The sequence below is a fragment of the Pseudomonas sp. Irchel 3E13 genome, assembly GCF_900187455.1.
GTDB lineage: Bacteria > Pseudomonadota > Gammaproteobacteria > Pseudomonadales > Pseudomonadaceae > Aquipseudomonas.
The window spans coordinates 109,631-336,826 of record NZ_FYDX01000006.1; the positions used below are offsets into that span (position 1 = coordinate 109,631).

Genomic DNA, 227,196 nt, shown 5'->3' on the forward strand with positions numbered 1-227,196 from the left:
CTCCTCACTCGCCGCGCTGGTCTGATCCGACACGTAGCGCACGGTCGTGAAGTCGGCATGGTGTTCCAGCACTTCAACCTATTCCCAGGCGTGCCCGGCACGGCAGCGGGCAGGGTGTTGCTCAGCAGCATGGCGCGCATCTTGCGCTGGGTCGGCTTGCGGAACTGTTCATGGCGCGGTCCTCGACTCCAGATCCATATCGGCAGGCCACTCGACCTTCGGCGCCAGTAGCATGGCGACGTTGCACCACAGCACATCGTTATGGTCCCAAGGCGGCTCCGGCGGCGGTAGTGCATCGGGGCCTTGTTGCATGTAGGTGCAGACATAGGCCCAGGCATGCGCATCGGCGCCCATGGCGGTCAGTGGGAAGCGGTCGATGACTTCGTTCGTACCGGGTTTGACGATGGACAGTTCGACACCGAACTGGATGATGGCTCCGCCCTGGGCGGTGAAGTGGGTTCTTCTCCAGCGTTCGGCTCGGACCTGTGACCAATCGTAGGCCACTGGTACTACCCGCCACTCCTCGAATGGGTTCCACCAGCAGTATTTGAAGTTGTAGGCGTAGAGGCGTTGGCGGGCGCGATTGAAGCGGAGTGGCAGGTCACGAGGAGGGGCTATTTCGGACTTCCAGAAGATGGGGATCAACCAAGCGTTAATGAACACTGCGAAGATGAATGTGATCCATTCTTCAATCATCAGCGTCCGATCTGCTGATAAATGAAGCCAAATAATCAAGAGTATAAGCATCGTTGACACTGGAACGAACCAGATCACTATCCCTCTCACAAGTGCCGACGCACGAGGCAGCTCCAGAAAAAACTCATCCTGATGGTTGGGCGTATCAAACCCGAGGTCCGGGGTAACGATCGGTAATTCGTAGGGACCGGGCAGGTCTTCTTTCCAGCCGGGACAAGGTGGTATCAGCTTTGGTCCTTTCATTCTGCTCATGGCGCGGTCCTCGACTCCAGATCCATATCGGCAGGCCACTCGACCTTCGGCGCCAGTAGCATGGCGACGTTGCACCACAGCACATCGTTATGGTCCCAAGGCGGCTCCGGCGGCGGTAGTGCATCTGGGCCTTGTTGCATGTAGGTGCAGACATAGGCCCATGCGTGTGCATCGGCACCCATGGCGGTCAGTGGGAAGCGGTCGATGACTTCGTTCGTACCGGGTTTGACGATGGACAGTTCGACACCGAACTGGATGATGGCCCCGCCTTGGGCGGTGAAGTGAGTTCTTCTCCAGCGTTCGGCCCGGACCTGTGACCAGTCGTAGGCTACTGGTACTACCCGCCACTCTTCGAAGGGATTCCACCAGCGGTATTTGAAGTTGTAGGCGTAAAGGCGTTGGCGGGCGCGGTTGAAGCGGAGTGGCAAGTCTCTAGGTGGGGCCGTTTCGACCCTCACGCAAAACACGATTGACCAAACTCCAAGGGCCATGCATGAGATAAACATTCCCCACTCTTCGATGGCCACCACACGTGAGTCCGACAAGAAAAGCCAAGAATAAATGGCTACGTAAATACTCATGTAAGGTGCAAACCAAATCACCCAACCTCTGGCACGAGCCAATGCACGCGGTAACTCCAGAAGAATTTCATCTTGATAGTTGGGCGTATCAAAACCCAGCGCCGGTGCTACGACTGGGGGTTTGTCAGTATCAGGAAGATCTTCTTGCCAGCCGGGACATGGTGGAACGAGCTTGGGTCCTTTCATTCTGCTCATGGCGCGGTCTTCGACTCCAGATCCATATCGGCAGGCCACTCGACCTTCGGCGCCAGTAGCATGGCGACGTTGCACCACAGCACATCGTTATGGTCCCAAGGCGGCTCCGGCGGCGGTAGTGCATCGGGGCCTTGTTGCATGTAGGTGCAGACGTAGGCCCAAGCATGCGCATCGGCACCCATGGCGGTCAGTGGGAAGCGGTCGATGACTTCGTTCGTACCGGGTTTGACGATGGACAGTTCGACACCGAACTGGATGATGGCCCCGCCCTGGGCGGTGAAGTGGGTTCTTCTCCAGCGTTCGGCTCGGACCTGTGACCAGTCGTAGGCAACGGGTACTACCCGCCATTCTTCGAAGGGATTCCACCAGCGGTACTTGAAGTTGTAAGCGTAGAGGCGTTGGCGGGCGCGATTGAAGCGAAGTGGCAAGTCTCGGGGAGGAGTTACATCAACTTTAATGCAGAAAAAAAGCGACCAGACTGTAATCAGTAAACCGAGGCCAACCGTTATCAGAAGCTCAAGGTTTAGAGATGTTCCAATTGATATGACAATCCACAATAGCGCTATCAACAAGGCAGTCATAATCGGCGCAAACCAAATCACCACGCCTCTTATAAGTGCGGAAGCACGAGGTAGTTCCAGTAGAACTTCATCCTGATGATTGGGCGTGTCAAAGCCTAGGTCCGGGGTAACGACTGGTAATTCGTAGGGGCCAGGCAGGTCTTCCTTCCAGCCGGGACATGGTGGAACGAGCTTGGGTCCTTTCATTCTGCTCATGGCGCGGTCTTCGACTCCAGATCCATATCGGCAGGCCACTCGACCTTCGGCGCCAGAAGCATAGCGATGTTGCACCACAGCACATCGTTATGGTCCCAAGGCGGTTCCGGCGGCGGTAGTGCATCGGGGCCTTGTTGCATATAGGTGCAGACGTAGGCCCAGGCATGTTCGTCGGCACCCATGGCGGTCAGGGGGAAGCGGTCGATGACTTCGTTGGTGCCGGGTTTGACGATGGACAGTTCGACACCGAACTGGATGATGGCCCCGCCTTGGGCGGTGAAGTGGGTTCTTCTCCAGCGTTCGGCCCGGACCTGTGACCAGTCGTAGGCAACGGGTACTACCCGCCACTCTTCGAAGGGATTCCACCAGCGGTATTTGAAGTTGTAGGCGTAAAGGCGTTGGCGGGCGCGGTTGAAGCGCAGTGGTAAGTCGCGGGGAGGAGTTATATCAACTTTCACGCAAAACAGGAGTGACCAGATTGTAATGGCCACACCCGTGACCAACATGATCCATTCTTGAAATTCCAATACACGCCAGTCTGAAACGATGAACCACAATAATCCGATTAGTAGGGTGCTCATGACGGGCGCGAACCATATCACTACTCCCCTGACAAGTGCCGAGGCACGTGGTAGCTCCAGAAAAGTATCATCTTGATGATTCGGTGTATCGAACCCAAGTGCTGGATTTACAGCTGGCAATTCATTTGGTGTGGGCAGGTCCTCTTGCCAGCCAGGGCATGGCGGAACGAGTTTAGGTCTTTTCATACAAACCCCAGCCTTGCTTGACCCTTGATCTTGTCCTCCTTGACGATGAGTCGGGCAAAACCCGAATCATCACTCCTGTCAGGCCAGTAGGACAGTTGGAGCTCAAAGGCATAAACCTCGAGATAGCCGAAGAAACTGATGGAGCCACTAATTTCGAGTGTTTGGGCATTATGGGTAATCACAGGGGTTGTTGTTTCGGGGCGATATCCAGGATTTTTCCAAGTTGGGGGAGGCGGTAACGGGCCATTCGTTCCACCGCTACGGCCGCTCGCGACGGTTTCTCCCAACACTTGGTTTGGTCGGTATACCTGCAACGCCCATTCGTAACCCGATACATCAGCCTTATATCCAGGCAGGACGAGTTTGTAGTCCAAGAAGAGTCCGGCAGGGACAGCATCACCAATGGGAAGTCCACCTTCCTGCTCGGCTTTTACGATCATGCCTGCATTAGCAGTCAAACCCAGCAATGCTGCGTTTAAGACACCAACTGCGGTATCGAGGTCCTCAGGTGTCGTCCAGCGCCGATGTTTGGTTGGAACGCCCCAGAGGGAGTGACGCGCCCAGAGTTCCAAGGGCTGTGACTCCTGTCTTTTTGCCCACACTGCCAAGCCGAGTGCAGCAAGGCCTAGCAGTACGGACGCGGCGAGTGGAAATAGTGCAAATGCGGCTGGAGCCAAGGAGCCCCAAACCCCGAGCACTGCTGAACCTGCAGCCGATGCAGTCGCTAGCGAATATTTAACACTCGCCCCTCGGTCACCAGAGGCATTTGAGCGAATCGCCGCAAACGCATACTGCAACCCCTCAAATGCACTCGCCAACGCCACCAGTGCCCCCCCGTACTGCACGATCCGGGCTCCCACCCCAACTGTCTTTCCAGCGGTCCCTATCGGCATGGTCAGATCAGGCCGCACCATCTGAATCACCCCACCGACAACCTCGACGCTTGCCCCCATCACGCCAATCGACGCCGACATGACCGCCGCCGCCGCTTCGGGATGCTTGTCACCCACGGTATCGAGCAGGTTTTCATAACTGCGGCGCAGGCTGTCCTGCTGGAACCACAGGCTGATCAGGCCCAGCCCCATGGTGCTGGCCCCGGGTGCGCCAGCAACTGCGGCGTTGCGCATGTTGCGCATCGACTCCCGCGCCAGCTGGGCGGAGACGTCGGCATTGAGGGTCACATGGCGCGCAAGGTTGCCCATGGAACCCTGAAGGGCTTCGGCACCGATGGTGACAGTTCGCAAGGCGTCGCCAATGCCGTCGCCGACCCCGGCGCTCAGCTTGTTCAGCCGGGTCTTCAAGGCGTCGGCGCTTTCCATTGTCCAGAGCGTGACTTCGACCAGTTTTCCAGGCGTGCCCGGCACGGCAGCGGACAGGGTGTTGCTCAGCAGCATGGCGCGCACCTTGCGCTGGGCCGGTTTGCGGAACTGCTGGTCGAGCCGGGCCATGAAGCGATCGGTGCTTTCCTGGAGCACCTCGTTGAGCAGCGAAAGATATTCGCCCACCTTGAGGGACACCGTGATCCGCGTGACCTCCACACCGTAGTAGCGCAACAGGGCCCCGCGGTGCAGGTACCCGAGCAATGCCCGGGTGTTCTCCGATAGCTGGTTGCCGAGACGACTGCTGGCCGTCGCTCCAGCGGACAGCAGTTGGCCGATGGCGTCCTGTACGGGCCCCGTCATGAGGTCCTTGGCTTGCTGGGTGGTGATGAAGGTCTTGATGCCGTGATAGACCCGGGTGAACTCGTCACCCGCAAGGGCATCGTGCAGTTCCCCGAACAGTGACCTGTTCCTCGCGGTCAGGGCCTGGTACAGCAGGCTGTCGCGGTTCTCCATCAGGGTCTTCCAGAGGCGCAGGGTAGGGCCCGGTGGGCCGTCCACGCTGCGTTCGGTCGGGCCACCGGCCAGGCAGGTCTGCATCATGCGGATGAACAGCGCTGTCGAGCGCTGGTCGGTAACGCTGTAATCATGCAGGGCCGCCCGTTGATAGGCCGCGCCCTGGTACTGGCGCTCGTAGTGTTCGGCGACGTCGTCGATGACTCGTTGCCAGCCGGTGAGCGTGTGCTGGTAGTTCGCTTCGAAAGTCGCACGGGCCTGCTCGTTGTAGCGTTCTTCCAGCCGCTTCCTTGCCTTCGCTTGCCTGATCGAGGCAAGGCGCGCGGTTTCCGCCTCGACATCGAGCATGGGCAAATCCGGATTGAACATCGGATTGTTGTTGCGCTCGCGCCGTGACCTGTCTTCGTCCTTGACGCGCTGCTCCGCCTGGAATTTCGCCATTTCGAGCTGATGCCCACGAATCGCGAGCAAGGCCTGGGAGGTGAAATACTTGAAGCTGCGCTGCGGTTCGGCACACCACTGCTGCATGGCCTGGTGGCGAATCAGACGCTGGGCATTGAGCTCCTGGACCATGCCGATGGGGTCGGGCAGCACCAGGGCCAGTACGCCGTTGGCGAGTTCGTGCTTCTGGATCATATTGCGCAGATGCCCCTTCAGGGCGCGCAAGCGGTGCTGGCGGCCGTAGAAGCCATGCACGCTGCGGAAATCACCGGGGATGTTTTGTGCGTATTCGAGCACCTGCTGAAGCTGCGGGTCGTTTTCGCTCATGGCGATGCCGACGCTGGCGGGGTCGTTGCGCGCGGCCTTGAGGTCGAGTCGGTGGAAGCGCTCGTCGAGGTTCACACCGTCGACCGCGCCGCCACGCAGGTAGCTATCCAGAACCGCCTTGGGCCAGGGATCGTTGGCGATGGCCAGCCAGGCGGTGGAGTACTTGCGGGTGTCGATGTTGATGAAGGCGGCAGGCATGTCGTGATCCTCCCGGATGCAGGCCTCGCATAGCGGGCGAGGCTCTTCACGCGGCATCTGGTACGGACGGAACTGGCTCAGCGCCCCTTCGGGCGAAATCTCGTAGGCCTGCCACTCCCGGCGGTCGAGCAGTACATACAGATACCCCTGGCGCAGGATGCGCGGCTGATCGAGGTGCATGGGCACGGCCTCGACCTCGGAGCCGCGGGTCAAGGGCAGCAAGCGGGTTTTCCAGGGCTGCGGGGCATAGGCGGCGCGCAGGGGCAGGATGGGCAGGCCGCTACGCTGACAGGTGCTGCAGATGCCGGTGGGGACCGGGCACGCTTCGTTGGTGGCGATATCGGCAGCGACGCTGAAGCTGATACTCATGAGTAGTCCTTCGCCTGGGGTAGGTCGGCAGTGATGCGCTTCCATTTGGCTTCGCTGTAGTGGCTGGCGAAGTGGCTTTGCAGGTCGACGGCGCCTGCCCGCGCTTGGGCGATGAGTTGCTGGATGTCCGGGTGCCGGGGCAGATGGGGGTGGATGAATACCTGATGCAAGCAGAGAGCGATGATGTCGCGGCTATTATCGAGCCCCAATCTGTAGGCCTCGCGGACCAGGCGAAAGGCGTGGACGGCGGCCTGGGGCGGCAGGATGGACGCGCCTTTCCAGCGCCACGGGGCGAAGCCGAGAGGAAGTTGCAGCGTATGGCGCCAGGCATCCAGGAATTCGCTGACCACAGGCGCCATTCGCTGAGTGTCCCGGGCGGACAGAGGAAGAACAGAGTCGACCGGATGGTTTGTGCCGTGCACAAGGATGTAACCCTTCCAACTGGTGGGACACAGCCAGATCCTGATCGGGTTCAGCAGGTCACCTGCCGCAGTACCCATCGAGCCGGACAGCAACTCCAGCCTCAGCGGCTCGAACCAAGCCGAGCATTGCTCGTCGCCCGATGCCGTGGTGTGGCACCGGGTCGCGATATGCCCGGCGATGACATCGGGCGGCTGAGGGCTGAGGAGCCAGCCGCAGATGTAGCGTTTGTAATAGCTGAGATCCCAGGAGGAGTAGCCGGCGCTGAGTTCGAGATAGTGCAGCGCCGCCGATTCGCCCGGCTTGGCCAGTTGGATCAGGGCAGGACACGCTTCGGGAGCATGTGAAAGGTCCGGCCGCAGCACGCGCGTGACGGCAGCGTCGCCCAGCGAACGGCTCAGCGACGGCACGCTGAGAGGATGTTCCAGCGCACAGTCAGCCAGTCCGTCCACCAACAGGTAGAGGTAATCCTCTGGCGCTCGGAAGTGCTCGGCAAAATGCGTGACGGGTTCGGCGGTCATCTGTTTTTCCCCACGCAATCGGCTTGCTGCGCGTTCAGGACCTGGCTGTCGAGCGTCAGGCTGTTACCGCCCCCTCCGCCTGTCTTGGTCACGGGCCCCGTGAGCGTGAGCGCGATGCCATCCAGCGTGATGCCCGCACTGTCGATACGCAGCGTGCCGCCGGGGCCCTTGATGACAAATGCGTCGGCAGCGTGGATTTCATACACCTTGGTGTGGTGCGTAATGCTATGGCCGGCCTTCACCGTGACATCCCCTTGCACCTGCTGGTCCAGATGCCCGCCAATCTCCACCCGCTGATTGGCCGCGGTCTTGTCCAGGCGGTCATTGCCGACCTGTTCGGTACGGTCCTGGCCAGTACTGATGGTGTGATGGCGGCCAATGCTCAGTTCGTCGTCCTGGCCGATCTGATGCCGCCGGTTCACGCCGATGAGCACTTGCTCGTGATTGCCCACGGTGTCCTTGCGGTCGTGGCCGATGGTCAGGGTTTCGTCGTTCTCGACCTGCTCGCTGCGGTCATGGCCGACGAAGGTGGTTTCGTCGTTCTTGACGACGTTGTTCTGGTCCCTCTGCGCATGAATGAACACCTCTTCCTGCCCGGCCTCATCCTCGAAGCGCAGCTCGTTGAAGCCATTGCCCTTGTGGGTCTGGCTCTTGAGGGTCATGCGGGTCTTGTGCTTCGGCAGTTCGTAGGGCGGCCGCTGCAGGGCATTGAAGCCTCGGCCGGTGATAACCGGTTGGTCCGGGTCGCCGTCGAAGTTGCTGACGATCACTTCCTGACCAATACGCGGAATCGCCATATGACCCCAGAGCGCACCGGCGATGTTCTGCGAGACGCGGATCCAGCAGGAGCTGTGTTCGTCCTCGTTACCCTCGCGGTCCCACGGGAACTGCACCTTCACCCGGCCGAATTCGTCGCAGTAGATTTCCTCGCCCGGTGGACCGACTACCTTCGCCGGCTGCGGGCCGTCGATGCGCGGTTTGGGCAAGGCCTCGGCGCGCCATTCGGCATCGTCCGGCACCAGGATGGCGACGCAGTTGTAGTGGGTGCCCTGGGTGGCGTCGGCGCTGTCCTCGCCTTGGCTGACGTATTGTTTGCCGTGGTGCTCCAGGCGGATTGGGCGCCAGCCGCGATTCAGGTCTTCACGCGGGTGGCCAACGAGGTCGAAGTAGATGCCCGGCACCAGGCGCGCGTCGTCACCTTCGGTGATCACCTGGCAGGCATCGCCGCGAAGTCCACGCAGGCGGTCGCGGGTGAAGGCTTCGCCCACTTCGCCCTTGTAGCGGCCGGGATAGTCGTAGCGTTCGTAGCTTTTGGCCTGGTGCTCCAGATCGGTGGCTTCGCGCCGGGTTTGCTGGTTGTACAGCGGGTTCTTGAAGCTGTAGTCGCGCTGGGTCTGGCGTGCGCTGCGCACGTTTTCGGTGTAGGTGAAGGTGTGCAGCGCCGGACCCGGCCGGTCGCCGCCGGGCCGGGGGTTGTATTCCACCGGCTGGCCGGGCTGCTTGCCGAAGATCCACAGGCGATCGCAATGGACCAGGCGGTGGCCTTCGGCGCTGTGCAGGAAACCGTAGAAAAAGCCTTCCTCGCGCATGATGCGTTCGACGAAGTGGTAGTCGGTGTCGCCGGCCTGCACGCAGTATTCGCGAGTTTCATGGGTGTTGGTGATGCGTTGTTCGTAGTCCAGGGCGAGGGCGTGTTTCTTCAGCATCGCGGTGGCGATGTCGGGTACGGTGAGGGTCTGGAAAATGCGCCAGTCCGAGGCCAGTCGCAGGCGGGCCAGGCGCGGCTCAACGATGGCGCGATAGCGGGTGCGGCGAAAGCCTGTCGCGCCTTGCTGGAACGAGCTGACCGAGCCGTGCACATAGCGCACGGGCTGGCCGCTTTGCCAGAGGGTGAGCAGCGCCGGGCGGTCGAGGACCTGGCCAAAGTCGACGGCGGAATTGGCGCAACTCAGGTCGACTTCGAGGCGGAAGGTCTCGGAGAGGCCTTCAGTGAGGTGGAATTCGACGACCTCGAAGGAATCGGGGCCGGCGCTGAAGGTGAAGCGCAGGTCGGATTGGACGGGCATGCAGTGTTCTCTGCAACTACGCACCCATCGCGAGAATCAGCGCCGGGTCGCATGTGGATGAGGTATCCACACAGGGCGCCAGGCCAGAAGGTTGCCGGCCGCGGACCAAGGGGATTTCCATGGAAATGATTCCGTGGAAATCCTGAACCCGGTCCGGCATCGTTGATATAGGAATATTCCTAATTACGGCGGTGAAACTGCGGAGCTTTGGAAGCCTGTTCTGTCAGAGCGGCTTTAGCCGCGAAGGACCGCAACGCGGTCCCGGCGATTTCAGATCCGGAACCGCGCCACCAACGATTGCAAATGCGTCCCCAGCCGCGCCAGCTCAACGCTGGACGCCGCCGTCTCTTCGCTCGCCGCGCTGGTCTGATCCGACACGTCGCGCACGCTCATCACGCTGCGGTTGATCTCTTCCGCCACCGCGCTCTGCTGCTCCGCCGCCGCCGCAATCTGCTGGTTCATCGACTGGATCGACGACACCGTGCGGGTAATGGTTTCCAGCGAAACCCCGGCACTGCGGGTCAGTTCGACGCTGCTTTCGGTCAGGCCGCGGCTGTTGTCCATGACACTGGCGACCTGCTGGGTGCCGCTCTGCAAGCCGGCGATCAGCTCTTCGATTTCTTCGGTGGACTGCTGGGTCCGCTGCGCCAGGCTGCGCACTTCGTCGGCGACCACGGCGAATCCACGCCCGGCTTCGCCCGCACGGGCCGCTTCGATGGCGGCGTTGAGGGCCAGGAGGTTGGTCTGCTGGGCCACCGACTTGATCACATCAAGCACGCTGCCGATCTTCTCGCTCTCGGATTTGAGCTTGTTCATCGCCTCGCTGGAGTTACCGACTTCCTTGGCCAGACGCTCGATCTGAGCGATCACTTCGGACACTACCCGATCACCCTCGCGGGCCTGCTGGTCGGCCATCAGCGCCGCCTCGGAGGCTTCCTCGGCATTGCGCGCGACTTCATGCACGGTCGCGGCCATTTCGTTCATGGCGGTGGCAACCTGGTCGGTCTCGACTTTCTGGCTGTTGACCCCGGCACTGGTCTGCTCGGTGACGGCGGAGAGTTCTTCGGCGGCGCTGGCAATCTGGGTGACACCGTCGCTGATGCCACCGATCAGCTCACGCAGGCTGACGGTCATGCGCTGCATGCTGCGCTGCAACTGGCCCAATTCGTCGCGGCGCTGGTCGATGAGGTCGTGGCTGAGGTCGCCACCGGCAATGCGGTCCACGGCGGTCAGGGTGTGGCGCAGCGGAACGATGATCTGCCGGGTGATGGCCCAGGACGCGATCACGCCGAACAGCATTGCCAGCACAGTGGCGAGGGCCAGGGTCGACTTGGCGTTCTTCGATTCGGCATTGCGCAACTGGGTCTGCGACTTGGTCAGGTCCATGCTCAGGTTGAGCAGCTTCGTGCCCTGTTCGCCCATCTGCCGCAGGGCCAGGTCGCTGGCTTCCTGGGCGGTGCCGAACTGCACCACGGCGCCGCGATACACGCTTAGCGATTCGGCGGCGCTGCCCAGATCGGCGTGGTGCTCGCTCGGTACTTTGCCCGGCAGGGCCTTGAGCAGGGTAACCGCCTGGTCGATGGCGGCGAGGGCGGTTTGCTGGAACTCCGGTTTGGCGCTGTAAGTGTAGCCACGCACCTGGAAGCGCGCTTGCTGCAGCAGCTTCGACACTTCAACGGCGTTGTTGAACAGCACGGCGTCGCCGCTTTGCAGCAGCGCCTGCTCGACCTCGGCAAGCAGCCCCGCGGCCTTGTCGGCGCTGGCGCCAAGCGCGGCACGGGCGGCCTCGCGGGCGTCGGCGGCGGCCTTCAGGTCGGCGAAGTAACGCTGGTAGGCCTGCACGGCGTCGCGCTGCTGTTGCAGGCGCTTGCTGTCTTCGCCTTCGCGGATGCGCTTGCTGACGTTCTGCAGTACACCCTCCAGCGATGCCAGGGCGTTTTCCACCAGGGTGGTCGACGCGGCATCGCGGTTGTGTTCGTAGGCTTGGCGGGCAATGCGCAGAACCTGGGTGCCCTGGTACACCTCGGAGATTTCGCCGAGCTTGTCACCACGGTTGATCACGCCTTCGAGGCCCAGCCAACCGGTGAGAGTGATCACCAGGGTCAGCAGCAAAACGATGCTGAAGCCGATGCCCAGTTTGAGATTGACGCTCACATTACCCAGGTGCTGGGCCATCCAACGGTACATGGTGTGACTCCACTTCGATCGATCAGGCAGGTTCTTTATTCTGGTGTTCCTGCATCGGCGCGGGGCTACAAAACTGAAGGTGGCAAAAGCGTCTAAACCGGGGCTGAAGGGTTAGCCAATGGTCTTATATAAAGTGTGGGGATTACCTTAGAACAGCCGCGCGAGCAGAGCCGTGACAGCAGTTTCCACCCGGAGAATCCGATCGCCCAGTTGCACCGGTGCCAGCCCGGCTTTGCCGAGCAGGTCGATCTCGTAAGGAATCCAGCCACCCTCCGGGCCGATCGCCAGGGTCACCGCTTCGTCCACGCCGCGAGGGCAGGGCGGATGGTTGCCGGGATGGCCGACCAGGCCAAGCGTGCCCTGGGCGATGGCGGGCAAGCGGTCTTCGACGAAGGGCTTGAAGCGCTTCTCGATAATGACCTCGGGCAGCACCGTGTCCCGTGCTTGTTCAAGGCCAAGGATGAGGTTCTCGCGGATCGCCGCGGGTTCGAGGAAGGGGGTTTGCCAGAAGCTCTTTTCCACCCGGTAGCTATTGACCAGCACCAGCTTCGTCACGCCCATGGTGGCGACGGTCTGGAACACCCGGCGGAGCATTTTCGGCCGCGGCAGGGCGAGCACGAGGGTCAGCGGCAGCTTGGCCGGTGGCGGCTGGTCGAAGCTCAGCGAGAGTTCCGCCTCATGGCCTTCCAGCCGTTCGACCGTGGCCTGGCCCATCAGGCCGCCGAGGCGGCCGACGCGCAGGCTGTCACCCACCGCGACGCGGTGGATTTCCTGCATGTGGGTAAAGCGGCGGTCGCTCAGGACCGCCCGGTCGGCCGCGATGAAGTCGGCCTCTTCGAGCAGCAGCACGTTCACTGTTGGGTCGCTGGCGGCTGGTCGTCAGGGGTGTCGCTGCGGGTGTCGTGCTCCTGGCTGCGCTTGCGGATCAAGGCGCCGAACAGCACGCCAATTTCAAACAGCATCCACATCGGTACGGCCAGCAGGGTCTGCGAGAAAATGTCTGGCGGGGTCAGGATCATGCCGACCACGAAGCAGCCGATGATCACGTACGGACGGATCTTGCGCAGGTACTGCACATCGACCACGCCGATCCACACCAGCAGCACCACCGCGACAGGAATCTCGAAGGCGACGCCGAACGCGAAGAACAGTGTCATGACGAAGTCGAGATAGCTGGCGATGTCGGTCATCATCGACACGCCTTCGGGGGTCGCGCTGGCGAAGAAACCGAAGATCAGCGGGAACACCAGGAAATAGGCGAAGGCCATGCCGGCGTAGAACAGGAAGATGCTGGACACCAGCAGCGGAATGGCGATGCGCTTTTCGTGGCGGTACAGGCCTGGCGCAATGAAGCCCCAGATCTGGTGCAGGATGAACGGGATCGCCAGGAACAGCGAAACGATCATGGTCAGCTTGAACGGCGTCAGGAACGGCGAGGCCACGTCGGTGGCGATCATCGTCGCGTTGGCCGGCAGGTGCGCGCGCAGCGGCGCCGAAACCAGGGTGTAGATCTGCTGGGCGAACGAGAACAGGCCGATGAAGATCAGAAAGACCGCCGCGACGCAGCGCAGCAGGCGAGTACGCAGTTCGGTCAGGTGCGAGACCAGCGGCATGGGCTGGTCGTGTTCCGGAATTTCGCTCATGGGGCTCGCGGCGGTTGGGTCGGTTCGGTGGACGCCGGTTGGGGCGCGTCGGCGGGTGCCGTCGGCGCCGCGGGGGCTTCGGAAATTACGGCGGCGGTGGCGGGGGCCACGGGCTCGCTGCCCGGCGTGGTGGACGGATCGGGCGTTGCGCTGTTCGGGTTGAGGATGCGCCGGGCTTCCTGCTCCAGGGAGAGGATGTGCTCGTTGTGCAGTTGCCGACGGATATCGTCAGCGCCGATCTCGCGCTCTACTTCCTGCTTGATCGCGTTGAAGCTGCGCTTGAGGCGCCCGACCCACAGGCCGGCGGTGCGCGCCGCGCCAGGCAGGCGCTCGGGGCCGAGCACCACAAGGGCGACCAGACCGACGAGCAGCAACTCACTGAAGCTGATCCCGAACATGTGTTCACTCTTTCCTTGCAGGTTCAGCGTCCTGAACCTTCTGCGCCTGGCCGTCGATGGTGTGCGGCTGGTTCAGTGGGGTGCCCTGCGGTTGTACCGGTTGGGCAGGTTGTGCGGTTTGCACGGTCGGCTCGGCGGGCTTGTCTTCTTCGTTCATGGCCTTGCGAAAGCCCTTGATCGACTCGCCCAGGTCGCCGCCGAAGTTCTTCAGTTTCTTGGTACCGAATACCAGTACCACGACGACCAGCAGAACAATCCAGTGTTTCCAGTCAAAAATACCCATGGTGCAGTTCCTCGAATGAATTCAGTTAGGCCGATGGCTGGCGGGCCGCCTTTTCGTCGTGGCCGGACAGTCCGAAACGGCGCTCCAGCTCGTCCAGCACGGCTTGCGGGTGCTGGCCCAACGCGGAGAGCATGACCATGCTATGGAACCACAGGTCGGCGGTTTCATAGATGACATCGCTGTAATCACCGCTGACGGCGGCGTCCTTGGCGGCGATGATGGTTTCCACCGACTCTTCGCCGACCTTCTCCAGGATCTTGTTCAGGCCCTTGTGGTGCAGGCTGGCGACGTAGGAGCTGTCGGGGGCCGCGCCTTTGCGCGATTCCAGCACTTCGGCCAGGCGGGTCAGGGTGTCGCTCATGTCAGTGTCCTGCGCTGTAGATGGCATGCGGGTCTTTGAGGACCGGATCGACGGTTTTCCACTGGCCGTCCTCGAAGACGCGATAGAAGCAGCTTTCGCGGCCGGTATGGCAGGCGATGTGCCCCAGTTGCTCGACCATCAGGATGATCACGTCGGCGTCGCAGTCCAGGCGCATTTCATGCAGCTTCTGCACGTGGCCGGACTCCTCGCCCTTGCGCCACAGTTTGCCACGGGAGCGCGACCAGTAGATGGCGCGCTGCTCGGCGGCGGTCAGGGCCAGCGATTCGCGGTTCATCCAGGCCATCATCAGCACGCGTCCGGTCTTGTGGTCCTGGGCGATGGCCGGCACCAGGCCGTCGCTGTTCCAGTTGATCTCGTCCAGCCAGTCTTTCATCTTCGACTCCAAAAAAGGCCACGGCCCCACGCCGATGCCGCCCGCTAGTGTGCCAGCCGTTCAACCGGCTGGCTATCGACGCACCACCAGGTAAAGGCCCGCCGCCAGCATCAGCCAGGCCGGCCAGGCGCTGGTCGCGGCGAGGTTCTCGGCACCGGCGGCAAGGGTCGCGCCACCGGCCAGCAAGCCGGCGCCGAGCAGGCGCAGGGCCCAGTGGTCGTGCTGTTTCCAGGGCGCGGGAGGGTCGTTGAGGTGGGGCTGCGACATGCGTTCGAGCAGGTCGCGGGTCATGTTGGCGAGGTGCGGCACCTGTTCGACCTGGCTGTGCAGGTTCTGCAGCAGGGTTTTCGGGCTTACCCGATCGCGCATCCAGCGTTCGAGGAACGGCTGGGCGGTGCTCCACAGGTCCAGGTCGGGATAGAGCTGGCGGCCCAAGCCTTCAATGTTCAGCAGGGTTTTCTGCAACAGAACGAGCTGCGGCTGGACTTCCATGTTGAAGCGCCGCGCGGTCTGGAACAGGCGCATCAGCACCTGTCCAAAGGAGATGTCCTTGAGCGGCTTCTCGAAGATTGGCTCGCACACGGTGCGGATCGCCGCCTCGAATTCGTTGAGTTTGGTCTGCGCCGGCACCCAGCCGGAATCGATATGCAACTGCGCCACGCGGCGGTAGTCGCGCTTGAAGAAGGCGAACAGGTTGCGCGCCAGGTAGTCCTGGTCCTCGGGGGTGAGGCTGCCGACGATGCCGCAGTCGATGGCGATGTACTGCGGGCTCCACGGCTTCACGGTGCTGACGAAGATGTTGCCGGGGTGCATGTCGGCGTGGAAGAAGCTGTCGCGGAACACCTGGGTGAAGAAGATCTCCACGCCGCGCTCGGCGAGCATCTTCATGTCGGTGCGCTGGTCGGCGAGGGTGACAAGGTCGGTGACCTGGATGCCGTAGATGCGCTCCATCACCAGCACCTTGGGCCGGCACCAGTCCCAGTAGACCTGGGGCACGTACATCATCTCCGAGCCTTCGAAGTTGCGCTTGAGCTGGCTGGCGTTGGCCGCCTCGCGGAGCAGGTCGAGTTCGTCGTAGATGGTCTTTTCGTAGTCGCTGACCACTTCCACCGGGTGCAGCAGGCGGGCGTCGGCGGAGACCCGCTCGGCGCCACGGGCAATCAGGAACAGCCAGGCCAGGTCCTGGGCGATCACCGGCTTGAGGCCGGGCCGAACCACCTTGACCACCACTTCTTCGCCGCTCTTGAGGCGGGCGGCGTGAACCTGGGCCACCGACGCCGAGGCCAGCGGTTCGACGTCGAAGCGGGCGAACACTTCGCCGACCTTGGCGCCGAGCTGTTCTTCGATCAGCGCCACGGCTTTCTGCGAATCGAACGGCGGCACGCGGTCCTGCAACAGCATCAGTTCGTCGGCGATGTCCGCCGGCAACAGGTCGCGGCGGGTGGAGAGCAACTGGCCGAACTTGATGAAGATCGGCCCGAGGTCCTGCAGCGCCAGGCGCAGGCGCGCGCCACGGCTCAGGTCGAGCTGTTTGCGCGGCAGCCAGCGCCACGGCATGAACAGCCGCAAGGCGGCCAGCCACCAGGGCAGGGGCAGGTCGAACAGCAGGTCATCGAGACGGTAGCGGATCACGACGCGCTGGATGCGCAACAGACGGCGGACGGCAAGCAGCTTCATGCGTTATCGCTGGATTCAAGGGATCGGGCAAGGCGCTCGATGCGCGCCTCGAGGCGTTCAATGTCGAGCTTGAGGGTATCGAGTTCGCCGAAGCGGGCTTCGGCTTCACGCTGGCCAACCAGCGTGCGGGATTCTTCGGCCAGGTATTCGGAGGCGGTCTGGCTCAGGCTGGTCAGGCTCTGGCGGGTCCACTTCGCGCTGTTGCGCAGGTGGCCGCTGAGCAACTGGGTTGCCACCGGACCGAGCCAGCGGGAGACTTCGTATTCCCAGTCCAGCTCCAGGTCCTGCAGCACGCCAACCAGATCCAGCAACACCGCGCTGTCACCTTCCAGCTCGACCTGCGGGCTGTGCAGCACGGCGGTCTTGTCCTGGCTGAGGGCCAGTTGCACCAGGCTGGTGGCCGGGGCGCGGAGGGTGCAGTCGGCCGGGTTAAGCCACTGGCTGGCCAGCAGCAGACCTTCATCGCTGGGCAGGATGAACAACTGCAAGGCGGGCTGGCGGCAGTCGATGGCAATGACTTTGCCATCGAGTGGCGCCAACCGCGGCAATGCGGTGCTGTCCAGGCGCAGGACACGGTTGAGGCCGTGTTCGACGCTGGCGAGAAGGCCGGCCAGCAGCATCAGGGCTTGATACCGCGGTGCAGGGCGACGATGCCGTTGGTCATGTTGTGGTAGGTGACGCGGTCGAAGCCGGCGTCGACCATCATGGCCTTGAGGGTTTCCTGGTCGGGGTGCATGCGGATCGATTCGGCCAGGTAACGGTAGCTTTCCGAGTCGTTGGTGATCAGCTTGCCGGCCAGCGGCATGAAGGCGAAGGAGTACGCGTCGTAGACCTTGGACATGAAGGTGCTGGTCGGCTTGGAGAATTCCAGCACCAGCAGGCGGCCGCCCGGCTTGAGGACGCGCAGCATCGAGCGCAGGGCATCTTCTTTATGGGTGACGTTGCGCAGGCCGAAGGCGATGGTCACGCAGTCGAAATGGTTGTCCGGGAAAGGCAGTTTTTCCGCGTCGGCCTGGACGAACTCGACGTTGCCGGCCACGCCCAGATCGAGCAGGCGGTCACGGCCGACCTTGAGCATCGAGGCGTTGATGTCGGCCAGTACGACCTGGCCGGTGGGGCCGACCAGATGGGAGAACTTGCGGGTCAGGTCACCGGTACCGCCGGCGATATCCAGCACCCGATTGCCGCTGCGCACACCGGACAGCTCGATGGCAAAGCGCTTCCACAGGCGGTGCATGCCGACGGAAAGCACGTCGTTCATCAGGTCGTATTTGGCGGCTACGGAGTGGAAAACCTCGGCGACTTTGTCGGCCTTCTGGCTTTCGGGCACGCTCTTGTAGCCGAAATGGGTGGTGGGTTCGGCGTTGTCGCCGTTGCGCTGGTCGTTCATATCGCTTCACCGGGAAAAATTACTGGCCATTCTAGGGCGTGCGGCTGGATTTGTCTTTGGCGGGGTGTGTCGCGGCGCGGGGCGTAGGCATAATGCGCGAGTATGCCCTTGCAGCCAGGATCAAGTGAATGACCCAGATCAGCGTTGAACGTAAACACAGCCTCGGCCGCGATGCCGCCCGTCAGAAGGCAGAGGCCCTGGTGGAAAAACTGTCCAGCCAGTACGACCTCAAGGCTGAATGGAAAGGCGACCGGGTCGAGGTCAAGCGCAGCGGTGCCAACGGCAGTGTCGAGATCGGCGACGACAGCATTCGCGTCGAACTGAAACTGGGCATGATGCTGTCGATGATGGGCGGCACCATCAAGGCCGAAATCGAACGCGCCCTCGACAAGGCGCTCGCCTGACGGCTCGCGAGCGGCAAGCTACAAAAGGCTGCGGCCCCCACCCTCACCTCCATCACAGCCCCCTTGCAGCTTGAAACTTGCAGCTTGCCGCTGCCGTTAGGGTGTGAATTCTAATTTTTCTCCTTACTTTTACGCTCAGGCCCCCGATTCCGTGGGCAGTTCTTCCATTCCGTCACGAGTGCGAGGTGCAGAGCATGGCCAAAGTGATCCTGAAGAAAAAAGACGATATTCAAAACAGCCTGACAGACGTCCGCGGCTACGCGCGCAAAATCTGGCTGGCCGGTCTGGGTGCCTACACCCGGGTGGGCCAGGAGAGCGCCGGCTACGTCAAGGACCTGATCAAGGCGGGTGAAGTGGTCGAGAAGCGTGGCAAGAAACGCCTCGATCACGAGCTCGATGCCGCCAACGGCGAGATCGATTCGGCGAAGCAAGAACTTCGCAGTGTGAAGGGCAAAGTCGAAGTCCAACTGGACAAAATCGAAAAGGCTTTCGACACACGGGTGGCCAGCGCCTTGAATCGCATCGGCATTCCGTCTAAACATGACGTGGAGGCACTTTCTGCCAAGCTCGATGAGCTGACGGCGTTGCTCGAACGTGTCACGGCAAAAAAATAAGGAGAGCGGGATGGCTGGCAAGAAAAATACTGAAAAAGAAGGCAGCTCCTGGATTGGGGGAATCGAGAAGTACTCCCGCAAGATCTGGCTGGCTGGTCTGGGTATCTACTCGAAGATCGACCAGGAAGGCGCCAAGACGTTCGACGACCTGGTCAAGGAAGGCGAGAAGGCCGAGAAGCAGGCGAAGAAGGGCGTTGACGCGGTGAAAGACGGTGCCAAGGACAGCGCTAAATCCGCGACCTCGCGCGTTACCGATGCGAAGGACCGTGCGCTGGGAAAATGGAGCGAGCTGGAAGGCGCATTCGACAAGCGCCTGAACAGCGCCATCTCGCGTCTCGGCGTGCCGAGCCGCAATGAGATCAAGGCGTTGCACAGCAAGGTCGACACGCTGACCAAGCAGATCGAGAAGCTCACCGGTGCATCGGTCACGCCGATTTCCGCGAAGTCCTCGACCGCGAGCAAGGCTGCGGCCAAACCGCTGGCCAAGGCTGCACCGAAAGCGGCTGCCAAGCCTGCGGCGAAAACCGCTGCGGCCAAGCCGGCTGCCAAGACTGCAGCGGCCAAGCCTGCAGCAGCCAAGACCGCTGCCGCAAAACCTGCGGCGGCAAAACCGGCTGCCAAACCTGCGGCGAAACCCGCGGCCAAGCCGGCAGCAGCCAAGCCTGCTGCGGCGAAAAAGCCAGCGGTGAAAAAGGCAGCGGCGCCGAAACCGGCCGCCAAGCCGGCTGCTCCGGCGGCCAGCGCTGCCCCAGTGGCACACGCAGCTCCGGCTGCCAGCGCCGCACCAGCAGCGCCGGCGCCTTCGGCTCCGACCCAAACCAGCCAGACCTGATCACAGGCGGCTGCAAGCAAAACGCCCGGCTTAGTGCCGGGCGTTTTACTTTGTGCTGTGGGGCCTCATCACTGGCTTGCCAGCGATCAGCATAGGTATCTATGCAGCGATAAGGCCCCCAACTTCACCCCTCCAGATACCTCAACGCCAGCTGCTCCGCCGCATGCCGTGACGGCGGTTCCAGGTGCGGCGCCACCAGCATCATGACCTGATACACCACGATCCCCACTTCCGCATCCTTGGCCAGCACGCGCTGGTAATCCAGCGAGAACAGCAGCGTCAGGGTGATCTGTTCCACCAGTTGCCCTAGCGCGCGGGTGTCGCTGGTGATCTGGCCCTGCGCCTTGAGGCTGGCCAGCAGCGCGGCGAGGGTGCGCTTCAGGGCGTTGAGCAGGCTGCGCATGTCGCGGGCCAGTTTCGGCAGGCGGCCGGTCAGGTTCGACAGGTCCTGGAACAGGAAGCGGTACTGCGCCATGCGCTCGACGATCAGGTGCAGGAACAGCCAGTAGTCCTCGGCGTCCAGGCGCACTTCGAGCGGTGGGTCGAGCAGCGGCGTCAGTTCCTCCGCGAAGCGTTCGAACAACCCCAGCACCAGCGGCTCCTTGCCGTGGAAGTGGTAGTACAGGTTGCCGGGGCTGATGCCCAGCTCGTTGGCGATTTCCAGTGTCGAGACGTTCGGCTCGCCCTGCCGGTTGAACAGGTGCAGGGCGCATTCGAGGATACGGTCGCGGGTCTTCATCCAGTCCTCGTGTTCAACGCACCAGCACGTATTTGCCGGGTGCGGGGTCCATGGCCGGGTAGCTGGCGCTGCCCAGGGTTGCATCGGTTTCGCGTTGGGCGCCGGAGCGCTCCTGAATCCACGCCAGCCACAACGGCCACCAACTGCCGTCGGCTTTTTCGGCGTCGTAGTACCAGGCGCGCGGGTCGCTGCTCAGTTTCGGGTTGTGCACGTAGTGCGACTTGGGATTGCCCGGCGGGTTGAGGATGCTCTGCACATGTCCGCTGTTGGACAGCACGAAACGGCGGTCGCCCCCCAGCAGCAGGGTCGAGCGGTACACCGCGTCCCAAGGCGTGATGTGGTCGTTGTTGCCGGCCACGTGGAAGCTGTCGACGGTGATCTTCTGCAGGTCGATCGGCGTGCCGCAGACTTCCAGCCCGGCCGGGCGGGTCAGCGGGTTGTACTTGAAGAAGTCCAGCAGGTCGCCATGCAGGGCCGCCGGCAGGCGGGCGCTGTCGTTGTTCCAGTAGAGGATGTCGAACGGCGCTGGCGCCTTGCCGAGCAGGTAGTTGTTGACGAAGTAGTTCCAGATCAGGTCGTTGGGCCGCATCCACGCGAACACCCGGCTCATCTCGCCACCGTCGAGCACGCCCTGCTGATAGGAGCGGCGTTTGGCCGCTTCGAGGGTTTGCTCGTCGGCGAACAGGCTGGCCGGGCTGTCCAACTGGCTGTCGAGCAGGCTGACCAGGTAAGTCGCGCTGTGCACCCGGCGCAGTTGCCGCTTGGCTTGCAGATGGCCCTGCAGCGCGGCCATGGTCAGGCCGCCGGCACAGGCGCCCATCAGGTTGACGTCGCGGCTGCCGGTAATCGAACGGCAGACGTTCATGGCTTCCTCGACCGCGGCCACATAACTCGACAGGCCCCATTCGCGATGCCGCGGATCGGGGTTGCGCCAACTGACGGCGAAGGTCTGCAGGCCGTTCTTGAGCATGTACTGGATGAAGCTGTTGGCCGGGCTCAGGTCGAAGATGTAGAACTTGTTGATCTGCGGCGGCACCACCAGCATGGGCCGGGCGTACTGTTTTTCGCTCATCGGGCTGTACTGGATCAGTTCCAGCAGCTCGTTGCGAAACACCACCGCGCCGGGGGTGACGGCGAGGTTGCGGCCCACCTCGAAGGCATCCCGGGCGACCTGGCGCGGCATGCCGTTGTTGTGGCGCAGGTCGTCGAGCAGGTGGCTAACGCCGCGTACCAGGCTCAGCCCGCCGGAATTGAACAGCTCCTTGATCGCCAGTGGATTGAGCAGGGTGTTGCTCGGCGACACGGCGTCGTTGAGCAGCGAGAACAGGAAATGCGCGCGGGCGCGGTCGTCCTCGTTCAACTGGCTTTCGTCGATCCACAGGCGGGTCTGTTTCTGCCAGCTCAGGTAGGCCTGCAGGCCGCGTCGGTAGAACGGGTTATGGTCCCAGGCCGGATCGCTGAAGCGGGTGTCGCGGGGGTTGGGCTGGTGCGGGGTATCGCCCAGCAGCACCCGGCCCAACTGGCCGCCCAGCGCCAGCAAATGGCTGGCGGTGTGGATCGGGTGACGCAACCCATGGCGGCTGACGTTGCGCAGGGTCGAGAGCAGATCGCGGCCGCGCAAGCCGGTGATCGCACTCTGCACGTTGATATAGGCGGCGGGGGTTGGCGCCACCGCATTCACGGGTTTGTCTTTCATCCGGCAACACTCCGTCGTCGAGCCATCAAGAACTGAACCTAAGTAACGAGCGGCCCCCACCTCGACCAGCGCACTTGCATGCTTCGGCGCTCCTGCCAAAGGTGCAAGCGATGAGGGGCGGTTCAGGCGCTCGGGGCGGGCCGAGGGTGCATGACGGCGCGTTGGCGCTCCTGCTGCAGGAACTTCATGATGATCGGCGCCACAGCCTCGGCACGAGTAATCAGGAATAAATGACCATCGTCGATTATGTGTAGCTGGGCATTGGGGATTCGCCAAGCCAGCAGGCGCATATTGATCAACGGAATCAGCGGGTCGTCGTCGCCGGCCAGCACCAGGGTCGGCTGCTGGATCTTGTGCAGCCAGTGGACGCTGGTCCAGCCGAGGCCGGCGAACAGTTGCCAGTAATAGCCGAGCTTGCCCGAGGAACGCACCTTGGACGCGTGGGACAGCGCCAGGTCAGGGTCACGCCGGAAGGCGCCACCGTAGATTTCCGGGGCGATGCGGATCACGTGGGAAGGCTGCACGTAGCGTCGCGGGCTGGCCATCAACCACAACACCTTCGGCTTGCCCGGGACCATCACCGCACCGGCGGCGGTGGCCGCCAGCACCAGTTTCTTGCAGCGCTCGGGGTAATCGTGAGCGAACTGCTGGGCCAGGGCGCCGCCCCAGGACACGCCGATGACATTGACCTGGCCGTAGTCCAGGTAATCGAGCATGCGTGCGGTCAGTTTGGCCAGGCCGGGAAAACGGTAGGGATGGCGCGGCGTCGACGAACCGCCCACGCCGGGGACATCGAAGGCGATGACTTCAAGATCGGGATCCAGCGCCTGGATGAACGGAAACACCAGTTCCAGGTTGGCGCCGATGCCATTGAACACCAGCAAGGGCGTCAAGTGCGGCTTGCCGGGGCGAACCGCGGTGCGGATGGTCTGGCCATCCAGGTCGACGGTTCGGAAGATGTACGGTTGCGGCATGCGCGGGCCCTGTTAGCGGTAAAGCGCCGCCCGCACGAGGCGGGCGGCGCGACAGATTTCAACGTTCGTGAACATAGGTGCCCGGCGCTGCTTCGCCTGCCGGGTAGGCTTTGTTACCGAGAGTGGTCGGCGACTTCTTCAGTTCGCCGGAGCGCTCGGCCAGCCAGGTCTGCCAGTACAGCCACCAGGAGTCGGTGTGCTTGCTGGAGTTTTCCTGCCAGTGGTCGGCCTCGGCCGGCATCTCGCTGCTGGTCATGTAGCGCGCCTTGGGGTTGCCCGGCGGGTTGAGGATGCTCTGGATGTGCCCGCTGTTGGACAGCAGGAACTCGACGTTGCCGCCGAACAGTTGCGCCGACTTGTAGCAGGACTTCCACGGGGTGATGTGGTCGTTGGTGCCGGCCACGCAGAAGATGTCGGTGGTGACCTGTTTGAGGTCGATCGGCGTGCCGCAGACTTCCAGGGCGTCGGCGCGCACCAGCGGGTTGTTCTTGAACATCTCGATCAGGTCGCCGTGGAAGGCGGCCGGCAGGCGCGTGGTGTCGTTGTTCCAGAACAGGATGTCGAACACCGGCGGCTCGTTGCCCAGCAGGTAGTTGTTGACCCAGTAGTTCCAGATCAGGTCATTGGGCCTCATCCAGGCGAACACCTTGGCCATGTCGCGGCCTTCCAGCACGCCGGCCTGGTAGGAATGGCGCTTGGCCGCTTCGAGGGTCTGTTCGTCGACGAACAGCGCGACCTGGGTGTCGAGGGTGGTGTCGAGCACGCTCACCAGCAAGGTCATGGCGTTGACCTTCTTCTCGCCCAGCGCGGCGTAATGGCCGACCAGCGCGGTGCAGGTGATGCCGCCGGAGCAGGCGCCGAGCATGTTCAGATCTTTGCTGCCGGTGATCGCCAGCACCACATCCACGGCTTCTTTTAGCGCGTCGATGTAGGTGGACAGGCCCCACTCACGCTGGGCCTTGGTCGGGTTGCGCCAACTGACGATGAAGGTCTGCACGGTGGAGCGCAGGCAGAAGCGCGCCAGGCTCTTTTCCGGGCTGAGGTCGAAGACGTAGAACTTGTTGATTTGTGGCGGCACCACCAGCAGCGGCTTCTCGTGCACCTGTTCGGTGATCGGGCTGTACTGGATCAGTTCCAGCACGTCATTGCGGTAGACCACCGAGCCTTCACTGGTGCCGAGGTTCTTGCCGACCTCGAAGGCGTCCATGTTCACCTGGCTGGGCATGCCGCCGTTGTGCACCATGTCCTTGGCCAGGTTGGAGAGGCCGTCGAGCAGGCTCTTGCCGCCGGTTTCGAAGAAGCGTTTGACCGCTGCCGGGTTGGCCGCGCTGTTGGTCGGCGCCATGGCTTCGGTCATCAGGTTGATGACGAAGTGGGCGCGGCTGATGTCGGTGGGTGAAAGGTTGCTGTCGCCGATCCAGTCGTGCAGTTCCTTGCGCCAGGCCAGGTAGGTCTGCAGGTAGCGGCGGTACAGCGGGTTCTGGCTCCAGGCCGGATCGTTGAAGCGACGGTCGTCGCCTTCGGGCTGCAGGCTGGACTTGCCGAAGATCACGTCCTTCAGCTCCATGCCGAAGTGCGCGACGTGCTTGGCACTGTGCAGCGGTTGCCGGATGGCCTGGCGAAGCACCATCCGAGCAGAAGTCAGCAAATCCTTGCGGCGCAAGCCTATGACCGGGTTCAGACCCAGGGTGTTCTCCGAGGCTTGGCGCTGCAGGTCATCGTTATTCTTGTTACTCATCTACGACGCTCCGTTGTCCTGAGACGAGTACCGGCTCGGCTGTTGGCGTTACACAGACGAAGCCCCGGTACTGCTGCTCGGGTGACCAGTGATAACGAATTGCGGTCTTGCGGCCGGATGTGAGCGACGATGAGCCGTGCGGGTTTTTCTGCGTGAGAAGACTGCCTGCTTTCGCTCGCGACCTCTACATACCAGCCCGTTCCCTGCCCTGTTGCCGATGCAGAGAACCTGCCAGATCCATTGGTTACCCGACTTTCCAGTTATGCGCAAGCCGGCCAGTCGCTGGCCGGTGCCAGAGGCATTCAAGCAGATCGAATTAGAAAATGCGCTCTAAAACAGGAGAGTGCCGGACTAGAGCATCAGCTTGATGGCAGATTCGGAGGGGTCGCGGGATTTGCCGGCTTCGGCGAGTTCCTGCAGGTAGTCGGACCAGAGTTCTTCCTGGCGCAGGCAGAGCTGTTCTAGGTATTCCCAGGTGAACAGGCCGCTGTCATGGCCGTCGTCGAAGCTCAGTTTCAGTGCGTACTGACCGGCCGGTTCGACCTTGCTCAGGCCAACGTTGATCTTGCCAAATTGCAGGATGGGATTGCCGTGGCCCTGGACCTCGGCGGAGGGGGAATGCACCCGCAGGAATTCGGCGGGCAGGTTGTAGACCTCATCGGGACCGTAGGTCAGGGACAGGGTCTTCGAGGCTTTGCGAAGGTTGATGGCGGTAGGCAGGCGGGACATGAGAGCTCCTTGGCTATAAGCCCCAAGCTACAAGCTGCAAGCGGATCACGTCCAGCTTGCAGCTTGAGGCTTGAAACGCGCGACGGCCCTTAGAGGATGTAGCGCGACAGGTCTTCGTTCTGCGCCAGCTCGCCGAGGTGGCTGTTGACGTACTCGGCGTCGATGCGGATCGGCGCTTCGCTGTGGGCGCTGGCCAGGTCGCCGGCGCTGAACGACACCTCTTCGAGCAGACGCTCAAGCAGGGTGTGCAGGCGACGGGCACCGATGTTCTCGGTCTTCTCGTTGACCTGCCAGGCGATCTCGGCCAGGCGCTTGATGCCTTCGGCGGCGAACTCGATGTTCAGGCCTTCGGTCTTCAGCAACTCGCGGTACTGCTCGGTGAGCGAGGCGTGCGGTTCGCTGAGGATGCGCTCGAAGTCTTCCGGGGTCAGCGCCTTGAGTTCGACGCGGATCGGCAGACGGCCTTGCAACTCGGGCACCAGATCGCTCGGCTTGCTCAGGTGGAAAGCGCCGGAAGCGATGAACAGGATGTGGTCGGTCTTGACCATGCCCAGCTTGGTGTTGACGGTGCAGCCCTCGATCAGCGGCAGCAGGTCGCGCTGCACGCCTTCGCGGGACACATCGGCGCCGCCGACGTTGCCGCGCTTGGCCACCTTGTCGATTTCGTCGATGAACACGATGCCGTGCTGCTCGACCGCTTCGAGAGCCTTGGCCTTGAGTTCTTCCTCGTTGACCAGGCGCCCGGCTTCTTCGTCACGCACCAGCTTGAGCGCTTCCTTGACCTTGAGCTTGCGGTTCTTGCGCTTGCCCTTGCCCATGTTGGCGAACAGGCTCTGCAACTGGTTGGTCATCTCTTCCATGCCCGGTGGGGCGGAAATATCGACGCCAGCGGACTCGGCAACTTCGATCTCGATTTCCTTGTCGTCCAGCTGGCCTTCGCGCAGGCGCTTGCGGAACAACTGGCGGGTGTTCGAATCGGCTGGCGCCGGATCATCGTTGAAGCCGGCACGGGCCGGAGGCAGCAGGGCGTCGAGGATACGGTCTTCGGCGGCGTCTTCGGCGCGGTGGCGCACGCGAATGATTTCCTGCTCGCGGAGCATCTTGATCGCGGCATCGGCGAGGTCACGGATGATCGACTCGACGTCGCGGCCGACATAGCCGACTTCGGTGAACTTGGTCGCTTCGACCTTGATGAACGGCGCATTGGCCAGCTTGGCCAGGCGACGGGCGATTTCGGTCTTGCCGACGCCGGTCGGGCCGATCATCAGGATGTTTTTCGGGGTCACTTCGACGCGCAGTTCGGCGGGCAGTTGCATGCGCCGCCAGCGGTTGCGCAGGGCGATGGCGACGGCGCGCTTGGCGTCGCCCTGGCCGATGATGTGGCGGTTGAGTTCGTGAACGATCTCGCGGGGGGTCATGGACATGGTAGTGGTCGTCCCTTGGCGGTGAAATCAGCGTGGAAAAGCCCGGTGGTCGTCACCGGGCGCCAGAACAACTGATTACTCGGCCAGGTCCTGCTCCTCGATGGTCAGGTTGTGGTTGGTGAACACGCAGATGTCACCGGCGATATTCAGGGCGGTCTCGGTGATTTCCCGGGCCGACAGATCGGTCTTGTTCAGCAGGGCGCGGGCCGCGGCCTGGGCGAAGCCGCCACCGGAGCCCATGGCGATCAGGCCGTCCTCGGGTTCGACCACGTCACCGTTGCCGGTGATGATCAACGAGGCGTCCTTGTTGGCGACCGCGAGCATGGCTTCCAGGCGGCTCAGGGAACGGTCGGTACGCCATTCCTTGGCCAGCTCGACGGCGGCGCGAATCAGGTGACCCTGGTGTTTTTCCAGTTGGCCTTCGAAGCGTTCGAACAGGGTGAAGGCGTCGGCGGTGGCGCCGGCGAAACCGGCGATGACCTGGCCGTGGTACAGGCGGCGCACCTTCTTGGCGTTGCCTTTCATCACGGTGTTGCCGAGGGAAACCTGGCCGTCGCCGCCCATGACGACTTTGCCGTGGCGACGAACTGAAACGATGGTGGTCAAGGGAGAGTCTCCACGCAGCGGGGCGAAAATGCCTGTGCAGACTCATATGGGGGTGGGGGGAAATATTTCAACCGTGGGAGACGGGCGGTTGGACCTTGGTCGCACTTCGTGCTTCGCACAAACCCCGTAGGAGCGAGCTTGCTCGCGATAGCGTTCGCGCTGGCAAAGATGCCGGCACGCTGACGCCATCGCGAGCAAGCTCGCTCCTACAGGGGGGGGGGAGGGGGCAATCAGCCTTCGTGGCTGATATGCCCATCCACCACGGTGAAGCGCACCGCGCCCGGCAGGCAGTGGCCGATGAACGGGCAGTTGTCGCCTTTGGAGCGCCATTGCTCGCCCGCCACGGTGGAGGCTTGCGGGTCGAACAGCACCAGGTCCGCAGCCGCGCCGACGCGCAGTTCGCCCGCCGGCAGGCGCAGCGCTGCGGCAGGACCAGCGGACAGACGCTGGAGCAAGGTCGGCAGGTCGAGCAGGCCGTCTTCCACCAGGGTCATGGCCAGCGGCAGCAGCAGTTCGACGCTGCTGATGCCCGGTTCGGTGGCGCCGAACGGCGCCAGCTTGGCGTCGCGCTCATGGGGCTGGTGATGGCTGGAAATCGCCTGGATCACCCCGGACTTCACCGCTTCGCGCAGGCCGTCGCGGTCGGCGCGGGTGCGCAGCGGCGGTTGCACGTGGTACAGGCTGGAGAAGTCCACCAGCGCTTCGTCGGTGAGGATCAACTGGTACAGGGCGACATCGGCGGTCACCGGCAGACCGCGGGCCTGGGCCTGGGCGATCAGTTGGGCGCCGCGGGCGCTGGTCAGTTGGCTGAAGTGCGCGCGCACGCCGGTTTGTTCCACCAGCAGCAGGTCGCGGGCGAGGGCCACGGTCTCGGCGGTTTCCGGGATGCCCGGCAGGCCGAGGAAGCTGGCCATCGCGCCTTCGTGCGCCAGGCCGCCGTGGGCCAGGTCGCGGTCCTGGGAGTGGAAGATCACGGTCAGGTCGAAGGTGGCCGCATATTCCAGCGCCCGGCACAGGGTGCGGGTGTTGCGGAAACTTTCCAGGCCATTGCCGAAGGCGACGCAACCGGTGTCGCGCAGGGCCACCAGTTCGGCCAGTTGCTCGCCTTCCAGGCCTTTGCTCAGGGCGCCGATCGGGAACACCTTGGCGTGGCCGGCTTCGCGGGCGCGGTCGAGGATCAGCTCGGCGACCGCCGAGGTGTCCAGCACCGGTTTGGTGCGCGGCGGGCAGCACAGGCTGGTGACGCCACCGGCGGCGGCGGCGCGGGTTTCGCTGGCGATGGTGCCCTTGCGGCTGTAGCCGGGCTCGCGCAGCGAGACGCTGAGGTCGACCAGGCCAGGCGCGGCGACCAGGCCCTTGGCGTCGAGGCTGCGGGCAGCGCTGAAGCCGGCCGGGGCGGCACCGATGGCAACCACCTTGCCGCCATCGATGTGCAGGTCGGTGACCTGGTCCAGGCCGCTGTTGGGGTCGATGACCCGGGCGCCGAGGATACTGAGGGTCACTGGGCGTTCTCCTGCTCGAATTGACGTTGGGCGTTCTGCCCGCTCATGGCCATGGACAGCACCGCCATGCGGACGGCGATGCCGTAGGTAACCTGGTTGAGGATCACCGAATGGGCGCCGTCGGCCACCGCCGACTCGATTTCCACGCCGCGGTTGATCGGGCCGGGGTGCATGACGATGGCGTCCGGCTTGGCGCCGGCCAGGCGCGCGGTGGTCAGGCCGAACAGGCGGTAGAACTCGCCTTCGCTGGGCAGCAGGCCGCCGGCCATGCGCTCACGCTGCAGGCGCAGCATGATCACCACGTCGACGTCCTTCAGGCCTTCTTCAAGGTTGGTGTAGACCTTCACGCCGTACTGCTCGATACCGATCGGCAGCAGGGTTTTCGGGCCGATCACGCGGATGTCCGGGCAACCGAGGGTCTTCAGCGCGAGCATGTTCGAACGCGCCACCCGCGAGTGCAGGATATCGCCGACGATGGCCACCGACAGGTTTTCGAAGCCGCCCTTGTGCCGACGAATGGTCAGCATGTCGAGCATGCCCTGGGTCGGGTGGGCGTGGCGGCCGTCACCGCCGTTGATGATCGCCACTTCCGGGCAGACGTGCTCGGCGATGAAGTGCGCCGCGCCGGAGTCGCCGTGGCGGACCACGAACATGTCGGCGGCCATCGCTTCGAGGTTGCGCAGGGTGTCGAACAGGGTTTCGCCCTTGCTGGTCGAGGAGGTCGACACGTTCAGGGTGATCACGTCCGCCGACAACCGCTGGGCGGCCAGTTCGAAGGTGGTGCGGGTGCGGGTGGAGTTCTCGAAGAACACGTTGCAGACGGTCTTGCCGCGCAGCAACGGGACTTTTTTCACCGCCCGGGCGCCGACTTCGAGGAACGAGTCGGCGGTGTCGAGGATTTCGGTGAGCAGCTCGCGGGGCAGGCCGTCGAGCGAGAGGAAGTGGCGTAGCTGGCCCTGGTCATTGAGCTGCAGCGGGCGCTTGGCGTCGAGTGGCGTCATCGCGGGGGACTCTTAAAGGGCGGAAGCGGAAGCGAGGTCCTGGCGCTCGAGGACGAGCGGCGCGGGGCCGAGCAATTTTACCCGTTCATGGGCGGCCAGCGACAGGGTGGCGCCGACCACGTTCGGCCGGATCGGCAGTTCGCCGGCGTCCAGGTCGAGCAGGCAGACCAGGGTCACGCTGGCCGGGCGGCCATAGTCGAACAATTCGTTGAGGGCGGCGCGGATGGTCCGGCCGCTCATCAGCACGTCGTCCACCAGCACCAGGTGCTGGCCTTCGATCTCGAACGGCAGCTCGGACGGGCGCACCTGCGGGTGCAGGCCGTTCTGGCTGAAGTCGTCGCGGTAGAACGAAACATCGAGGGTGCCGAGGGCGGCGTCGCTGCCCAGCTCGTCCAGCAGCGCCTTGGCTACCCAGACGCCACCGGTACGGATACCGATGTAGCGGGGTTCGGCGATGTTGCGGCGGCTCAGATGGGCGCGAAGGTCAACGGCCATCTGCCGGATCAGTTCGGCGGGATTGGGTAGGCTCATGCGTGCTCCTCAAATGGCCGGGGCAGAGGGCTGGCCCGGCTTGATACGTTACGACTGCGCGGGATTGGCCTCCAGCCAGCCTTGCAGCAGCAGGGCGGCGGCGATGGCATCGACCGGGTTGTCGCGATAACTGCCGCGCTGGCCACCACGGGCCATGCGCTCGCCCTTGGCCTCGAAGGTGGTCAGGCGTTCGTCGTGGGTGTGTACCGGCAGGTTGAAGCGGCCGTTCAGGCGGCGGGCGAACTTTTCGGCGCGCGCGCTCATTTCGCTGGGCGTGCCGTCCATGTTCAGCGGCAGGCCGACCACCAGGGCGTCGGGCTGCCATTCCTTGATCAGTTTTTCGATCTGGCTCCAGTCCGGCACGCCGTTCTGCGCCTTCAGCGTGCACAGTTCGCGGGCCTGGCCGGTGATCATCTGGCCGACGGCGACGCCGATCTGCTTGCTGCCGTAGTCGAAACCCAGCAGCAGACGAAGTTCGGCCATCAGGCGTGCCCCGCCTGGCTGGTGAGCAGGTGCAGGTTGATGCCGAGCTGCGCGGCGGCGGCGTCGAGGCGCAGCTCGCAGGCGATGCCAAAGAGGATTTCGGGGTCGAACGGGCAATTCAGCCAGGCGTTGTCGGCCAGTTCCGCTTCCAGTTGCCCGGCTTCCCAGCCGGCGTAGCCGAGGGTGATCAGGCTCTGGCGCGGGCCGCTGCCGTCGGCGATGGCAAACAGCACATCTTGCGAGGTGGACAGCGACAGGCCGTCGAGTTCGATGGTGGCCTGATACGACTTCTCACTGGTGTGCAGCACAAAACCGCGGTCGGTCTGGACCGGGCCGCCGATGTAGATCGGCACGTTCGCGCTGGCGGGCGATGGCTCGACCTCCGGCTGCAACTGCTCGAGGATATCGGCCAGGGTCAGCTCCTGCGGACGGTTGATCACCAGGCCCATGGCACCGTTGGCGTTGTGCTCGACGATGTAGGTCAGGGTCTGCGCGAAATTCGGGTCCGCCATGTGCGGCATGGCGATCAGGAACTGGTGCTTGAGGTAAGTCGGGCTGAGGTTTTTCATAGCTATGTAGTGTGGCGGCGAGGCGTCGGACTGACAAGCCGCGCCACGGCCTTAATTGCTCGACAGGCGGTCGCCACGGGCGAAGCGCCAGGTGCGGATGATTTCCAGCCGGTCGATGTCGTTCAGGTCGCCGGTGAACGGCGCAAAAGGCGCCGCCAGGCGGACGATGCGCTGTGCCGCCTGGTCCAGCAGCGGCTGGCCGGACGACTCCAGCACCAGCACCTCGTAGAGCGAGCCGTCGCGGTTGATCGACACCATCAGCCGCAGGCTGCCGTAGATCTGCTGGCGGCGGGCTTCGTCGGGGTAATTCAGGTTGCCGATGCGCTCGACCTTCTTGCGCCACTCGTCCTTGTACCAGGCGCCCTTGTCGCGCATGGTCGAGGCGGCGCTGATGCGGTGGATACGCGGGCGCTTGGCATAGAGCTGTTGTTCATTGGCCAGTTCAGCTTCGAGGCTGGCGATCTGGTCGGATAGCTGCGAGCTGTCGAAGTCCGGGGTGGTGGCCTTGGGCGCCTGCTGGGGCTTGGCTTCCTTGGGGGTGTTCTGGACTTTCTGCGGCTTCGGCGCGACGGTGGTGACCACGGCCTTGGCCGGCGGCGGCGGGACATCTTCCTGGCGCGATACCGGCGGCGGGGTGACCTTGTTCACCTTGCTGTCCTGGAACGGCGCCACCTCGGTGGTCTTCGGCACCTCGGCCTTGTCCAGCGTGCCGGCGCCCTGCTGGTTTTCCTGGGCGAGGAAATCAGCTTTTTTCGGCGCCACTTCGCTCTTGAAGGTCGCCAGGGTGATTTCCATGGTCCGGCGGATTTCTTCGGGCTTGGCGAAGGTGAAACTCACCCCGAGGATCAGCGCCAGGTGCAGCAGGGCGGCCACGAACAGGGTAAAACCCAGGCGGTCCGCCGCGCGAACGCGGGGCGGGGCAAAGTCGGCGGGGAGCTCGGCGGGAAGCGTCATCGATAGTCCAGCAGCCGGGATGAACCGGCGGAGCAGGGTGCCCAGGTCGTGAAAGACCGGCATGATAACCCACTCCGTACGGTTTCCCCTTGTCGTCGGTCAGCGTGCCTTGAGCTTGCGATCGATGGCGTCCATCAGTTGCGCGCCGATCTTGGTGCCGTAGGCGTTGTCGATTTCGCGAATGCAGGTCGGGCTGGTGACGTTGATTTCAGTGAGGTGCTCGCCGATCACATCGAGGCCAACGAACAGCAGGCCTTTTTCGCGCAGGGTCGGGCCGACCTGGGCGGCGATCCAGCGGTCGCGCTCGGTCAGTTCGCGGGCTTCGCCGCGACCGCCGGCAGCCAGGTTGCCGCGGGTTTCGCCGCTGGCCGGGATGCGCGCCAGGCAGTACGGCACCGGTTCGCCGTCGATCATCAGGATGCGCTTGTCGCCGTCCTTGATTGCCGGCAGGTAGGCCTGGCCCATGATCTGCTGGGTGCCGTGCAGGGTCAGGGTTTCAAGAATGACCGAGAGGTTCGGGTCGCCGGCGCGGTGGCGGAAGATCGAAGCACCGCCCATGCCGTCCAGCGGCTTGAGGATGACGTCGCCATGCAGGGCCGCGAATTCGCGCAGGATGTCCGGACGGCGGCTGACCACGGTGGGCGGCGTGCAGTGCGGGAACAGCGTGGCGAACAGCTTTTCGTTGCAGTCGCGCAGGCTCTGCGGACGGTTGACCACCAGCACGCCGGCGGCTTCGGCCTGCTCCAGCAGGTAGGTGCTGTAGACGAACTCCATGTCGAACGGCGGATCCTTGCGCATCAGGATCACGTCGAGGTCGCTCAGCGGGGCGTCTTGCTCGGCGTCCAGTTCGAACCAGCGGGCAGGGTCGGCGAAGACCTTCAGCGGGCGCATCCGGCCGCGGGCCACGCCCTGGTTCTGGTAGAGATCCTGCTGTTCCATGTAGAACAGGCTCCAGCCGCGCTCCTGGGCAGCGAGCAGCATGGCCAGCGAGCTGTCCTTCTTGTAGGAGATGGACGCGATGGGGTCCATGACAATGCCGAGGCGAACGCTCATCGGGGAATTTCCTCTCGGCGGCGCGGGGCCGCGGTAGCTCGAATGAAAAGTGGCGTCAGGGTGGCGCTCGCAAGGCTGGCGGTCAAGGGAAAAACGCGGCCAGGCCGGGCCCTGCCCCGGCTCGATGGAATGCACCCCATGAGTGTGCTAAAAATGCGTGGCAGGTGGCCGGCATGGCGCTACTTATCAGGTAACGGTAGAGCGAATATGGTTCAGCCCGACACGGCATTGAAGGTGATGGTGATCGACGACTCCAAGACGATTCGTCGCACCGCGGAAATGCTGCTCAGTGAAGCAGGGTGTGAGGTCATCACGGCAATCGACGGTTTCGATGCCCTGGCCAAGATCGTCGACCACCGTCCCGGCATCATCTTCGTCGATGTGCTGATGCCGCGCCTGGACGGCTACCAGACCTGCGCGCTGGTCAAGCACAACAGCGCGTTCAAGGATATTCCGGTGATCATGCTGTCGTCCCGCGACGGCCTGTTCGACAAGGCCCGGGGCCGGATCGTCGGCTCGGATCAGTTCCTCACCAAACCGTTCAGCAAGGAAGAACTGCTGGAAGCGATCCGCGCCCACGTGCCCGGTTTCGCCGCAGAAGAACAACACGCACCCTGACGCCACGGCCAAGGCCGCTGGCGTCTTTTCCTTTCATGGGGAACAGCATGGCCCGAATTCTGATCGTCGATGACTCGCCGACTGAAATGTACAAACTCACCGAAATGCTCGAAAAAAACGGGCACACGGTGCTCAAGGCGGAAAATGGCGCCAATGGCGTTGCCCTGGCGGTCCAGGAAAAGCCCGACGCGGTGCTGATGGACATCGTCATGCCCGGCGTGAACGGTTTTCAGGCCACCCGGCAACTGAGCAAGAACCCGGAAACCTCACACATTCCCATCATCATCGTCACCACCAAGGACCAGGAAACCGACAAGGTCTGGGGCAAGCGCCAGGGCGCCAGTGATTATCTGGTCAAGCCGGTGGATGAAGATGCCCTGATCAAGGTGCTCGACGGCGTTCTCAAGGGTTGAGCCGCGGGGCCATGGGCGAATCGCTGACGGCGTTCGAGCTGCTGCTGGACATCGACCGGCGCTGCCGCCTGCTGGCTGCCGACCTGCCGTTGCAGGAAACCCGCCTGCAATCCTGGAGCGGGATTGGTTTTCGTCTTGGCGGGCATTGTTTCGTTGCGCCGATGGGCGAGGTCGCCGAAGTGCTGCAGGCGCCCCGCCTGAGCCGCATCCCCGGGGTCAAACCGTGGGTCGCCGGGGTGACCAACCTGCGCGGACGCTTGCTGCCGGTGACTGACCTCTGCGGTTTTCTTGGCCTGGAGCCCGCGGTGACGCGCAAGCAGCGCCGGGTGCTGGTGCTGGACCATGAAGAGCTGTTCACTGGCCTGCTGGTCGACGAAGTGCTCGGCCTGCAGCATTTCGCCCTCAACAGCCTGGAGCTGTCGCCACCCTCGCCGCTGTTGACCGGCGCCGCGCCGTTCGTCCAGGGGCATTTCCAGCGTGAGCACTGCTGGGGGATTTTCAGCCCGTTCGCCCTGGCCCAGGCGCCCGGTTTTCTCGATGTCGCGCTGTAAAGGAATGCCAGACCCGTGACCCAATTCAGACCCGCCAGCGCAGTCAAAGGCTCTCGCAGCAGCGCACAGATCGCCGCACTGTTCGTCGTGCTGATCCTGTCGATCATCCTGCTGTTCGCCAACTTCGCCTACCTCAACACCCAGGCCAACCACGACAAGCAGTACATCGGTCACGCCGGCGAACTGCGGGTGCTGTCCCAGCGCATCGCCAAGAACGCCACCGAGGCTGCGGCCGGCAAGACCGTGGCCTTCCGCCTGCTGAGCGAGGCGCGCAATGACTTCGAACAGCGCTGGGGCTACCTGAAGAAGGGCGATTCGAGCACCGGCCTGCCGTCGGCGCCGCCGGCGGTGCGTGCCGAGATGGACGCGGTGCAGCGCGACTGGGAAAACCTGCGCAAATACACCGACACCATCCTCGCCAGCGAGCAGACCGTGCTTTCCCTGCATCAGGTCGCCGCGACCCTGGCCGAAACCGTGCCGCAGTTGCAGGTCGAGTACGAGAAGGTCGTGGAAATCCTCTTGCAGAGTGGCGCGCCGGCCAATCAGGTGGCGGTGGCCCAGCGTCAGGCGCTGCTGGCCGAGCGCATCCTGGGTTCGGTCAACACCGTACTGGCCGGCGACGAAACCTCGGTGCAGGCCGCCGATGCCTTTGGCCGCGACGCCAACCGCTTCGGCCAGGTGCTGGAAGGCATGCTCGGCGGCAACTCGACCATCCAGATCACCCGTGTCGAAGACCCCGACGCCCGCGCCCGCCTCGGTGAAATCGCCGAGCTGTTCCAGTTTGTCGCGGGCTCGGTGGACGAAATCCTCGAAACCTCGCCGGAGCTGTTCCGCGTGCGGGAAGCCGCCGGCAATATCTTCAGTCTCTCGCAGACCCTGCTGGACGAAGCCTCGCGCCTGGCCAGCGGTTTCGAAAACCTCGCTGGCGGGCGCACCCTGGATACCGTTGGCGGCTACGTGCTGGGCTTGCTGGCGCTGGCCTCGATCATCCTGATCGGCTCGGTGATGGTCCGCGAGACCAACCGCCAGTTGACCGAAACCGCCGAGAAGAACGAACGCAACCAGCAGGCGATCATGCGCCTGCTGGACGAAATCGAAGACCTCGCCGATGGCGACCTGACCGTCACCGCCTCTGTCACCGAGGACTTCACCGGCGCCATTGCCGACTCGATCAACTATTCCATCGACCAGCTTCGCGACCTGGTGGCGACCATCAACCTCAGCGCCGAGGAAGTCGCCAGCGCCGTCGAAGACACCCAGACCACCGCGCACCAGCTCGCCAAGGCCTCCGAACACCAGGCGCAGCAGATCGCCGATGCGTCGATGGCGGTGGGCGACATGGCCGAATCCATCGACCGGGTGTCCGGGCATGCCTACGAGTCGGCCAAGGTGGCCGAGCGCTCGGTTGCCATTGCCAACAAGGGCAACGAGGTGGTGCACAACACCATCCACGGCATGGACAACATTCGCGAGCAGATCCAGGACACCGCCAAGCGGATCAAGCGTCTTGGCGAGTCTTCCCAGGAAATCGGCGACATCGTCAACCTGATCGACGACATTGCCGACCAGACCAACATCCTCGCCCTCAACGCGGCGATCCAGGCGTCCATGGCCGGTGAGGCCGGGCGCGGGTTTGCCGTGGTGGCCGACGAAGTGCAGCGGCTGGCCGAGCGCTCATCGTCGGCGACCCGACAGATTGAGGCGCTGGTGCGGGCGATCCAGGTCGATACCAACGAAGCGGTCATCTCCATGGAGCAGACTACCGCCGAGGTGGTGCGCGGCGCGCGCCTGGCACAGGATGCCGGCGTGGCCCTGGCCGAGATCGAAGGCGTGTCGCAGACCCTCGCCGAGCTGATCCACAGCATTTCCGACGCGGCGCAGTTGCAGACCTCCTCGGCCGGACAGATCTCCCACACCATGGCGATCATCCAGCAGATCACCTCGCAGACCTCGTCCGGCTCGACCGCCACCGCCGAAAGCATCGGCAACCTGGCGCGGATGGCCAGCGAAATGCGTCGCTCGGTTTCGGGCTTCACCCTGCCACCGGCACCGGAGTCGCGCTGATCCGGCGCGTGGGCATTATTGGCAACGGGAGTGGGTATGGCTGACCGGCAAGATTTCGTCGCCCTGGCGTGGACCAAGGGGGCGATTGACGAGAGCCTCGGGCAGGCGCGGCAGGCGCTGGACCACTTCGCCGGCAATTCGGGTGAGGCGCAGGAACTGAGCGGCTTCATCGACAGCCTGCACCAGGTGCACGGCTGCCTGGTGATGCTCGAGCTCAAGGGCGCGGCGCTGCTCGCCGAAGAAATGGAACTGCTCGCCAGAGCCTTGGGCGAGGGCCGCGTGCCCGCCCGTGGTGAAGCGCAGGGCATGCTGTTTCGTGCGCTGAGCCAGTTGCCGTTGTACCTGGACCGCCTGCGCGGCGCCCGCCGCGATTTGCCGTTGCTGGCGCTACCGCTGCTCAATCAGTTGCGCGCGGCCCGGGGTGCCGAGGCCGTTGGCGAGGGCGCCCTGGGCGTGATCCCCGCGCCGGCGGCCGGCGACAGCCTGGAACTGTCGCTCGATGCCCTGCAAGGCCAGTTGCCGACGATGCCCGACCGCGATGCGCTGCGTTCGGTGGTGGCGGCGGTGCGCGAAGACCTGATCCGCATCAAGGAGCGCCTTGACCAGTTCGTTCGCGGCGACCGCGAGCAGCTTTCGGAACTCGACGCCCTGCTCGCGCCGCTGCGGCAGATGGCCGACACCTTGGCGGTGCTGGGCTTCGGCCAGCCGCGCCGGGTGATTCTCGATCAGGTTGCCGTTTTGCAAGGTGTGGTTCAGGGCCAACGGGCGCTGGAAGACGCGCTGCTGATGGACGTGGCCGGCGCGCTGCAGTACGCCGAAGCGACGTTGGGCGGCATGGTCGGCTCCCTCGAATCCTTGAATCAGACGCCGCCGCCCGGCACCGACCTCACGGAAATCCGCCAACTGGTGCTGGATGAAGCACACGGCGTGCTGTTGCAGGCCCGCGATCTGATTGCCGATTGCCTTGAAGCCGGTTGGGAGCGCCAGCGCCTGCAGCCGCTTCCCGACCTGCTGGTGCAGATTCGTGGCGCCCTGGCGATGCTGATGCTGCCGCGACCCGCTGCGCTGGTGCAGCGCTGCACCGACTACCTCCAGGCCCACGTGCTGCAGGCCGAATCGTTGCCCGGCAGTGTGGAACTGGACCATCTGGCCGATGTGATCGCCAGCCTCGAATGCTACCTGCAAGCCATGAGCATCGACCTGCAAGCCGAGGTCGATCCGCTGCTGGAGCGCGCCGGCAACGCCCTGGCTGCGCTGGGCTTCGCGGCGCCGACGGCGCCGGTGGCGGAACCCCTCGTGGTGGTTGCCGCACCGTTGCCGGTGGATGACGAACTGCGCGAAGTCTTCCTCGAAGAAGCCGAGGAAGTGCTGCAACAACTGGACGAGCATTGGCAGCAATGGCGCGGCGAGGGCCATCCCCGCGAAGCGCTGGTGGAACTGCGCCGCGGCTTCCACACGCTCAAGGGCAGCGGGCGCATGGTGCGCGCGCAGGTCCTGGCGGAGCTGGCCTGGGGCACCGAGCACCTGCTCAACCGCATGCTCGAAGGCCGCGTCAGCAGCAGTGACGAGGTGCTCAAGGCGATCGAACAGGTGCTCACCTTGATGCCGCCGCTGGTGGCCGAGTTCGGCAGCGGCGAGGAACACGCTCACGCGCGGGTCGAGCACCTGGCCGGCCATCTTCATGCGTTGGCGATGAATGACCCGGTGACGGGCGGCGAGAAGTCGGACGCCCTCGACCCGCAACTGCTGGAGATTTTCCGCAACGAGGCCCAGGCCCACCTGGCCAGCCTCGACGCGTTTCTTGAAGGCGCCGAATTGCACCTGCCGGCGCCGGTCAGCGACGATCTGCAGCGCGCTTTGCACACACTGAAGGGCAGCGCAGCGATGGCCGGGGTGACCCCGATCGCCGAACTGGCCACCGCGCTGGACTTGCTGGCGCGGGAGTTCAAGGCCCATCAACTGGGCTTCGACCTCGATGAAATCTACCTGCTGCAAATGGCCGAGCCGCTGATGCGCCGCGGTCTGGAGCAACTGGGCAGCACGCCGCTGGCGCCGATCAAGGGCGCCGACATCCTGATCGAACAGGTCGATCAGGTGGTCAGCGCACGGCTGCAGGCGCTGCTTGATTCGCCGAGCGATCAGTTGCGGATCAAGCGCGATCCGCAACTGATCGCCAGCTTCCTTAATCAGGGCATGGATATCCTGCTGGATGCCGAGTCGTTGTTGCAGCGCTGGCAAGAGCACCCCGGCGAGCGCCACGAACTCAGCTCGCTGCTCGATGAACTGACCACCCTCGGCCAGAGCGCTCATCTGGCCAACTTGTGGCAGGTCGATGAGCTTTGCGAAGCGCTGCTGGATCTTTACGGTGCGGTGGAAGAGAGCAGCCTGGCGGCCGATGCGCGCTTCTTCGAGGAGGCGCAGCACGCTCATGAAGCGCTGATCGACATGCTCGACCAGATCGCCGCAGGCCAGGAGGTGGAGCCTTGCCCGGAGCGACTGCATGCGCTGCGCGCGCTGTTGGAAGAAGGGCTCGATCCCGGCGCCATGGGCCTGGTGCGCAGCCACGGCGATGGACCGGCGAGCATCGCCGAACTGGGCAGCGTCACCCGCGAACTGACCAGTCAGGCGGATGACAGCGAGCTGGTGGAGCTTTTCCTCGAAGAAGCCATCGACGTCCTCGACAGCGCCGACCAGGCGCTGGCGCGCTGGCTGCAAGACCCGGAAAACGCCTCGGCGCTCTCCTCGTTGCAACGCGACCTGCAAACCCTCAAGGGCGGCGCGCAGATGGCCGGCATCGGCGCGCTGGATGTGCTCGCCCATGAACTGGAATTGCTTTACGAAGGGCTGGTCGACCGACGCTACAGCCCTTCACCGTCGTTGAGCGGTTTATTGCGCGGCAGCCACGCGCTGTTGGCGCGGATGCTGGCGCAAATCAGCCAGGGCCAGCCGCTGGAGTCGGTGGTGGAAACCCTCGCCGGGCTGCGCGAGTTCCGCCACAACGCGGTGCCCCAGACCGGCGCTGCCAAACCCGGCGCGCAGGTGGCGCAGGAAGGCGACAAGGAACTGCTGGAAGTCTTCCTCGAAGAAGGCGTGGATATCGTTGAAAGCGCCGCCGCGGCGCTGACCCGCTGGCAGTCTGAGCCGCGCAACAGCGTCGAAGTGGAAAACCTCCTGCGCGACCTGCACACCCTCAAGGGCGGCGCGCGGATGGTGGAAATCGCGCCCATCGGCGACCTCGCCCACGAACTCGAATTCCTTTACGAACACCTCGCCGCCGGCCAGCTCCAGCCCAGTCCGGCGCTGTTCAGCCTGTTGCAGAACTGCCACGACCGGCTGGCGCACATGCTCGACGCGGTGCGCCTGCAACAGCCGCTGCACGCGGCCACCGCGCTGATCGACTACATCCGCAACTTCAGCAGCGCGGCCCTGAGCGACAGCGCCGCTGCCGCGCCGGGCAACGATGCGACGCCGGCCGAAGCACCGGCCCCGGCGCCAGAGCGCGCGGCGCTGGATGTGGTCAAGGTCAACGCCGAGCTGCTCGACGACCTCGGCAACCTCGCGGCCGAAACCTCCATCGCCCGTGGCCGCCTGGAACAGCAGGTCAACGATGCGCAGGTGGCCCTGAATGAAATGGAAACCACCCTGGAGCGCATGCGCGATCAGTTGCGCCGGCTCGACACCGAAACCCAGGGCGGCATCCTCAGCCGTCTGCAGGCCGAAGGCGATGCGCTGGGCTACGACGACTTCGACCCGCTGGAAATGGACCGCCATTCGCAGCTGCAGCAGTTGTCCCGGGCGCTGTCGGAGTCGGCCTCCGACCTGCTCGATCTGAAAGAAACCCTGACCGTGCGCAACCAGACGGCGCAGGGCCTGTTGCAGCAGCAGGCGCGGGTCAACAGCGAGTTGCAGGAAGGTCTGATGCGCACGCGTATGGTGCCGTTCGAGCGGCTGGTGCCGCGTTTGCAACGGGTGGTGCGCCAGGTTGCCAGCGAGCTGGGCAAGCAGGTCGAACTGGTGGTGGGCAACGCCGAGGGCGAAATGGACCGCAGCGTGCTGGAACGCATGGTCGCGCCGTTGGAACACATGCTGCGCAACGCCGTCGACCACGGCCTGGAAAGCCGCGAAGCGCGGCTGGCGGCGGGAAAGCCGGAGTTGGGGATGATCGCCCTGAACCTGCTGCACGAAGGCGCCGACATCGTTATCGAAATGTTTGACGACGGCGCCGGGGTGCCGCTGGAAGCGGTGCGCACCAAGGCCATCAAGCGTGGCCTGCTGGCGCCGGACAGCGAACTCAGCGATCACGAAGTGATGCAGTTCATCCTGCAGCCTGGTTTTTCCACCGCTGAGAAAATCACCCAGATTTCCGGGCGCGGGCTGGGCATGGACGTGGTCCATGAAGAGGTCAAGCAGCTCGGCGGCTCGATGGTTATCAGCTCGGTGCCCGGCAAGGGCGCGCGTTTCCTGATTCGCCTGCCGTTCACCGTCTCGGTCAACCGCGCGCTGATGGTGCATTGCGGCGAGGAACAGTACGCGCTGCCGCTCAATGCCATCGATGGCGTGGTGCGGGTGCCGCCGGCGGAACTGGAGGCGTGCTACCAGCTCGACCCGCCGCGCTACGAGTACGCCGGGCATCGCTACGAGCTGCGCTACCTCGGCGAGTTGTTGCAAGGCGAGCGACAGCCGCGCCTGCTGGGCCAGAGCCTGCCGTTGCCGGTGCTGCTGGTGCAGGCCCATGACCAGCAGTTCGCGGTGCAGGTGGATAGCCTGTCGGCCAGTCGCGAGATCGTGGTCAAGAGCCTCGGCCCGCAGTTCGCCGCGGTGCAGGGCCTGGCCGGAGCGACGCTGCTGGGCGACGGTCGGGTGGTGTTGATCCTCGATCTGCTGGAACAGTTGCGCGCCTTGCACCTGCGCTTGTCGCGGCAGGCCGACACCACCACGCGCCACGCCAATGTGGCGCTGCTCGGTGGTCCGGCGCGGCCGCTGTTAGTGCTGGTGGTGGACGATTCGGTGACGGTGCGCAAGGTCACCGGACGCCTGCTTGAGCGGCACGGCATGAACGTGCTGACCGCCAAGGACGGTGTCGACGCCATGGCCGTGCTGCAGGAGCACCGGCCCGACGTGCTGCTGCTGGATATCGAAATGCCGCGGATGGACGGCTTCGAAGTGGCGACCCAGGTCCGCCATGACCCGAAACTGAAGAACCTGCCGATCATCATGATCACCTCGCGGACCGGCCAGAAGCACCGCGACCGGGCCATGGCGATCGGCGTCAATGACTACCTGGGCAAGCCGTACCAGGAATCGGTGCTATTGCAGAGCATCGCCCGCTGGAGCCATTCCCATGCTTGAGCAAGGAGCCCGAAACGGCCGTCGCAGCAGCCTGACCGGGCTGTTGTTGCCGTTGAGCGACCGTTGCCTGGTGCTGCCCAACGTGGCGGTGGCCGAACTGATCGGCTACCAGGCCTGCACCCCGGCGCCCGATGAGCCGGCCTGGCTGCTGGGCTGGATCGATTGGCGCAGCCAGCGTCTGCCGCTGCTGAGTTTCGAGGCCGCCTGCGGTGGCCAGACCCAGGTCGGCGAGCGCGCGCGGATCGTCGTGCTCAATGCCCTCGGCGGCGCCCAGCGCAGCTTCTTCGCCTTGCTGGTGCAGGGCATTCCGCGCTCGTGCAAGCTCGACAGCCAGCTCAACTACGTCGACGTGCCGCTCAGCGAACTGGAGCTGGCGGCGGTGCAGGTGGGCGAGCAAGTCGCCCGGGTGCCGGATCTGGTCGGTCTGGAACGGCTGCTGCCGCCCGTTTAGAAATCACCCCAGAGTTGCTGCGCCACCGCCAGCGCCACCACCGGCGCGGTTTCGGTGCGCAGCACCCGTGGGCCGAGGCGTGCGGCGTGGAAGCCGGCGGCCTTGGCCTGATCGACTTCCGCCTCGGACAAACCGCCTTCCGGGCCGATCAGAAACGCCAGGCTGTCCGGCCGGGCATGGCTGACCAGCGGCTCGGCCACCGGGTGCAGGACCAGCTTGAGTTGCTCGTCGCTACTGGCCAGCCATTCGGTCAGGGTGAGCGGCGGGTTGATCCGCGGCACGCTGGAGCGCCCGCACTGTTCACAGGCGCTGATCGCCACCTGGCGCCAGTGGGCCAGGCGCTTGTCGGCGCGTTCGTCTTTCAGGCGCACTTCGCAGCGTTCGCTGACGATCGGCGTGATCACATTGACGCCCAGTTCGGTGGCTTTCTGGATCGCCCAGTCCATCCGCTCGCCACGGGACAGGCCCTGGCCGAGGTGGATGTGCAGCGAGGATTCGGCCTGGCCGGGGAGGGCTTCGGTGAGGCTGACGCGCACGGTTTTCTTGCCGACTTCGAGCAGTTGGCCGAGGTATTCCTGGCCGCTGCCGTCGAACAGTTGCACGGCATCGCCGACGGCCATGCGCAGCACGCGGCCGATGTAGTGGGCCTGGGTTTCAGGTAGATCGTGTTCGCCGAGGCTGAGCGGGGCGTCGATGAAAAAGCGGGAGAGTCTCATGGTCGGGCTCGGTTACAGAATTGAGGTGTCAGGGCCTTCGCGAGCAAGCTCGCTCCTACAAACGATCGGCAAACTGTAGGAGCGAGCTTGCTCGCGATGAGGCCCTCACGGGCGAAAAACGATCAGGATCAACCCGGATCGCGGAAATCAGGATGGAAATTGGCCGGCACCGCCACGCTCACACTGTCCCGCGTCGCCAGGTCGATCCCTTCACTGGCCACTTGCGCCAGGAAGTCGATCTGCTCCGGGGTGATCACATACGGCGGCAGGAAATACACCACGCTACCCAGCGGACGCAGCAGCGCGCCGCGGGTCAGGGCGTGTTCGAAGACTTTCAGGCCGCGGCGCTCCTGCCACGGATAGGCGGTCTTGCTGGCCTTGTCCTGGACCATCTCGATCGCCAGGGCCATGCCGGTCTGGCGTACTTCGGCCACATGCGGGTGGTCCACCAGATGGGCGGTGGCACTGGCCATGCGCTGGGAAAGGGCCTTGTTGGCTTCGATCACGTTGTCCTGTTCGAAGATGTCCAGGGTCGCCAACGCCGCGGCGCAGGCCAGCGGGTTGCCGGTGTAGCTGTGGGAATGCAGGAAGGCGCGCAGGGTCGAGTAGTCGTCGTAGAACGCACCGTAGACATCGTCGGTGGTCAGGCACGCGGCCAGCGGCAGGTAACCGCCGGTCAGGGCCTTGGACAGGCAGAGGAAGTCCGGGCGGATGCCGGCCTGCTCGCAGGCGAACATGGTGCCGGTGCGGCCGAAGCCGACGGCGATTTCGTCGTGGATCAGGTGCACTTCATAGCGATCGCAGGCCTCGCGCAGCAGCTTGAGGTACACCGGGTGGTACATGCGCATGCCGCCGGCGCCCTGGATCAGCGGTTCGACGATCACTGCGGCGATGCTGTCGTGGTGCTCGGCCAGGGTCTGCTCCATGGCGGCGAACATCGTGCGCGAGTGGTCTTCCCAGCTCACGCCCTCGGGACGAAGGTAGCAGTCCGGGCTGGGCACCTTGAGGGTATCCAGCAGCAGTGCCTTGTAGGTTTCGGTGAACAGCGGCACGTCGCCCACCGACATCGCGGCGATGGTTTCGCCGTGGTAGCTGTTGCTCAGGGTGACGAAGCGTTTCTTCTCCGGGCGACCCTTGTTCAGCCAGTAGTGGAAGCTCATTTTCAGCGCCACTTCGATGCAGGACGAACCGTTATCGGCGTAGAAGCACCGGGTCAGCCCTTCCGGGGTGAGCTTGATCAGGCGCTCGGACAGCTCGATCACCGGCTGGTGGCTGAAGCCTGCGAGGATCACGTGCTCCAGTTGGTCGACCTGATCCTTGATGCGCTGGTTGATGCGCGGGTTGGCGTGGCCGAACACGTTGACCCACCAGGAGCTGACCGCGTCCAGGTAGCGCTTGCCTTCGAAGTCTTCGAGCCACACCCCTTCGCCGCGCTTGATGGGGATCAGCGGCAGTTGCTCGTGGTCTTTCATCTGGGTGCAGGGGTGCCAGAGGACCTTGAGGTCACGCTGCATCCACTGTTGATTAAGGCCCATTGGCATTCTCCTGGCGGCACGGGTTGCGGACATCCGCGCAAGCCTATGCAAAGCGCCCGGCCACCACAACCCGTGGCGACCAATCGGCCGGACCCTTGCTGGCGGGCATGGTCGGGGTGACGTATCCTGCACGGCATCTGCCCGGGGCGTTCTTCCCCACCTTTTTCTGCCTTTAATCCGGAGTTCGACACATGTCTGCTGGTTGGCTGCGCGGCTGCGCGCTGGTGTTTATTGGGCTGTTCAGCGCGGGGGCGATGGCGGCGGCGAAGACCCCTACGGCCATCGTGGTCGGCGGCGGACTGGCGGGCCTGACCGCGGCGTACGAGCTGCAGAACAAGGGCTGGCAGGTCACCTTGCTGGAAGCCAAGTCCAGCATTGGTGGGCGTTCGGGCCTGGCCACCAGTGAATGGATCGCCAACAGCAAGGTCCAGCCGGTGCTCAATGAGTACCTGGACAGCTTCAAGCTCACCACCTTGCCCGCCCCGGAATTCGTCCGGACCCCCAGCTATCTGATCGACGGCGAGTATTTCAGTGCCGCCGACCTGACCACCAAGCAACCGGCCACCGCCGAGGCGCTCAAGCGCTACGAGAAGACCGTCGACGACCTCGCTGCGTCCATCAGCGACCCGGAAAACCCGGCGGCCAACAGCACCCTGTTCGCCCTCGACCAGATCAACGTCTCCACCTGGCTGGACAAGCTGCAACTGCCGGCCACCGCGCGGCAACTGGTCAACCAGCAGATTCGTACCCGTTATGACGAGCCGTCGCGCCTGTCGCTGCTCTACTTCGCTCAGCAGAACCGCGTCTATCGCGGCGTCAGCGACCGCGACCTGCGCGCCGCCCGCCTCCCAGGCGGCAGCCCGGTGCTGGCCCAGGCCTTCGTCAAACAGTTGAAAACCATCAAGACCAGCTCGCCGGTCACCGCCATCAGCCAGGACAAGGACGGCGTGACCGTCAAGGTCGGCGGTGTCGGCTACCAGGCCGATTACCTGGTGCTGGCCGTGCCGCTGCGTGCCCTGTCGAAGATCCAGATGACCCCGGGCCTGGACAGCCTGCACCTGGCCGCGCTCAAAGGAACCAACTACGGCTGGCGTGACCAGTTGCTGCTGAAGTTCAAGACCCCGGTCTGGGAAAGCCGCGCGCGTATGTCCGGCGAGATTTTCAGCAACACCGGCCTCGGCATGCTGTGGATCGAGCCCGCGCTGAAAGGTGGCGCCAATGTGGTGATCAACCTTTCCGGTGACAACGCCCGCCTGCTGCAGGCGTTCGGCGACAAGCAGATGGTCGATCAGGTGCTGATCCGCCTGCATGCGTTCTATCCACAGGCGCGTGGCGCCTTCACCGGTTATGAAGTGCGCCGCTACAGCACCGACGTCGGTACTGGCGGTTCGTACCTGGCCTATGGCCCGGGGCAGATCAGCAAATACTGGCGCCTGTGGGAGCGTCCGGTGCAACGCGTCGCCTTTGCCGGCGAACACACCGATTCGCTGTATCCGGGCACCCTGGAAGGCGCATTACGTAGCGGCCAGCGTGCCGCCACCCAGGTGCGTGATCTGGCGGCGGGCAAGTCGTTCGATCCGGTCAAATCGGTTGCCGCCACTGCCGCGGCGGGAACGGCTGCCGCAGCGGTCGCCGCGAAGAAAGAGAAAGATGGCGGCGGCGGCTTCTTCTCGCGCCTGTTCGGTGGCGGTGATGACAAGCCTGCTGCGGCCCCTGAAACCGCCAAGGCGGTCGAACCGGCAGCCGCACCGGCTCCGGCAGCAGCGCCTGCGCCTGCCGCGCCGGCAGCCGTTGCCAAGGAAGAGCCGGCCAAGGCCGCACCGGTGAAAGCCGCGCCAGCCAAGGCCGCTCCGGCCGCCCATGCGCCGGCGAAGAAGGCCGAGGCCAAGGCAGCGCCAGTGAAGAAACCCGCGCCAACTCCTGCGAAAAAGACCGAAGCCAAAAAGGAGCCGGCGAAGAAGCCGGCCTCCAATACCCAGGCCAAGGCGGGCTGACAAGCCTTTATCCGTGGGAGCGTCCGCTCCCACGGCTCACATCAGCTACAGTCCTTCCCCTGGCGTTAATGTTTCCTTAACGCCCCTGTTGCAGACTAAGTATCGATTTTTCCGATAGTTCAAAGCGAAATTTTCCGCTTTCATTCGATAGATATCCGGTTAGTCTTGGTAGCAATTCTTACGGGGAACCAGGCAAATGCAGCTTCGCAATTCATCTTCTCGTTACGGTCTGATCAGCATTGTCCTGCACTGGGGTGTTGCCCTGGCGGTGTTCGGTCTGTTCGGGCTGGGCCTTTGGATGGTCGGGCTGGATTACTACAGCTCCTGGCGCCATACCGCGCCTGAACTGCACAAAAGCATCGGCCTGACTGTGCTGGCGCTGATGCTGCTGCGGGTGCTGTGGCGCTTTGTCAGCCCGCCGCCTCCTGCCCCGGCCACCCACGACGCGTTCACCCGTTTCGCCGCCAAAGCTGGCCACATGCTGCTCTACGTTGGCCTGTTCGGCGTGTTGATCGCCGGTTACCTGATCTCCACCGCTGAAGGCGCGGGGATCCCGGTATTCGGCTTGTTCGAAGTTCCGGCGCTCGTTTCCGGCCTGCCTGATCAGGCCGATATCGCCGGTGCGATCCACTTCTATCTGGCCTGGGGTCTGGTGATTTTCGCCGGCCTGCACGGGCTGGCTGCTCTAAAACACCACTTTATCGACCGTGACGCGACCCTGGTGCGCATGCTGGGCCGCAAGGCTTGATGTTCAACCTCCACTCCAAAGGAATAGAAAGTATGTTGAAGAAGACTTTTGCCGCTCTGGCGCTCGGTACCGCTCTGCTCTCGGCTGGTCAGGCCATGGCCGCCGATTACAAGATCGACAAGGAAGGCCAGCACGCATTCGTCAACTGGAAGATCAGCCACCTGGGCTACAGCTTCATCCTCGGCACCTTCAAGGAGTTCGACGGTTCCTTCTCCTGGGATGCCGCCAAGCCTGAAGCGAGCAAGATCGCTGTCGACCTGAAGACCGCCAGCGTCTGGTCCAACCACGCTGAACGTGACAAGCACATCGCCAGCAAGGACTTCCTGGACGTCAGCAAATTCCCGGAAGCCAAGTTCGTCTCTACCGCAGTCAAATCGACCGGCGAGAAAACCGCTGACGTGACCGGCGACCTGACCCTGCACGGCGTGACCAAGCCAGTCGTGTTCAAGGCAGTGTTCAACGGCGAAGGCAAGGATCCATGGGGCGGCGAGCGTGCAGGTTTCAACGCTACCACCACCCTGAACCTGAACGACTTCGGCATCAAAGGCCCAGGCCCGTCTTCCCAGACCCTGGACCTGGACATCTCCGTTGAAGGCGTGAAGCAGAAGTAATTTCCGCTGCGCCAACAAAAACGCCGCCCCTTGGGGCGGCGTTTTCATTTACGGCGTTGACTCAGCGATTGCGGGTCAGCAGCGCCGGTTTCTCACCACGAGGACGGCTCGGCAGTTGCTCGAGCTGTTCGATCGACGGGAAACGGTCGACCTTCGATTCCTTGTGCATGATCTTCGGCTGCTGTTGCGGCTGCTCTTCACGCGGGCTGCGTACGGCCGGTTCCTGGCGATCTTCGCGGGCCGGGCGACGGTTGCGGTTGTTGCTGCCTTCGCGACGTGGCTGGCCATCACGGGCACCACCACCGGTGCGCGGACCACCACCACGTTTCTCGCCGCCAGCCGCTTTGTCGCCGCGTGGAGCGGCGCCATTGCTGCGGGGTGCATTGGCGCGTGGCTGGCCGCTACCTGCGGTGCCGGCGCTGGCGGGTGCGCCCGGACGACGGTTGCGGCCCTGGCCGCCTTTGCCTTGGTAAGGGCTGACGTAGTCGGCGCGGTTACCGAAGTTGTCGACGTCGTCATCCAGGAAGACTTCCGGATCACGGTTTCCCGAGTTGGCTGTCGACGGTGCAGCAGCCTTGGCAGTCTGGGGCTGGCGTGGCTTCTGATCGCGTGGCTTGCGCTCTTGACGACCGCCAGCGGCTTTCTCGGCAGGCTTGTCACCAGCCGGTTTGTCCTTTTCCTTGCCTTTATCCTTGCCCTTGTCCTTGCGGCCCCCGGCATTGCTGCCGTCGGCGCGCTGACCACGGCGCTGGTTGTTCTGCGGGCGTGGCTCGCGGGTTTCCGGCTTCTCGGCCTCGACGGCGGAGAAATCGAAGCCCAGCAGGTCGCCATCCGGGATGCGCTGACGCGTGACGCGTTCGATGCTCTTGAGCAGCTTCTCTTCATCAGGCGCGACCAGCGAGATCGCTTCGCCGGAGCGTCCGGCACGGCCGGTACGGCCGATACGGTGAACGTAGTCTTCCTCGACGTTGGGCAGCTCGAAGTTGACCACGTGAGGCAACTGGTCGATGTCCAGGCCGCGGGCAGCGATGTCGGTTGCGACCAGGATCCGCACGGTGCCGGCCTTGAAGTCGGCCAGGGCTTTGGTGCGGGCGTTCTGGCTCTTGTTGCCGTGGATCGCGGCGGCGGTCAGGCCGTGCTTTTCCAGGTACTCGGCCAGGCGGTTGGCGCCGTGCTTGGTACGGGTGAACACCAGGACCTGTTCCCAGGCGCCAGCGGTGATCAGGTGAGCGAGCAGGGCGCGCTTGTGGCTGGACGGCAGGCGGTAGACGCGTTGTTCGATACGCTCGACGGTGGTGTTCGGCGGTGTGACCTCGATGCGCTCGGGGTTGTGCAGCAGCTTGTCGGCGAGGTCGGTGATGTCTTTGGAGAAGGTCGCCGAGAACAACAGGTTCTGGCGCTTGGCCGGCAGGCGGGCAAGGACTTTCTTCACATCGTGGATGAAGCCCATGTCGAGCATGCGGTCGGCTTCGTCCAGCACCAGCGTTTCAACGTGGCTGAGGTCGACGCTGCCTTGGCCGGCGAGGTCGAGCAGGCGACCCGGGCAGGCCACCAGCACGTCAACACCGCGGGACATGGCCTGGACCTGCGGGTTCATGCCAACGCCGCCGAAGATGCAGGCGCTGACGAATTTCAGGTCACGGGCGTAGGTCTTGAAGCTGTCGTGGACCTGGGCGGCCAGTTCGCGGGTCGGGGTCAGGACCAGTACGCGCGGCTGGCGCGGGCCATGACGCTGGGACTTGTCCGGGTGACCACCGGGAAACAGACGCTCGAGGATCGGCAAGGCGAAACCGCCGGTTTTACCAGTACCTGTCTGCGCCGCAACCATCAGGTCGCGACCTTGCAACGCGGCGGGAATGGCCCGCTGTTGCACCGGAGTAGGCTGGGTGTAGCCCGCAGCCTCAATAGCGCGGACTAGAGCCTCGGAGAGACCGAGGGAAGCAAAGGACATGAGAAATCCTGTTCTATTGGGGGCTGGGCCCTATGGGATGATCTTGCCTGGCGCGAGGGGCATCGAGGGATGCTGTCGCGTCCGGTCCTGCAGGGTCTTCAATGCGCATCCGGGAGCGGTGAGCGGGCTTTGGGCCTCGCTGTTTTACCGGTCGGGATGCCTTTTGTAAGGCCGAGCGTCCGGGCGTAAGCCTGGCGGGAAGGCCGGAGTATAACAGAGCAATCAGGGAGTGCTGCGTTCCTGCTGCTCAACGGTTTTTGTAATGCCCGCCGTGACATGGCCGTAGCGCGCATGCAGCTCGGCGTAGGCCGGCTCCTGCTTGAAGCGCCGAAGCTCCGCGGCGAAGCGCTGGGCCAGCAGGTCCATGCCGGCGTTGCGGCGTACCGCGAGGTACTGGCGCTGGCGGTCGATGACCAGCGGCAACTCGCTGATGTGCTGTTCCAGGCCCAGTTGGGCAAGCACATGGCGCCCGACGCGGCGGTCGGTGATCACCAGATCGATGCGTCCGCGTTGCAGCTTGCCGAAGTTGGCTTCCTGGGTCGGTGCGGCTTCGCGGCGAAACAGCGGCGACTCCAGAAACGCCTTGCCGTAGTCATAGCCGGCGGAGGTGCCGACGGTGAGGTCGCGCAGGTCGTCGAGGCTGTTGACCGCATGCGGCCGGTCGTTGGCCTGGAACAGCACGAATTCGACTTCCGACAGCGGTTCGTTGGGGTAGAACAGCTGGCTACTGCGTTGCGCGTTCTGAAAAATATCCAGCACGCCGTCGGCCAGACCCTGGTCGACCATCAGCATGCAGCGCCGCCACGGCATGAATTGCCAGTCCACCTCGACACCCAGGCGCTTGAACACTTCGGCGGTGACTTCGTAGTCGATGCCCTTGGGCTGGCCGTTTTCCTCGTAGGCATAGGGCGCCCACGGATCCGTGACGATACGCAGCCGCTCGGCATGGGCCAGCAGGCTCATGCAGCTCAGTAGCAGGACGGTCAGCAGGCGGGCGAGATAGGGCATGGTGGCTGTATACGGGATGCATCGCGCGAAAGCGAGTGCAGAAAGCCTGGAGTGGCGATGGCGCCGGAATTTACGGACACCATCGCCGGATCGATCAACGCGGCAGCTTGAGATTGTTCCAGATCGCCAGGCTCGGTTCGGCCTGGTTCAGCGTGTAGAAGTGCAGCCCCGGTGCGCCGCCTTGCAGCAGTTGTTCGCACATGCGGCTGATGACTTCTTCACCGAACGACTGGATGCTCTTGGCGTCGTCGCCGTAGGCTTCCAGTTGCTTGCGGATCCAGCGTGGCAGCTCGGCGCCGCAGGCGTCGGAGAACCGGGCCAGCTTGCTGTAGTTGGTGATCGGCATGATCCCTGGTACGACCGGGATCTTCACGCCCAGTTTTTCCACGCGCTCGACGAAGTAGAAGTAGCTGTCGGCGTTGAAGAAATACTGGGTGATGGCGCTGTCGGCGCCGGCGTTGGCTTTGCGCACGAAGTTGATCAGATCGTCTTCGAAGCTGCGTGCCTGCGGATGCATCTCCGGGTAGGCGGCCACTTCGATGTGGAAATGATCACCGCTTTCCTGGCGGATGAACTCGACCAGGTCGTTGGCGTAGCGCAGTTCACCGCTGGCCATGCCCATGCCCGAAGGCAGGTCGCCGCGCAGGGCGACGATGCGCTTGATGCCGGCGTCCTTGTACTGGACGAGCAGGTTGCGCAGCTCTTCCTTGCTGTCACCGACACAGGACAGGTGCGGTGCGGCCGGGACCTTCACTTCGTTTTCCAGCTGCAGCACGGTATTCAGGGTGCGGTCGCGAGTCGAGCCGCCGGCCCCGTAGGTGCAGGAAAAGAAATCCGGGTTGTAGCTGGCCAGCGTGCGAGCGGTGGCGAGCAGTTTTTCATGTCCAGCGTCGGTCTTGGTCGGGAAGAACTCGAAGCTGTAACGGCGTTCTTGAGTCATTTGAATTTCCTTCAGCCGCAAGCCTCAAGCTGCGAGCTGCAGTGTCAGGCAAGAGCGGCGCAAGGCCGTCGTTGCCTGAAACGTGCAGCTCGTAGCTTGTAGCTGCTGTTAGTAGCGGTAGGCGTGTGGCTTGAATGGACCTTCAACGGACACGCCGATGTACTCGGCCTGTTTCGGGGTCAGTTGGGTGATCACGCCGCCGAAGCCGCGAACCATTTCCAGGGCCACTTCTTCGTCGAGTTTCTTCGGCAGGACTTCAACCGTCAGGCGCTCGGCTTTCTGAGCAGCGTTCAGGTCGGCGAACTTCTGGTCGAACAGGAAGATCTGTGCCAGGACCTGGTTGGCGAACGAGCCGTCCATGATCCGGCTTGGGTGACCAGTGGCGTTGCCCAGGTTCACCAGACGGCCTTCGGCCAGCAGGATCAGGTAGTCATCGTTCTGCGGATCGAAGTCGCCATTGCCGGTACGGTGGATCTTGTGGACCTGCGGCTTGACCTCTTCCCATGCCCAGTTCTTGCGCATGAAAGCGGTGTCGATTTCGTTGTCGAAGTGACCGATGTTGCAGACCACGGCGCGCTTCTTCAGGGCCTTGAGCATGTTGGCGTCGCAGACGTTGACGTTACCGGTGGTGGTGACGATCAGGTCGATCTTGCCCAGCAGGGCCGCGTCGATGCTGGCTTCGGTGCCGTCGTTGATGCCGTCGATGAACGGCGAAACCAGTTCGAAACCGTCCATGCAGGCTTGCATGGCGCAGATCGGGTCGACTTCGGTGACCTTGACGATCATGCCTTCCTGACGCAGCGACTGGGCCGAGCCCTTGCCCACGTCACCGTAGCCGATCACCAGGGCTTGCTTGCCCGACAGCAGGTGGTCGGTGCCGCGCTTGATGGCATCGTTCAGGCTGTGACGGCAGCCGTACTTGTTGTCGTTCTTGCTCTTGGTGACCGAGTCGTTGACGTTGATTGCCGGGATTTTCAGCTCGCCCTTGGCCAGCATGTCCAGCAGGCGGTGTACGCCGGTGGTGGTTTCTTCGGTGACGCCGTGGATCTTGTCCAGCATCGCCGGGTATTTCTTGTGCAGGATTTCGGTCAGGTCGCCGCCGTCGTCGAGGATCATGTTGGCGTCCCACGGCTGACCGTCCTTGAGGATGGTCTGCTCGATGCACCACTCGTATTCCTGCTCGGTTTCACCTTTCCAGGCGAACACCGGGATACCGGCGGCGGCGATGGCGGCAGCGGCCTGGTCCTGGGTCGAGAAGATGTTGCAGGACGACCAGCGCACTTCGGCACCCAGGGCAACCAGGGTTTCGATCAGCACGGCGGTCTGGATGGTCATGTGGATGCAGCCGAGGATTTTCGCGCCCTTGAGCGGCTGTTCTTCCTGGTACTTGCGGCGCAGGCCCATCAGCGCAGGCATTTCCGACTCGGCGATGATGGTTTCGCGACGGCCCCAGGCGGCCAGGGAGATGTCGGCGACTTTGAAATCGTTAAAACCTGCAGGCGTGTTTACAGCGCTCATGAAGAGCCTCCATTCGTAGTGTGCGAATGGGCGCCGTTGTGCGTTAAGGGTCCGCGATGCAGCGTGCGGACAACGCCCCGACCGAGCCTGACAGGGTCAACCTGCTGCAGCGCCCCTCGGTCGGGTGGCGGGAGCGACGGTCGCGGGGGACCATCGCCGAAAAACGCGGGGATTATAGCCGGGCTTTCGCGCGCGCCCAAGGGCCAAAGCGTCGCGTGCGACCGACGACTGGCGGATGGTCGTATGCCGGCGATGGTTTGCGTCCAAAGAATGGGGCTACCATGTAGTGGCAGGGCCTCGGTGGCCCTGCTTCACATGCCAGGCCGGTAGGAGCACGCATGAATTTTCACACCCGCAAATGGGTAAAACCCGAAGACCTCAACCCCAATGGCACCCTGTTCGGTGGCAGCTTGCTGCGCTGGATCGACGAAGAGGCGGCGATCTACGCGATCGTCCAGCTGGGCAACCAGCGCGTGGTGACCAAGTACATCTCCGAAATCAACTTCGTCAGCGCCTCGCGTCAGGGTGACATCATCGAACTGGGCATCACCGCCACCGAGTTCGGCCGTACCTCGATCACCCTCAAGTGCGAAGTCCGCAACAAGATCACCCGCAAGGCGGTGCTTACCGTCGAGCGCATGGTGTTCGTCAACCTGGGCGATGACGGCTTGCCGGCAGCGCATGGACGGACCGAGATCAAGTACATCGAGGACCAGTTCCCGGACAGCGCCGTTGAGTGATTGACTCTTGGGCATCGCGACGGTTCGGCGCCCCGACGAGCTCGCTTCTACAGAATGCGCAATCAACTGTAGGAGCGAGCTTGCTCGCGATGGCCTGGACGTCAGGTCGCCGGGTGTTCGCTGACGCCCCGCACCACCCGCCCGACCGTCAACCCCTGCACCAGGATCGACGACAGCACCACGATGTAGGTGATCGACAGCAGCAGGTCACGCTCATCGCCCATTGGCAGCGACAGTGCCAGGGCCACCGACACCCCGCCACGCAAACCACCCCAGGTCAGTACCCGCACGGTGCCTTTCGGCACGCTGCGCCAGCGCCGCAGCAGGACAATGGCCGGGGCCACGGTCAGCAGGCGCGACAGCAGCACCGCCACCGCCAGCACGCTGCCGGCCGCCAGGTGCATCCAGTTGAAGGGCAGCAGCAACAGTTCCAGGCCGATCAGGGCGAACAGCAGGGCGTTGAGCATGTCGTCGATCAGTTCCCAGAAACCGTCCATGTAGCGCCGGGTCATGTCGTTCATGGCCAGGTTGCGGCCCATGTTGCCGATGATCAGACCGGCCACCACCATGGCGATCGGTGCCGAAACGTGCAGCTCGTAGCACATCGCCGAGCCGCCGATGACCAGCGCCAGGGTCAGCATCACCTCGACCTGGTACTGCTCGATGCTCTTGATCATGCGGTAGGTGAAGTAGCCGATGATGCCGCCGAAGACCACGCCGCCAATGGCTTCGCGAACGAACAGCATCGCGGTTTCCGAGACGCTCGGGGTTTCGCCGAGCTGGACGATGCCCAGCAACACGGTGAACACCACCACCGCGGTGCCGTCGTTGAACAGCGATTCACCAACGATGGTGGTTTTCAGCGGTTTCGAGGCATTGGCGGTACGCAGCGCGCCGAGCACGGCAATCGGGTCGGTAGGCGAGATCAGGGCGCCGAACAGCAGGCAGTAGATCAGGCTGACGTTCCAGCCGAACAAGGCGAACACCCAGTGCGCGAGAAAGCCGATCACGGTTGTGGCGATCAGTACGCCGAGGGTTGCCAGCAGGCCGATCGGCCAGCGGTAGCTTCGCAGGTCGGCCAGGTTGACGTGCAAGGCGCCGGCGAACAGCAGGAACGACAGCATCCAGTGCATCAACAGGTCGTTGAAGTCGATCTGGTTCATCAGGCCTTCGACGCGTTCTTCCAGGCCCGGATAACCGACCAGGCTCAGGGCCTGGAGCATCAGGGAGAACAGCAGGGCGGTAACCATGACGCCAATGGCGGGCGGCAGGCCGATAAAGCGGTAATTCACGTAAGTGAGGAGGGTGGTAAGGCAGATAAACGCGGCAACTAACTCAAGCATCCTAGGTCCTGTATTGGCTTCCAAGTCGGTGCCCGAACGAGGCGGGCAAAGACTTTGATGGCCTTTTGACCGTTTCGGGACACAGTTTTTTTCAATGTCGCCATTGACAGCGCGCTGGCTGTTTTGTTGCCGCTGGTTGAAACTTCGCCGTCCGGTTACGGACCCTGTCCGCAGATGGCGAAGGAATCGAGACGTGGTAGCGACTTCATTGGTGCTGGTCGCGGCACTGCTGCATGCAACCTGGAATACCCTGATCAAATTCAGCGGCGAGCGCCTTCTGGTGATCGCCAGTATGGATACCGTGGCCCTGCTGTTCGCGCTGGTGATGGTCGGTTTCGTCCAGTTGCCACCGGCGGACATCTGGCCGTGGTTGCTGGCGTCGGCGGGGTTCGAGTTGGTTTACCGGGTCCTGCTGATCAAGGCGTATCGGGTGGGTGACCTTGGCCTGGTCTATCCGCTGATGCGCGGCTTGTCGCCGTTGGTGGTGCTGGCCCTGACGCTGGTGTTCGCCGGCGAAGACCTCAGCAGCCAGCAGATCATCGGCATCCTGCTGATCCCGTGTGGCATGGCCTGCCTGCTCTGGCGCGGGGGCGGCGGCGATCGCCTGCCGTGGTCGATGCTGCCGGTGGTGGCGTTGATTGGCCTGTGCATCGGCTGCTACACCTGGCTCGACGGCCAGGCGATCCGGCGCTGGTCGCAACCGCTGGATTATCTGGTGTGGCTGACGCTGGCCTGTTCCCTGCCATTTCCGCTGCTGGCGAGCGTGTCGCGGCGCGCGCCGTTTGTGCTGTTCTGGCGCACCCAGTGGAAGCTCGGCCTGGCGGTGGGTGTCTGCGTATTGCTCAGCTACGCTCTGGTGCTCTGGGCCATGTACCTGGGTTCGGTGGCCGAGGCGGCGGCGCTGCGCGAGGTCAGTGTGATCCTGGTGGTGCTGCTGGGCATGCGCTACCTCAAAGAACCTTTCGGCGGGCCCAGGCTCTTAGCGTGTGCGCTGGTGCTGATCGGCATGCTGGTGATGAAGCTCTGAGCCGGCGCGAACTTCGATTTTGACAAGGACTGAACCATGACTGTCGCCTTCTGGTGTGTATTGATCGCCCTGTGCCTGCCGTACCTGTGTACGAGCGTCGCCAAGTTCGGCAGCGGGCGCTTCAACCTGCGCCACAACCATGATCCCCGGGCCTTCCTCGACAACCTCGAAGGCTGGCCGCGCCGGGCGCACGCGGCGCAGATGAACAGCTTCGAGATTTTGCCGGCGTTCATCGCGGCGGTGCTGATCGCCGACGTTGTCGGCAATGCCGAGCAGGTCACCCAGGATGTGCTGGCGGTGCTGTTTATCACCAGTCGCCTGCTTTACATCATCTGCTACCTGGCGGACTGGGCGGCGCTGCGGTCGGTGGTGTGGTTTGCCGGGGTTGGGTTGATCATCAGTTTCTTTGTGGTTTCAGCCTGATTGGCGGTGCTCTTTTTGGCGCGAGCTTGTCGGGGCGCAGAACCGTCGCGAAGGAGTGCATAGCGCTCCCATTTCTGCGGCCGCTGCGCGCCCGTTCGCGAGCAAGCTCGATCCCACAGAACCTGTGAGCCTGCTTACTTGGCCTCGGTCTGCGGCACCGCCGGCAAGGCCATCCCCTTCGGCCACAGCAACCAGATCTGCCCCTGCTGCTTCATGTCCCCCGCCAGCTTGCCGGCCGCGTCGCCCGTTCCCCAGAACAGGTCCGCGCGCACTTCACCGGCGATTGCGCCGCCCGTGTCCTGCGCCGCCACCGGACGTATCACCGGGCTGCCGTCGGGACGGGTGGTGGACAGCCAGAGCAGGCTGCCCAGCGGGATCACCTTGCGGTCAATCGCCACGCTATAGCCTGCGGTCAGCGGTACGTTAAGCGAACCGCGCGGGCCTTCATTGCTGTCCGGACGGGTGCTGAAGAACACGTAGCTGGGGTTGCTCGCCAGCAATTCCGGCACCCGCGTCGGGTTGGCCTGGGCCCAGGCGTGGATGGCGCCCATGGTCACGTCTTCTTTGTTCAATTGACCCTGCTCAACCAGCCAGCGGCCCACCGGACGATAAGGATGGCCGTTCTGGTCGGCGTAGCCCAGGCGAAGTTGCCGGCCGTTATCGAGCTGGACGCGGCCCGAGCCCTGGATCTGCAGGAATTGCAGGTCCATCGGGTCAGTCAGCCAGGCCACGACCGGCGCTTTCACGCCCTGGCGCTGGATCACTTCGGCAGTGTCGTAGGGCTTGAGGGTGCGGCCTTCGAGGCGGCCCCGCAGACGCTTGCCCTTGAGTTCGGGATAGACGCTATCCAGCGCCACCACGATCAGGTCGTCGGGGATGCCGTATACCGGCACGTTGGCGCGCTCGGTGCGGGTTTCGCTGCCGGGATAGACCGGCTCGTAGTAGCCGGTGATCAGGCCGCTGGCGTTGTTTTCCGCCGAGCGCAGGCTGTAGACCTCCAACTGATTACCGAGGAAGTCGCGGATCTGCCGGGCATCCGCCGGGACGTTGGCCGCTGCGGCGCAGGTCGGGCCCCAGGCCGTGTCGTTCTTGAGGCGCTGGCAGGCGCTGCGCCAGGCTTCGAAGCCGGCCACCAGATCGGCTTCGGCGACGCTCGGCAGGTCTTGCCAGGTGGCGTGGGTGTAGGTGGCGACCGGGTGCGGTTTGGATTTTTCCGGGGCGCCGCCGTTGCAGCCGGCGAGCAGGGCGAACAGGGAGAGGGTCCAGCCGAGGCGGCGCAGGGGAATATTCATGCGGGTATTTCCTTTGCGGGTCGTGCGGGGCGCGAGGGCCTCTGCACAACCCGTAGTTTTCTTGGGGGTATTGGTCTTTGCCGGTGAGGCGAGGATACTGGCCGCCTTTTTTACCGTGAGCCGTTGATGACCATGATGCTCAAGCGTTGTTCCGTTGTACTCCTGGCCTGCCTGACCCTGACCGCCTGTGGCGGGGTCGATCCGAATTCGCCACTGGGCCAGCGCAAGGCCATCTTCAAGCAGATGCTCAAGACCAGCGAGGACATGGGCGGCATGTTGCGCGGGCGCGTGACCTTCGACGGGCAGAAATTCGCCGATGGCGCGGTCAAGCTCGACGGGCTGTCCCGTGAGCCGTGGAAGCATTTTCCGCAGGTCAAGGAAACGGATGATACCAGCGCCCGGGCGGATGTCTGGGAGAAGCAGGCGCGGTTCGAGGAACTGGCGCGGCAACTCGAGGCGACGACGGCCGAGCTTGTGACCGTCACCCGGGTTCAGCCGTTGCAGGCCGCGCAGTTGCAGGCGCCGATGGACAAGGTCGAGGCGGCGTGCAAGGCGTGTCATACCGAGTTCAGGAATCACTGAGAAACAGTGATCGCGACGGTTCGGCGGGTGCCGAACCGTCGCGATGTCTGAAAACCCGCCTTACTTCTCCAGTTCCTGCAGCGCGTTCTGCAGTTCCTTATTGGCTTCGGCCAGTTTGTCCTTGCGCTTGTTGATTTTCTCCGAGTCGCCTTTCTTCATGGCCTTGTCCAGGTCTTTCGTGCGCTGGGAGACTTCGTGGCGGGCGTCGAGAACTTTCTTTTCGCGCTCTTTGCGCAGGCCGGCGTCGGTGCAGTTGGCCTTCACTTCGCTCAGGGCCTTTTCCAGCCCGGCTTGCTGCTCGGCGTTGCCGTGGCTGCGGGCCTGTTCGATCTGGACGCTGATGGCCTGCTGCTTGGCGGCGCATCCGGTCAGGCCCGGCTGTTCTTCGGCGGCCAGCACAGGGGCCGCGAGTACAGCGCAGAGGGTGAACAGGGCAAGCGGGGAAATCGATTTCATAAAAGCTCCGTCGTCGGGCAAGCAGAACCCGTGATGCTGCCCTGATCCACGGGATTTAGAAACCCTCGATTGCATGTTCGGCCAGACGAACGGCGAGCTTCCTGACCTGCGGATCGTTGAAGAACGCCACCAGTTGCCCCGCGCGCAGCGGCCCGATACCCGGCTCCTGTTGCCATTGCGCGGCGCTGCGTGAGGCCAGTACCGCCCAGGAATCGCCCAGGTTAGTTTGTTTCGGCGCCGGCACCCCCAGCGCCCTGGCCCAGCGGTTGAATGGCTGGGCGCGTGCCTGGCCAAAGGCGGTATGCAACTGCTGGCTGCTGCGTTCGGCGATGCCGTTGATGCTCAGCAGGTCGTCCGGCTGCAGGTCGAGCCAGTCGGCAAGGCTGTTCAGCCGACCGGCGTCGAGCAGTTTGTTCCAGGTGCCGGGGCCGACGCCTGGCATGTTCAGCCCCCGTTTGCCCGCCAGCCAGGTCAGGCGTTCGAGAAACTGCTCGCGGCAGCCGACGTCTGGCTGCCAGCAACTGAGCGGGTGATAGGTGTCCAGTGCAGGCGGTGTCACGTTGTTGTGCCGGGGGCCGCGCTCGGTGACCGCTTCGATCCGCGGGATGGTCAGCCCGGCGAGGCTGAGGGTGATCTGGTCGCCGGGCTGGATATCCAGTTGCTGCCAGCGTTGCAGCGAGCCGGCGCTGACCTGGCGCACCAGGCGGTCGTCGAGGCGCACCGGTTCGAGCTGGATGACCGGGGTGATGCGGCCGGTTCGGCCAACCCGGAAGTGCACGTCCCGCACATCGGCCACGGCTTGAGCGAACGGGTATTTCCACGCCGCGCTCCAGTGCGACGCCCGCGGCTGCCAGCGTTCCGCCGGCGGTTGCCGAGCCTGATGCAGCACCACTCCGTCGCTGGCGAATGGCAGGGGCGAGCGATACCAGTGCTGGCGCCAGCGCACGGCGTCTTCGAGGCGGTTGACCGGCTGGCTGTAGGTTTCGCTGTTGCGCAGGCCAAGGGCGGTGAGCCGGGCGAGGCGTTCACGGGGATCTTGCGGGCCATCGGGCCAGGCCCAGATGAACAGGCCCAGGTTGCGCCCGTCTTCGGCGCTGACCTGATGCCGAGCCAGCAGGCCGGCGACCCGGCTGCGGGCGTTGAGGCTGCCGGCGCTGGCCTGGACATGGCCGTCCAGGCGCCAGAACAGCTCGCCTTGCAGGGTCAGGTCGCGGGCTTCGTCGAGGTTGCGTAGGGCGGGGTCGAGGGCGGGGATATGCCGGCTCCAGTCATGACCGGTGCTGCCATCGCCGCGGCTGATCAGTTGCACCAGTGTGCCGCCCTGATAGATCAGCGTCGCCGCCACGCCATCGACCTTGGGCTGGACCCACACGTCTTGCCGGCCTTTGAGCCAGGCCGCGACGGCGTTCTCGTCCGCCAGCTTGTCGAGGCCGGTGTGCGCCACCGGATGGCGGATCGGGCCGGCCGCGCTGGCCAGCGGGTTGGCGGTGTTGATATCGGTGCCGGGGAAACAGCCTTGCAGACGGTGCAGGCGTGCGCGGTGCTGGTCGTACAGTTCGTCGCTGACCAGCGAGACACCGAGACGGTGGTAGTGGTCGTCCCAGATGGCCAGGCGGTCCCGCAGTTCAGCGAGCTGGCGGGTGGCAACGCTGCCGGTCCAGTCGGGACAGGCCTGGGCGAAGGCCGGGACGGAAAGGAAAAACAACAGCAGGGCGGTGATCAACGGCATGACGAGCGTCCTTGCTCGGCGGAATGGAAATCACAGCCTAGGAATAGAGTGCCCAAGGTGTTTGGCCCGGTGTGTCAGGCCATGTTTCTACGCCGCGAAACCGCTTGAAAGCGGCGCGGCGATGCAACGCTCGGACACAAAAAAGCCCCGGCCAGTGACCCGGCCGGGGCTCTTTCAACGCTGGGGGATTACAGGCCGGCGGCGGCGCGCAGGGCGTCAACGCGGTCAGTCAGTTCCCAGGTGAAGGTGGTGAAGGTGTCGTCGCCGACAGTCTTCTGCTGCGGGGTACGGCCGAAGTGACCGTAGGCAGCGGTTTCCTGATACATCGGGTGCAGCAGGTCGAGCATGGTGGTGATTGCGTACGGACGCAGGTCGAAGCACTCGCGCACCAGGTTGATGATCTTGTCGTCGGAGATCTTGCCGGTGCCGAAGGTGTTCAGCGAGATCGAGGTCGGCTGGGCCACGCCGATGGCGTAGGAGACCTGGATTTCGCAACGCTCGGCCAGGCCGGCGGCAACGATGTTCTTGGCGACGTAACGACCGGCGTACGCGGCGGAACGGTCAACCTTGGATGGATCCTTGCCGGAGAACGCGCCGCCGCCGTGACGGGCCATGCCGCCGTAGCTGTCGACGATGATCTTGCGGCCGGTCAGGCCGCAGTCGCCTACCGGGCCACCGATGATGAACTGGCCGGTCGGGTTGATGTGGAACTGGGTGTCCTTGTGCAGCAGTTCGGCAGGCAGGGTTTGCTTGACGATCAGCTCCATCACGGCTTCTTTCAGGTCTTTCTGCGAAACCTCGGGGTTGTGCTGGGTGGACAGCACGACCGCGTCGATACCGACAACCTTGCCGCCTTCATAGCGGCAGGTGACCTGGGATTTGGCATCCGGACGCAGCCACGGCAGCAGGCCGGACTTGCGCGCTTCGGCCTGGCGCTCGACCAGACGGTGCGAGAAGCAGATCGGTGCTGGCATCAGCACGTCGGTTTCGTTGCTGGCGTAGCCGAACATCAGGCCCTGGTCGCCGGCGCCCTGGTCTTCCGGCCTGCTGCGGTCAACGCCCTGGGCGATGTCCACGGACTGCTTGCCGATGATGTTCATGACGGCGCAGGTCGCGCCATCGAAGCCGACGTCGGAGCTGTTGTAGCCGATGTCGACGATGACTTTACGCACGATGTCTTCGAGGTCGACCCAGGCCGAAGTGGTCACTTCGCCAGCGATGATCGCCACGCCGGTTTTCACCAGGGTTTCACACGCCACACGGGCGAATTTGTCTTGCGCGATGATGGCGTCCAGCACCGCGTCCGAAATCTGGTCGGCGATTTTGTCCGGATGCCCTTCAGATACGGACTCGGAGGTGAAAAGGGAGTATTCGCTCATCTCGACGGGTTCCTAAATTTACCGGTGGTGAGTGTTGCCAGTCGGCCGCTGAAAATGGCGGACCTGGATCTGGAAACCATTACGTAAGCCCACATAGAGGCTGTCTCCGGGAGCCAGTCCCGCAGCGCACGCCCAACGAAGCAGGTCGTCCTGTTCAAAGCCCAGCCAGAGATCGCCGCAGGCTTCGCGGGCCCAACTCTGGTCGTGGCTGCATAACTCTGTAACCAACAGGCTGCCGCCTGGTTTGACGCGTTCGGCCAGTTGTTCCAGGGCCGCGGCCGGATCGCTGAAGTGGTGCAGGACCATGTTCAGCACGACGCAATCGGCCTGGACCTCGGTGGTATTGAGGGCATCGGCCAGTTGCAGGTTTACGTTAGCCAGCCGTTCGCGCTGGCACACCTGGCGGGCCAGGTCGAGCATGGTCGGGCTGTTGTCCAGTGCGGTGACCTGGGCGAAGCGCCGGGCCAGCTCGGGAAGAAACTCGCCGTCGCCGGGGCCGACTTCCAGGGCACTCGCGCCGGGCTCGAAGCTGAGCTTGTCGAGCAGCGTCAGCAGGCTTTCGCGGTACTGCGCCAGGCCTGCGATCAGGTCTTGCTGGGCACGGAATTTCTCTTCCACGCGCAGGAAGAAGTCCTGGCTGGTGGCCGCGCGCCGTTGCTGGACCTGGCCGATACGCGCCTGCATGTCTTCCGCCAGCGGCAGCCCGTCGACTTCTTCGAGCAGCGCGGCGTGCAGCTTGCCGCCCAGGCTCAGGCCGTCGGGCAGGGCGCGGCGATAGAAGATCGCGTTGCCTTCGCGGCGGGTCGCCACCAGTTCGGCCTGGGCCAGCACCTTGAGGTGGTGGCTCATGCCGGACTGGCCAATGGCGAAGATCTGCGCCAGTTCCAGCACGCCGAACGAATCGCTGGCCAGCACGCGCAACACGTTCAGGCGCAGCGGGTCGCCGCCCGACTTGCACAGGGCAGCCAGGCGGTCGCTTTGCCGAGAATCCGGAACGGGTACGCGAATATTCATGGGGCGGCAGTCTAGTCAGGCCAAACCCGCGTCGCAAGATCAATATCAAAAAGTTTTGATATTGGTCGATGGGCGGAGCTAAAACTGTCGGCGGGGCAGGCTTTTTCGGCTGTTTCGTTGGTCCGGCCACGGAATCACCGCGCAAACGCAGGAAAATCGTTCCAGTTCGACCATCCGTCATTGCCCCCGGGCATGCGCCTGGGCGAAAATGGCCGCCTTTTTTCCGTTCGTTCTTTATTCAAGCCCCAGGAGACAAGCGATGCCCAGCCGTCGTGAGCGTGCCAACGCCATTCGTGCCCTCAGCATGGATGCCGTGCAAAAAGCCAACAGCGGCCATCCCGGTGCCCCCATGGGCATGGCGGATATCGCCGAGGTTCTTTGGCGTGACTTTTTGAAGCACAACCCGAGCAACCCGAATTTCGCTGACCGTGACCGCTTCGTGCTGTCCAACGGCCACGGCTCGATGCTGATCTATTCGCTGCTGCACCTGACCGGCTACGACCTGTCCATCGATGACCTGAAGAGCTTCCGCCAACTGCACAGCCGTACCCCGGGCCACCCGGAGTTCGGTTACACCCCTGGCGTCGAGACCACCACCGGTCCGTTGGGCCAGGGCCTGGCCAACGCCGTGGGCTTCGCCCTCGCCGAGAAAGTGCTGGGCGCCCAGTTCAACCGTGCTGGCCATAACGTCGTCGATCACAACACCTATGTGTTCCTCGGCGATGGCTGCATGATGGAAGGCATTTCCCACGAAGTCGCTTCCCTGGCCGGTACCCTGGGCCTGGGCAAGCTGGTTGCCTTCTACGATGACAACGGCATCTCCATCGACGGTGAAGTCGAAGGCTGGTTCACCGACGACACGCCGAAGCGTTTCGAGTCCTACAACTGGCAGGTAATCCGCAACGTCAACGGCCACGATGCCGACGAAATCAAGACCGCCATCGAGACCGCCCGCAAGAGCGAGCAGCCGACCCTGATCTGCTGCAAGACCATCATCGGTTTCGGTTCGCCGAACAAGCAGGGCAAGGAAGATTGCCACGGTGCCCCACTGGGCAACGACGAAATCGCCCTGGCCCGCAAGGAACTGAACTGGAACTACGGTCCGTTCGAAGTGCCTGCCGAGATTTATGCCGAGTGGAACGCCAAGGAAGCCGGTGCCGCCGCCGAAGCCGAGTGGAACAAGCGCTTCGACGCTTACGCCGCCGCCTTCCCTGAGCTGGCCAGCGAACTGAAGCGTCGTCTGAACGGCGACCTGCCGGCCGACTTCGCAGAGAAATCCGCCGCCTACATCGCCGAAGTTGCCGCCAAAGGCGAGACCATCGCCAGCCGCAAGGCCAGCCAGAACACCCTGAACGCTTTCGGCCCGCTGCTGCCGGAACTGCTCGGCGGCTCGGCCGACCTGGCCGGTTCCAACCTGACCCTGTGGAAAGGTTGCAAGGGCGTCAGCCATGAAGATGCCAACGGCAACTACATGTACTACGGCGTGCGCGAATTCGGCATGACCGCAATCATGAACGGCGTCGCCCTGCACGGCGGCCTGGTGCCTTACGGCGCGACCTTCCTGATGTTCATGGAATACGCCCGTAACGCGGTGCGCATGTCCGCCCTGATGAAACAGCGCGTGATCCACGTCTACACCCACGACTCCATCGGTCTGGGCGAAGACGGCCCGACTCACCAGCCGATCGAGCAACTGAGCAGCCTGCGCAGCACGCCGAACCTGGACACCTGGCGTCCGGCTGACGCCGTCGAATCGGCGGTGTCCTGGAAGCACGCCCTGGAGCGCAAGGACGGTCCTTCGGCGCTGATCTTCTCGCGCCAGAACCTGCAGCATCAGGACCGCGACGCCCAGCAGATCGCCGACATCGCCCGTGGCGGTTACGTGCTCAAGGACTGCGCCGGCGAGCCTGAGCTGATCCTGATCGCCACCGGTTCTGAAGTGGGCCTGGCTGTTCAGGCGTTCGACAAGCTGAGCGAACAGGGCCGTAAAGTCCGCGTCGTGTCGATGCCGAGCACCAGCGTGTTCGACGCCCAGGACGCTGGCTACAAGCAGTCGGTACTGCCGCTGGAAGTCGGTGCGCGCATCGCCATCGAAGCTGCCCACGCGGACTTCTGGTACAAGTACGTCGGCCTGGAAGGTCGCATCATCGGCATGACCACTTACGGTGAATCGGCTCCGGCCAGCGCACTGTTCGAAGAGTTCGGCTTCACCCTGGAAAACATCCTGGGTACTGCCGAAGAGCTGCTGGAAGACTGATGTAAGGATCTGCGGATCGATGACAAGCCCGCCCCCGCATTTGCAGGGGCGGGCTTGTCACCGAATGCGACAACGCAAAAAACCGCCGATTGCCGATAACGATCTGTTCCGTGAGCCCCCAATGTCTCAACCGCGTCCCTATAAAGTTGCACTCAACGGTTACGGCCGTATCGGTCGTTGCGTCCTGCGCGCACTCGTCGAACGGGGCGCGAAGGCGGGCTTCGAGATCGTTGCGCTGAATGACCTGGCCGACCAGGCCAGCCTGGAATACCTGACACGCTTCGACTCCACCCACGGGCGTTTCCCCGGCGAGGTGAAGGTCGACGGCGACTGTCTGCATATCAATGGCGACTGCGTGAAAGTACTGCGCAGTGCCACACCCGAGGGCATCGACTGGGCGGCGCTGGACGTCGACCTGGTACTGGAATGCTCCGGGGCCTACAACACCCGCGCCGATGGCCAGCGCTTCCTTGATGCGGGCGCACCGCGGGTGCTGTTTTCCCAGCCGATGGCCAGCGAGCAGGATGTTGATGCCACCGTGGTCTACGGCATCAACCAGGACTGCCTGACCGGCGACGAGTTGCTGGTGTCCAACGCCTCCTGCACCACCAACTGCGGCGTGCCGCTGCTGCGGGTGCTGGATCAGGCGTTCGGCATCGACTATGTGTCGATCACCACCATCCACTCGGCGATGAACGACCAGCCGGTCATCGACGCCTATCACCACGAAGACCTGCGCCGCACCCGTTCGGCGTTCCAGTCAGTGATTCCGGTGTCCACCGGCCTGGCCCGGGGTATCGAGCGACTGCTCCCGGAACTTGTCGGGAGAATCCAGGCCAAAGCCGTGCGTGTACCGACGGTGAACGTGTCGTGCCTGGACATCACCCTGCAGACCACCCGCGACACCACGGCCGCCGAGGTCAACCAGGTGCTGCGGGACGCGGCCCTGAGCGGACCGCTGCAGGGGCTGCTGGCGTATACCGAGCTGCCCCACGCCAGTTGTGATTTCAACCATGACCCGCATTCGGCCATCGTCGATGCCAGCCAGACCCGTGTTTCCGGCCCTCGCCTGGTGAACCTGCTGGCCTGGTTCGACAACGAATGGGGGTTCGCCAACCGCATGCTCGACGTCGCCGATCATTTTCTGCGCGTCGTGGACCACACCACCCGCACCACTCGCAAACAGCCCTGAAGGACTGCATTCATGACCGTTTTGAAGATGACCGACCTCGATCTGCAAGGTAAGCGCGTACTGATCCGCGAAGACCTCAACGTCCCTGTGAAGGACGGTGTGGTTGCCAGCGATGCGCGCATCCTTGCTTCGCTGCCGACCATCAAGCTGGCCCTGGAGAAGGGCGCGGCGGTGATGGTCTGCTCGCACCTGGGTCGTCCGACCGAAGGCGAGTTCTCGGCCGAGAACAGCCTCAAGCCGGTTGCCGACTACCTGAGCAAGGCCCTGGGCCGCGACGTGCCGCTGGTCGCCGACTACCTGGACGGTGTCGAGGTGAAGGCCGGTGACATCGTGCTGTTCGAGAACGTGCGCTTCAACAAGGGCGAGAAAAAGAACGCCGACGAGCTGGCGCAGAAGTACGCCGCGCTGTGCGACGTGTTCGTCATGGATGCCTTCGGCACCGCTCACCGCGCTGAAGGTTCGACCCATGGCGTGGCCAAGTTCGCCAAGGTCGCCGCTGCTGGCCCGCTGCTGGCCGCCGAGCTGGACGCTTTGGGCAAGGCCCTGAAAGCGCCGGCCAAGCCGATGGCCGCCATCGTTGCCGGCTCCAAGGTGTCCACCAAGCTGGACGTGCTGAACAGCCTGAGCCAGATCTGCGACCTGCTGATCGTCGGTGGCGGCATCGCCAACACCTTCCTTGCCGCGGCCGGTCACAAGGTCGGCAAATCGCTGTACGAGCCTGATCTGGTCGAGACCGCCAAGGCCATCGCCGCCAAGGTCAACGTGCCGCTGCCGGTGGACGTGGTGGTTGCCAAGGCCTTCGCCGAAGACGCCGAAGCCACCGTCAAATCGGTTGCCGACGTTGCTGACGACGACATGATCCTGGACATCGGTCCGAAAACCGCCGAGCAATTCGCCGAGCTGCTGAAATCGTCGAAAACCGTGCTGTGGAACGGCCCGGTCGGCGTGTTCGAGTTCGACCAGTTCGGCAACGGCACCAAGACCCTGGCCAAAGCGATCGCGCAAAGCAGCGCATTCTCCATCGCCGGTGGTGGCGACACCCTGGCGGCCATCGACAAATATGGCGTCGCGGCCGATATCTCCTACATTTCTACCGGTGGCGGTGCGTTCCTCGAATTCGTCGAGGGCAAGGTCCTGCCGGCGGTCGAGGTTCTGGAACAGCGGGCCAAGGCCTGAGTCGCCCGGTGCCTGGCAGAGGGAGCGAACGGATGATCAAGCGCTTGTCCTTGATGGTCATGAGCGTCGTGCTGAGCGCCTGCTCCAGCACGCCTGACTCCGCTCCCGATCGGCCCGCCGCGGAAAAGGGTGGCTGCTACCAGTCCGAATGGCAGGCGGAGACCGCGCCGGTCATCAATAAACGGCTCGGTCCCGATGGCCTGGAAAAATACGACGACGAACATCAGCGCCGGGCCAAGGGATGCCCTTGATCGGCTCGCGACAACCTGTCGCCGGGTTTGTGGTCTGCTGGAGGAAGTGGATGAAAGGTGTTCTGGCCTTGACGGCCCTGGCAACACTCGCAGGATGCGCCAGCTTCACGCCCGCACCGGCGGCGGCCCCGGCCGACAACTGGACCCGCTGGGTCTGCGACAGCAAGGCCGAAGTGCTCTGGCGTGCGGCAGGCGCCGGCAATCAGGAGATGGACGTACGCCTTGGCGGCGGCGATCAGGTCTACCGGCTCAAACCCGAGCCGTCCGGATCCGGAGCGCTGTACAGCGATGGCGTGCTGGCCTTGCACACCAAGGGCGATGAGGGCCTGGTGTACTGGGTTGCGACCAACGATTTGATAGGGCGGGGCTGCAAGGCACCGTGACTGGCCGGGCCGGCTGATACTGGCCCACACAACTTGAACAGCAACCGCCGCTGCGGCAGGTTTGCACGAAAAACGACGCTTGTCGGGAGAGAGATACACAATGGCACTCATTAGCATGCGCCAGATGCTGGACCACGCCGCCGAGTTCGGTTACGGCGTTCCAGCTTTCAACGTCAACAACCTGGAACAGATGCGCGCAATCATGGAAGCCGCTGACAAGACCGACTCTCCGGTGATTGTCCAGGCCTCGGCCGGTGCCCGCAAATACGCCGGCGCGCCGTTCCTGCGCCACCTGATCCTGGCGGCGATCGAAGAATTCCCGCACATCCCGGTGTGCATGCACCAGGACCACGGCACCAGCCCTGACGTCTGCCAGCGCTCGATCCAGCTGGGCTTCAGCTCGGTGATGATGGACGGCTCGCTGAAAGCCGACGGCAAGACCCCGTCCGACTACGAATACAATGTCCGCGTCACCCAGCAGACCGTGGCATTCGCCCACGCCTGCGGCGTTTCCGTGGAAGGTGAGCTGGGTTGCCTGGGCAGCCTGGAAACCGGTCAGGCCGGTGAAGAAGATGGCGTCGGCGCCGAAGGCATCCTGGATCACAGCCAGATGCTGACCGATCCGGAAGAAGCCGCTGACTTCGTCAAGAAAACCCAGGTCGATGCCCTGGCCATCGCCATCGGCACCAGCCACGGCGCCTACAAGTTCACCAAGCCGCCTACCGGCGACATCCTGGCGATCGACCGCATCAAGGAAATCCACAAGCGCATCCCTAACACTCACCTGGTGATGCACGGTTCGTCCTCGGTTCCACAGGACTGGCTGGCGATCATCAACGAGTTCGGCGGTGACATCAAAGAAACCTACGGCGTGCCGGTCGAAGAAATCGTCGAAGGCATCAAGTACGGCGTGCGCAAGGTAAACATCGACACCGACCTGCGTCTGGCCTCCACCGGCGCGATCCGTCGCTTCCTGGCACAGAACCCGGCCGAGTTCGACCCGCGCAAATACTTCGCCAAGACCGTCGAAGCCATGCGCGACATCTGCATCGATCGCTACGAAGCCTTCGGCACCGCGGGCAACGCCTCGAAGATCAAGCCGATCTCCCTGGACGACATGTTCCTGCGTTACGCCAAAGGCGAGCTGGCCGCGAAGGTCAACTGATACGCGCGTAAAGCAAAAAAACCCGCAGCGATGCGGGTTTTTTTATGCCTGTTGATCACCCAGGAAGACCGTTAGTCGGCGAACTATCGTTAAAACACCTGTTGGCCAGTTGCCAGCTTTAGATTTGGAAAACTCGGGTCTAGAGTCACATTCGCAGATTTCATCCGAAAGATGACGTAGTTGCCAGAGAGAAGCAGCATGGAATGCGCTCAAATTCCGACCCAAGAAGTCGGCTCGGTTCTACTGGTCGTTGATGACTATCCGGAAAACCTGACCAGCATGCGTGCCTTGCTTGCACGTCAGGATTGGCAAGTCTTGACTGCCAGCTCGGGGATCGAAGCCCTGAGTACCTTGCTTGAACATGAAGTCGACCTGGTTCTGCTGGATGTGCAGATGCCGGGCATGGACGGTTTTGAAGTGGCCCGCCTGATGCGCGGAAGCCAGCGCACCCGGCTGACACCAATCATTTTCCTGACCGCCAACGAACAGACCCAGGCGGCGGTGCTCAAAGGCTACGCCAGCGGCGCCGTGGATTACCTGTTCAAACCCTTCGACCCGCAAATTCTCAAGCCCAAGGTGCAGGCCCTGCTCGACCAGCAGCGCAACCGTCGTGCCTTGCAGCGGCTGACCCGCGACCTGGAAGCGGCTCGTGCCTTTAATGCCTCGGTGTTGGAGAACGCTGCCGAGGGCATCCTGGTGGTGGCCGAGGACGGCATTATCCGCTTCGCCAATCCGGCCATTTCCCGTTTGCTGCTCGCCTCGGTCGATCAGTTGCAGGGCGCCGACCTGCTGGACTTCGTGTTGTCGCCGACGGCGGCGCAATGGCGCGAGTCGGCGTTTTATCAGGCGTACCTGGAACGGGATATCTTCCGCCTGCATGACGCCGTGCTGCGCACCAGCAATGGCCAGGCGCTGCCGGTGGCGCTGTCCTGCGCCGCCTTGCCCGGCGAACAGCGCGCGATGGTGGTGACGGTGCTGGACATGTCGGTGGTGCGCAGCCTGCACCAGCAACTGGAGCATCAGGCGGTCACCGATCCGCTTACCGGCCTGCTCAATCGCCGTGGTTTCTATCAAGCTGCGGAAAGTGCGCTGGTACGCAGCGAACATTCGGACAAGCACCATGCCTTGATGTACCTGGACCTCGACGGCTTCAAGCGGGTCAACGATTCCCTCGGGCACGAAATCGGCGACCAGGTGTTGCACTGGGTCGCTGAGCAACTGAAGGATTGCCTGGGTGGCCACGGCATCCTGGCGCGGATGGGCGGCGATGAGTTCACGGCCTTGCTCGACGACCTCGACTACCCCGAACAGGCGGCGCGTTTAGCCGAGAAGTGCATCGAGCGCATGTCGATCCGCCAGCAGATCGACGGCCTGGAAGTGGTGCTCGGGGTCAGTATCGGTATTGCTATCTACCCCGACTGCGGTGCCAACCTCGACGGGTTGTTGCGCGCTGCCGATACGGCGATGTACGCGGCCAAGCAGGCCGGGCGCCAGCAGTATCGTTATTACGACGAGGACCTCAACGGCCGCGCCCGTTCGCGGCTGATGCTCGAAGACAGCGTTCGCGCGGCGGTGGATAACCAGGATTTCACCCTGGTGTTCCAGCCGCAGGTGGCGTTCTCCGACGGTCGCCTGCGCGGCTTCGAGGCGCTGTTGCGGTGGCGGCATCCGAGCGTCGGCGATGTGCCGCCGGGGCTGTTCCTGCCGTTGCTGGAAGAAGCGCGGTTGATCAACCGCCTGGCCAGTTGGATCTACTGCCAGGGCGCCGAGCAGCGGCGGGCCTGGTGCGGGCATTTCCCTGACGACCTGACCCTCGGCATCAGCCTCAGCCGGGTGCAGTTCGGCATGCCCAACCTGATCGAAGAGCTGTCGCAGGTGATCGCCGATGCCGGCCTGGCACCGAGCCAACTGGAAGTGGAAATCGCCGAAACATCGCTGACCGACAACCTGGACACGGCGTTGCGCCAGTTGCGCAAGTTGCGCGAGTTGGGCGTGCGCGTGGCTCTGGACGACTTTGGCGCCGGCGACTGCTCGCTGCGCCTGTTGCGCGATCTGCCGATCGATACCCTCAAGCTTGACCGCCACCTGGTGGCGCGCCTGCCCGATTCCGCCGCCGACGCGGCGCTGGTGCGTTGCGTCATCGAACTCTGCGAGCAGTACTGCATCAGCGTGATCGCCGAAGGCGTGGAGACCCCGGCGCAGGCGCAATGGTTGCGCGAGCACGGCTGCGAGTACGTTCAGGGCTTCCTTGTGGCGCGGCCGATCACCTCGGCGGAAGCCGGTCGCTTCCCGGCCTTTTTTGACTGGCAAGGGCAGTAGTTGGGTACACTGCGGCCTTTCCCCTTTCACCCGCAGCAGCCATGAACACCCTCAAGTACCTGCAAGCCTACCCGCCCGCCCTGCAAGATCAGGTGCGTCAGTTGATTGCCCGTGGCCAGTTGGGCGACTACCTGCAAAAGCGCTATCCGGCCCGGCATGACGTGCAGAGTGACAAGGCGCTGTACAGCTACGCGCAGAACCTCAAGCAGGAACACCTGCGCAACGCGCCAAACCTCGACAAAGTGCTGTTCGACAACCGCCTCGACCTGACCCACCGTGCGCTCGGCCTGCACACGGCGGTTTCGCGGGTGCAGGGTGGCAAGCTCAAGGCGAAGAAAGAGATCCGCATCGCTTCGCTGTTCAAGGAGGCAGCGCCGGAGTTCCTGCGCATGATCGTGGTGCACGAACTGGCGCACTTCAAGGAGGCCGAGCACAACAAGGCTTTCTACAAACTCTGTGAATACATGCAGCCGGGCTACCATCAACTGGAGTTCGACCTGCGCGTTTACCTGACCTGGCGCGAGTTGCCGGGCGATCAGTGAGTCAAAGGACCCTTTGCATGGACGTAAGCAAGACCAAGAGCAGTTTCTACCGTCGCCTGTACGTTGCCTGGCTGATCGACAGCCAGACCGCCAGCAGCGTCCCGGCGCTGATGGCCGCCACCGGCATGCCCCGCCGCACCGCGCAGGACACCATCGCTGCGCTGGCTGATCTGGATATCGTTTGTGAGTTCGAGCAGGAAGCGGGGGCGCGCAACCATGCCGGGCATTACCGGATTCATGATTGGGGTGCGATCGACAAGGGGTGGATCATTCAGAATCTGAGGTCGATTCGCGAGGTTCTGGGGTATCCCTGATTGACCTGCTTTCTGGCTCGCCGCAGATCCCTGTAGCGGGCTTTTCAGCAACAGCGCGCTCAAGAATTCGAGTGCTGACTATTTCCCTCGATGAACCCGCGGTCAGTTGGTTTTCTGAAATCCAGGTGATTTCACTGCCTTTTCTAGGATTTTTCCTATATCCCGGTCACTGATCGCGCATGCAGGATTCTGCGGAATTTCTTCCATGGAATCCTCCAGGGTCAGGGGCCAGCAAGCGCATGGTCCGGCACCCCGGTGGTTACCTTTCTCATGCGGCCTTGCGCTGAATCTGGTGCGGGGTGCGCAGTTGCAGGGAGCACTGCATGCCCGTCCAATCCTGTTTGTGCTTCATCTCCACTGATGCATCCGGACGTCGAGTCCAGCTCCGCGGTTGACCTGCCTCACGCGGAGGATTACTCATGACTTTCAGCTTCAGCGTCGCCGCCGATATCGCTACCAACGAAGCGTGCCCGGTCCCCACCGGCATCTGCAGCACCTGTCAGCGTAGTGGTCTGCCCATCCTGCCCCTGCGTGCTGCCTATGCCTCGGAGCCCTGGTACACCCAGGCGCTGCCGCTGAACCGCGGCTCCGAGGTCAAGGCCGTACGCCTGCGGGCCGACCAGCCGCGCACCCTGCGTAGTGGCTATCTCTATGTGCTGCTCGACAATAGGGAGTGGCAGGCCTACGAGATCTCCCGCGAGGGCGCGCTGCGTCAGTTTCGGCCCTACCAGGTGCCTCGCGAAGAGCCCCGGTCCCTGTGCGAAATCTGTATTCAACAGGATCACGATATTCCCGCGTCGTTCATCAACATCAAAACCGACAGATACTCCACCGCCTGGCTGGCGCTCGCCAACGACCCCTGGCCCGAGAGTGTGCTCAATGGCTACCTGCGCGGCGGCGTGGTCGATGGGATGGCGCTGGATGACCGCTTCTACAAACTCGACCTCGATTTCCACAGCGTGCACGGCTTCTACCCGCGCAATCACCGACTGCGCGCCCTGGCAGGCCATGTCCGCGCGGTGACTGAAGAGCACAAGCTGGCCAACGGTGTACTGGCCCTGGTGCTGCGGTGGTTCGGGCGACGGGAGAAGTGCAGAAGATCGGGTTGGGGGTTCGGATCGTGCAGTTCGGTGGGGCGATTGTGGCGTTGGCGAGTGCGGTGGAGGGGGTGCAGTATGCGTTGGCGGCGACTCGGGCATACGAAGCTGGCGATAGAACGGCAAGAACTGCTTATAGGGTAGCGTCCGCTATGGCAGCAGGCTCAGCGATAGCCGGGGTTTTGGGCTCCTTGGCTCCGGCAGCATTAGCACTCGCTCCACTCTTGATTTCCGTGCTGCTAGGCCTAGTCACTTATGGCTTGTACGTCTGGGCGAAAAGGCTAGAGTCAGAACCCCTGGAAATGTGGGCTCGCCATTCCCTCTGGGGGATCCCGGAAAAACACCGCCGCTGGACGACCTCAAAGGACATGGACACGGCGATTGGTGCCTTGAATGCAGTATTGCTGGGCTTGACCGCAGACGCTGCGATGACAGTGAAGGTCGCGCGCAGTGGCGGACTTCCCATCGGTGATGCAGTTCCTGCTGAACTCTTTCTGGACTACAAGATCGCTCTGCCACGATACGGACTCGACGCATCGCGCTACGAGTGGGCGTTGCAGGTCTATCGGCCAGGCCAAAGCTCGGGTGAGACCATCGCGAGCGGCCGTACCGGTGGTACTAATGAACCGTTGTCGCCCCCGTCTTCATGGAAGCGACCGGGCTACCACCCTGAAACGACGGCTCCCGTCATTCGGCACGATCCCGTGTCAGGAACGCTTCTAATCAGGGGGGACATCAGCTTTTTTGGGACTTTCGAAGTTCACGCCATTGAGCTAAAGGTGTCCTACTGGCCCGACAAGAATGATGAAGCGGGTGTAGCCCTGCTGATTGTGAAGGAAGACAAGATTGGCGAATGGCAGGGGTGGGGCTCCGAATGAAAAGACCTCAACTCGTTCCGCCTTGTCCCGGCTGGAAAGAGGACTTGCCAGGTCCCAACGAGTCGCCAGTAGTAATCCCGGCGCTTGGGTTCGATACGCCCAACCATCAGGATGATGTCTTTCTGGAACTGCCGCGTGCATCAGCACTTATCAGAGGCTTGATTATCTGGTTTGCACCGGTAATGAGCACGTTACTGATCGCATCGTCATGGCTTGTTTTATCTGTTGAGCAAACACTGAAGTTCGAGATTTGGCTGGTATTTATCTCAACCATGCTTGTTGGAATTTGGTCTCTCTGGTTCTGTGTGAAAATCGACATAGCACCTCCCCGAGACTTACCCCTTCGCTTCAACCGCGCCCGCCAGCGCCTCTATGCCTACAACTTCAAGCACCGCTGGTGGAACCCTTTTGAACGCTGGCAGGTAGTACCCGTAGCCTACGACTGGTCCCAAGTCCGCGCCGAACGCTGGAGCAGACGTCACGCCACTGCCCAAGGCGGGATCATCTTCCAGTGCGGTGTCGAACTCTCCATTGTCAAGCCAGGCACCAACCAAGTCATCGACCGCTTCCGCCTGACCGCCATGGGCGCCGACGCGCACGCCTGGGCCTACGTTTGCACCTACATGCAGCAAGGCCCCGACGCACTGCCGCCACCCGGCCCGCCGTGGGACCACAACGATGTGCTGTGGTGCAACGTCGCGATGCTTCTCGCGCCCAAGGTCAAATGGCCCGCCGATATGGACCTGGAATCGAGGACGGCGCCATGAGCACTGCCCTGAGCGATATATCGGTGGATTTAGGGGTTCTCGGTATTCAAACCATCAAGTTTGCAGATGAAGCGGGTGTCGCCCGGCTGATTGTGAAGGAAGACAAGATTGGCGAATGGAAGGGGTGGGGCTCCGAATGAAAAGGCCTCAACTTGTTCCGCCTTGTCCCGGCTGGAAAGAGGACTTGCCCGGTCCCGGCGAGTCGCCAGTAGTAGTTCCGGCGCTTGGGTTCGATACGCCCAACCATCAAGATGAGGTCTTTCTGGAGCTGCCGCGTGCTTCAGCACTTATAAGGGGAGTGGTGATCTGGTTTGCACCGGTATCGGGTATTTTCCTTGCCATGTTGTTGTGGGATTTCCTATCAAATGTGCAGGCAATGAGTTTTGAATTGTGGATCATGTTTGTGTCCATTTTGCTCGTTGGCGGGTGGTTAACTCCATTCTTCTGGAAATTCGATGTCACACCTCCTCGCGATCTTCCCCTTCGCTTCAACCGCCTCCGCCAACGCCTCTACACCTACAACTTCAAGTACCGCTGGTGGAACCCTTTTGAACGCTGGCAGGTAGTGCCGGTTGCCTACGACTGGTCCCAAGTCCGCGCCGAACGCTGGAGCAGACGTCACGCCACTGCCCAAGGCGGGATCATCTTCCAGTGCGGTGTCGAACTCTCCATCGTCAAACCCGGCACCAACCAAGTCATCGACCGCTTCCCCCTGACCGCCATGGGCGCTGACGCGCACGCCTGGGCCTACGTTTGCACCTACATGCAAAAAGGCCCCGACGCACTGCCGCCACCCGGCCCGCCGTGGGACCACAACGATGTGCTGTGGTGCAACGTCGCGATGCTTCTAGCTCCCAAGGTTGAATGGCCCGCCGATATGGACCTGGAATCGAGGACGGCGCCATGAGGGCCGCCATAACTTCCACTTCCCTACGTTTGCGGTTATTCGCAAGAGCGTAATCGCGGGTGAATACCCACCGATTGAGTGCCTCAGGCCCGCCGCATCCCGATATGCGGAATGCCGTCCTCCAGGTATTCCTCGCCCGCCACCTCGAAGCCATGCTTGCGGTAATAGCCCTGCAGATGCGCCTGGGCCGAGAGGTATACCGGCACGTCCGGCCAGTTCTCTTCGGCATGCTTGAGGCCCTGCACCATCAGTTCGTGGCCCAGCCCCTGGCCGCGGCCCACCTCGGCGATGAGCACCCGGCCGATCACCACATCGCCACCCTGGGATGTCGGATCGAGCAAGCGCAGATAAGCCACCAGCTGATTGTCCTGCCAGGCCATCAAGTGGCAGGTGTCGCCGCTCAGGTCCTGGCCATCGAGGTCCTGGTAGGCGCATTTCTGCTCGACCACGAACACTTCGTTGCGCAACTGCATCACGGCGTAGAGCTGTTCTTTGCCAAGGTCGGCGTGATGTTTGCAAATCCACTCGATGGGCATGACGGTTCTCTCTGGTTGGATGCGCCGATGATAACCAGCCTCGACGGCGCTGACATTTTTTGTCGTAAGCCAAAGTGTCCGCAAAACCGGCAGGAATAGAGGCACATAGCTATCATTTGCTGCTGCCACCCGGACGGTCGTTTGTGTAATCTGGCCGTCGCAACCTGGATTTGTTGGCACTGAAACGCTCAAGCGGTCAAACCACAACGCGGAAGCTCCGCTATAGGATTTGAGCATGCGACCCTTGCTCCGAGTCTTGTGTTTGCTTGGAATGTTGTCAGTTACCCCGGCGCATGCCGAAAAACTCCGTCTGGTTGCCGATGCCTGGCCACCTTTCACCGATGCCAGCATGGCGCAGGGCGGTCTAGCCACCGCTTTGGTCAAGACGGCGCTCGAACGCGCGGGTTTTGCCAGTGACTTCGAGCAGGTGCCCTGGGCGCGGGCGTTGATGGGCATTGGCGATGGTCGCTACGACGTGCTGGTCAATGCCTGGTACAACGAATCCCGCACCCGCATCGGGCAATTCTCCGACGGCTACCTGAACAACCGGATCCGCCTGCTCAAGCGCAAGGCCGACGCCATCCAGTTCGAACGCCTGTCCGACATTTATCCCCATTCGATCGCGGTGGTCCGCGATTACGCCTATTCCGCCGAGTTCGATGCCGACCGGCGCTTGCAGAAAGTCCCGGTGCGCAGCTTTCCGGTGGCGATCGGCATGCTCGCCGCAGGCAGGGTCAGCCTGGCCGTGGAGGACGAGTACGTCGCCAACTGGTTTCTAATGCGCGCGCGCGACACGGTGCGCGATCAGTTGGAGTTTTTCGGCGAGCCGGTCAGCGAGAACAGCCTGCACATCCTGGTCAGCCTGAAAAACCCCCAGCACCAGCAGATCGTCAGCGGCTTCGACCGGGCGATCAGCGCGATGAAAGCCGACGGCAGTTACGCACGGATCCTCAAGGAGCACGCCTTCACTCAGGCGTCCCCTTGATCAGGTGCGCGGCGAGGGTGCGCAGCGGGCCGAGGTGACGGGCGATCAGCGCCAGTTGGGTCTGCACGGTCCGCAGGTTCTCGTCCATTTCCTCGGGCATCTGCTCCAGCTCGGTGGCCAGGGCTTCCTCGCTGTCGCTGTGGATTGCCACCGGGGTCTTGCTGGTCAGGCCGCTGGCGATTTCGTCGAGGCTCTCGGCCAGTTTCGCTCCGGCGCTATCGAGCAACTGTTCGCGGGCTTCGGCGGGCAGCGTGCTGTCGCGGTGCGCGCCGAGGGCCGAGAGGTAGCTCAGCAAGGTGTGGGACAGCACCAGGAAGCGGAAGCCGACGTCCGCTTCCTTACGGAAATGCCCGGGCTCCATGAGCATGTTGGCCAGGGTGGTAGACAGTGCCGCGTCGGCGTTGTGGGCGTTGCGTCGGGCCAGGCGGTAGGCGAGGTCGTCGCGCTTGCCTTCGGCGTACTGGCGCATGATCTGGCGCAGGTAAGTGCTGTTACAGGTCAGGGTGTTGGCCAGCACTTTGTTCAACCGTCGTCCCTGCCAGTCCGGCAGGAACAGGAACACCGCGAGAATGGCAATCAGGCTGCCCACCAGGGTATCGAACAGGCGTGGCAGGAACAGGCCATAACCGTCGCCGATCTGGTTGAAGCAGAACAGCACCATCAGGGTGATCGCCGCCGTGGCGAGGGTGTAGCGGGTGGTGCGGTTGACGAAGAACACCACCCCGGCGGCCACCGCGAACAGCGACTGGATGACGGCGTTGGGGAACAGGTCGAACAGCGCCCAGCCGACCGTCAGACCGATGGCGGTGCCGATGATCCGCTGAACCAGTTTGCGCCGCGTGGCGCCATAGTTGGGCTGGCAGACGAACAGCGTGGTGAGGATGATCCAGTAACCCTGGGTCGGGTGGATCAGGTGCACCATGCCGTAGCCGATCGACAGCGCCAGCGGCAGGCGCAGGGCGTGGCGGAAGATCAGCGAGGTCGGCGTCAGTTGCTGGCGCAGGCGGTTCCACACGTCCGCCAGGTTGCGCGGCGAGCGGTCGAGCAGGCTCGGGTCACTGTTGTCGGCCAGGCTGTCCGGGTTGCTGGCGTCGCTGAGCAGGCGGTCGAGGGTTGCCAGGTTCGCCGCCAGCGCCCGCAACGAACGCAGCAGGCCGCGCCAGGCCGGGTTGCTCTGGATGCGCAGGTGTTCCAGCGAGGCGTGCAGGTCTTCAAGGGCCTCGGCGAAACCGATGTCGTAGACGAACGGCTGGCGCAACTGGATCGACGCCGACAGCCGCTCGCAGGCCTTGCCTTGCTGGCGCAGCAGGCGCTGGCAGCGGAACAGCACGTCGCTGTGGAAAAACGCCTCGGTCAGCGCGTTGTACGGATAGTGCGAAGAACTGGCGCGTTCGTGGATGTCCTGGGCAAGGAAGTACAGTTTCAGGTAGCGGCTGACCTTCGAGCTGGGCCGGCCGCCGCCCACGCGGTGCAGGATGATTTCCTTGGCGCTGTTCAGCGCCGCCACCACCTTGCCGTTCTGCTGTGCCAGCTCCAGGCGCCGGGCTTCGACGTCGAGGCCGCGGATCGGCTCGAACAGGGTGGCCTTGAGCTTGAGGTAGATGCCCAATTCGCGGAACAGCCGCGCCAGGCTCTGTTGCACCGGTTGGTTGGAGAACAGCGCCTGCCAGAGCACCGAGAGCAGCCCGTACCAGCCCGCGCCGGCCACCAGCAGCAGCGGCTCATGCCAGAAATCGGCGACCTCGCCGCCACGCTGGTCCACGCCGATCATCGTGTAGACCGAGAGAATCAGCGTGGCCTGGGCGATCGCCCCATAGCGTTCGCCGAGGGCGCCGAGCATGGTCAGGCCGAACGCCGCCAAGGCCATGGCGCAGACGAATAGCCACGGATAGGGGAACAGCAATTCCACCGCCAGCGCGGCGATGGTGAAGCACACCAGGGTGACGGCCAGGGCGTTGAGACGGCCCTGCCAACTGTCGTCGGTCTCGGCCAGGGCGCTGGCGATAATGCCGAGGAACAGCGGGATCAGCAGGTTCATCTGATCCTGATACCAGCACAGCGCCATGCTGCCGGTGAGGGCGATCAATACCCGGATGCTGTAGCTGAATTTGTCCAGGGCCCACAGACGACGCAACGAATGGCTGAACGAAGACGATGACATGATGAACGGCGGGCCTGCTGGGCGAGATCGGAAGTGAGCGGGTCACCGCGACGCAAAGCCGTCGCGGTAGTCACGTACCAGCAAAATGTGTTCCGTGATGGGGCTGATTCTAGCCGGAACTTCAGACGAACTGCGCGGCGGCGTAAGCGGAAGCCCAGGCCCACTGGAAATTGAAGCCGCCGAGGTGGCCGCTGACGTCGAGCACTTCGCCGATGAAGTACAGCCCCGGGCTTTTCAGCGACTCCAGGGTCTTGGACGACACCTCGCGGGTGTCGACACCGCCGAGGGTCACTTCGGCGGTGCGGTAGCCCTCGGTCCCGGCCGGCACCAACTGCCAGTTCCCGAGTTTTTCCGCGACCTGCGCCAGTTCGGCCGGGGTGTACTGCTTCATCGGTTTGGAGGCGAACCAGTGGTCGGCCAGCAAGTTGGCCATCTTCTTGGTGAAGATTTCACCGAGCAGGGTTTTCAATTCGCTGTTGGGCCGCTCGGCCTGTTGCTGTTGCAGCCAGGTCAAGGCGTCGTGGTCCGGCAGCAGGTTGATTTCGACGGTGTCGCCGGCTTCCCAGAACGAGGAAATCTGCAGGATCGCCGGGCCGCTGAGGCCGCGGTGAGTGAACAGCAGGTTTTCCCTGAAGCTGGTGCCGTTGCAACTGGCGATGCAGTCCACCGAGGTGCCGGACAGCTCGGTGCACAGCGCCTTGAGCTGGTCGGTGATGGTGAACGGCACCAGCCCGGCGCGGGTCGGCAGCACGTTGTGGCCGAACTGGCGGGCCACCTGATAGCCGAAGCCGGTGGCGCCCAGGGTCGGAATCGACAGGCCGCCGGTGGCGATCACCAGCGACTGGCACTGGAACGGGCCGGCGCTGGTTTGCAGCAGGTAGCCAGCTTCCAGTTTCTCGATGTGTTCGATGCGGGTGTCCATGCGCAGGGTGGCGCCGGCGTTGTCGCACTCGTCGAGGAGCATCTGCAGGATGTCGCTGGACTTGTTGTCGCAGAAAAGCTGGCCGAGTTTTTTCTCGTGATAGGGCACGCCGTGCTTGGCGACCATCTCGATGAAGTCCCACTGGGTGTAGCGGGCCAGGGCCGACTTGCAGAAGTGCGGGTTCTGCGAGAGGAAGTTGGCCGGCTCGGTGTACATATTGGTGAAGTTGCAGCGGCCGCCGCCGGACATGAGGATCTTCTTGCCCGGTTTGTTGGCGTGGTCCAGCAGCACGACCCGGCGGCCGCGCAAGGCGGCGGTGCGGGCGCACATCAGGCCGGCGGCGCCGGCGCCGATGATGATGACATCGGTGGAGTGCATGGGGGTTCTCTGAAAATCGCGAGCAAGCTCGCTCCTACAGGGATCGTGCAAGCTTCGCCGTTGCAGGAGCGAGCTTGCTCGCGATCAGGTCCTGGGTGGTTTAGATGATCCGGACCTTGAGCGACCGACCCTTGATCTTGCCGCTGTTCAGCCGCTGCAGCGCCTGCTTGGCCACGCCGCGCTCCACTGCCACATAGGCCTGGAAATCGAAGATGGCGATCTTGCCGACCTGCTTGCCCGGAACTCCGGCATCGCCGGTCAGTGCACCGAGGATGTCGCCCGGACGCAGTTTGTCCTTGCGCCCGGCGGAGATGCACAGGGTGCTCATCACCGGCACCAGCGGTTCGCCGGCCTTGGCCTTGAGGCTGTCGAGCTGTTCCCAGCGCAGCGGGGCTTTTTGCAGCACTTCGATGGCCTTGGCGCGATGGCCTTCGGCAGGCGCGACGAGGCTGACCGCCAGGCCCTTCTCGCCAGCACGGCCGGTACGGCCGACGCGGTGCACGTGGATCTCGGCATCACGGGCTAGTTCGACGTTGATCACCATGTCCAGCGCATCGATGTCCAGGCCGCGGGCCGCCACATCAGTGGCTACCAGCACCGAGAGGCTGCGGTTGGCGAACACGGTCAGGACCTGATCGCGGTCGCGCTGTTCCAGGTCGCCGTGCAGGGCTTCGGCGGAGATGCCTTTGGATTGCAGGTGATCGACCACTTCTTGGCACTGCTGCTTGGTGAAGCAGAACGCCACGCACGATTCCGGCCGGAAGTGCCCCAGCACACGGGTGACCGCGTTCATGCGGTCTTCGGGATCGACTTCATAGAAATGCTGCTCGATCTGGCTGTCGGCGTGCAGCGTGTCGACCTTGACCTGCTGCGGGTTGCGCATGAAGGCGGCGGACAGTTGCTTGATGCCACTCGGGTAGGTGGCGGAGAACAGCAGGGTCTGCCGGCGCTCGGGGGTCTGCCCGATGATCTGGGCGATGGCGTCGTAGAAGCCCATGTCGAGCATGCGGTCGGCTTCATCTAGCACCAGGGTGTTGAGCCCGTCCAGCACCAGGGTGCCTTTGCTCAGGTGCTGCTGCACCCGGCCCGGCGTGCCGACGATGATGTGCGCGCCATGTTCCAGCGAAGCAATCTGCGGGCCGAGGGAGACGCCACCGCACAGGGTGAGGATCTTGATGTTGTCTTCGGAGCGGGCCAGGCGGCGCAGTTCCTTGGCAACCTGGTCGGCCAGCTCGCGGGTCGGGCACAGCACCAGCGCCTGACAGCCGAAATAGCGCGGGTTGATCGGGTTCAGCAGGCCGATGCCGAAGGCGGCGGTCTTGCCACTGCCAGTCTTGGCCTGGGCAATCAGGTCCATGCCCTTGAGGATGACCGGCAGGCTCTGGGCCTGGATCGGAGTCATCTCGGCATAGCCGAGGGCGTCCAGGTTGGCCAGCATGGCGTTGGACAGCGGCAAGGTGGCGAAGGCGGTGGCAATGGTGGTCACGAGGCGGGCCTGCAAAACAAAATGTCGCGCAGTGTACCAGCCTCGTGGCCATTCGCCCTAAGGCTCGATCCCGGCTTCCTGACGAGGCGCACGCCGTCCATCCGTCTTCGCCAGTTGCAGGAAGATCGCCGCGGCGAGCATCGCCATCAGGCCGATGGTGACGAAGGTGAGCTGGAATGCGCCCAGCGTGGTTTCCACGCCTTCGGCGCTGCCGGCGGCGGTAAAGCCGCCGAGCAGGGCACCGGCACAGGCCACGCCCAGGCTCAACGACAGTTGCGCGACCACCGACAGCAGGCTGTTGCCGCTGCTGGCGCTGGCGTCGTCGAGGTCGATCAGGGTCACGGTGTTCATCGCGGTGAACTGCATGGAGTTGATCGCCCCGAGCACGCCGAGCTGCACCAGCAGCAGGGCATGGGGCGTCTGTTCGTTCACCAGGCCCAGGCTCGCCAGCATCAGCCCGAGCAACAGGGTGTTGGCGGTGAGAATGGTGCGGTAGCCGAAGCGCTCGATCAGTGGCCGGGCGATGGATTTGGCCAGCATCGCTGCCGCCGCCAGCGGGATCATGCTCATCCCCGCTTCGGCCGGCGAGTAGCCCAGCGCCACTTGCAGCAGCAGCGGCACGAGGAACGGCAGCGCGCCGCTGCCCAGGCGGGCGAACAGGTTGCCGAGAATGCCCACCGAGAACGTCCGGGTGCGGAACAGGCTGGGCGAGAACAGCGGATTGTCAACGCTGCCGGCGCGCAGCCAGTAGGCGGCGAGGCAGGCCATGCCGGCGAACAGCAGCAACATCACCCGCAGGTGCGGCAGGTGCAGCTCGCCCAGGCCTTCCATGGCGATGGTGATCAGCACCATTGCCGCGCCGAACAGGATGAAACCGACGCCGTCGAAGCGGGTGCGTTCCGAGCCGCGCAGGTCCGGGATGTACTTCCACACCGCGTAGCAGCCGATCACACCCACCGGCAGGTTGAGCAGGAAGATCCAGTGCCAGCTGAAAATCTCCACCAGCCAGCCGCCCACGGTCGGGCCGAGCAACGGGCCGAGCATGCCGGGGATGGTGATGAAACTCATGATCCGCACCAGTTCCGAACGCGGGTAGGCGCGCAACACCACCAGCCGCCCGACCGGCAGCATCAAGGCGCCGCCGAGGCCCTGGATGACCCGGGCGCCCACCAGCATGCCGAGGCTGCTGGAAAGGGCGCAGAGCAGCGAGCCGATGCTGAACAGCAGGATCGCGCCGAAGAAAATGTGCTTGGTGCCGAAGCGGTCGGCGAGCCAGCCGGAGGCGGGAATCAGCAGGGCCACGGTGAGCATGTAGGCGATGATCACCGACTGCATGCGCAGCGGGTTTTCCGCCAGGTCCCGGGCCATCGCCGGCAGGGCGGTGTTGAGGATGGTGCCGTCGAGTGACTGCATGAAAAAGGCGATCGCCACCACCCAGGGAATCCAGCGGGCGGTGACGGGGTCCAGCGGGGTGCGTTCGGGCATGGGTAATCCTTAGCCGGCCTTGGGGGCCGCTAAAGCGGCCCCAACAATCACAACGTCAACGTCAGCCGTTTGACCAGCGCCCCCGGCAGATGATTCGACCCGGTCTGCCGCTGGCCATAGGTGCTGGTGGACAGCATCAGCTCACGCTCCTGGGTCAGGGCTTCCAGTTGCGTACCCAGCAAACTGTAGACGCTGTCGTCAAAGCGCATGGTGCTGACCGGCGCGTGGATCTGCCCGTCTTCGACCCAGAAACAGGCGAAGCGGGTCAGGCCGGTCATTCGCGCCGCCGGCAGGTCGGAGTAGTTCAAGTACCACAGGTTGCTGATGTACAGCCCGGTGCCCAGTTGCGCGAGCACATCGGCCTCGGCCAGCTCGCCGCCGGCCATGCTCAGGGCGCTCGGGGATTCCCACGGCTCGGCACCATTGGCCTGGCGCTGGAACTCGGCGGCGCTGCGCGCGTTGGTCAGTTGTTCAAGGGCCCGGCCCTGGTCGATCAGGCGCAGGTCGCTGCGCGGGTAGCCTTCCTCGGAAAACGCCGGGCTGAGCGAGCCGCTGACCTGTTCCGCCAGGTTCACCAGTGGGCTGAGGCTGGCCTCGCCGCTGTACAGCCGTTGCAGCGGGCTGTGCTTGTTGGCGATCGACTGTGCGGAAAAACCGCCCCAGCCGAGCATGCCGACGATTTCTTCGAGGGCGGCGGGGGCGAGGTAGGCGCGGTACTGGCCGGGCGCCAGGGTTTTCAACGGGCGGCCGAGGTAGTCGAGTTGCTCGCGGGCCTGGGCCAGGCGCCGGGCGAACAGCTCGTCGTCCCAGACCTGTCCGGCGTAATTGGCCTTCACCGCCTGGCCGTTGGCGTGGAACAGGCTCCAGTCGAAGTTGAAACTGTTGGCCTGGTGCCAGCCGAACGCGCCGGACGAACTGGCGAAACCGCGACAGATCGGCCCGGCGGCATAGATGCCGACGAGGTCGAGGTCACCGGCACCGGCTTCAATCTGCTTCAGCACGCTGGCGCTGTCGGGCAGCGGCTGTTCCTGTTGGTCGTGACTTTCCCAGGCGCTGTCGTTGAGCAGCAGGTACGGGTCGGGCGGGATCAGCGGCAGTGTCTGGCGCAACTGGGCCAGGGCCTCGCCGAGGCGTTGGCGGTCGATGTCGGCGTCGCCGCTGAGGGTCAGGTTCAGTTCGGCCTGGCGGCCGTCGGCGATCAATTTCAGGCTGGCGCTGGACTGGTGCACGTCACCGGCCTGACGCACCCGCGCGTGGTTGAAGCGGATGAACTGCGAATGCTCGCCGGCATAGCTCAGGGTGAACTGCTCCGGCGCGTTGACGTTGTCGCGTAGCCAAGCGACCAGCGCCTGGAAATTCTGCAGGAAGCTGGCGGCCATCAGGCGTCTCCTCCGAATACATCGATCTGGCTGAACACGCAGGCCGGCGAGGCGTGACCGACGCGCACCACCTGGTTCGGCTCGCCTTTGCCGCAGTTCGGCGTGCCTAGAACCTGGAAGGTGCTGGCGTCGCCGACGGCACTGAGGTTGCGCCAGAAGCCCGAGGAAATACCGCGGTAATTGGGGTTCTTCACCACGCCCTTGAGCTCGCCGTTTTCGATCAGTTGGCCCCACTCGCAGCCGAACTGGAACTTGTTGCGTGCGTCGTCGATGGACCAGGAGCGGTTGGTGCGCATCAGGATGCCGCGCTCGATGCCGCCGATCAGTTGCGCCAGGGATTGGTCCCCCGGCTCGATATTGAGGTTGGCCATGCGGTCGATGGGCGCGCGGTTCCAGCCGCAGGCGCGGCTGTTGGCGACGCCTTCGAGGCCCGAGCGGAACTGCGACAGCGCACCGCCGAGCGGACGCAGCAGCAGGCCATCGCGGATCAGGAATTGCTTGAGCGCCGGGGTGCCGTCGTCGTCATGGCCGTAGCTGGCCAGCTCTTCGCGGATGTCCGGGTCGAAGGTCACGTTGAGCAGTTTCGAGCCGTATTGCAGGTGACCGAAGTCGCTGGCTTTGACGAAGCTGGTGCCGGCGTAGTTGCGCTCGTCGCCAAGGATGCGATCCATCTCCAGCGGGTGGCCGATGGATTCGTGGATCTGCAGCATCATTTGGTCGGGCATCAGCAGCAGGTCGCGCACGCCGCTGGGCGTGTTGGGCGCCAGCAGCAGTTGCAGCGCCTCGTCGGCAACCCGTGCGCCGGCGCCCACCAGGCCGCAACGCTGGATCACGTCGAGGCCGCCTTGCTGGCCGAAGTTCTCGCGGCCGAGGGTGCGGGTCTGGCTGTCGCCGTCGCCGAACGCGGTGACGCTGAGGCCCGGGAAAATGAAGCGCTGGGCCTGGCGCAGCTCGGCGCCGGCACTGTTGAGGTAAATCTGCTCGACGGTGGTCAGGCCGAGGCTGACCTGCCAGTTGGCAAGTCGCTCATCCGCCGGCACCGCCGCCGATTCCTGGTTGAGCAGGTCATAGCAATCGCCGAGCGACGGGAAGGCCTGGTCAAGGTTGGGCGAGCAATAGTCGGCGCGGGCGGTGGCGATGGATTGATCGCGCAAGTCCAGCAGCGCGTGAGCGGCGGTCTGCCGGGCCAAGGCTTCGGCCCGGTCGAGGGCCTGTTGCAGGCCGGCCTGGGACAGGTCGGCGGTGGCGGCGTAGGCTTCGACGCCGCTGACCCGCACGGTGAGCATGGCGCCTTCATCGCGGCCCAGGCTTGGCGGCTCGGCGATGTTTTTGCGCACTGACAGGTGTTGTTGGGACTGCTGCACGTAGCGCAGGGAGAAAAACTCGCCGCCGCAGCGCAGGCTTGCGAAGCGCTGGCGCAGCGGCGCGGTGAAATCGAACATGCGCGGAACTCCGGGTGCCGGTGGTTCCCCCTCAGAACCACTCGTCTTGCATGCTCAGGCAGGTGTCATCGCGGGCCTCGAGCAATGCGAGGTCATTATGGCAGGGCGGTACTTCCCAGGTGAGGAAAAACCTCGCCGCCTGCAATTTGCCCTGATAGAAGTCGCGGTCCGCCGGGTTGCCCGCAGCCAGCCCCTGTTCGGCGCGAATGGCCTGTTCCAGCCAGCGCCAGCCGACCACGCAGTGACCGAACGCCTTGAGGTACAGCGCCGAGTTGGCCAGGGCGCTGTTGACCTTGCCGCTCGCCAGGTCGCCGAGCAGGCCGAGGGTGACGCCCTGCAGGCGGGTCAGCAGTTGCTCCAGCGGCTGGCGCAGGGTGTCCAGGCCTGGGTGTTGATGAGCGCGTTCACAGGTTCCGGCAATCAGCCGCACCAGTTGCTTGAGCCCGGCGCCGCCGTTCTGCGCCAGCTTGCGTCCGAGCAGGTCGAGGGACTGGATGCCATGGGTGCCTTCGTGAATCGGGTTCAGGCGGTTGTCGCGGTAGTACTGCTCCACCGGGTATTCGCGGGTGTAGCCGTGGCCGCCGAGAATCTGGATCGCCAGCTCGTTGGCCTTGAGGCAGAACTCCGATGGCCAGGATTTGACGATGGGCGTGAGCAGGTCCAGCAGTTCCTGGGCCTGCTGGCGCGCCTCGGGGCTGTCGGCGGTGTGGCTGTCGTCGAACAACCGTGCTGCGTACAGGCCCAGATCGAAGGCACCTTCCACGTAGGCTTTCTGCGTCAGCAGCATGCGCTTCACATCGCTGTGGGCAATGATCGGCACGGCGGCGGTGGACGGGTCCTTGTTGTCCGGCAGCCGGCCTTGCGGACGCTGGCGGGCATAGTCGAGGGAGTACAGGTAGCCGGCGTAGCCGAGCATCACCGCGCCCATGCCGACGCCGATCCGCGCCTCGTTCATCATCTGGAACATGCAGGCCAGGCCCTGATGCGGCTTGCCCACCAGATAGCCGACACAGTTGCCGTTATCGCCGAAGTTCAACGCGGTGGACGTAGTGCCGCGCCAGCCCATCTTGTGGAACAGGCCGGCGAGGGTCACATCGTTGCGCCCCCCGAGGCTGCCGTCCGGATTGACCAGGAACTTGGGCACGATAAACAGCGAAATGCCCTTCACCCCGGCGGGCGCGTCCGGCAGCTTGGCCAGGACCATATGCACGATGTTTTCCGACAGCGGGTGATCGCCGCCGGAGATAAAGATCTTGTTGCCGCGCAGCCGGTAGCTGCCATCGCCGGCGGGCTCCGCGCGGGTGCGGATATCGGCCAGGGACGAGCCAGCGTGCGGCTCGGTCAGCGCCATGGTGCCGAAGAAGCGACCGTCGATCATCGGCTGCAGGAACAGGCGCTTCTGCTCCTCGGTGCCAAAACTCTCGATCAGGTTCGCCGCGCCCATGGTCAGGAACGGATACGCCGTGGTCCCGGCGTTGGCCGCCTGGAAGTGGGCGAAACAGGCCTGCGAGAGCAGGGTCGGCAGTTGCATGCCGCCCGCTTCGAAATCGCGATTGGCGTTAAGGAAGCCGGCCTCGAGGAAGGCATCCACCGCCGGTTTCACCTCGGGAATCAGCACCGCCTCGCCGTTCTCGTAGCGCGGCTCGTTCTCGTCGCCCTTGCGGTTGTGCGGCGCGAAATACTTCTCGGCGATGCTGCGCGCGGTGGACAGCGCCGCATCGAACGTCTCGCGACTGTGCTCGGCGAAGCGCTCGCGGCGGGTCAGGGATTCGGCATCGAGCACTTCATAGAGTTCGAAGGCGAGGTTGCGGGCGCTGAGCAGGGTTTCGGTCATGGCGGCCATTCCTTGTTCGGGGATGGGGCGAGTCTAGGCAGGCGGGGGGAGGGTGCACAGGGAAATAGGTGTGGGTGATGGTGGAGTAGAAGAGAGGCTACAGACGCTTGGGCTGAAAGCTTCTTCGGGTAGGAAATGTCTGCATCCGAAGAGGGGCCCGGACTGCATACTTTTTGGGGGCCTCAGTATCTGAGGCGCTGAACATTTTTCTTGGGCGTCTGTGGCTTTCCTCGTCGCACACCTGTAGGGCCCGTTCAGCTTTGTAGTCCCGCTCCTATCCGTTGTCGGAATCATCGCTCTTCTAGTCGAGAGCGAGCCGGCATCCTGGAATCGTGCATACGCGGTTTCATAGGCCGTCTCCAGTACGGCGGTCCTGCGCATGTCCACAAGCAACTTTTCCCCTTCTCAACCGGCACAGCCCGCGTTTTTCGTGGTTGCGGTGCCAAAGTTGATCGTCATGACGCTTTTCACGCTCGGGCTTTATTGGTTGTTCTGGTCGTTGCGCAACTGGGACCTTTACCGAAATTCCAGTGATCGCAGGGTCATGTTTCTGCCCCGTGTTTTGCTTCCGGAGTTGTTCCTTTATTCACTGTTGCACCGGGTAGATCGACGGATTCGTGCGTCGGGGCGTAGCTATCGGTGGTCACCATGGTGGCTGACTTTTGGAGTGCTGCTAATGGGCATATCCAGTCTTTGCCTGTGGATGGCGGTACTGCCACTCCCTGAACTTGCGTCTGCTGTGTTGGTGACAGTAGTGCTGTTTCATGTGTTTCAGTGCAGGGTTCAGCGGGCAATCAACTTTTGCGAGGGCGATCCGGAAGGGGCGGGAAATGCGCAACTAACGGTGATCAACTGGCTTTGGATATTGATCGTTAGTTCAGGGTGGCTGGTACTGGGCGGGTTGCCTGGTGAGGACGGCGGACTTTTCGAGGAAGAAGCCGCGTAGTCACGTTCTCGAGTGCGATCCTCGAGGGGAGTCAAACTCGCGCTCCACTAGGGCCGGCAACGGTTGGATGATGCTCGGTGTTACTCTTTGGATGTTTATTTTCATGGCGTTTGCAATGAGTTTATCGATCGCTTACGGGTAGCGGCACTGGCTCCAGTTGATCGTCCAAAACAAAACAGGGCGGGTTTCGCGTCACTCTCGATAGAGTCCGCAAAACCCGCCCCGCTTCGTTTCCTTCGGGCTATCAGCCGATAGTCATCAAGCTGGCGTTACCACCCGCCGCAGCGGTGTTCACGCTCAGCGCGCGCTCAATCACCAGGCGCTCCAGGGCGACGGCGGTTTCACCCGACGACAGGCCGTGAACCCCGACGATCGCACCAGCACGCTTGGCCACCTGCTCGCAGACGCCGCGCAGTTGGTCCGAGTCGCCGTGATGCAGGACGGCGTCGAACGCCACTTCATCCTTGTTCCAGTCCGCTACCAGCTTGATGCGGGCCTGGACTTCCTTCGGCAGGCGGGCGCGCAGGGACTTGCCCGGCTCGCCATCGACCACTACCGCCGAGCTGCCCACGGCCAATACCGCGGCCAACTGGATCAGCAGGTCGGCTTCGCTGTCGGCCAGGCATAGCACATGCTCGCGCGGCAGGATGGTGTAGCTGTTGCGTTCGCCGGTCGGGCCGGCCAGCAGGCGCGTGATACCGCTCTGGGACTGACGGGCGAACTGTTCGCAGAGTTGCACCAGATCGTTCTGCTGGCTGCTCGCGGCCCAGGACTTGAAGGCTTCGAGCGGCTTGAGCAGGCTTTCACGCATGCGGCTGTCTGGCATGGTGCCGGCATCGCTGCGCTGGAACGACTGTTCGATGGCATCGGCCGGGCGGGTCGACAGCAGGCGGTACAGGTACAGCGGGCCGCCGGCTTTCGGGCCGGTGCCGGACAGGCCTTCGCCGCCGAACGGTTGCACGCCGACCACGGCACCGACGATGTTGCGGTTGACGTAGACGTTACCGGCGTTGACGTTGTCGATCACCTTGGCGATGGTCTCGTCGATGCGGGTGTGCACGCCGAGGGTCAGGCCGTAGCCGGAGGCGTTGATCTGCTCGATCAACTGGTCCAGGTTCTTGCGGTTGTAGCGCACCACGTGGAGGACCGGACCGAAGATCTCGCGTTGCAGCTCGTCGAGGCTTTCCAGTTCGATCAGGGTCGGCATGACGAAGGTGCCACGCTTGGCTTCAGTACCGTCGGCGATGGCCACCTGATACACCGAACGACCTTTGTCGCGCAGGGCCTGGATGTGCTTCTCGATGCCGGCCTTGGCTTCGGCGTCGATCACCGGGCCGATGTCCACGGACAGGCGCTCCGGATTGCCCAGGCGGCTTTCAGCCATGGCACCTTTGAGCATTTCGATGACGCGGTCGGCGGAATCTTCCTGCAGGCACAGTACGCGCAGGGCCGAGCAACGCTGGCCGGCGCTGTCGAAGGCCGAGGACACCACGTCGATCACGACCTGCTCGGTCAGTGCCGAGGAGTCGACGATCATGGCGTTCTGGCCGCCGGTTTCGGCGATCAGCGGGATCGGACGGCCCTGGTTATCCAGGCGGCCGGCGACGTTGCGTTGCAACAGGCGGGCAACTTCGGTGGAGCCGGTGAACATCACGCCTTTGACGCGCTCGTCACCGACCAGGCGGGCACCGACGGTTTCACCGCGGCCCGGCAGCAGTTGCACCACGCCTTCCGGAATGCCGGCTTCGAGCAGCAGGCGCACGGCCTGGGCCGCGATCAACGGGGTTTGCTCGGCCGGCTTGGCCAGTACCGGGTTGCCGGCGGCGAGGGCGGCAGCCACCTGGCCACTGAAGATTGCCAGCGGGAAGTTCCACGGGCTGATGCAAACCACCGGGCCCAGTGGGCGGTGGGCGTCGTTGCTGAAATCGTTACGCGCCTGCACTGCGTAGTAGCGCAGGAAATCGACGGCTTCGCGCACTTCGGCGATGGCGTTGGCGTAGGTCTTGCCCGCTTCACGGACCAGCAGGCCCATCAGCGGCTGGATCTCGGCTTCCATCAGGTCGGCGGCGCGCTCGAGGATCGCGGCCCGCTCGGCCGGCGGGGTCGCCTGCCAGATCGGCCCGGCATTGAGGGCGCACTGGATGGCATTGTCGACGTCGCCGACAGTGGCTTCCTGAACATGCCCGACCACGTCACGGTGGTCGGACGGGTTGAGAACCGGCGCGGCAGCTTCTTCACTGGCGGCGCAGCCCAGCATCGGCGCGGCTTTCCAGGCGTTGTGGGCACTGGCCAGCAGGGCGCAGGACAGCGAGGCCAGGCGGTGTTCGTTGGCCATGTCGATGCCGCTGGAGTTGGCCCGCTCGCTGCCGTACAGGTCGCGCGGCAATGGAATGCGCGGGTGCGGCAGGCCGACGCTGCCTTCCTGGGTGGCGCTGCGCTCGATGGTGGCGACCGGGTCGGCGACCAGCTCCTGGATCGAGATCGACTGGTCGGCGATGCGGTTGACGAACGAGGTGTTGGCGCCGTTTTCCAGCAGGCGGCGAACCAGGTAGGCCAGCAGGGTTTCGTGGGTGCCGACTGGTGCGTACACGCGGCACGGACGGTTCAGCTTGCCATCGGCGACTTTGCCTACGACTTGTTCATACAGCGGTTCGCCCATGCCGTGCAGGCACTGGAATTCGTACTGGCCCGGGTAATAGTTCTGGCCGGCGATATGGTAGATGGCCGACAGGGTATGGGCGTTGTGGGTGGCGAACTGCGGGTAGATGACTTCCGGCACCGACAGCAGCTTGCGTGCACAGGCAATGTAGGAAACGTCGGTGTACACCTTGCGGGTGTAGACCGGATAGCCTTCCAGGCCGTCGACCTGGGCGCGCTTGATCTCGCTGTCCCAGTAGGCGCCCTTCACCAGGCGGATCATCAGGCGATGGCGGCTGCGGCGGGCGAGGTCGATGACGTAGTCGATCACGTATGGGCAGCGCTTCTGGTACGCCTGGATGACGAAACCGATGCCGTTCCAGCCGCTCAGTTGCGGCTCGAAGCACAGGCGTTCGAGCAGGTCCAGCGACAGTTCCAGGCGGTCGGCTTCCTCGGCGTCGATGTTCAGGCCGATATCGTATTGCTTGGCCAGCAGGGTCAGCGACAGCAGGCGCGGGTACAACTCGTCCATCACGCGCTCGTATTGGGCGCGGCTGTAGCGTGGGTGCAGGGCGGAAAGCTTGATGGAGATGCCCGGGCCTTCATAGATGCCGCGGCCGTGGGAGGCTTTGCCGATGGAGTGGATGGCCTGCTCGTAGGACGCCAGGTACTTCTGCGCGTCGTGTTCGGTCAGTGCGGCTTCGCCGAGCATGTCGTAGGAATAGCGGAAGCCCTTGGCTTCGAACTTGCTGGCGTTGGCCAGGGCTTCGGCGATGGTTTCGCCGGTGACGAACTGCTCGCCCATCAGGCGCATGGCCATGTCGACGCCCTTGCGGATCATCGGTTCGCCGCTCTTGCCGATGATGCGGCTGAGGGACGAGGTGAGGCCGGATTCGTTGTGGGTCGAGACCAGCTTGCCGGTCAGCAACAGGCCCCAGGTGGCGGCGTTGACGAACAGCGACGGGCTGTTGCCCAGGTGCGGCTGCCAGTTGCCGGTGCTGATCTTGTCGCGGATCAGCGCGTCGCGGGTACCTTTGTCGGGGATGCGCAACAGGGCTTCGGCCAGGCACATCAGTGCCACGCCTTCCTGCGACGACAGGGAAAATTCCTGCAGCAGGCCCTGAACGATACCGGCACGGCCGCCGGCGCTCTTCTGGTTACGCAGTTTTTCCGCGATGCCAGCGGCCAGCTTGTTGGTGGCTTCGGCCATCGGCACCGGCAGGCGGGCCTGCTCCAGCAGCATCGGTACCACTTCCTGCTCGGGGCGGCGGTAGGCGGAGGTGATCGAGGCGCGCAGAACGGACTGCGGCAGGATGCTTTCGGCGAATTCGAGGAAGCACTGATGGACATGATCGGGCTGCACGTCGCCCGCGTCGTCGGCAAGCGTGCCCGGCTGACCGTTGAGCTCGGTCAGAGTGGCGCCACCCTCCAGCTTCTCCAGGTAATTGAAGATCGCTTGCTTGATCAACCAATGCGGCGTGCGGTCGATGGACTGCGCAGCTGCTTTGAGTCGCTCACGGGTCGGGTCGTCGAGTTTGACCCCAAGGGTGGTCGTCGCCATTTCTTATCCTCGTTATTGCCACTGGGCCGTGGCTAAGCTGGCGCCAAGATTATCCGTGCCGCTTTCCGGGTGCAACCTAGTGCAACCCAAAAACTTCATGAAAGAAGTGCAACTCGTCTGGCGGGTAAAACCACACGACAAAAAAGGCTTTATAGGGTGCGTTTTCGTCTGAGATCGGCTGTTCTTGCGCCAAAAAGGAGCAAAAACACGTTGTAGTGTGATTTTTCCGACGAGGTGCAACTGGTTGCGTGAAAACGGTTGCACCTCGTTTGCGTTGTTGCATAGCATTCGCGGCCTGGGTGCAACCTCGTCAGGGGCTGTCACTACATAAAAACAAACGCCAGGGCGCAATACATGACTAGCAATCCCATCACGATTACGTTCGTGATCTACATCGCGGCAATGGTGCTGATCGGCTTCATGGCCTATCGCTCCACCAAAAACCTTTCCGACTACATTCTCGGCGGCCGCAGCCTCGGCAGCGTGGTGACCGCGCTTTCCGCCGGCGCCTCGGACATGAGCGGCTGGCTGCTGATGGGCCTGCCGGGCGCCATCTATATGTCGGGCCTGTCGGAAGCCTGGATCGCCATCGGCCTGACCGTCGGTGCCTACCTCAACTGGCTGTTCGTCGCCGGTCGCCTGCGGGTCCAGACCGAGCACAACGGCGATGCGCTGACCCTGCCGGACTACTTCGCCAGCCGTTTCGAAGACCATAGCGGCCTGCTGCGGATCATCTCCGCCGTGGTCATCCTGGTGTTCTTCACCATCTATTGCGCATCCGGCATCGTCGCCGGTGCCCGCCTGTTCGAAAGCACCTTCGGCATGTCCTATGAGACCGCGCTGTGGGCCGGTGCTGCCGCGACCATCGCCTACACCTTCGTCGGTGGTTTCCTGGCGGTGAGCTGGACCGACACCGTGCAGGCTTCGCTGATGATCTTCGCGTTGATCCTGACGCCGATCTTCGTGCTGCTCGCCACCGGCGGCGTCGATACCACCTTCCTTGCCATCGAAGCGCAGAACCCTGCCAACTTCGACATGTTCCGCGACGCCAGCTTCATCGGCATCATCTCGCTGATGGGTTGGGGCCTGGGCTACTTCGGCCAGCCGCACATCCTGGCGCGTTTCATGGCGGCTGACTCGGTGAAGTCGATCGCCAAAGCCCGTCGTATCTCCATGACCTGGATGATCCTGTGCCTGGCCGGCACCTGCGCCGTGGGCTTCTTCGGTATCGCCTACTTCGCGGCGCATCCGGAAGTGGCAGCCCCCGTTACCGAGAACCGCGAGCGTGTGTTCATCGAGCTGGCCAAGCTCCTGTTCAACCCGTGGATCGCCGGTGTTCTGCTGTCCGCCATCCTGGCGGCGGTCATGAGCACCCTGAGCTGCCAGTTGCTGGTGTGCTCGAGCGCCCTGACCGAAGACTTCTACAAGACCTTCCTGCGCAAGAATGCCTCGCAGGTTGAGCTGGTATGGGTCGGTCGTCTGATGGTGCTGGCGGTTGCGCTGATCGCCATCGCCCTGGCCGCTGATCCGGACAACCGCGTCCTGGGCCTGGTTGCCTACGCCTGGGCCGGCTTCGGTGCCGCCTTCGGTCCGGTGGTGCTGCTCTCGGTGCTGTGGAAAGGCATGACCCGCAATGGTGCGCTGGCCGGTATCGTGGTCGGTGCGTTGACCGTGATCCTGTGGAAGAACTACAGCGGTACCAGCCTGTACGAAATCATCCCAGGCTTCCTGTTTGCCACCCTCGCCATCGTGCTGGTGAGCAAGGTGGGCCGTGCTTCGAAGAGCATGGTTTCGCGGTTCGAGAAAGCCGACGCTGACTACCACGCCAACAAGTAACCTGCGCTGACATCGTTGCTTGAGACGGCCCGCATCTCTCCCGAGGTGCGGGCCGTTGTCGTTTCGGCGGGCGCAACCTGACGGCGCCGGCCCGACAAGGTAAACTTCCCGGCCCTCCCAGGAGTTGCCATGAACTATCGTCACGCCTTCCACGCCGGCAACCACGCCGACGTCTTCAAGCACATCGTGCTGACCCGTCTGATTGCCCTGATGTCGCGCAAGGAGCAGCCTTTCGCCTATCTCGACACCCACGCCGGCCTTGGCCTGTATGACCTGCAGGGTGACCAGGCAACCCGCACCGGCGAGTGGGTCGAAGGCATCGGCCGACTCTGGGGGCGCGACGACCTGCCGGCCATCACCGAGGATTACCTGCGCATCGTGCGCAAGCTCAATCCCGACGGCGAACTGCGCTACTACCCGGGCTCGCCCGAGCTGGCGCGGCGCATGGCGCGGCAGCAGGACCGGGTGTTGCTCAACGAGAAACATCCCGAAGACGGCGCCCTGCTCAAGGACAACATGAAGAAGGACCCGCGTGTTGCCGTGCACCTGGGCGAAGGCTGGCATGTGCCGCGGGCATTGCTGCCGGTGCAGGAAAAGCGTGCGGTGATGCTGATCGACCCGCCGTTCGAGAAGCCTGACGAGCTGAAACGCTGCACCAACGCGATGAAAGAGACGATCGGCCGCATGCGGCAGACCGTCGCGGCGATCTGGTACCCGATCAAGGATCAGCGCCAGTTGGTGCGTTACTACCAGGACCTGACCAGCACCGGTGCGCCAAAGCTGCTGCGTGTCGAGCTGTACGTGCACCCGCAGGACACCCCGCAAAGCCTGAACGGCTCGGGCCTGGCTATCGCCAACCCGCCGTGGGGGCTGGAAGAGGAGTTGCGTGAGTTGCTGCCATGGCTGGCGCAGTGCCTGGGGCAGACAGGCGGAAGTTGGCGGATGGATTGGTTGATCGCCGAGTGATTCCGGCCTCTCGCGGGGTCCAGAGCGGGCCCTGCAGCAACCCTCCTATTGCCCCCTCGCTTTGCGTTATAATCCCGCCCTTTCGCCGCCGCCAGCCCGATGAGGCCGCAGCGCATTTTTACCGAATAAAGAGGCTAGACCCTTGGCATTGACGATTCTTGGCCTGTCCGGCGCCCTTAGCCATGATCCTTCCGCGGCCCTGTACATCGACGGCAAGCTGATTGCCGCCGCTGAAGAAGAGCGCTTCGTGCGCGACAAACATGCAAAGAACCGCATGCCCTACGAATCGGCGAAGTTCTGTCTGGAGCAGGCTGGCATCAAGCCGTCCGACGTCGATGTGGTCGCGATCCCGTTCGCGCCCATCAGCCTGTTCGGCAAGGCTCGCTGGCACTATGCCAAACGCTACTGGTATGCCCCGGACCGCGCCCTCGACGCGATCCTGATGGGCAACCGTCGCTACAAGCGCTACCGCAAGAAGATCGTCTGGTGCCTGGAGCAACTGGGCTTCGATCCGAAGAAGATCAAGATCGAGCCGGTCGAGCACCACCTGGCGCACGCCTCCAGTGCCTACCATTGCTCGGGCTTCAAGGAAAAGACCGCGATCCTCGGTATCGACGGCAAGGGCGAGTACGCCACCACCTTCTTCGGCTATGGCGAGAACGGCAAGATCCACAAGATCAAGGAGTTCTTCGATCCGGATTCGCTGGGTGGCCTGTACGGCGCGATCACCGAGTTCCTCGGTTTCGAAATGCTCGACGGCGAGTTCAAGGTCATGGGCATGGCGCCGTACGGCGATGCCAGCAAATATGACTTCTCGCGCCTGGCCAGCTTCGAAAATGGCGAATTGGTGATCAACACCGAGTACGCCAACGTCATCGGCCTGCGTCGCTATAAAGAGAAGGGCAAGGGCTTCTACTTCACGCCGAAGCTGATCGAGTGGCTGGGTCCGAAGCGCGAAGGCGACATCGCCGACGAGCCGTACATCCACTACGCCGCCAGCATGCAGGCGCTGTTCGAGAAGCTGGCGCTGCAGATGATCGACCACTACCTGGGCGACGTCCTCAAGGAAACCGGCAAGCTTGCCTTCGCCGGCGGCTGTGCGCTGAACGTCAAGCTGAACCAGAAAATCATTGCCCGCCCGGACCTCAAAGAGCTGTTCGTCCAGCCGGCGTCCGGCGATGCCGGCACCGCAGTTGGCGCCGCAGCCTATGTTTCCCACGCCCGTGGCGTGCCGGTGGAGAAGATGGAACACGTCTATCTCGGCCCCGCTTATTCCAACGAAGACGTCATTGCCGCCTGCGCCCGTCATCCAAGCGCACCTAAATGGCGCAAGATCGACGACATGCCGGAGCGCATCGCCCAGATCATGGTCGATGGCAACCCGGTGGCCTGGTTCCAGGGCCGCATGGAGTTCGGCCCGCGTGCCCTTGGTGGTCGTTCGATCATCGGCTGCCCGAGCGTGCCGGGTGTGGCCAACCGGATCAACGAACAGATCAAGTTCCGCGAGCGCTGGAGGCCTTTCTGCCCGTCCATGCTCGACACCGTCGGCCCGCAGATGATCAAGGTCGATCACCCGGCGCCGTTCATGACCTTCACCTTCGAAGTTTCGGAGGAGTGGAAAACCCGCGTGCCGGAAGTCGTCCATGAAGACGGTACTTCCCGTGCCCAGGTGCTCAAGCGCGAGTACAACCCGCGTTACTACGACATGATGAAAGCGCTGGAAACACTGACGGGTAACGGCGTATCGCTGAACACCTCGCTCAACCGCCGTGGCGAGCCGATGATCTGCTCGCCGACCGACGCGTTGAACATGTTCTTCGGCTCCGACCTGCAGTACCTGATCATGGAAGACATCCTGGTCGTGAAGGACGGCGCGAAAGCCTATGACACGCTCGACTGACAAGCGTGTCCTGCAGTTCTGCCATGGCTACGACGGGCCCTTTCTCGATTGCGCCCGTCAGTACGCCAGCCTGTTCGCCGGCAGTGGCTACAAGGTCACTACGGTATTTCTCACTGGCAAGGCCGACGCCCAGGTGGCATCGGGCTGCGCCAGTGACGAAGTGTTGTTTCTCGAATTCAGCTCCAGTGCCATTCGTGGCCTGAAGCTGGGTGCGATTCGTGCGTTGCGGCGCATTGCCGCCGCGCGCGACTTCAGTTTCTGTATCGCCCATCGCTTCAAACCCATCTACATCACCCTGCTGGCCACGCGCCTGCCGGTCATTGGCGTGCATCACGCCTTCGATGACTACAAGCGCGGCAGCCGGCAACTGTTCGCCAATCTGTTCAGCAAGCGCCTGAGCCTGTTGGGTGTGTCCGACGCGGTGCGTGACGATATGCGTCGCTGCCTGCCGAAATGGCCTGCCGAGCGGATCCAGACCTTATACAACCGTATTGATATCGAGGCCCTGCAGGGGGCGCTGGTGCCGGCCGCCGAAGCCCGCGTCGCGCTGAAGCTGGACCCGCAAGCCTGGATTGTCGGCAACGTCGGCCGACTTCATCCGGACAAGGACCAGGCGACCTTGCTGCGCGGTTTCGCCCAGGCGTTGCCAAGCCTTCCGGCCGGAGCGCGGTTGGCGATCCTAGGCAAGGGGCGTCTGGAAGGTTCGCTGAAAGCATTGGCCGCCGAGTTGGGCATTGCTGATCAGGTGGATTTCCTCGGCCAGGTGCCCGATGCCAGGCGCTACTTCGCTGCTTTCGATACCTTCGCCCTGAGCTCGGACCACGAGCCGTTCGGCATGGTCCTGCTGGAAGCCATGGTGGCAGGTGCGCCGGTGGCAGCGACGGCGTGTGGCGGTGCTGTCGAAGTGGTGGAAGGTGTCGGTGTGCTGTTCCCGCTAGGGGATGCCGCGGCGCTGGCCCAGGCGCTGCAAGTGCTCGCGCAGATGACTGACGAGCAACGCCAGGAGTGCCAGGCGCGCATGCTTCAACGGTTGCGCGAGCGATTCTCCGACGAGGCGGTACGCGAGGTGTTCTGGCGCCTGCCCCATGTCGTCGCGCTGACTGCGGAGGCTTGATGCTCAATCGACTTCAAGGCTGGCGTGAGCGCGGCTGGAGCGTTGTCGACGCTCAGACTTACGAACAGGCCTGGGCGCGCTTCGGCGGCAGCGTCGCGACACACCCGCTGGTGGTCGCACAGCTCGCCGAAATGTCCGAAATCCCGGTGCGTTACCTGGCCTGGCAAAAATCCGGCGAGACCAAAGCTGCGATCCCGGTCTGGGGGCGACACCTGGCCTTGTCCAAGGACGTGCTTAAACGCCACGGCAAAAAAGGTCTCTTTGACCTCGGCAACGCCGAGATCATCCTTCCCGCCGCAGCCGACGCCCAGGCGCCGCTACGGCATGCCGGGCGCTACCTGTCGGAACTGAATCAGGGGCGTTTCAGCACGCTCAAGCCGCAGGCCGAATCGCTGGCCATGGCGCGGCAGCCGGAAGACCTGTCAAAAAAATTCCGTTACAACCAACGCCGCGAACTGCGCCTGCTGGAAGAGGCGGGTGGTGTGGTGCGGCCGATCCAGGATTTCGACAGCGCTGAAATCGCCGCGATGTACTGCGACCTGTTCCTGCGTCGCTGGACCTTCCCGGCCACCGGTGCCGAGCGCATGGCGGAAGTCATCGAGCGGCTGCGGTCGCTGTTGATCGGTTCGGTGGTGTTTCTCAATGATGCGCCGATTGCCATTCAGCTGGTGTACAGGGTTGAAGCGCCAGAATGGATCAGTGTGGAATACGTCAACGGCGGTGTTGACCCACAGACCCGCGAATTCAGTCCGGGCAGCGTACTCAGCTTCCTCAATACCCAGAGTGCCTGGGAGGATGCCCGCGCATGCAACAAGCCGTTGCGTTTCTCCTTTGGCCGTTCTGACCGCGAGTACAAGGACCGATGGTGCAACCCCGTGCCGGTGTTCCAGGTGTGAACCGCAAACAGCAGTTGCTCAAACGGCACCGCCGCAACAAGCGAATGGGCCTGTTGCTCGGTCTGCTATTGCTGGTCGTGGTTGGCGTGCTGGTGGCCTGGTGGTTGCCGCTGCTGCTGGCGGTGGTCGCCTGGGTGGCGCATGAGGCGTGGTTTGCCGATCACCTGTTTTACTCTCCGGCCAGCGATTACGACTACCGTATCGACGCCGACGAGCGCCATGCATTGACTCTGAATCAAGGGCGTCTGAGCTTGCCATCGGGCTGTCAGTTGCAGGCGGGTGACACGCTGGTGCTCAAGGTGAGTTTGCGGGCTGGCTTTGTGGGGCGCTTTCTTGATCCTGCGGTGAAGATTCGCGGCGACGAAGAGGACTGCCAGGCGTTCGAGCGCGGTGTGGCCGGTGTCCGCTACCTGAACCTGACGGGTCAGCATCTTGCCCTGAACGAGGGCCGGCTCTGGTTGGGCGGGCAGCACTGCCGGCTGGATGATCAGACCGAGCTGTTTGTCTGTCGCCACCCCGACTATCTGGCCGGGCCGCTGCTGGTCATTGCGCCGCATGCCGACGATGCCGAACTGGCAGCCTTCGCCACTTATAGTGGGGCGCAGGAAAGCTGGATCGTCACCCTGACCGCCGGTGAGATCGAGACCGAACATTACCGCGACATGGGCCTTGAGCCGGTTGCTGCCGCCCGTCTCAAGGGCCAGCTTCGCGCCTGGGACAGCATCAGCGTGCCGCTGTGGGCGGGGGTGCCGCAGGAGCGATGCGTGCAACTCGGCTACTTCTGCCTGCAACTGCCCGCGATGAAGGCCGAGCCGGAAAAAGCCGTTGGCTCCCGTGAAGCGGATCTGCTGGATACCCGCCTGTTTCGGCGTTTCAACAACCTGTCACTGACCAGCGACGCAGATGGCACGCCCTCCTGGCGCAACCTGATCCAGGATCTGTGCGAACTGATCGAGCGGATTCGCCCGTTGACCATCGTGCTGCCCGAGCCACTCCTCGATCCTCATCCCGACCACATCTGCGCCCGTGACGCGCTGATCGAAGCGTTGACGCGGACCGACTGGCAGCCACGCTGGCTGTTGCATTACGCCAATCATCTTCACGACAACGATCGCTGGCCGATGGGCAATGCCGGTAGCGGCGTGGCGCTGCCACCGCATTTTGACGGTGAGGCGCCGATGAGGCCCTGGACCCATGCCGTGACTTCGCAACAGCAGTGGCAAAAGGCTATGTCGTTGGGCATGATGCACGACCTTCAACCCAGCCCGCCGTTCAAGCGGCGTTTGCGGCGAGTGTTCCAGCATTATCTGGCCGCCCGAAGATGGCCTGCCTTTGGCGAAAACGAGTTCTTCCGCAAGGCCGTACGCCGGCATGAACTCTTCTGGGTCAAAGCCACGGCCGACAAGAGAGAGCAACGGTGAAAGTCCTTTTCCTGGTTCAGAAAGATCAGCGCGCGATTCTCGATCGTCTCTACGACGGCATCGCGGCTGAGTGCGAATGCGATACCCGCTGGCTTACCGATGCCGAGCAGGACAACTTGCGCAAGTACTTCCGGGAGCATGTGAAGGTCGAGGACTACGATCGGATTCTGTTCTTCCTGCGTTTCAAGAAGGAAATTCGGCAGGTCAACTTCATCCGTACCTTGCCTAACCTGGTGATTCTGGAGCACGACGCCTACCAGAATTACATCCCATGCAAGTACACCGGCAAGTTCAGCGAGTATTACCGAAATCTGCCGTGGGCGAGGGTTATCACCTCCGGGGCAGTGGTGACTCGCCGCCTGTGTGATGAAGGCTTCGACGCGGTGTTCATTCCCAAGGGCTACGATCAGGCCCTGTTGAGCAATGAACAGCGTGAGCGTGATATCGAACTGGCTTTTGTCGGTAGCCTGCGCAGCGTGGCCTATTCCGGGCGCAAGGCGATGCTCGAGTCGATCGCGGCAGTCGAAAACCTGCTCATCACCCGTACCAAGTCGGGTGAGGAATACAGGGAAACCCTGAGCCGAATCCGTTTCTTCGTCAGTGCCGATGTCGGTATGGGCGAGTACATGATCAAGAACTTCGAGGCCATGGCGTGCGGTTGCGTGCTGTTCGCCTTCGACCAGGGCGAGGAAGAAAACCGCGCGCTTGGTTTCGTCGATCTGCACAACATTGTGCTGTACCGGGATCTCGACGAGTTTCGCGAGAAGTTGCGGTACATGCGCGAGCAGCCCGAACTGGCCCTGACAATATCGCGCAACGGCCAGTTGCTGGCCGAGCAGCGCTTCACATTCCATGCGTTGGGCAAGGCCATCGTCGATGCCATGCGTCCCCCGTTGCGCCCGCATGTGGCGCCGGGCTGGTGGAACAAATTGCGCAACGTCGTCGGCCTGTAAGGCCGTTCAATCGTTTTTACCGAGGAAGAATGACAATGGTCTTCAGCGAGAGCAGTGAGATCACCTTGATGGTGACCAGCTGTGGTCGGTTCGACCTGTTGAAGCGTACGCTCGAAACTTTCGACCGCTTCAACACGGCTCCCATTCGCGAGGTGTTCATCACCGAAGACTCGGGTGACGAAGCCGTGCGCGATTGCATCCCGGCCGGTTGGCGGGAGCACACCACGTTCATCGTCAACAAACCCAAGCTGGGCCAGATGCGCTCGATCGACGCCGCTTACGCGCAGATCAAGACGTTCTGGGTGTTCCATTGCGAGGACGACTGGGACTTCTACCGTCCGTGCTTCATCGAGGACTCGCAAGTTCTGCTGGAAGCTGACCCGCAAGCCCTGCAGGTGTGGCTGCGCAGTTTCAACCACGACCTTCAGGTGCACAGCCCGTACGTCTTTCTCAATGAGCGGCAAGTGGTACAGGGCATCCCGTTCTATCAGTTGGGCTCGGAAAAGGCCGACTGGCAGGGGTTTTCGTTCAACCCGGGGCTGCGTCGCCTGGCGGATTACCAGCAGCATGCCCCCTATGCTGCGCACTCTGGCGAAAAGAGCCTTTCCCGCTTGTACGCAGCGGAAAACCGCTATGCATTGATTCTGGAAAATGATGCGGTGTTGCACACCGGATTTGGAGAGCATGTCGAATTGCCGCAAGAGCGCGTCAACAAACTTCGACGTAAACGCAGGGATCGCATCAAGCTCATAGGCAGCGTTGCCGTTGGGGTGGTGATAGGTTTTCTGATTAACGCTGTTTTGTGAGGTCAAGTGTGGGAAGCAGGACAAGTCGAAGCTACTTCGCCGTAGCCACGATCATATTTCTTTTGAGCTACATCCTGATGGCGTCGTCGAAATGGACGAATAACATCTTTTACGCCCTCATTGCATTGCCGGGTCTGGTGTTCCTGATCAAGGAGCGCGGAGCCGGTCTGGTACAGCAGCCGTTGGCCTGGGCCTGGCTGGTTTTCCTGTTGTGGTTCCTGGTTCCTGCAGCTATTGCGGGGGATGGCCAGTTCTACAAACACATCCTGTATGTGGGGCTGTTCGTCTTCATCATCGGGGCATTGGTCGAACCTGGTTTCTTCCGGCATCTGGCGTTTGTGCGGTGCATGTTCTGGATTCTCTGTGCTTACATTTACGGCTTTGCAGCTTATGCCTATCTGAGCGGGCTCCATGCGTTCGGCGAGCGAGTTGACCTGCTGCCCGCCCGTTTGCAGAACGTCATTTACGCAAGTGTCTGGTTGCTGTGTTCGCTGGCCCTGGCGTTTCCCCTGTGGTTGAAGGAGCGTCGCTGGATCGAAGCGATCAGTGCGGTAGTACTAAGCCTCTTTGCCGTCGTCTTCATCTTGCAGACGCGTACGGCGCTTGTTGGCGCAGTCTTGCTGCTGGGGCTCTGGGCGGCTTATGGCATCTGGCGATTCCCGAAGTATGGGCTGACAGGGCTGGTCATTGGCGCCGCAGTGGCAGGGGGCCTGTTCTGGGTCATCAGTAACCAGGCCTGGTTCCACGCAATGATGGCGCGTGGTGATTCCTTCCGGATCGAGTTATTCCAGGTGATGGTTGGTGAGTGGCGCAATTGCGGTTGGTTGCTGGGCTGCGGGATTGAGTTCAAGACCGATAAATTGCTCGGTGGGTTCATGCCCATTCAACATCCACATAACATCTTCGTGGCACTTGGGCTGTATACCGGTGGGGTATCGCTGGCTTTGTTCGCCGTGGTGATGTCAGCCACGCTTTGGCAAGCCTGGCGCCTGCGTGATGCCTGGGGTTTATTCCTGGTTGCTGCGCTGGTGATGTTGAACTTCGATGGCAGCAAGCTCATCGGCAATCCTGACGAGCTCTGGCCTCTGGTGCTGTTGCCGGCAGCGGTGGTGCTGGGGCGAGTGGTACAGGCGCCAAAGCGCTGGTTGATCTGATGCATCCTGCGACCACCTTCGGGTGGTCGCTTTGTTTCAGGCCTTCGCCAGGGCGCTGGCGAGATCGGCGACCTTGCAGGTGGTCTGCGCCGACAGGTAAGCGCTGGCGAACACATCGCTGCCGTTGCCCAGCAACCAGGCGCGATCCTCCTTGTAACGCAGCATGTGCTTGAAGTTGCGCAGCCGTTGGGTCTTGCGCAGCGGGCGTCGATAGGTCTGCATGTCGGCGATGTCGATCAGGCCGAGTTCGCCCTCGGGCGTCAGCACCACGTTACCCAGGTGTGCGGAGCGGAAGTAGATACCTTTTTCGTGCAGCCGGGCGATGAAGATGCCCAGTTGACGACGCAGGTTGTCGCCGCTGTCGGGGTCATCCAGCAACTGGCGCAGGGTCTTGCCCGGCAGCGGGTCGTAGTGCACCGCATCGCGAGCAATCTCGGCGATGCGATAGACCTCGCGCACGCGAGGGCAAGGGATGGCGCGTTCGGCCAGGGTCTTGCAGTTGTCGGCAAAACGGCGCGCGTAGGGGTACCAGGCAGCCGAACTGATCAGGCGCTTGCGGCGGAACAGCTTCAACATCGAGCCGTCACGCAGGCGTAATACCTTGTCTCCGGTGCCGTCGGCCTCCAGAACGTGCGCACCTTCGCGCAGGGCAAGGTAGCGGGCATGGTCGAGCGCTTGCATCGAAACTCCGGTGTAAAGGCCAGCCGGCTATATTACCTCAGCAGGAAGTGGCAAAAAGTGCTTGTGATACAATCCCGCCTCTTTTTCACATGACGGATTCTCATGACCGCCCCCGAATCGTCTGCCCCTTCGAGTATGAAGATCTACTTGCGTCTGCTGAGCTATGTGAAGCCTTATGTCGGCGTTTTCCTGCTCAGTATCGTCGGGTTCGTTATCTTCGCCTCGACCCAGCCCATGCTGGCCGGCATCCTCAAGTATTTCGTCGATGGATTGAGCAACCCCGAAGCGGTGCTGTTCCCCACCGTGCCGTATCTGAAGGACCTGCAGCTGCTCCAGGCCGTGCCCCTGCTGATCGTACTGATCGCGGCGTGGCAGGGTCTTGGTTCATTCCTGGGTAACTACTTTCTGGCCAAGGTCTCCCTGGGCCTGGTGCACGACCTGCGCGTCGAGTTGTTCAACAAGCTGCTGGTCCTGCCCAACCGCTACTTCGACAACAACAACTCCGGTCACCTGATTTCGCGCATCACCTTCAACGTGACCATGGTCACCGGCGCTGCGACCGACGCCATCAAGGTGGTGATTCGTGAAGGCCTGACCGTAGTGTTCCTGTTCATCTACCTGCTGTGGATGAACTGGCAACTGACCCTGGTGATGCTGGCGATCCTGCCGCTGATTGCCGTCATGGTGAGCAGCGCGAGCAAGAAATTCCGCAAGCAGAGCAAGAAGATCCAGGTGGCCATGGGCGACGTGACCCACGTCGCGTCGGAAACCATCCAGGGCTATCGCGTAGTGCGCAGCTTCGGCGGCGAGCAGTACGAGCAGGAGCGCTTTGCCAAGGCCAGCCAGAGCAACACCGACAAGCAACTGCGCATGACCAAGACCGGCGCTGTCTACACGCCGATGCTGCAACTGGTGATCTACACCGCCATGGCGGTGCTGATGTTCCTGGTGCTGTTCCTGCGCGGTGATGCCACCGCGGGCGACCTCGTAGCCTATATCACCGCTGCGGGCCTGCTGCCCAAGCCGATCCGCCAGCTCTCGGAAGTCAGCTCGACCATCCAGAAAGGCGTGGCCGGTGCCGAGAGCATTTTCGAACAACTGGACGTCGAGCCTGAAGTCGATAGCGGCACTGTCGAGCGTGATCGCGTCAGCGGCCGGCTGGAAGTGCGCAATCTGACCTTCTCCTATCCGGGCACCGAGCGCCTGGTGCTCAGCGACATCAACTTCAGCGCCGAGCCGGGGCAGATGATTGCTTTGGTCGGACGTTCGGGTAGCGGCAAATCGACGCTGGCCGGGTTGATCCCGCGGTTCTACCAGCACGAGCATGGCGAGATCCTGCTCGATGGCGTCGAGGTCGAGGACTACCGGCTGCGTAACCTGCGCAAGCACATCGCCCAGGTGACCCAGCATGTGACCCTGTTCAACGACACCGTCGCCAACAACATCGCCTATGGCGATCTGGCCGGCGCGCCCCGCGAGCAGATCGAGGCCGCCGCCGCCGATGCCTACGCCAAGGAGTTCATCGAGCAACTGCCGCAGGGCTTCGACACCCAGGTCGGCGAGAACGGCGTGCTGCTGTCCGGTGGCCAACGCCAGCGACTCGCAATCGCCCGCGCCTTGTTGAAGAACGCTCCGCTGCTGATCCTCGACGAAGCCACCTCGGCGCTGGATACCGAATCCGAGCGGCATATCCAGGCAGCCCTGGATCAGGTGATGAAGGGCCGCACCACCCTGGTGATCGCCCACCGCCTGTCGACCATCGAAAAGGCCGACCTGATCCTGGTCATGGATCAGGGCCGGATCGTCGAGCGCGGCACGCATCAGCAGTTGCTCGCCGAGAACGGCTACTACGCCCGCCTGCATGCCATGGGGCTGGATGAGCCGAGCAAGGCTGACATCACCTGAAACACCTTCGCCAGGGCGTCTTGCGCCCTGGCCCGCACGGCGCGGCGCTGGCTGTAATCTGGCTGGCGCGAAGCCTGTGCTAATATCCCGCCCCTGTTCATTTTGTCTGATGGGTTCTCCATGAAGTTGTCCATGCCGCGTTTCGATCAAGCCCCGGTACTGGTGGTCGGCGATGTCATGCTCGACCGCTACTGGCATGGCGGTACCTCCAGAATCTCGCCTGAAGCGCCGGTGCCGGTGGTCAAGGTCGAGCAGATCGAGGACCGTCCGGGCGGTGCGGCCAACGTTGCGTTGAACATTGCCGCGCTCGGCGCGCCGGCTGCGCTGGTCGGGGTCACCGGCCAGGACGAGGCAGCCGACAGCCTGGCCAACAGCCTGCAAGCAGCGGGCGTGCGCTCGGTGTTCCAGCGCATCGCCCACCAGCCGACCATCGTCAAGCTGCGGGTCATGAGCCGTCACCAGCAACTGCTGCGTATCGATTTCGAAGAGCCCTTTGCAACCGACCCGCTCTCCCTCGGCGCGGAAGTCGACGCTTTGCTGGAAGGGGTGAAAGTGCTGGTCCTGTCCGACTACGGCAAGGGCGCACTGAAGAATCACCAGAGCCTCATCCAGGCCGCTCGCGAGCGCGGCATTCCGGTGCTGGCCGACCCTAAGGGCAAGGATTTTTCCATCTACCGCGGCGCCAGCCTGATCACCCCGAACCTCAGTGAATTCGAAACCATCGTCGGCCGTTGCGCCGACGAGGCCGAACTGGTGGCCAAGGGCGGTGAGCTGATGCGTGACCTGGAACTGGGCGCCTTGCTGGTGACCCGTGGCGAGCACGGCATGACCCTGCTGCGCCCGGAGCACCCGGCCCTGCACCTGCCAGCCCGCGCCCGTGAAGTGTTCGATGTGACCGGTGCCGGCGACACGGTGATTTCCACCCTGGCCGCCGCCATCGCCGCCGGTGAGGACCTGCCCCACGCGGTCGGTCTGGCCAATCTTGCTGCCGGTATCGTGGTCGGCAAGTTGGGTACGGCCGCGATCAGTGCCCCGGAACTGCGCCGGGCGATCCAGCGCGAAGAAGGCTCCGAGCGCGGTGTGTTGAGCCTCGATCAGTTGCTGCTGGCCATCGATGATGCGCGGGCGCACAACGAGAAGATTGTCTTCACCAACGGCTGCTTCGACATTCTGCATGCCGGTCACGTGACCTACCTGGAACAAGCACGCGCCCAAGGCGATCGTCTGATCGTCGCGGTCAACGACGACGCTTCGGTGAGTCGCCTGAAAGGGCCGGGCCGTCCGATCAACAGCGTCGACCGGCGCATGGCCGTGCTGGCCGGTCTGGGTGCGGTGGACTGGGTCATCAGTTTTGCTGAAGGCACCCCGGAAAACCTGCTGAGCCAGGTCAAGCCGGATGTGCTGGTCAAGGGCGGTGACTACGGCATCGATCAGGTGGTCGGCGCCGATATCGTCAAGGCTTATGGCGGGACGGTGAAGGTGTTGGGGCTGGTGGAAAACAGCTCGACCACGGCGATTGTCGAGAAGATCCGCAAGAACTGATTCAAGAAAAAGACGGGTCCCGTTTGCGATGAAACGTCGCGAACGGGGCCCGAATCATTTGCCCAGGCTACCCCGGGCAATCTGCAGCAACTTGCCAGTCAACCGCTGCAACCCGCTGGCCGGCTTCGTCGGGGCCAGGCCCTGCTGCCTGAGCCAGTCCTTCCAGCGAATTCTCTCGTCCCGCACTACCCAACCGTCCTGTCGGGCGAAGCTCTCGGCCAGGTACAGGCCGCGGGTGCTGGCCGGCAGCAAACGGTCTTTCTTCAGGTGGTACAGCTCGGGCAGCGGCTGGCCGTCTTCGAGTGGCATCAGGTAGAGATCGGGGCGGCTGCGGTTGAGCCGGGCTACCAGTTGATCGCCCTCCAGGCGCTCATCGACGTGGAACAGGCTCAGCGACTTGGCTTCCTTCGGCACCTGCAGGCGCAGGTCGTAGATCAGTTGCAGCGACGCGGTCGGCAGGTGCACGTAGGCCCGCGGGCGCTCGATCAATTGCAGGTTGCCGCAACGCACCGGCCGCGCCGCGCCGGAGTGCGGGGTGAGGACGAAGGGCAGTGCCTCGCGGTAGTGCAGCGCTTCGGCATACGGGGCCGGTAGCCAGGTCTCATTGAAGCGACCGCCGAGCCAGCCTTCCGGGGTTTCCAGCAGGCATTCTTCGGCGACTTCCTGCACTGCCGTGTGCAACGGCAGATTGAGTTCCTGGGCGGGGACGTAACCGGAGATCAGCTTGAGCACCACGTCGCCGCGGTCCTGACGACGCTGGCGGACCAGCACCCAGTAATCGCGGTTCTGCCAGTGCAGGGTCAGGCGGACAGAAACCCCGAGGTTGGCCAGTTCGACGGCGAAGCGCTCGCTGTCGGGGACCTGGATGGCTTTGCGCCGTTGCAGGGTCTGGGCGAAGTTCAATGGCCGGCCGATGCTCTGGTAGCTCAGGCCGTCGGGGCCGGCTTCAACGTGCAAGGGAAGGGTCTTGAAGTTGCTCGGATTCTTGCGGATCAGCGTTCGCGGCATGTCGGCTCCTTCTTGCGTTGGGGTCGGCCGCGGCGGCGGCTCAGCGGGTTCAGCGCTTGCGTAGCACCTGGGAAACGGTGGCCACGTTGTGGGCCAGGTGCACCGGATTGATGGTGCCGACAATAGCACTGGTCACGCCGGGATGGCCAAACAGCAACTCGAAGCTGGCACGCACCGGATCGACGCCCGGGCTCAGGCAGACGTGACCGCTGGCCAGGGCCTTCTTCACCAGAATGGCCTTGTTGTGGCTGGCGGCGTAATCGAGCACCGGACGCTCGGCCTGTTCGTTGAGATTGTAGGTGACCATGGCACAGTCGCCCTGTTCCAGGGCTTTCAGGCCGCCCGCTGCGGTCTTGCCGGAAAAGCCGAAGCCGCGAATCTTGCCTTCCTGCTTGAGCAGGGCGAGGGTCTGGTAGACCTCCTCGGTGTCGAGGATATGCAGGTCGTCACCATTGGAGTGCACCAGGACCAAATCAATACATTCTGTTTCCAGGCGTTTAAGGCTGCGCTCCACCGAGGCGCGGGTGTGGGCGGCGCTGAAGTCGAAGCGCGACTGGCCGTCGTCGAACTCTTCGCCGACCTTGCTGACGATCACCCACTCATCGCGCTGGCCGCGCAGCAGCGGGCCGAGGCGTTCTTCGCTGCGGCCATAGGCCGGCGCGGTGTCGATCAGGTTGATGCCCAGTTCGCGGGCCTGGGCCAGCAACTGACGGGCTTCGTGATCGTCCGGGATGGTGAAGCCGTTGGGGTATTTGACGCCTTGGTCGCGGCCGAGTTTGACGGTGCCCAGGCCCAGCGGCGAAACCGACAGGCCGGTGCTGCCCAAGGGGCGATGAAGGTCGTGCAGGGTGGGCAAGGTCATGGCAGCAGTTGCTCCCATATCGGTTGCGCCAGCGGTGGTTTGGGCAGGTCGGGCAGGGCAGGGAGATTGCCGGGCTTGATGCCGTCGCGCTCCAGCGCGTGGAGGACGCGATCGGCGAAATCCGGTGCCAGCGCGAGCTTGGTCGGCCAGCCCACCAGCAGCCGCTGTTGGTCGGCGATAAAGGCGTTGTCTGGCCGGACCAGCCCGGATTGTGCAGGCTCGGCGCGGTCGACCCGCAAGGTGGCCCAACGCACCTGGCTCAGGTCGACCCATGGCAGCAGGTTGGCGACTTCCTTCTTCGCCGCGGCAATCTGCGCGTCGGGTTCGCGGGCCACGCCATCGGCTTCGGCCAGGTCGCCGCCGAGGTACCAGACCCATTGGCCGTCGGCGGCCGGGTGAGTGGTCACGGTGATGCGCGGTTTCGGTCCGCCGCCCAGGCAGTGGGCATAAAGCGGCTTGAGACTCGGGCCCTTGGCCAGGACCATATGCAGCGGCCGGCGTTGCATCGCTGGCTGGCTCAGGCCGAGATCGGCCAGCAGGTCAGCGGTGCCGGCGCCGGCACTGAGGATCACGCGTTGAGCGCGAATCTCGCGATCATCGACCCGCAGGCCGACCAGCTCGTCACCGTCGCGCAGGGCTTCGATTCGCTCACCGGCCAGCAGGCTGTCGCCGGCAAGCTCGGCCAGACGCTCAAGCAGGCTTGGCACATCGACCACCAGTTCGGCCAGCCGATAGACCTTGCCCTTGAAGGCGCGGTCTTGCAGGGCTGGCGGCAATTGCTCGCCCTTGACCTGATCGACCCGGCCGCGCACGGCCTTGCTGGCGAAGAAGCTGGTGAGGTTGCCGGCGAGGGTGCCGGGAGACCAGAGATAGTGGGCCTCGGACAGCAATCGAACGCCGGACAGGTCCAGCTCGCCGTTGCCGGCCAGCGCCTCGCGCCAGCGCCGCGGCATGTCGGCGATGGCTTCGGAGGCGCCGGTGAGGGCGCCGTGCAGCGCGTACTTGGCGCCGCCGTGGATGATGCCCTGAGACTTGAGGGTTTGCCCGCCGCCAACGCTGGCCCGTTCCACCAATACCGTCGAATAGCCCAGTTGCCGCAGCCGGGCATTGAGCCAGAGACCCGCGACCCCTGCGCCGACGATCAGGACGTCGGTGGAAATTACCGATGGCATGCACTTACCTCACAAGCTTGGACAGGTGGGCAAGTATACAGCCTGTTACGCGGGTGACCCCTTCTGGTGTCAATGTCCGGTGGTTTTCGAGAACAGCTGGATCACCACCACGCCGCCGACAATCATCGCCATGCCGAAGATGGCCGGCATGTCGAGCTTCTGGCCGTAGATCACCAGCGCGGCGATGCTGATCAGCACGATGCCCAGGCCCGACCAGATCGCGTAGGCGATGCCCACCGGAATGCTGCGCACCACCAGGGTCAGCATCCAGAACGCCACCGCGTAGCCACCGACCATCAACGCCAGTGGCAGTGGGGTGCTGAGGCCCTTGACCGCTTTCATCGAGGCGGTGGCGATGACTTCGGCGCAGATGGCGATAGCGAGGTAGGCGTAGGCATTCATGGTGGTTGCTCCTGGGTTCTGGTCGAGCATTCTAGGGATTGGCCAGATGCGGTAAAGTCATTTCCTATCGGGTTTGGAGATAGGTCGCATGATTCATCCGCAGTGGAATCTGGAGCAGGTGCGTCTGTTCGTCGAAGTGGCGGAGCAGCGTTCGTTTTCGGCGGTGGCCCGGGCTGAGCGGCGGGCGCAATCGGCGGTCAGCAACGCCATCGCGCTGCTGGAGGATGACCTGGGGCTGACCCTGTTCGAGCGTAGCAGCGGTCGCCAGCCGCAACTGACCGAAGCCGGCGCGGCGTTGCTTGAGGATGCTCGCGAGCTGTTGCGCCAGTGCGAGCGTCTTGAAGGCAGGGCCTCGGCGCTATTGCGCGGGCAGGAGCCGTGTTTGCGTCTGGCGCATGACGAGGCGATGCCGTATTCGCCGGTGGTCGAGAGCCTGGATGAGTTGTCGCAGCGCTTCCCGTTGCTGGAAGTTCAGTTGGCCAGTAGCGCTCAAGGCGATGTCGCTCGCCAACTGGTCGAGCGGCGCGCCGACCTCGGCCTGATGTTCCATCACCAGCGTGTGCCGGATGCGCTGGAGCGTCGGGCACTGGGCAGTATCGAGATGGTCACGGTGTGCACGGTCGGGCATCCGCTGGCGAAGCTGGAGCGGGTCACGTGTGAGCATCTGTCGCGCCACCGGCAGTTGCTGGTCAACCCGCGAGACAGCGGTTACGCCGGCGGCGAACCGGCCAGCCCGCAGGTGTGGCGGGCGGACAGTTTCTATGTCATGGCCGAACTGCTGATGCGCGGGCTGGGCTGGGCCTGGCTGCCGCGACATGTGGCGCAGTACCCGATGTATCAGCAGCACATGATCGAGCTGGACTGTGAATGGCATCCGCCGGCGTTGGTGGTGGAACTGGCGTGGCGTCGGGATGAGCCGCTGGGGCCGGCGGCGCAGTGGCTGGCGGAGCGGTTTGCGGAGCATTTGCGGGCGATGGGGTGAGGGGCCTTCGCGAGCAAGCTCGCTCCTACAATACAAACAGTGGGCTGCGGCGGCGCTTGCTCGCGATGGGCTGCACGGCGCCTCCAAAACCATCAGCACTCCTTGTAAACTTCCGCGCCATGAACAGAACCCTCTATAGCTTGCTATTCCACCTGGGCCTGCCGCTCGTCGCGCTGCGCCTGTTCCTGCGCGGGCGCAAGGCGCCCGCGTATCGCCAGCGCATCGCTGAGCGCTTCGCCTTCGGCCTGCCGCCCTTGCAGCCGGGCGGCATCTGGGTGCATGCGGTCTCGGTGGGTGAAAGCATCGCGGCGGCGCCGATGATCCGCGCGCTGCTGGAGCGTCATCCACAGTTGCCGATCACCGTGACCTGCATGACCCCGACCGGTTCGGAGCGGATCAAGGCCATGTTCGCCGGCGAGCCGCGCATCCAGCATTGCTACCTGCCGTACGACCTGCCGTGGGCGGCGGGGCGTTTCCTAGACCGGGCCAAGCCACGGCTGGCGGTGATCATGGAAACCGAGCTGTGGCCCAACCATATCCACCAGTGCGCCAAGCGCGGGATTCCGGTGGCGCTGGCCAACGCCCGCTTGTCCGAGCGCTCGGCCCGAGGCTACGCGCGGTTCGCCGGGCTGACCCGGCCGATGCTGGCGGAAATGAGCCTGTTCGCGGTGCAGACCGAAACCGAGGCCGAGCGCTTCCGCCAGTTGGGCGCGCGGCCTGAATGCGTGCAGGTGACCGGCTCGATCAAGTTCGACCTGAAGATCGATGAGCAACTGCTGCCTCGCGCACAAGCGCTGCGCGAACAGTGGGGCGCTGGTCAGCGGCCGGTGTGGATCGCCGCCAGCACCCACGATGGTGAGGACGCGCTGATGCTCGACGCCCACCGGCAGCTGCTGGAAGTGCATGCCGATGCGCTGCTGATCCTGGTGCCGCGGCATCCGGAGCGTTTCGACGCGGTCTATGGGGTGTGCAGCGAGCAATTCGCCACGGTGCGGCGCTCTTCCGGTGCGTCGGTGGATGGTCAGACCCGTGTGTTGCTGGGTGACACCATGGGCGAGTTGCTGTTTCTCTATGCCCTGGCGGATATCGCTTTCGTCGGCGGCAGCCTGGTTCCGACTGGCGGGCATAACCCGCTGGAGCCGGCGGCGCTGGCGTTGCCGGTGATCATGGGGCCGCACGTGTTCAACTTCCTTGAGATCAGCGCAATGCTGCGCGAGGCGGGAGCCTTGCAGGACGTGGACGATGCCGAGGGTCTGGCGGCGGCGGTGCGGCGGCTGGTGGAGTTGCCGCAGGATGCGCGGAAGATGGGCGAGGCGGGGGTGGCGGTGATGCGGGCCAATCAGGGAGCGTTGCAGCGCTTGCTGGATGGGCTGGGGGCGCTGATCAGATAAATCGAGTCAACCTGATCGCTGCGGTTCGGTGCCCCGAACCGCAGCGATGAGTCTCTTACGGCCGAGCCTCGAAATTGGCCTTGGCCGCTGCCGCCAGATCCGGTGGCAGGAAGTCCTTGTCCGGGTTGTAGTCCGGCTTCAGCCAGCGTCCCAGGTCTTGCAGGTCCTGCGGGCTCAACGTCCCCGCCGCCTGCCGCAGCCGCAGGTTGTCGAGGATGTAGTCGTAGCGGGTGTTGTTGTAGTCGCGCACCGAAGTGTAAAGCTGGCGCTGTGCGTCGAGCACGTCGACGATATTGCGCGTACCGACCTGATAACCGATTTCCGTAGCTTCCAGCGCACTCTGGTTGGAGATGATCGACTGTTTGCGCGCTTGCACCTGCTCAACGTCGGTGTTGACCGCACGGTGCAGGTTGCGGGTGTTTTCCACCACCTGGCGGCGCAGGCTTTCGCGCTGCTGCTCGGTCTGGCTCAGGCGCTGGTACGCCTCGCGCACTTGCGAGCTGGTCAGGCCGCCGCTGTACAGCGGGATATTCAGTTGCAGGCCGATGGTGGTCTGCTCGACATCGCCACGGTACGACTGGCCGCCCAGGCTCGCGTTCGGGTTGGTGAAGCCGAGGCTGTCGTTGTCACCCTTCTGGTAGCGGGCCACCGCGTCGACGGTCGGCGCATGGCCGGCCTTGCGCTGGCGCAGGGTTTCCTCGGCGGCGCTGACGGCGTGGTTGGTGGCTTGCAGATTGAGGTTCTGCTGGGTGGCGGTATCGACCCAGGCCTTGGCGTCGTTTGGCACCGGCACTTGCACCGGCAGGGTGTGAACGACGCCCTGCAGCGCGTTGTATTCGCGGTTGGTCAGGGTCACCAGGGCCTCGAAGGCGTCCTGCACGCGGCGCTCGGCGATCAGCCGGTTGGCCCGGGCGGTGTCGTAGCTGGCCTGGGATTGCAGCACGTCGGTCTTGTCCGAGAGGCCGACGTCGAAGCGCTCGTTGGACTGGTCGAGCTGGCGCTTGAATGCGGCTTCCTCGGCTTTGGTCGAGGCCAGGTTGTCCTGGGCGCGCAGCACCGCGAAGTAGTTCTCGGCGCTTTGCAGGATCAGGTTCTGCTCGGTGGCGGACAGCTCCAGCGCGGCCTGCTCGTTCACCGCTTCGGCGGCTTGCAACTGGAACCAGCGGTCGGCGCGGAAGATCGGCTGGGACAAGGTCGCCTGCCAGGAATTGCCGCTGCGGTTGGCGGTCACCGACGGTTGGTCGATGTGCGTGCGGCTGTTCATCATCTCGGCGCCGGCGGAGAGGTTCGGCAGCAGCCCGGCGCGCGCCTGGGGTACGACTTCTCGGCGGGCGCCGTAGTCGGCGCGGGCGGCGGCGAGGTCGGCGTTATTGTTCACGGCTTCCTGGTAGACACTGACCAGGTCGGTCCTGGCCGACAGGGGTGCGTCTGCTGCCCAGGCCAATCCGTTGGAAGCAAAAGACACGGCAAGCGCCAGTGAAAGTTTGCGCAGCATAGGGCGGTCCTTGAACGAAGAGGGTAATTCAGCCCTGCGAGTGTAGTTGCGTGGACACTTTGCAACAATCTGACATTTGCGCCATTTATCGTGCCTGTGCTTGGAGGGTTGGCGTTTGCCGCGACTCCAGTCTAGACTGGCCGGGTTCTTGTCGGGGTGCCTTGCGTTGAGGCTGAGATCGGATAATTCCGGATCCCGTTGAACCTGATCAGGTTAGCGCCTGCGTAGGGAACAAGATTGCTCGCTTTCCCGCGAGCCCTCTTGTGCCGGGTCCGGGAAATGTCGAGTCAGCCTCAGAGGCAACCGACACCCCCGCATTCAGCACAGCACCGCCTCCGGTGCGTCCATGCCTTCATCAGGTTCACTCCGACATCCAACCCGTCTGGAGAGCCTGTGATGACCAAACAAGAAAAATATCCCGCCAACCTGAGCGAGTCCGCGCAGGTCGATCAGCAGTCCGTACAACCCTTCACCCGTTCGCGCAAAATCTATGTCGAGGGCTCGCGCCCGGACATCCGCGTGCCGATGCGCGAAATCAGCCTGGATGACACCCCCACCGACTTTGGCGGCGAAGCCAACGCCCCGGTGCTGGTCTATGACACCTCCGGCCCGTACACCGACCCGAACGTCGTCATCGACGTGCGCAAAGGCCTGGGCGACGTGCGTTCGGCCTGGATCGACGACCGCGGCGACACCGAGCGCCTCGAAGGCCTGTCCTCCAACTTCGGTCAGCAGCGCCTGAACGACGTCGAACTGACCAAACTGCGCTTCGCCCACGTGCGCAACCCGCGCCGCGCCAAGGCCGGGGCCAACGTCAGCCAGATGCACTACGCGCGCAAAGGCATCATCACCGCCGAGATGGAATACGTCGCCCTGCGCGAAAACATGAAGCTCCAGGAAGCCCGCGCCGCCGGCCTGCTCAAGCAGCAGCACGCCGGCCACAGCTTCGGCGCCAGCATCCCGAAAGAAATCACCGCCGAATTCGTCCGCGAAGAGATTGCCCGTGGCCGCGCGATAATCCCGGCCAACATCAACCACGTGGAGCTGGAGCCGATGATCATCGGCCGCAACTTCCTGGTGAAGATCAACGGCAACATCGGCAACAGCGCCCTCGGTTCGTCCATCGAAGAAGAAGTGGCCAAGCTGACCTGGGGCATCCGCTGGGGTTCGGACACCGTGATGGACCTGTCCACCGGCAAGCACATCCACGAAACCCGCGAGTGGATCATTCGCAACTCGCCGGTGCCAATCGGCACCGTGCCGATCTACCAGGCGCTGGAAAAGGTCAACGGCGTGGCCGAGGACCTGACCTGGGAGTTGTTCCGCGACACCCTGATCGAACAGGCCGAGCAGGGCGTGGACTACTTCACCATCCACGCCGGCGTGCTGCTGCGCTATGTGCCGCTGACCGCCAAGCGGGTCACCGGCATCGTCAGCCGTGGCGGCTCGATCATGGCCAAGTGGTGCCTGGCGCACCACAAAGAGAACTTCCTCTACACCCATTTCGACGAAATCTGCGAAATCATGAAGGCCTACGACGTCAGCTTCTCGCTGGGCGACGGCCTGCGTCCGGGCTCCATTGCCGATGCTAACGACGAAGCGCAGTTCGGCGAGCTGGAAACGCTCGGCGAGCTGACCAAGATCGCCTGGAAACACGACGTCCAGTGCATGATCGAAGGCCCTGGCCACGTGCCGATGCAGTTGATCAAGGAGAACATGGACAAGCAGCTCGAGTGCTGCGACGAGGCGCCGTTCTACACCCTCGGCCCGCTGACCACCGACATTGCGCCGGGCTATGACCACATCACCTCGGGCATCGGTGCGGCGATGATCGGCTGGTTCGGTTGCGCCATGCTTTGCTACGTCACGCCCAAGGAGCACCTGGGCCTGCCGAACAAGGATGACGTGAAGACCGGGATCATCACCTACAAGATCGCCGCCCACGCCGCCGACCTGGCGAAAGGTCACCCGGGCGCGCAGATCCGCGACAACGCCCTGAGCAAGGCGCGCTTCGAGTTCCGCTGGGAAGACCAGTTCAACCTCGGCCTGGACCCGGACACCGCGCGCTCGTTCCACGACGAGACCCTGCCGAAGGACTCGGCCAAAGTGGCGCACTTCTGCTCGATGTGCGGGCCGAAGTTCTGCTCGATGAAGATCACCCAGGAAGTGCGTGAATACGCCGCCAACCAGCGCATCGAAGCGGTGGACGTGGCGGTCGAGGACGGCATGCGCGAGCAGGCCGAGCGGTTCCGCCAGGAAGGCAGTCAGTTGTACAAGAAAGTCTGAGGAAAACCGGGGCCGCGCGAGCGGCCCCAATCGCTGGCAAGCCAGCGATGAATCCCTCGAATCAAACAATAAAACCTGCCGAGACCACTGTCGTGTCCACACCCAGCCACTACTCCCCCGACGCCCCCGTCCCCACCCACCAGCGCACCTTCGGCGCGCGTGACCTGTTCTCCCTGTGGTTCTCCCTGGGCATTGGCCTGATGGTGCTACAGACCGGCGCCTTGCTCGCGCCGGGCTTGGGCCTGGCCGGGTCGATCCTGGCGATCGGTCTGGGGACGCTGGTCGGGGTGCTGTTGCTGGCCGCCGTCGGGGTGATCGGCAGCGACACCGGCCTGTCGGCCATGGCTGCTTTGCGCCTGAGCCTGGGACGGCATGGCGCGGCATTGCCGGCGGTGCTGAACCTGCTGCAACTGATCGGCTGGGGCTCGTTCGAAATCATCGTCATGCGCGACGCCGCCAGTCTGCTCGGCGCCCAGTCGTTCGGCGAGAACAGCCTGTGGAACAGTCCACTGCTCTGGACCTTGTTCTTCGGCGGCCTGGCCACCTTGCTGGCGGTGAGCGGCCCGCTGACCTTCGTGCGACGGGTGCTGCGCAAGTGGGGCATCTGGCTGCTGCTGGGGGCCTGCATCTGGCTGACCTGGAACCTGTTCGCCAAGGCCGATCTGGCGGACCTCTGGGCGCGTGCCGGCGACGGTTCGATGTCGTTGGCGGTGGGCTTCGATATCGCCATTGCCATGCCACTGTCGTGGCTGCCGCTGATCGCCGACTATTCGCGCTTCGGCATGCGCGCCACCCGCGTCTTTGGCGGCACCGCGTTGGGCTTTTTCATCGGCAACTTCTGGCTGATGAGCCTGGGCGTGGCCTACACCCTGGCCTTCGCCCCGAGCGGCGAGGTCAACGCGCTGCTGCTGGCCCTGGCGGGCGCCGGGCTGGGTATTCCGCTGCTGCTGATTCTGCTGGATGAATCGGAAAACGCCTTCGCCGACATTCACTCGGCGGCGGTATCAAGCGGCCTGCTGTTGCGCCTGAAAGTGGAACACCTGGCCCTGGCGATCGGCGTGCTGTGCACCCTGATCGCCTGCTTCGCGCCGTTGGCGCAGTACCAGAACTTCCTGCTGCTGATCGGCTCGGTGTTCGCGCCGCTGTTCGGCGTGGTGCTGATGGATCACTTCGTCCTGCGCCGCCGGCGCCTGCCGATGCACGTCAAGTCGCTGCACGGCGGCGCGCTGGTGGCGTGGGCTGGCGGGGTTGTGACCTACCATGCGCTGGCCAACTACGCGCCGGATGTCGGTGCAACCCTGCCGGCGCTACTGCTGGCGGGGCTGCTTTACGGCGTGCTGGGTTTCAACCGCGGCCGGGAAACAGCTCTGGCTTGATCACCCCGTTCAGGCGCGGGTAGGGGATCTTCAGTTCGACGTGGCCCATCACGTAAGGCGCGATGGCGTACACGTCGTACTTGAGCACCACGGCACCGTAGGTGAGGGCGATGTGTGGCGTCTGGCGGAACGGCCAGGTCTTCACGAACTCGGCATCCTGGTCGAGTTTGCTGCTGATCAGCCAGCCACGGTGCGCTTCCTCGGCGGTCTTCCAGAATGTCGCTTCCTGACCCGGCACCAGCATGTCCTGCAGGGTCAGGACCTTTTCCTGCTGGCGCGACCAGTTGATGAACGCGCGGCCCGGCGCGCCGTGGGCGCCGCCAGTGTCCAGATAACTGGACAGTTCGATGATCACCAGTCCGTCATGCTGCTCACGTACCTTGGCTTGCAGGTAAGTGCTGTGGCGGCTTTCGGCCGAGCGCAGGAAGGCATCTTCGTAGGCTTTGAGTGAACTCGGCACGGCAGCGCCGTCGCCGTCGCGGGTCAGTTGCAGCAGGCCGCGTTCGATGATCGGATCGAGCTGCGGCTCACCCGGGAAATGCAGGGTGTCGATGTTCACCAGTGGGCAATCGCTGGCGCTGCAACCGGGCTTGATGTGCTCCCAGGCGTCGCGCTTGACCTCCAGCGGCTTGCGCATGTTGGGCTGGAAAAAGCTCTGGCACGCCCCCAGGGTAAGGGCCAGGACAGCCACGGTGGTCAGTTTGACAAGTGTCATGATGATCCTTGTAGAACAACGGTGATCGGGCTTGGACCGTAGGCACTGCCTTCGGTTCGCCACTAAGCTTGAATAGACCGGCGGTGCCTATCCTCGCAGCCTCCGGGTTGACTTTAAAGAGGGTGAAAGCCGAGGGTACGCGGGGTAGGATGGCGCGAAGTAGCACGTGGGGTATTGGGGATTTTCATGACAGACAAAACGAACACCGTTCCGACCGCCGTTGAGATCGTCCGGCGCGAGAACTGTTTCCAGGGCTTCTACCGGCTGGACCGGCTGCACCTGCGGCATGAACTGTTCGCCGGCGGTATGGGACGCGAGATCAGCCGCGAGCTGTTCGTCCGTCACGACGCTGTGTGCGTTCTGCCCTACGACCCGCAACGCGACGAAGTGGTGCTGATCGAGCAGTTCCGTGTCGGCGCGCTGGACAAGGTTGAAAACCCTTGGCTGGTGGAGCTGGTCGCCGGTCTGATCGACAAGGACGAGCAGCCGGAAGAAGTTGCGCACCGCGAAGCGCAGGAGGAAGCTGGGCTCGTGTTCAGCGCGCTGTGGCCGATGACCCGCTACTTCCCGTCACCTGGCGGCAGCGACGAACTGGTGCATCTGTATCTGGGGCGTTGCAGCAGCGAGGGGGCTGGCGGGCTGCATGGCCTGGAAGAAGAGGGCGAAGACATTCGCGTGCGGGTCTGGGCATTCGAGGATGCCTTGCAGGCCGTGCGTGATGGGCAGATTGCCAATGCGGCGACGATTATCGCCTTGCAATGGCTGGCCTTGAACCGTGATGAAGTCAGGGGGCTGTGGTCGTGAACCTTGCACGCGAGCGTTATCGGGTCGATCTGGTTGGCTTGCAGGCTGCCTGCGAGGCCAATTACGCCCGCCTGATGCGCCTGCTGCCAGACATGCGCAACGCCACCAGTTCCCGTCGCATCGGCATGACCCAGGGCGACCAGATGCTGGGCGTGCTGACCCTGGAAGTGGTGCTGGCCTGCCCTTACACCACCACCTTGCGGGTTCGCCAGGAACACAGCCTGCCGTGGCTGCCGGTGCCGCAACTGGAAGTGCAGGTCTACCACGACGCGCGCATGGCCGAAGTCATCAGCGCCGAGCACGCCCGGCGTTTTCGCAGCGTCTATCCCTATCCCAACGAATCGATGCACCAGCCGGACGAGAAAGCCCAGCTCAACCTGTTTCTGGGCGAATGGCTGACGCACTGCCTTGCTTGTGGGCATGAGCTGGCGATCGTTCGCTGAATTGCGTACGAAATCTCTATACAGCCGTTTAGCGCCAAACTCTTAATCCTGACGTATGCCTCGCCTGCGTTTCATCACGCCTTTGTGATCGAACGCAGGAGAGAGGCATGCAAATCGCAGTGATTGGAGCGGGTTGGAGTGGTTGTCACGTTGCGCTGGAGTTGGCCGGGCGGGGGCATCGGGTCCTGCTGATCGAGCGTGAGCCGGACATTTTCAACGGGGTGTCCGGAAGCTTCGGCATCCGCCTGCATAAAGGGCCGTATTACCCGCGCTCGCGCTCGACGCGCGAAGTCTGCGCGGCGACGCTGGAGCGCTTCTGCGCCCACTACCCGGAACTGGTAGTGGGGCATGAGTACGCGGTGTATGCCCATGGCACGCTGGACGCAATCGGGCACCCCTCGAAAGTGTCGAACGAGGTATTCGCCGAGGTCTGTCACGAATCGCCGGAATGCCGTCAGATCGATCCTTCGGCGTGGGGCTACACCAACCTCGAAGCAGCCTACGACCTGGACGAGCCAAGCGCCGTGCTCGGCGGGCGTCTGCGCGACTACTTTCGTGCGCGGCTGGCTGCGGCGGGCATCGAGGTCCGCTGCAACAGCCAGGTCCTGGAAGCAGCCGAGTCGGCCGGACAGTTCAGGTTGCTGCTGGACGGTGGTGAGGTGGTGCAGGTCGATCGGGTGATCAACGCCACCGGGTATCAGTCACTGATCCCGCAAATCGAGGCGGCGGCGCCCGAGACGGGGCTCGAAGTGGTTTATCAGGTCTGCCTTGGCTTGCAGTACGAAGACAGCCGGCCCGGGCTGAAGCCGATCTCGTTCATTGTCATGGACGGCTGGTTTCCGTGCCTGATGCCGCAAATAGACAGCCATGCCCAACAGTCCTGCAACTACGTGCTGACGCATGGCTGCTACACGATCCTGGGCTCTTATGCGACGCCCGCGCAGGCCGAGGCGCTGCTGGCGTCGCTGGATGACGCTTTCGTCGAGTCGCGGGTGCGCCCGCTCAGCGAGCAACAGATGTGCCGCTTCTGGTCGGGGTTCCTGCCGCGTTTCCGCTATACCGGCTGGAAGGGCGTAGTGCTGGCAAAGCTCAAGACGCGTTCGGAATTTCGCAGTTCGGTGGTGTTCGAGCAGGCGGGCATCATTCATGTGTTCCCGGGAAAAATCACCAATGTGCTGCAGGCGGGGGATGAAGTGCTGGCATTGCTTGAGGGCGAGGTTTGCGTGGAACGGGATGGCCTGCGCTATGTGAAGGACGGGGTGCTGGACACCGCCCGGCACGAGATTCACAGCAGACCGCTGGTCGGTGAGGCGAACACTGCCGGGTTGCAGACCCATGAAATGTTGAGATCAACCGAACATGTGTGATCGGCCCCGCATTCCGGGGCTTGGCCCGGCCAATTGGCTGGCCGCATAATCTGGCCTTTCTTCCGAGGACTACGTCTTGCCGAGCACGAACCCCGAGGCGGCGCCGATTCTGTTGGTGCAGCTTTCCGACAGTCATCTGTTTGCCGATGCCGACGGCTCGCTATTGGGCATGAATACCCACGAGAGCCTGCAACGGGTGATCGAGCGGGTTCTGGTCGAGCAGGAGCGGGTGGACCTGGTGCTGGCGACGGGCGACCTTTCCCAGGATGGAACCGAAGCGTCCTACGAGCAATTCCGCCGTATGACCGCCGTCATCGATGCGCCGGCCCGCTGGCTGGCGGGCAATCACGACGAGCCGCTACCGATGGAGCGCGTCGCGGCCGGGACCGACGTGCTCGATCCGGTGACCGATATCGGCAATTGGCGGGTGTTGATGCTCAACTCGGCGATTCCCGGCTCCGTGCCGGGTTTTCTCGACGACAGCCAGTTGAGCCTGCTGAAACAGGCCCTGGAAAGTGCCGATGGACGGCATTGCCTGATCTGCTTCCATCATCAGCCGGTGTCCATCGGTTGCGCGTGGATGGCGCCGATCGGCCTGCGCAACCCCGAGGCGCTGTTTCAGGTGCTGAAACCTTATCCACAGGCCCGCGCGCTGCTCTGGGGGCATATCCATCAGGAGTGGGACCAACAAGTGGACGGTCTGCGGCTGCTGGCGTCGCCATCGACCTGCGTCCAGTTCGAGCCCGGCAGCGACGACTTCAAGGTTGACGAGCGCGCCCCCGGTTACCGCTGGCTGGCGTTGCACGACGACGGGCGGATCGAGACGGGCGTCTCGCGGCTGAAGGATTTCGCCTACACCGTGGACTACGGCAACGGTTACTGACGCATCAGGCAAACTCTAAAGCTGAATCATTTCCCGGTTAACAGGCTAAACTGCGCGTTTTTCTGCCCGGTCAATCCGGGCGATTCACCTGAGACTGGGGGCGGAATGTCGGGCTCGATCCTTTACATCCACGGTTTGAACAGCGCGCCGAGTTCCATGAAGGCCAGCCAGTTGCAGGCCGTCATGACACAACTGGGCCTTGCCGGGCAGTTGCGCGTTCCGGCCCTGCATCACCATCCGCGCCAGGCCATTGCGCAACTCGAAGCTCACATTGCCGAACTGGGCCAGCCCTTGCTGGTCGGCAGTTCCCTCGGCGGCTACTATGCCACCCATCTGGCCGAGCGCCACGGGCTGAAAGCACTGCTGATCAACCCGGCGGTCAACCCGCATCGGTTGTTCGACGGCTACCTGGGCACCCAGACCAACCACTACACCGGTGAAACCTGGGAGCTGACCCACGACCACGTGCAGGCCCTGGCCGAGCTGGAAGTGGCGCCGCCTGTCGACCCGGCGCGTTACCAGGTCTGGTTGCAGACCGGTGACGAAACCCTCGATTACCGCCACGCCGAACGCTTCTACCGGGCCTGTGCCCTGCGTATCGAAGCCGGCGGCGATCACAGTTTCCAGGGCTTCGCCTTGCACCTGCCGGCACTGCTGAGTTTTGCCGGCATTGATCCGCAGGCGTATCAAAGCCTCGATTTTTCTGTATTTTGATTGCTTATTTTCATCTACGAATGACGACGAGAACCCATGGCCAATCCCAGCGCTAGCGCCTATAACGCAGACGCCATCGAAGTCCTCTCGGGCCTTGACCCGGTACGCAAGCGTCCGGGCATGTACACCGACACCAGCCGCCCCAACCACCTGGCCCAGGAAGTCATCGACAACAGCGTCGACGAAGCCCTGGCCGGGCATGCCCGTTCGGTGCAGGTGATCCTTCATGCCGACCATTCCCTGGAAGTCTGCGACGACGGCCGCGGCATGCCGGTGGACATCCATCCCGAGGAAGGTGTGTCCGGGGTCGAGCTGATCCTTACCAAGCTGCACGCCGGCGGCAAGTTCTCCAACAAGAACTACCAGTTCTCCGGTGGTCTGCACGGCGTGGGTATCTCGGTGGTCAACGCCCTGTCCAACCAGGTCCGCGTGCGGGTCAAGCGTGACGGCAACGAATACCAGATGACTTTCGCCGACGGCTTCAAGGCCAGCGACCTGGAAGTCATCGGCACGGTCGGCAAGCGCAACACCGGCACCAGCGTGTATTTCTCGCCGGACCCGAAATACTTCGACTCCCCCAAATTCTCCATTAGCCGCCTGAAACATGTGCTCAAGGCCAAGGCCGTGCTGTGCCCCGGGCTGCTGGTCAGCTTCGAGGACAAAGGCACCGGCGAGAAGGTCGAGTGGCATTACGAAGACGGCCTGCGTTCCTACCTGGTCGACTCCGTCAGCGACTTCCTGCGTCTGCCCGACGAACCGTTCTGCGGCAGCCTGGCCGGTAACAAGGAAGCGGTGGACTGGGCGCTGTTGTGGCTGCCCGAAGGCGGCGACAGCGTCCAGGAAAGCTACGTCAACCTGATCCCCACCGCCCAGGGCGGCACCCATGTCAACGGCCTGCGCCAGGGCTTGCTCGATGCCATGCGCGAGTTCTGCGAGTTCCGCAACCTGCTGCCGCGCGGCGTCAAGCTGGCGCCGGAAGACGTCTGGGAGCGCATCAGTTTCGTGCTCTCGATGAAAATGCAGGAACCGCAGTTCTCCGGTCAGACCAAGGAACGCCTGTCCTCCCGCGAGGCAGCGGCGTTCGTCTCCGGCGTGGTCAAGGATGCCTTCAGCCTGTGGCTCAACGAGCATCCTGAACTGGGCATGCAACTGGCCGAACTGGCCATCAACAATGCCGGTCGTCGCCTCAAGGCGAGCAAGAAGGTCGAGCGCAAGCGTGTCACCCAGGGTCCGGCGCTGCCGGGCAAGCTGGCCGACTGCGCGGGCCAGGACCCGATGCGCGCCGAGCTGTTCCTGGTCGAGGGTGATTCCGCCGGTGGTTCGGCCAAGCAGGCCCGGGACAAGGAGTTCCAGGCGATTCTGCCGCTGCGCGGCAAGATCCTCAACACCTGGGAAGTGGATGGCGGTGAAGTCCTCGCCAGCCAGGAAGTGCACAACATCGCGGTGGCCATCGGTGTCGACCCGGGTGCCGCCGACCTGAGCCAACTGCGCTACGGCAAGATCTGCATCCTCGCCGACGCCGACTCCGACGGCCTGCACATTGCCACCTTGCTCTGCGCCCTGTTCGTCCAGCATTTCCGCCCGCTGGTGGAAGCCGGCCACGTCTATGTGGCGATGCCGCCGCTGTACCGCATCGACCTGGGCAAGGAAATCTACTACGCCCTCGACGAAGCCGAACGTGACGGCATTCTCGACCGCCTGGTGGCCGAGAAGAAGCGCGGCAAGCCGCAGGTCACCCGATTCAAGGGTCTGGGCGAAATGAACCCGCCGCAACTGCGCGAAACCACCATGGACCCGAACACCCGCCGCCTGGTCCAGTTGACCCTGGACGACCTCGAGCACACCCGCGAAATCATGGACATGCTGCTGGCCAAGAAGCGCGCGGGCGACCGCAAGACCTGGCTGGAGAGCAACGGCAACCTGGCCGAGGTCATGGCTTGATCCGTCTGCTGCTGGCGACCTTGCTGTCGCTGGTCGCGCTGCCTTCGCTGGCCGAGCCCTGGCCGGAGTTGAAGATGCTCTCCGAGCATCCGGTCGAAGGCATGCGCGGCGGCAATCTGTCGGGGCTGGCGATGTGCAGCGGCGCGCTGTGGACCATCTCCGACCGCGACGACGATCTGCTCTACAAGCTCGATACCAGCGCCCAGGTCTGGCAGGCCACCGGCCTGCAACTGGCCGTGCCGCCGGTGCCGGACTCCGGTTTTCCGCTGGGCCTGCGCTCGCGGCAATGGGCCGCCTCGCTGGTGCGCGGCGGTGACCTCGATTTCGAGGGCCTGAGTTGCGACGCGGCGGGTAACCACTACATCATCAGCGAAGCCCACGCCGCAGTGCTGCAAGTACCGCAGGACGGCCCGCCGACCTGGCTGCGAATCGATCCGAGCATGATTCGCCAGGCCCGCGCCAGTGGCATGCTGCTGCACTTCAACGCCCTGTTCGAAGGGCTGGCGGTGAGCCCGGCGGGTGACCGTCTGTGGCTGGCGGCCGAACGCGAGCGCCGCGGCCTGCTGCTCATCAATCGCAAGCAGACCACCTGGACCTGCGGCGACTCCTGCGTGTTGCTCAGCGAAGCCGGCACCGAGATGCAGCCGGAGCAGTTTCCCAAGGCGCGTGAAGTCTCGCGGGACTTTTCTGACCTGGCGTTGTTTGAGGGCAAGCTGTTCACCCTCGAGCGCAATGCCTATCGCATCTGTCGTCGTGACGCACAGAGCGGTGTGGTAGAGCGTTGCTGGTCGTTCGCCGCTGATGCGCTGGTCGATTCGCGGCGCTACACCCAGCCTTACGGGCTGGCCGAGGCGCTGGTGATCGACGCCGAAGGCGCCTGGATCGGCCTGGACAACAACGGCGGCACGCGTGCGGACGGCGAAGACCGTCCGGTGGTCTGGCGGTTCGCCGCGCCGAAAGGCGGCTGGAGCGCGAAGAAATGAGCCAGTCGCCGGGGCAGCGCATCGGGCGGGTGTTCATGGTGTTGGCCTGGGCCGCCGGGTTGTTCCTTGCCACGCGCTTTTTCGGCGCCTGGGAAGAGAAGCAGGTGAACCCCAACAGCCAGATCACCTCGCAGCATGGTGAGGGTTACGTCGAGGTGCGCCTGGCCGGCAATGGCCAGGGCCACTTCGTCGCTGACGGCCTGATCAACGGTCAGGCTGTTCATTTTTTGCTCGATACCGGGGCCACCGATGTGGCGATCCCGGAGCCCCTGGCCCGCGGTTTCGGCCTGGAGCGCGGCGCCCCGGTGACCGTCAGTACCGCCAATGGCCGGACCGAGGGCTACCGGACCCGTCTGGACAGCCTGCAATTGGGCGATATCCTCCTGCGCGACGTTCGCGCCCTGGTGGTTCCGGGGCTCGATGGCGAACAGGTACTGCTGGGCATGAGTGCCCTGAAACAACTTGAATTCACCCAGCGCGGCGGCACCTTGCTGCTGCGCCAGACCTTGAAATGATGAGGCCCGCATGAGCGACTCCCTTGATCTCAGCCTCGACGGCGTAGAGCGCCGGTCACTGGCTGACTTCACCGAACAGGCCTACCTCAACTACTCCATGTACGTGATCATGGACCGGGCGCTGCCGCACATCGGCGACGGCCTGAAGCCGGTCCAGCGGCGTATCGTCTACGCCATGAGCGAACTGGGCCTGGATGCTGATTCAAAGCACAAGAAATCGGCGCGTACCGTCGGTGACGTACTCGGTAAATTCCACCCCCACGGCGATTCGGCCTGCTACGAAGCCATGGTGCTGATGGCCCAGCCGTTCAGCTACCGCTACACCCTGGTCGACGGCCAGGGCAACTGGGGTGCGCCGGACGATCCGAAATCCTTCGCGGCCATGCGCTACACCGAAGCGCGACTGTCGCGTTATTCCGAAGTGCTGCTCAGCGAGCTGGGGCAGGGCACTGCGGACTGGGTGCCGAACTTCGACGGCACCCTCGACGAACCTGCCGTTTTGCCGGCACGTTTGCCGAATATCCTCCTCAACGGCACCACCGGCATCGCCGTCGGTATGGCCACCGACGTACCGCCGCACAACCTGCGGGAAGTCGCCTCGGCGTGCGTGCGTCTGCTCGATGAGCCAAAGGCCACCGTCGAGCAGCTCTGCGAACATATCCAGGGGCCGGACTATCCGACCGAAGCGGAAATCATCACCCCGCGCGCCGACCTGCTGAAAATCTACGAAACCGGTCGCGGCTCGGTCCGCATGCGCGCGGTGTACCGCATCGAAGACGGCGACATCATCGTCACCGCGCTGCCGCATCAGGTTTCCGGTGCCAAGGTGCTGGAGCAGATTGCCGCGCAGATGCAGGCGAAAAAGCTGCCGATGGTCGCCGACCTGCGCGATGAGTCCGACCACGAGAACCCGTGCCGGATCGTCATCATTCCGCGCTCCAACCGGGTCGAGCTGGACGAACTGATGCAACACCTGTTCGCCACCACCGAGCTGGAGTCCAGCTACCGCGTCAACGTCAACATCATCGGCCTGGATGGTCGCCCGCAGTTGAAGAACCTGCGCGCGCTGCTGGTGGAATGGCTGGAATTCCGTATCAACACGGTACGCCGCCGGCTGCAATTCCGCCTGGACAAGGTCGAGCGTCGCCTGCACCTGCTGGATGGCTTGCTGGTTGCGTTCCTGAACCTGGACGAAGTGATCCACATCATTCGTACCGAAGACCATCCCAAGCAGGCGTTGATTGCCCGCTTCGAGCTGACCGAGATCCAGGCCGAATACATCCTCGAAACCCGCCTGCGCCAACTGGCGCGGCTGGAAGAGATGAAGATCCGCGGCGAGCAGGACGAACTGCTCAAGGAACAGGCCAAGCTGCAAGCCCTGCTCGGCAGCGACGCCAAGCTGCGCAAGCTGGTGCGCACCGAACTGATCAAGGACGCCGAAACCTACGGCGACGACCGCCGCTCGCCGATCATCGCCCGGGCGGAAGCCAAGGCGCTGTCGGAAAACGAGCTGATGCCGACCGAACCGGTAACCGTGGTCCTGTCCGAAAAGGGCTGGGTACGTTGCGCCAAGGGCCACGACATCGACGCTACCGGCCTTTCCTACAAGGCTGGCGATGGCTTCAAGGTGGCGGCGGCGGGGCGCTCGAACCAGTTCGCGGTATTTGTCGACTCCACCGGCCGCAGTTACTCGGTGGCAGCCCACACCCTGCCGTCGGCGCGGGGCCAGGGCGAACCGCTGACCGGTCGTCTGACACCGCCGCCAGGCGCTTCCTTCGAATGCGTGCTGCTGCCGGATGACGACGCGCTGTACGTGATCGCCTCCGACGCCGGTTACGGCTTCGTGGTCAAGGGCGAGGACCTGCAGGCCAAGAACAAGGCCGGCAAGGCGCTGCTCAGTCTGCCTAACGGTGCCAAGGTGCTTGCACCTCGTCCGGTGGCGGACCGCGAGCAGAACTGGTTGGCAGCGGTGACGACCGAGGGTCGCCTGCTGGTGTTCAAGATCAGTGACCTGCCGCAGTTGGCCAAAGGCAAGGGCAACAAGATCATCGGGATTCCCGGTGACCGGGTGGCCAGCCGTGAGGAATACGTCACGGATATGGCCGTTCTGGCTGACGGCGCGACCCTTGTATTGCAAGCCGGCAAGCGTACGCTATCGCTCAAGGGTGAAGACCTGGAGCATTACAAAGGCGAGCGTGGGCGTCGCGGTAACAAACTGCCGCGCGGCTTCCAGCGGGTCGATGCGTTGTTGGTCGACAATCCGGAGTAAGCGTTCCAGACGCCTGGAACGGGGTTTTTCCCACACGTTCCGGGCGTAAACACTGGAGTTAGAGCTTGATTTCGCGGATGATAGGCGCCCTGTGGTGCCAGCGTGGCTGGGTGCCCGAATGAATTCATGAGTATCACTGCGGTGCCGTGTGGTGGCCGCCTGGATGGGATGATGACTTTTCTGCGCCTTCCATTTGTTCTCTTGCTCACGGGCGTACTGGGCCTGGCGGGGTGCAGCATGCACCAGCCGGTCGCCTTGTATCAGCTTGACAGTGGCGAGCCAGGACAACCGAAGCAAAGTGCCGGTATGGCGGTAGTGCTGGGTCCGGTATCGGTCGCCGACTACCTGCAGCGTGAGACGCTGCTGCAGCGGCAAAACGATGGCAGCCTCACTGCGGCGACGGACGGTCGTTGGGCGGGCAGTCTTTCCGCTGATATCGATCAATTGCTGGTTCGCCAACTGGCATGGCGTCTGGACAGCCAGCGCGTGATCCTGGCTCCGGCCAGCACCGGCTTCAGTCCTGATGTGCAGGTGCTGCTGTCGATCACCCGCCTGGACTCGGGCGCGAATCAACCGGCGATCCTCGATGCGCAATGGCGTCTGCTGGACCGTCGTGGTCAGGTTCGCGACAACCGCATCATTCACCTTGAACAGCCGCATGCCGGCAGTTCCTCGGCGCAGGTGCAGGCTCAGGGCCAGTTGCTGCAGCGTCTGGCCGAGCAGTTGAGCACGGCGCTGAAACCGTTGGCCAACCAGCCGGCAATCGTTGAAGAGGCGCCGCCGAAGAAGCAAGCCGCTCCGGTACAGGTTCGCAAGGAGCCGGAAAAGCCAAAGATTCCGATGGCTTCGCCGATCCGCACGGACATGGAAGTGTTCCGCTTCTGAGTTCACCAGACATGAAAAAGCCCGCAGCGATGCGGGCTTTTTTATTGGGCTGAAGCCTGCGGGAGTTGGCCGGACGGCGCTCCCACAAGTCTGGACTTCAGTTCTTCACCTGCCGCTCATGCATCCGCGCCAACTGGCGTTCCAGCATCGACGGATACGGCTCCATCAAGCGCTCCACGCAGCAGGCACCCTCGGGGCTGGCGATCGGGCGGATGCGGGCGCGTTGGCGGATCAGGGTGTCGTCGCCGATCTTGCGCTCCACGAGCAGCAGGTTGCGGCTGTGTTGCGACAGGGCCAGGGCGTCCTGGGCCTTTTCGGTCAGCAGCAGGTCGATCTGGCTCAGGCCTTCGAGGTCGTCACCCACCACCAGGCCCAGTTGCAACTGCAGGGTGATGCCGCTGTCGGCCACTTCAACCTGCAGCGCATGGCCCAAGGCGCGTAGCAGCTCGCCGCAGCAAATCGCGTTGGTCAGGTAATCCTCACCGCTGTCCTGGCTATGGAACAGCAACAGGGTGCTGCCATCGTTGAGGTGCTGGACTTCGCTTTCATACAGCGAGGCGGCTTGCTCAAGGCAGTCGCGATAACGCTCCAGCAGTTCCGTCAGGCGAGTCCGTGGCAGGCGGCGCAGTTGTTCCTGTGAGCCCAATTGCACGGCAAGCACGGCGCTGGCCTGTGGCTGGCGCGGTGCCGCGGGCACAACAGGAGCGGCAACAGGTGCTGAATCGTCGCGCAGGTCGGCGAAGGCTTCGTCATCCTCGTCGTCGTCCGTGGCGCTTGCTGCTGGACGCTTCACCGCCGGGGTTTCGTCGAAGCTCGGGTCGCGCAGGTTGCGGACCTGGAAGGCAGGCTCGGCGTCTTCCTCGAAATCGTCTTCGATTTCGGGTTCCGGCTCGGGCTCTGGCGCCTTCGGCGGCGGCGCGAAGCGGGCGTGGAGCTGGCGGGCGAGATCGCCGATTTCGTCCTGGCGTTCGGTGGCCGGGGTGTATTCGTCCAGATCGCGCAGCCAGACCCGCAGTTGCAGCAGCGGCGTCGATACATAGCGCCCAAGACGCAGGCTCATGGTCAGCGCCAGCGCCAGCAGGATGCCGGCGAGGATGCCCATGCTCTGCATGCTGATGGTCATCGGCTGCTGGAACTGGCTCATGTCCAGGCTGATGCGCAACTGGCCCGCGGTCACGTCCTGGAAAGTGATCTTGGTCTGGTACAGACCTTCTGCTTCACCCAGCAGGCTGTTTTTCGGGCGCTGTCCGGCTTCGGCGAGGATCCGGTTATCGACGCTGTAGATCGCCGCATGGGCGACCAGCGGGTTTTTCACCAGATTCCCGAGCAGCACGTTGAGGCTGAGGATGTCGTTGGACACCAGCAGTTCGGTCGCCGAGGTTGCGGTCTGAGTGGTCAGGCTCTGCCCGAGGGCATCGGCCTGTTCATGCATGGCTTCCTTGAACTGCAAACCCATCACGCAGGCGTAGATCACCAGCGCCAGGGCAACCAGGAAAATGTTGTGACAGGCAATGCGCAATGCCAGGGGCACGCGACGCTGACGCAGGGCACGAAAGATTAGCAGGAAGAAGTTGTCGGTTTTGACGGGCGTGGGCCGGTTCACTGAGCGCGGCTCTTTATGACGGAGAAATTGCTGCGCAGTATAGCGACCGCCCTTGACCCGGCAAAGTATCGCTGCGCCCGATGGTCTGCAAAACGCGGTAGAATGCGCACTTTTTCCACGACTCGGAGCCCGTCTTGCGCGAAATCGTCTTGATCAACATCACCGGTGAGGACCGTCCGGGTCTGACCGCGGCCATTACCGGCGTCCTGGCGCGCGGCGGTGTGAACATTCTCGATATTGGCCAGGCGGTGATCCATGACACGCTGTCCTTCGGCATTCTGGTTGAAATTCCCGACACCGAGCAGGGCTCTTCGGTGCTCAAGGACCTGCTGTTCACCGGCTACGAGCTGAACCAGCAAGTGCGTTTCACCCCGGTTTCGGAAGCCGACTACCGCAATTGGGTCGACGGTCAGGGCAAACCGCGCCATATCGTCACCCTGCTGACCCGCAAGGTCACCGCCGAGCAACTGCAGCGCGTCAGCTCCATCACTGCCAAATACGGCCTGAACATCGATCACATCGATCGTTTGTCCGGGCGTGTGGCGCTGGACACTCCGGTGGACCAGGGCAAGGGCTGCATCGAGTTCTCCGTGCGCGGCGAGCCGGCTGATCCGCAGGCCCTGCGTGCCGAGTTCCTCAGCGTCGCCCAGGAACTGAACGTCGACATCGCCTTCCAGCAGGATTCGCTGTTCCGCCGCAATCGCCGCCTGGCGGTGTTCGACATGGATTCGACGCTGATCGAAGCCGAGGTGATCGATGAGTTGGCCAAGGCTGCCGGCGTTGGTGAACAGGTTTCGGAAATTACCGAGCGCGCCATGCGCGGCGAGCTGGATTTCCGCGCCAGCTTCAAGGAGCGTCTGGCGCTGCTCAAGGGCCTGGACGTCAATGTGCTGGACGAAATCGGCGCCTCGCTGCGCCTGACCGAAGGTGCTGAAACCCTGTTCGCCGAACTCAAGCGCCTGGGTTACAAGACCGCCATCCTCTCCGGCGGCTTCACCTACTTCGCCAAGCAACTGCAAGCCAAGCTGGGCATCGACTACGTGTTCGCCAACGAACTGGAAGTGGTCGACGGCAAGGTTACCGGCGTGGCTGTCGAGCCGATTGTCGACGCGCAGCGCAAAGCCGACCTGCTCGGCGAGCTGGCGCGCAAGGAAGGTTTGCAGATGGAGCAGACCATCGCCGTTGGCGACGGTGCCAACGACCTGCCGATGCTGGGCATTGCCGGCCTCGGCGTGGCGTTCCGCGCCAAGCCGCTGGTGCGTCAATCGGCCAAGCAGGCCATCTCCACCTTGGGCCTCGACGGCGTGCTGTATCTGCTGGGGATGCGTGATCGCGAAGGAAATGCATGATAGATCGAACGGTTCTAACCATTCGTCCTTTGCTCCCTGACGATCTTTGAAGCGTGTCTAGGCTTGCTTGCACACGGCCCCAATCCCGAGGGTCGTATGGCCGGCAAGATGACTTGTCGGCCCCCACCAGCAACTTCAAGGAGATGAAGTTCATGGCGAACAAGTATGCAGTTCAGAACCAATGGGGTGGTAGCAGTGCACCGTGGCATCCGGGTGGAACCTGGCAGCTCGGTGCGCGGGACAACCAGAAGGTTGTCAATGTCGACATCCGTTCTGGTGATGGTGGCGTGACCTTCAAGGGCAGCATCACTTACACCGGCGAGGGCCCGATTGGGTTCCAGGCCAAGCGCGTCGCGCAGAACCGTTATGAAGTCCAGAACCAGTGGGGCGGCAACGACGCACCTTGGCATCCGGGCGGCGAATGGGTGATCGGCGGCCGTGACAACCAGAGCGTCATCGCTCTGAACGTCAAATCGAACGATGGCGGCAAGAGCCTCGACGGCACCAATACTTATGACAACGAAGGGCCGATCGGCTTCCGTAGTCATCTGGAGTAAGGCTTCAGGTTGAAGAGCCGCCCCCGGAACCGGGGGCGGTTTGCTTTTTCAAGCGTGTTGCGGCTTTCCCGATCAGGCGTCGGTGGCGGCCTGCGAAGCCGGCAGGGCCAGGCCCTGACCCATGGTGACCGGCGAACCGGCACCGAGGCTTTCTGCCCATTTCACCTGATCCGGCCCGAACAGCACGACAGCGGTCGAACCCAGCTTGAAACGTCCCAGCTCGGCACCTTTTTCCAGGTGGATCGGCGCGCGGGAGGCTTCGTCATAGCGGAAGGTCTTCAGTTCACGCTTCGGCGGCGTAACCAGACCGGCCCATACCGTCTCGATCGAGGCGACGATCATTGCACCCACCAACACCACGGCCATTGGTCCGCGTTCGGTATCGAACAGGCAGACCACGCGCTCGTTGCGCGCGAACAGCTCGGGGACGTTTTCGGCGGTGGTCTGGTTCACCGAGAACAGACGGCCAGGAACGTAGATCATTTCGCGCAGGGTGCCGGCCAGCGGCATGTGCACGCGGTGGTAGTCCTTCGGCGACAGGTAGATGGTGGCGAACTCGCCGCCCATGAACGGCGCGGCATTGGCCGGGTCGCCACCGAGCAGTTCCAGCGCGCTGAAGCTGTGGCCCTTGGCCTGGAAGATGCGACCGTGCTCGATCGGGCCGAGCTGGCTGACTGCACCGTCGGCGGGGCAGAGGATCGCACCCGGGGTTTCGTCCAGCGGGCGGGCGCCCGGCTTGAGGGCGCGGGTGAAGAAGTCGTTGAAGTGCTGGTAGGCGGTCAGGTCTTCGACCAGGGCCTGGGACATGTCGACCTGATAGCGCTTGGCGAACCACGCGGTGAAGGCATTCTTGAACCAGCGCACACGGCATTCGGCGACGCAGCCGGCCAGACGCGAGAGCAGGTGATGCGGCAGCAGGTACTGGCTGATGATGAACAAACGGGATTTCATTGAGTTTCCTTAAACTTCGACGGGCGTGTCCGGATGGTTGCCCCATTCGCCCCAGGATCCGGCGTACGCCTTGACCCGTGGGTAGCCCAGGTGCTTGGCCACCAGGTAGGTGAAGCCCGAGCGGTGGTGAGTCTGGCAGTGGGTGACCACTTCCTTGTCCTTGCTGATACCGAGCTGTTCGAGGATCTGCGGCATGTCCTTGCGGATGCGCAGGGCATCGTTCAGGTCCATCCCGGCAGTCCACTCGAAGTTCACTGCGCCGGGAATGTGCCCGCCCTTGGCGGCCAGGACTTTCTCGCCGCGGTACTCGGCAGGGCTGCGCGCGTCCCAGATCGCCAGGTCGGCGGCGCCGAGCCGGCTTTGCAGGTATTCGCGGGTCGCAGTGGGCTCTTCGTGCAGCACCAGGCTGACCGGGCCACCGGCGCTGGCCGGAACCTCGGTGCTCAGGTTATTGGCCGGCCAGGCCTGCACGCCACCGTTGAGGTAGTGGTAGTGCTTGTGGCCAATCACATCGAGCAGCCAGATGAAGCGACCGGCCCAGCCGCCGCCTTCGTCGTCGTAGACGACGTAGGTGGCATCGGCGCGATGGCCCAGTTCACCGAAGAGTTTTTCCAGCTCGGCTTTCGCCGGCGCCAGGCCCGGTGCCGGTGGCTGGCCCAGTTGCGTGCGCTTGGGATCGACGAAACGAGCCCCTGGAACATGGCCGCTGCCGTAGCGATTGACGCTGGTCAGATCGACCAGGATCAGCTCTGGCGAGTCGAGGCGGGCCTGCAGGTCAGCCGGTTCGATCACCAGTGGCAAGCCGGAAAAGTCAGTCATCCAGAGTCTCCAGTTCGGAACAGAGGGAGGCGATTGTAGCGCATGGGTCAGGCGCTGCGGTTGCTGAAGGTGGTGAGGGCGCGCTCGATGCATTGGGCGGTCTTGCCGAACGCCTGCACGCTGATTTCCGAGAATGGACCACCGCCCTGGTCGGCCATCAGCACCATCACCACCCGGCCATTGTTCGACAGCGAACGCAGCAGCAGATGCTCGCCGCGGAACAGGGCGCGCAGGGGCGCGGGCAGCAGGGCAGCGAACTGCGCGTGGTTTTCGGGCGTCAGGCGCAGTTGCGCAGACTGGCTGAGCAGGCGTTGCAGCAGCTTGCTGTGGGCCACCTGCACGGTCAGGCTGGCGGCCTGCTCGGGCAGCCCGGCCAGTTGGTGCACGCGCAGGTAGCTTTGGGTCTTGTCGCTCATCAGCAACAGGACCCGCGTCATGCCGCAGGCCTGCAAGGCTTCGCGGGCATAGCGGGTCAGGTGGATGGCGTTGGAGAACGGGCTGGGTTCGGCCAGCAGGTCGGCGCAGAACTTGCGCCAGTTGCCCAGGGCCTCGGTATCGGGAGCCTCCGCCGGCAGCATGCCGCGGGGAATGTAGTGCGCGTCCCACGGCCAGATCAGCATCTGCGCCGGGTGGAACGCGCCTTCAATGGCGTGATTGCGCGCGCTCTTCGCGGCCTGTTGGTGTGCCTGTTGTTGCACGTCGTCCAGCGGCACCTGCAAGTACAGGCTGATCAGTTGCTGCCAGCGCAGGCAGTGCGGGCTGTTCCACGCATGTTGGGACGACAGCGCCAGGCCGTTGGCCAGCAACACCGTGTTGGCCGGCTGGTTCAGCCAGCGGCGCAACGAAGGGTCGGCGTCCAGGCGTTGTTGCTGGCGCAGCGGGCTCTTGTGATCGCGGGCGATGTGCATGACCTTGACCAGCAGCCGGCGTTCTTCCTGCAACAGGTGATAGCCCTGGGTGACCCAGGTCGGCAGGCGCCAGAATTCGGCGAGGGCCTGACACAGGCTGAGCAGGCGCACGCCGAACAGCTCGCGTTCGACTCGGGGCGCGGGCTCGCCACGGTGCACGACGCGCAGTTCCCATTCTTCCAGCAACTTCGGATGGGTCAGGGCCAGCGGCCACAGCGGCGAGAGAAACAGCAGGCTGCCCCAGTGGATGTCCTGCCACAGCCGCGCCAGGCGACTGGCGAACAGGCCGCTGGCCTGCTGGCTGGCGTGTTGGCTGACCATCTGCAACTGGCGCAGGGCCAGGGGAATCTGCTCGACGGGCGCGGTTTCCAGGCGATCCAGCAACGCTTCGGCGCGGGCCAGGCCGAGCCGGTTGAGCGCAACCTCAAGGTTTTCCGCAGGCTCGGCGATGCTGGCGTGGGTATGCCGGTTGGCTTCACGCATCACGCTCAGCACCAGCGCCGGACTGTCCTGCATCAGTTCGGCAATGTCGCGCAACGAGCGGCGACTGTCGGCGATCGCGGCTTTTACGCGATCGTGGCTGTGGCAGGGTACCGGCAACTTGGCGCCGTCCAGTAGTTTGATCCAGGCATCGATAGTCTTCGGATTCTGAGTTGGCACGATGGTTTCACTAGGCTTGCTGGAAGGTGGCCGAACTGGCTTTTCGCCTTGACTGGCTATAGTCTGGCGCAGAACTGCCGATAAGTAGAAGAAGAGTTTTACTAACTTCCGCCCCGACCCTGACCCCGACAGTAAGTGCTTTCTATCTATGGCTAAAATTATCGGCATCATCGTCGTATTCGCGAGCGTGCTAGGCGGATATGTGCTCTCCCACGGGAAGATCGCGGCCCTGATCCAGCCTTTCGAGGTGCTGATCATCGGCGGCGCGGCCTTTGGCGCATTCCTGCAGGCCAACCCCGGCTACATGACCATGCACGTCATCAAGAAGTCGCTGAGCATGTTCGGCAGCCGCTTTTCGCACACCTTCTATATAGAAGTGCTGGGTCTGGTCTACGAAATCCTCAACAAGAGCCGCCGCGAAGGCATGATGGCGATCGAGGGCGACATCGAAGATGCCGCCTCCAGTCCGATCTTCGCCAAATACCCCGCGGTGCTGAAAGACGAACGCATGACCGCGTTTGTCTGTGACTACCTGCGCATCATGTCCACCGGCAACATGGCTCCCCACGAACTGGAGGGCCTGTTCGACATGGAACTGCTGAGCATGAAGGAAGAGCTGGAGCACCCGTCCCATGCGGTGACCGGCATCGCCGACGGCATGCCCGGTTTCGGTATTGTCGCGGCGGTACTGGGTATCGTGGTGACCATGGCATCGCTGGGTGAGGGTGACCAGGCGGCCATCGGTATGCACGTAGGTGCGGCACTGGTGGGTACCTTCTTCGGTATTCTCGCGGCGTACGGCTTCTTCGGCCCGCTGGCCACCTCGCTGGCCCACGATGCCAAGGAAGAGTTGAACGTCTACGAGGCGATCAAGGCCTCCCTGGTCGCTTCGGCTTCCGGCATGCCGCCTTCGCTGGCGGTCGAGTTCGGTCGCAAGGTGCTCTATCCGAAGCACCGTCCGAGCTTCGCCGAGCTGGAACAAGCAGTCCGCGGTCGCTGATCCATGGAAAATAATCAGCCGATTATCATCAAGCGCGTAAAGCGCTTTGGCGGGGGCCACCACGGTGGCGCGTGGAAGATCGCCTTCGCCGACTTCGCGACGGCGATGATGGCGTTCTTCCTCGTGCTCTGGCTGTTGTCCACTGCCACGCCGGAACAGAAGATCGCCATCGCCGGTTACTTCAAGGACCCGATCGGCTTCTCCGAAAGCGGCACGCCTTACATCATCGACCTGGGTGGTTCGCCGCAACTGGCGCCGGAAAAGACCATCAACCCTGAAGAGAAGGCCGAGCCGACGCCTGACAGCAGCATCATCAATCAGGATCAGGTCGAGAACCTGGCTGAGCAGGTCGAGCGCGAACGCCTCGAACTGGTACTGCAGGAGTTGCAGAACAAGGTCGAGCAGAGCCCTGAACTGCAGAAGTTCAAGGACCAGATCCTCTTCGAAATTACCCAGGATGGCCTGCGTATCCAGATCGTGGATGCCGAGAACCGGCCAATGTTCGACCTGGGCAGTGCGCGGTTGAAGCCTTATTTCGAAGACATCCTGCTGGCCATGGCCGACACCATCAAGACGGTGCCGAACAAGGTCAGCATCAGTGGTCACACCGACGCCAAGCCGTATGCAGGCAGCGGTGAGTACGGCAACTGGGAGCTTTCGGCCAACCGTGCCAACGCTGCCCGTCGTGCGCTGGTTGCGGGTGGCTATCCCGATACCCAGGTTGCACGGGTGGTGGGGTACGCCTCGTCGTCGCTGTTCGACCGTGAGAAGCCGCTGAACCCGGTCAACCGCCGTATCGACATCGTGGTCCTGACCAAGCGTGCCCAGCGTGCGATCGAAGGCGAGCAGCAAGCGCCGGAGACGCCGGAAAATGGTGCGCCGCAAGGAACTCAGCAGAACCCGGCTGCACCGGGTGAGCCGCAGGCCGAGCCGATGCAGCCGCTGGAGCTGCGCGACAAGCTGAACATCTTTGAAGACGGCGTGTTGAAGATGGACGAGCCCGGCAAGAAGCAGTAAGCCGCAGGCGAAAAAACGCCCGCCTGGAGTGATCCAGGCGGGCGTTTTTGTTTTCAGAAGCCGCGGCGCAGGCGGGCTTTCAGGTCGGTGTGGAAGAACTCGGCGTTGTTCCGGTTGGCCTGCGCGGCATCCTTGCTGATGGCGCGGCGAAAAGTCTGTTCGTCATGGTAGGCGCTGACGAACAGATCGATATGTTCGCGCCGGCTCAGGGTGGGCCAGCGTTCGAGGTACGCGGGCAGGGTGCCTTCGCACTGGTAGAAGGCCAGCCTGCGGTTCAACTGGGTCGCGCTGCCGAGGCCGAACGGTATCCACCAATCTTCGGCGCCGCCCTGGCCAAGTACGGTGATCATGTGGGTGCAGGCGTTGATGTTGTTGTTGAGCAGGCTGCAGATATCGTCGGTGGTCTGTCGGGCCTCCGGGTCCAGCAGTTCGAGGCAGGTATTGATGCCTTCGAGCTTGAGCCGTTCGTTGATCACGAACGCATCGAGGCGATCAGGGTGGCGGTAACTGATGAAAACAGGCATCACTGGCGTCCTTTCAGGTGAAAGCGCGACGATCAGTGAATTCCGTTGGCCCGGCAATAGACGGCCAGAAACAAAGAAGCATCCTACATCTGTGTATGAACATCCCTACAGATGAGGACTACATCGGGTGTTCCCGTTCCCGGCAACACCCAAAGGGTCAGTAGGTGTCTTGCGGCAAGCTGGCGATGATCGAGCGGTAGCTGTTCATCCGTTGTTGCTGGACGCTTCCGTCCTCCAGGGCCTTGAGCAGTGCACAACCAGGCTCGCGGTCATGCTTGCAGTCGCGGAAGCGGCAATTGCCGAGCAGCGTGCTGAACTCGATGAAACCGGCTTCGACATCCGCGCGACTGACGTGGACCAGGCCGAACTCGCGAATACCCGGGGAGTCGATCAGCTCGCCGCCGCCAGGGAAGTGATACAGGCGGGCGGTGGTGGTGGTGTGCTGGCCCTGGCCGGACCATTCCGAAAGCTCGCCAACGCGGGACTGCACATTCGGCAGCAGGCTGTTGACCAACGAAGACTTGCCGACCCCGGACTGGCCGACGAACACGCTGATGTGGCCGTCGAGTATGGTCTGCAACTGTTCCATGCCATTGCCGTGATGTGCGGACACCTCCAGCAGCGGGTAGCCGAGCTGCCGGTACACCGCCAGCAGGGCGTTGAGCGCCGGGGCGTTCTGCTCGTCGATCAGGTCGGCCTTGTTCAGCAGCAGCAGCGGCCGGATACCGGCATGCTCGGCGGCCACGAGGTAGCGATCGATGAGGTTGGCGTGAGGCTCGGGGGCCGGGGCGAAGACGATGACGATCAGGTCGACGTTGGCCGCCACCGGCTTGAGCTGCCCACGGCTGTCGGGGCGGCACAGTTCGGTGCTGCGCGGCAGTTGCGCGACGATCACACCGATACCCTGGTTGCCCGCGCGCCACACCACGCGGTCGCCGGTCACCAGCGCGGGCAGGTTGGCCCGCAGGTGGCAACGGAATACCTGGCCGGCTTCGTCGCCTTGCTCGGCCTCGACCTCCACTTGCACACCGAAATGCGCGATCACCAGGCCGGTCTGTTCGGGGCCGAGGTCGCCGCCTTCGAGCACCTCCAGGGCGCGCCCCTCACGTTTGGCGGCGCGGGCGGCACGCTCTTCCTGGATCTTTTCGATGCGCCAGTTTTGGCGGCGGTTGAGCTGGCGTTTGGCCATGAAGGTCTCGTCGTTTAAAGCGGGGATGTTGAAACGGCGTCGAGTTTAGCACGCTCCACTAGGCTAAACTGCGCACCTACCGAGGAGCAGAGCTATGCAGAACCCACAGAATCTGATCTGGATCGATCTGGAAATGACCGGTCTGGACCCCGACAGCGACGTCATCATCGAGATGGCGACCATTGTCACCGACAGCGATCTCAATACCCTGGCCGAAGGTCCGGTGATCGCTATCCACCACAGCGACGAAGTCCTGGCGCGGATGGACGATTGGAACACCCGTACTCACGGTGCCTCCGGCCTGACCCAGCGCGTGCGCGAAAGCCGCATCGACATGGCCGAGGCCGAGGCGCAGACCATCGCCTTCCTGGAGCAGTGGGTGCCCAAGGGCAAGTCGCCGATCTGCGGCAACAGCATTTGCCAGGATCGTCGTTTCCTCTACCGCCACATGCGCGGGCTGGAAAACTACTTCCACTACCGCAACCTCGACGTTTCGACCCTCAAGGAACTGGCCGGTCGCTGGGCGCCGGACGTTCGCGACGGTTTCAAGAAGGGCAGCACCCACCTGGCGCTGGACGACATCCGCGAGTCGATCGCCGAGCTGCGCCACTACCGCGAGCACTTCATCAAGTTCTAAGCCCTGTCGGGGTGCCACGAATCGCTCTGGCGCCCCCTTTTGGTGCTTGAGGCAACTGGTTAGACTGCGCGTCCCTCTGCCTGGACCTGCACCATGTTGTTGATGCTCTATCTGATTGCGATCACCGCTGAAGCCATGACCGGTGCCTTGTCCGCCGGCCGTCGCGGCATGGACTGGTTCGGCGTGGTGCTGATCGCCTGTGTCACGGCGCTAGGCGGCGGTTCAGTGCGTGATGTGCTGCTGGGCCACTACCCGCTGACCTGGGTCAAACACCCGGAATATCTGGTGCTGACCAGTGTGGCGGCGTTGATCACCATCTTCATTGCCCCGCTGATGCGGCATTTGCGCTCGCTGTTCCTGGTGCTCGACGCCATCGGCCTGGTGGCGTTCACCCTGATCGGCTGCATGACCGCGCTGGAGCTGGGCCACAGCATGCTGGTCGCCTCCATCAGCGGGATGATCACCGGCGTGTTCGGCGGCATCCTGCGCGACATTCTCTGCAACGACATTCCGCTGATCTTCCGCCGCGAACTGTATGCCAGCGTGTCCTTCGCCGCAGCCTGGTGCTACCTGGGTTGCGTGCACCTGCAACTGCCGGCCGAACAATCGATCCTGATCACCCTGTTTGGCGGTTTCCTGCTCCGCCTGCTGGCGATTCGTTTCCACTGGGAAATGCCCAAGTTTCACTACAACGACGACCATTGATTGGCCGACGCTGCGTCAGGCGGGGCACGCCTGGCGTTCGGCGTGCTGCTTCAGTGCCCACTCGACGTGCTCGCGGACCAGCTCGGACGGGTAGTCGCGGCGGGCATTGAGGGCTTCCAGCACGGGAATGGTCGACGGTGCATTGCCCAGCCCCACTGCCAGGTTGCGCAGCCAGCGCTCGTAGCCGGCACGGCGTAGTGGCGATCCCTCGGTGCTGGCGAGAAAGCGCTCTTCATCCCAGAGAAACAGCTCGGCCAGCTCGGCGTTGTCCAGGCCATGGCGCGGCTGGAAATCACCTTCCGCCGTCGGGCGGGCAAAGCGGTTCCAGGGGCAGACGATCTGGCAATCATCGCAACCGAACACCCGGTTGCCGATCATCGAGCGCAGTTCTTCGGGGATCGCGTTCTTCAGCTCGATGGTCAGGTACGAAATGCAGCGCCGCGCATCCAGCACGTAAGGGCCGACGAAGGCCTTGGTCGGGCAGATATCCAGGCAGGCGCTGCAGCGGCCGCAATGTTCGGTGGCTTGGGCCTCGTCCACGGGGAGCGCGAGGTCGACGAACAGTTCGCTGAGGAAGAAATAGCTGCCGGCCTTGCGATTGAGCAGCAGGGTGTTCTTGCCGATCCAGCCCAGGCCGGCTTGCTGGGCGATGGCTTTTTCCAGCACGGGGGCGCTGTCGACGAAGGCGCGGAAGCCGAACGGGCCGATTTCCTTCTGGATGCGCTCGGCCAGGTGCTGCACGCGCTTGCGCACCAGCTTGTGGTAGTCGCGGCCCAGGGCGTAGCGCGAGATATAGGCTTTTTCCGGCTGGGCCAGGCGCTGCGCCATTTGCGTATCGCCGGGCAGGTAGTCCATGCGCAGAGAAACGACCCGAAGGGTGCCCGGCACCAGTTCGTCCGGGTGCGAGCGCTTGCTGCCGTGGGCGCCCATGTATTCCATCTCGCCGTGATAGCCGGCGGCCAGCCAACGTTCCAGGTGCTGTTCGTGCTCAGCCAGTTCCACACCGGCGATGCCGACGTGGGCAAAGCCGAGTTCACGGCCCCAGTCCTTGATGGACTGGGTGAGGGCGGGGAGATCTATGGAGGAGGCAGACATGCGAAATAGGGCAACGAGGACACAGGTGCGTATAATTCTGCCAGACATCGGAGCCGAACGACGCATGCCTCAGACCAAACACCCTGCAAACGAGCCAGTTGTGCTCTCCCGCGACACCGTGGCGGGCCTGCCCGCGCGCGCTGCGACCGCCCATAAAGGACAGTTCGGCCATGTGCTGGTGATCGGCGGTGATCGTGGCACTGGGGGCGCGGTTTTGCTCAGTGCAGAGGCGGCATTGCGCTGCGGCGCCGGGCTGGTGTCGCTGGCCAGCCGCGTCGAGCATCTGCCGGCGGCCCTGGCGCGGTTGCCTGAGGTCATGAGCATGGGCGTGAGTTCGGCCAATCAGTTGATGGCGCCGATCGAACGGGCGTCGGTTCTGGTGGTCGGACCTGGGCTGGGGCAAGCGGCGTGGGGCCGGAGCCTGCTGTCGGCGGTGGCCAGTTCGGGTCTGCGGCAAGTTTGGGATGCCGATGCATTGAACCTGCTGGCCGTGGCGCCGATGGCGTTGCCAGCGGGCAGCATCATTACGCCGCACCCTGGCGAGGCCGCGCGGCTGTTGGGGATTTCCACCGAGGCGGTGCAGGCCGACCGCCCGGGTGCGGCGCGCAAGCTGGCGCGAAAATACGCCGCCGTTTGCGTGCTTAAGGGCTCAGGCAGCCTGGTCGCTGACCCGCACGGGCGGCTTGCCCTGTGCAAGCGCGGCCATCCGGCCATGGCCGGTGCAGGTCTGGGCGATGTGCTCAGCGGTGTGCTGGGCGCCTTGCTCGCCCAGGACATGCCGGCCTGGGACGCGGCCTGTCTTGCCGTCTGGCTGCATGCCTGCGCGGGAGAACGCCTGGGTAGCCAGGGGCGGGGGCTGGCGGCACATGATCTGGTGCCGTCTATTCGAGAGTTGTTGGAGGAGCATTCAGCGTGTCAGGCGTAACCCTGTTTTTGGCCGACGAGCAGGCCATGGTCGACTTCGGCGCTCGTATCGCCCAAGTGACCCACGGCAACGGCGTGATTTTTCTCGAAGGTGACCTCGGCGCGGGCAAGACGACCCTGTCGCGGGGCATCATTCGCGGGCTCGGGCACACCGGAGCTGTGAAAAGTCCTACATTTACGGTGGTAGAACCGTACGAGATTGGTGAGATCCGCGCCTTCCACTTCGACCTTTACCGTCTGGTCGACCCGGAGGAGCTGGAATTCATGGGGATCCGCGATTATTTCGAAGGCGATGCGCTGTGCCTGTTCGAGTGGCCGGACAAAGGTGCCGGCATTTTGCCAAAGCCGGACCTGACCATTACCATAAGCCCCCAGGCGGGCGGTCGTTCGTTGAACCTGGCGCCGCAAGGTGCTCGCGGTGAAGCCTGGTGTGCCGCTTTGGCCTTGGAATTCAAATAGAAATGGGGAAAGGTATGCGCTTTCGCGCACTGGTTGCCGTCGTAGGACTGCTGCTTACGGCAGTGACCGTTGACGCTTTCGCGGTCACACAGGTCAAGAGCGTGCGTCTGTGGCGGGCGCCGGACAACACGCGACTGGTCTTCGATCTGTCTGGCCCGGTGCAGCACAGCGTCTTCACCCTGACCGCGCCTGATCGGCTGGTCATCGACATCAACGGCGCCACCCTGGCCGCGCCACTCTCGGTTTCCACCTCCAACACGCCAATCACCAGCGTGCGCTCGGCGCAGCGTACGCCTACCGACCTGCGCGTCGTGATTGACCTGAGCAAGACCGTCACCCCGAAAAGCTTCACCCTGGCGCCCAACGCCCAGTACGGCAACCGCCTGGTGGTCGACCTGTACGACCAGGAAGCCGACGCTGCGGCCCAACCGCCGACGCCGGCCGCTACCACCGCGACCACTCCGGTGGTGCCGGTGACGCCTACGCAACCCGCGATCACGCTGCCGCCGGTGCCTAACGGCAAGCGCGACATCGTCATTGCCATCGACGCCGGTCACGGCGGTGAAGACCCCGGTGCCTCGGGTTCGCGCGGTCAGCACGAGAAAGACATCGTCCTGCAGATCGCCAAGGAATTGCAGCGCCAGATCAATACCGAGAAGGGTTTCCGCGCTGAGCTGACCCGCACCGGTGACTATTTCATCCCGCTGCGCAAGCGCACCGAGATCGCCCGCAAGAAAGGCGCCGACCTGTTCATTTCCATCCACGCCGACGCCGCGCCGTCCACGGCGGCCTTCGGTGCCTCGGTGTTCGCCCTGTCTGATCGCGGCGCCACGTCCGAGACCGCGCGCTGGCTGGCGGACAGTGAAAACCGTTCCGACCTGATCGGTGGTGCCGGCAACGTCAGCCTCGACGACAAGGACCGCATGCTCGCGGGTGTGCTGCTGGACCTGTCGATGACCGCCTCGCTGAGTTCCAGCCTGAACGTCGGGCAGAAAGTCCTGGGCAACATCGGCCGGGTGACCTCGCTGCACAAGCGCCGGGTCGAGCAGGCGGGCTTCATGGTGCTGAAGTCGCCGGACATCCCGTCGATCCTCGTGGAAACCGGGTTCATCTCCAACGCCAACGAAGCCGCCAAGCTGGCGACGCCGAGCCATCAGCAGTCACTGGCGCGTTCGATCCACGGTGGTGTGAAGCAGTTCTTCCAGCAGAATCCGCCGCCGGGCACTTACATCGCCTGGCTGCGTGATAGCGGCAAGATCGCCCAGGGCCCGCGTGAGCACGTGGTGCGTCCGGGCGAGACGTTGGCCATGATCGCGGTGCGCTATCAGGTCAGCGTGGCCAGCCTGCGCAGCACCAACAGCCTCAAGACTGACGAGCTGAAAGTCGGTCAGAATCTGGATGTTCCGGCGACCACCCTGGCAGCCCAGCCATGACCAGCAGTGCGCGTATCGAACTGCTCAGCCCTCGTCTTGCCAACCAGATCGCCGCCGGCGAGGTTGTCGAGCGTCCGGCCTCGGTCATCAAGGAATTGCTGGAAAACAGCCTGGACTCCGGCGCGCGGCGCATCGACGTCGAAGTCGAGCAGGGCGGCGTGAAGTTGCTGCGGGTGCGCGACGATGGCAGCGGTATTGCCTCCGATGACCTGCCGCTGGCTCTGGCCCGGCACGCCACCAGCAAGATTCGCGACCTCGAAGACCTGGAGCGGGTGATGAGCCTGGGCTTTCGGGGTGAGGCACTGGCGTCGATCAGCTCGGTGGCCCGCCTGACCCTGACCTCGCGCACCCGTGACGCCGAGCAGGCCTGGCAGGTTGAAACCGAAGGCCGTGACATGGCGCCGCGCGTGCAGCCGGCGGCACATCCGGTGGGGACCTCGGTCGAAGTCCGCGACCTGTTCTTCAATACCCCGGCGCGGCGCAAATTCCTCAAAACCGAAAAGACCGAATTCGATCACCTGCAGGAAGTGATCCGGCGCCTCGCGCTGGCACGCTTCGATGTCGGTTTCCACTTGCGCCACAACGGCAAGAGCATCCTCAGCCTGCACGAAGCGCCGGACGATATCGCCAAGGCGCGGCGGGTCGGCGCGATCTGCGGACCGGGTTTCCTCGAACAGGCGCTGCCGATCGAGATCGACCGCAACGGCCTGCGGCTCTGGGGCTGGGTCGGATTGCCGACCTTCTCCCGCAGTCAGGCTGATCTGCAGTACTTCTTCGTCAACGGTCGTGCGGTGCGCGACAAGCTGGTCGCCCACGCTGTGCGTCAGGCCTACCGTGACGTGTTGTTCAATGGCCGGCACCCGACGTTCGTGCTGTTCCTGGAGCTCGACCCGACGGGTGTCGATGTCAACGTCCACCCGACCAAGCACGAAGTACGCTTCCGTGACGGGCGCATGGTCCACGACTTCCTGTATGGAACCCTGCACCGGGCGCTTGCGGATGTACGTCCGGACGATCAGGTAGCGGCGCCAGCGGCGACCACGGAAATCATCCGGCCAACGGGTCAGCAAGCCGGGGAATTCGGACCTCAGGGCGAGATGCGCCTGTCCGCCAGCGTGCTTGAACAGCCGGTTGCCTCGCCTTCGGCGAGCCCGGCGGGCTCGGGCGCTGGTGCGGGTTACCAGTACAACTACACCCCGCGCCCGAGCGCCGCGCTGCCGGTTGGCGAGACGCGTGAGGTCTACCGGGAGTTTTTCTCGCCACTGCCGAATGCCGAGCCCGCGCCGCTGCCGGAAGGCGAGCGTGATATTCCGCCGCTGGGCTATGCGCTGGCGCAGTTGAAAGGCATCTATATCCTCGCGGAAAACGCCCACGGCCTGGTGCTGGTGGACATGCACGCCGCCCACGAGCGGATCATGTACGAGCGGCTGAAAGTGGCCATGGCCAGCGAAGGCCTGAGCGGCCAACCGCTGCTGGTTCCGGAATCCCTGGCCATGAGTCAGCGTGAGGCCGACTGCGCCGAGGAACACGCGCAGTGGTTCCAGCGCCTGGGCTTCGAGTTGCAACGTCTGGGCCCGGAGAGCATTGCGATCCGGCAGATTCCGGCGCTGCTCAAGCAGGCCGAGGCCAATCGACTGGTGCAGGATGTGCTGGCCGACCTCATGGAATACGGCACCAGCGACCGGATCCAGGCGCACCTCAACGAGCTGCTCGGCACCATGGCCTGCCACGGCGCCGTGCGCGCCAACCGGCGCCTGGCCTTGCCAGAAATGAACGGCCTGCTGCGCGACATGGAAAACACCGAGCGCAGCGGCCAATGCAACCATGGCCGACCGACCTGGACCCAAATGGGGCTGGACGATCTGGACAAACTGTTCTTGCGCGGTCGTTGATATGGCGGGTTCTCTCCCTCCGGCGATTTTTCTGATGGGCCCGACCGCTGCGGGCAAGACCGACCTGGCCATCGAACTCACCAAAGTACTGCCGTGCGAGTTGATCAGTGTCGATTCGGCGCTGATCTATCGCGGCATGGATATCGGCACGGCCAAGCCGTCGAAGGACGTGCTTGCGGCCCATCCACACCGCCTGATCGACATCCTCGACCCCGCCGAAAGCTATTCCGCCGCTGATTTTCGCCGCGATGCCCTGCAAGCCATGGCCGAAATCACTGCCCGCGGCAACATTCCGTTGCTAGTTGGCGGCACGATGCTCTATTACAAGGCATTGCTCGAAGGGCTGGCGGATATGCCGCCCGCCGATCCTCAGGTTCGCGCCGAACTCGAAGCGCAGGCCCAGCAGCACGGTTGGCAGGCGTTGCACGATGAGCTGGCGGCGGTCGATCCGGTGTCGGCGGCGCGCATTCACCCGAACGATCCGCAGCGTCTGATCCGGGCGTTGGAGGTCTATCGGGTGAGTGGTTTCACGATGACTTCACATCGTTTGCGTCAAGCTGAGCAAAGTAATGGCCCAGGCGCTTCTGGGCAGGGGCAATTGCCCTATACTGTCGCCAGCTTGGCTATCGCCCCGCAGAATCGACAGGTTCTGCATGAGCGAATTGCGCTACGATTCACGCAAATGCTGGAACAGGGCTTCATTGACGAGGTCCGATTGCTGCGCGCTAGAAGTGACTTGCACGCGGGACTGCCGTCTATACGGGCAGTTGGGTATCGTCAGGTCTGGGATCATCTTGATGGCAAGCTGACTTCAGTTGAAATGCAGGAGCGCGGCATCATTGCCACCCGCCAATTGGCGAAGCGGCAATTTACCTGGTTGCGCAGTTGGGCTGATCTTCACTGGCTGGATAGTCTGGCCTGCGACAATCTGTCTCGCACCTTGAAATACCTCGGGTCGGTCTCCATATTGGGCTGAATCCCAGCGATTGCCGTCTATCCTTGGGGGTGGGGCGGCTTTAGCCATCAGTTTTCTTGTTTTTTTACTATTGATCCTTACAGGAGTGCGGCATATGTCAAAAGGGCATTCGCTACAAGACCCTTACTTGAATACTTTGAGAAAAGAAAAAGTCGGGGTTTCGATCTATCTGGTCAACGGCATCAAGCTGCAAGGGACCATCGAGTCCTTCGACCAGTTCGTGATCCTGCTGAAAAACACCGTCAGCCAGATGGTTTACAAGCACGCGATCTCGACCGTTGTTCCGGTTCGTCCGATTCGCCTGCCTAGCGCAGCTGACGCCGAACATGGCGATGCTGAGCCAGGTAACGCCTGATAGGAGTTCGCTTTGTTCTTTGAGCGCCACGGTGGTGGTGAACGAGCCGTTCTCGTTCATCTGGAAGGTCAGAGCCCTGAGGCGCGCGAAGACCCGCAGGAGTTCCAGGAGCTGGCCTTGTCGGCTGGCGCCGATATTGTTGCGCTCGCCAATGTGGGGCGGCACCAGCCTACTGCCAAGTTTCTGATTGGCAGCGGCAAGGTCGAGGAGTTGCGCGACCTGGTCAAGGCTGAAGAGGCCGACCTGGTGATCTTCAATCACACCCTCACCCCAAGTCAGGAACGCAACCTCGAGCGCGTTTTCGAGTGCCGCGTGCTTGACCGCACCGGCCTGATCCTCGACATCTTCGCCCAGCGCGCCCGTACTCACGAGGGCAAGCTGCAGGTGGAGCTGGCGCAGCTTGAACACATGAGCACGCGACTGGTTCGCGGCTGGACTCACCTTGAGCGGCAGAAAGGCGGTATTGGTCTGCGCGGCCCGGGTGAAACCCAGCTGGAAACCGACCGCCGCTTGCTGCGTGTGCGTCTGCGGCAGATCAAGGCCCGTCTGGAAAAGGTCCGCAGCCAGCGAGAGCAGGCGCGCCGCGGTCGCAAACGCGCCGAGGTGCCTTCGGTTTCACTGGTGGGTTATACCAACGCCGGCAAATCGACCCTGTTCAACGCCCTGACCGAGTCCGAGGTCTACGCGGCCGACCAGCTCTTCGCCACACTCGACCCGACCCTGCGCCGACTGGAGCTGGGTGATATCGGGCCGATCGTGCTGGCGGACACCGTGGGCTTCATTCGTCACCTGCCGCACAAGCTGGTCGAGGCTTTTCGAGCTACGCTCGAAGAGTCGAGCAACTCCGACCTGTTGCTGCACGTGATCGATGCCCATGAGCCTGAGCGCATGGCCCAGATCGAACAGGTCATGGCGGTGCTGGGCGAGATCGGTGCTGAAGGCTTGCCGATACTCGAGGTGTATAACAAACTCGATCTGCTCGAAGGCGTTGAGCCGAACATTCAACGCAATGCTGATGGCAAGCCCGAGCGGGTCTGGGTCTCGGCCCGAGAAGGCCGTGGTCTTGAGCTGGTGGGGCAGGCGATTGCCGAGTTGCTGGGGGATGACCTGTTTGTGGGTACCTTGCGTCTTGAACAGCGTTTCGCGCGTTTGCGTGCGCAGTTCTTCGCAGCGGGTGCGGTGCAGAACGAAGAACACGACGATGAAGGCAGCAGCCTTCTGGCAGTGCGCTTGCCACGGGCCGACCTCAATCGTCTGGTGTCACGCGCGGGGCTTGAGCCCGTCGACTTCATCGAACAACACACTTTGCAATAAAAGCCTGATGACGCTGTCAGGCAGCCGTGACAGGCATTCTGTAGCATTGGACGGCGCGCCGTTGGCGCGTCTTTGCTTTATCAGATGGAGAGCGCTATGGCTTGGAATGAGCCGGGTGGCAACTCGAACAATCAAGATCCTTGGGGTGGACGCCGCGGCGGTGGTGGCGGCGACAAGAAAGGGCCACCGGATCTCGACGAGGCCTTCCGCAAGCTGCAGGATAGCCTGAACGGCATGTTCGGCAGTGGCAAGAAACGTGGTGGTGGCGATGGCCTCCCCAAAGGCGGCGGCTTTGGTCTGCTTGGTGTCGGACTCGCTGTGCTGGCTGCTATCTGGCTGTACAGCGCGGTCTATGTGGTCGACGAGCAGGAGCAGGCAGTCGTTCTGCGTTTCGGCAAGTACTACGAGACCGTAGGTCCGGGCCTGAACATCTATTTCCCGCCAATCGATCGCAAGTACATGGAAAACGTCACGCGTGAGCGTGCCTATACCAAGCAGGGCCAGATGCTGACCGAAGACGAAAACATCGTCGAAGTGCCGCTGAGCGTGCAGTACAAGATCAGCAACCTGCAGGACTTCGTCCTGAACGTCGATCAGCCTGAAGTCAGCCTGCAACACGCGACCGACAGTGCCCTGCGTCACGTGGTCGGCTCCACGGCCATGGACAAGGTGCTGACCGAAGGTCGCGAGCAGATGGCCGTCGAGATCAAGGAGCGTCTGCAACGCTTCCTCGACACCTACCGTACCGGTATCACCGTTACCCAGGTCAACGTACAGAGCGCGGCAGCCCCGCGTGAAGTGCAGGAAGCCTTCGATGACGTGATCCGTGCCCGTGAAGACGAGCAGCGTGCCCGCAACCAGGCCGAGTCCTACGCCAATGGCGTGGTGCCGGAAGCCCGTGGTCAGGCGCAGCGCATCATCGAAGACGCCAATGGTTACCGCGACGAAGTCGTCTCGCGCGCCAAGGGTGAGGCCGATCGCTTCACCAAACTGGTGACCGAGTACCGCAAGGCGCCGGAAGTCACTCGTCAGCGTCTGTACCTCGATACGATGCAAGAGGTCTACAGCAACACCAGCAAAGTGCTGGTTTCGGGCAAGGACGGGCAGAGCAACCTGCTTTACCTGCCGCTGGACAAGATGGTCGAAGGCAGCCGCAATGCCGCACCGGCCAGCAGCGTACCGACCTCGTCGGCCAACGATGCAGCCAGCCGTGCCGCTTCCGATCTGCAACAGCAACAGCAGCAACTGCGTTCTAGGGAGAGCCGCTGATGAGCAATAAATCGCTGATCGCCCTGATCGTTGGCGTCGTGCTGGCCATCGTGGCCTGGAACAGCTTCTATATCGTGTCCCAGACCGAACGCGCGGTACTGCTGCAATTCGGTCGTGTGGTCCAGGCCGATGTTCAGCCTGGCCTGCATGTCAAAGTTCCTTACGTCAACCAGGTGCGCAAGTTCGACGCCCGCCTGATGACCCTTGACGCTCCGACCCAGCGGTTCCTGACCCTGGAGAAGAAGGCGGTCATGGTCGATGCTTACGCCAAGTGGCGGGTGAAGGACGCAGAGCGTTTCTACACCGCGACCTCCGGCATGAAGCAGATTGCTGACGAGCGTTTGTCCCGTCGTCTGGAAAGCGGTTTGCGCGACCAGTTCGGCAAGCGCACCCTGCACGAAGTGGTGTCGGGTGAGCGTGACGCGCTGATGGCGGATATCACTGGCTCGCTGAACCGCATGGCGGAAAAGGAGCTGGGCATCGAAGTGGTCGACGTTCGCGTCAAGGCCATCGACCTGCCGAAGGAAGTGAACCGCAGCGTGTTCGAGCGTATGAGCACCGAGCGTGAGCGTGAGGCTCGTGAGCACCGCGCCAAAGGTAACGAGCTGGCTGAAGGCATTCGTGCCGACGCCGATCGTCAGCGTCGGGTACTGCTGGCTGAAGCCTATCGCGAGTCGGAAGAGGCCCGCGGTGATGGTGATGCCCAAGCGGCGGCGATCTACTCCAAGGCCTATGGCCAGGATCAGGACTTCTACGCGTTCTACCGTAGCCTGAAAGCCTACCGTGAGAGCTTCGCCAACAAGAGCGATGTGCTGGTTCTTGATCCGAGCAGCGAGTTCTTCCGCTTCATGGAAAAGGCCAAGCCTTGAAACAGATCACCCCGTCGGGCGGCTAATACGTCTGGCGGGGTGATACTGCAAGAAAACGGGTGTATGATGCGGCAGCCGGGAAATTCCCGGCTTTTTTGCGTCTGCAAGATCGAATGACCGCCTGGCGGTCTTGATTCGCGGCGCAGCCCAGGATTTACGAGGGTATCGGCACTGCGGTAACGCTGGAATCAGCGCTGCCCGACATTATTTGCCGGCACCTGCTTCACTCAAGGCTCGCCCGCAGGCAGGCCGCCCGGACCACAGGGGAAATGGCGTAATGGCAACGGTAGACCGCTGGCTGCTGCCAGATGGCATCGAAGAAGTACTGCCACCTGAAGCGACGCGCATCGAAATCGCGCGTCGCCAGGTGTTGGATCTGTTCCAGAGCTGGGGTTACGAATTTGTCGTGACTCCGCATATCGAGTACCTGGAATCGCTGCTCACCGGTGCCGGTCAGGACCTGGACCTGCGTACCTTCAAGGTTATCGACCCACAGTCGGGCCGGCAGATGGGCTTCAGGGCCGACATCACGCCGCAGGTGGCGCGCATCGATGCGCACACCCTGCGCCGCGAAGGCCCGAGCCGCCTGTGCTACGCCGGCAGCGTGCTGCACGCCAAGCCCCGTGCACTGTCGTCCTCGCGCAGCCCGATCCAGTTGGGTGCCGAACTGTACGGCGATGCCAGCCCGGTCAGTGACGTCGAAGTCATCAGCCTGATGCTGGCCATGCTGCAACTGGCCGACGTACCGGATGTCCATATGGACCTGGGCCACGTCGGTATCTACCGCAGCCTGGCCCGTGCGGCCGGCCTGTCGGGTGATGTCGAGCAGCAGTTGTTCGATGCCCTGCAACGCAAGGCCGTCGACGAAGTGATCACGCTGACTGCCAACCTGCCGGCGGACCTGGCCGGCATGCTGCGTTCGCTGACCGAGCTGTGCGGCGGTCGTGAAGTGCTGGAAGCGGCCCGCGTTCGTCTCGGCCGTGCACCGGCTGCGGTACTGGCGGCACTGGATGACCTGCTGGCGATCGCCGACCGTCTGACGGCGCGGTACCCGGATTTGCCACTGTATTTCGACCTGGGCGAGCTGCGCGGCTACCACTACCACACCGGTGTAGTGTTCGCGGCGTTCGTGCCGGGTGTCGGTCAGTCGATCGCCCAGGGCGGTCGCTACGACGATATCGGAGCTGACTTTGGCCGGGCACGTCCGGCCACCGGTTTCTCCACGGATTTGAAGACCCTGGTCACACTGGGGCGGGCAGAGGTCGTGTTGCCCACTGGCGGGATCTGGATGCCCGACAGCAGCGACGCGGCTCTGTGGCAGTTGGTCTGCCAGTTGCGCAGTGACGGTCAGCGGGTTGTGCAGGCTCTGCCTGGCCAGCCACTGGCTGCCGCCATCGAGGCGGACTGCGATCGGCAATTGATTCTGCAAAACGGGGCCTGGCAAGTACTGCCACTGGCCATCTGAGATTAGCCGCCGACCCCGTGGTCGGCGCCAAGTTTGCGCGAATGAGGACAAGTGTTATGGGTAAGAATGTCGTAGTCCTGGGCACCCAATGGGGTGATGAGGGCAAAGGCAAGATCGTTGATCTGCTGACCGAACATGCCGCCGCCGTAGTGCGTTACCAAGGTGGCCACAACGCCGGTCACACGCTGGTGATCGACGGTGAGAAAACCGTGTTGCACCTGATCCCGTCGGGCGTCCTGCGCGAAGGCGTGCAGTGCCTGATCGGCAACGGCGTGGTGGTTGCTCCCGACGCACTGATGCGGGAAATCATCAAACTGGAAGAGAAAGGCGTCCCGGTACGTGACCGCCTGCGCATCAGCCCGGCTTGCCCGCTGATCCTCTCCTACCACGTTGCCCTGGACCAGGCGCGCGAGAAAGCCCGTGGCGAAGCCAAGATCGGCACCACCGGTCGCGGCATTGGCCCGGCCTACGAAGACAAGGTCGCTCGTCGCGGCCTGCGCGTCGGTGACCTGTTCCACCGCGAGCGTTTCGCCGCCAAGCTGGGTGAGCTGCTGGACTATCACAACTTCCAGCTGGTCAATTACTACAAAGAGCCGGCCATCGACTTCCAGAAAACTCTGGACGAGTGCATGGCCTACGCCGAGCAACTGAAGCCGATGATGCTCGACGTCACCGCCGAGCTGCACGCTCTGCGCCGTGCCGGCAAGGACATCATGTTCGAAGGCGCCCAGGGTTCGCTGCTGGACATCGACCACGGTACCTACCCGTACGTCACCAGCTCCAACACCACCGCGGGCGGCATCGCCACCGGTTCTGGCGTTGGCCCGATGTACCTGGACTACATCCTCGGTATCACCAAGGCCTACACCACTCGCGTCGGTTCGGGCCCGTTCCCGACTGAACTGTTCGACGAAGTCGGTGCCTTCCTGGCCAAGCGTGGCCACGAGTTCGGCGCCACCACGGGTCGCGCTCGTCGTTGCGGCTGGTTCGACGCCGTCATCCTGCGTCGCGCCATCGACGTCAACAGCATCTCGGGCCTGTGCCTGACCAAGCTGGACGTGCTCGACGGTCTGGACACCATCCGCATCTGCGTGGGTTACAAGAACGAAAACGGCGCAGTCCTCGACGCACCGACCGACGCCGACAGCTACATCGGCCTGGAGCCGGTGTACGAAGAAATGCCGGGCTGGAGCGAGTCGACCCTGGGTGCCAAGACCCTGGAAGAGCTGCCGGCCAACGCCCGTGCCTACATCAAGCGTGTGGAAGAGCTGGTCGGCGCGCCGATCGACATCATCTCCACCGGCCCTGACCGCAACGAAACCATCGTTCTGCGTCATCCGTTCGCCTGATCTCGGTCATGCTGTAACCACCAAAGGCCCCTCTAGAGGGGCCTTTGGCGTTTTTGCCTTCTGCTGCGGCACAACCTTTGCTGTGAAAATGCCTTCAGGGATGCCATCACTGTAATGGCTCCGAAAAGCAGAGGGATTTACTGTGTCTGCCGTCATCTCATTGTTACGAAGCCGCCTTTTGCGGCCTGTCTTTGTTGCGCTTGGTATCGCTCTTTTGGTGCAAGTGGTGGTCGCTGTGGTGTTGACCCGCAGTACCGTCACCGCATTGGAAGCCGATCTGGGCAATCGTTTGGGCACCGATAGCCAGAAGCTCACCACCGAGCTGGATCAAGCGGCGAAGGAGGTCAGTTCCGGGCTGAGCAATCTGTCCGAAAGCACCCGTCAGCGCCTGACCGCCGGTTTGTCGTCGCGTCTGGAGGAAGAACAGGCGCAATTGCGCGCCACCCTGGAGAAGAACCTCAAGGACTCGGCCAATGACATGGCCGAACTGCTCGCCTCGGTGGCGCCCCGCGCGGTGTGGGACGCCGATGTGCCGACCCTGTCGGAGTTTGCCCGGCGCGCCCAGCGCAACCCCAACGTGCTGTTCGTGGTGTACAACGATGCCCAGGGCGAACACCTCACCCGCTACCTGAACCGTCAGAACCCCATCAACCAGGCCCTGCTCGACAAGGGCAAGGGCGAGCGCGCGCTGGACAAAGTGCTGGAAGCCGCCCGCAACGACCCGTCGGTGTACTTCGTCGAAGCCTCGATCAGCCCCAATGGCGTCGAGATCGGCAAGGTCTTGATGGGCGTGTCGACCGCGTCGGTGGATGCCGAACTGCAAGCCCTCGACAAACGTTTCTCGGCGCTGATCGCCAGCGGTGACCAGTTGGTGGGCGACAGCCTGACCAGCGCCGCCGCCGACAGTACCAAAGCGCTGCGCAGCCGGCTGGAGACGGCGCAGGGCAGCGCCGCGCAGATGGCCGCCAACACCTCGCAAAGCGTTCAAGGCGCCGCAGAAACCCTGCGCTGGCGCATCGGCCTGGGCCTGGCCCTGGTCGGCTGCGGCGTGTTGCTGGTGGTGGCGGTGGTGTTGGGCCGTCGGGTGGTGAACAAGCTGCGCCTGCTGATTGCCGCGCTGGACGATCTGGCGGCCGGCGAAGGCGACCTGACCAAGCGCGTAGCCATCGACAGCCGCGACGAGATCGGCGACATGGCGGCGGCGGTGAACCGCTTCGTCGACAAGTTGCAGCCCATCGTTCGCGAGGCCGGCGAAGTGGCCCAGCGCACCGGGGTCGAGATCGGCGCCATGGCCCAGCAGAACGCCGGTGCCGATTCGGCCGCGGCGGCGCAGCGTGATGAAGTGGCCGAAAGCCTGCGCGCGCTGTCGAGCATGGCCGATGAAGCCCAGGCCGAAAGCAAGGCCATGCAGGCTGCGTTGCAGCAGGTGGTGGATATTCGCCAGGCCACCGACGAGAACAGCCGCACTTCGGCGCAGGTCGCCAAGCTGATCGAGGCGCTGGCCGGGCAGGTGGACACCGGTTCCAAGGTGATCGTGCGTCTGGCCGAGCAGAGCGAGCAGATCGAGGTGGTGCTGACGGTGATCCACGGGATTGCCGAGCAGACCAACCTGCTGGCGCTCAACGCCGCAATCGAGGCGGCACGGGCGGGCGAGACCGGTCGCGGCTTTGCCGTGGTGGCGGACGAGGTGCGGGCGCTGGCGAGCAAGACCCAGAGTTCCACCGGCGACATCCAGGCCCATATCGGCGCGCTGCAACAGGGCGCGAAGGAAGCGGTGGCGGCGATCAGCCAGGCGGGGCGTCAGGCCAGCGAAGGCTTGCTGGTATTGCGTGACAACGCTCGTTTGCAGCAGTCGGTGCAGGCGTCGGTGGAGCAGGTGCATGCGGCCATCGGCCTCGCGACCCGCGCTGCCGAGCAGCAGGCCCAAGGCGCGCAAGCGGTTCGCGGACGGGTGGAGAACATCCATGCGCAGGCCGAACGGGCAGCCCAGGTGGTCATGCAGACCACCGCCAGCAGCAAGGTGCTCGACGACCTGGCGGCCCAGCTCAAAGCCAGCCTGGGCCAGTTCCGCGCCTGATCAGGCGCGGTTCAGGTACATCCGGGTGGTCAGCAGGTACACCGGCAACCCGGACACCAGGATCAGCAGCGCCGCATACGGCGCTGCTGCGGCGAACTCGACGTTGGCGGTGTGCGCCCAGACTTCGGTGGCCAGGGTAGTCATGCCGGTCGGGCTGAGCAGCAAGGTAGCCGTCAGCTCCTTCATGGCGTCGAGGAACACCAGGGCGAAGGCCGCGGCCAATGCCGGGAAGATGATCGGCAAGGTCACCCGGCAGAACGCCGTGAACGGGGTCGCCCCCAGCGTCCGCGCCGCTTCTTCCAATTGCGGCGCGGCCTTGGTTAGCGCGGTGCGCACCGGCGCTTGCGCGAGGGGCAGGAACAGCAGCGCGTAGGCCAGCAGCAACAGGCCGGTGGTCTGGTACATCGCCGGCACATAGTGCAGGGCGAAGTACACCAGCGTCAGCGCAATCACCAACCCCGGCAGGGCATGCAACAGGTACGGCAGGCGCTCGGCCCAGATCGCCAGGCGACCTTTGTAGCGCACCACCAGAAAACTCACCGGCAACGCCAGCAGCAGGCTCACGCCCGCGCCGCCCAGCGACAGCGACAGCGATGACAGCAGCGCGCGGCTGATGTCCGCCACCGGGAAGGCCGCCGACGAGCCGACACTCAGCCAGTACGCCAGCATCCCCAGCGGAATGCCGCTGCCGAGAATCGCCAGGCCCAGGCAATACACCTGGCCCAGCGGCATCCAGCCGCGCAGGCGAACCGGCGCACCGCGTCGCGCCACGCCCTGGCCGATCCGCACATGGCGGGCCTTGCCGCGCACGCGCAGTTCCAGCCAGAGCATCAACAGGCACATGAACAGCAGCACCGCGGAGAGCATCGCCGCGTTGGCGTTGCTGAATTCCAGTTCGAACTGCTGGTAGATCGCCGTGGTGAAGGTCTGCAGGCCGAGAATCGACAGCGCGCCGAACTCCACCAACATGTGCAGGGCGATCAGCAGGCTACCGCCGAGGATCGACGGCCACAGCAGCGGCAGGGTGACGCGCCAGAACACCGCCCAGCGGTTGCAGCCCATGGTCCGCGCCGACTCTTCCAGCGAGGTGTCGAGGTTGCGCAGGGTCGCGGCCACCGGCAGGAAGATCAGCGGGTATTTGGACAGGCTCATCACCAGAATCGCCCCGCCCAGCCCTTCATAGATCGGGCTCAACGACACCCAGGTGAAACCGCTGACGAACGACGGCACGGCGAACGGCAGGCACAGGATCACGCCCCACAGACGCCGGCCCGGCAAATCGCTGCGCTCCAGCAACCAGGCCAGGGACAGGCCGACCACCGCGCAGGTGACCGTGACCCCGACCATCAGCAGCAGGGTGTTGCGCATCAGGCCCCAGACGAAGGGCCGCCAGATCAGGCGCAGCGCTTCGTGCCAGCCGGCCTGCCAGGTTTTCAGGGCGACGTAGAGCAGTGGCAGCAGGCTCAGCCCCACCAGCAGCAGGACCGGCAGCACCACCCAGATCGAGGGCCGCTTGCGGCGGGGAACGAAACCGGTGTCGAGCTGAACGGGCAGGGCAGCGCTCATCAGAGCAGGCCGACTTCGCGTTCGAGTTCCAGCGCTTCCTCGGCGTTACCCAGGTCGGCCGGGGTGATCTTCGGCGGACGCAGGTCTTCGAACGGCTTCAGGCCCTGGTCGGAGACCATGCCCTTGTGCAGCGGGTACTCGGCGGTGGTCTGGGTGATGACGCGCTGGCCTTCTTCGCTGGCCATCCAGGCGAGCAGGGCCTGGGCTTCTTTCGGATGCTTGCTGGCCTTCACCGCGGCGGCGCCGGAGATGGTCATCAGGCCGCCGACGTCGCCGTCCGCCAGGTAGTACAGCTTGGAGTCGAGCTGGCCGCGTTCTTTCTTCAGCGCGTACCAGTAATAGTTGTTCACCAGCACGGCGGCGACTTCACCGTTTTCCACGGCTTTGAGCGCGACCATGTTGTTGGTGTAGGTCTTGCCGAAGGCTTTCAGGCCGGTCAGCCATTCTTCAGCGGCTTCGCGGCCGTGGATTTTCAGGATGGCCACGGCCTGTTCCTGGAACGCGCCGCTGGTGGGCACGAAGCCGATCTTGCCGTCCCACTCGGGATCGGCGAAGTCCATTACTGATTGCGGCAGGTCTTTCTCATCGATCTTCTTCGGGTTGAACGCGACCACGCGGGTGCGCGCGGTGACGCCCATCCAGCTGCCGTTGCTGGCGACGAAGTCCTTGGGCAGCATCTCCAGGGTCGAATCATCGATTTTGGCCAGCAGGCCCAGCTCGCCGAGGTTGTTCAGCGGCGGCGACTCTTCGGTGTAGATCACGTCGGCCGGCGAGCGGTCGCCTTCCTCGATGACCTGACTGGCCAACTGGTTGCTGCTGCCTTTGCGGATCTTGATGTGAATGCCGGTCTTGGCCTCGTAGGCCTTGGCGATGGCGTCACCGATTTCCTTGTGCTGGCCGTTGTACAGCGTCAGGGTCACAGGATCGGCGGCCATGGCGGCCGGCGCTGCGAGCACCAGGCCGAGAAGGGAAACGGCCAGGCCGCGCAGCATCGGGTTACGGCGAATCGTCATGCGGGTGGTTCCTCGCTTACGGCTACATATTTGGAAACAATGGTAAACGAAATTGTTTCTCAAGTGGCCGGATGACGGGAAATTCATAAGCTGACTATCGGATGGCTTGACGCCGGCTGCGGCCAGTTGGGTGCGGGACCGGCTACCAGCCGGCGATCCCGCCCTGAACAGCCAGGACCTGATCCTGGGTCATCAGTGCCTCGACCAGAAAGAAGGTTGCGCAGGCCGATTCCACCAATTGCTCCTGCTCGGTGCCGGTGCGGTAGTAGTGCCCGACGAAGCATCCCTGCTGGACCTCGCTCGACAGCAACGCGGCGATCTGCTGACAGGCCAGGTCGCGCCAGTCGTTCATGCCCGGCAGGCACTGCCACAGGCGCAGCAGCGCCACCGACGCGATGGCCACCGCGCACGGGTCGGCATTGCGCGCGACCAGGGTGCCCCGGCTGGCCGCTTCGCCCCAGCGGCTCAGCCAGTAGGCGCAAGCCTCGCGGGCGGGCGCGGCGTACTCGCCGCCATACAAGCCGACCGCCTCGGCCAGGCCGAGCATGGCCCATGCCTGGCCGCGAGCCCAATCACCCGCAGGGCCCGGCTGGAACTGGCCGTGTTCATCGAGCCGGGCGTGGCTGGCCCAGGCACCGTCGGCGCCGCGCAGGGTGCGCAGGCACAGGTCCAGATGGCTGCGCGCCATGTCGCGCTTGTGCGCATCGGGCTGCAAGTGCATCAGCGCCAGCGTCGGAGCCAGGGCGTCGATATTGAGGGTTGCGTGGCCGTTGTCGCCGCCGCCCATGCCGGGGCCCAGCGGCCAGCCGCCGATATCCGGGCGAAAATCCCGGGCCAGGGCGTCAGCGGCACGCAAGGCCAGCTCCCGTGCCGGTTCGTCCTGGGCAAGGCGACCACCGAGGGCGGCGCCGTACCAGAACACGAAACTGCGATTCAGACTGGGTTCGTCCAGTTGCGCACCCAGTTGGCGCGACCAGAACACCGCCTGGTCGAGGTCTTCGCTGAGTTCAGTGAACGCTGCGCGGCGCCACCACAGCGCCGCCCAGAAACCGCCGAGCCACGAGCCTCGCCGCGACAGCTTCCATTGCCGGTCCCGCGGCAGGCGGTACAGGGGGAATTGCTCGCCGCACTGGCGGGAAATACTGTCGAGCTGCTTGAACAGGGCGTGGACCACCGCCTGGCGTTTACGCTGTGTCGGCATGGGGATGAGCCTCTTCTGAGCGACGGGCGCGGTATAGGTTTCGGCACAGCGCGGCGCCGAGACACAGGGCAAAGATGAGTAAGGTCCAGGCGGCAGAGAAACCACCCGGCTGGCGCAACAGCACGCCGAACAGCGGTGGCCCGACGGCGATGCCGCCGAAGAAGCCCAGCGACAGCATGCCGGCGCTGCTGGCTGCGCCACCGAAGCGCGGTTCGCGCAGCAGCATGCTCATGGCCACGGCGTTGCTCGCCACCAGGCTCAGGCCCATGCCGACCACGGCGAACCACAATGGCCAGTGGCGATCGGCGGCGGCGTATTGCATGACCAGCACGGTGCCGAAGCCGACAAGGAACAGCCCGCCAAGCAGCACGGTTTCGTCCTTGAGGCTCGCGCCCAGCGGGGTCAGCAACAGGCGGGAGAGAATGCCCATCAGGCCGAATCCGCTGACCATTAGGCCGATGGTGGCGGCGCCGACGCCCAGGCTGCTGGCGTACACGCCGAAGAAGGTGATGAACGCGGACAGGCACAATCCCGCGCAGCCCTGGATACCCATCAGCCGCAGCAGCCAGCCATTCGGCGCCGTCAGGCGCAGCGGAGGTCGCGGCCCCGCCGCCGGCGCCGCGATGCGGCCCGGCACCAGCACCGCCAGCAACAACGCCAGTGGCACCCAGCAGGCCAGCGCCAGGCGCCAGCCGATCGCGGCGCTCAACACCGGCAAGACCAGCCCGGCGATCAGCGCGGACAATTGCACCCCCGCCTGCTTCAGCCCGACCAGTGCCGCGCGCGGCGCATCCCTGGCTGCGCGATGGCCTGGTTGGTCGCCGGGTTGGCCAGTGCCTGCGCCACGCCGCAGAACAGCAGGGCGATGACCACACCGATGAAGCCGGGCAGCACCGCCATCAGGCTGAACGACAGCGCCACCAGCAGGAACAGCGCCAGCAGCCCGCTGCGCGAGCCGATGCGCTGCACCAGCGCCCCGGCCCAGGGCGACAGCAAGGCCGCCAGGCCGAAGGCGCTGGTGGTCAGCCAGCCGAGGTGTTCGCGGTCGATATGCAGGTCGGCGATGAGTTGCGGACCGAGCACGCCGAGGGCATAGAACACCATCATCGGCAGGCCCATGGCGCAGGTCAGCAGAGCGGCAAGGGCGGCATGGCGTTTCATGGCGTTCCCTTGTCCAGGTGCAGTGACGGGCAGCGGCTGTCGAACGGCTTGCCGGGGGCCGTGGCCGCCAGCAGGTCGCGGCCGAGGGTGCTGATGAGCGCGTCGTCGGTGCCGTCGAGGATGTGCGTGGTGCGGGCGTGCCGGTAGATGCCCGACAGCGGCGACAGCTCGCTCAGGCCTTCGGCGCCCATGACCTGCATCGCCGAGTCCACCGCGCCGGACAGCGCTTCCGACGCCGCCAGCTTGGCCAGGTTGACCTCGATGCTGTTGGCCTGGCCCTGGTCGAACTTGGCCGCCGCATCCTGCAGCAAGGCGCGGGCGCTGGCGATGTCGCGGTACACCTGATAGACCCGCCCCCGCAGCAGTTGCTTGTCGGCCAGCCGCGCCAGATGTCCGCGCGGCGAATGCACCCTGGCGCAGAGGTCGTCGAAGCAGCGCTGCGCCAGGCCCAGCCAGTGGGCGGCGCGCAACAGGCGGCCGAGCCCGAGGCGGCGCTGCATCAGGGCGATGCCCTGGCCGGGCGTGCCGAGCACCTGATTCGCGGTAACGCGCACCTCGTCAAAGCGCAGCTCGCCCTGGCCCTGTTGACGACCCAGCAGGGCTAGCGGGCGGACGAACTGGAAGCCGGGGCTGTCGCTCGGGACCACCAGCATCGATAACGCTTCGCCTGTCGGGCCGTCGCCGGTGCGGGCGATCACGGTGGCGAAGTCGGCCCGTTCGGCGCGGCAGATGAACCACTTGCGGCCGTTCAGGCGCCAGTGATCGCCGTGCCAGTCGGCGCGGCTGGTGATGGTCGCGGGAATCGAGCCGATGCTGTCGGGTTCGGACATGGCGTAGCACGGCACCTGCTCGCCGCGTACCAGCGGCATCAGGAAGCGTTCGCGCAGCTCGGGATTGGCGTGGCGGTCCAGCATCCAGGCGTCGAGGGTGGCGTCGCAGCCGAGGATCGCCGGGGCGAACTCGCTGCGGCCTTCCTCGGTGGCGACCGTCAGGTACTCCACCAGGCTCACCACCCGGCCGCCGAGGGCGAACGGGTAGAAGTTGCCGAACACGCCGGCGGCTTGCGCCTTGGCCTGCAGCTCGGCGGCCAGCGCGCCGGCCGCCTGGTCGCAGGCGCCCAGTTCCAGCTCGCGCGGCAGGATGTGCTGCTCGACGAAGTGCCGTACCCGTTGCGCCAGCGGTGTTGTTTCAGGGGATGCAGTGGTCATGGCTCAGCCCACCTGCCGAACAGGTTCGCCGAGGCCGGCGGCATCCGCGGCGAGGGCGCGCTTGTCGATCTTGCCCGCCGGGGTGAGCGGCAGATGCCGATAGAAGCGCAGGTATTCCGGCAACTTGTTGACCTCCAGGCCCTGCTCGCGCAGGAAGCCGGTGATGTCCTCCAGGGCGAATTTCGCCGCCCCTTCGCGCAGCGTCACGCACAGGCACACGCGCTGGCCGAGGTCCGGGTCGGGCACCGGGACGCAGGCCACGGTGACCACATCCGGGTGGGCCATCACCAGGCCCTCGATCTGCACCGGGCTGATGTTGGCGCCGCCACGGATGATGATGTCCTTCTTGCGCCCGGCCAGCACCAGGTAGCCCTGCTGGTCGATAAAGCCCAGGTCGCCGGTCTTCACCCAGCCTTCGGCGTCGCGGTAGCGTTCGTCCAGTTCCGGCGCGTTGACGTACTGCATCGGGCTCAGCGGCCCGCGCGCGGTGATTTCACCGACATCGCCGTGGGGCAGTTCCCGGCCCAGGTCATCGATGATGCGGATTTCGCACACCGCCGGGTTGGGTTTGCCGACGCTGCCCAGCACCACGTCGATCGGGTCGTCCAGGGTGTTGTGGCAGTTCACGCCGTCCGCCGAGCCGTACAGGCTGATGAAGCCGCAACCGAAGTGTTCGGTGCAGCGCAGCACGGTGGCTTCGTCGATCACCGAACCGCCGCAGATCAGGCCGCGCAGGCTCGATTTGTCGATACCGGCCAGGGCCGGCTCGGCGGCGATGCGCTGGAGCATGGTCGGCACGCCGAGGATGAACGTCGGGCGCAATTGCTCGATGGCCTTGATCGCCTCGCCGACATCGAAACGCGGCAACACCACCAGCGAACCACCCAGCCAGCAAAGCACGCCGAAGGTGGCGGTGGAGCCGAACGACGAGCCCAGCGGCACGAGGTAAAGGCCACGGAATTCGGCGCCGTCGTCACTGATGCGTTGCAGGAAGCGGCCCCGGCCACCGACCAGCGCATTGTGTGAATAAGCGACGAGCTTGGGCTCGGACTCGGTGCCGGACGACACCAGCAGGCGCACCGGTGAGTTGGGGCAGACTTTGGGCAGGCTGGCGCTGTCGATCGGCGCGGCGTCGAGCAGCGCGTCGAGGGTCGACCAGCCCGCGCGGGGCTCGCCATCGACAATCAGGATGCGTAGCGAGAGCAGGGTCGGGCGCAGCGATTCGATCACTTCACAGAGGTCGATGCCGGCATATTCCTGCGGCACGATCACCGCGCGGGCGTCGCAACGGCGTACCAGCGACTGGATATCGAGCTTGCCGCGTCCCGGCGGGAACGGCGCGACGACAGCGCCCAGCGCGGCCACGGCGAGGTCGACGGCGCAGCAGCGCCAGTGGTTGCTCAACTGATAGGCGACCACGTCGCCGGCGACGATTCCCGCCTGGCGCAGGCTGGCGGCCATGCGCAGGGCGGCGTCGAGCAGTTGCGCATAGCTGACGTTGCCGTCCGGCGATAGCACCGCGGCTTTGTCCGGCGATTGCGCGGCGCGTTGGCGAAACAGGCTGAACACATCCTGGTTGGGGTAGCTGCCGTCTTCGCTCCAGCGGCGGCGGGTGTGCAGGGGGACCAGGTCAACGATTCCGGCAGTATTCATAGGAAACTCCACGGTGATTGAACAGAGCGGTAGGCGCGTTGGGTAAGGCTCGGGGCCACGCGCGGGTCGGCGGCGAGCAGGGTGAGGTCTTCATGGGCGACGCTGGCGGGAACGCCGGCCCGCAGGCAGGCGTCCACCCAGTGTTCGCTGCCGTGCTCGGCCAGTTGTGTCTGCAGGCGGCGCGGGTCGGCGTCACCGCCGAGTAAGCGGGCCAGGGCCTGGTGCTGCTGACGGGTCTGGCAGTCGAGGGCGAGCAAGCCGTCGGCGGTGCTGAACAGCCCTTGCAGCAGGGTCGGCGAGGGCAGCCCGCAATGGCTGTCGAGCAGCAGGTCGGCGGCGCCGAGCAGCGAGCTGTGCAACTGCGCGCCGTGGCCATGCAGCTCGCGGTCGAGCAGGGCGGCGCAGATGCCTTGGGCGCTGATCACGCCGCCGAGCACATCGAGCGCGGTAAACAGGGTGCCGCCACGGGTGCCCGATGCGGAGGCGATGCGGGCCGCCACGCCAGACCAGGCTTGCACGGTGAAATCGGTGCCCGGCGCGTCGATCGCAGCCTCGCCCCAGCCACCGGCGTAGGCGTGGATCAGCGACGGCTGGGTGGCGTGCAGGTCGGCGGCGTCCAGGCGCAGTTCGGCGGCTTTGCCGGGCGCCCAGTTGTGCAGGAACACGTCGGCGTCCTGGCATAGCTCGTGGATCTGCGCGCGGCCCGCGGCGGACTTGATGTCCACCTCGCGTACGTCTTTCAGGTGGTTGAGCGCATCGAAGCGTACCGAGCAGCCCTCGGCGCACGGCGGCATGTTGCGCAGCGGGTCGCCACCCGGTGGTTCAAGGCGGATCACCTCGGCGCCGAGCAACGACAGCAGGTGCCCGGCCAGCGGACCCTGGATGCGGCGGCAGGATTCGAGCACGCGAATGCCTTGCAGCGGCAGGCGCCCGGGGACCGCGCGCCGGGCGGGCATGCCGGCCTTGCCGCGCTGCAGTTGCCAGGGGCTGGCGGCGCTTGCCGCGTAGTCGCTGTCGGCGCGACGTTGAATCAGACCGCGCACCGGCACCAGCGCCACACCCGTTTCCAGGGCGATGGCCTGGATTCGCGCCAGCGGCAAGCCGGCCAGGGCATCCAGGCATTCGGACGGCATCGGCGCGACGGCACGGGCGTAGCGCAGCAGAAAGCGCTGCCAGGCCTTGCCGGCGATGGCGTCGCTTACTTCCAGGGCATTCCAGAAGCGCCGCCAGGGCTGACTGTCGAGCGTTTCCAGTTCGAACAGCACGCCGTCAGCGGAGACGAATGGCGGCCGGGCCAAGGCGTCATCAGCGCCAGGCAGCAGCCGTTCGGCGTCTTCCGGTGCGGTGGCGCCGGCCAGGTATTGGCCGATGCTCAACAGGGCACCGGCGGCCGGTTGCAGCGAGACGTTGGCGAAGTCGCCACCGCGCAACTGGCCGACCGCCGCGGCCAGGCTGCCTTGCCAGGCGAGCGCGGCATTGAGGGTGGCGAGGTAGTTCACGCCCAGGGCCTGGGGCCTGCCACTGGCGCGGCCGTGCACCGACATGAGGCCGCAGGCGGCCTGGATCGTGAATTCGGTAGACAACTCCAGCGGCAGTGCCGGCAAGCCGGCGAAGCGGGTCTGGAGCGGATGCAAGTCGGGGTGCAGCAAGTGCAGGGACGGGCCTTCGGGGTCGCTTTCGGCATGCTGCACACCGAGGCATTCACCCTGGCGCTGCAAGGCTGCGCTCAAGGTCTGCCAGGCGGGCAGGCAGGGGCCGCTGCGCCAGGTGAGTCTGGCGTCATCCAGGATACGGGGCATGGTGGGGCACCTTGGCGTGGGGCGATCGGTCGGAATGCCGGGGTTTCGGTGCGGGCCTTTTCGCGGGTCAGTCCGCGAAAAGGCCGTCGCGGTTCAGCCGCCAGCGACGGCGGGCAGTACGGTCAGCTTGTCGCCCGGCGCAATGGCGGTGGCCAGGCCTTCGGCAAAACGGATGTCATCGTCGTTGACGTAGATATTGACGAAGCGGTGCACCTCGTCCGCGTGCACCAGGCGCGCCTTGATTCCGGGGTAGCGGCTGTCGAGGTTGTCGATGATGTGGCGAACCGTTTCGCCCTGGGCCTCGACTTTTTTCTGCCCGTCTGTGAGGGGACGCAGCAGGGTTGGAACCATGACTGAAACCGACATGTGATTCTCCTTTGAGGGGGTGTCCTGGCCGCCGGTCAATGGCGGCCCTGTTCATTCCTGAATGGACAGTTGCTCTTCGAATACCCGGCCTTCGACGATCCGGAAGCTGCGGACCCGGTGCCTGGCGCCGGGCCAGGTGGACAGGATCAAGTAGTGCAACGCGGGGTCCTGGGCGTGGGCGATGTCCTCGCGGCTGGGCCAGGCTTCGCTGGCGGTGTGCGAGTGATAGAGCACCCGACATTCCTCGTCGCGCTCGTCCAGCTCGCTCCACACCCGCAATTGCTCGCGGGGGTCGAAGCTGAACCAGATTTCGGACGCGGCGTGGTTACGCATCGGGATCACCCGCGCCGCGACCGTTGCCTCGCAGGGCGCGGCGATCAGCCCGCAGGCCTCGATCGGATGCTCCCTGGCCGCCTGGCGCTGGATCTGCTCGAGCGCCGCACGGGTGATGCGCAATGGCATGCCTGGCACCTCAGTAGGTCGGCAGCGCCGGATCGACGTCACGAACCCAGGCCAGCACGCCGCCTTCGAGGTTGCGCACCTTGTCCAGGCCCAGCTTGCGCAGGTCGCTGGAGACGGCCTGGGAACGCACGCCCGACTTGCAGGCGATAACCAGCTCGGTGTCGTGGCCGAAACGCGCGACGATCTGACTGGCGACCTCGGCGGACTTGGGCATCAGCAGGGCGCCGTCGATGCGCACGATGTCCCACTCGGTCTGCTCGCGCACATCGATGATCACCGGGGCCGTGCCGCCATCCTTGAGCGACTTGAGCTGGAGCGCGCTGATCAGCGGCACGCCGCTGTCGTTCGCGGCCGCTGGCCGGTTGAGGCCGCAGAACGCCTGGTAGTCGGACAGCGCGGTGACCGGCTGGCGGTTGCGCAGGCGGCGGATCGGCAGTTCGCGGTAACTCATTTCCAGGGCGTCGTAGACCATCAGGCGGCCGAGCAGCGGGTCGCCGATGCCGGTCAGCAGCTTGATCGCTTCGGTGGACATGATCGAGGCGATGGCCGCGCACAACACACCGAGCACACCGCCTTCGGAGCAGGACGGCGCCAGTTCCGGTGGTGGCGGCTCCGGGTAGAGATCGCGGTAGTTGAGGCCGCGACCGTCCGGGGCGTTTTCCCAGAACACCGAGGCCTGGCCTTCGAAGCGGAAGATCGAGCCCCACACGTAGGGCTTGTCCGCGAGGATGCAGGCGTCGTTGACCAGGTAACGGGTGGCGAAGTTGTCGGTGCCGTCGAGGATCAGGTCATAGCGCGAGAACAGCTCGACGGCCATGTCAGGTTCGAGACGGTCGCTGTGGGTGATCACCTTGACCAGCGGGTTGAGGCGGGCGATGGCCTGGCGGGCGCTTTCCACCTTGAGCTCGCCCACGCTGTCGACGGTGTGGATCACCTGGCGTTGCAGGTTGGACTCATCGACCCGATCGAAATCGATCACGCCGAGCGTGCCGATGCCGGCGGCGGCGAGGTACAGCAGGGTCGGCGAGCCGAGGCCACCGGCGCCGATGACCAGCACCTTGGCGTTCTTCAGGCGGCGTTGTCCGATGACGCCCAGGTTGGGGATAAGCAGGTGACGGCTGTAGCGGTTCACTTCCTCGCGCGTAAGCTCGGCACCGGGTTCGACCAGCGGCGGTAAGGTCATATCGCTTTCTTCCATTCAGTAGATACGAACTGGAATTATTTTCAAATGTGACAGGAAAAGTTGCAATCGGGGTAGGCGGGGGATTCGTATGGCAAAGCGCGGAAAAGCTATGAGATCTGCTGGGGCCCTGTCGCTGTGGTTCGGCGCCCCGAACCACAGCGATGAACCTGCTCAGGATTCGAACGTGGCCAGGTCCTCACAAACCGCAGCAAACGCGCCAAGGAACCGGTCCGCCTCGTCGACACTCAGCACCAGCGGCGGCTGGATGCGCATCACCCGGTTGTTGTTGGCGGTGACGAAGGTGAGGATGCCGTGCTCCTCGGAAAGCTTGGTCATCAGGCGCAGCACGAACATGTCTTCGAGGCTCTGCTCCAGCTCTTCCATCGCCGCTTCCAGGTGCCGCCGCGCGGTGCCCGAGAGCATGCGGTAGGTAGCCGCCGCCTGGCCCGGAATGCGCCCGGCCATTTCTCGCACCAGCGCCTCGATGCCGCCGGCCATGCTGTTCTGGAACTCGATGGCGAGCATCAGGCCACGACCCCGTACGGCCTTGATGAACGGGTAGCGCTCGGCGATGTGCAGCAAGCCCTGTTGCAGGTGCGCGCCGACCTCGGCGGCATTGGCCATCAGGCCGTCCTGTTCCAGCACGTCCAGTGCCGCCAGTGCCGCCGCCGCGGCGAAGTTGCCGCCGCCGAAGGTCGAGGTGTGCAGGGCGAAGGTGTCGATGTCGCCATAGGCGCGTTGCCAGACCGCCTCGCGGGACAGGGTCGCGCCAATCGGCACGAGGCCGCCGGACAGTGATTTGGACAGCACCATGATGTCGGGCGCGACGCCGTCCCATTCACAGGCGAAGCGTTTGCCGGTGCGGCCCAGCCCGGTCTGGATCTCGTCGAGGATCCACAGGCAGCCGTACTCGTCGCACAGTGCCCGCACGCCGGCGAGATAACCGTCAGGCGGCAGGATCACACCGCCTTCGCCCTGGATCGGCTCGATGATCAGGGCCGCTACATCGCCTTTGGCCAGGCGCGTGCGCAGGGCATCTAGGTCGCCGAAGGGCAGGCTGTCACAGCGCGGCAGCAGCGGCTCGAACGGCTTGCGGTGTTTGGCCCGGCCCGTCACCGAGAGCGCGCCGAGGGTCTTGCCGTGGTAGCCGTTGTCGCAGTACAGCACGGTGTGTTTGTCGCTGGCGGCGAGGGCCAGTTTGAGCGCCGCTTCCACCGCTTCAGTGCCGGAGTTGCTGAAGAACACCCGCGACAGGCCGCCCGGCGCCAGGTCGGCCAGACGCTTGGCCAGCAGGCTGGCGTGCAGGGGCGCGGAAAGGTACTGGATGAACGTCGGGAACTGTTGCTGCAAATAGCGTTGCAGTGCGGCGCTGATGGCCGGGTGGTTGTGGCCGGTGTTGAGGCAGCCGTAGCCCGCGACGAAGTCCAGGTAGCGACGGCCGTCCAGGTCGGTCAGCCAGCAGCCTTCGCCGTGGCTGAACACCCGCTCGATATGGTTGAACTGGTAGAACTCGCGCAGCACCGGGTTGATGTGCTCGCCGAAGCTGTTGAGCACCTCGCGCCGCAGGTTAATCGGGTCGTCCTTGGCGTCGCTGGCGCGCACCGGACGCTGGCCGTGGTGATGGCGGCGCAGGCGGCCGAAATCGTCGCTGGCGAGGGCTTCACCGTTGCTGGCCATGGGCGATGGGGTGAAGCCGTGGTGGGCAGCGATGGCGCCGATTTCCAGCACCTTGTCCGCCGGCAATTCGCGGCCGATGGAGAACGCTTCGGCGCGGCCCTCCAGCGCCAGGATCATGGTTTCGGCCAGGCAACCGTTCATGCTGCGCTTGGGTTCCAGGCCCATGGTGCGCATGCCCAGGTGCACCGCCGGGCTGGCCGAAACCAGGCCGCCATCCACCAGCAGGATGTCGCGGCGGGTGTGCGCGACGTCCATCACGTCCTTGGGCAGCGCGGCGTCGATCACCACCGAGCCGGGCAGCAACCGACGCGGGTCGATCAGGCCGCCGCTGGAGGTGGCGGCGACGAAGAAGCGCACGCTGGCGTAGCAGTCCTCGACGCTGTCATGCAGGCTGACTTGCGCGTGGTACTGCGCCGGCAGGTATTCGAGTTGCGCCTCGGCCTGGCGCGGGTTGCCGCGGTGTATCAGGCGCAGCCGGCAACCATGGCCGACGAGCAGGCGCGCCACCGCCAGGGCAATCGAGCCGGGGTAGCCGAGCACGGCCACCTCGGCGTTTTCCGGCGCGACGCCAAGCAGCGTGAGGCTGTCCAGCAGGTTGATGTAGGCGGCGTAGGCGGTTAGCGAATTGCCGGTGGTCACGGCCACGTCGGCCTGTTCCATGGTCGCCAGGCCGCGGTTGCCGACGATCGCGGTGAAGCCGCCCAGGCCGACCAATTCGGCGCCTTCGGCCTTGAGTGAATTGACCCCTTGCAGCACGCGTTCGGCGATGGCACGGGGCTGGCGCAGCATCTGCTCGGCGGTCAGCGGCATAAACTGCAGGATGCCGGAACACTCGGCGCCGCACGCGCTGACGATGCGGCCGAAATCGACGAAGGGCACCAGGTTGCGCTGGCGCCAGCGGGCGCTGTTGTAACCCCAGGCCTGTTCTTCCAGCGTGCGGTCGAGCAGGTCGACCAGCTTGACCTGATGCAGCAGGCCGGTGGAGGTGGGGTGGGCAATGAATCCGAATTTCATCAGTGGCTCTCTGCGTTGAGGCGGCTCCAGGCCGTTTCGGAGACGAGGCTCAAGCCGTCGCCCTCCGAGTTGTGGCCCAGCCAGACGTCGAAGAAGTTGAGGCGGCCAGGCGCGGTGATGGCCTGGCGCAGGGTGTCGGGGCAGAACGCGAGCAGGCGCGCGCGGCAGATGCTGATCGGGCCGAAGGGCTGTTCGTCCCAGACCGGCCCGCCGTTCAGCGGCACGTTGACCTGCGCCGCGCCGTGGCAGGCGTAGCGCTTGTCGAGGTAGGTCTGGATCATCGACAGCACGCCGTTGGAGAGGTACAGCACGGTGACGTTGCGCTGCGCGGCGTCGGCGGTGCTGGCCAGGCACATGGCCAGGCGTTGTTCGATGTCCGGCACCAATGCGCGGGCGCCGTCGCCGATGAACGCCAGCACATGCCGGCTGTTGTTCAGGGCGATGTAGGGCAGCGACATCAGCGCATCGCCCATCAGCGCGCGGCCATACCAGCCGGAGAACCCGGCGTCGGTGCGCGGCAGGTTGCGCATGGCCGAGATGCTGCAACGGCCGACGTCGTAGACGCCGGTGTAGCGGTAGCCGTCGCGCTCGATCATTTCGCCCAGCAGCAGGCCGAGCCGATGGAAGAAGAAGTTCGGCGTCATCGGCAGGGTTTCGACCTGATCGCTCGGCAGCGCCTCGCGGGTGCGCTGCAACCGCTGCAAGCGCTCGCGGCGCGCCTGCAACAAGGGCGGCGGCACATTCAGGCGCGGCTCAAGGTAGTCCAGTACCGTCGCCAGCGGCAGTTCCAGCGCGACTTCGGTGAAAGGCGAAATGTGCTCGCGGCGGCGGTTGATCTGGACGATATGGAACAGGCGCTTGAGGCGGCCTTCGGAGTAGGGCGTGGCCGACTGGTCGATCTTGCTCTTGAGAAAGAACAACCAGGGTTTGCCTTCGTCGGCGTCCGGCTGTTCGAGGAAGGCGTGGATGCGCCGGCTGAAGCCGTACATCGACAGCGGGCCAAGGTAGTTGAGCACCGGTTCCTGGTCTTGATAGGCGCTCACGCTGCCCGGCGCGATGATGCTGTCGGCCAGTGCCACGCCGCTGCGCTTGGCCAGGGCCATGACGCGGTCGCGTTCCTGTTCGCTGAGCCGGCCGCATTGCCAGAGGATGCGCGACGGCTCGTGGTTGAGCACGTCCAGCACGCTGTCGAGGGCGGCGCGCTGGGTGTCGTCGAGTTCGCTGGCGGGGGCGGGTTGCGGCGGTGCCGGCTCTTCCGGGCCGGTTTCGACCCGCGACTCCAGCACCGCCTGGGTGGCGAACAGGAAGGTGGGCGCCGGCGCGGCGTCGAGCGCGGCGAAGGCGGACTCGACGCTGGCGCGGGATTCATCGGGGCGCCGGATAAACCGCTGCCACAGGCCGCGGGCGGCAATCACCTGGTGGCCGTCGTTGTCGCGATCGAGGCTGCCCTGAAAGGCGAACCACACCGACTCGGGCGAGTCGGCGCAGATCACCAGTCCCGGTGCACCGGCGCGCTTGAGGTTGGCCAGGGTGCCGCGCAGTTCGTCGAGCATGCCCGAGGTCATGACGATCACGTAGGCGCGGCGGTACAGCTGCCAGCCGGCCAGCGCACTGACCGCCAGGGCGTGTTCGTTGCTGGCGGTGTGGAAACCGCGGCCGCTGCCGCGCAACAGCGCGCCCATGGAATCGAGGAAACCCGCGACCATGGAGCCGGTGAAGAAGTGGCAGTCCCAGTGGTCGCCCCAGCGCGCGTCCATGCGCTGCTGTATGTCCCGCGCCAGCGCCACCGGCTCGCCGGACTGCAGCGTGGTGCGGGCCAGCAGGCGGTTGAAGTAGGCGTGTTCCAGATGATCGACGAACAGCCGCAGCAGGTCGGCGCGGCGCAAGGTTTGCGTCGGATGCGGCACCCGCACCAGGCGGTTGCCGCCGAGGCGCGGCAGCCAGTGTTGCAGGTGTTCTTCGTCACACAGCAGCAGCGCCGAGCTGGGAGAACGCTTGGCTTCGGGCTGGGCGTCGAGCAGTTCCACCAGCGGGTCGCTGTCGGGTTGAGCGTGCAGGTGGCGGGTGTCGAACAGCACGTAGTCGCTTTCGCTGCTGGCAGTGGCCAGTGCCAGGCTGGCGTCGGCGGCGGTGTCGAACACCCTCAGGTCGAGGTACAGATCGTGGCCCTGGGCGTGTTCGCGCACATAGGCTTCGGCTTGCCCGGCCACCTGCCGGTACAGGCACTGCGAATCGCTGTCCGGCCAGTGCTGGCTGTTAAGCGAAGTTTCATGGCCCAACCAGTGGTTGAGCCGGTCAAGCACTGCTTGCACATCCTCCTGCAGCGCGCGATTGCGGCTGATCAGGCAGATGCCGACGGTACGCGGCTTCATGCTTTGCCCTCGGTAACGATGGGGATCACGCCGGCAGTGGCGTGGCGTTCATTGACCAGCAATGCTTCGGCACTGCCGGCGATGCTGTGGCGTACCCGCCAGGCCAGCAGCAGCGCCAGCAGCAGGCCGGTGCTGAGACAGGCGAGCATGCCGGCGTGGCCGAGGCGGTCCAGCAGCAGCCCGGCAGCCACGGGGGCGGCCAGGCGAGTGATGACGAACAGGCTCGATTGCAGGCCGTAGTCGCTGGCGGTGCGTTGACGCCGGCTGAAGAACAGCGTCAGGCCGAACATCAAGGCCGACACCGCGCCCATGCTCGCCGCCAGGCACAACGCGCTGGCGATCAGCCAGGCCGGGCCCAGCCGCAGCCACACGGTGACGGTCAGCAGCACCAGGGCGAGCAAGGCGGCGAGCAGGTACAGCAAGATCGCCCGCGCCGTGCCGAGCACGCTGAGCAGGCGGCCGCCGAGCAGGCTGAAGACAGCGCCGGTGGCACCGCCGGCGATGCCCACGACCCAGGCCACTTCCTGCATTGGCATGCCTTGGTCGAGCAGCAACGGTTTCAGGTACAGCCAGGCGGCGCCGATGAACGGGAAGGCGGTCAGCAGCAGCCAGGTCCACTGGCGTGCCGCCGGCTGGCTGAAGAAGCTCATCCAGTCGGCGACAAAGCCGGACGGCGCGGCCTGCTCGGGTTCGATGGGTTGTGGCCGTCGACGCAGAACCAGCAGCGGCACCACGCCAATCACCAGTGCCACGCCCATGATCAGGAACGGCGCCTGCCAGCCCAGCCGGGCCTGAATCAACAGCATGGCGCCGCCACCGACGATCGCCCCGAGGAACAGCGCCGCCGAGCGAATGCTGCCGGCGCGCAACTGCTCGCTGCGCGGCAGCCACTGCACCGCGAGGGCGTTGAGCGGGATGTCCATCCAGGTGGCGATGATGCTGATGGCGAAGGTCATGACGAACAGCGGCATGCGCTGCTCGATCAGGTTCTGTCGACCGATCAGCCAGTACAGCACCAGCAGCGCCGCGCCGAGCAGCACCATCCAGTGGACCAGATGGCCCTTGCCCAGACGCACCCGTTGCACCGGCACGGCCAGCAGGAACTTGAACACCGCCGGCAACCCGGCGAGCTGGAACAGGCCGATTTCGGTGCCGCTCCAGCCGTACTGGCGCATGACCAGCGGCATGCCGAACATCAGGTAGATGCTGGGTACGGCCAGCACCAGGTTGAGCCAGCCGAACAGCAATTGCAGGCCGGCGATTCGCGTGCGGTCCATCGAGTTACCCCTGGGGTTTGCGAGCGATGACGGCGTTGACCGGGGTGACCGGGAAACGCAGTTCGTTGAGTTGTTGCACGGCCCGAAAGCCGATGCCTTCGAGCGCACGCGCCAGTTCACCTTCGGCGAGTACGTGGCGGCCTTGCAGGCGCATGTGCAGGTAATAGGGCAGGACCTGCGCCGCGGCCTGGCGCTCGTCCGGCACTTCGGCCTGGCAGCACAGCAGCACGCCGCCGGGACGCAAGGCGGCGAAGAGGCGGTGCAGGGTGTCGGGCAGGTCGTGGACGAAATGCAGCACCGACGAACACCAGATGAGGTCGTAGCCGCTGCCGAAGTCGTCTTCGTTGAGGTCGCCGCCGATGGCTTTCAGGCGCTGGGCAAGGCCGGCGGCGGCGATGTTTTCGCGGGCCACTTCGGCGGCCAGCGGGTATTCGAAAACCACGCCTTCGACGGCGGGCAGGCGCTCGGCGAGGGCGATCGCCACCAGGCCAGGGCCGCCGCCGAGGTCCAGCAGCCGTTCCAGCCGATGGACTTCAGGCAGGCTTTCGACCAGCGCGCAGGCCACGTCGCGGGTGACGGCGCGTTGTTCCTGGGCGATCTGCAGGCGGGCGGCGTCGGCCCAGCCCTTGGCGATCGCCGCGGAAGCCATTGGCGCGCGCGGCACGCCGTTGCGCAGGTAGTCGCCGAGCTGGGCGCCGGTCTGGCGCATGACCCGGTGGCGAAACAGCAGGGCATCGCCGCAATAGGCGCTGGCCTCGGCGCGCAGGTACAGGTCGGCCAGCGGCAGGTTGTGGTAACGCGGTGGTTGCTGGCGGTCGCGTTCGAGCAGGCCCAGGCTCCACAGCAGTTCGAGAAAGTAGCCGGTACTGGCGGCGTCCAGCTCGAGGGTGTCGGCCAGCGCGGACGCGCTGACAGGCTCGCCCAGATGGTCGAACAGCGCGCATTCCAGCGCGACCTGCAAGGCATCGGCGCCGAGCCCGGCGAGTTGCAGATCCCAGCACGACTGCAGGGGATGGGCGCTGTTCAGATCCTGGTGAGGCTGATCGAGGTTGGCACGTTGAGGCACGGTAACTCCCTGTACTTGGCCACCTTGTTCATAACGAAACAAGCCGTGGCCGAATCACTGAAAAAGGTGATATATATTAAATGAGAATCATTAATGTTAAGTATGCGAGCCGGAGCCGTTCCTATGCGAAGCGCCGCTCGCATGGCCGCAGGGATGTCGTCATGAGCACAATGAAAGGGAGTTGCCGTCTCGGCCTGGATCACCCCAGGCACCGTTCGGTGCAAGCGGACGGACGCTTGCGCATGCAACTGTCCGAGGACCTCGGCCAGTGCTATTCGGAGCTATTGCAGCTCGAACAGGGCTTGTCGCTGGGGCGTTTGCACTATCACCCCGTGCGGACCCTGATCGAAGAAACCTGCGGCCCGCATGACGGCCATGTGATGGTGGTGACCATCGGCCTGCAGGGGAAATCCGGTTTTCTCGGCCAGGACGGCAGCAACCTGGCCTTCGACGCCGGCCACACGACCATCACCGCGTTCCGCGCCACGCCTGGCGAGCGCCGCTATCAAGCCCACGAGACCGCCTCGCAACTGCGTGTGGTGATCGATCAGCCGACCCTCTGCAAGTACGTCGGCGAGGAACGCGCCGCGCAGGTGCTGGGCAGCGGCCGCTTGAACCGGCTCGATTACCGCGCCAGTTCCAAGGCTGCACAGGCCCATGCCGCGGCGTTGGTGCGCTACCTGCAACCCGGTGTGCTCAACCCGTCCAACCGGCTGGACTTGCACATCCATACCCTCAGCCTGCTGTCGGAGCAGTTCAACCTGCTGGCGCCGCAGGACAGCACTGCGTCGCCGCTGGGCACCAGTGACATTGAGCGCATTGAGCGGGCCCGCAATCTCCTCTGCGAGCAACTACACACGCCGCTGACGGTGGAGTACCTCGCCACTGCTGTCGGCATGAACGAACACAAGCTCAAGGAAGGCTTCCGCTACCTCTTCGACACCACGCCCGCGCGCATGCTGCTCGACTTGCGCATGCGCAAGGCCATGACCTTGCTCGAGTCCGGTCAGCAGGTCGCCCAGGCGGCGTGGCAGGTCGGGTACAAATATCCGAACAATTTCACCGTGGCATTCACCCGCTATTTCGGGCGCGCGCCCAAGTCGATTTTCGGCAAGAAACGCTGAGCTTCCCTCCGGGAGCGGACCTCTCTGCTCCCTGCCTGCCCGCATAGAAATTTCTGTTTTCCGCATATGAATCTAAACGAGATTCATTTGCTTTTGTCGGTAGTATCACCTCGCCGCCGCAGAGTGGCCATGTATCTGCCATCTACCGACAACGACAGGTTTTGCCATGCTCTCGCCCCTTTCCACGCCTTCGTCCCTGCCACTCAAGCCGCTGGTCTGGTCGATCACCCTGGCGCTCTCCGGCGCCGCTGCATTTGCTGAAGAACAGGCGTCGACGCCGAATATGGGGCCGCTGGAAATTGAGCTGCCTGCCGGTTATGAGGAAGCGATGAGCACGCCGGGGACTTCGCAGCGCGGATTGCAGGTGCTTGAAGCGCAGGAAGTGAAGGGCGAGTGGGAAGACCGCGATGAGAAGGGGCAGAGCGACGTTTACCGCAAGGATGTTTCCAATGTCTATGTCGGCAAGGAGGAACTGGAGCGCTACAAGGGCACTTCAGTGTCTGACGTGTTCAGCGGCCTGAACGGCGTCTACAGCGGCGATGCGCGCAACAGCGGGGCGCTGGACCCGAACATCCGCGGCATCCAGGGCGAAGGACGGATTCCGGTGACGGTGGACGGCACCGAGCAGGCGATGTCGGTGTGGCAGGGCTCGGGCGGCATTTCCAACCGCAACTACGTCGACCCCAACATGATCGGCAGCATCTCGGTGGAGAAGGGCCCGTCCGTTACCGACGGGGTCAAGACCGGCATCGGCGGCTCGGTCCAGATCAAGACGCTGGATGTCGACGATATCGTCAAGGCCGGGCAGCCCTGGGGTATCGAGATCAAGACCGAGACGGCGACCAACTCGGTGTCGCCGGACGAGTCGGGGATCAATCAGTTCGGCAAGGATTATCGTGACGTACCGGGTGCCACCGCAGGCTACGACGGAACCGTAGGCTTCGCGCTGCCCAATGGTGGCCGCATGACGCCGCGCAAGGGCTCGGGCGGCACCGATTTCGACTTCGAAGACAATGCTTTTCGTATCGCCGCCGGTACCCGTCAGGAAGATTTCGACCTGTTGGCGGCGTACAGCTACCGCCGCAAGGGCAACTACTACAGCGGCAAAGGCGGCAGCCAGCGCTACGAGACGGAAGACTGGCTGGACAAGGCCAAGGCGGAGAGCCAGCAGAGTGTGCCGGGAGCCGGGACGTCCTATGTGGCTCAACTGTTCCAGCCGGGCTATGAAGTCACCAACACATCGAGTGACGTGCGTACCACGTTGCTCAAGGGCACCTGGTACCTGCCTGACCAGCAGAGCCTGAAGTTGTCCTACATGCACACCGATATGGAGTTTGGTGAGAGTTCGCCCTACGTGATCAGCCTCACCACGTATACCGGGCTCGATGGCAACCAGAATGTCGGAATCCAGTATCCCTACGCGAAGGTCAAGCAGGACACCTGGTCGCTGAACTACGAATGGAATCCCGAAGACAGCGCCCTGATCAATCTCAAGGCCGGTCTCTGGATGACCAGCAACGACAGCGATCGTTACCAGACAGGCGAGTCCATCTATGGCGTCGGCGCGACGGGCCAGGATATCGACCGAAACTGGAACAACTATGTGTTGTGCCAATACCGTAATGACCCCACGGCCTGTGCTCAGGCGCCCACCCAGCCGGTCCGGCTGGACAACAGCGATGGCCGCTTCACCCTCATTCCCAAGTCGCTTCAGGTTTCCAACCATGAGCGTTGGGGCGTGAACCTGAGCAACCGGATGGAACTGAGCGACACCCTCAACCTCACGCTTTCCAGCGACTTCAGCCATGAAAAGCTGGACGAGCGCTACGGCGCCGCCAACGCGACAGTCAATGAGATCGTCTGGGCCACCCAGCATTTCGGGCCGCGCAGTGGCAACCGGCAGCAGTACAACTTCAGCTTCAACAACGAATGGACGGTCATGCCCTGGCTGGTTATCAACGCGGGAGCCAGGTACAGCGACTACAACTCGTTTGATGAAGGCTTGGCCAAGCACCGTGAGAACCGCGACAGCGACTGGGCTGCGGGTTCAACCACAACGGGCACCCGCTTCGGTTATCGACGCCTGATGAGCGATGAGGAAGCCACGGCACTCGAGCAGAGTGTGCGAGCAGAGTACGAGTCCTGGGGCTTCACACCAGAAGAAATCGAGCAGGAAATGCTGACGGCCATGGATAACTACCAGGTCAATGGCGTGTATTACACCGCCAGGAACAGTGAGAGTTTTGTCGCCGCGTACGACGGTTTCAAGATTGATCGTTCCACCAACCAGTTCCTCAACGGCACCATCGACCTGAACGAGACGGTGGCCAACGCCCAAGGCACCACGGGCACCGTCAATCGCTATATCCAGCCGGAACAGATCTCGACCGTTACCGTACCGCCCACGGAGGGAGAGTTGTGGGCCAAACCTGACAAGCGCCGTGATCACGCCTGGACGCCGATGCTGGGGGCAACCTTCCTGCTGACTGAAAATGCCCGGGTATATGTGCGCTACAGCGAACTGGTGCGGTTCCCCACGTTGTACGAAGACACTCAGGCCGGTACGACGTTTGGTCGTAGTTCCACCGGCAGCATGAATCCCGAGCATGCGTATAACTGGGAAGTTGGTTATGTCCACGACCTGCGCAGTTTCGTCCCGGACTGGCGTCATGCCGATTTCCGGATCAATTACTACGAGAATGAAATTCACGACTATATCGACCGCGACCAGATGTACAACATCGTGCAGTTCGATAAAAAAACTTACTCGGGTATTGAGTTGCAAACCCGTACTGATACGGGGCGTTATTTCACTAACTTCTCCGTCAGCTACCGGTTGGAGCAGAAACTATGTGACAAGGACTATGCCGCCACGCTCGATCCTATCTACAACAACGCAATCGACAGTTGCGTCACTGGCGGGTTTCCTTCCACCTTTGCCCGCACCAGCCTGCAACCCAAATACTCCATCAACCTCGACAGCGGTATGCGCCTGCTCGATGAGAAGCTCGAAGTGGGCGGGCGGATGGTCTACCACAGCAGCGCCGAAAACGAAGAAGAAGCCAAGTGGATCGCCAGCGGCGTGACGGGCGCTGAAGCATTCGGGCGACCTTATCGCTGGCACCCAATCTGGGTATTCGATGCCTATGCAAGTTATCAGGTAACCGAGAACCTGGATGTCGATGTCGGCGTCAACAACATCACCAACCGTTATTACATCGATCCCTTGGCCAGGGCCATGTTGCCGGCACCCGGCCGCACGATGAAGTTGGCACTAACCGCGCGATTCTGAATAAGAGCATCCCTGAATTTTTTGCTGTTTTTTATTAAAAACAGTGGCCTTTCAATTATCCAAGGAGGTTTCATGAAAAAGCTGTTTGTACTTTCCGCATTGTCTCTGATGGCATCCACCAGCTTCGCGGCAACCGTCGCGGGTGGCTCGTCGAGTAGCTATGTAGTGCCCACGGCATCCAACATGATGGCTGTCGGCACCGCCGGGATTGCAATGCCTACCACGGTAGGTGGCACTGCGGATCTCACCAAGGTCGTCAGCTTTGCGGCGGGTCCGATTGCCCAGACCAACGCGCTGATTGCAACACCAGGTACTGCTTCGGCAATCATTACCCAGATTCATCCGGTTACCGGTCTGCCTTACAACGTCTCGGAGACCTGGAAAAACACCGTTGCGTACAACACCAACGTCTACGCCTATCGCCAGATCGACAACCCGCTGCCGAACTTCCCGCAGTTCGGCGGCGAAGTCATCGCCAAGGTTTCCGGCGCCGAGGTGTACTTCGGTGAATGGGCGCCACGCAAGTCTGGCACCCAGCCACTGAACAGCACCGACCTGAACCTCACCGATGCCAACCGCACCGTCTGGTATGTCGGCGAAAACCCGACCACCAGCATGCCAACCCTGGTCAACGCCAAGTACAACGTGGTCGGCGTCAACCAGTACAACCCGGGGACCGGCGCTGGCGTGACCTCGGGTGTGCTGACCGCCAACTATGGTTCCGGCAGCGGCACCCTGACCGGCACCGTTGGCTCGATCAACTTCGGCGGCACCACCATCGCGTCGAATGGCTCGTTCTCGCGTACTTCCCAGATCCAGGGTCAGTTCTACGGCGCCAATGCCGAGGCCCTGGCGGGGATCTACACCAGCGGCTCCACCAAAGTCGCCTTCGGCGGCGCCAAGCAGTAACACCCGCGTGTCATTGGAGGAGGGAGCTTCGGCTCCCCCTTCCGACCTCTTTCTTTCTGTCCCGGAACGATCACCATGCTGCCGTCCATGCGGGGGCGCGTTGCCCTGCTGTGTTTCTCTGCCCTGTGTTCCACCGCGCTGCTGGCCGATGACGACGACACCCGTCTGCTGTTGAACAAGATCGACCGCACCGCCGAGGCGCGCGAGCGGGCCAATCTTGGCGCGCCGGATCCGGCCGAGAACGATGCTTCGCTGATCACCATCGAGGGGCAGACCTACAACGTACAGAACACCCTCGAGGACCTGGGGCCGGCCATCTACGTCTCCATCAACCTGCAGCAGTGGGGCAAGGTGCGCCAGTTTGTCGAGCGCTACCGCCAACTGCCCGGTCATGAGCCGGCACTGATTGAAATGGCCGAGGGGCTGATCGCCCGCAGCGACCGCCAGTACAAGCAGGCCATCGCACATCTGCGCAGGGCCGATGAGCTGCAGCCAGGTTTCGTCCGTGCTCGCCTGGAATTGGCGCGCACGCTGTTCGAAGACAATCAGACCCGTGAAGCTGAAGCGCTGTTTCGCGAGGTCGCCGCTTCCGATGTGCCCGAGCAGGTCCTGAGCGTGCTGGGCGAGTACCACAAGGGCATCGACCTGCGCCGCGAATGGCATGGATCGGCGTCGCTGGGCTTCGGCTACAACAGCAACATCAACCAGGGTAACGGCATGACCACCAGCACCCAGGTCTGCACGATCTTCTTCGAATGCTTCGACTACAGCCGGCAGATGCCCAAGCCAATCACGTCATCCAGCCTGGTCTATGACATGGCCGCCGAGCGGCGTTTCCAGATTGCCGGCAATCACCATCTGCTGGTGCGCGGCCTCAGCTATGGCAATACCTACGACAAACATGGCGATGACGGCGAAACAAAGACCTGGTACGACGACAACACCTCGGTGCTGTACGCCGGCTACAGCTTCCAGAGTGCGCTGAACGATGTGTCGCTCACGCCACTGTTCGAGAATTACTACAACGACCATCACACCAAGTACCAGGCCAGCGGCGTGCGCGGGGAGTGGAAGCACAACCTGACCAACCGGCTGCAGGTCGGCCTGCAGGCCCAGCACAAGCACTTCCGCTTCCAGGGCGAACAGCGCGAGTACTTCGATGATTACGACGAACGTCAGGTCGGCACCTCGCTGTCGTACATGCTCGATCCGCGCACCCTGGTATTCGGCGGCGTCACCTACACCCGGCGCAGCCAGGACGCCGATACCGCCAGCAATCGCGAGTACATGGGCAGCCTGGGCGCGTATCACAGCTTCGACCTGGGGGTTAACTTGAGCGTGGTCGGCTTGTACCGCACCACCCGCTACGATGCGCCGGACGTTTTCCTCGGCGGCCTGCGCAAGGACCGCCAGCAGATCTACATCGCCAACCTGAGCATGCCGCGTTTCGCGTTCGCCGGGGTGGTGCCGAATCTCTACATGAAACGCACGGTCACCGACAGCAGCATCGACTGGGCCTATGCCTACCGGCAGACGGAGGTGGCATTGAAATTCGAGAAGACGTTCTAGGAGGGAAGGGGCCTCGGCGAGATCCGAGGTCAAATCGCAGGCATAAAAAAACCCGCTTTCGCGGGTTTCTTTGAATATGGTGCCCAGAAGAAGACTCGAACTTCCACGACCGTAAGGTCACCAGCACCTGAAGCTGGCGTGTCTACCAATTTCACCATCTGGGCAAATTTGAAGCAGTTGTAACAAAAACAGTCTAGCGTATTGCTTAATCTCAGACACGTTATGAAGCTATCTGAAACTTGAAATATGGTGCCCAGAAGAAGACTCGAACTTCCACGACCGTAAGGTCACCAGCACCTGAAGCTGGCGTGTCTACCAATTTCACCATCTGGGCATTTCGTTGATTTCGCTTCGATGCTTCACATCGTGCGGCTTCTCAACTATAACGACGGTCTCCGTCGCTGTGGTGCGCACTATACGGATGGCTCCAAGGGCTGTAAAGCCCCGGTTTGAAAAAAATCTTAAAAGATTCAAGCCGTTGGTCTTCCACAGCGAACAGCGCATTCTGGGGCCGGTCCCAACGGGGCTGTCCAAGGTTGAAATTTCCGGTTTCAATACGGCTATGCCAAACTAACCCTTATATAGACAAGGTGAACCCCTCCTAATGGCCGATTGGCAGTCCCTCGATCCCGAGGCCGCTCGTGAAGCGGAAAAATACGAAAACCCCATCCCTAGCCGTGAGCTGATCCTCCAGCACCTCGCCGAACGAGGCTCGCCCGCTGCGCGCGAGCAGCTGGTCGAGGAACTCGGCTTGCATACCGAGGAACAGATCGAGGCCCTGCGCCGTCGTCTTCGGGCGATGGAGCGTGACGGCCAGCTTATCTACACCCGGCGCGGCACCTATGCCCCGGTGGACAAGCTCGACCTGATCCTCGGCCGTATTTCCGGTCACCGCGACGGTTTCGGTTTCCTGATTCCCGATGACGGCTCCGAAGACCTGTTCCTCAGCCCCGCGCAGATGCGCCTGGTGTTCGACGGTGACCGCGCCCTGGCCCGTGTCTCTGGTGTCGACCGCCGTGGCCGCCGCGAAGGCGTGGTTGTCGAGGTCATTTCCCGCGCCCACGAGAGCATCGTTGGCCGCTACTTCGAAGAAGGCGGCATCGGCTTCGTTACCCCTGACAACCCGAAGGTCCAGCAGGAAGTGCTGGTCACCCCGGGTCGTAGCGGTGGCGCGCGTGTCGGTCAGTTCGTCGAGGTGAAGATCACCCACTGGCCAACCCCGCGCTTCCAGCCTCAGGGCGACGTTGTCGAAGTCATCGGCAACTATATGGCTCCCGGCATGGAAATCGACGTTGCCCTGCGCAGCTACGATATCCCGCACGTCTGGCCTGAAGCGGTCGTTAAAGAAGCGCGCAAGCTCAAGCCTGAAGTCGAAGAGAAGGACAAGGAAAAGCGCATCGATCTGCGCCACCTGCCGTTCGTCACCATCGATGGTGAAGACGCCCGCGACTTCGATGACGCCGTTTATTGCGAAAGCCTCGGCAAACTGCGGCTGTTCTCCGGTGGCTGGCGCCTGTACGTCGCTATCGCCGACGTGTCCAGCTACGTCCGCCTCGGTTCGGCGCTGGATGCCGAAGCCCAGGTGCGTGGTAACTCGGTGTACTTCCCCGAGCGCGTCGTGCCGATGCTCCCCGAAGAGCTTTCCAACGGCCTCTGCTCGCTGAACCCGCACGTCGATCGCCTGGCCATGGTCTGTGAAATGACCATCAACAAATCCGGGCAGATGGTCGATTACCAGTTCTACGAAGCGGTGATCCACTCCCATGCCCGCCTGACCTACAACAAGGTCAGCAGCATGCTGGAACACGCCCGCACCCGCGAAGGCCGTGCCCTGCGCGAGGAATACAGTGGCGTGGTGCCGCACCTGAAACAGCTTTATGCGCTGTACAAGGTGCTGCTGGACGCCCGTCATGCGCGCGGCGCGATCGACTTCGAAACCCAGGAAACCCGGATCATCTTCGGCTCCGAGCGCAAGATCGCGGAAATCCGTCCGACCGTGCGCAACGACGCCCACAAGCTGATCGAGGAATGCATGCTGGCGGCCAACGTCGCCACCGCCGAGTTCCTCAAGAAGCACGAGATTCCGGCCCTGTACCGCGTCCACGACGGTCCGCCGCCGGAGCGCCTGGAAAAACTGCGCGCCTTCCTTGGTGAGCTGGGCCTTTCCCTGCACAAGGGCAAGGACGGTCCGTCGCCGAAGGACTACCAGGCACTGCTGGCCAGCATCGCCGGTCGCCCGGACTTCCACCTGATCCAGACCGTCATGCTGCGTTCGCTGAGCCAGGCGGTGTACAGCGCCGACAACAACGGCCACTTCGGTCTGAATTACGAGGCGTACACCCACTTTACCTCGCCGATTCGCCGCTACCCCGACCTGCTGACCCACCGGGCCATCCGCAGCGTGATCCGTTCCCGCCAGGACACCCCGCACGTCAAGCGCGCCGGTGCGATGAGCATTCCCAAGGCGCGGATCTACCCGTACGACGAAAACACCCTCGAGCAACTGGGCGAACAGTGCTCGATGAGCGAGCGGCGTGCCGACGAGGCGACCCGTGATGTGGTCAACTGGCTCAAGTGCGAGTACATGAAAGACCGCGTGGGTGAGTCGTTCCCGGGCGTGATCACCGCGGTGACCGGTTTCGGCCTGTTCGTCGAGCTGACCGACATCTATGTCGAAGGCATGGTGCATGTCAGCGCGCTGCCAGGCGACTACTACCACTTCGATCCGGTCCACCACCGTCTCACCGGCGAGCGCACCGGGCGTACCTTCCGTCTCGGCGACACCGTCGAAGTGCGGGTGATGCGCGTCGATCTGGAGCAACGCAAGATCGACTTCGAAATGGCCGAGAACACCCTGAATGCGCCGATCGGCCGCAAACAGCGTCAGACCGCGCCCGAACCTGCTGGCAAGGCTCCAGCCGCTGCCAAAGAGCAGCCGGCACCTCGCGCCAAGAAAGCCAAGAACGAAACCGCCGAAGCCTATTTCCCTTCCCATGCCGCGGCGAAAAACGCCGAAGTGCGCAAGAGCCGGGAAATGAAGAAGGCCCTGCTGGCCGATGCCAAGCAGGCGCACGCCAGCGGCAAGCCGGCGGGCAAATCCGGCAAGACCGAGAAACCGACCAAACACCGCAAGGGACCGCCCAAAGCTGGTTCCACGTCGCGTAAACCCAAAGGCAAGTCATGAGTCAGTTGGAAAAGATCTACGGCGTCCATGCCGTGGAAGCGCTGTTGCGGCACCACCCCAAGCGGGTCAAGCAGATCTGGCTGTCCGAGGGTCGTAGCGAGCCTCGGGTCCAGGCGCTGCTGGCGCTGGCCGCCGACAACCGCGTTGCGGTCGGCCAGGCCGAACGCCGCGAGCTGGATGCCTGGGTCGAAGGTGTTCACCAGGGCGTGGTCGCTGAAGTCAGCCCGAGTCAGGTCTGGGGTGAGGCGATGCTCGAAGAACTGCTGGAGCGTACCGAGACGGTTCCGCTGCTGCTGGTTCTCGACGGCGTCACCGATCCGCACAACCTCGGCGCCTGCCTGCGTACCGCCGATGCTGCCGGCGCGCTGGCGGTCATCGTGCCGAAGGACAAATCGGCGACGCTTACCGCGGCCGTGCGTAAAGTTGCCTGCGGCGCTGCTGAAGTGATGCCTCTGGTGGCCGTGACCAACCTGGCGCGAACCCTGGAGAAACTCCAGCAACGTGGCCTCTGGGTGGTCGGCACTGCGGGCGAAGCCGAGCAGGAGCTGTATCAGCAGGACATGACCGGGCCGACCGTGCTGGTCATGGGCGCGGAAGGCAAGGGCATGCGCCGCCTGACCCGCGAGCACTGCGATTTCCTGGTCAAGCTGCCGATGGCAGGCAGCGTCAGCAGCCTGAACGTATCGGTCGCCACTGGCGTCTGCCTGTTCGAGGCTGTTCGTCAGCGTAAAGCCGGCAAATAATTCGCGATCCCTCTTGTAGGAGCGAGCTTGCTCGCGATGGCCTCCTAAGTCGGCCTATCGCGAGCAAGCTCGCTCCTACAGTTGTATTTGAGGTTGCCGGCTATCGGCACTGCTCAATATTTCACCAATCACCTTGCTTGTCCCTCGGCGCTTCTCTACAATTGCGCCCCTTGCCGTGTTGGCAGGCGCGCATGTGCCTCTTTCCAAGGCAAGACATACAAGTGTCATTCACTCCTTGTCTGACCGCCATTTGTCGGCAGACTACAACCCGTAAGGAGCATTCATGCGTCATTACGAAATCATCTTTCTGGTCCACCCGGACCAGAGCGAGCAAGTCGGCGGCATGGTTGAGCGTTACACCAAGCTGATCGAAGAAGACGGCGGCAAGATCCACCGTCTGGAAGACTGGGGCCGTCGTCAACTGGCCTACGCAATCAACAATGTTCACAAGGCTCACTACGTGATGCTGAACGTTGAGTGCACCGGCAAGGCCCTGGCCGAGCTGGAAGACAACTTCCGCTACAACGATGCCGTGATCCGTAACCTGGTCATCCGTCGCGACGAAGCCGTTACCGGCCAGTCCGAGATGCTCAAGGCTGAAGAAAACCGCAGTGAGCGCCGTGAGCGTCGCGATCGTCCTGAGCATTCTGACAGCGCCGAAGGCGATGACAGCAATGACAGCGACAACAGCGATAACGCTGACGAGTAATCCACGGACCTTTTGAGGAGCCTATTACATGGCACGTTTCTTCCGTCGTCGTAAATTCTGCCGCTTCACTGCTGAAGAAGTGAAAGAGATCGATTACAAAGATCTCAACACCCTGAAAGCTTATGTATCTGAAACCGGCAAGATCGTTCCAAGCCGTATCACTGGTACCAAAGCTCGTTATCAGCGTCAGCTGGCTACCGCTATCAAGCGTGCCCGCTTCCTGGCCCTGCTGGCCTACACCGACAGCCACGGCCGCTGAGACCGGGTCGTCGACAAGTAGCAAAGGATAAATTGCATGCGTGCCCTGGCTGATTTCATCATGCGCGGTCGCGTGCAGGCCACTCTCGTAGTGGTCGGTTGTGCGGCATTGCCGCTGTTGTTCTGGTTGAGTGCCGCCGCCGGGAGCCTGATCTTCCTGCGGCGCGGTTTCAAGGACGCCTCCGGTGTCCTTGCCTGGGCATTGCTGCCGGCGTTGGCCTGGTGGTTTTTCGGTGAGCCGCGCACCTTGATGGTGTTGCTTGGCACGCTGGGTCTGGCTGCGCTGTTGCGCGCCGGGCAGTCCTGGAATCGGGTGCTGTTGTTCAGCATCGCCCTGGGCCTGGTGTATGGCGTCGCTCTGGGTTCGGTGTTCCGTGAACCGATCGAGTCGCTCGCGCAGGGGATCGCCAAGATCCTCCCGCAGATGCTCGAGGGGATCTACCAGCAGTTGAAGGTAGAAGAACGGGCCCGACTGGAGGGGCTGATCGCACCAGTGCTTACCGGCCTGATTGCGGCATTGTTGCAAGCTGTCAGTGTGCTGGCCCTGATGTTGGGTCGCTACTGGCAAGCAGCGTTGTATAACCCGGGAGGCTTCGGTCGCGAGTTTCGCGCCGTGAGACTACCGCTGGCGGTGGCGTTGGGGCTGCTGGTGATCATTCTGGTGGGGCCGAATTTCGGTACCGAACTGGCGATGTTGACACCGCTTTGCACCATCCCGCTGCTCTTCGCCGGACTGGCCGTGATTCATGGCCTAGTGGCGCAGAAACGACTGGCGAAGTTCTGGCTGGTCGGGTTGTACGTGACACTGCTGCTGTTCATGCAGCTGATTTATCCGTTGCTCGTGGTCCTGGCCATTGTCGACAGCCTGATTGATTTTCGCGGACGCGGGGCGTCCCCAAGTGACGCCGACAACGGCTCCGCGAACGGTGAAGGTTAAAAGTTAAGAGGTTATTACCAAATGGAACTGATCCTGCTGGAAAAAGTCGCCAACCTGGGCAACCTGGGCGACAAAGTTAAAGTTAAGTCGGGTTACGGCCGTAACTTCCTGCTGCCATTCGGCAAGGCTGTCGCCGCTACCGCTACCAACCTGGCCGCGTTCGAAGAACGTCGCGCCGAGCTGGAAAAAGCTGCTGCTGACAAGAAAGCTTCGGCTGAAACCCGCGCTGCCCAACTGGCCGAGCTGGAAGTGACCATCACTGCCACCGCTGGCGACGAAGGCAAGCTGTTCGGTTCGATCGGCACCCACGACATCGCTGACGCCCTGACCGCCTCCGGCGTTGAAGTGGCCAAAGCTGAAGTTCGTCTGCCAAACGGCACCATCCGTAACGTCGGCGAATACGACGTTGCCGTGCACCTGCACAGCGACGTTGAAGCCACCGTTCGCGTGGTCGTCGTCGCAGCCTAAGCTGTATCGACCTGCTGGCTCCCTCGGGGTCAGCCGGTTAACATCGGGCACGATCCTGCATTGCAGGTCGTGCCCTTTGTCTTTTTCAACACCCAGATTTCCAGGTGGCCATGAACGAGATAACCGCCCCAGAGCAATATGATCTGCAAACCTCCGCCCTGAAGGTTCCGCCGCATTCCATCGAGGCCGAACAGGCCGTGCTCGGTGGCCTGATGCTGGACAACAACTCCTGGGAGCGAGTGCTCGATCAAGTCTCCGATGGCGACTTCTACCGCCATGACCACCGCCTGATCTTCCGGGCGATCCACAAGCTGGTCGACCAGAACGTCCCCTTCGACGTCGTGACGCTGCACGAGCAGCTCGACAAAGAGGGCCTCAGCTCGCAAATCGGCGGCCTGGGCTATCTCGGCGAGCTAGCGAAGAACACCCCGTCGGTGGCCAACATCAAGGCCTACGCGCAGATCATTCGCGAGCGCTCGACGCTGCGCCAACTGATCAGCATCAGCAACGACATCGCCGACAGCGCCTTCAACCCGCAAGGGCGCAACGCCGCAGAAATCCTCGATGAAGCCGAGCGGCAGATCTTCCAGATCGCCGAGGCGCGGCCCAAGACCGGTGGCCCGGTGGGGGTCAACGACCTGTTGACCAAGGCCATCGACCGCATCGACACGCTGTTCAACTCCGACAGTGATATCACCGGCCTGTCCACCGGCTACACCGACCTGGACGAGAAGACCAGCGGCCTGCAGCCGGCCGACTTAATCATCGTCGCCGGTCGTCCATCGATGGGTAAGACCACCTTCGCCATGAACCTGGTGGAAAACGCCGTGTTGCGTAGCGACAAGGCGGTGCTGGTGTACTCGCTGGAGATGCCAGGCGAATCGCTGATCATGCGGATGCTTTCGTCCCTCGGCCGCATCGACCAGACCAAGGTGCGCTCCGGCCAACTGGACGACGACGACTGGCCGCGGTTGACCTCGGCGGTCAACCTGCTCAACGACCGCAAGCTGTTCATCGACGACACCGCCGGCATCAGTCCGTCGGAGATGCGCGCGCGAACTCGTCGCCTGGTCCGTGAGCACGGCGAGGTCGGCATGATCATGATCGACTACCTGCAGTTGATGCAGATCCCGGGCTCCAGTGGCGACAACCGGACCAACGAGATTTCCGAAATCTCCCGCTCGCTCAAGGCCCTGGCCAAGGAATTCAACTGCCCGGTCATTGCCCTGTCGCAGCTCAACCGCTCCCTGGAGCAACGCCCGAACAAACGCCCGGTGAACTCCGACTTGCGGGAATCCGGAGCGATCGAGCAGGACGCCGACGTGATCATGTTCGTCTACCGGGACGAGGTCTATCACCCGGAAACCGAGCACAAGGGCATTGCCGAGATCATCATCGGCAAGCAGCGGAACGGCCCGATCGGCTTTATCCGCCTCGCGTTCATTGGTAAGTACACCCGCTTCGAGAACCTTGCGCCAGGCAGCTACAACTTCGACGACGACGAATAAAATCGTCCCCTGATCAATTCCGACCTGCAGCGTCGGAATTGGTCACTTTTTGTGCTATATTCCGCGCCCGCGATTTTTCCTGCATCCAAAAAAACCGGTCACTGACATGCAAGCAGCCAAACCACTCTTCGACTATCCCAAGTACTGGGCCGAATGCTTCGGACCAGCGCCATTCCTGCCAATGAGCAGGGAGGAGATGGATCAGCTCGGCTGGGACTCCTGCGACATCATCATCGTGACCGGCGATGCCTACGTCGACCATCCGTCGTTCGGCATGGCGATCATCGGCCGGCTGCTGGAGGCCCAGGGCTTCCGCGTCGGGATCATCGCCCAGCCGAACTGGCAGTCGAAAGACGACTTCATGAAGCTCGGCGAGCCGAACCTGTTCTTCGGCGTCGCCGCCGGCAACATGGACTCGATGATCAACCGCTACACCGCCGACAAGAAAATTCGTTCGGACGACGCTTACACCCCGGGCGGCATGGCCGGCAAGCGTCCTGACCGCGCCAGCCTGGTTTACAGCCAGCGCTGCAAGGAAGCCTACAAGAACGTGCCGATCGTTCTGGGTGGCATCGAGGCGTCGCTGCGCCGCATCGCTCACTACGACTACTGGCAGGACAAGGTTCGTCATTCGATCCTGATCGACGCCAGCGCCGACATCCTGCTGTACGGCAACGCCGAGCGGGCGATCGTCGAAGTGGCCCAGCGCCTGTCGTTTGGCGAGTCGATCGAGACCATCACTGACGTGCGCGGCACTGCGTTCATTCGTCGTGACACGCCGAAAGGCTGGTACGAGTTCGACTCGACCCGCATTGACCGTCCGGGCAAGGTCGACAAGATCATCAACCCGTACGTCAACACCCAGGACACCCAGGCCTGCGCCATCGAGCAGGAGAAGGGCGAGGTCGAAGATCCGAACGAAGCGAAGGTGGTCCAGTTGCTGGACAGCCCGCGGATGACCCGGGACAAGACCGTGATCCGTCTGCCGTCTTTCGAAAAAGTGCGCAACGACGCCGTCCTTTATGCCCACGCCAACCGCGTGTTGCACCTGGAAACCAACCCCGGCAACGCCCGGGCGATGGTGCAGAAGCATGGTGAAGTGGACGTCTGGTTCAACCCGCCGCCCATTCCGATGACCACCGAAGAAATGGACTACGTCTTCGGCATGCCTTACGCGCGGGTCCCGCACCCGGCCTACGGCAAAGAGCGCATTCCCGCGTACGAAATGATCCGTTTCTCGGTGAACATCATGCGTGGCTGCTTCGGCGGCTGCACCTTCTGCTCGATCACCGAGCACGAAGGCCGGATCATCCAGAACCGCTCCCATGAATCGATCATCCGCGAGATCGAAGAGATTCGTGACAAGGTGCCGGGCTTTACCGGCGTCATCTCCGACCTCGGCGGGCCGACCGCGAACATGTATCGCATCGCCTGCAAGAGCACCGAAATCGAGACTCACTGCCGCAAGCCGTCCTGCGTGTTCCCGGGCATCTGCCCGAACCTGAACACCGACCACTCGGCGCTGATCAAGCTCTACCGCAGCGCCCGTGCCTTGCCGGGCGTGAAGAAGATCCTGATCGCCTCGGGCCTGCGCTACGACCTGGCGGTGGAATCTCCGGAGTACGTGCGCGAGCTGGTGACGCACCACGTCGGCGGTTACCTGAAGATCGCCCCGGAGCACACCGAGGAAGGTCCGCTGAACCAGATGATGAAGCCTGGTATCGGCAGCTACGACCGCTTCAAGCGCATGTTCGAGAAGTTCTCGAAAGAGGCGGGCAAGGAGCAGTACCTGATCCCGTACTTCATCGCCGCGCACCCGGGCACCACCGACGAAGACATGATGAACCTGGCCCTGTGGCTCAAGGGCAACGGCTTCCGCGCTGACCAGGTGCAGGCGTTCTACCCGTCGCCGATGGCCTCGGCCACCGCCATGTACCACTCGGGCAAGAACCCGCTGCGCAAGGTCACGTACAAGAGCGAAGGCGTGACCATCGTCAAGAGCGATGAGCAGCGCCGCCTGCACAAGGCGTTCCTGCGCTATCACGATCCGAAGGGCTGGCCGATGCTGCGCGAGGCGCTGGAGCGCATGGGCCGCGCCGATCTGATCGGCTCGGGCAAGAACCAGTTGATCCCGGCCCACCAGCCGGCGACCGACAGCTACCAGAGCGCCCGACGCAAGAACTCCACCCCGGCGGGCAGCCACAAGGTGGGCAAGGAACAGAAGATCCTGACCCAGCACACCGGCCTGCCACCGCGTGCCAGCGACGGCGGCAAACCGTGGGACAAGCGCGAGGAGGCCAAAGCTGCCGCCTTCGCCCGCAACCAGGAAGCCGCCAAGGCGCGCAAAGACGCCGCCAAAGGCAAAGGCCCGCGCAAGCCTCGCCAGCCGGCTGTGCCGCGCTGATGTCCATGGTGGGGCCTGTCGATGACATGCCCCGCCATGAGGCGTTGCAAGGCACTGGTTCAGTGCATTGTCTTTCATAAGGCCGGCGCCTGGTGCGCCGGCCTTTGTTCATGTTCAATGAATGCTCGGCGCAAGCCCCGGTGGCATAACTCTTGCCGCGTTTCTGTGCAAAAACACTTGGCGCACGACGCCGAGACACCCTGCCCGTAAATGAGCACTGCCATGGCTGACCTGCCGGATCGTTCTTCGCCGAGCGCCGCGACCTATCACGAGATGCTTGCCGCCGATGGCGCGGTGCGTCCGCACTGGCAGGCGCTGTACGCCCATGTGCAGCGCAGCAGCCCGGCGCAACTGGCCCAGCGCCAGGCGCTGCTGAACCGGCAACTGCGGGAAAACGGTGTCACCTACAACATCTACGCTGACCCCGACGGCGCCGACCGGCCGTGGGAGCTGGACCTGTTGCCGCAGGTCATTCCCGCCGCCGAGTGGCAGGCGATTGGCCAGGGCGTGGCGCAGCGTGCTCGCCTGCTCAACGCGGTGCTGGCGGATATCTATGGCCCGCAACAGCTGATTGGCGAAGGCCTGCTGCCCGCCGAGCTGGTGCATGGGCACAATAATTTTCTCTGGCCGTGCCAGGGCATTTCGGTGCCGGAGCAGACCTTCCTGCATGTCTATGCTGCGGATCTGGCGCGTGGCCCCGATGGCCGTTGGTGGGTCACGGCGGATCGCACTCAAGCGCCGTCCGGTGCCGGCTATGCGCTGGAAAATCGCACTGTGGTGTCGCGCGCCTTTCCCGAGCTGTACCGCGACCTTCATGTGCAGCACCTGGCCGGCTTTTTCCGCACGCTGCAGCAGAGCCTGGCGCGACTGGCGCCCAGCGAGCGGGAAACGCCGCTGGTGGTGCTGCTGACGCCGGGGCGCTTCAACGAAAGCTATTTCGAACACCTTTACCTGGCCCGCCAGCTTGGCTATCCGCTGGTGGAAGGCAGCGACCTGACCGTGCGCGACGGTACGGTCTTCCTCAAGACGCTGAGCGGCCTGCGGCGGGTCCACGCGATCATGCGCCGGCTCGATGACGACTTCTGCGACCCACTGGAACTGCGCACCGACTCGGCCCTGGGTGTGCCGGGCCTGCTGGACGCGGTACGCCAGGGGCGGGTGCTGGTGGCGAATGCCTTGGGCAGCGGGGTGCTGGAGTCGCCCGGTTTGCTTGGCTTCCTGCCGGCCATCAGTCAGCGCCTGTTCGGCGAAGAACTGAGCCTGCCGTCCATCGCCACCTGGTGGTGCGGCGAGCCGGCGGCGCTGGAGCAGGCGGTGGAAAAACTGCCAGAACTGCTGTTCAAGCCGGCGTTTCCTTCGCAGAGCTTCCAGCCGCTGCTGGGGCGAGATCTGGATGACGCCCAGCGTCAGGCCCTGGTCGGGCGCCTGCGGGCGCGTCCTTACGCTTACGTCGCCCAGGAACTGGCGCAACTTTCCCAGGCGCCGGTGTGGCAGGCCGATCACTTGCAGGCGCGCCCGGTGGGCATGCGCGTCTATGCCGTGGCCAGTGCCGATGGCTACCGGGTGCTGCCGGGCGGATTGACCCGGGTGGCGGCGCAGGCGGATGCCGAGGTGGTCTCGATGCAGCGCGGCGGGGCGAGCAAGGACACCTGGGTGCTCGGCGAGGTCGCCGCTCAAGGCGAGCAATGGCAGGCCAGTCGCAGCCTCGGCGTGGCCGACCTGATCCGCCAGGACCCGTATCTGCCCTCGCGGGTGGTGGAGAACCTGTTCTGGTTCGGCCGCTACTGCGAACGTTGTGATGCCAGCGCGCGGCTGCTGCGAATTCTCCTGAGCGGTTATCTTGACGGCGACTCGCCGCAAGCGCTGGATGCCGCCGTGACCCTGGCCGAGGAGCTTTCGCTGTTGCCCGCCGAGGGCACGCTGGACGCGCGTTTGCGCACGGCATTGCTCGACCCGGCGTGGGGTTTCAGCCTGCGGGCCAACCTTCAGCGTCTGCAATGGGCGGCAGGGCAGGTGCGCGGCAAGCTTTCGCGGGAGAACTGGCAGGCGCTGGTGGAGCTGCAACGGGAAGCCCAAAGCCTCGATGATCTGTCAGCGGATTTCGCCGAGCTGCTGGACTTCCTCAACCGCCTGATTCTCGCGCTGGCGGCGCTGTCCGGTTTCGCCCTGGATGACATGACCCGCGACGAAGGCTGGCGCTTCCTGATGACGGGGCGGCGCATCGAGCGCGTCTACGCCTTGAGCAGCAGCCTGGCGAGCTTCCTGCGCGGGCCGGGAGACGCCGATCAGGTGGGGCTGGAGTGGCTGCTGGAACTGGCCAACAGCAGCATCACTTATCGCTCGCGTTACCTGGCGGTGGCGCAGCGGGTGCCGGTGCTGGACTTGCTCCTGCTGGACGAGCAGAACCCCCATGCGGTGCTGTTCCAGCTCAAGGCGCTGCTGCGCTCGCTGGGGCGTCTGCAAGAGTCCTTTGGCACCCCGCCGGAAGCGGATCTGGCGCAGCTTGCTGTCCGCCTGCAGCGTTTCGACCTGCACAGCCTGGAAAACCCGTTGTTCGGCGAAACCAGCGTGCGCGCGGTGCTCGACGGTCTGGCGGCGCTGCTCACGGAAATCGCCGAGGCCAGCGAGGCGGTATCGGACCGCCTGGCCCTGCGTCACTTCGCCCATGTCGATATCAGCCAGCAGACGGTGTCCGCCTGATGAGCGTTCGTTACCAGATTCTTCACGACACCCATTACCGCTACGCCAGCCCGGTGTCGCTGGCCCAGCAACTGGTGCACCTGTGGCCGCGGGATTGCCCGTGGCAGCGCTGCGAAGCGCGGCAACTGGACGTGACGCCCACGCCGACGCGACGGCGTGATGCGCTGGATGTGTTCGGCAACCCGTTGACCCGGTTGGCCCTGGAATACCAGCACGATGAGCTGCGGGTCAGCACCCGGGTGCGTGTCGAGGTGCTGCCCCGGCCTGCGCCCTGCCTGACGGATTCACCGCCTTGGGAACTTGCGCGCAACGCCCTTGGCTATTCGCGACAGGCGCTGTCGGCGGAGGTCCTGGATGCCTGCCGTTACCGTTTCGAGTCGCCGTATGTCCGCCTGAAAAAGCGTTTCGTGGAGTTCTCCGAGCCGTGCTTCGGTGCCGGCGTGCCGCTGCTGGTGGCGGTGCGGGCGCTGATGGAAAAGATCTTTCGCGAATTCACCTTCGATGCCGGTGCGACCCAGGTCGCCACACCCTTGGTGGAGGTGCTGGCGCGCCGTCGCGGCGTCTGCCAGGACTTCGCCCACCTGATGCTCGCCTGCCTGCGCTCTCGCGGCCTGCCGGCGCGCTATGTCAGCGGCTACCTGCTGACACGGCCGCCGCCCGGGCAGGCCCGGCTGATCGGCGCCGATGCCTCGCATGCCTGGGTCTCGGTGTTCTGCCCGCGGCAGGGTTGGGTGGATTTCGATCCCACCAACAACCTGCTGCCGGCGCTGGAACACATCACCCTCGGTTGGGGCCGGGACTTTTCCGATGTGTCGCCGCTGCGCGGGGTGATCCTCGGTGGTGGCAACCACGACCCGGACGTACGGGTGACGGTGCTGCCACTGGAGGACGAGCCGGCTCAGGCGGGCGGCTGATCGACCCACTTCGGCGCGACCACCGGCTTCCAGGCGTCCAGTGCGTCGAGCAGGGCGTCGGGCTCGGGATTGAGCTGCAGCATCGAGCGGTGTTGCGGGCGGACGAAACCTTCCTCGACCACATGATCGAGGAAGCCGCTGAGTTTCTCGTAGAAGCCGTTGACCTCCAGCAGCCCCAGTGGCTTGCCGTGGTAGCCGAGCTGGCCCCAGGTCCAGACTTCGAACAGTTCTTCCAGGGTGCCGAGGCCACCGGGCAGGGCGATGAAGGCATCGCTCAGTTCGGCCATGCGCGCCTTGCGGGCGTGCATGCCGTCCACGACTTCAAGGCGGGTGAGGCCGGTGTGGGCGATTTCGGCGCGTTGCAGGCTGACCGGGATGATGCCGATCACCTCACCGCCGGCCGCCATGGCCGCGTCGGCGACGATGCCCATCAGGCCCACGGCGCCACCGCCGTAGACCAGGGTCAGACCGCGACGGGCGATGGCCTCGCCGAGCGCCACCGCGGCTTCGCGGTAGGCCGGATTGGCGCCGGTGCTGGCGCCGCAGAATACACAGACGGAACGTAGAGACATGGTTTTCTCCGGGTCGAAAATCGCCACAGAGTAAGGGCCATGGGCAGGTCTTCCAAGCGTTGTGTTATTCCGGGCGGGAGAACTCGTACACGTTGCCGGCGTTGGCGCAGGCGTAGGCGGCGAGCATGCTTTGCATGAAAGTGCTGATGGACATGTAGGACTACTCCTAATTGAGAGGTTGTCGCATCGTCCGTCATACGGGCATGATGGGCACGTTGATTGTCTTGATGGACACCATAGAAGAATTTCACCGCCCGGATATGGTCCCACGTTTGACCCATATCAGCAGCGCAGAGCGCTGGATAGGGCAGTCTGATTTCGATAAAAAACCTGCCATGGAGATTCACAATGTTTGCCAAGTTCGTTGCCGTGTCCCTGCTGACCGTTGCCAGTGCCCAGGTAATGGCCGCTGATTGCAAGGTCACCGTCGACTCCACCGACCAGATGTCTTTCAACACCAAGGAAATCGCCATCGACAAGAGCTGCAAGCAGTTCACCGTCGAACTGACCCACTCCGGCAACCTGCCGAAGAACGTCATGGGCCACAACCTGGTGATCAGCAAAGCCGCTGACATGCAGCCAATCGCTACCGACGGCCTGAGCGCCGGTATCGACAAGGATTACCTGAAAGAGGGTGATACCCGCGTGATCGCGCACACCAAAGTGATCGGCGCTGGCGAGAAAGACGCCGTTACCTTCGACGTTTCGAAGCTGGCCGCTGGCGAAAGCTACGGCTTCTTCTGCTCCTTCCCGGGCCACATCTCGATGATGAAAGGCACCATCGTTCTGAAGTAAAAGTCCCTTTCGCGAGCAAGCTCGCTCCTACGGGTTCGGCACATGCCGGGCTGTGTAGGAGCGAGCTTGCTCGCGATGCCTCAAGGCGCGAACGGCATTTCTCGCTTGTGATGCGTCTTTTCATACGTCCGCTTGATGATCCCGAACGCTTCCTCGCTCACCGGCTCGCCGTGCAGGAAGGCGTCGATCTGCGCGTAGGTCACGCCGTGTGACGCTTCGTCCGGCTTGCCCGGCGCGAGGTCTTCCAGGTCGGCGGTCGGCACTTTCTCTACCAGTGACTCCGGCGCGCCAAAGCTGCGTGCGATCGAACGCACCTGGTTTTTCACCAGCCCGCTCAGCGGTGCCAGGTCGCAGGCGCCATCACCGAACTTGGTGAAGAACCCCATCACTGCTTCCGCCGCATGGTCAGTGCCGATCACCAGGCCCGCGCGGGCACCGGCGATGGTGTACTGGGCCACCATGCGCATGCGCGCCTTGGTGTTGCCGACCACGAAATCCACCAGGCTCGGCTGGCCGCCTTCCAGCGCCTTGACCTCGGTGGCGAGGGCGCGCACCGCCGGGGCGATGTTCACCGTGTGCAGTTCGTCCGGCTGGATGAAGTCGATGCAGGCCTGGGCATCGTGTTCGTCGTGCTGCACGTGGTACGGCAGGCGCACGGCGATGAAACGGTAGTGCTCGTCACCGCTCTGCTGGCGCAGGTCGTTGATCGCGCGCTGGGCCAGCAGCGCCGCGGTCAGCGAATCGACGCCGCCGCTGATGCCCAGCACCAGGGTCTTGAGCCCGGCGTTTTTCAGGCATTGCTGGATGAAGTCGACGCGCCGGGCCACTTCGGCCTCGAGCGCGGCCTCGTCGGCGAACGGCGGCTGGACCTTGAGCTGCTGCGCGATCTCTCGCTGGACGGCTTGCATGGGTTACTCCTCGCTGGGAACTTTGAAAACGTGACGCAGGTAGGAAACGAAGTTGGGGTCGCGACACTGGGTCTTGGCGGCCTCATCGGAAATCTTGGCCACGGGCTGGCCATTACAGTCCGTCATTTTAAGCACGATGCTCATCGGCGCCACTCCGGGGATGTCGCAGGTGAGGTTGGTGCCGATGCCGAAGCTGACATTGATCCGCCCGCGCAGGGCCCGGAAGATTTCCAGCGAACGGGTCAGGTTCAAGCCGTCGGAAAACACCAGGGTCTTGGTCATCGGGTCGATGCCGAGCTTGCGGTAGTGCTCGATGGCTTTTTCCGCCCAGGCCACCGGTTCGCCCGAGTCATGCCGCAGGCCATCGAAAAGCTTGGCGAAGTACAGGTCGAAGTCCTGCAGGAAGGCATCCATGGTGATGCAGTCGGTCAGGGCGATGCCCAGCAGGCCGCGGTACTCGCGCACCCAGCAGTCGAGGGCGGCAATCTGGCTGTCGATCAGCCGCGGGCCGAGTTGCTGGTGGGCCATAATCCATTCGTGGGCCATGGTGCCCAGTGGCTTGATATCCAGTTTCCATGCCAGGTGCACGTTACTGGTGCCGACGAAGCGCGCGGGGAAGTCGGCCTTGAGCACCTTCACCACTTCTTCCTGAACGCCGTAGGAGAAGCGCCGGCGGGTGCCGAAATCGGCGACTTGCAACTCGGACAGTTCCTCGGCGCTGGCGTTGGCGCGCAGCCAGTCGAACTTGCGGTGCAGTTGTTCGCGGGCCTGTTCCAGGCGCACCTGTGGATAACGGTTGCGGTTGCGCACCTCGCTGATGATCGCCAGCAGCGGGACTTCGAAGAGGATCACGTGCAGCCACGGGCCGCGCAGGCGGAGGAAAAGCTGGTCGTTCTCGATGCCCAGTTTGAGGTAGCGCAGGTTGAAGCGGAACAGGCCGAGGAAGCGCAGGAAGTCCGGCTTCATGAAGCTGATCTGCTCAAGGAAGGCCAGTTGCTCGGTGCTGATGCACATCTCGCTCAGGCGCTCGATCTGTTCACCGATCTGCCCCAGCCAGGGGCGCAGGTCCTCACCATTGCGGCAGCGGAACTCCCACTCGACGTCGACGTTGGGGTAGTTGTGCAGCACCGCCTGCATCATCGTCAGCTTGTAGAAATCGGTGTCCAGCAGGCTCTGCACGATGCGATCGGCGAAGGCGCTTTCGCTCATATAAGGCTCCAGTCCAGGCGTGTGCCATCAGAGCTGCTCATTGTGCCAGTCTTTGCCGTTGGGCGAAGCCGGCGTCTGCCGGGTCATTCGGTAGCAGCCTACCTTTAGCGGCGATTTCTCCAACCCAGACTAGCCTCTTATGGTGCTTGCTGTAGCAGTCGCGCACCACGGATGTGCACTTCCGTTACGCATGCTGTTACAGGACGGTTGCACGTAAACACGCGCGAGGGTTGCAATGATGGCATTGAGTGGTTGCGCCTATTTATGGCCTAGGGTGTAACTTTCTGTGTTGCAGAGGGTTGCACGACCCATAAAGAAAGCCCGCGACCGCTTGCCGGTGAACCTGAGCACGAGTTTCTTTCGAATAAAAAACCGATGGCACGGCGCTTGCTCTGAGCAAGACGCAGATACAAGTTGCTGAAAGTTGTAGTGCCAACCCAAAAAAACATCAGGAGCACCAACACATGTCGCAGACGTTTTACAAGAAAGGCTTTCTTGCCTTGGCCGTGGCAACGGCGCTGGGCATTTCTTCGTATGTACAGGCCGATGTGAAGATCGGCGTCGCGGGCCCCATGACGGGTGCCAACGCAGCGTTTGGCGAGCAATACATGAAAGGTGCCCAGGCGGCGGCCGACAAGATCAACGCCGAGGGCGGGATCAACGGCGAGAAGATCGTCCTGGTCAAAGGCGATGACGCCTGCGAGCCCAAGCAGGCCGTAGCCGTGGCCAACCGTCTGGTCGACCAGGACAAGGTCGCCGGCGTAGTGGGTCACTTCTGCTCCTCCAACACCATCCCTGCTTCCGAGGTCTACGACGAAGCCGGCGTGATCGCCATCACCCCGGGCTCCACCAACCCGCAGGTCACCGAACGCGGCCTGAGCGCCATGTTCCGCATGTGCGGCCGTGACGACCAGCAAGGCATCGTCGCCGGCGACTACATCATCGACGTGCTCAAGGGCAAGAAAGTCGTGGTGCTGCACGACAAGGACACCTACGGTCAGGGCCTGGCAGACGCGACCAAGGCACAACTGGAAAAACGCGGCGTGAAGCCGGTGCTGTACGAAGGCCTTACCCGTGGCGAGAAAGACTTCAGCGCCGTGGTCACCAAGATTCGCGGCGCGGGCGCTGATGTCGTCTACTTCGGCGGCCTGCACCCGGAAGCCGGTCCACTGGTTCGCCAACTGCGTGAAGCCGGCCTGAAAGATGTGAAGTTCATGTCCGACGACGGCATCGTTACCGACGAACTGGTGTCCACCGCAGGCGGTGCGCAGTTCGTCGACGGCGTGTACATGACCTTCGGCGCTGACCCGCGCCTGCTGCCAGACAGCAAGGCCGTGGTGGAAGAGTTCCGCAAGGGCGGCACCGAGCCTGAAGGCTACACCCTGTACGCCTACGCTTCGGTCCAGGCGCTGGCTGCCGCGTTCAACGGCTCCAAGTCGAACAAAGGCGAGGACGCCGCCAAGTGGCTCAAGGCCAACCCGGTGAAAACCGTCATGGGCGAGAAGAAGTGGGACAGCAAGGGCGACCTGACCGTCTCCGACTATGTGGTCTACCAGTGGGACGCCAGCGGCAAATACCACCAGCTCGAAAAACAAAAATAACAACGGCACTCGGCCCGGGACGTTCGTGTCCCGGGCCGTTGCCCGGTTGCCGTACCTGTCTTTTCTCGTAGATCTGCACAACCCTGCGCTGCGAGGGTCCCTTCATCCGGGGCCCGCCGTAGTCGGCGCTTGTGCAATCTCAAATACGTGAGATTGCGTTATGGATGGAATTTTCCTGCAGCAACTGATCAATGGACTGACCCTCGGGTCTGTCTATGGTCTGATCGCCATCGGCTACACAATGGTCTATGGCATCATCGGCATGATCAACTTCGCGCACGGCGAGGTGTATATGATTTCCGCTTACCTGGCGGCAATCAGCCTGGCATTGCTGGCCTATTTCGGCGTCGAATCCTTTCCGCTGCTGATGTTGGGAACCTTGTTGTTCACGGTTGTCGTCACTGGCGTCTATGGCTTCACCATCGAACGCATCGCCTACAAACCCCTGCGTAACTCCACCCGCCTGGCACCGCTGATCAGTGCCATCGGTATCTCCCTGATCCTGCAGAACTATGCCCAGATCAGCCAGGGCGCCCGCCAGCAAGGCGTGCCGACCCTGCTCGAAGGCGCCTGGCGCGTCGACATCGGTACCGGCTTCGTCCAACTGACCTACACCAAGATCTTCATCCTGATCGCTGCGTTCGCCGGCATGGGCCTGCTCACCTATGTGATCAAGTACACCAAGCTCGGCCGCATGTGCCGCGCAACCCAGCAAGACCGCAAGATGGCCTCGATCCTGGGGATCAACACCGACCGGGTGATTTCCTATGTGTTCATCATCGGTGCGGTGATGGCCGCCCTGGCCGGCGTGCTGATCACCATGAACTACGGCACTTTCGACTTCTATGCCGGCTTCATCATCGGCATCAAGGCGTTCACCGCTGCGGTGCTCGGCGGGATTGGCTCGCTGCCTGGCGCGATGCTCGGCGGGATCATCCTCGGTATTTCCGAGTCGCTGTTCGCCGGCCTGATCAACTCCGACTACAAGGACGTGTTCAGCTTCTCGCTGCTGGTACTGATCCTCATCTTCCGTCCGCAAGGCCTGTTGGGTCGCCCGCTCGTGGCTAAGGTGTGAACATGTCCACTGCCAAAACTGCTTCTTCCGGTTTCGATATCAAACGCAGCCTGCTGGAAACCATTGTTGCCGGCCTGCTGGCCCTGATCGTGTTCGGCCCGGTGGTCGGCGTGGTCCTCGATGGCTATAGCTTCAACGCCCAACCGGCCCGGGTGGCCTGGCTGGTCGGCGGGGTGATGGTGGGGCGCTTCGTGCTCAGCGTGTTCTTCCAGAGTGCCACGGGCAAGCGCATGCTCGAGGGCTTCGACAGCGGTGGCTCGGGCGTGCATGTACTGGCGCCGGACTACAAGTCGCGGCTGCGCTACATCATCCCGGCGCTGATCGTCATCGCCATCGTCTTCCCGATCTTCGCCAACAAGTACCTGCTGACCGTGGTCATCCTCGGCCTGATCTACGTGTTGCTGGGCCTGGGCCTGAACATCGTGGTCGGCCTGGCCGGTCTGCTCGACCTGGGTTACGTGGCGTTCTATGCCATCGGCGCCTATGGCCTGGCGCTGGGCTACCAGTACCTGGGCCTCGGGTTCTGGAGCGTGCTGCCGCTGGCGGCCATCGCCGCGGCGCTGGCGGGGTGCATACTCGGCTTCCCGGTGTTGCGCATGCACGGTGACTACCTGGCGATCGTGACCCTGGGCTTCGGTGAAATCATCCGCCTGGTGCTGAACAACTGGCTGTCGTTCACCGGTGGCCCGAACGGCATGCCGGCACCGTCGCCGACCTTCTTCGGTCTGGAGTTCGGTCGTCGCGCCAAAGACGGCGGCGTACCGTTCCACGAGTTCTTCGGCATCGACTACAACCCCAACCTGAAATTCCTGTTCATCTACATCGTGCTGTTCCTCGTCGTGCTGGCGGTGCTCTACATCAAGCACCGACTGACCCGCATGCCCGTGGGCCGCGCCTGGGAAGCGCTGCGCGAAGATGAAATCGCCTGCCGCTCCATGGGCCTGAACCACGTGCTGGTCAAGCTCTCGGCGTTCACCCTCGGTGCCTCCACCGCGGGCCTGGCCGGGGTGTTCTTCGCCACCTACCAGGGCTTCGTCAACCCGTCCTCGTTCACCTTCTTCGAGTCGGCGCTGATCCTCGCCATCGTCGTGCTCGGCGGCATGGGCTCGACCGTCGGCGTGGTGATCGCCGCGTTCGTCCTGACCGTGGCCCCGGAGCTGCTGCGCAGCTTCTCCGAATACCGGGTGCTGCTGTTCGGCGTGTTGATGGTGTTGATGATGATCTGGCGACCGCGCGGCCTGATTCGCATCAGCCGTACCGGTGTAGTCCCGCGTAAAGGAGTGGCGCCATGAGCGACGACGTAATCCTCTCGGTCGACAACCTGATGATGCAGTTCGGCGGGATCAAGGCGCTGAGCGATGTCAGCCTGAAGGTCAAGCGAAACGAGATCTTCGCCCTGATCGGCCCCAACGGCGCGGGCAAGACCACCGTGTTCAACTGCCTCACCGGGTTCTACAAGGCCAGCGGCGGCAAGATCGAACTGAACGTGCGCGGCTCGAAGACCAACGTGATCCAGTTGCTCGGCGAGCGCTTCGAGCCGGGCGATTTCGTTTCGCCCAAGCGCTTCATCAATCGCGTGCACTACAAGATGTTCGGCGGTACCCACCTGGTGAATCGCGCCGGGTTGGCGCGGACCTTCCAGAACATTCGCCTGTTCAAGGAAATGTCCGTGGTGGAGAACCTGCTGGTGGCCCAGCACATGTGGGTCAACCGCAACTTGCTGGCCGGCGTGCTCAACACCAAGGGCTACCGCAAGGCCGAAAGCGACGCGCTGGACCACGCCTTCTACTGGCTGGAAGTGGTGGACCTGGTGGACTGCGCCAACCGCCTCGCTGGCGAACTTTCCTACGGCCAGCAGCGCCGTCTGGAAATCGCCCGGGCCATGTGCACGCGGCCGAAGATCATCTGCCTCGACGAACCGGCTGCGGGCCTCAACCCGCAGGAAACCGAAGCCCTGAGCCGGATGATCCGCGTGCTGCGCGACGAGCACGACATCACCGTGGTGCTGATCGAGCACGACATGGGCATGGTCATGAGCATCTCCGACCATATCGTGGTCCTCGACCACGGCAACGTGATCGCCGAAGGCAAGCCGCAGGACATCCGCAACAACCCGACCGTGATCGCCGCCTACCTGGGTGCTGACGAAGAGGAACTGGTATGAGCGCACCCATTCTCGAACTGAAGGACCTGGACGTGTTCTACGGCCCGATCCAGGCCTTGAAGAAAGTCTCGATGCACATCAACGAGGGCGAGACGGTCAGCCTGATCGGCTCCAACGGCGCCGGCAAGTCGACCCTGCTGATGTCGATCTTCGGCCAGCCGCGGGCTGCGTCCGGGCAGATCATCTATCGCGGCACCGACATTACCCACAAGTCCTCGCACTACATCGCCTCCAACGGCATTGCCCAGTCGCCGGAAGGGCGGCGGGTATTCCCCGACATGAGCGTCGAGGAAAACCTGATGATGGGCACCATCCCCATCGGCGACAAACATGCCGACGAAGACATGCAGCGCATGTACGAACTGTTCCCGCGGCTCAAGGAACGGCGCAACCAGCGCGCCATGACCATGTCCGGTGGCGAGCAGCAAATGCTCGCCATTGCCCGCGCGCTGATGAGCCGGCCCAAGCTGTTGCTGCTGGATGAACCTTCGCTGGGGCTGGCACCGATCGTGGTCAAACAGATCTTCGCCACCCTGCGGGAGCTGGCAAAGAGCGGCATGACCATCTTCCTGGTGGAGCAGAACGCCAACCATGCGCTGAAACTGTCGGACCGGGCTTACGTGATGGTCAACGGCCAGATCCGCATGACCGGGACGGGGCAGGAGTTGTTGGTGAACGAGGAGGTGCGGAACGCTTACCTCGGCGGGCACTGATACACCGCAAGCAAGCCCGCTCCAGTGTCTGTAGGAGCGAGCTTGCTCGCGAAGCGGTCCCCCCTTTCACGGGAACTCACTGGAAACCCGCAGAGTCGTACCGGTTATACCGTCCGACCCCGCACAAGGAGCCCCGTGATGCCAACCCGCTTCCTGTTCACCCCCGCAATCCTCGCCTGCAGCCTGTTATTCGGCAGCCTGACGGTGCAGGCCGAGGAGGCGGCCAAGGTTCAGATCGACTCCTCCGCCGCGTCCTCGGACAACCTCGCGGCCATCCACCGCGAGTCCGGCATGAGCCACACCCTGCACGACTCCGGGGTCAGCGTGGCCGAGCTGAAGAAAATGCGCGACACCCTCAACCAGAACGCCAGCGACCTGCTGGAACTGCGCCGCTTGGTCGATGAGCAGACCCGGCAGATCGGCGAGCTGCAACGCCGCCTTGAGGACACCAACCGCAAGGTGCAATGACCACACTGCTGGTTTGCGAACGCCGCTTCGCCCTGACGGGCAAGCGGCGTTTTTTCATCCACGGGGTTGTCCACAGGATTGTGGAAAAGATAGCGCCGGCCTTGCGTGTGACACCGCAGAAAGTCCTTGTAAGCAGTTGTTTTCAATGCGCTTGAAGTTGTCCACGGTTCATGTGGAGGTGACTGTGGGTAACATGGTGGTATGTGCTTGCAAGCCACGTATCTAAAGGCTTTCAGGAAGGCGATCAAATTTTGATCAATAACTTTTGGATGAGTGGTAGAGCCGTTTGTCAAGTTATAGCTCATAGCCATAACGCTGTTTCAAACAGTATGTTTTGCCTGTGGATAAGTCTGTGGGAAAGCCTTGGAAAGAGTGATGGGACCGGCGTCGTTACAGGCTTTGCGCCATTACCCGGTTTTTCACTGAAAGGGCTGGCAGCCTCATTTCCAGCGTGTTTGCAGAGAAAACGCGCTCAGGGCTGTGGATTACTTGGCTAACGTTATTCCACGAATTTATACAGTTGCCCCCAATCTATGTGGAAGGGCCTGTGGATAAGGTGCGCATAGCCGGCTGCGAGCCTTATGCAGCAAGGCTTTGACGGTATTGATCGTTTTTCATACAGGCGGCAAACGGCTTGAAGTGACGCCTGCCGCCGGGCATGCTGCAAACCCTGCCGATCTCTTGTGCAAGCCCTCTCGAGGAGAATCCCATGACTTCCACTGTATTCATTACCGGCGCGACCTCCGGGTTTGGCGAAGCCTGCGCGCGGCGTTTCGCCGAGGCGGGTTGGTCGCTGGTGCTGACCGGTCGCCGCCAGGACCGCCTGGACGCCCTGTGCGCCGAGCTGTCGAAACAGACCGAAGTCCACGGCCTGGTGCTGGATGTGCGCGATCGCAAGGCCATGGAGCAGGCGCTCGGCAACCTGCCGCCAGCCTTCGCCAAGCTGCGCGGGCTGATCAACAACGCCGGCCTGGCCCTGGGCACTGATCCTGCGCAGAAATGCGACCTGGACGACTGGGACACCATGGTCGACACCAACATCAAGGGATTGATGTACACCACCCGCTTGCTGTTGCCGCGCCTGATCGCCCATGGCCGTGGCGCGACCATCCTCAACGTCGGTTCGGTGGCGGGCAACTACCCATATCCGGGCAGCCATGTGTATGGCGGCACCAAGGCCTTCGTCGGCCAGTTCTCCCTCAGCCTGCGTTGCGACCTGCGCGGCACGGGGGTGCGGGTCAGCAATATCGAGCCAGGCCTGTGTGAAAGCGAGTTCTCGCTGGTGCGTTTCGGCGGCGACCAGTCGCGCTACGACGCCACCTATGCCGGCGCCGAGCCGATCCAGCCGCAGGACATTGCCGAGACCATCTTCTGGATCCTCAACCAGCCGGCGCACATCAACATCAACAGCCTGGAGCTGATGCCGGTGAGCCAGGACTGGGCCGGGTTCTCGATCGAGCGGTCGGGCGGCAAGGGCTGAGGCTCAGCGATGAGCGTGCGGGGCTGCACATTCTTCGGTCATGTGGTGGCAGGAAGGCGCTTGGCAAAAGGCCGAGTAATGGCTAGCAGGCGCATGTCAGTAGTTTTCCAGGGTCCTTGAGATCGAGCGCCGCCCGCGCGGCGCATCGCGAGCAAGCTCGCTCCTACAGTGGTTGCGACGTACCTATGTCTGTCCCATCGCCAAACGCCAAGGGCGGGCAACACCTCTCTGACAGGCCATGGCACGTTTCAACGAATGTAGGAGCGAGCTCGCTCGCGATGCGGGGGCGGCGCTCGATCTTGAGAGCGCTGAAAAACTTCCGACATGCGCCTGGTGGCCGCTACTCGGTCTTCTGACAAGCGCTACACAATCATCTCAGACGCTGAAGCCCTTCCAGACAGGTCGCCAGATGATACGGCGTAGTCGACGGCATATCATGCCGGCTCACCACGCCTGCAGCATCCCGACACTCATACCAACCCCCGTCATGCAGAAACCGCTGACGCAGCACTTCAAGCTGCTTCGCCACCTTCTCCGCGCCATCCGGGCGCAGGGTCAGCGCCCGCAGGTATTCGGCCTGGGCCCAGATCCGCTGGGTGGCGTCGCGCACTTCGCCTTGCGGGCTGAGCATCGCCAGCACAGCACCGTCCTTTACCCCCGTGGCCTCGGCAAAGCCGAAGGCGCGGTCCAGCGATGCATGCAGGGCGCCATCGCGCAGCAGCGGTGAGGTGTCCAGCAGGAAGAACCATTCGAACTGATGCCCCGGCTCGAACCAGTTATCCACAGCCCCACGCGGTTTCTCCAGCATCACGCCGTGCTCGGGGTCGATGAAGTGCGTCTGCATGGCCTCGGTCAGTGCCAGCAGGGCGGCTTCCACCTCGGCGTCTTCGCGCACGGCGAGGGTCGCGAGGAAGGCTTCGGCCAGGTGCATCAACGGGTTTTGCAGAGGGCCGCTGCCAAGGTCCGACCAGTCTTCACCGAGACTCGCCTCGTACAGGCCATCGTCATTGCCGAAGCGCTCGATCACCACGCTGAGGGCGGCGTTGAGGGTCGATTCCACCAGGCTGTCGCGCACCTTCGCCCAGTAATGGGCGCAGGCGAAGATGATGAAGGCGTGGGTGTAGAGGTCTTTGCGCCGGTCCAGCGGTTTGCCCTGGGCGTCGATGCTGTAGAACCAGCCGCCGTGTTCAGCATCGTGGAAGTGCCGTTGCAGCGAGCGGAACAGCGCGGCGGCGCGTTCGCTGGCGCCGGGCTGGTCGATGCGGCTGCTGAACAGGTAGAGCTGGCGGGCGCAGGCCATGGCGCGGTAGCGCTGCACTGGCAGCGGCTGGTGTTCGGCGTCGAGGGCTTCGAAGGGCAGGGCCATGTCCGCGTTCCAGCCGGGCGCTTCCCATAGCGGCACGATGCGCTGGTCGAAGTGTTGCTGGACTTCAGCGAGCAGGGAGGGCGGGGCAGCGTGAGTTTCGGACATGGAAAGAGTTCGTCGACGTCGGGGCGTTTGCGCGCATGGTAGCAGGAAATATCGCCGTGGCGCCGCGATCAGAGCGGGCTGCCGAGGCCCTGCCAGTGTCGCGCGCCAACGAAAATGAAGCGCAATTGCTGGATGATCTTGGCCTGCCCGCTCAACTGGCCGGGCTCTACCTCGGCGGGCGCGTCGATCAGTTCCGGCAGGGTGGCGAACACGGTCTTGACCACCAGGTCGGCGATCACCCCCAGTGCCGTGGCGTCCAGATGTTGCCAGCGCGGCATGCTCGCCAGGTCGGCGGCGAGGTCCGAGCTGATGCCTTCGCGCAAACGGGCGATGGCCTGGCGCACCGGTTGCGAGCCGCCATATTGCTCGCGGGCGAGGAACAGGAACTGCGCCCGGTTGGCTGCCACCACATCGAGGAAGATCCGCACCGAGGCATCGGTGATGCCGCCCATTTCGATTTCGTTGTGGCGGACCATGCGGATGGTCTGGCGGAAGGTTTCGTTGACTTCCTTGACCAGCGCCAGGCCCAGTTGGTCCATGTCGTCGAAGTGTCGGTAGAAACCGGTGGGAACGATCCCTGCGCAGCGGGCCACTTCACGCAGGCTGATGCTGCCGAAGCCGCGGCCGCTTTCCATCAGTTGGCGGGCTGCATCCAGCAGGGCGTGGCGGGTCTGTTGCTTCTGTTCGGCGCGCGGCAGCATGGCGAATACGGTTCAGTGTGAAACAGGCCTGCACTCTAATAGCCGGGGCCGGAAAAACAAAGCCCGGTCAATTTGACCGGGCCTGGAGGCGAGGAGTCTGTGCGCGGGTATCTATTGTTCCGGCGCATAGGCATCAGCTCACCCGGTTGTTGCGCTCGATCAGACGATCCGAGCCACCTTCGGCGACGCGGTTGGCACGTTGTTCGATCAGACGATCGGAACCGCCTTCGGCTACACGGTTTTCACGGCGTTCAATCAGACGATCAGAACCGCCTTCGGCTACACGATTTTCGCGGCGTTCGATCAGACGATCAGAACCGCCTTCGGCTACACGATTTTCGCGGCGTTCGATCAGACGATCAGAACCGCCTTCGGCTACACGGTTTTCGCGGCGTTCGATCAGACGATCAGAACCGCCTTCGGCTACACGGTTTTCGCGGCGTTCGATCAAACGGTCAGAACCGCCTTCTGCCAGCGGGTCCAGCGGTTGCGACAGGATGACCGAGCCGGAGCGCGCTTCAGCGGACAGGTGCTGGTCTGCGGCAGGCACGGCGAAGGCGTTGGCGGCCAGAATGGACAGGGAAAGGCTGAGCAGTAATTGGCGTTTCATGATTTCGGTTCTCCTGGGGGAGGGCGACTAAGTGGGTACGAAGCCAATGCTACTCTTGGAAATCCGATAGAAAAGTTCATAAAGGTAATGGTAACAATCAACAGGATTGATACTTTCCGGCGAGGGCTCTAGCGCGGGCCTTTCCTGAGTGCTTTAGTAGGGATTGGGTACCTCGCCCGATGAATTTCGCCTGATTGATGTGGGCGAAATCTGGCAGCAAGGTCAGGAAAAATCCGGTCGATCCGCCATTTCGAGTAAAACCCCTAGGCGTTTCGTCAGTCCCAAGTACACGTGCGTGTCACACGCACGCTGTCTGCCTTTGCTGTCACTGGAGAACCGTGCAATGACGCGCCCCGCCAAAATCATCACCTGGACCCTCGCCAGCCTGCTGCTGGTACTGGTGCTTCTGGTGATCTTCATCGCCACCTTCGATTGGAACCGGGCCAAGCCTTTTCTCAATGAAAAGGTTTCCGAAGCCCTGCATCGGCCCTTCGCCATCAACGGCAACCTTGCCGTGCACTGGCGTCGCGAAGCCGAGGAGGGTGGTTGGCGGGCGTGGGTGCCGTGGCCGCATTTCACTGCCGAAGACCTGACCCTGGGCAACCCGGACTGGCTGAAAGAGCCGCAGATGGTCGGCCTGCAGCAGGTGGATTTCCGCCTTTCGCCGCTGCCGTTGCTGGCGCAGCGCATCGTCATTCCGCGCATCGACCTCAAGTTGCCGACCGCCAGCCTCAAACGCCTGGCCGACGGCCGGGCCAACTGGACTTTCGATTTCGGGCCCAAGGATGAGCAGGCCGGGCCGTCCAAATGGGTGATGGATATCGGTGCCATCGGTTTCGACAAGGGGCAGGTGGCCTTCGATGACCAGACCCTGAAAACCCGCCTCGACGTCCAGATCGACCCGCTTGGAAAACCGGTGCCGTTCAGCGATATCGTCGGCAAGGCGACGGCGGAAAAAGCCGAGAAACAGGGCGCGAAACCGCAGGACTATGCCTTCGGGCTGAAGGTCAAAGGCACCTACAAGGACCAGGCGCTCTCCGGCGACGGCAAGATCGGCGGGCTGTTGGCGCTGCAGGACGCCAGCCAGCCGTTCCCGGTGCAGGCGGATGTCCGTATCGCCAAGACCCGCGCGATCATCGCCGGCACCCTGACCGACCCGCGCAACCTCGGCGCCCTCGACCTGCGCCTGCGGCTGTCCGGCGCCAGCCTGGCCAACCTCTATCCGCTCACCGGCGTCACCCTCCCCGACACCCCGCCTTACCAGACCGACGGTCACCTCATCGCCAAGTTGCATGAGCCCGGCGGCGCGCTGTTCCGCTATGAGGGCTTCAACGGTCGCATCGGCGACAGCGACATTCATGGCGACCTCGCCTTCGTTTCCAGTCAGCCGCGGCCCAAGTTGAGCGGCAAGCTGGTCTCCAACCAGTTGCTGTTCAAGGACCTCGCGCCGCTGATCGGCGCTGACTCCAACGCCCAGCAGAAAGCCCGCGGCGGCGCGGCGAAGCAGCCGGGCGACAAGGTGCTGCCGGTGGAGGAGTTCCGTACCGAGCGCTGGCGCGCGATGGACGCCGACGTCAGTTTCAGCGGCAAGCGCATCGTGCAGACCGAGGAACTGCCCTTCACCGACCTCAACAGTCATCTGCTGCTGGACGATGGTGTGTTGAGCCTGGAGCCGCTGTCGTTCGGCGTGGCCGGCGGCAAGCTGGACATGCAGGTGCGCCTCGACGGTCGCAGCGCGCCGATGCAGGGCCGAGCACGGCTGACCGCGCGGGACCTGAAGCTGAAACAGCTTTTCCCCACCTTCGAGCCAATGAAAACCAGTTTTGGCGCGCTCAATGGCGACGCCGATATCAGCGGCCGTGGCAACTCGGTGGCGGCCTTGCTGGGCACCTCCAACGGCGATTTGAAGTTGCTGATCAACGATGGCGCGGTCAGCCGCAGCCTGATGGAGATTGCCGGGCTCAACGTCGGCAACTACGTGGTCGGCAAGCTGTTCGGCGACAAAGAAGTGAAGATCAACTGCGCGGCCACCGATGTCGGCATCAAGAATGGCCTGGCGACCACCCGGCTGTTCGTGTTCGATACGGAAAATGCGGTGATCTATGTGGAAGGCACGGCCAACTTCGCGACCGAGCAACTGGACCTGAAGATCAACCCTGAGTCCAAGGGGCTGCGGCTGTTCTCCCTGCGTTCGCCGTTGTATGTGCGGGGTTCGTTCGCCAAGCCATCGGCGGGCGTCCAGGCTGTACCGCTGGCGCTGCGTGGGGCGGGGATGGTGGCGCTGGGCATTGCCGCGGGGCCGGCGGCGGGATTGCTGGCGTTGATCGCGCCGAGCAGCGGGGAGGAGCCGAATCGTTGTACGCCGTTGCTGGAACAGATGAAGGCGGGGAAAGCGCCGAAGACGGTGAAGTAATCCTGATTGTTGCAGCCCCTTTTTTAACCTGTAGGAGCGAGCTTGCTCGCGATTGCGGTCCTGTGGTCGGACCCCATCGCGAGCAAGCTCGCTCCTACAAGGGACAATGGACGAATGGGGCGGGCTACAGGCCCTTCAACAGATCCGCCATATCATCCGCGTGCTCTTCTTCCTGAGCCAGGATGTCTTCGAAGATGCGCCGGGTGGTCGGGTCGCTTTCGCCGATGAACTGGATGATCTCGCGGTAGCTGTCGATGGCGATCCGCTCGGCGACCAGGTCTTCCAGCACCATTTCCTTCAGGTCGCGTCCGGCGACGTACTGCGCGTGGGAGTTCTTGCTCAGGTTGTCCGGGTTCAGGTCCGGCTCGCCGCCCAGTTGCACGATGCGCTCGGCCAGGCGGTCGGCGTGCTCCAGTTCCTGGGTCGCATGTTCGAGAAACTCTTCCGCGGCGACGCTGGCCTTGATACCGCTGGCCATGTAGTAGTGGCGCTTGTAGCGCAGGGCGCAGACCCATTCGGTGGCCAGCGATTCATTGAGCAGACGCAGGATGGTCTGGCGGTCGGCGCTGTAGCCTTCGGTCACCGCGCCTTGCTCGACGTGCTGGCGGGCGCGCTGGCGGAGGGTGTTTACATCAGTCAGTTCTACGGTGCTCATGGTGTTCTCCAGGCTGGAAAAGCGGATGCGCCGCGCTCTGCTGGCGCGGTCGCTACATCAGGTACGAGTGCTGAGGCGGGCGGAAAGTTTTATCAGCTCTTCACAGCCTGCTCGTCTTTCTCGCGCTGTTCGCAGGTCTTGAAGCCTTTGGCGTCGACATGCCCGGTGGCATCGAAGCGCACGTAATAGGCTTGCTGATGACCGTCGCGGTTGAGGATGTAGTTGTTGCAGGTGCCGCCGTGGGGCAGGTCGATCACGGTGGACGGGCTGCCGCCGATGGCGATGACCCGCTGCATGGTCATGCCGTTCTCGACTTGCTTGACCAGCGGTTCTTCGCGGTAGGTGACGTAATCCACAGGGTTTTCCGGGCGGCTGCCGCAGCCGACCAGGGTGGCGCTGACCAGAAGTGCTGCCAGGGCGTGTTTGTACATGGTCGTACTCCCTCGAAATGGGCCGTCATGGCCCGGTATCAGTTTGGAACCGCGGGCGACGACGGGAGTTCGATTGCGGTTGCCATGATTTCGCCTGTAGGGTGGGCGAAATGTCCATGGATCGGGGATCGCCATGTCGCAAGCACTTGCCACCCGTTACCCGCTGGTTCTGGTGCCGGGCATGCTCGGTTTCGTTCGCCTGCTGCTCTATCCGTACTGGTTCGGCATCGTCGCGGCCCTGCGCCGGGGCGGGGCGCAGGTCTATCCGGTGCAGGTGTCGCCGCTGAACAGCACCGAAGTGCGCGGCGAGCAGTTGCTGCGCATCATCGAGGACATCCTCCAGCGCACCGGCGCCGACAAGGTCAACCTGCTCGGCCACAGCCAGGGCGCACTGACCGCCCGCTACGCCGCGGCGAAACGCCCGGAATGGGTCGCCTCGGTGACGTCCATCGCCGGGCCGAACCATGGCTCGGAACTGGCAGACTATCTTGAGCGCCAATACCCCGGCGATTCGCCCCGCGGACGTGTGCTCAAGGCCATCCTCCACGGCCTCGGGCGCCTGATGGGCTGGCTGGAAACCGGCTGGAAGGGCCCGGCGCTACCGATTGACGTGCATGCTTCGCACCAGTCACTGACGTGTGCCGGCGTGGCGCTGTTCAACCAACGTTATCCACAGGGCCTGCCGGAAATCTGGGGCGGCGAAGGGGCGGCTGAGGTCAACGGTGTGCGTTATTACTCCTGGTCCGGGGTGCTCAAGCCGGGCATCACCGACCGCGGCCTCAACCGCCTCGATGGCAGCAACCGCTTCTGTCGCCTGTTCGCCCGCAGTTTCGTGCGCGAGGCGGGGCACTGTGACGGCATGGTCGGGCGCTACAGCTCGCACCTGGGCCAGGTGATTGGCGATGACTACCCGCTGGACCACCTGGACATCGTCAACCAGTCGCTGGGCGCGGTGGGCAAGGGCGCGCAGCCGGTGAAGCTGTTCACCGAACACGCCGCGCGGCTCAAGGCCGCTGGCTGTTGATCTGAACCGGGGATGTAAGAAATCTTGTCTAAACTCCTGTGACCGCTGCACGTCCGACGCGGCGACCAGGAGATTTGCCATGAAGATGATGCGTTTGCCATTGCTGTTGCTGGGAGTGCTGATGGCTTCACAAGGCTTCGCCGCCACCGCGCAGCAGGAAAAGATGAAAACCTGCAACGCCGACGCCACCGCCAAGACACTCAAGGGCGACGAGCGCAAGGCGTTCATGAGCACCTGCCTGAAAGCCAAGCCCGCCACCCAGCAGGACAAGATGAAGACCTGCAACGCCGACGCCGGCACCAAGGCGCTCAAGGGCGATGAACGCAAGGCGTTCATGAGCGACTGCCTGAAGAAAAAATAGCCATTTCCCCGGATGCGCCATTGCCCTGGAGCAATGGCGCGTCGTCCTGTGCCCCGCGCCCCTATGCCTGCCCGCAGAAGGCTGGCAGACTGCCGGCTTTGTCGTCGTGGCTGTCTGAGGTTGTATGACTTTTACCCAGCGTCAGATTGTGCTGGCGAGTTGGATCATCATATTCACCGGCTTGTTGCTGGTCTTGCCGCTCAAGTTGCTGCCGAGCCTGCTGGCCGGTTTGCTGGTGTTCGAGCTGGTTAACATGCTCACGCCGAAACTGCAGCATGTGATCGCCGGGCCCCGAGCGCGCTGGCTGGCGGTAGCCCTGCTTGGCACCCTGGTGGTCAGCACGCTGACACTGGTTTTTGCCGGTGCCATCAGCTTCCTGCTGCACGAAGCGGAAAACCCCGGCGCCTCGCTGGACAAGTTCATGCTGCTGGTGGACCAGGCGCGCGGGCAGTTGCCGCCGTTCGTCGACGCCTACCTGCCGGCCAGCGCTGCCGAGTTCAAGGTGGCCATTGGTGAATGGCTGAAGACTCACCTGGGCGAGTTGCAACTGGTGGGCAAGGGCGCGGCGCACATGTTCGTCACGCTGCTGATCGGCATGATCCTCGGCGCCATCGTCGCGTTGCAGCGGATCCCCGACATCTCACGGCGCAAGCCGCTGGCTGCGGCGCTGTTCGAGCGCCTGTCGCTGCTGGTCCAGGCGTTTCGCAACATCGTTTTCGCGCAGATCAAGATTTCCCTGCTCAACACCGCGTTCACCGGGATCTTCCTCGCCGTGGTGCTGCCGCTGTTCGGCGTGCACCTGCCGCTGACCAAGACGCTGATCGTGTTGACCTTCCTGCTGGGCCTGTTACCGGTGATCGGCAACCTGATGTCCAACACCCTGATCACCATCGTCGGCTTGTCGCTGTCGATCTGGGTGGCGATGGCGGCGCTGGGCTACCTGATCGTTATCCACAAGGTCGAGTATTTCCTCAACGCGCGGATCGTTGGCGGACAGATCAGTGCCAAGTCGTGGGAATTGTTGTTGGCGATGCTGGTGTTCGAAGCCGCGTTCGGGCTGCCTGGTGTGGTGGCGGGGCCGATTTATTACGCGTACTTGAAGAGTGAATTGAGGCGGGCGGAGCTGGTTTGAGCCTGTAAGTGTGCCCTTCGCGAGCAAGCTCGCTCCTACAGGGTAGGTGCGAGCTTGTCGGGGCGCCGGTCAGCCGTAGCGCTTGCGCGCCTCGATCGCCAGCCCGCTGCCGATGCTGCCGAAGATGTTGCCTTCGACATGCCGAGCATTCGGCAACATCGCCGCAACACTCTGGCGCAACGCCGGGATGCCGCTCGAACCACCGGTGAAGAACACCGTATCCACCTGGTCCACACCAACGCCGGCCTTGAGCAGCAGCTCATCGACGCTGCCGCGCACGCGCTCCAGCAGGTTGTCGATCGCCGCCTCGAACAGCGCCCGGCTCAGGTCCACTTCAAGACCCTTCTCGATCCGGCCGAGGTCCACCAGGCGGTTTTCCGCGTGGGTCAGCTCGATCTTGGTCGCTTCCACTTCCATCGCCAGCCAGTGCCCGGCGCGTTGGTCGATCAGCTTGAACAGGCGGTCGATGCCGAGGGTGTCTTCGATGTCGTAGCGCATGCTGCCCAGCGCCAACTGGGATTTCTGCGAGTACACCGAGTTGATGGTGTGCCAGGTGGCGAGGCTCATGTGATGGCTGGTGGGCATCAGCGCCTGGCTTTTCATCCGGCTGCCGTAGCCGAACAGCGGCATGACACCCTGCAGGCTCAGTTGCTTGTCGAAGTCGGTTCCGCCGATGTGCACGCCGCCGGTGGCGAGGATGTCGTCCTGGCGGTCATCGAGCATGTGCCGTTCAGGCGCGAGGCGGATCAGCGAGAAGTCCGAGGTACCACCGCCGATGTCGACAATCAGTACCAGCTCTTCACGGTCGATGCCCGACTCGTAGTCGTAGGCCGCAGCGATGGGCTCGAACTGGAAGGAGACGTCCTTGAAGCCGATTTTTTTCGCGACATCGGCCAGGGTGTCTTCGGCTTCCTGGTCGGCGGCCTGGTCGTCATCGACGAAATGCACCGGACGACCCAGCACCACTTCATCGAATGCCCGGCCGGCGTCGGCCTCGGCGCGCTTCTTCAATTCGCCGATGAACATGCCGAGCAGGTCCTTGAACGGCAGGGCGGTACCCAGGACGCTGGTGTCGTGCTTGATCAGCTTGGAGCCCAGCAGGCTCTTGAGCGAGCGCATCAGGCGGCCTTCGTAGCCTTCCAGGTATTCGCTCAGCGCCAGGCGGCCATACACCGGACGGCGCTCCTCGATATTGAAGAACACCACCGAAGGCAGGGTGATCTTGCCGTCTTCGAGGACGATCAAGGTCTCCTCGCCGGGGCGGTGCCAGCCGACGGTGGAGTTTGACGTGCCGAAGTCGATACCACAGGCACGGGCCGGGGATGCGTGATTCATGGAAGCGGTTCCGGAGTAAAAACGGCCGCGCAGTGTATGCCAGCCGCTGACAGAATCAAGACCGATTATCTGCTCCGTGACAAACCTGGCCCGGCCTTGAAAGGCTATGCTTGACCCCAATCTTCACACGCAGTGAATTTGATAACCGATGGTGATTCCTTAGATGGATTTCAAAGACTATTACAAGATACTCGGCGTAGAGCCCACGGCGGACGAAAAGGCGATCAAGACCGCCTACCGCAAGCTGGCGCGCAAGTATCACCCGGACGTCAGCAAAGAGCGTGGCGCCGAAGACAAATTCAAGGAGGCCAACGAGGCCTACGAAGTGCTGAGCAGCCCTGAAAAGCGCGCTGAGTACGACGAAATTCGCAAGTACGGCCAGCATGGCCGGCCCTTCCAGGGGCCTCCCGGCTGGGAGAGCCGTGGTGGTGGCGACGCGGGTGGCTTCGGCAACGGTGGCGATTTCTCGGACTTCTTCAGCTCGATCTTCGGGTCGGCCGGGCGCGGTAACGGCAATCCGTTTGGCCGTGGCCAGCAACAGCGCAGTACCGGTCGGCGAGGGCAGGACGTGGAAATGGAACTGGCAGTGTTCCTCGAGGAAACCCTGGCCAACGAATCGAAGAAGATCAGCTTCCAGATTCCGCAGCACAACGCCCAGGGCCAGCGCACAGGCGATACCACCAAGACCCTCAACGTCAAGATCCCCGCCGGGGTGACCGACGGCGAGCGCATCCGCCTCAAGGGCCAGGGCGCACCGGGTGTTGGCGGTGGGGCGAACGGCGATCTGTACCTGATCATCCGCTTCGCACCGCATCCGCTGTTCGATGTCGAAGGTCATGACCTGATCATCACTGTGCCGCTGGCGCCGTGGGAAGCCGCGTTGGGCACCAAGGTGGAAATGCCGACCCTTACCGGCAAGGTCAACCTGACCATTCGTCCCGACAGCCAGAGCGGTCAGCGCCTGCGCATCAAGGGCATGGGTCTGTCGAACAAGCAGGGCGAACGTGGCGACCTGTACGCGCAACTGAAGGTGGTGATGCCGCCACAGTCGGATGCGGCGACGCGTGAATTGTGGAGCAAACTGTCGGAGAAGGCCGGGTTCAACCCGCGAACTCAATGGAGTAAGTGACCATGAGCAGCACCCTGATCGTTCAGCTGGATATGCGCACGTTTTGTCAGGAAGCCGAGTTGCCGGTGGACTGCGTGATCGAAATCGTCGAACACGGCATTGTTGAACCATTGGGGCGAACACCGGAGGACTGGCTGTTCGACGCCCAGGCGCCGGTGCTGGCCAAGCGCGCGGCGCGCCTGCACCAGGAGCTGGAACTGGAGTGGGAAGGCGTGGCGCTGGCGCTGGAGTTGCTGGAGGAAGTGCGGCAACTGCGCAGCGAGAACGACATGCTGCGGCAGCGGTTGGGGCGGTTTGTGCAGTGATTGCTCTGTGTTATTCAGGGCCGAACCGTAGCGATGAGGCCCTGAATAACACCATCACCCCGGCGGCAATGCCCCCGGATTCAACACCAACTGCATAAACGTCAAATCCAGCCACTTGCCGAATTTCACCCCCACCTGCGGCATCTGCCCGTTCAGGGTGAAACCCAGCCGCTCATGCAGGCGGATCGACGCGGCATTGCCGCTTTCGATCGCGGCCACCATCACATGTTTTCCACAGCCTCGCGCCCGTTCGATCAGGGCCAGCATCAGCTTCGGCCCCAGGCCGTTGCCGCGCTGGTCGGCGCGGATGTACACCGAGTGCTCGACGGTATGGCGAAAGCCTTCGAATGGCCGCCAGTCGCCGAACGAGGCATAACCCACCACCTCGCCCGCAGCATTCACCGCCACCAGAATCGGGTATTGCTGTGTCTGGCGCGCATCGAACCAGGCCTGGCGGTTGGCCAGGTCCACCGGTTGTTCGTTCCAGATCGCCGTGGTGTTGAGCACGGCGTCGTTGTAGATGTCGCGAATGCCCGGCAAGTCATCGGGCACGGCATCGCGGATCAGGTCTGTCATGGCAAGGTTCCGGGATTGAGCAGGCGGTCAGATTAAATGGTTACCAGCCCGCGTACACCCTCGGCCTCCATGTTTTCGCCGCGTCCTTGCTGGACGATTTCGCCACGGGACATCACCAGGTACTGGTCGGCCAGTTCCGCGGCGAAGTCGTAGAACTGTTCCACCAGCAGGATCGCCATATCGCCGCGGGCCGCCAGTTTGCTGATTACCACGCCGATTTCCTTGATCACCGAGGGCTGGATGCCTTCGGTGGGTTCGTCGAGGATCAGCAGGCGCGGCCGGCTGGCCAAAGCGCGGCCGATGGCCAGTTGTTGCTGCTGGCCGCCGGACAGGTCGCCGCCACGGCGGTGTTTCATCTGCAGCAGCACCGGGAACAGCTCGTAGATGAACTCCGGGACGCTCTTGGCTTCCTTGGCGCTGAAGCGTGACAGGCCCATCAGCAGGTTTTCCTCGACGGTCAGGCGCGGGAAGATCTCGCGGCCTTGCGGTACATAGGCGATACCGGCGTGGACCCGCTGATGCGGCTTGAGCTGGGTGATGGCGTGGCCTTCCCAGGACACGCTGCCCTCGCGGGACGGGATCAGGCCCATCAGGCAACGCAGCAGCGTGGTCTTGCCCACGCCGTTGCGGCCCAGCAGGCAGGTGACTTCGCCGACTTTAGCCTCGAAAGACAGGCCGCGCAGGATGTGGCTGCCGCCGTAGTACTGGTGCAGGGAATCGATTTTCAGCATGTGGTTGTCCTTACAGATTGGCACCAATCCTTGTAGGAGCTGGTTTACCTGCGATCGGCCGCTTCGCGCCCGATCGCAGGCAAGCCAGCTCCTACAGAAGAGCGTGATCGCGTTGAGCTAACGACCCAGATAAACCTCAATCACCCGATCATCCGCCTGCACCTGCTCCAGCGAACCCTCCGCGAGCACGCTGCCCTGGTGCAGCACGGTGACGTGGTCGGCGATGCTGCCGACGAAGCCCATGTCGTGCTCCACCACCATCAGCGAATGCTTGCCGGCGAGGCGCTTGAACAGCTCGGCGGTGAACTCGGTCTCGGCGTCGGTCATGCCCGCCACCGGTTCGTCGAGCAGCAGCAGTTGCGGGTCCTGCATCAGCAACATGCCGATTTCGAGGAATTGCTTCTGGCCGTGGGACAACAACCCCGCGGGCCGCTGGCGCGAGCTTTCCAGGCGGATGGTGGTCAGTACTTCGTGGATGCGGTCCTGCTGCTCGCCGCTCAAGCGCGCACCGAGGCAGGCCCAGACCGATTTGTCGGTCTTCTGCGCCAGTTCCAGGTTTTCGTACACGGTCAGCGCTTCGAACACCGTCGGTTTCTGGAACTTGCGGCCAATCCCGGACTGGGCGATTTCCACCTCGCTCATGCGGGTCAGGTCGAGGGTCTCGCCGAACCACGCCTTGCCGCTGGTGGGGCGGGTCTTGCCGGTGATGACGTCCATCATGGTGGTCTTGCCGGCGCCGTTGGGGCCGATGATGCAGCGCAGCTCGCCGACGCCGATGTACAGGTTCAGCGCGGTCAGGGCCTTGAAGCCGTCGAAACTGACGTTGATGTCTTCAAGAGTCAGCACCGTGCCGTGGCGCACGTCCAGGCCCGGGGTGCGCGCCTGGCCGAGGCCGATGGCGTCGCGGCCGCTGCCCGGGTCGAGGATGGGTTCGAGCATGAATTCAGGGTGGATCGACGGAAACTTCATTGTTCGCCCCTTTTCTTCAGCAGGCCGACCACGCCCTTGGGCAGGTACAGGGTGACGAGGATGAACAGCGCGCCGAGGAAGAACAGCCAGAACTCCGGGAACGCCACGGTGAACCAGCTCTTCATACCGTTGACCAGGCCCGCGCCGAGCAGCGGCCCGATCAGCGTGCCGCGACCGCCGAGGGCGACCCACACGGCAGCTTCGATGGAGTTGGTCGGCGACATCTCGCTGGGGTTGATGATGCCCACCTGCGGCACATACAGCGCGCCGGCCAGGCCACAGAGCACGGCGCTCAGCACCCAGACGAAAAGCTTGAACCCGCGCGGGTCGTAGCCGCAGAACATCAGGCGGTTCTCGGCGTCACGCAGCGCGGTCAGTACCCGGCCGAACTTGCTCCGCGCCAGTCGCCAGCCGAGGTACAGGCTGCCCACCAGCAGGGCCACGGTGAGCAGGAACAGCACCGCGCGGGTGCCTTGGGCGGTGACGTCGAAGCCCAGCAGGGTGCGGAAGTTGGTGAAGCCGTTGTTGCCGCCGAAGCCGGTTTCATTGCGGAATAACAGCAGCATGCCGGCGAAGGTCAGGGCCTGGGTCATGATCGAGAAGTACACGCCCTTGATCCGCGAGCGGAAGGCGAAGTAGCCGAACACCAGCGCCAGCAACCCCGGCGCCAGCACCACCAGGCACATGGCCCAGGCGAAGTGCTGGGTGCCGGCCCAGTACCAGGGCAGTTCGGTCCACGACAGGAAACTCATGAACGCCGGCAGGCCGTCGCCCGCAGCTTCGCGCATCAGGTACATGCCCATGGCGTAGCCGCCGAGGGCGAAGAACAACCCGTGGCCGAGCGACAGCAGCCCGGCGTAGCCCCAGACCAGGTCCAGCGCCAGCGCGACGATGGCGTAGCAGAGAATCTTGCCCACCAGCGTCAGGGTGTAGGCCGAGACTTGCAGGGCGTGGCCCTCGGGCAGCAGCGACAACAGCGGCAGTGCAAGCAGGATCAGCAGGACGATGGCGCCGACGGCCAGGGACAACCGTGGCCCGGCTTTTTGCGCGGCAGTGACAAGCAGAGGCTGGTTCATCAGTCGATTACCCGTCCCTTGAGGGCGAACAGGCCTTGCGGGCGTTTCTGGATGAACAGAATGATCAGCGCAAGGATGAGGATCTTGCCGAGCACCGCCCCGATCTGCGGCTCCAGCAATTTGTTGGCGATGCCCAGGCCGAAGGCGGCCCAGAGGCTGCCGGCCAGTTGCCCGACACCGCCGAGCACCACCACCAGGAACGAGTCGATGATGTAGCTCTGGCCGAGGTCAGGCCCGACGTTGCCGATCTGGCTCAGGGCGACGCCGCCGAGGCCGGCGATGCCCGAGCCGAGGCCGAAGGCGAGCATGTCGACGCGACCGGTGGGCACGCCGCAGCAGGCGGCCATGTTGCGGTTCTGGGTGACGGCGCGCACGTTCAGGCCCAGGCGGGTGCGGTTGAGCAGCAGCCAGGTCAGCAGCACCACGAACAGGGCGAAGCCGATGATGACGATGCGGCTGTACGGCAGCACCAGGTTCGGCAGCACCTGCATACCGCCGGACAACCAGGCCGGGTTGGCCACTTCGACGTTCTGCGCGCCGAAGATCAGGCGGATGGCCTGGATCAGGATCAGGCTGATGCCCCAGGTTGCGAGCAGGGTTTCCAGCGGGCGGCCATAGAGATGGCGGATGACCGTGCGCTCCAGCAGCATCCCGACCCCGGCGCTGACGAAGAACGCCAGCGGCAGCGCCAGCAGCGGGTAGAACTCGATGGCGCCGGGCGCATAACGCTGGACTATCACCTGCACCACATAGGTGGTGTAGGCGCCGAGCATCAGCATCTCGCCGTGGGCCATGTTGATCACCCCGAGCAGACCGAAGGTGATCGCCAGGCCGAGTGCCGCCAGCAGCAGGATCGACCCCAGCGACAGCCCGCTGAAGGCCTGGCCGAGCAACTCGCCGATCAGCAGCTTGCGCTTGACCTGGGCCAGGCTGGTTTCGGCGGCGGTGCGCACGCCGGCATCGCTTTCTACCGCCGGGTCGAGCAGCGCTTCGAGGCGGGTGCGGGCCATCGGATCGCCGGTTTCGCCGAGCAGGCGCACGGCGGCGAGACGCACGGCAGGTTCGCTGGCGGCCAGTTGCAGATTGGCCAGGGCCAGGCCAAGCGCGGCGTGCACCGCGTTGTCTTTTTCCTGGGCGAATTGGCGGTCGAGGAACGCGACCTGCGCCGGTTGCGCGCTTTTTTGCAGTTGCTGCGCGGCCTGCAGGCGCAACGCGGCATCGTCGCTGAGCAACTGATGCGCGGCGAGGGCGTTGTCCACCAGCCCGCGCAGGCGGTTGTTCAGACGTAGTTTGCGGTCGTCATCGGGGCCGAGGCGACCTTGTTGCAGCGAGGTCAGCAATGGCAGCCGGTCCGCATCGGGTTGCGCCGCCCAGTCCTGGAGCAGGCGGGCCTGGTCGTTGGGCTTGGCGGTGG

198 protein-coding genes, 2 tRNA genes, 1 pseudogene and 2 riboswitches (1 of these 203 running past the window's edge) are annotated in these 227,196 nt (G+C 63.6%); of the genes and pseudogenes, 103 read left to right on the top strand and 98 right to left on the bottom strand.

Features of this window, described 5'->3' with window-relative positions; all coding sequences use genetic code 11:
* Positions 1 to 168: 168 nt before the first annotated feature.
* From CKW37_RS33200 to ubiE, 18 genes and pseudogenes are all read right to left on the bottom strand, one after another.
* Positions 169 to 948, bottom strand: coding sequence for a DUF6708 domain-containing protein (locus CKW37_RS33200; protein WP_256587732.1), 780 nt, complete (start codon positions 946 to 948; stop codon positions 169 to 171).
* Positions 945 to 1,724 (bottom strand): DUF6708 domain-containing protein, encoded by a 780-nt coding sequence (locus CKW37_RS33205; RefSeq protein ID WP_256587733.1) that lies wholly within the window; start codon positions 1,722 to 1,724, stop codon positions 945 to 947. The genes CKW37_RS33200 and CKW37_RS33205 overlap by 4 nt, the downstream gene beginning before the upstream one ends.
* Complete coding sequence (locus CKW37_RS33210; RefSeq protein WP_371864285.1) at positions 1,721 to 2,491, bottom strand: DUF6708 domain-containing protein; 771 nt, start codon at positions 2,489 to 2,491, stop codon at positions 1,721 to 1,723. Before CKW37_RS33210 ends, CKW37_RS33205 begins: the two co-directional genes overlap by 4 nt.
* Positions 2,492 to 2,496: 5 nt before the next feature.
* Positions 2,497 to 3,081 (bottom strand): DUF6708 domain-containing protein, encoded by a 585-nt coding sequence (locus CKW37_RS11635; protein ID WP_256587735.1) that lies wholly within the window; start codon positions 3,079 to 3,081, stop codon positions 2,497 to 2,499.
* 182 nt (positions 3,082 to 3,263) lie between these two features.
* On the bottom strand, positions 3,264 to 6,437 hold the full coding sequence (locus CKW37_RS11640; RefSeq protein ID WP_095155832.1) for a T6SS effector BTH_I2691 family protein: 3,174 nt from the start codon (positions 6,435 to 6,437) through the stop codon (positions 3,264 to 3,266).
* Positions 6,434 to 7,378 (bottom strand): hypothetical protein, encoded by a 945-nt coding sequence (locus tag CKW37_RS11645; RefSeq protein ID WP_095155833.1) that lies wholly within the window; start codon positions 7,376 to 7,378, stop codon positions 6,434 to 6,436. Before CKW37_RS11645 ends, CKW37_RS11640 begins: the two co-directional genes overlap by 4 nt.
* A complete protein-coding gene (locus tag CKW37_RS11650) occupies positions 7,375 to 9,444 on the bottom strand; it encodes a type VI secretion system Vgr family protein (RefSeq protein ID WP_095155834.1) in 2,070 nt (689 codons plus the stop codon). Before CKW37_RS11650 ends, CKW37_RS11645 begins: the two co-directional genes overlap by 4 nt.
* A gap of 270 nt (positions 9,445 to 9,714) precedes the next feature.
* Positions 9,715 to 10,587 carry a methyl-accepting chemotaxis protein gene (locus CKW37_RS33610; protein ID WP_371864286.1) on the bottom strand — a complete coding sequence of 291 codons (873 nt, stop codon included), beginning with the start codon at positions 10,585 to 10,587 and terminating at the stop codon, positions 9,715 to 9,717.
* A pseudogene (locus tag CKW37_RS33615) lies at positions 10,570 to 11,631 on the bottom strand (methyl-accepting chemotaxis protein); the annotation flags it as partial. The pseudogene CKW37_RS33615 and the gene CKW37_RS33610, both read right to left, overlap by 18 nt.
* A 147-nt stretch (positions 11,632 to 11,778) precedes the next feature.
* Positions 11,779 to 12,486, bottom strand: coding sequence for a 16S rRNA (uracil(1498)-N(3))-methyltransferase (locus CKW37_RS11660; protein WP_095155836.1), 708 nt, complete (start codon positions 12,484 to 12,486; stop codon positions 11,779 to 11,781).
* Positions 12,483 to 13,274 (bottom strand): twin-arginine translocase subunit TatC, encoded by a 792-nt coding sequence (tatC, locus tag CKW37_RS11665; RefSeq protein ID WP_095155837.1) that lies wholly within the window; start codon positions 13,272 to 13,274, stop codon positions 12,483 to 12,485. Before tatC ends, CKW37_RS11660 begins: the two co-directional genes overlap by 4 nt.
* Positions 13,271 to 13,672, bottom strand: coding sequence for a Sec-independent protein translocase protein TatB (gene tatB / locus CKW37_RS11670; protein ID WP_095155838.1), 402 nt, complete (start codon positions 13,670 to 13,672; stop codon positions 13,271 to 13,273). The genes tatC and tatB overlap by 4 nt, the downstream gene beginning before the upstream one ends.
* A gap of 4 nt (positions 13,673 to 13,676) precedes the next feature.
* The gene (locus CKW37_RS11675; protein ID WP_095155839.1) at positions 13,677 to 13,955 is read right to left on the bottom strand and encodes a twin-arginine translocase TatA/TatE family subunit; all 279 of its coding nucleotides are present in this window, start codon (positions 13,953 to 13,955) and stop codon (positions 13,677 to 13,679) included.
* Between the two features lie 25 nt (positions 13,956 to 13,980).
* A complete protein-coding gene (locus CKW37_RS11680; protein WP_095155840.1) occupies positions 13,981 to 14,316 on the bottom strand; it encodes a phosphoribosyl-ATP diphosphatase in 336 nt (111 codons plus the stop codon).
* A 1-nt stretch (position 14,317) separates the two neighbouring features.
* On the bottom strand, positions 14,318 to 14,710 hold the full coding sequence (hisI, locus tag CKW37_RS11685; protein ID WP_095155841.1) for a phosphoribosyl-AMP cyclohydrolase: 393 nt from the start codon (positions 14,708 to 14,710) through the stop codon (positions 14,318 to 14,320).
* A 72-nt stretch (positions 14,711 to 14,782) separates the two neighbouring features.
* Entirely contained in the window at positions 14,783 to 16,387 is a 1,605-nt protein-coding gene (gene ubiB, locus CKW37_RS11690; RefSeq protein ID WP_095155842.1) for a ubiquinone biosynthesis regulatory protein kinase UbiB, read from the bottom strand.
* The gene (locus tag CKW37_RS11695; protein WP_095155843.1) at positions 16,384 to 17,007 is read right to left on the bottom strand and encodes an SCP2 domain-containing protein; all 624 of its coding nucleotides are present in this window, start codon (positions 17,005 to 17,007) and stop codon (positions 16,384 to 16,386) included. Before CKW37_RS11695 ends, ubiB begins: the two co-directional genes overlap by 4 nt.
* On the bottom strand, positions 17,007 to 17,777 hold the full coding sequence (gene ubiE, locus CKW37_RS11700; protein WP_095155844.1) for a bifunctional demethylmenaquinone methyltransferase/2-methoxy-6-polyprenyl-1,4-benzoquinol methylase UbiE: 771 nt from the start codon (positions 17,775 to 17,777) through the stop codon (positions 17,007 to 17,009). Before ubiE ends, CKW37_RS11695 begins: the two co-directional genes overlap by 1 nt.
* 128 nt (positions 17,778 to 17,905) lie before the next feature.
* Here ubiE and CKW37_RS11705 point away from each other — a divergent pair, with 128 nt between their 5' ends.
* From CKW37_RS11705 to CKW37_RS11715, 3 genes are all read left to right on the top strand, one after another.
* Entirely contained in the window at positions 17,906 to 18,181 is a 276-nt protein-coding gene (locus tag CKW37_RS11705; RefSeq protein WP_095155845.1) for a polyhydroxyalkanoic acid system family protein, read from the top strand.
* 194 nt (positions 18,182 to 18,375) lie between these two features.
* Complete coding sequence (locus tag CKW37_RS11710) at positions 18,376 to 18,795, top strand: phasin family protein (RefSeq protein ID WP_095156108.1); 420 nt, start codon at positions 18,376 to 18,378, stop codon at positions 18,793 to 18,795.
* Between the two features lie 10 nt (positions 18,796 to 18,805).
* Positions 18,806 to 19,627 carry a phasin family protein gene (locus CKW37_RS11715; protein WP_095155846.1) on the top strand — a complete coding sequence of 274 codons (822 nt, stop codon included), beginning with the start codon at positions 18,806 to 18,808 and terminating at the stop codon, positions 19,625 to 19,627.
* Positions 19,628 to 19,751: 124 nt separating this feature from the next.
* Here CKW37_RS11715 and CKW37_RS11720 read toward each other — a convergent pair whose 3' ends face one another.
* The 14 genes from CKW37_RS11720 to gshB all read right to left on the bottom strand — a co-directional run bounded on the left by CKW37_RS11720 (position 19,752) and on the right by gshB (position 33,626).
* Positions 19,752 to 20,366, bottom strand: coding sequence for a TetR/AcrR family transcriptional regulator (locus CKW37_RS11720; protein ID WP_095155847.1), 615 nt, complete (start codon positions 20,364 to 20,366; stop codon positions 19,752 to 19,754).
* A gap of 13 nt (positions 20,367 to 20,379) precedes the next feature.
* Complete coding sequence (gene phaC / locus CKW37_RS11725) at positions 20,380 to 22,062, bottom strand: class II poly(R)-hydroxyalkanoic acid synthase (RefSeq protein WP_095155848.1); 1,683 nt, start codon at positions 22,060 to 22,062, stop codon at positions 20,380 to 20,382.
* A gap of 122 nt (positions 22,063 to 22,184) precedes the next feature.
* Positions 22,185 to 23,036 (bottom strand): poly(3-hydroxyalkanoate) depolymerase, encoded by an 852-nt coding sequence (gene phaZ / locus CKW37_RS11730; protein ID WP_095155849.1) that lies wholly within the window; start codon positions 23,034 to 23,036, stop codon positions 22,185 to 22,187.
* A gap of 58 nt (positions 23,037 to 23,094) precedes the next feature.
* A complete protein-coding gene (gene phaC / locus CKW37_RS11735; RefSeq protein ID WP_095155850.1) occupies positions 23,095 to 24,774 on the bottom strand; it encodes a class II poly(R)-hydroxyalkanoic acid synthase in 1,680 nt (559 codons plus the stop codon).
* A gap of 351 nt (positions 24,775 to 25,125) precedes the next feature.
* A complete protein-coding gene (locus CKW37_RS11740) occupies positions 25,126 to 25,503 on the bottom strand; it encodes a gamma-butyrobetaine hydroxylase-like domain-containing protein (RefSeq protein ID WP_095155851.1) in 378 nt (125 codons plus the stop codon).
* Positions 25,504 to 25,592: 89 nt separating this feature from the next.
* Positions 25,593 to 26,927, bottom strand: a complete 1,335-nt coding sequence (gene hslU / locus CKW37_RS11745; protein ID WP_095155852.1) for an ATP-dependent protease ATPase subunit HslU — start codon at positions 26,925 to 26,927, stop codon at positions 25,593 to 25,595.
* 75 nt (positions 26,928 to 27,002) lie between these two features.
* Positions 27,003 to 27,533 carry an ATP-dependent protease subunit HslV gene (gene hslV / locus CKW37_RS11750; RefSeq protein ID WP_095155853.1) on the bottom strand — a complete coding sequence of 177 codons (531 nt, stop codon included), beginning with the start codon at positions 27,531 to 27,533 and terminating at the stop codon, positions 27,003 to 27,005.
* Positions 27,534 to 27,763: 230 nt separating this feature from the next.
* The gene (locus tag CKW37_RS11755; protein WP_095155854.1) at positions 27,764 to 29,035 is read right to left on the bottom strand and encodes a dihydroorotase; all 1,272 of its coding nucleotides are present in this window, start codon (positions 29,033 to 29,035) and stop codon (positions 27,764 to 27,766) included.
* Positions 29,032 to 30,036, bottom strand: coding sequence for an aspartate carbamoyltransferase catalytic subunit (locus CKW37_RS11760; RefSeq protein ID WP_095155855.1), 1,005 nt, complete (start codon positions 30,034 to 30,036; stop codon positions 29,032 to 29,034). The genes CKW37_RS11755 and CKW37_RS11760 overlap by 4 nt, the downstream gene beginning before the upstream one ends.
* A 12-nt stretch (positions 30,037 to 30,048) precedes the next feature.
* Positions 30,049 to 30,567: a bifunctional pyr operon transcriptional regulator/uracil phosphoribosyltransferase PyrR gene (gene pyrR, locus CKW37_RS11765; RefSeq protein WP_095155856.1), complete on the bottom strand. Its 519-nt coding sequence runs from the start codon at positions 30,565 to 30,567 to the stop codon at positions 30,049 to 30,051.
* 48 nt (positions 30,568 to 30,615) lie between these two features.
* Positions 30,616 to 31,050 carry a Holliday junction resolvase RuvX gene (gene ruvX / locus CKW37_RS11770; RefSeq protein ID WP_095155857.1) on the bottom strand — a complete coding sequence of 145 codons (435 nt, stop codon included), beginning with the start codon at positions 31,048 to 31,050 and terminating at the stop codon, positions 30,616 to 30,618.
* On the bottom strand, positions 31,050 to 31,619 hold the full coding sequence (locus CKW37_RS11775) for a YqgE/AlgH family protein (protein WP_095155858.1): 570 nt from the start codon (positions 31,617 to 31,619) through the stop codon (positions 31,050 to 31,052). The genes ruvX and CKW37_RS11775 overlap by 1 nt, the downstream gene beginning before the upstream one ends.
* Before the next feature lie 51 nt (positions 31,620 to 31,670).
* A complete protein-coding gene (locus tag CKW37_RS11780) occupies positions 31,671 to 32,573 on the bottom strand; it encodes an energy transducer TonB (RefSeq protein WP_095156109.1) in 903 nt (300 codons plus the stop codon).
* A 99-nt stretch (positions 32,574 to 32,672) separates the two neighbouring features.
* Complete coding sequence (gene gshB, locus CKW37_RS11785) at positions 32,673 to 33,626, bottom strand: glutathione synthase (protein ID WP_095155859.1); 954 nt, start codon at positions 33,624 to 33,626, stop codon at positions 32,673 to 32,675.
* A 207-nt stretch (positions 33,627 to 33,833) separates the two neighbouring features.
* Between gshB and pilG the strand changes: the two genes are divergently transcribed.
* Genes pilG through CKW37_RS11815 form a run of 6 tightly spaced genes read left to right on the top strand, consistent with a single transcriptional unit; the run spans position 33,834 to position 43,072 of the window.
* Entirely contained in the window at positions 33,834 to 34,244 is a 411-nt protein-coding gene (gene pilG / locus CKW37_RS11790; protein ID WP_095155860.1) for a twitching motility response regulator PilG, read from the top strand.
* Between the two features lie 47 nt (positions 34,245 to 34,291).
* Positions 34,292 to 34,657, top strand: coding sequence for a twitching motility response regulator PilH (gene pilH, locus CKW37_RS11795; protein ID WP_095156110.1), 366 nt, complete (start codon positions 34,292 to 34,294; stop codon positions 34,655 to 34,657).
* Between the two features lie 11 nt (positions 34,658 to 34,668).
* The gene (locus CKW37_RS11800) at positions 34,669 to 35,208 is read left to right on the top strand and encodes a chemotaxis protein CheW (RefSeq protein WP_095155861.1); all 540 of its coding nucleotides are present in this window, start codon (positions 34,669 to 34,671) and stop codon (positions 35,206 to 35,208) included.
* A 15-nt stretch (positions 35,209 to 35,223) separates the two neighbouring features.
* The gene (locus CKW37_RS11805; RefSeq protein WP_095155862.1) at positions 35,224 to 37,272 is read left to right on the top strand and encodes a methyl-accepting chemotaxis protein; all 2,049 of its coding nucleotides are present in this window, start codon (positions 35,224 to 35,226) and stop codon (positions 37,270 to 37,272) included.
* Positions 37,273 to 37,308: 36 nt separating this feature from the next.
* Positions 37,309 to 42,621, top strand: coding sequence for an Hpt domain-containing protein (locus CKW37_RS11810; RefSeq protein ID WP_095155863.1), 5,313 nt, complete (start codon positions 37,309 to 37,311; stop codon positions 42,619 to 42,621).
* A complete protein-coding gene (locus CKW37_RS11815) occupies positions 42,614 to 43,072 on the top strand; it encodes a chemotaxis protein CheW (RefSeq protein ID WP_095155864.1) in 459 nt (152 codons plus the stop codon). Before CKW37_RS11810 ends, CKW37_RS11815 begins: the two co-directional genes overlap by 8 nt.
* Here the strand turns inward: CKW37_RS11815 and CKW37_RS11820 are convergent.
* Both CKW37_RS11820 and CKW37_RS11825 read right to left on the bottom strand, forming a co-directional pair.
* Positions 43,069 to 43,788 carry a 16S rRNA (uracil(1498)-N(3))-methyltransferase gene (locus CKW37_RS11820; protein ID WP_095155865.1) on the bottom strand — a complete coding sequence of 240 codons (720 nt, stop codon included), beginning with the start codon at positions 43,786 to 43,788 and terminating at the stop codon, positions 43,069 to 43,071. The two genes, CKW37_RS11815 and CKW37_RS11820, sit on opposite strands and share 4 nt — an antisense overlap.
* Positions 43,789 to 43,916: 128 nt before the next feature.
* On the bottom strand, positions 43,917 to 45,323 hold the full coding sequence (locus tag CKW37_RS11825; protein ID WP_095155866.1) for an adenosylmethionine--8-amino-7-oxononanoate transaminase: 1,407 nt from the start codon (positions 45,321 to 45,323) through the stop codon (positions 43,917 to 43,919).
* A gap of 191 nt (positions 45,324 to 45,514) precedes the next feature.
* Here CKW37_RS11825 and CKW37_RS11830 point away from each other — a divergent pair, with 191 nt between their 5' ends.
* The 3 genes from CKW37_RS11830 to CKW37_RS11840 all read left to right on the top strand — a co-directional run bounded on the left by CKW37_RS11830 (position 45,515) and on the right by CKW37_RS11840 (position 48,676).
* Positions 45,515 to 47,317: a flavin monoamine oxidase family protein gene (locus tag CKW37_RS11830; protein WP_095155867.1), complete on the top strand. Its 1,803-nt coding sequence runs from the start codon at positions 45,515 to 45,517 to the stop codon at positions 47,315 to 47,317.
* 196 nt (positions 47,318 to 47,513) lie between these two features.
* The gene (locus CKW37_RS11835; RefSeq protein ID WP_095155868.1) at positions 47,514 to 48,065 is read left to right on the top strand and encodes a cytochrome b; all 552 of its coding nucleotides are present in this window, start codon (positions 47,514 to 47,516) and stop codon (positions 48,063 to 48,065) included.
* 32 nt (positions 48,066 to 48,097) lie between these two features.
* Positions 48,098 to 48,676 carry a YceI family protein gene (locus CKW37_RS11840; RefSeq protein WP_095155869.1) on the top strand — a complete coding sequence of 193 codons (579 nt, stop codon included), beginning with the start codon at positions 48,098 to 48,100 and terminating at the stop codon, positions 48,674 to 48,676.
* Positions 48,677 to 48,737: 61 nt separating this feature from the next.
* On the opposite strand, the gene CKW37_RS11845 is transcribed toward CKW37_RS11840, so the two are convergent.
* The 4 genes from CKW37_RS11845 to ahcY all read right to left on the bottom strand — a co-directional run bounded on the left by CKW37_RS11845 (position 48,738) and on the right by ahcY (position 54,093).
* The gene (locus CKW37_RS11845; protein ID WP_095155870.1) at positions 48,738 to 50,627 is read right to left on the bottom strand and encodes a DEAD/DEAH box helicase; all 1,890 of its coding nucleotides are present in this window, start codon (positions 50,625 to 50,627) and stop codon (positions 48,738 to 48,740) included.
* Between the two features lie 222 nt (positions 50,628 to 50,849).
* The gene (locus CKW37_RS11850; RefSeq protein ID WP_095155871.1) at positions 50,850 to 51,635 is read right to left on the bottom strand and encodes an ABC transporter substrate-binding protein; all 786 of its coding nucleotides are present in this window, start codon (positions 51,633 to 51,635) and stop codon (positions 50,850 to 50,852) included.
* A 94-nt stretch (positions 51,636 to 51,729) separates the two neighbouring features.
* The gene (gene metF, locus CKW37_RS11855) at positions 51,730 to 52,575 is read right to left on the bottom strand and encodes a methylenetetrahydrofolate reductase [NAD(P)H] (protein WP_095155872.1); all 846 of its coding nucleotides are present in this window, start codon (positions 52,573 to 52,575) and stop codon (positions 51,730 to 51,732) included.
* Between the two features lie 108 nt (positions 52,576 to 52,683).
* A complete protein-coding gene (ahcY, locus tag CKW37_RS11860; protein WP_095155873.1) occupies positions 52,684 to 54,093 on the bottom strand; it encodes an adenosylhomocysteinase in 1,410 nt (469 codons plus the stop codon).
* Between the two features lie 21 nt (positions 54,094 to 54,114).
* Positions 54,115 to 54,217, bottom strand: a riboswitch (S-adenosyl-L-homocysteine riboswitch).
* Positions 54,218 to 54,431: 214 nt separating this feature from the next.
* Here ahcY and CKW37_RS11865 point away from each other — a divergent pair.
* A complete protein-coding gene (locus tag CKW37_RS11865; protein WP_095155874.1) occupies positions 54,432 to 54,833 on the top strand; it encodes an acyl-CoA thioesterase in 402 nt (133 codons plus the stop codon).
* Between the two features lie 101 nt (positions 54,834 to 54,934).
* Here CKW37_RS11865 and CKW37_RS11870 read toward each other — a convergent pair whose 3' ends face one another.
* The gene (locus tag CKW37_RS11870) at positions 54,935 to 56,176 is read right to left on the bottom strand and encodes a sodium:proton antiporter (protein ID WP_095155875.1); all 1,242 of its coding nucleotides are present in this window, start codon (positions 56,174 to 56,176) and stop codon (positions 54,935 to 54,937) included.
* Between the two features lie 193 nt (positions 56,177 to 56,369).
* On the opposite strand from CKW37_RS11870, the gene CKW37_RS11875 reads away from it, so the two are divergent.
* Positions 56,370 to 57,203 carry a DMT family transporter gene (locus CKW37_RS11875; protein WP_095155876.1) on the top strand — a complete coding sequence of 278 codons (834 nt, stop codon included), beginning with the start codon at positions 56,370 to 56,372 and terminating at the stop codon, positions 57,201 to 57,203.
* A gap of 36 nt (positions 57,204 to 57,239) precedes the next feature.
* A complete protein-coding gene (locus tag CKW37_RS11880; RefSeq protein ID WP_095155877.1) occupies positions 57,240 to 57,626 on the top strand; it encodes an MAPEG family protein in 387 nt (128 codons plus the stop codon).
* 134 nt (positions 57,627 to 57,760) lie between these two features.
* On the opposite strand, the gene CKW37_RS11885 is transcribed toward CKW37_RS11880, so the two are convergent.
* Positions 57,761 to 58,918: a murein transglycosylase A gene (locus CKW37_RS11885; protein ID WP_095155878.1), complete on the bottom strand. Its 1,158-nt coding sequence runs from the start codon at positions 58,916 to 58,918 to the stop codon at positions 57,761 to 57,763.
* A 132-nt stretch (positions 58,919 to 59,050) separates the two neighbouring features.
* Here CKW37_RS11885 and CKW37_RS11890 point away from each other — a divergent pair, with 132 nt between their 5' ends.
* Positions 59,051 to 59,500, top strand: coding sequence for a cytochrome c (locus CKW37_RS11890; RefSeq protein ID WP_095156111.1), 450 nt, complete (start codon positions 59,051 to 59,053; stop codon positions 59,498 to 59,500).
* A gap of 60 nt (positions 59,501 to 59,560) precedes the next feature.
* On the opposite strand, the gene CKW37_RS11895 is transcribed toward CKW37_RS11890, so the two are convergent.
* The 4 genes from CKW37_RS11895 to CKW37_RS11910 all read right to left on the bottom strand — a co-directional run bounded on the left by CKW37_RS11895 (position 59,561) and on the right by CKW37_RS11910 (position 64,078).
* Positions 59,561 to 59,956 carry a DUF1090 domain-containing protein gene (locus CKW37_RS11895; protein WP_095155879.1) on the bottom strand — a complete coding sequence of 132 codons (396 nt, stop codon included), beginning with the start codon at positions 59,954 to 59,956 and terminating at the stop codon, positions 59,561 to 59,563.
* A 55-nt stretch (positions 59,957 to 60,011) separates the two neighbouring features.
* Complete coding sequence (gene ligB / locus CKW37_RS11900) at positions 60,012 to 61,685, bottom strand: NAD-dependent DNA ligase LigB (protein ID WP_095155880.1); 1,674 nt, start codon at positions 61,683 to 61,685, stop codon at positions 60,012 to 60,014.
* A 188-nt stretch (positions 61,686 to 61,873) separates the two neighbouring features.
* The gene (gene metK, locus CKW37_RS11905) at positions 61,874 to 63,064 is read right to left on the bottom strand and encodes a methionine adenosyltransferase (RefSeq protein ID WP_095155881.1); all 1,191 of its coding nucleotides are present in this window, start codon (positions 63,062 to 63,064) and stop codon (positions 61,874 to 61,876) included.
* Between the two features lie 18 nt (positions 63,065 to 63,082).
* On the bottom strand, positions 63,083 to 64,078 hold the full coding sequence (locus CKW37_RS11910) for a metalloregulator ArsR/SmtB family transcription factor (RefSeq protein WP_095155882.1): 996 nt from the start codon (positions 64,076 to 64,078) through the stop codon (positions 63,083 to 63,085).
* Positions 64,079 to 64,337: 259 nt separating this feature from the next.
* On the opposite strand from CKW37_RS11910, the gene tkt reads away from it, so the two are divergent.
* From tkt to CKW37_RS11970, 14 genes are all read left to right on the top strand, one after another.
* Complete coding sequence (gene tkt, locus CKW37_RS11915) at positions 64,338 to 66,335, top strand: transketolase (protein WP_095155883.1); 1,998 nt, start codon at positions 64,338 to 64,340, stop codon at positions 66,333 to 66,335.
* A gap of 121 nt (positions 66,336 to 66,456) precedes the next feature.
* Positions 66,457 to 67,527 carry an erythrose-4-phosphate dehydrogenase gene (gene epd / locus CKW37_RS11920; RefSeq protein ID WP_095155884.1) on the top strand — a complete coding sequence of 357 codons (1,071 nt, stop codon included), beginning with the start codon at positions 66,457 to 66,459 and terminating at the stop codon, positions 67,525 to 67,527.
* A gap of 12 nt (positions 67,528 to 67,539) precedes the next feature.
* Entirely contained in the window at positions 67,540 to 68,703 is a 1,164-nt protein-coding gene (locus CKW37_RS11925; protein ID WP_095155885.1) for a phosphoglycerate kinase, read from the top strand.
* A gap of 32 nt (positions 68,704 to 68,735) precedes the next feature.
* Positions 68,736 to 68,954 (top strand): hypothetical protein, encoded by a 219-nt coding sequence (locus tag CKW37_RS11930; RefSeq protein WP_095155886.1) that lies wholly within the window; start codon positions 68,736 to 68,738, stop codon positions 68,952 to 68,954.
* A gap of 50 nt (positions 68,955 to 69,004) precedes the next feature.
* The gene (locus CKW37_RS11935; protein ID WP_095155887.1) at positions 69,005 to 69,337 is read left to right on the top strand and encodes an MliC family protein; all 333 of its coding nucleotides are present in this window, start codon (positions 69,005 to 69,007) and stop codon (positions 69,335 to 69,337) included.
* A gap of 100 nt (positions 69,338 to 69,437) precedes the next feature.
* Entirely contained in the window at positions 69,438 to 70,502 is a 1,065-nt protein-coding gene (gene fba / locus CKW37_RS11940) for a class II fructose-bisphosphate aldolase (protein ID WP_095155888.1), read from the top strand.
* A gap of 198 nt (positions 70,503 to 70,700) precedes the next feature.
* Positions 70,701 to 72,821, top strand: a complete 2,121-nt coding sequence (locus CKW37_RS11945; RefSeq protein WP_095155889.1) for a bifunctional diguanylate cyclase/phosphodiesterase — start codon at positions 70,701 to 70,703, stop codon at positions 72,819 to 72,821.
* Positions 72,822 to 72,862: 41 nt separating this feature from the next.
* Positions 72,863 to 73,363 carry a YgjP-like metallopeptidase domain-containing protein gene (locus CKW37_RS11950; RefSeq protein ID WP_095155890.1) on the top strand — a complete coding sequence of 167 codons (501 nt, stop codon included), beginning with the start codon at positions 72,863 to 72,865 and terminating at the stop codon, positions 73,361 to 73,363.
* 17 nt (positions 73,364 to 73,380) lie between these two features.
* Entirely contained in the window at positions 73,381 to 73,677 is a 297-nt protein-coding gene (locus tag CKW37_RS11955) for a helix-turn-helix domain-containing protein (protein WP_095155891.1), read from the top strand.
* A gap of 419 nt (positions 73,678 to 74,096) precedes the next feature.
* The gene (locus CKW37_RS33215; RefSeq protein ID WP_256587736.1) at positions 74,097 to 74,918 is read left to right on the top strand and encodes a toxin VasX; all 822 of its coding nucleotides are present in this window, start codon (positions 74,097 to 74,099) and stop codon (positions 74,916 to 74,918) included.
* A gap of 224 nt (positions 74,919 to 75,142) precedes the next feature.
* Positions 75,143 to 75,652, top strand: a complete 510-nt coding sequence (locus CKW37_RS33220) for a hypothetical protein (RefSeq protein WP_256587737.1) — start codon at positions 75,143 to 75,145, stop codon at positions 75,650 to 75,652.
* Positions 75,649 to 76,419, top strand: coding sequence for a DUF6708 domain-containing protein (locus CKW37_RS33225; protein WP_256587738.1), 771 nt, complete (start codon positions 75,649 to 75,651; stop codon positions 76,417 to 76,419). Before CKW37_RS33220 ends, CKW37_RS33225 begins: the two co-directional genes overlap by 4 nt.
* Positions 76,416 to 76,559: a hypothetical protein gene (locus CKW37_RS32790; RefSeq protein WP_159985255.1), complete on the top strand. Its 144-nt coding sequence runs from the start codon at positions 76,416 to 76,418 to the stop codon at positions 76,557 to 76,559. The genes CKW37_RS33225 and CKW37_RS32790 overlap by 4 nt, the downstream gene beginning before the upstream one ends.
* A 44-nt stretch (positions 76,560 to 76,603) precedes the next feature.
* Positions 76,604 to 77,326: a DUF6708 domain-containing protein gene (locus CKW37_RS11970; protein WP_256587739.1), complete on the top strand. Its 723-nt coding sequence runs from the start codon at positions 76,604 to 76,606 to the stop codon at positions 77,324 to 77,326.
* Between the two features lie 83 nt (positions 77,327 to 77,409).
* On the opposite strand, the gene CKW37_RS11975 is transcribed toward CKW37_RS11970, so the two are convergent.
* Positions 77,410 to 77,862, bottom strand: coding sequence for a GNAT family N-acetyltransferase (locus tag CKW37_RS11975; protein WP_095155892.1), 453 nt, complete (start codon positions 77,860 to 77,862; stop codon positions 77,410 to 77,412).
* Positions 77,863 to 78,097: 235 nt separating this feature from the next.
* On the opposite strand from CKW37_RS11975, the gene CKW37_RS11980 reads away from it, so the two are divergent.
* Positions 78,098 to 78,847, top strand: a complete 750-nt coding sequence (locus CKW37_RS11980; protein ID WP_095155893.1) for an ABC transporter substrate-binding protein — start codon at positions 78,098 to 78,100, stop codon at positions 78,845 to 78,847.
* On the opposite strand, the gene yccS is transcribed toward CKW37_RS11980, so the two are convergent.
* The 7 genes from yccS to CKW37_RS12015 all read right to left on the bottom strand — a co-directional run bounded on the left by yccS (position 78,828) and on the right by CKW37_RS12015 (position 89,934).
* Positions 78,828 to 81,008: a YccS family putative transporter gene (gene yccS / locus CKW37_RS11985; RefSeq protein ID WP_095155894.1), complete on the bottom strand. Its 2,181-nt coding sequence runs from the start codon at positions 81,006 to 81,008 to the stop codon at positions 78,828 to 78,830. The genes CKW37_RS11980 and yccS overlap by 20 nt on opposite strands.
* Positions 81,009 to 81,129: 121 nt before the next feature.
* Entirely contained in the window at positions 81,130 to 82,308 is a 1,179-nt protein-coding gene (locus tag CKW37_RS11990) for an NAD(P)/FAD-dependent oxidoreductase (protein WP_095155895.1), read from the bottom strand.
* 100 nt (positions 82,309 to 82,408) lie between these two features.
* A complete protein-coding gene (gene dbpA / locus CKW37_RS11995) occupies positions 82,409 to 83,746 on the bottom strand; it encodes an ATP-dependent RNA helicase DbpA (RefSeq protein WP_256587745.1) in 1,338 nt (445 codons plus the stop codon).
* Between the two features lie 105 nt (positions 83,747 to 83,851).
* Positions 83,852 to 85,279, bottom strand: a complete 1,428-nt coding sequence (mdtD, locus tag CKW37_RS12000; RefSeq protein WP_095155896.1) for a multidrug transporter subunit MdtD — start codon at positions 85,277 to 85,279, stop codon at positions 83,852 to 83,854.
* A 47-nt stretch (positions 85,280 to 85,326) separates the two neighbouring features.
* A complete protein-coding gene (locus CKW37_RS12005; RefSeq protein WP_095155897.1) occupies positions 85,327 to 86,658 on the bottom strand; it encodes a TldD/PmbA family protein in 1,332 nt (443 codons plus the stop codon).
* A complete protein-coding gene (locus CKW37_RS12010) occupies positions 86,658 to 88,100 on the bottom strand; it encodes a TldD/PmbA family protein (RefSeq protein ID WP_095155898.1) in 1,443 nt (480 codons plus the stop codon). Before CKW37_RS12010 ends, CKW37_RS12005 begins: the two co-directional genes overlap by 1 nt.
* A 31-nt stretch (positions 88,101 to 88,131) precedes the next feature.
* Positions 88,132 to 89,934 (bottom strand): acyl-CoA dehydrogenase, encoded by a 1,803-nt coding sequence (locus CKW37_RS12015; RefSeq protein ID WP_095155899.1) that lies wholly within the window; start codon positions 89,932 to 89,934, stop codon positions 88,132 to 88,134.
* A gap of 379 nt (positions 89,935 to 90,313) precedes the next feature.
* Here CKW37_RS12015 and CKW37_RS32420 point away from each other — a divergent pair, with 379 nt between their 5' ends.
* Positions 90,314 to 90,880, top strand: a complete 567-nt coding sequence (locus CKW37_RS32420; protein WP_143501990.1) for a hypothetical protein — start codon at positions 90,314 to 90,316, stop codon at positions 90,878 to 90,880.
* Positions 90,881 to 91,124: 244 nt separating this feature from the next.
* On the opposite strand, the gene putA is transcribed toward CKW37_RS32420, so the two are convergent.
* Positions 91,125 to 95,078 (bottom strand): trifunctional transcriptional regulator/proline dehydrogenase/L-glutamate gamma-semialdehyde dehydrogenase, encoded by a 3,954-nt coding sequence (putA, locus tag CKW37_RS12025; RefSeq protein ID WP_095155901.1) that lies wholly within the window; start codon positions 95,076 to 95,078, stop codon positions 91,125 to 91,127.
* 354 nt (positions 95,079 to 95,432) lie between these two features.
* Here putA and putP point away from each other — a divergent pair, with 354 nt between their 5' ends.
* The 9 genes from putP (at position 95,433) to CKW37_RS12070 (ending at position 106,124) form a co-directional block, all read left to right on the top strand.
* Positions 95,433 to 96,914 carry a sodium/proline symporter PutP gene (gene putP / locus CKW37_RS12030; RefSeq protein WP_095155902.1) on the top strand — a complete coding sequence of 494 codons (1,482 nt, stop codon included), beginning with the start codon at positions 95,433 to 95,435 and terminating at the stop codon, positions 96,912 to 96,914.
* Positions 96,915 to 97,043: 129 nt separating this feature from the next.
* Positions 97,044 to 97,880, top strand: coding sequence for a 23S rRNA (adenine(2030)-N(6))-methyltransferase RlmJ (locus CKW37_RS12035; protein WP_095155903.1), 837 nt, complete (start codon positions 97,044 to 97,046; stop codon positions 97,878 to 97,880).
* Between the two features lie 142 nt (positions 97,881 to 98,022).
* Positions 98,023 to 99,780 carry a carbamoyltransferase gene (locus CKW37_RS12040; protein WP_095155904.1) on the top strand — a complete coding sequence of 586 codons (1,758 nt, stop codon included), beginning with the start codon at positions 98,023 to 98,025 and terminating at the stop codon, positions 99,778 to 99,780.
* Positions 99,764 to 100,894, top strand: a complete 1,131-nt coding sequence (locus tag CKW37_RS12045) for a glycosyltransferase (protein WP_095155905.1) — start codon at positions 99,764 to 99,766, stop codon at positions 100,892 to 100,894. The genes CKW37_RS12040 and CKW37_RS12045 overlap by 17 nt, the downstream gene beginning before the upstream one ends.
* Positions 100,894 to 101,790 (top strand): antimicrobial resistance protein Mig-14, encoded by an 897-nt coding sequence (locus CKW37_RS12050; RefSeq protein ID WP_095155906.1) that lies wholly within the window; start codon positions 100,894 to 100,896, stop codon positions 101,788 to 101,790. Before CKW37_RS12045 ends, CKW37_RS12050 begins: the two co-directional genes overlap by 1 nt.
* Positions 101,757 to 103,211, top strand: coding sequence for a PIG-L deacetylase family protein (locus tag CKW37_RS12055; protein WP_095155907.1), 1,455 nt, complete (start codon positions 101,757 to 101,759; stop codon positions 103,209 to 103,211). Before CKW37_RS12050 ends, CKW37_RS12055 begins: the two co-directional genes overlap by 34 nt.
* A complete protein-coding gene (locus CKW37_RS12060; RefSeq protein WP_095155908.1) occupies positions 103,208 to 104,164 on the top strand; it encodes a glycosyltransferase in 957 nt (318 codons plus the stop codon). Before CKW37_RS12055 ends, CKW37_RS12060 begins: the two co-directional genes overlap by 4 nt.
* Before the next feature lie 35 nt (positions 104,165 to 104,199).
* Entirely contained in the window at positions 104,200 to 104,970 is a 771-nt protein-coding gene (locus CKW37_RS12065; RefSeq protein WP_177454415.1) for a glycosyltransferase family 2 protein, read from the top strand.
* A 62-nt stretch (positions 104,971 to 105,032) separates the two neighbouring features.
* On the top strand, positions 105,033 to 106,124 hold the full coding sequence (locus CKW37_RS12070) for an O-antigen ligase domain-containing protein (RefSeq protein WP_371864282.1): 1,092 nt from the start codon (positions 105,033 to 105,035) through the stop codon (positions 106,122 to 106,124).
* A gap of 36 nt (positions 106,125 to 106,160) precedes the next feature.
* Here CKW37_RS12070 and CKW37_RS12075 read toward each other — a convergent pair whose 3' ends face one another.
* A complete protein-coding gene (locus CKW37_RS12075) occupies positions 106,161 to 106,805 on the bottom strand; it encodes a toluene tolerance protein (protein ID WP_095155910.1) in 645 nt (214 codons plus the stop codon).
* Between the two features lie 102 nt (positions 106,806 to 106,907).
* Between CKW37_RS12075 and msbA the strand changes: the two genes are divergently transcribed.
* The gene (gene msbA / locus CKW37_RS12080) at positions 106,908 to 108,710 is read left to right on the top strand and encodes a lipid A export permease/ATP-binding protein MsbA (protein WP_095155911.1); all 1,803 of its coding nucleotides are present in this window, start codon (positions 106,908 to 106,910) and stop codon (positions 108,708 to 108,710) included.
* A 120-nt stretch (positions 108,711 to 108,830) separates the two neighbouring features.
* Complete coding sequence (hldE, locus tag CKW37_RS12085; protein ID WP_095155912.1) at positions 108,831 to 110,252, top strand: bifunctional D-glycero-beta-D-manno-heptose-7-phosphate kinase/D-glycero-beta-D-manno-heptose 1-phosphate adenylyltransferase HldE; 1,422 nt, start codon at positions 108,831 to 108,833, stop codon at positions 110,250 to 110,252.
* 54 nt (positions 110,253 to 110,306) lie between these two features.
* Here hldE and CKW37_RS12090 read toward each other — a convergent pair whose 3' ends face one another.
* The 4 genes from CKW37_RS12090 to CKW37_RS12105 all read right to left on the bottom strand — a co-directional run bounded on the left by CKW37_RS12090 (position 110,307) and on the right by CKW37_RS12105 (position 113,696).
* The gene (locus CKW37_RS12090; RefSeq protein WP_095155913.1) at positions 110,307 to 111,260 is read right to left on the bottom strand and encodes a metal ABC transporter ATPase; all 954 of its coding nucleotides are present in this window, start codon (positions 111,258 to 111,260) and stop codon (positions 110,307 to 110,309) included.
* A 49-nt stretch (positions 111,261 to 111,309) separates the two neighbouring features.
* A complete protein-coding gene (locus CKW37_RS12095; protein WP_095155914.1) occupies positions 111,310 to 112,122 on the bottom strand; it encodes an aldo/keto reductase in 813 nt (270 codons plus the stop codon).
* Entirely contained in the window at positions 112,119 to 113,294 is a 1,176-nt protein-coding gene (locus tag CKW37_RS12100; RefSeq protein ID WP_095155915.1) for an FAD-binding oxidoreductase, read from the bottom strand. The genes CKW37_RS12095 and CKW37_RS12100 overlap by 4 nt, the downstream gene beginning before the upstream one ends.
* Before the next feature lie 69 nt (positions 113,295 to 113,363).
* A complete protein-coding gene (locus tag CKW37_RS12105) occupies positions 113,364 to 113,696 on the bottom strand; it encodes a multidrug efflux SMR transporter (RefSeq protein ID WP_095155916.1) in 333 nt (110 codons plus the stop codon).
* A gap of 91 nt (positions 113,697 to 113,787) precedes the next feature.
* On the opposite strand from CKW37_RS12105, the gene CKW37_RS12110 reads away from it, so the two are divergent.
* Together CKW37_RS12110 and waaA are read left to right on the top strand one after the other, a co-directional pair.
* Positions 113,788 to 114,678 (top strand): LysR family transcriptional regulator, encoded by an 891-nt coding sequence (locus CKW37_RS12110; protein ID WP_095156116.1) that lies wholly within the window; start codon positions 113,788 to 113,790, stop codon positions 114,676 to 114,678.
* A gap of 119 nt (positions 114,679 to 114,797) precedes the next feature.
* Positions 114,798 to 116,069: a lipid IV(A) 3-deoxy-D-manno-octulosonic acid transferase gene (gene waaA, locus CKW37_RS12115; RefSeq protein WP_095155917.1), complete on the top strand. Its 1,272-nt coding sequence runs from the start codon at positions 114,798 to 114,800 to the stop codon at positions 116,067 to 116,069.
* A gap of 55 nt (positions 116,070 to 116,124) precedes the next feature.
* On the opposite strand, the gene CKW37_RS12120 is transcribed toward waaA, so the two are convergent.
* A complete protein-coding gene (locus tag CKW37_RS12120) occupies positions 116,125 to 117,564 on the bottom strand; it encodes a TolC family outer membrane protein (RefSeq protein WP_095155918.1) in 1,440 nt (479 codons plus the stop codon).
* Positions 117,565 to 117,706: 142 nt separating this feature from the next.
* A riboswitch (TPP riboswitch) is annotated at positions 117,707 to 117,812 on the top strand.
* 148 nt (positions 117,813 to 117,960) lie between these two features.
* Between CKW37_RS12120 and thiC the strand changes: the two genes are divergently transcribed.
* Both thiC and cytX read left to right on the top strand, forming a co-directional pair.
* Positions 117,961 to 119,850, top strand: coding sequence for a phosphomethylpyrimidine synthase ThiC (thiC, locus tag CKW37_RS12125; RefSeq protein ID WP_095155919.1), 1,890 nt, complete (start codon positions 117,961 to 117,963; stop codon positions 119,848 to 119,850).
* Positions 119,851 to 119,897: 47 nt separating this feature from the next.
* Positions 119,898 to 121,226 (top strand): putative hydroxymethylpyrimidine transporter CytX, encoded by a 1,329-nt coding sequence (cytX, locus tag CKW37_RS12130; protein WP_095155920.1) that lies wholly within the window; start codon positions 119,898 to 119,900, stop codon positions 121,224 to 121,226.
* On the opposite strand, the gene CKW37_RS12135 is transcribed toward cytX, so the two are convergent.
* Positions 121,195 to 121,941 carry an RsiV family protein gene (locus CKW37_RS12135; RefSeq protein WP_095155921.1) on the bottom strand — a complete coding sequence of 249 codons (747 nt, stop codon included), beginning with the start codon at positions 121,939 to 121,941 and terminating at the stop codon, positions 121,195 to 121,197. The two genes, cytX and CKW37_RS12135, sit on opposite strands and share 32 nt — an antisense overlap.
* Positions 121,942 to 122,127: 186 nt before the next feature.
* On the opposite strand from CKW37_RS12135, the gene CKW37_RS12140 reads away from it, so the two are divergent.
* The 10 genes from CKW37_RS12140 (at position 122,128) to CKW37_RS12185 (ending at position 132,745) form a co-directional block, all read left to right on the top strand.
* On the top strand, positions 122,128 to 122,745 hold the full coding sequence (locus CKW37_RS12140) for an NUDIX domain-containing protein (protein WP_095155922.1): 618 nt from the start codon (positions 122,128 to 122,130) through the stop codon (positions 122,743 to 122,745).
* Positions 122,736 to 123,188, top strand: a complete 453-nt coding sequence (locus CKW37_RS12145) for a DUF1249 domain-containing protein (RefSeq protein WP_095155923.1) — start codon at positions 122,736 to 122,738, stop codon at positions 123,186 to 123,188. The genes CKW37_RS12140 and CKW37_RS12145 overlap by 10 nt, the downstream gene beginning before the upstream one ends.
* A 107-nt stretch (positions 123,189 to 123,295) precedes the next feature.
* Positions 123,296 to 124,555 carry an FAD-dependent oxidoreductase gene (locus CKW37_RS12150; RefSeq protein WP_095155924.1) on the top strand — a complete coding sequence of 420 codons (1,260 nt, stop codon included), beginning with the start codon at positions 123,296 to 123,298 and terminating at the stop codon, positions 124,553 to 124,555.
* A 76-nt stretch (positions 124,556 to 124,631) separates the two neighbouring features.
* The gene (gene cpdA, locus CKW37_RS12155; protein WP_095155925.1) at positions 124,632 to 125,438 is read left to right on the top strand and encodes a 3',5'-cyclic-AMP phosphodiesterase; all 807 of its coding nucleotides are present in this window, start codon (positions 124,632 to 124,634) and stop codon (positions 125,436 to 125,438) included.
* Between the two features lie 105 nt (positions 125,439 to 125,543).
* Positions 125,544 to 126,152 carry a YqiA/YcfP family alpha/beta fold hydrolase gene (locus tag CKW37_RS12160; protein ID WP_095155926.1) on the top strand — a complete coding sequence of 203 codons (609 nt, stop codon included), beginning with the start codon at positions 125,544 to 125,546 and terminating at the stop codon, positions 126,150 to 126,152.
* Between the two features lie 36 nt (positions 126,153 to 126,188).
* The gene (gene parE, locus CKW37_RS12165; RefSeq protein ID WP_095155927.1) at positions 126,189 to 128,093 is read left to right on the top strand and encodes a DNA topoisomerase IV subunit B; all 1,905 of its coding nucleotides are present in this window, start codon (positions 126,189 to 126,191) and stop codon (positions 128,091 to 128,093) included.
* Positions 128,090 to 129,076, top strand: a complete 987-nt coding sequence (locus CKW37_RS12170; RefSeq protein WP_095155928.1) for an esterase-like activity of phytase family protein — start codon at positions 128,090 to 128,092, stop codon at positions 129,074 to 129,076. The genes parE and CKW37_RS12170 overlap by 4 nt, the downstream gene beginning before the upstream one ends.
* Complete coding sequence (locus tag CKW37_RS12175; protein WP_095155929.1) at positions 129,073 to 129,591, top strand: TIGR02281 family clan AA aspartic protease; 519 nt, start codon at positions 129,073 to 129,075, stop codon at positions 129,589 to 129,591. The genes CKW37_RS12170 and CKW37_RS12175 overlap by 4 nt, the downstream gene beginning before the upstream one ends.
* A 10-nt stretch (positions 129,592 to 129,601) precedes the next feature.
* Positions 129,602 to 131,860, top strand: coding sequence for a DNA topoisomerase IV subunit A (parC, locus tag CKW37_RS12180; protein WP_095155930.1), 2,259 nt, complete (start codon positions 129,602 to 129,604; stop codon positions 131,858 to 131,860).
* Between the two features lie 171 nt (positions 131,861 to 132,031).
* Positions 132,032 to 132,745, top strand: coding sequence for a membrane integrity-associated transporter subunit PqiC (locus CKW37_RS12185; protein WP_095156117.1), 714 nt, complete (start codon positions 132,032 to 132,034; stop codon positions 132,743 to 132,745).
* 97 nt (positions 132,746 to 132,842) lie between these two features.
* Here CKW37_RS12185 and CKW37_RS12190 read toward each other — a convergent pair whose 3' ends face one another.
* Positions 132,843 to 134,348 carry a HAMP domain-containing protein gene (locus tag CKW37_RS12190; RefSeq protein ID WP_095155931.1) on the bottom strand — a complete coding sequence of 502 codons (1,506 nt, stop codon included), beginning with the start codon at positions 134,346 to 134,348 and terminating at the stop codon, positions 132,843 to 132,845.
* Between the two features lie 134 nt (positions 134,349 to 134,482).
* Between CKW37_RS12190 and serB the strand changes: the two genes are divergently transcribed.
* On the top strand, positions 134,483 to 135,697 hold the full coding sequence (gene serB / locus CKW37_RS12195) for a phosphoserine phosphatase SerB (protein ID WP_095155932.1): 1,215 nt from the start codon (positions 134,483 to 134,485) through the stop codon (positions 135,695 to 135,697).
* A gap of 152 nt (positions 135,698 to 135,849) precedes the next feature.
* Entirely contained in the window at positions 135,850 to 136,254 is a 405-nt protein-coding gene (locus CKW37_RS12200) for a lectin OAA (protein ID WP_157969728.1), read from the top strand.
* Between the two features lie 72 nt (positions 136,255 to 136,326).
* Here the strand turns inward: CKW37_RS12200 and asd are convergent, their stop codons facing one another.
* Genes asd through CKW37_RS12215 form a run of 3 tightly spaced genes read right to left on the bottom strand, consistent with a single transcriptional unit; the run spans position 136,327 to position 139,592 of the window.
* A complete protein-coding gene (asd, locus tag CKW37_RS12205) occupies positions 136,327 to 137,205 on the bottom strand; it encodes an archaetidylserine decarboxylase (RefSeq protein ID WP_095155934.1) in 879 nt (292 codons plus the stop codon).
* Positions 137,206 to 137,214: 9 nt separating this feature from the next.
* Entirely contained in the window at positions 137,215 to 138,024 is an 810-nt protein-coding gene (locus CKW37_RS12210) for a rhodanese-like domain-containing protein (protein WP_095155935.1), read from the bottom strand.
* A gap of 47 nt (positions 138,025 to 138,071) precedes the next feature.
* Positions 138,072 to 139,592, bottom strand: coding sequence for an HDOD domain-containing protein (locus CKW37_RS12215; RefSeq protein ID WP_256587740.1), 1,521 nt, complete (start codon positions 139,590 to 139,592; stop codon positions 138,072 to 138,074).
* 148 nt (positions 139,593 to 139,740) lie between these two features.
* Here CKW37_RS12215 and motA point away from each other — a divergent pair, with 148 nt between their 5' ends.
* A complete protein-coding gene (gene motA, locus CKW37_RS12220) occupies positions 139,741 to 140,592 on the top strand; it encodes a flagellar motor stator protein MotA (RefSeq protein ID WP_095155937.1) in 852 nt (283 codons plus the stop codon).
* Positions 140,593 to 140,595: 3 nt separating this feature from the next.
* Complete coding sequence (gene motB, locus CKW37_RS12225; RefSeq protein WP_095155938.1) at positions 140,596 to 141,609, top strand: flagellar motor protein MotB; 1,014 nt, start codon at positions 140,596 to 140,598, stop codon at positions 141,607 to 141,609.
* 53 nt (positions 141,610 to 141,662) lie between these two features.
* On the opposite strand, the gene CKW37_RS12230 is transcribed toward motB, so the two are convergent.
* Together CKW37_RS12230 and rsgA are read right to left on the bottom strand one after the other, a co-directional pair.
* Positions 141,663 to 142,133, bottom strand: a complete 471-nt coding sequence (locus tag CKW37_RS12230; RefSeq protein WP_095155939.1) for a toll/interleukin-1 receptor domain-containing protein — start codon at positions 142,131 to 142,133, stop codon at positions 141,663 to 141,665.
* 157 nt (positions 142,134 to 142,290) lie between these two features.
* Positions 142,291 to 143,322, bottom strand: a complete 1,032-nt coding sequence (gene rsgA / locus CKW37_RS12235; RefSeq protein ID WP_095155940.1) for a small ribosomal subunit biogenesis GTPase RsgA — start codon at positions 143,320 to 143,322, stop codon at positions 142,291 to 142,293.
* A 94-nt stretch (positions 143,323 to 143,416) separates the two neighbouring features.
* Between rsgA and orn the strand changes: the two genes are divergently transcribed.
* Both orn and CKW37_RS12245 read left to right on the top strand, forming a co-directional pair.
* Positions 143,417 to 143,959 (top strand): oligoribonuclease, encoded by a 543-nt coding sequence (gene orn, locus CKW37_RS12240; RefSeq protein WP_095155941.1) that lies wholly within the window; start codon positions 143,417 to 143,419, stop codon positions 143,957 to 143,959.
* A gap of 93 nt (positions 143,960 to 144,052) precedes the next feature.
* The gene (locus CKW37_RS12245; RefSeq protein ID WP_095155942.1) at positions 144,053 to 144,664 is read left to right on the top strand and encodes a trimeric intracellular cation channel family protein; all 612 of its coding nucleotides are present in this window, start codon (positions 144,053 to 144,055) and stop codon (positions 144,662 to 144,664) included.
* A gap of 15 nt (positions 144,665 to 144,679) precedes the next feature.
* Here the strand turns inward: CKW37_RS12245 and queG are convergent, their stop codons facing one another.
* Positions 144,680 to 145,759 carry a tRNA epoxyqueuosine(34) reductase QueG gene (queG, locus tag CKW37_RS12250; protein ID WP_095155943.1) on the bottom strand — a complete coding sequence of 360 codons (1,080 nt, stop codon included), beginning with the start codon at positions 145,757 to 145,759 and terminating at the stop codon, positions 144,680 to 144,682.
* Positions 145,760 to 145,823: 64 nt separating this feature from the next.
* Here queG and CKW37_RS12255 point away from each other — a divergent pair, with 64 nt between their 5' ends.
* The 12 genes from CKW37_RS12255 to CKW37_RS12310 all read left to right on the top strand — a co-directional run bounded on the left by CKW37_RS12255 (position 145,824) and on the right by CKW37_RS12310 (position 160,141).
* Positions 145,824 to 146,684 carry an NAD(P)H-hydrate dehydratase gene (locus tag CKW37_RS12255; protein WP_095155944.1) on the top strand — a complete coding sequence of 287 codons (861 nt, stop codon included), beginning with the start codon at positions 145,824 to 145,826 and terminating at the stop codon, positions 146,682 to 146,684.
* Positions 146,672 to 147,142, top strand: a complete 471-nt coding sequence (gene tsaE / locus CKW37_RS12260; RefSeq protein WP_095155945.1) for a tRNA (adenosine(37)-N6)-threonylcarbamoyltransferase complex ATPase subunit type 1 TsaE — start codon at positions 146,672 to 146,674, stop codon at positions 147,140 to 147,142. The genes CKW37_RS12255 and tsaE overlap by 13 nt, the downstream gene beginning before the upstream one ends.
* A 2-nt stretch (positions 147,143 to 147,144) precedes the next feature.
* Positions 147,145 to 148,575 carry an N-acetylmuramoyl-L-alanine amidase gene (locus CKW37_RS12265; protein ID WP_218241266.1) on the top strand — a complete coding sequence of 477 codons (1,431 nt, stop codon included), beginning with the start codon at positions 147,145 to 147,147 and terminating at the stop codon, positions 148,573 to 148,575.
* Positions 148,572 to 150,467 carry a DNA mismatch repair endonuclease MutL gene (mutL, locus tag CKW37_RS12270; protein ID WP_095155947.1) on the top strand — a complete coding sequence of 632 codons (1,896 nt, stop codon included), beginning with the start codon at positions 148,572 to 148,574 and terminating at the stop codon, positions 150,465 to 150,467. The genes CKW37_RS12265 and mutL overlap by 4 nt, the downstream gene beginning before the upstream one ends.
* 1 nt (position 150,468) lies before the next feature.
* Positions 150,469 to 151,443, top strand: a complete 975-nt coding sequence (gene miaA / locus CKW37_RS12275) for a tRNA (adenosine(37)-N6)-dimethylallyltransferase MiaA (RefSeq protein ID WP_095155948.1) — start codon at positions 150,469 to 150,471, stop codon at positions 151,441 to 151,443.
* A gap of 94 nt (positions 151,444 to 151,537) precedes the next feature.
* Positions 151,538 to 151,798 carry an RNA chaperone Hfq gene (hfq, locus tag CKW37_RS12280; protein WP_065758756.1) on the top strand — a complete coding sequence of 87 codons (261 nt, stop codon included), beginning with the start codon at positions 151,538 to 151,540 and terminating at the stop codon, positions 151,796 to 151,798.
* A 12-nt stretch (positions 151,799 to 151,810) separates the two neighbouring features.
* Entirely contained in the window at positions 151,811 to 153,112 is a 1,302-nt protein-coding gene (hflX, locus tag CKW37_RS12285) for a ribosome rescue GTPase HflX (protein WP_095155949.1), read from the top strand.
* A 96-nt stretch (positions 153,113 to 153,208) separates the two neighbouring features.
* A complete protein-coding gene (gene hflK, locus CKW37_RS12290; protein WP_095155950.1) occupies positions 153,209 to 154,381 on the top strand; it encodes an FtsH protease activity modulator HflK in 1,173 nt (390 codons plus the stop codon).
* A complete protein-coding gene (gene hflC, locus CKW37_RS12295) occupies positions 154,381 to 155,250 on the top strand; it encodes a protease modulator HflC (RefSeq protein WP_095155951.1) in 870 nt (289 codons plus the stop codon). Before hflK ends, hflC begins: the two co-directional genes overlap by 1 nt.
* 277 nt (positions 155,251 to 155,527) lie before the next feature.
* Positions 155,528 to 156,715 carry an ATP phosphoribosyltransferase regulatory subunit gene (locus CKW37_RS12300; protein WP_095155952.1) on the top strand — a complete coding sequence of 396 codons (1,188 nt, stop codon included), beginning with the start codon at positions 155,528 to 155,530 and terminating at the stop codon, positions 156,713 to 156,715.
* A gap of 56 nt (positions 156,716 to 156,771) precedes the next feature.
* Positions 156,772 to 158,064, top strand: a complete 1,293-nt coding sequence (locus CKW37_RS12305) for an adenylosuccinate synthase (protein ID WP_095155953.1) — start codon at positions 156,772 to 156,774, stop codon at positions 158,062 to 158,064.
* A gap of 142 nt (positions 158,065 to 158,206) precedes the next feature.
* Positions 158,207 to 160,141, top strand: coding sequence for a methyl-accepting chemotaxis protein (locus CKW37_RS12310; protein ID WP_095155954.1), 1,935 nt, complete (start codon positions 158,207 to 158,209; stop codon positions 160,139 to 160,141).
* Here the strand turns inward: CKW37_RS12310 and CKW37_RS12315 are convergent, their stop codons facing one another.
* The 15 genes from CKW37_RS12315 to CKW37_RS12380 all read right to left on the bottom strand — a co-directional run bounded on the left by CKW37_RS12315 (position 160,142) and on the right by CKW37_RS12380 (position 179,159).
* Positions 160,142 to 161,707, bottom strand: a complete 1,566-nt coding sequence (locus tag CKW37_RS12315) for an iron ABC transporter permease (protein ID WP_095155955.1) — start codon at positions 161,705 to 161,707, stop codon at positions 160,142 to 160,144.
* Entirely contained in the window at positions 161,707 to 162,720 is a 1,014-nt protein-coding gene (locus tag CKW37_RS12320; RefSeq protein WP_095155956.1) for an extracellular solute-binding protein, read from the bottom strand. The genes CKW37_RS12315 and CKW37_RS12320 overlap by 1 nt, the downstream gene beginning before the upstream one ends.
* 142 nt (positions 162,721 to 162,862) lie before the next feature.
* Positions 162,863 to 163,921: a glucuronyl hydrolase gene (locus tag CKW37_RS12325; RefSeq protein WP_095155957.1), complete on the bottom strand. Its 1,059-nt coding sequence runs from the start codon at positions 163,919 to 163,921 to the stop codon at positions 162,863 to 162,865.
* Positions 163,905 to 164,672, bottom strand: a complete 768-nt coding sequence (locus CKW37_RS12330) for an MFS transporter (RefSeq protein WP_256587741.1) — start codon at positions 164,670 to 164,672, stop codon at positions 163,905 to 163,907. The genes CKW37_RS12325 and CKW37_RS12330 overlap by 17 nt, the downstream gene beginning before the upstream one ends.
* Before the next feature lie 11 nt (positions 164,673 to 164,683).
* Positions 164,684 to 165,082, bottom strand: a complete 399-nt coding sequence (locus CKW37_RS33230) for an MFS transporter (protein WP_256587742.1) — start codon at positions 165,080 to 165,082, stop codon at positions 164,684 to 164,686.
* Positions 165,079 to 166,290, bottom strand: a complete 1,212-nt coding sequence (locus CKW37_RS12335; protein ID WP_095155958.1) for an acyl-CoA dehydrogenase family protein — start codon at positions 166,288 to 166,290, stop codon at positions 165,079 to 165,081. The genes CKW37_RS33230 and CKW37_RS12335 overlap by 4 nt, the downstream gene beginning before the upstream one ends.
* A 3-nt stretch (positions 166,291 to 166,293) precedes the next feature.
* Positions 166,294 to 167,943 carry a class I adenylate-forming enzyme family protein gene (locus tag CKW37_RS12340; protein ID WP_095155959.1) on the bottom strand — a complete coding sequence of 550 codons (1,650 nt, stop codon included), beginning with the start codon at positions 167,941 to 167,943 and terminating at the stop codon, positions 166,294 to 166,296.
* Positions 167,940 to 169,742 (bottom strand): CoA transferase, encoded by a 1,803-nt coding sequence (locus CKW37_RS12345; protein ID WP_095155960.1) that lies wholly within the window; start codon positions 169,740 to 169,742, stop codon positions 167,940 to 167,942. Before CKW37_RS12345 ends, CKW37_RS12340 begins: the two co-directional genes overlap by 4 nt.
* Before the next feature lie 93 nt (positions 169,743 to 169,835).
* A complete protein-coding gene (locus tag CKW37_RS12350; RefSeq protein WP_095155961.1) occupies positions 169,836 to 170,108 on the bottom strand; it encodes a MoaD/ThiS family protein in 273 nt (90 codons plus the stop codon).
* Between the two features lie 51 nt (positions 170,109 to 170,159).
* Positions 170,160 to 170,570, bottom strand: coding sequence for a Mov34/MPN/PAD-1 family protein (locus CKW37_RS12355; protein ID WP_095155962.1), 411 nt, complete (start codon positions 170,568 to 170,570; stop codon positions 170,160 to 170,162).
* A 10-nt stretch (positions 170,571 to 170,580) separates the two neighbouring features.
* Positions 170,581 to 171,753 carry a molybdopterin-synthase adenylyltransferase MoeB gene (moeB, locus tag CKW37_RS12360; protein ID WP_095155963.1) on the bottom strand — a complete coding sequence of 391 codons (1,173 nt, stop codon included), beginning with the start codon at positions 171,751 to 171,753 and terminating at the stop codon, positions 170,581 to 170,583.
* Between the two features lie 171 nt (positions 171,754 to 171,924).
* The gene (locus CKW37_RS12365) at positions 171,925 to 174,444 is read right to left on the bottom strand and encodes an aminotransferase class III-fold pyridoxal phosphate-dependent enzyme (RefSeq protein WP_095155964.1); all 2,520 of its coding nucleotides are present in this window, start codon (positions 174,442 to 174,444) and stop codon (positions 171,925 to 171,927) included.
* Positions 174,444 to 176,816: a decarboxylase gene (locus CKW37_RS12370; protein ID WP_095155965.1), complete on the bottom strand. Its 2,373-nt coding sequence runs from the start codon at positions 176,814 to 176,816 to the stop codon at positions 174,444 to 174,446. Before CKW37_RS12370 ends, CKW37_RS12365 begins: the two co-directional genes overlap by 1 nt.
* The gene (locus CKW37_RS12375; RefSeq protein ID WP_095155966.1) at positions 176,813 to 178,093 is read right to left on the bottom strand and encodes an MFS transporter; all 1,281 of its coding nucleotides are present in this window, start codon (positions 178,091 to 178,093) and stop codon (positions 176,813 to 176,815) included. The genes CKW37_RS12370 and CKW37_RS12375 overlap by 4 nt, the downstream gene beginning before the upstream one ends.
* A gap of 4 nt (positions 178,094 to 178,097) precedes the next feature.
* Positions 178,098 to 179,159 carry a class I SAM-dependent methyltransferase gene (locus tag CKW37_RS12380; protein WP_177454416.1) on the bottom strand — a complete coding sequence of 354 codons (1,062 nt, stop codon included), beginning with the start codon at positions 179,157 to 179,159 and terminating at the stop codon, positions 178,098 to 178,100.
* A gap of 161 nt (positions 179,160 to 179,320) precedes the next feature.
* On the opposite strand from CKW37_RS12380, the gene CKW37_RS12385 reads away from it, so the two are divergent.
* The 4 genes from CKW37_RS12385 to CKW37_RS12400 all read left to right on the top strand — a co-directional run bounded on the left by CKW37_RS12385 (position 179,321) and on the right by CKW37_RS12400 (position 186,053).
* Entirely contained in the window at positions 179,321 to 180,283 is a 963-nt protein-coding gene (locus tag CKW37_RS12385) for a helix-turn-helix transcriptional regulator (protein ID WP_256587743.1), read from the top strand.
* Between the two features lie 166 nt (positions 180,284 to 180,449).
* Entirely contained in the window at positions 180,450 to 183,575 is a 3,126-nt protein-coding gene (locus CKW37_RS12390; protein ID WP_095155968.1) for a TonB-dependent receptor domain-containing protein, read from the top strand.
* 72 nt (positions 183,576 to 183,647) lie between these two features.
* Positions 183,648 to 184,484, top strand: coding sequence for a Slam-dependent surface lipoprotein (locus tag CKW37_RS12395; RefSeq protein WP_095155969.1), 837 nt, complete (start codon positions 183,648 to 183,650; stop codon positions 184,482 to 184,484).
* A gap of 75 nt (positions 184,485 to 184,559) precedes the next feature.
* A complete protein-coding gene (locus tag CKW37_RS12400) occupies positions 184,560 to 186,053 on the top strand; it encodes a porin family protein (RefSeq protein ID WP_095155970.1) in 1,494 nt (497 codons plus the stop codon).
* A 77-nt stretch (positions 186,054 to 186,130) separates the two neighbouring features.
* Here the strand turns inward: CKW37_RS12400 and CKW37_RS12405 are convergent.
* Together CKW37_RS12405 and CKW37_RS12410 are read right to left on the bottom strand one after the other, a co-directional pair.
* A tRNA-Leu gene (locus tag CKW37_RS12405) sits at positions 186,131 to 186,217 on the bottom strand.
* Between the two features lie 83 nt (positions 186,218 to 186,300).
* Positions 186,301 to 186,387, bottom strand: a tRNA-Leu gene (locus CKW37_RS12410).
* A 270-nt stretch (positions 186,388 to 186,657) separates the two neighbouring features.
* On the opposite strand from CKW37_RS12410, the gene rnr reads away from it, so the two are divergent.
* The 10 genes from rnr to CKW37_RS12460 all read left to right on the top strand — a co-directional run bounded on the left by rnr (position 186,658) and on the right by CKW37_RS12460 (position 199,878).
* The gene (rnr, locus tag CKW37_RS12415) at positions 186,658 to 189,237 is read left to right on the top strand and encodes a ribonuclease R (RefSeq protein WP_095155971.1); all 2,580 of its coding nucleotides are present in this window, start codon (positions 186,658 to 186,660) and stop codon (positions 189,235 to 189,237) included.
* Positions 189,234 to 189,980, top strand: coding sequence for a 23S rRNA (guanosine(2251)-2'-O)-methyltransferase RlmB (gene rlmB / locus CKW37_RS12420; RefSeq protein ID WP_095155972.1), 747 nt, complete (start codon positions 189,234 to 189,236; stop codon positions 189,978 to 189,980). Before rnr ends, rlmB begins: the two co-directional genes overlap by 4 nt.
* Before the next feature lie 283 nt (positions 189,981 to 190,263).
* Positions 190,264 to 190,689 (top strand): 30S ribosomal protein S6, encoded by a 426-nt coding sequence (rpsF, locus tag CKW37_RS12425; protein ID WP_095155973.1) that lies wholly within the window; start codon positions 190,264 to 190,266, stop codon positions 190,687 to 190,689.
* 28 nt (positions 190,690 to 190,717) lie between these two features.
* Complete coding sequence (rpsR, locus tag CKW37_RS12430; protein ID WP_003171373.1) at positions 190,718 to 190,948, top strand: 30S ribosomal protein S18; 231 nt, start codon at positions 190,718 to 190,720, stop codon at positions 190,946 to 190,948.
* A 36-nt stretch (positions 190,949 to 190,984) separates the two neighbouring features.
* On the top strand, positions 190,985 to 191,884 hold the full coding sequence (locus CKW37_RS12435) for a hypothetical protein (protein ID WP_095155974.1): 900 nt from the start codon (positions 190,985 to 190,987) through the stop codon (positions 191,882 to 191,884).
* Between the two features lie 21 nt (positions 191,885 to 191,905).
* Positions 191,906 to 192,352, top strand: a complete 447-nt coding sequence (gene rplI, locus CKW37_RS12440; protein ID WP_095155975.1) for a 50S ribosomal protein L9 — start codon at positions 191,906 to 191,908, stop codon at positions 192,350 to 192,352.
* A gap of 110 nt (positions 192,353 to 192,462) precedes the next feature.
* Positions 192,463 to 193,860 carry a replicative DNA helicase gene (gene dnaB, locus CKW37_RS12445; RefSeq protein WP_095155976.1) on the top strand — a complete coding sequence of 466 codons (1,398 nt, stop codon included), beginning with the start codon at positions 192,463 to 192,465 and terminating at the stop codon, positions 193,858 to 193,860.
* A 106-nt stretch (positions 193,861 to 193,966) separates the two neighbouring features.
* Positions 193,967 to 196,264 carry a YgiQ family radical SAM protein gene (locus tag CKW37_RS12450; protein WP_095155977.1) on the top strand — a complete coding sequence of 766 codons (2,298 nt, stop codon included), beginning with the start codon at positions 193,967 to 193,969 and terminating at the stop codon, positions 196,262 to 196,264.
* A gap of 222 nt (positions 196,265 to 196,486) precedes the next feature.
* On the top strand, positions 196,487 to 198,964 hold the full coding sequence (locus tag CKW37_RS12455; RefSeq protein WP_095155978.1) for a circularly permuted type 2 ATP-grasp protein: 2,478 nt from the start codon (positions 196,487 to 196,489) through the stop codon (positions 198,962 to 198,964).
* A complete protein-coding gene (locus CKW37_RS12460; RefSeq protein ID WP_095155979.1) occupies positions 198,964 to 199,878 on the top strand; it encodes a transglutaminase family protein in 915 nt (304 codons plus the stop codon). The genes CKW37_RS12455 and CKW37_RS12460 overlap by 1 nt, the downstream gene beginning before the upstream one ends.
* On the opposite strand, the gene CKW37_RS12465 is transcribed toward CKW37_RS12460, so the two are convergent.
* A complete protein-coding gene (locus CKW37_RS12465) occupies positions 199,863 to 200,450 on the bottom strand; it encodes a TIGR00730 family Rossman fold protein (protein ID WP_095155980.1) in 588 nt (195 codons plus the stop codon). The two genes, CKW37_RS12460 and CKW37_RS12465, sit on opposite strands and share 16 nt — an antisense overlap.
* 348 nt (positions 200,451 to 200,798) lie before the next feature.
* On the opposite strand from CKW37_RS12465, the gene azu reads away from it, so the two are divergent.
* Positions 200,799 to 201,245 carry an azurin gene (gene azu / locus CKW37_RS12470; protein WP_095155981.1) on the top strand — a complete coding sequence of 149 codons (447 nt, stop codon included), beginning with the start codon at positions 200,799 to 200,801 and terminating at the stop codon, positions 201,243 to 201,245.
* 80 nt (positions 201,246 to 201,325) lie between these two features.
* On the opposite strand, the gene nadE is transcribed toward azu, so the two are convergent.
* Both nadE and pncB read right to left on the bottom strand, forming a co-directional pair.
* On the bottom strand, positions 201,326 to 202,153 hold the full coding sequence (gene nadE / locus CKW37_RS12475) for an ammonia-dependent NAD(+) synthetase (RefSeq protein WP_095155982.1): 828 nt from the start codon (positions 202,151 to 202,153) through the stop codon (positions 201,326 to 201,328).
* Between the two features lie 3 nt (positions 202,154 to 202,156).
* Positions 202,157 to 203,362, bottom strand: coding sequence for a nicotinate phosphoribosyltransferase (gene pncB / locus CKW37_RS12480; protein WP_095155983.1), 1,206 nt, complete (start codon positions 203,360 to 203,362; stop codon positions 202,157 to 202,159).
* Between the two features lie 464 nt (positions 203,363 to 203,826).
* On the opposite strand from pncB, the gene CKW37_RS12485 reads away from it, so the two are divergent.
* From CKW37_RS12485 to CKW37_RS12515, 7 genes are all read left to right on the top strand, one after another.
* The gene (locus CKW37_RS12485; RefSeq protein WP_095155984.1) at positions 203,827 to 204,963 is read left to right on the top strand and encodes a branched-chain amino acid ABC transporter substrate-binding protein; all 1,137 of its coding nucleotides are present in this window, start codon (positions 203,827 to 203,829) and stop codon (positions 204,961 to 204,963) included.
* A 160-nt stretch (positions 204,964 to 205,123) separates the two neighbouring features.
* On the top strand, positions 205,124 to 206,038 hold the full coding sequence (locus tag CKW37_RS12490) for a branched-chain amino acid ABC transporter permease LivH (RefSeq protein WP_095155985.1): 915 nt from the start codon (positions 205,124 to 205,126) through the stop codon (positions 206,036 to 206,038).
* Between the two features lie 2 nt (positions 206,039 to 206,040).
* Positions 206,041 to 207,330 carry a high-affinity branched-chain amino acid ABC transporter permease LivM gene (gene livM, locus CKW37_RS12495; RefSeq protein ID WP_095155986.1) on the top strand — a complete coding sequence of 430 codons (1,290 nt, stop codon included), beginning with the start codon at positions 206,041 to 206,043 and terminating at the stop codon, positions 207,328 to 207,330.
* A complete protein-coding gene (locus CKW37_RS12500; protein ID WP_095155987.1) occupies positions 207,327 to 208,202 on the top strand; it encodes an ABC transporter ATP-binding protein in 876 nt (291 codons plus the stop codon). Before livM ends, CKW37_RS12500 begins: the two co-directional genes overlap by 4 nt.
* Positions 208,199 to 208,915 carry an ABC transporter ATP-binding protein gene (locus CKW37_RS12505; protein WP_095155988.1) on the top strand — a complete coding sequence of 239 codons (717 nt, stop codon included), beginning with the start codon at positions 208,199 to 208,201 and terminating at the stop codon, positions 208,913 to 208,915. The genes CKW37_RS12500 and CKW37_RS12505 overlap by 4 nt, the downstream gene beginning before the upstream one ends.
* A 138-nt stretch (positions 208,916 to 209,053) precedes the next feature.
* Entirely contained in the window at positions 209,054 to 209,383 is a 330-nt protein-coding gene (locus CKW37_RS12510) for a hypothetical protein (protein WP_095155989.1), read from the top strand.
* 709 nt (positions 209,384 to 210,092) lie between these two features.
* Positions 210,093 to 210,863 (top strand): SDR family oxidoreductase, encoded by a 771-nt coding sequence (locus tag CKW37_RS12515; protein WP_095155990.1) that lies wholly within the window; start codon positions 210,093 to 210,095, stop codon positions 210,861 to 210,863.
* A gap of 370 nt (positions 210,864 to 211,233) precedes the next feature.
* On the opposite strand, the gene CKW37_RS12520 is transcribed toward CKW37_RS12515, so the two are convergent.
* From CKW37_RS12520 to CKW37_RS12530, 3 genes are all read right to left on the bottom strand, one after another.
* Positions 211,234 to 212,334 (bottom strand): AGE family epimerase/isomerase, encoded by a 1,101-nt coding sequence (locus CKW37_RS12520; protein WP_095155991.1) that lies wholly within the window; start codon positions 212,332 to 212,334, stop codon positions 211,234 to 211,236.
* Positions 212,335 to 212,402: 68 nt separating this feature from the next.
* Complete coding sequence (locus tag CKW37_RS12525; protein WP_095155992.1) at positions 212,403 to 213,035, bottom strand: TetR family transcriptional regulator; 633 nt, start codon at positions 213,033 to 213,035, stop codon at positions 212,403 to 212,405.
* Positions 213,036 to 213,168: 133 nt separating this feature from the next.
* Entirely contained in the window at positions 213,169 to 213,645 is a 477-nt protein-coding gene (locus tag CKW37_RS12530; protein WP_095155993.1) for a phage infection protein, read from the bottom strand.
* A gap of 343 nt (positions 213,646 to 213,988) precedes the next feature.
* On the opposite strand from CKW37_RS12530, the gene CKW37_RS12535 reads away from it, so the two are divergent.
* The gene (locus CKW37_RS12535; RefSeq protein WP_095155994.1) at positions 213,989 to 216,058 is read left to right on the top strand and encodes an AsmA family protein; all 2,070 of its coding nucleotides are present in this window, start codon (positions 213,989 to 213,991) and stop codon (positions 216,056 to 216,058) included.
* Between the two features lie 124 nt (positions 216,059 to 216,182).
* On the opposite strand, the gene CKW37_RS12540 is transcribed toward CKW37_RS12535, so the two are convergent.
* On the bottom strand, positions 216,183 to 216,713 hold the full coding sequence (locus tag CKW37_RS12540) for a bacterioferritin (protein ID WP_095155995.1): 531 nt from the start codon (positions 216,711 to 216,713) through the stop codon (positions 216,183 to 216,185).
* A gap of 92 nt (positions 216,714 to 216,805) precedes the next feature.
* Positions 216,806 to 217,144, bottom strand: a complete 339-nt coding sequence (osmE, locus tag CKW37_RS12545; RefSeq protein WP_095155996.1) for an osmotically-inducible lipoprotein OsmE — start codon at positions 217,142 to 217,144, stop codon at positions 216,806 to 216,808.
* A gap of 133 nt (positions 217,145 to 217,277) precedes the next feature.
* On the opposite strand from osmE, the gene CKW37_RS12550 reads away from it, so the two are divergent.
* From CKW37_RS12550 to CKW37_RS12560, 3 genes are all read left to right on the top strand, one after another.
* A complete protein-coding gene (locus CKW37_RS12550; protein ID WP_095155997.1) occupies positions 217,278 to 218,168 on the top strand; it encodes a triacylglycerol lipase in 891 nt (296 codons plus the stop codon).
* A 79-nt stretch (positions 218,169 to 218,247) separates the two neighbouring features.
* On the top strand, positions 218,248 to 218,529 hold the full coding sequence (locus CKW37_RS12555; protein WP_095155998.1) for a PsiF family protein: 282 nt from the start codon (positions 218,248 to 218,250) through the stop codon (positions 218,527 to 218,529).
* Between the two features lie 124 nt (positions 218,530 to 218,653).
* On the top strand, positions 218,654 to 219,661 hold the full coding sequence (locus CKW37_RS12560; RefSeq protein WP_095155999.1) for an AI-2E family transporter: 1,008 nt from the start codon (positions 218,654 to 218,656) through the stop codon (positions 219,659 to 219,661).
* A gap of 69 nt (positions 219,662 to 219,730) precedes the next feature.
* Here CKW37_RS12560 and CKW37_RS12565 read toward each other — a convergent pair whose 3' ends face one another.
* The gene (locus CKW37_RS12565) at positions 219,731 to 220,996 is read right to left on the bottom strand and encodes an Hsp70 family protein (protein WP_095156000.1); all 1,266 of its coding nucleotides are present in this window, start codon (positions 220,994 to 220,996) and stop codon (positions 219,731 to 219,733) included.
* Positions 220,997 to 221,159: 163 nt separating this feature from the next.
* Here CKW37_RS12565 and cbpA point away from each other — a divergent pair, with 163 nt between their 5' ends.
* A complete protein-coding gene (gene cbpA, locus CKW37_RS12570) occupies positions 221,160 to 222,125 on the top strand; it encodes a curved DNA-binding protein (RefSeq protein ID WP_095156001.1) in 966 nt (321 codons plus the stop codon).
* Positions 222,126 to 222,127: 2 nt separating this feature from the next.
* Complete coding sequence (locus tag CKW37_RS12575; RefSeq protein WP_095156002.1) at positions 222,128 to 222,430, top strand: chaperone modulator CbpM; 303 nt, start codon at positions 222,128 to 222,130, stop codon at positions 222,428 to 222,430.
* A gap of 54 nt (positions 222,431 to 222,484) precedes the next feature.
* Here CKW37_RS12575 and CKW37_RS12580 read toward each other — a convergent pair whose 3' ends face one another.
* The 5 genes from CKW37_RS12580 to urtB all read right to left on the bottom strand — a co-directional run.
* Complete coding sequence (locus CKW37_RS12580; protein WP_095156003.1) at positions 222,485 to 223,006, bottom strand: GNAT family N-acetyltransferase; 522 nt, start codon at positions 223,004 to 223,006, stop codon at positions 222,485 to 222,487.
* A 32-nt stretch (positions 223,007 to 223,038) separates the two neighbouring features.
* The gene (gene urtE / locus CKW37_RS12585; RefSeq protein WP_095156004.1) at positions 223,039 to 223,737 is read right to left on the bottom strand and encodes an urea ABC transporter ATP-binding subunit UrtE; all 699 of its coding nucleotides are present in this window, start codon (positions 223,735 to 223,737) and stop codon (positions 223,039 to 223,041) included.
* Between the two features lie 117 nt (positions 223,738 to 223,854).
* The gene (gene urtD, locus CKW37_RS12590) at positions 223,855 to 224,706 is read right to left on the bottom strand and encodes an urea ABC transporter ATP-binding protein UrtD (RefSeq protein WP_095156005.1); all 852 of its coding nucleotides are present in this window, start codon (positions 224,704 to 224,706) and stop codon (positions 223,855 to 223,857) included.
* On the bottom strand, positions 224,703 to 225,782 hold the full coding sequence (urtC, locus tag CKW37_RS12595) for an urea ABC transporter permease subunit UrtC (RefSeq protein WP_095156006.1): 1,080 nt from the start codon (positions 225,780 to 225,782) through the stop codon (positions 224,703 to 224,705). The genes urtD and urtC overlap by 4 nt, the downstream gene beginning before the upstream one ends.
* On the bottom strand, positions 225,782 to 227,196 hold the 3' portion of the coding sequence (gene urtB, locus CKW37_RS12600) for an urea ABC transporter permease subunit UrtB (RefSeq protein ID WP_095156007.1). The gene runs 85 nt beyond the window's last position; only the last 1,415 of its 1,500 coding nucleotides appear in the window; the start codon falls outside the window, past its right edge; its stop codon occupies positions 225,782 to 225,784. Before urtB ends, urtC begins: the two co-directional genes overlap by 1 nt.

What these genes read in the sequence shown, in the direction of transcription:
- CKW37_RS33200 (WP_256587732.1), bottom strand. Translation starts at nt 948, where the DNA reads ATGAGCAGAATGAAAGGACCAAAGCTGATACCACCTTGTCCCGGCTGG.
- CKW37_RS33205 (WP_256587733.1), bottom strand. Translation starts at nt 1,724, where the DNA reads ATGAGCAGAATGAAAGGACCCAAGCTCGTTCCACCATGTCCCGGCTGG.
- CKW37_RS33210 (WP_371864285.1), bottom strand. Translation starts at nt 2,491, where the DNA reads ATGAAAGGACCCAAGCTCGTTCCACCATGTCCCGGCTGGAAGGAAGAC.
- CKW37_RS11635 (WP_256587735.1), bottom strand. Translation starts at nt 3,081, where the DNA reads ATGAGCACCCTACTAATCGGATTATTGTGGTTCATCGTTTCAGACTGG.
- CKW37_RS11640 (WP_095155832.1), bottom strand. Translation starts at nt 6,437, where the DNA reads ATGAGTATCAGCTTCAGCGTCGCTGCCGATATCGCCACCAACGAAGCG.
- CKW37_RS11645 (WP_095155833.1), bottom strand. Translation starts at nt 7,378, where the DNA reads ATGACCGCCGAACCCGTCACGCATTTTGCCGAGCACTTCCGAGCGCCA.
- CKW37_RS11650 (WP_095155834.1), bottom strand. Translation starts at nt 9,444, where the DNA reads ATGCCCGTCCAATCCGACCTGCGCTTCACCTTCAGCGCCGGCCCCGAT.
- CKW37_RS33610 (WP_371864286.1), bottom strand. Translation starts at nt 10,587, where the DNA reads ATGCAGCGCATGACCGTCAGCCTGCGTGAGCTGATCGGTGGCATCAGC.
- tatC (WP_095155837.1), bottom strand. Translation starts at nt 13,274, where the DNA reads ATGAGCGAAATTCCGGAACACGACCAGCCCATGCCGCTGGTCTCGCAC.
- tatB (WP_095155838.1), bottom strand. Translation starts at nt 13,672, where the DNA reads ATGTTCGGGATCAGCTTCAGTGAGTTGCTGCTCGTCGGTCTGGTCGCC.
- CKW37_RS11675 (WP_095155839.1), bottom strand. Translation starts at nt 13,955, where the DNA reads ATGGGTATTTTTGACTGGAAACACTGGATTGTTCTGCTGGTCGTCGTG.
- CKW37_RS11680 (WP_095155840.1), bottom strand. Translation starts at nt 14,316, where the DNA reads ATGAGCGACACCCTGACCCGCCTGGCCGAAGTGCTGGAATCGCGCAAA.
- hisI (WP_095155841.1), bottom strand. Translation starts at nt 14,710, where the DNA reads ATGAAAGACTGGCTGGACGAGATCAACTGGAACAGCGACGGCCTGGTG.
- ubiB (WP_095155842.1), bottom strand. Translation starts at nt 16,387, where the DNA reads ATGAAGCTGCTTGCCGTCCGCCGTCTGTTGCGCATCCAGCGCGTCGTG.
- CKW37_RS11695 (WP_095155843.1), bottom strand. Translation starts at nt 17,007, where the DNA reads ATGCTGCTGGCCGGCCTTCTCGCCAGCGTCGAACACGGCCTCAACCGT.
- ubiE (WP_095155844.1), bottom strand. Translation starts at nt 17,777, where the DNA reads ATGAACGACCAGCGCAACGGCGACAACGCCGAACCCACCACCCATTTC.
- CKW37_RS11705 (WP_095155845.1), top strand. Translation starts at nt 17,906, where the DNA reads ATGACCCAGATCAGCGTTGAACGTAAACACAGCCTCGGCCGCGATGCC.
- CKW37_RS11710 (WP_095156108.1), top strand. Translation starts at nt 18,376, where the DNA reads ATGGCCAAAGTGATCCTGAAGAAAAAAGACGATATTCAAAACAGCCTG.
- CKW37_RS11715 (WP_095155846.1), top strand. Translation starts at nt 18,806, where the DNA reads ATGGCTGGCAAGAAAAATACTGAAAAAGAAGGCAGCTCCTGGATTGGG.
- CKW37_RS11720 (WP_095155847.1), bottom strand. Translation starts at nt 20,366, where the DNA reads ATGAAGACCCGCGACCGTATCCTCGAATGCGCCCTGCACCTGTTCAAC.
- phaC (WP_095155848.1), bottom strand. Translation starts at nt 22,062, where the DNA reads ATGAAAGACAAACCCGTGAATGCGGTGGCGCCAACCCCCGCCGCCTAT.
- phaZ (WP_095155849.1), bottom strand. Translation starts at nt 23,036, where the DNA reads ATGCCGCAACCGTACATCTTCCGAACCGTCGACCTGGATGGCCAGACC.
- phaC (WP_095155850.1), bottom strand. Translation starts at nt 24,774, where the DNA reads ATGAGTAACAAGAATAACGATGACCTGCAGCGCCAAGCCTCGGAGAAC.
- CKW37_RS11740 (WP_095155851.1), bottom strand. Translation starts at nt 25,503, where the DNA reads ATGTCCCGCCTGCCTACCGCCATCAACCTTCGCAAAGCCTCGAAGACC.
- hslU (WP_095155852.1), bottom strand. Translation starts at nt 26,927, where the DNA reads ATGTCCATGACCCCCCGCGAGATCGTTCACGAACTCAACCGCCACATC.
- CKW37_RS11760 (WP_095155855.1), bottom strand. Translation starts at nt 30,036, where the DNA reads ATGACGCCACTCGACGCCAAGCGCCCGCTGCAGCTCAATGACCAGGGC.
- pyrR (WP_095155856.1), bottom strand. Translation starts at nt 30,567, where the DNA reads ATGAGCCTACCCAATCCCGCCGAACTGATCCGGCAGATGGCCGTTGAC.
- ruvX (WP_095155857.1), bottom strand. Translation starts at nt 31,050, where the DNA reads ATGGCCGAACTTCGTCTGCTGCTGGGTTTCGACTACGGCAGCAAGCAG.
- CKW37_RS11775 (WP_095155858.1), bottom strand. Translation starts at nt 31,619, where the DNA reads ATGAAAAACCTCAGCCCGACTTACCTCAAGCACCAGTTCCTGATCGCC.
- CKW37_RS11780 (WP_095156109.1), bottom strand. Translation starts at nt 32,573, where the DNA reads ATGACGCTTCCCGCCGAGCTCCCCGCCGACTTTGCCCCGCCCCGCGTT.
- gshB (WP_095155859.1), bottom strand. Translation starts at nt 33,626, where the DNA reads ATGAGCGTTCGCCTCGGCATTGTCATGGACCCCATCGCGTCCATCTCC.
- pilG (WP_095155860.1), top strand. Translation starts at nt 33,834, where the DNA reads ATGGTTCAGCCCGACACGGCATTGAAGGTGATGGTGATCGACGACTCC.
- pilH (WP_095156110.1), top strand. Translation starts at nt 34,292, where the DNA reads ATGGCCCGAATTCTGATCGTCGATGACTCGCCGACTGAAATGTACAAA.
- CKW37_RS11800 (WP_095155861.1), top strand. Translation starts at nt 34,669, where the DNA reads ATGGGCGAATCGCTGACGGCGTTCGAGCTGCTGCTGGACATCGACCGG.
- CKW37_RS11810 (WP_095155863.1), top strand. Translation starts at nt 37,309, where the DNA reads ATGGCTGACCGGCAAGATTTCGTCGCCCTGGCGTGGACCAAGGGGGCG.
- CKW37_RS11815 (WP_095155864.1), top strand. Translation starts at nt 42,614, where the DNA reads ATGCTTGAGCAAGGAGCCCGAAACGGCCGTCGCAGCAGCCTGACCGGG.
- CKW37_RS11820 (WP_095155865.1), bottom strand. Translation starts at nt 43,788, where the DNA reads ATGAGACTCTCCCGCTTTTTCATCGACGCCCCGCTCAGCCTCGGCGAA.
- CKW37_RS11825 (WP_095155866.1), bottom strand. Translation starts at nt 45,323, where the DNA reads ATGGGCCTTAATCAACAGTGGATGCAGCGTGACCTCAAGGTCCTCTGG.
- CKW37_RS11830 (WP_095155867.1), top strand. Translation starts at nt 45,515, where the DNA reads ATGTCTGCTGGTTGGCTGCGCGGCTGCGCGCTGGTGTTTATTGGGCTG.
- CKW37_RS11835 (WP_095155868.1), top strand. Translation starts at nt 47,514, where the DNA reads ATGCAGCTTCGCAATTCATCTTCTCGTTACGGTCTGATCAGCATTGTC.
- CKW37_RS11840 (WP_095155869.1), top strand. Translation starts at nt 48,098, where the DNA reads ATGTTGAAGAAGACTTTTGCCGCTCTGGCGCTCGGTACCGCTCTGCTC.
- CKW37_RS11845 (WP_095155870.1), bottom strand. Translation starts at nt 50,627, where the DNA reads ATGTCCTTTGCTTCCCTCGGTCTCTCCGAGGCTCTAGTCCGCGCTATT.
- CKW37_RS11850 (WP_095155871.1), bottom strand. Translation starts at nt 51,635, where the DNA reads ATGCCCTATCTCGCCCGCCTGCTGACCGTCCTGCTACTGAGCTGCATG.
- metF (WP_095155872.1), bottom strand. Translation starts at nt 52,575, where the DNA reads ATGACTCAAGAACGCCGTTACAGCTTCGAGTTCTTCCCGACCAAGACC.
- ahcY (WP_095155873.1), bottom strand. Translation starts at nt 54,093, where the DNA reads ATGAGCGCTGTAAACACGCCTGCAGGTTTTAACGATTTCAAAGTCGCC.
- CKW37_RS11865 (WP_095155874.1), top strand. Translation starts at nt 54,432, where the DNA reads ATGAATTTTCACACCCGCAAATGGGTAAAACCCGAAGACCTCAACCCC.
- CKW37_RS11870 (WP_095155875.1), bottom strand. Translation starts at nt 56,176, where the DNA reads ATGCTTGAGTTAGTTGCCGCGTTTATCTGCCTTACCACCCTCCTCACT.
- CKW37_RS11880 (WP_095155877.1), top strand. Translation starts at nt 57,240, where the DNA reads ATGACTGTCGCCTTCTGGTGTGTATTGATCGCCCTGTGCCTGCCGTAC.
- CKW37_RS11885 (WP_095155878.1), bottom strand. Translation starts at nt 58,918, where the DNA reads ATGAATATTCCCCTGCGCCGCCTCGGCTGGACCCTCTCCCTGTTCGCC.
- CKW37_RS11890 (WP_095156111.1), top strand. Translation starts at nt 59,051, where the DNA reads ATGATGCTCAAGCGTTGTTCCGTTGTACTCCTGGCCTGCCTGACCCTG.
- CKW37_RS11895 (WP_095155879.1), bottom strand. Translation starts at nt 59,956, where the DNA reads ATGAAATCGATTTCCCCGCTTGCCCTGTTCACCCTCTGCGCTGTACTC.
- ligB (WP_095155880.1), bottom strand. Translation starts at nt 61,685, where the DNA reads ATGCCGTTGATCACCGCCCTGCTGTTGTTTTTCCTTTCCGTCCCGGCC.
- metK (WP_095155881.1), bottom strand. Translation starts at nt 63,064, where the DNA reads ATGAGCGAATACTCCCTTTTCACCTCCGAGTCCGTATCTGAAGGGCAT.
- CKW37_RS11910 (WP_095155882.1), bottom strand. Translation starts at nt 64,078, where the DNA reads ATGAATATTCGCGTACCCGTTCCGGATTCTCGGCAAAGCGACCGCCTG.
- tkt (WP_095155883.1), top strand. Translation starts at nt 64,338, where the DNA reads ATGCCCAGCCGTCGTGAGCGTGCCAACGCCATTCGTGCCCTCAGCATG.
- epd (WP_095155884.1), top strand. Translation starts at nt 66,457, where the DNA reads ATGTCTCAACCGCGTCCCTATAAAGTTGCACTCAACGGTTACGGCCGT.
- CKW37_RS11925 (WP_095155885.1), top strand. Translation starts at nt 67,540, where the DNA reads ATGACCGTTTTGAAGATGACCGACCTCGATCTGCAAGGTAAGCGCGTA.
- CKW37_RS11930 (WP_095155886.1), top strand. Translation starts at nt 68,736, where the DNA reads ATGATCAAGCGCTTGTCCTTGATGGTCATGAGCGTCGTGCTGAGCGCC.
- CKW37_RS11935 (WP_095155887.1), top strand. Translation starts at nt 69,005, where the DNA reads ATGAAAGGTGTTCTGGCCTTGACGGCCCTGGCAACACTCGCAGGATGC.
- fba (WP_095155888.1), top strand. Translation starts at nt 69,438, where the DNA reads ATGGCACTCATTAGCATGCGCCAGATGCTGGACCACGCCGCCGAGTTC.
- CKW37_RS11945 (WP_095155889.1), top strand. Translation starts at nt 70,701, where the DNA reads ATGGAATGCGCTCAAATTCCGACCCAAGAAGTCGGCTCGGTTCTACTG.
- CKW37_RS11950 (WP_095155890.1), top strand. Translation starts at nt 72,863, where the DNA reads ATGAACACCCTCAAGTACCTGCAAGCCTACCCGCCCGCCCTGCAAGAT.
- CKW37_RS11955 (WP_095155891.1), top strand. Translation starts at nt 73,381, where the DNA reads ATGGACGTAAGCAAGACCAAGAGCAGTTTCTACCGTCGCCTGTACGTT.
- CKW37_RS33215 (WP_256587736.1), top strand. Translation starts at nt 74,097, where the DNA reads ATGACTTTCAGCTTCAGCGTCGCCGCCGATATCGCTACCAACGAAGCG.
- CKW37_RS33220 (WP_256587737.1), top strand. Translation starts at nt 75,143, where the DNA reads ATGGACACGGCGATTGGTGCCTTGAATGCAGTATTGCTGGGCTTGACC.
- CKW37_RS33225 (WP_256587738.1), top strand. Translation starts at nt 75,649, where the DNA reads ATGAAAAGACCTCAACTCGTTCCGCCTTGTCCCGGCTGGAAAGAGGAC.
- CKW37_RS32790 (WP_159985255.1), top strand. Translation starts at nt 76,416, where the DNA reads ATGAGCACTGCCCTGAGCGATATATCGGTGGATTTAGGGGTTCTCGGT.
- CKW37_RS11975 (WP_095155892.1), bottom strand. Translation starts at nt 77,862, where the DNA reads ATGCCCATCGAGTGGATTTGCAAACATCACGCCGACCTTGGCAAAGAA.
- CKW37_RS11980 (WP_095155893.1), top strand. Translation starts at nt 78,098, where the DNA reads ATGCGACCCTTGCTCCGAGTCTTGTGTTTGCTTGGAATGTTGTCAGTT.
- yccS (WP_095155894.1), bottom strand. Translation starts at nt 81,008, where the DNA reads ATGTCATCGTCTTCGTTCAGCCATTCGTTGCGTCGTCTGTGGGCCCTG.
- CKW37_RS11990 (WP_095155895.1), bottom strand. Translation starts at nt 82,308, where the DNA reads ATGCACTCCACCGATGTCATCATCATCGGCGCCGGCGCCGCCGGCCTG.
- dbpA (WP_256587745.1), bottom strand. Translation starts at nt 83,746, where the DNA reads ATGCTGGCCAACCTGGACGCCCTCGGCTATGCCGAGATGACTCCGATC.
- mdtD (WP_095155896.1), bottom strand. Translation starts at nt 85,279, where the DNA reads ATGCCCGAACGCACCCCGCTGGACCCCGTCACCGCCCGCTGGATTCCC.
- CKW37_RS12005 (WP_095155897.1), bottom strand. Translation starts at nt 86,658, where the DNA reads ATGGCCGCCAGCTTCCTGCAGAATTTCCAGGCGCTGGTCGCTTGGCTA.
- CKW37_RS12010 (WP_095155898.1), bottom strand. Translation starts at nt 88,100, where the DNA reads ATGTTCGATTTCACCGCGCCGCTGCGCCAGCGCTTCGCAAGCCTGCGC.
- CKW37_RS12015 (WP_095155899.1), bottom strand. Translation starts at nt 89,934, where the DNA reads ATGACCGAAACCCTGCTCAGCGCCCGCAACCTCGCCTTCGAACTCTAT.
- CKW37_RS32420 (WP_143501990.1), top strand. Translation starts at nt 90,314, where the DNA reads ATGTCCACAAGCAACTTTTCCCCTTCTCAACCGGCACAGCCCGCGTTT.
- putA (WP_095155901.1), bottom strand. Translation starts at nt 95,078, where the DNA reads ATGGCGACGACCACCCTTGGGGTCAAACTCGACGACCCGACCCGTGAG.
- putP (WP_095155902.1), top strand. Translation starts at nt 95,433, where the DNA reads ATGACTAGCAATCCCATCACGATTACGTTCGTGATCTACATCGCGGCA.
- CKW37_RS12035 (WP_095155903.1), top strand. Translation starts at nt 97,044, where the DNA reads ATGAACTATCGTCACGCCTTCCACGCCGGCAACCACGCCGACGTCTTC.
- CKW37_RS12045 (WP_095155905.1), top strand. Translation starts at nt 99,764, where the DNA reads ATGACACGCTCGACTGACAAGCGTGTCCTGCAGTTCTGCCATGGCTAC.
- CKW37_RS12050 (WP_095155906.1), top strand. Translation starts at nt 100,894, where the DNA reads ATGCTCAATCGACTTCAAGGCTGGCGTGAGCGCGGCTGGAGCGTTGTC.
- CKW37_RS12055 (WP_095155907.1), top strand. Translation starts at nt 101,757, where the DNA reads ATGGTGCAACCCCGTGCCGGTGTTCCAGGTGTGAACCGCAAACAGCAG.
- CKW37_RS12065 (WP_177454415.1), top strand. Translation starts at nt 104,200, where the DNA reads ATGGTCTTCAGCGAGAGCAGTGAGATCACCTTGATGGTGACCAGCTGT.
- CKW37_RS12075 (WP_095155910.1), bottom strand. Translation starts at nt 106,805, where the DNA reads ATGCAAGCGCTCGACCATGCCCGCTACCTTGCCCTGCGCGAAGGTGCG.
- msbA (WP_095155911.1), top strand. Translation starts at nt 106,908, where the DNA reads ATGACCGCCCCCGAATCGTCTGCCCCTTCGAGTATGAAGATCTACTTG.
- hldE (WP_095155912.1), top strand. Translation starts at nt 108,831, where the DNA reads ATGAAGTTGTCCATGCCGCGTTTCGATCAAGCCCCGGTACTGGTGGTC.
- CKW37_RS12090 (WP_095155913.1), bottom strand. Translation starts at nt 111,260, where the DNA reads ATGCCGCGAACGCTGATCCGCAAGAATCCGAGCAACTTCAAGACCCTT.
- CKW37_RS12095 (WP_095155914.1), bottom strand. Translation starts at nt 112,122, where the DNA reads ATGACCTTGCCCACCCTGCACGACCTTCATCGCCCCTTGGGCAGCACC.
- CKW37_RS12100 (WP_095155915.1), bottom strand. Translation starts at nt 113,294, where the DNA reads ATGCCATCGGTAATTTCCACCGACGTCCTGATCGTCGGCGCAGGGGTC.
- CKW37_RS12105 (WP_095155916.1), bottom strand. Translation starts at nt 113,696, where the DNA reads ATGAATGCCTACGCCTACCTCGCTATCGCCATCTGCGCCGAAGTCATC.
- waaA (WP_095155917.1), top strand. Translation starts at nt 114,798, where the DNA reads ATGAACAGAACCCTCTATAGCTTGCTATTCCACCTGGGCCTGCCGCTC.
- CKW37_RS12120 (WP_095155918.1), bottom strand. Translation starts at nt 117,564, where the DNA reads ATGCTGCGCAAACTTTCACTGGCGCTTGCCGTGTCTTTTGCTTCCAAC.
- thiC (WP_095155919.1), top strand. Translation starts at nt 117,961, where the DNA reads ATGACCAAACAAGAAAAATATCCCGCCAACCTGAGCGAGTCCGCGCAG.
- cytX (WP_095155920.1), top strand. Translation starts at nt 119,898, where the DNA reads ATGAATCCCTCGAATCAAACAATAAAACCTGCCGAGACCACTGTCGTG.
- CKW37_RS12135 (WP_095155921.1), bottom strand. Translation starts at nt 121,941, where the DNA reads ATGACACTTGTCAAACTGACCACCGTGGCTGTCCTGGCCCTTACCCTG.
- CKW37_RS12140 (WP_095155922.1), top strand. Translation starts at nt 122,128, where the DNA reads ATGACAGACAAAACGAACACCGTTCCGACCGCCGTTGAGATCGTCCGG.
- CKW37_RS12150 (WP_095155924.1), top strand. Translation starts at nt 123,296, where the DNA reads ATGCAAATCGCAGTGATTGGAGCGGGTTGGAGTGGTTGTCACGTTGCG.
- CKW37_RS12160 (WP_095155926.1), top strand. Translation starts at nt 125,544, where the DNA reads ATGTCGGGCTCGATCCTTTACATCCACGGTTTGAACAGCGCGCCGAGT.
- parE (WP_095155927.1), top strand. Translation starts at nt 126,189, where the DNA reads ATGGCCAATCCCAGCGCTAGCGCCTATAACGCAGACGCCATCGAAGTC.
- CKW37_RS12175 (WP_095155929.1), top strand. Translation starts at nt 129,073, where the DNA reads ATGAGCCAGTCGCCGGGGCAGCGCATCGGGCGGGTGTTCATGGTGTTG.
- parC (WP_095155930.1), top strand. Translation starts at nt 129,602, where the DNA reads ATGAGCGACTCCCTTGATCTCAGCCTCGACGGCGTAGAGCGCCGGTCA.
- CKW37_RS12185 (WP_095156117.1), top strand. Translation starts at nt 132,032, where the DNA reads ATGACTTTTCTGCGCCTTCCATTTGTTCTCTTGCTCACGGGCGTACTG.
- CKW37_RS12200 (WP_157969728.1), top strand. Translation starts at nt 135,850, where the DNA reads ATGGCGAACAAGTATGCAGTTCAGAACCAATGGGGTGGTAGCAGTGCA.
- asd (WP_095155934.1), bottom strand. Translation starts at nt 137,205, where the DNA reads ATGAAATCCCGTTTGTTCATCATCAGCCAGTACCTGCTGCCGCATCAC.
- CKW37_RS12210 (WP_095155935.1), bottom strand. Translation starts at nt 138,024, where the DNA reads ATGACTGACTTTTCCGGCTTGCCACTGGTGATCGAACCGGCTGACCTG.
- motA (WP_095155937.1), top strand. Translation starts at nt 139,741, where the DNA reads ATGGCTAAAATTATCGGCATCATCGTCGTATTCGCGAGCGTGCTAGGC.
- motB (WP_095155938.1), top strand. Translation starts at nt 140,596, where the DNA reads ATGGAAAATAATCAGCCGATTATCATCAAGCGCGTAAAGCGCTTTGGC.
- CKW37_RS12230 (WP_095155939.1), bottom strand. Translation starts at nt 142,133, where the DNA reads ATGCCTGTTTTCATCAGTTACCGCCACCCTGATCGCCTCGATGCGTTC.
- rsgA (WP_095155940.1), bottom strand. Translation starts at nt 143,322, where the DNA reads ATGGCCAAACGCCAGCTCAACCGCCGCCAAAACTGGCGCATCGAAAAG.
- orn (WP_095155941.1), top strand. Translation starts at nt 143,417, where the DNA reads ATGCAGAACCCACAGAATCTGATCTGGATCGATCTGGAAATGACCGGT.
- CKW37_RS12245 (WP_095155942.1), top strand. Translation starts at nt 144,053, where the DNA reads ATGTTGTTGATGCTCTATCTGATTGCGATCACCGCTGAAGCCATGACC.
- queG (WP_095155943.1), bottom strand. Translation starts at nt 145,759, where the DNA reads ATGTCTGCCTCCTCCATAGATCTCCCCGCCCTCACCCAGTCCATCAAG.
- CKW37_RS12255 (WP_095155944.1), top strand. Translation starts at nt 145,824, where the DNA reads ATGCCTCAGACCAAACACCCTGCAAACGAGCCAGTTGTGCTCTCCCGC.
- CKW37_RS12265 (WP_218241266.1), top strand. Translation starts at nt 147,145, where the DNA reads ATGGGGAAAGGTATGCGCTTTCGCGCACTGGTTGCCGTCGTAGGACTG.
- mutL (WP_095155947.1), top strand. Translation starts at nt 148,572, where the DNA reads ATGACCAGCAGTGCGCGTATCGAACTGCTCAGCCCTCGTCTTGCCAAC.
- miaA (WP_095155948.1), top strand. Translation starts at nt 150,469, where the DNA reads ATGGCGGGTTCTCTCCCTCCGGCGATTTTTCTGATGGGCCCGACCGCT.
- hfq (WP_065758756.1), top strand. Translation starts at nt 151,538, where the DNA reads ATGTCAAAAGGGCATTCGCTACAAGACCCTTACTTGAATACTTTGAGA.
- hflK (WP_095155950.1), top strand. Translation starts at nt 153,209, where the DNA reads ATGGCTTGGAATGAGCCGGGTGGCAACTCGAACAATCAAGATCCTTGG.
- hflC (WP_095155951.1), top strand. Translation starts at nt 154,381, where the DNA reads ATGAGCAATAAATCGCTGATCGCCCTGATCGTTGGCGTCGTGCTGGCC.
- CKW37_RS12300 (WP_095155952.1), top strand. Translation starts at nt 155,528, where the DNA reads ATGGCAACGGTAGACCGCTGGCTGCTGCCAGATGGCATCGAAGAAGTA.
- CKW37_RS12305 (WP_095155953.1), top strand. Translation starts at nt 156,772, where the DNA reads ATGGGTAAGAATGTCGTAGTCCTGGGCACCCAATGGGGTGATGAGGGC.
- CKW37_RS12315 (WP_095155955.1), bottom strand. Translation starts at nt 161,707, where the DNA reads ATGAGCGCTGCCCTGCCCGTTCAGCTCGACACCGGTTTCGTTCCCCGC.
- CKW37_RS12320 (WP_095155956.1), bottom strand. Translation starts at nt 162,720, where the DNA reads ATGACGATTCGCCGTAACCCGATGCTGCGCGGCCTGGCCGTTTCCCTT.
- CKW37_RS12325 (WP_095155957.1), bottom strand. Translation starts at nt 163,921, where the DNA reads ATGCCGACACAGCGTAAACGCCAGGCGGTGGTCCACGCCCTGTTCAAG.
- CKW37_RS33230 (WP_256587742.1), bottom strand. Translation starts at nt 165,082, where the DNA reads ATGAAACGCCATGCCGCCCTTGCCGCTCTGCTGACCTGCGCCATGGGC.
- CKW37_RS12335 (WP_095155958.1), bottom strand. Translation starts at nt 166,290, where the DNA reads ATGACCACTGCATCCCCTGAAACAACACCGCTGGCGCAACGGGTACGG.
- CKW37_RS12340 (WP_095155959.1), bottom strand. Translation starts at nt 167,943, where the DNA reads ATGAATACTGCCGGAATCGTTGACCTGGTCCCCCTGCACACCCGCCGC.
- CKW37_RS12345 (WP_095155960.1), bottom strand. Translation starts at nt 169,742, where the DNA reads ATGCCCCGTATCCTGGATGACGCCAGACTCACCTGGCGCAGCGGCCCC.
- CKW37_RS12350 (WP_095155961.1), bottom strand. Translation starts at nt 170,108, where the DNA reads ATGTCGGTTTCAGTCATGGTTCCAACCCTGCTGCGTCCCCTCACAGAC.
- CKW37_RS12355 (WP_095155962.1), bottom strand. Translation starts at nt 170,570, where the DNA reads ATGCCATTGCGCATCACCCGTGCGGCGCTCGAGCAGATCCAGCGCCAG.
- moeB (WP_095155963.1), bottom strand. Translation starts at nt 171,753, where the DNA reads ATGACCTTACCGCCGCTGGTCGAACCCGGTGCCGAGCTTACGCGCGAG.
- CKW37_RS12365 (WP_095155964.1), bottom strand. Translation starts at nt 174,444, where the DNA reads ATGAAATTCGGATTCATTGCCCACCCCACCTCCACCGGCCTGCTGCAT.
- CKW37_RS12370 (WP_095155965.1), bottom strand. Translation starts at nt 176,816, where the DNA reads ATGAAGCCGCGTACCGTCGGCATCTGCCTGATCAGCCGCAATCGCGCG.
- CKW37_RS12375 (WP_095155966.1), bottom strand. Translation starts at nt 178,093, where the DNA reads ATGGACCGCACGCGAATCGCCGGCCTGCAATTGCTGTTCGGCTGGCTC.
- CKW37_RS12385 (WP_256587743.1), top strand. Translation starts at nt 179,321, where the DNA reads ATGAGCACAATGAAAGGGAGTTGCCGTCTCGGCCTGGATCACCCCAGG.
- CKW37_RS12390 (WP_095155968.1), top strand. Translation starts at nt 180,450, where the DNA reads ATGCTCTCGCCCCTTTCCACGCCTTCGTCCCTGCCACTCAAGCCGCTG.
- CKW37_RS12395 (WP_095155969.1), top strand. Translation starts at nt 183,648, where the DNA reads ATGAAAAAGCTGTTTGTACTTTCCGCATTGTCTCTGATGGCATCCACC.
- CKW37_RS12400 (WP_095155970.1), top strand. Translation starts at nt 184,560, where the DNA reads ATGCTGCCGTCCATGCGGGGGCGCGTTGCCCTGCTGTGTTTCTCTGCC.
- rnr (WP_095155971.1), top strand. Translation starts at nt 186,658, where the DNA reads ATGGCCGATTGGCAGTCCCTCGATCCCGAGGCCGCTCGTGAAGCGGAA.
- rlmB (WP_095155972.1), top strand. Translation starts at nt 189,234, where the DNA reads ATGAGTCAGTTGGAAAAGATCTACGGCGTCCATGCCGTGGAAGCGCTG.
- rpsF (WP_095155973.1), top strand. Translation starts at nt 190,264, where the DNA reads ATGCGTCATTACGAAATCATCTTTCTGGTCCACCCGGACCAGAGCGAG.
- rpsR (WP_003171373.1), top strand. Translation starts at nt 190,718, where the DNA reads ATGGCACGTTTCTTCCGTCGTCGTAAATTCTGCCGCTTCACTGCTGAA.
- CKW37_RS12435 (WP_095155974.1), top strand. Translation starts at nt 190,985, where the DNA reads ATGCGTGCCCTGGCTGATTTCATCATGCGCGGTCGCGTGCAGGCCACT.
- rplI (WP_095155975.1), top strand. Translation starts at nt 191,906, where the DNA reads ATGGAACTGATCCTGCTGGAAAAAGTCGCCAACCTGGGCAACCTGGGC.
- dnaB (WP_095155976.1), top strand. Translation starts at nt 192,463, where the DNA reads ATGAACGAGATAACCGCCCCAGAGCAATATGATCTGCAAACCTCCGCC.
- CKW37_RS12450 (WP_095155977.1), top strand. Translation starts at nt 193,967, where the DNA reads ATGCAAGCAGCCAAACCACTCTTCGACTATCCCAAGTACTGGGCCGAA.
- CKW37_RS12455 (WP_095155978.1), top strand. Translation starts at nt 196,487, where the DNA reads ATGGCTGACCTGCCGGATCGTTCTTCGCCGAGCGCCGCGACCTATCAC.
- CKW37_RS12460 (WP_095155979.1), top strand. Translation starts at nt 198,964, where the DNA reads ATGAGCGTTCGTTACCAGATTCTTCACGACACCCATTACCGCTACGCC.
- CKW37_RS12465 (WP_095155980.1), bottom strand. Translation starts at nt 200,450, where the DNA reads ATGTCTCTACGTTCCGTCTGTGTATTCTGCGGCGCCAGCACCGGCGCC.
- azu (WP_095155981.1), top strand. Translation starts at nt 200,799, where the DNA reads ATGTTTGCCAAGTTCGTTGCCGTGTCCCTGCTGACCGTTGCCAGTGCC.
- nadE (WP_095155982.1), bottom strand. Translation starts at nt 202,153, where the DNA reads ATGCAAGCCGTCCAGCGAGAGATCGCGCAGCAGCTCAAGGTCCAGCCG.
- pncB (WP_095155983.1), bottom strand. Translation starts at nt 203,362, where the DNA reads ATGAGCGAAAGCGCCTTCGCCGATCGCATCGTGCAGAGCCTGCTGGAC.
- CKW37_RS12485 (WP_095155984.1), top strand. Translation starts at nt 203,827, where the DNA reads ATGTCGCAGACGTTTTACAAGAAAGGCTTTCTTGCCTTGGCCGTGGCA.
- CKW37_RS12490 (WP_095155985.1), top strand. Translation starts at nt 205,124, where the DNA reads ATGGATGGAATTTTCCTGCAGCAACTGATCAATGGACTGACCCTCGGG.
- livM (WP_095155986.1), top strand. Translation starts at nt 206,041, where the DNA reads ATGTCCACTGCCAAAACTGCTTCTTCCGGTTTCGATATCAAACGCAGC.
- CKW37_RS12500 (WP_095155987.1), top strand. Translation starts at nt 207,327, where the DNA reads ATGAGCGACGACGTAATCCTCTCGGTCGACAACCTGATGATGCAGTTC.
- CKW37_RS12505 (WP_095155988.1), top strand. Translation starts at nt 208,199, where the DNA reads ATGAGCGCACCCATTCTCGAACTGAAGGACCTGGACGTGTTCTACGGC.
- CKW37_RS12510 (WP_095155989.1), top strand. Translation starts at nt 209,054, where the DNA reads ATGCCAACCCGCTTCCTGTTCACCCCCGCAATCCTCGCCTGCAGCCTG.
- CKW37_RS12515 (WP_095155990.1), top strand. Translation starts at nt 210,093, where the DNA reads ATGACTTCCACTGTATTCATTACCGGCGCGACCTCCGGGTTTGGCGAA.
- CKW37_RS12520 (WP_095155991.1), bottom strand. Translation starts at nt 212,334, where the DNA reads ATGTCCGAAACTCACGCTGCCCCGCCCTCCCTGCTCGCTGAAGTCCAG.
- CKW37_RS12525 (WP_095155992.1), bottom strand. Translation starts at nt 213,035, where the DNA reads ATGCTGCCGCGCGCCGAACAGAAGCAACAGACCCGCCACGCCCTGCTG.
- CKW37_RS12530 (WP_095155993.1), bottom strand. Translation starts at nt 213,645, where the DNA reads ATGAAACGCCAATTACTGCTCAGCCTTTCCCTGTCCATTCTGGCCGCC.
- CKW37_RS12535 (WP_095155994.1), top strand. Translation starts at nt 213,989, where the DNA reads ATGACGCGCCCCGCCAAAATCATCACCTGGACCCTCGCCAGCCTGCTG.
- CKW37_RS12540 (WP_095155995.1), bottom strand. Translation starts at nt 216,713, where the DNA reads ATGAGCACCGTAGAACTGACTGATGTAAACACCCTCCGCCAGCGCGCC.
- osmE (WP_095155996.1), bottom strand. Translation starts at nt 217,144, where the DNA reads ATGTACAAACACGCCCTGGCAGCACTTCTGGTCAGCGCCACCCTGGTC.
- CKW37_RS12550 (WP_095155997.1), top strand. Translation starts at nt 217,278, where the DNA reads ATGTCGCAAGCACTTGCCACCCGTTACCCGCTGGTTCTGGTGCCGGGC.
- CKW37_RS12555 (WP_095155998.1), top strand. Translation starts at nt 218,248, where the DNA reads ATGAAGATGATGCGTTTGCCATTGCTGTTGCTGGGAGTGCTGATGGCT.
- CKW37_RS12560 (WP_095155999.1), top strand. Translation starts at nt 218,654, where the DNA reads ATGACTTTTACCCAGCGTCAGATTGTGCTGGCGAGTTGGATCATCATA.
- CKW37_RS12565 (WP_095156000.1), bottom strand. Translation starts at nt 220,996, where the DNA reads ATGAATCACGCATCCCCGGCCCGTGCCTGTGGTATCGACTTCGGCACG.
- cbpA (WP_095156001.1), top strand. Translation starts at nt 221,160, where the DNA reads ATGGATTTCAAAGACTATTACAAGATACTCGGCGTAGAGCCCACGGCG.
- CKW37_RS12575 (WP_095156002.1), top strand. Translation starts at nt 222,128, where the DNA reads ATGAGCAGCACCCTGATCGTTCAGCTGGATATGCGCACGTTTTGTCAG.
- CKW37_RS12580 (WP_095156003.1), bottom strand. Translation starts at nt 223,006, where the DNA reads ATGACAGACCTGATCCGCGATGCCGTGCCCGATGACTTGCCGGGCATT.
- urtE (WP_095156004.1), bottom strand. Translation starts at nt 223,737, where the DNA reads ATGCTGAAAATCGATTCCCTGCACCAGTACTACGGCGGCAGCCACATC.
- urtD (WP_095156005.1), bottom strand. Translation starts at nt 224,706, where the DNA reads ATGAAGTTTCCGTCGATCCACCCTGAATTCATGCTCGAACCCATCCTC.
- urtC (WP_095156006.1), bottom strand. Translation starts at nt 225,782, where the DNA reads ATGAACCAGCCTCTGCTTGTCACTGCCGCGCAAAAAGCCGGGCCACGG.